Here is a 166,177-nt window from a genome sequence, read left to right as displayed (position 1 = left end):
CCCACGAACACGAGACCAACCACTACGCTCAACACCAGCCCCAACCGGCGGCTGGAGCCAACGCATAGAGCCTCCACCGATCCCGGAGCGCTTCAGATCGACCTGAGGCTCGGGCTGGGGCCGGGGCCGGGGCTCGCTCTGAGACTGGTTCGGGCTCGGGCCGGGGCCAGGACCGGGGGCTGAGGCTACGGCCGGAGTCAGGGACCGGGGCTGGGGCTGGGGATCGGCCTGAGGATCGGACTCGGGCTGGGGCGGGGTCAGGGCCGGGGTTGGGGTCAGGGCCGGGGCGCCGGGGCTGGGGCCGGAGTCGGAACCGGGGCTGAGGCTGGGGCCGGAGTCAGGGGTCGCGGCTGGGGCTCGGCCCCGAGCCCGAGCCGGGGCTAGGGCTCAGCCCGGGGCCGGGGCAAGGGCTCCGCCTGAGGATCGGGCTCGGGGCAAGGGCTCGGCCTGAGGCTGAGGCCCGGGCTCGGGCCGGAGTCGGAACCGGGGCTGAGGCTGGGCCGGAGTCAGGGGTCGCGGCTGGGGCTCGGCCCCGAGCCCGGGCCGGGGCTAGGGCTCAGCCCGGGGCCGGGGCCGGGGCAAGGGCTCGGCCTGAGATCGGGCTCGGGGCAAGGGCTCGGCCCGAGGCTCGGGCTCGGGCTCGGGCCGGGGTCGGAACGCGGGCTGAGGCTGGGGCCGGAGTCAGGGGTCGCGGCTGGGGCTCGGCCCGGGGCTGGAGCTCCGGCCCGGGCCCTGGCCAGGGCCGGGTCAGGGGCCCGGTCAAGGCCGAGCCGAGCCAGGGCCGGGTCAGGGTCAGGGTCAGGGCAGAGACACAGCCAGGCCCGGGTCAGGACGAAGGCCGTGCCAGGAACCAGGCCTGGGCGCGGAGTCAGGGCCGAGCCAGGCTCGAGCCAATCGGGGGCAAGGCCATGATCGAGCCCCAGCCAGACCCGGGGCGAGGACGAGGGCCGGGTCAGGGCTCGGGGCGGGGTTTGGGGCGGGGCCGAGCCTGGGTCAGGTGTGAGGGCAGGGGCTGGTCAAGGCTGGGGCGGGGCCGGGTACGGCCGGGGTTCACGACCGCTGGGGCACGCCGGGGTTCAGACTGCCACCGCCTCGTACAGGCTCCACACGCCGAGCGCGAGCATCAGCAGGGCCGCGATCTGCGTGATCAGCCGCAGCGGCACCTTCTTCATCAGGGCCTTTCCGCCGACGATGCCGAGTCCGGCGACGGCCCACAGACCGAGCACGGCGCCGAGGCCGACGGAGATCGGGGCGTTGTAGCGGGCGGCGAGGTTGGCGGTCATGATCTGGGTGAGATCGCCGAACTCGGCGACGAGGATCAGCATGAAGCCCGTACCGGCAACCCTCCAGAAGGACTGGTCGGCGGGCTTCTTGATCTCCTCCTCGTCCTCCCCCTTGTGCAGCAGCAGCATCGCGGCACCGCCGAGGAAGAGGACACCGGTGACGGCGTGCACGATCCGCTGGGGCAGCAGGGTCAGCACGCTGCCGGCCGCGACGGCCAGCACGACGTGCAGCAGGAAGGCGGCGGCGACACCGGCGAAGACGTAGCTCGCGCGGTAGCGGGTGCCGAGGACGAGACCGGCGAGCGCGGTCTTGTCCGGCAGTTCGGCGAGGAAGATGACGCCGAAGACGAGCGCCGTCACGGTGATGCTGATCAAGGTTCCTCAATCGGTCGGGGCTGCCCCGCCGAGAGTGCGGTACGTCTTGCGATGACACCTCGGCACGGCAGCACACTCGGCGTCCGTGTCGCGGGGACACGGACGTGCACTGCTTGCCGAAGGTCTCGCTGGCGGTCCTCGAAAGACTCGAGAGTCCGCCTCCGGGCGCCGGCTCAGGCTGGCTGAGCAGTATGTCGACGGTCCGGCGAAGAGCTACTCCCCTTCTGCGCTCCCCATCGTAAGGGATGCGAAAGGGATGCGAAGGCCACGGTGTGAACCCCGTCGCACTCGTCCCGCTCGCCGAGCCCCGGGACTCCGGTGCGAGCAAGTGGACCACCGCCCAGCGGCAGGCCTTCGCGCCGAGCAGACGGCGCTGACGAACCACCTGGCGAACTCCTGACGGAGCCCACCGGACCGAGCCGCCGCACGGCGCCACCCGAGCCGGCCGGGCGGCGCCGTGGGCACAGGCCCGGGGCCCAGGGGGCGGAGTCCCCCGGTGCGGGCGCCGCGGCAAGCGCCTACGCCGCCCGGCGTCGCATGAGGTACCCCGCCACCGCGCCCGCGGCGAAAAGGGCCACGAAGGAGACACCCGTGGCCACCCATGTCGCACCGAGCCACTGGGCGCCGTAGTAGCCCAGGGCGACGCTGTACGCGGCCCAGGACAGGCCCGCCAGGGCGGACCAGGGAACGAAGTCGCGGGCTCGGCGGTGCGCCGCGCCCGCGCAGAAGGAGACGACCGAGCGGCCCGCGGGGGCGAAGCGGGCGAGCACGACGAGCGCTCCGCCGCCCTGGGCCAGGGCATCGCCGAGACGTTCCTGCGCGGTGGTCAGGCGCCGGGAGCGGGCTATCGCCCGGTCCAGTCGCGTACCGCCCCGCCAGGCCAGGCGGTACGCCACCAGATCGCCGAGGACCGAGGCGGTCGCCGCGGAGAGGATCAGGGCCAGGATGTCCGGCACGTCGTGCGGGACCCGGCCGGCCGCCGCGTCCGAGCCCGCCGCCGCTGCCGTACCCGCCGTGATGACGAGCACACCGCTCGGCAGCACTGGCACGAACACGTCAAGCAACACGGACACGGCCACGGCCGCATAGATCCACGGCCCGGCGGCCAGTGACCCCACATTCTCGAACACCACGACTCCCGTTGCTCCCCCGTTGACAGCCAGACAGCGTACGCCGGGGGTGTGACAGGAGGGGCTTCGGGGGCGAATCACCCGTCGGCGGGTCGTCAGAGGCTTCCGGGGTATTCCGCTCACCCGAACAGCGCAGGCTGTGCGGCGGAGCCCTGCCGCGTCCGTCGCAATGGAGAGAGGCCTGTCCGGAACATCAGGCACACATCCGAACGAAACGGCGCACACGCGCAGAAAAAGGTGCACATCATGGTGGCAGCCATATACGCGGGCACCCTCGCCGCAGCCCTGTTCGCGACCGGGACCGGAGGCACCGGCCAGGGCTCCTCGCTGGAGACCTTCGGCGTGTTCTCCGCGCCGGCCGCGTCCAGCAAGCCGCAGGCGGTGGCGTACGACCAGAACCTCGTCCCGGCGGGCGCCCTGATCCAGGTCCGCCAGACCACCCGGCCGAGCGGTGCCACGACCGTCGAGCTGCGGGTGGCCGGAGTCAAACCCAACCATTCCTTCGGCGTCCACGTCCACCAGAAGGCCTGCGGCGCCGACCCCGCAGCCGCCGGCAAGCACTACCAGAACAAGCCCGGCATGGACGCCGCCCACGTCAACACGGCGAACGAGGTCTGGCTGGACTTCAAGTCCAACGCGAACGGCAACGGCGGCGCCGTCGCCACGCACGCCTGGGCCTTCCGGAAGGGTGAGGCGAGCTCGGTGGTGATCCACAGCGAGCCCGGCACCAAGGGGGCCCGGGTGGCCTGCCTCACCGTGCGCTTCCGCGGAGCGTCGTAGGCGAGGGACGCCCGGAGACCGGACGACGCCCTTCCCCCGTGGCGGGAAAGGGCGCCGTTCCTGGTCAGGCGGCTATCGGGGTCCGCTCGGCGGCGGCCCGGCCGCCCGCGGCGGTGCGGCGGGCGACGAGCCGGTCGAGCCCGAAGGCGCCGGACCCGGTGAAGACCAGCAGGAAGAAGGCCCAGCAGAACTGGACCGAGAGCTCTCCGCCGTTCTGGATGGGCCACAGCGCGGCCTGCTGGTGCACGTCGAAGTAGGCGTACGCCATCGAGCCCGAGGCGATCAGCGCGGCCCCGCGGGTGCCGAGGCCGAGCAGCACCAGGCCGCCGGCGACCAGCTGGATCACGGCCGCGTACCAGCCGGGCCAGGTGCCGGCCGGGATCGTGCCGCCCTGGGTGCCGACGGCACCGCCGAGGACGCCGAAGAGGGACGCGGCGCCGTGCACGGCGAAGAGCAGGCCTACGACGATGCGGAAGAGCCCGAGGACATAGGGCTGAGCGGAGTTGAGACGTGCGGACATGAGGGGTTCTCCTCTTCGGTGTCGGTCGGGCCGGCCGGGGACGTCCAAGGGGCCGGTCGTGGGGGCGGCGGTACCGAATGAGGACCCAGGTTAGGCCCGCCTAACCAGTGCTTGCAAGTTCAACATTTGGCCATGGTTCCGGTTTCCGCCGGCCGGGCCCCCGCCGCGGACACCCGGTGCCCCCTTCAGCGGGCACTCCGAAGGTGAACTTCCTTGCGCGGGACAGAGTCCTGATGGTCCGTCAGGCACGAGCAAACTCGTCGGCCGGGGGAGCGGAGGGCCCGCTTCATCACGCCCTCTGCGACCCAACCCCCTTGCGAGGACGCGGAGTTATCCGTTACCCGTCATGCCGGACTGCGGCGGAGGGCCGTACCGACTACCCCCGCACCTCCAGCCCCCCGAGCAGCTCCGCCGTGGCCTCGGCCACCGCGGCCACCGCGCGGTCGAAGACCTCGCGGTTGTGCGCGGCGGGCGCGCGGAAGCCCGAGACCTTCCGTACGTACTGCAGCGCGGCGGCGTGGATGTCGTCCTCCGTGGCCTCGTCGGGCAGCACGGGCGGACGCAGCGTCTTGATACTCCGGCACATGCCCCCAGTCTCACGCACACCACGCCCCGGTGCGATGATCGCGGCGAAGGCGGCCACCGACTCCCGGGGCCGACCGACGAGAGGAACCTCCTCATGACCACCGAGCCCATGACCACAGAGCACACCGTGGCCGTCCTCGGCCCCGGCGGCACCGGCGGACTCCTCGCCGCCCTGCTCTCCCGCTCCGGCCACCGCGTGATCTGCCTGGCCCAGGAGCGTACGGCCGACGCCCTGCGCCGTACCGGAATCACCGTCCGCAGCCCGCAGTTCGGCGACTTCACCGCTCCCGTCGAGGCGGACACCGAGCTGCGCGAACCGGTGGACGCCTGCGTGATCGCCGTCAAGCACACCGCGCTGGACGCCGCCCTCACCCGGGTGCCGCCGGAGGCTCTGGGCGACGCCCTGGTCGTACCGCTCCTGAACGGCGTCGAACACCCCGGCCGGCTCCGCGCCCGCCACCGCCCCGACCGGGTCGCCCCGGCGGTGATCCGCGTGGAGTCCACCCGTGTGGCTCCGGGAGTGATCGAACACGGCAGTCCGTTCACGGAGATCGACCTGGCCGGGGACGCCGTGCCCCGCCCCCTTCTCGACGGCCTCGCGGCCACCCTCGTCTCCGCCGGCGCGACGGCCCGTGTGGTCGAGGACGAGACGGCGGCCCTGTGGGCCAAGATGGCCTTCCTCGCCCCCTTCGCCCTGCTCACCACCCGGTACGGCCTCCCGCTCGGCGAAGCCCGCACCCTGCACCGCGAGGAGCTGGAGTCCCTGGTCGCCGAGACCACCGCGGTCAGCCGCGCGTGCGGCGCCCCGGCCGACCCGGCCCAGGCGCTGGCCCGGTACGACGCCTTCCCGCCCGGCGCCAAGTCGTCCATGCAACGGGACGCGGAGGCGGGCCGCCCGCTCGAACTCGACGCCATCGGCGGCGCCCTGCTCCGCGCGGCCGAGCGGCACGGCGTCCCGGCACCGGTGACGGCCCGTCTGGTGGCCGAACTGCGGGCCGCCGGCCACTGAGACCGCGTCGGCTCAGTGGGTCGGCACCCACTGAGCCGGCACCGGATGCACCGCACTGGTCCGGGCCCACGCTCGGGCCACCCGTTCGGCTGAACCTCCCCCGAACCCCAGGAACGAACTCGCCCCTCAAAATCGAACAGGCGTAGCATTGGCGTGTGGCTACGACCTATGAATTCCCCAGTGACCTCCTCGCCGGTCAGGAGGAGCTGCATCAGGTCCGGGCCGAGCTGTCGGCCCTGCTCAAGCGGCTGCCCTGGTCGGTGGAGCCGATGGACGGTTTCAGCGACGACACCGGCTGGCGGAAGGTGGAGCGGCCCGCGTCCCCGGGCTGGTCGGCGGACCAGCAGGCCGAGGTGGAGAAGCTGCGCCGCCGCGAGCACGAACTCGCGGTCTTCGTCAGCACGCACCGCTTCTGGGCCGAGGTCGCGGCAGCGGACCGCATGGATGCCCGCAGCAGGCTGAAGCACGCGCACGAGCAGGGCAGTGAGGAGGAATGACGAAGCCCCCGGCCATGGCCGGGGGCTCGACTGTGGGCGCGGACGGTTTCGAACCGCCGACATCCTGCTTGTAAGGCAGGCGCTCTACCCCTGAGCTACGCACCCGGACACCCGGGCAGCGCGCCCAGGACGAGTCGACAGCCTACCTTGCCGCGACCGGTGCACCGCAAACCCGTAACGCCGGGCCACCGGCCGTTTACGGGGGTTAACCCCACCCCGGTCCGGGAGCGGTCCTCATCGCCCCGCCCACCCCGGCTCGCTTACGGTCCTGGCAGACCGCATCCCAGGGGGAGTTCCCGCATGACCCGCATGAGCCGTCCCGTTCCCGTCCGCGCCGCCGCCATGGCCGTCGTCACCGGCGTGCTCGTCGCGGGCGTCAGCGCCTGCGGCGCCGACGCCGGTGACGACACGCATCCCGACCACCGTTCCTTCGCCCTGCACGGCCGCACCCTCACGATCGACTCGGACAACTCCGCCCTGGAGGTCGTCGCCACGGACTCCGCCAAGCCCGGCACCGTCGAGGTGACCCGGTGGTTCCAGGGATCCGTCGTCGTCGGCCACAACCCGACGGTGCGGTGGTCCTTCCAGGACGACCGGCTGGTGCTGCGCGTGCACTGCTCGGGGTTCATCGCCGACTGCTCGGCCAGGCACCGGATCGAGGTGCCGCGCGGGATCGGCGTGAAGATCGACAACGCCGACGGCAGCGTACGGGCCCACGGGTTCCGGGATCCGCTGAGCGTCGACACCAGCGACGGCGCCGTACGCGTCACCGACTCCAGCGGGCCGCTCGACCTGAAGTCGGCCGACGGCTCGCTGCGCGCCGACGTCTCCTCCCGCCAGGTGAAGGCGGACTCCACCGACGGCTCCGTACAGGTCCAGCTGTCCGGCGTACCCGACCTGGTGGACGCCTCCAGCACCGACGGCGCCGTCACGGTCGTCCTGCCCAGGGCCGCCTACCGGGTGTCGGCCGGTGCCGACGACGGCACGGTCTCGGTGTCCGTGCCCCGCGACGGCAACAGCGCGCACCGGGTCTCGGCCCACTCCTCGGACGGGAAAGTGACTGTCCGTACGGCGAACTGACCGGCCCGTGTGTTCGTCTTCAACGGGTGGGAGAATGGCACCACCCACGGCGGACCACAGCACGGGAGAGGGATGTGACGGCGACACCGGGCACGCCAGCGACGCGGTCGTACCCGCCGTCGACCGTCCGGGCCCGGTCCGGGTCCACGGCCCTGCGCGACACCCTGGCCCTGATGAGCCTGCCGGTGCTGGCCGCGCTCGCCCTGCCCGCCGCGTTCGCCGGCGGCGGGACCCGGCGCTGGTTCGGCGGCCGGGCGGAGAGCCAGCGGGCCGAGGCGCAGGCGGCGAAGGACGCCGCGGCGGCCGCGTTCTACGAACTGGACACCGCCCAGCGCGACCTGCGGATCTCCATAGAGACGATCACGGCCGTGGACGACTCCCCCGCCGCCCGGCGGGCCGTCGCCGACTTCGAGGCGCTCGGGCGGCGGATCGACGAGGTCAGCCAGCGCTACATCCAGGCCGTCGACGCCCATGACCTGGACCGGGACGATCTGGAGGCCGCCGCGGCCTCCCGGGCGCGCGCGGAGCTGACGTCCGCCAAGGACGAGCTGGTCCGGGTCAAGCAGGAGCTGGACCGTTTCGGCAGCTCGCTCGGGCCGCTGCTCGGCACGGCCGAGACCCAGCTGGCCCGGCTGGCGCCCGCCGTGGAGCGGGCCCGGCAGGCGCTGCTGGGCGCGAGCAACGCCCTGGACGCCGTACGGGAGCGGGGGCTGCGGGCCGATGACCTGGCCGCCCGGCTCGCCGCGCTCTCGCCGGAGCTGACCAGGCTGAACCAGGGCGCCGGGCAGCACGGGGTGGCGCAGACCCTGGAGCGGGCCGAGCGGGTGCAGCGGGAGGCAGGGGCGATCCGGGCCGAGGCCGAGCGGCTGCCGGAGAAGGCCGCCGAGATCGACCACCGGCTGGTCAGCCTGCGCACCCGCGCCCAGGCGCTCACCACCAGGGCCGCACAGGTGGACCCGGTGCTGAGCGAGCTGCGCCGTCGGTTCGCCGCCGCCTGCTGGCAGGACCTGCAGCATGTCCCCGAGCAGGCCGGGGAGAACGTACGGCAGGCCGAGCTGAAGCTCCGCGACGCCCAGGCGGCGCGGGACGCCCAGCGCTGGCCGGACGCCACCTCGCTGCTGTCGACGGTACGGGCCCTGCTGAACACCACCGACGAGGCCGTGTCGGCCGCCGGGGACCGGCTTGCCCGGCTGAACGCCGTACAGAAGGATCCGCAGGCCGAGATCGAGCGCACCCGGTTCGCGATCCGGGACGCCCAGCGGCTGGCCATGACGGGCCGTACGACCCCCGATCCCCGGCACGCCCGGCCACTGGACGACGCGGTGGCCCGGCTGGAGCGGGCGATCGCTTCGCTGGAGACCGGCCGGCACCCTGATTTCTGGCACTTCCTGACCGAGACGGATGCGGTGCGGCAGACGGCGGCTGCAGTGGTGGCGCAGATTCGCGAGGAGCGCGGGGGGCACTGAGGGGGCCCGCCGCAGGGGCAGGTGTGTTGCCGCGTGGGCCGGGCAGGCGGATATTGGGTGGACGGATGGCCTCCGCTAGCGCCCGAGGGAGGCGGACATGGCCACACACGCAGTGCACACGCGGGACACGGGGCCGCGACGGCGGATCGAGTTCGACAAGCACCTGCCCGTCGACCACCGGCTGAACACGGTCTACCGGATCGGTGCGGGCCTGATCGGCGCGTTCCTCGTCGTCTTCGGCGTCCTGGGTCTGATCCACCACATCGGCTACTTCGACACCGGCGGAGCTACGGTCACCGGCCTGAACACCAACGGCACGCTGAGTGTGCTGTCGATCTGCATCGGCGCGATCCTGCTGGTCGGCATGGTGATCGGGGGGAACGTCGCGTCCACGCTGAACATGGTCCTCGGGATCCTGTTCCTGCTGAACGGCTTCCTGTTCCTCGGCCTGCTCGACACCCCCCACAACTTCCTGGCGTTCAAGATCCAGAACGTGCTGTTCAGCTTCGTCGTGGGCCTGCTGCTGATGACCTTCGGCATGTACGGCCGGGTCGGCTCGACCCTGCCGCACGACAACCCGTACTGGCGGGCCCGGCACCCGGAAGCCGTCGAGCGTGAGCAGGCCGACCAGTAATCTGTGGCCATGCCTCGCTACGAGTACCGGTGCCGCACCTGCGGTGACACCTTCGAACTGAGCCGTCCCATGGCCGAGTCCGCCGCCCCCGCGTCATGCCCCGCGGGGCATGACGACACGGTCAAGTTGCTGTCCACCGTCGCGGTGGGCGGCACGGCGGCTGCTCCGGCGCCGGGTGGGGGCGGCGGCTGTTGTGGCGGAGGGTGCTGCGGTTAGGCGCCCGTCGGGGGTGCGGTGCGGCTCGCCTTCAGGAACTCCCGTACGATCCGCTCCCCTGCCAGGATCCCCCGCTCCGGAAGTGCCACGACCTGTGGTGCGGCCCAGCCCGCGTCCGCCAGTTCGCCGTGACCGGGGCGCCAGCCTCGGTCGGCGGCGAGCAGGAGGTCGGCGTCCAGGAGGGAGTCACCCGCCGCGAGTGTCAGCTCCGCGCCGGCGCGGCGGGCGATCTCACGGACGGCCGCGCTCTTGGTGAGCGGCTTGGGGACGGCGTAGACCTTGCGGCCCTGGAGCGAGACGGTCCAGCCGCGGTTCTCCGCCCACACCGCCAGCTCCTTCACCCAGTCCTCGGGCAGCAGCTCGCGCTCGACGACGAGGTAGGCGAACAGGTCCTCGGCGACGCGGTGCTTGCGCACCCAGGCCGGGTCGGCCGAGCGCAGCAGATGGTCCTGGACCTCGGCCAGCGGCGCGCACTCGTCGGCGAGGCGGGCGAGGACACCGGCGTGCCAGTCGGTGTCCGTCACGCCGTCGACCAGCAGATGGCCGCCGTTGGCGCAGATCGCGTACTTCGGGGGCGGCCCGGGCAGGTTGATCCGCTGGTACTGCTTGCGCGTCCGGGTCGTCGTCGGCACGAAGACGGCCGTGTCGCCGAGGTCGGTCAGCAGCTGGGCCGCCGTCTCGGTCATGTAGGAGAGCGGCTTGGCCTCGTGCACCTCCACGCACAGCAGCCGGGGCGCCCGCGCGTCCGGCATGGTCAGCGCGAGGGCCGCCGAGGAGTAGATCAGCGTGCGGTCGAGGTCGCTCGCCACCAGCACCGGCATCAGACGTTCACCGCCCTGCCGTCGGCGCCCGTGGCACCGCGCGTGTACTTGGGGTGGATCAACCCGACGCAGGTGTACGGCAGTTCGCCGACCTCCTCGACGGGGACGCCCCTCTGCGCGGCGAGCAGGCGCACGTGGTCGAGGTCGGCGCCGGCCCCTGCGCGGGCCAGGATCTTCCAGGGCACCCGGCGCAGCAGCACCCGGGTGGTCTCGCCGACGCCGGGCTTGACGAGGTTCACGTCGTGGATGCCGTACTCCTCGCTGATCCGCTCCACGGCCCGCCAGCCGGCCCAGGTCGGGGCGCGGTCCTCGGCCATCAGCTCCTTGACCGCGGTGCCGACGCTGTCGGCGACCTCCGGGAAGCGGGCGGAGACGGCGTCGAGGAAGGCCACGGAGACGTCGGCGCCGGCGAGTTCGCGGTAGAACTTCGCGCCGTGGAAGTCGTCCGGACCGACCAGGTCCGCGCGGAGCACCGTACGGGAGATCAGGCCGGAGACGGTCGAGTTGAGGCAGGCGGAGGGTATGAGGAAGTCCTCGCGGGTGCCGTAGGTGCGCACGCAGGAGCCCGGGTCGGCGAGTACGGCGATCTCCGGGTCGAAGCCGGTGATGCCCTCCTTCGCCTCGAACTCCTCGACGGCCTGGGCGAGTTCGCGGGTGATGGCGCCCTTGCCGGTCCAGCCGTCGACGAACACCACGTCCCGCGGGTCGTGGTGGGCGGCGAGCCAGCGCAGCGCGTTGGCGTCGATGCCGCGGCCGCGCACGATCGACACCGCGTAGTGCGGCAGGTCGAGGCCGTGCCGGAACCGGGCCCAGCGGCGCATCAGGATGCCGACCGGCGTGCCCGCCCGGGCGAGCGAGACCAGCACCGGGCGTGGCGACCGCTCGGCGATGACAGCCTCGGTCACCACGCCGACCGCCTGGGCGATCCGGGCGGCGGAGACGTCGAGGGCCGCGTGGAACAGCTGCTGGTACTGCTCGCTGGGCTGGTACTCCACCGGCAGCGACTCGGCGTAGTGCGCGCCGCCGCTCTGGATGGCCTCCTCGCGCTCCTCGGTCGGCGCCTCCAGCGTGACGTCGGAGAGGTCCTGGAGCAGCCAGCCGACCTCCTCGGGCGCGTAGCTGGAGAATGCGGGGCCACGGAGGGGCTCGGGCAGCATGGCCGGCCTTTCGGGAGCGTGCGGGACGTACGAGGGGACGACCGCGAGCAGGACGTGCGGGGTGTGGGCGGCGAGGCGGGCCAGCAGGCCGTCGGGGGCGTGCAGGGCGGGGGTGTCGGCGACGGAGTCGACCACGGCCACGACGGCGTCGAAGCCGCCGCCTGCGACGTTGTAGGCGTAGCGGTCGCCGGGGCCGTCGGCCGGGTCGTCGTGGGCGGGGAAGACCAGGCGGGTACGGATCGCGTACCCCGGGTCGTCCAGCGCGAGGACGGGCGAGCGGGTGGTGGTGGAGAACCGCACCTCGGCGTCCGTGACCCGCTCCAGTTCGCGTGCGAGGCGCAGGGGGGCGTACATCAGCTCCTCGAAGCCGAGGACCAGGACGCGCCGGGCGCCGGCGGGGAGGGCGTCGCCTGTACGGGCGGCCATGGCGGGCAGGGCGGCTTCGAGGCGGGCACGGTGAGCGGGCGTGAAGCCGTGCCGGCCGCCGTCGGGGAGGCCGGGGGGCCAGTGGAGCTCCACGCGGGTGACACGGCCGTACGACGGCTCGGGCGGGGCGTGCCGCCGGTCATGCTCGGCGACCAGCCGCCGCCCCTTGTCCAGCACGCCCTCCGGCAGCCGTACGGTCCCGGAGGCAGCGGCGATCAGGTCCACCCGGGCGCCGATCCCGGCGGCGAATCGATCCATCCGGTCGGCGTCCTCGGGCGAGCGCATGTCGACCAGGGCGACCACCACGTAACGCTTGCGCGGACAGCGTCCGTGCAGCTCACGGATGGTGTTCAGGACCGTGTTCCCGGTGGAGAACTCGTCGTCGACCAGGACCAGCGGACCATCTCCGGTCAGCAGGCCGGGGTCCTCGGGGAGCAGCAGATGGGAGGTGGCGTGCGAGTGGCTCTCCTCGAAGCCGCCCGCACGGGCGGCCCCGGGCACCGGCCGACGGGTGGAGTGCAGATACGGCGCCGCACCGAGCCCGTCGGCGACCGCGTGGCCCAGCCCGGTCGCCGTCTCCGCGTAACCCAGGACCACGGCACCGGCGGCCTCGGCCTCACCGAGCAGCTCATGGACGCGTCGGCCCAGGCGGTGGCCGTACTCGTACACCACCGTCGGCGACTGCGGAACATGCTTGCCGAGCACGTTCGACACCAGCAGATGGGCCCGCTTGGGATTGCGCCGCAGGGCGAGCCCGAGCAGGCTCCGCAGGCCGTCGTCCCCCACGAGTTCGACCCCGAGCCGCTCGGCGACCCAGCTGCCGGACCAGACCCCGTCGTTCACTGCGTTCCTCATGCGTTCATTCCCGCGGCGAGCAGCTCCACGAAGCCGACGTCCTCATGGGCGACGCCGAAGACCTCGGCACGGAGCAGGGTCCGCTCGGCCCAGGCGCGGTGCGGCTTCACCTCGTTCATCTTGTTCGTATAGGCCGACCGGAGTACACCCCCGCCGCCGCGTTCCGGCCGCAGGATGTCCTGGGCGTCGCTGTACTCCTCGTGGCTGACCACGGACAGCGCGTGGACGGGCAGCACGTGGGAGGGGTGGATGCAGGTCTTGCCGAGCAGGCCGTTGGCCTGGTCGAGGGAGATCTCCCGCAGCAGTCCGTCCATGGCGTGCTCGATCAGCCTCTCGCGCAGCTCGACGGCCTGCACCTCCAGGAAGGGGCTCTGTCTCAGCTGCGGCTTGAACATGCGCTCGGAGACCCGGAAGTACTCCCACACGGGCCCGGTCACGGTGAATCCGGTGCCGTCGGCCCGGCCCAGCATGTTCACGACGTCGGCGATCACCGAGGCGACGACCTGCACGTCGTACGCGGTCATGTCGGGGGCGCGGCGCAGGCCGTAGGAGGAGCAGAAGTCGGTCACGCCGAGGCGCAGCGCCAGCACCCGGTCGCGGTACTTGTCGACCGCGCGGGCGATGCCCTCCAGGGTGTCCACGCGGGACTCCCGGTAGAGCAGCTCCGGGGACTCCAGGACGGGCATGGCGAACAGCCGGCGCCCGCTCTCGGCCTCGGCGGCCGTCAGGGCCTCCAGGAAGGGAATGCCGCGCTCCTCGGTGAACTTCGGCAGCACGAAGCCGGACAGCAGCCGCACGGACGGGCCGAGACGCCGTACCAGGTCGGGTATCTGCTCGGGGGTGCGTACCCGGATGAAGAGCAGCGGCGGCTCGGCGCCGGGCCGGGCGGCCAGGTCGGCGAACTGCCGGACGAGGTTCTCCTCGCCGGACACGACGTCCGCGTCGTCGATCGAGTCCTCCAGGCACAGCACCATCGAGATCACGCCGTTCCCGGCCTGCTTGACGATGTCGTCGGCGAGCCGCGGCCGGGTGGCCGGGCTGTACAGGGTGGCGCCGAGGGCGGCGGCGAGCAGCCGGGCCGGAGAGTCGGCGGTGAACGCGCACGGCTCCCGGTGGAAGAGGCGCTGCCGCACCTCGGGGGCGATGTGCCCGAAATGACGCATAGAACTCCCCCAGGGCGCGAGCCGGAGTCTCCGTGTTAGGTAAAGGGTGGCCGGTAATAGTACGTAGGGATCCATGTCAGGGGTTCCCTGAGGGCATGAATTTCTGGTAACTCGCCCATGTCGGCGGCGCACTGGGACACTACCCCCCGCATTGTCGTGGCCAGGACCGAGAAGGCAGGATGACCGCATGACGCACGCGATGCTGAAGGGGTCGAACGTCCCGCTGGAAGCCGAGACGGTCCGCGCCGTGCTGCGCTGGGCGCCCGGGCAGGGGGTCCCGGACGTGGACGCGTCGGCGCTGCTGCTGGGCCCCGACGGCCGTGTGCGCTCCGACGAGGACTTCGTCTTCTACAACCAGCCCCGGCACCCCTCCGGAAAGGTGTGGCGGCTGGGCAAGAAGCGCGTCGCCGAGGGGCTGACCGACACGATCCAGACGGACCTGCTCGGCGTCGAGCCGGACGTCGGCCGCATCCTGCTGGTGGCGTCCGCGGACGGGCTCACCTTCGACCGGGTTCCCGCGCTGTGCATCCTGCTGCACGACGCCGCGGTCGCCGACGCCGAGCCGCTGGCCCGGTTCGAGATCAGGCCGGAGACGGGTGCGGAGACGGCGCTGATCTGCGGCGAGCTGTACCGGCGCGGGGAGGGCTGGAAGTTCCGCGCGCTGGGCGAGGGGTATTCGAACGGGCTGAAGGGGCTCGCCACGGACTTCGGTATCTCGGTGGACGAGTCGGAGGCGGAGGAGGAGCCGACGCCGTCCCAGCCGCTTCCGCCCGAGCAGCCGACGTCCGCCGTGCCGCAGCAGCCGCCCGCATACGGCTATCCGCAGCCGGTGTCGGCTCCGCCGGCGTACGGATACCCTCAGCCGGTGCCGGTGCCGGTGGCCGCGGGGCCGGTGGATCCGAACTTCCGGCTGCCGCCGCAGGGGCCGCAGTTCGTCGGACGGTGAGTGCGCCTACCGGCTCACCGTTCCACCTTCGTCTTGTAGCCCCTGCCCCACTGCAGTCCCCACCCGTACAACCGGTCCAGCTCCCCCTGGAAGCCGTACACGAACTTCACCTCGCGGCGGACGACCAGTTCGCCCTTGACGTTCTCGATCATCACCACCGCGCAGGAGCGGGCCTGGGGATGGCGTTCGTCGAGGCCTATCTCGATGCGGGGGCCGTTGCTGGGGTAGAGGGTGACGATGGCGTGGGTGCGGTCGAAGGCCGGGGTCTGGTCGTAGATGTAGACGAAGACCAGCAGACGCTTGATGGCGTCGCGGTGGTCGAGGTTGATGTACATCGTCTCGCCGGACGCCGAGCCGAACCGGTCGTCGCCGCTGAGCTTGATGTACGGCGGTGCGTTGACGTCTCCGAGGTAGTTGCCGAGCGGCTGGACGACGCCCTTGGTGCCGTCCGTCAGTTCGTACAGGCAGCCCAAGTCCAGGTCGACGTTGACCATGCTCTGGCCGTGGCCGAGGACCTCCGGTGGCCTGAGGGCCTTGAAGGGGTGCCGGAAGAGGCTGGTGCGCTGGTTGCTGTCGAAGTCGGAGGTGCGCATCCGCCAGGTGAGGTTGATGCGCAGGTGGCCGGTGGCCGCGTCCTGCTTGGTGAGGGACACCGTCTGGTGCCGCCTGCTCAGTTCGATGGAGTTCGTCGAGGCGTTGCCCGCGTCGAAGTCGGCGGCGCTGGTGCCCCGCAGCCCGTCGAAGAAACCCATTCCCGCCCCCAGGTGGTCACGTACTCGTTCACCATCACTACGCCTTCGGGGCGGCCGACCGCGTCGGCCGCCCCGATTCAGAGCGTTCCTCACCGGGCGGGGTGTCACACCCCGTCACACCCCGGATCTGCCCCGTAGGGGATCCGGCTCACACCCCCGAGGAGACCTCGGCCTTCTCGTCGGTGCCCTCGCCCTCGGCCGCCAGTGCGCGGTTGCGGCGGACGGAGGACCAGAAGGACAGGGCGATCAGGATGACGCCGACGAGTCCGGTGATGACCTCGTTGATCTCGTACTGGATGGTGACCATGAGGATCACGGCCAGGGCGCCGATGGCGTAGTGGGCGCCGTGCTCCAGGTAGACGTAGTCGTCGAGGGTGCCCTGGCGGACCAGGTAGACCGTGAGGGAGCGGACGTACATGGCGCCGATGCCGAGGCCGAGGGCCATCATCACGATGTCGTTGGTGATGGCGAAGGCGCCGATCACGCCGTCGAAGGAGAAGGACGCGTCCAGGACCTCCAGGTAGAGGAACATGAAGAACGCGGCCTGGCCGGCCAGCAGCACCGCCGACTTCTTCTTGCCGGTGCGGGCGGCCTCTTCCTCCTCCTCGTGCTCGCGCTCCTCCTCTTCCTCGAGCCGGTCCTCGAAGTAGCCCGACAGACCGCCGACGATCATGTAGGTGATCAGGCCGGCGATGCCGGCGATCAGGACCGTCTGAGCCTTGTCGACATGGGCGCCGCCGTGCTGGTGGGCGTGGGTGGCGAAGGTGAAGGAGGTGATCAGCAGGACGATCAGGGCGATGCAGACCGCCAGCATGTCGACCTTGCCGAGCTTGGCCAGCGGCCGCTCCAGCCACTGCAGCCACTGGATGTCCCGGTCCTCGAAGATGAAGTCCAGGAAGATCATCAGCAGGAACATCCCGCCGAACGCGGCGATCGCCGGGTGGGCGTCGGTGACCAGCTGCTGGTAGCGGTCCTTGTCGGTGAGGGCCAGGTGGACCGCGTCGTAGGGGTTGAGCTTGGCGGTCATGGCGACGATCACGACGGGGAAGACCAGCCGCATGCCGAACACCGCGATGAGAACGCCGACCGTGAGGAAGATCTTCTGCCAGAAGGCGTTCATCTTCTTCAGGATGCCGGCGTTGACCACCGCGTTGTCGAAGGACAGCGAGATCTCGAGGACGGCGAGGATCGCCACCACGCCGAAGGCCTCCCACCCCCCGTAGAAGACCGCGGCGACCAGGCCGAGCGCGGTGATCGCGAACGACCAGCCGAAGGTTTTCAGAAGCACTGGCTACCCAATCGTGTGTGTACGGGGCTCCCCCGCGCCGTACTCGGCTTTGCTAAACGTTGACCCCGAGTCTAGAGGTGCACCCTACCGGCGGTACCGCCGAGGGCAACTCTCACCGAAAAGCCACAGCACGAGCCCTGGGAGGGTGCTCGGCTACGAGACGTTCACCCCGAAGTCGAGGGCGATGCCGCGCAGGCCCGAGGCGTACCCCTGGCCGACGGCGCGGAACTTCCATTCGCCCTGGTAGCGGTACAGCTCGCCGAAGATCATGGCGGTCTCGGTGGAGGCGTCCTCGCTGAGGTCGTAGCGGGCGAGTTCCTGGCCGTCGGCCTGGTTGACCACCCGGATGAAGGCGTTGGAGACCTGGCCGAAAGTCTGGCCGCGCTCGTCGGCCATGTGGATCGAGACCGGGAAGACGATCTTCTCGCAGTGCGCCGGCACCTTGCCGAGGTCGATCAGGATCGACTCGTCGTCGCCCTCGCCCTCACCGGTGAGGTTGTCACCGGTGTGCTCCACCGAGCCGTCGGGGCTCTTGAGCTGGTTGTAGAAGACGAACCACTCGTCGCCCAGTACGCGGTTGCCGGCGCCGCACAGCAGTGCGCTGGCGTCCAGGTCGAAGGGGGCGCCCGTGGTGGAACGCGCGTCCCAGCCGAGCCCGATCATGACGTTGGTGAGGTTCGGTGCGGCTTTGGAGAGGGAGACATTGCCTCCCTTGGCGAGCGTGACGCCCATGATGGTGGTCCTCCCCTAGTGGTGCTTTCCCTGGTTGTCCTGCGCGTCCGGCGCCGCCCGTAAACGGTGCGGCGCCGGACGGTGCAGGTGTCGTAACCCTGCCGGGATCAGACGTTGACGCCGAAGTCCTGCGCGATGCCGCGCAGGCCCGAGGCGTAGCCCTGGCCGATGGCGCGGAACTTCCACTCCGCCCCGTGCCGGTACAGCTCGCCGAAGACCATGGCGGTCTCGGTGGAGGCGTCCTCGCTCAGGTCGTAGCGGGCGATCTCCTGGCCGCCGGCCTGGTTCACCACGCGGATGTAGGCGTTGCGGACCTGGCCGAAGGACTGCTGGCGGTTCTCGGCGTCGTAGATCGACACCGGGAAGACGATCTTCTCGATGTCGGCCGGGACTCCGGCGAGGTTGACCTTGATCACCTCGTCGTCGCCCTCGCCCTCACCGGTGAGGTTGTCTCCGGTGTGCTCGACCGAGCCCTCGGGGCTCTTGAGGTTGTTGAAGAAGACGAAATGCTGGTCGCTCGCGACCTTGCCGGAGTTGTTCAGCAGCAGCGCGCTGGCGTCGAGGTCGAAGTCACTGCCGGTCGTGGTGCGGGCGTCCCAGCCCAGGCCGACGAGGACCGCGGTCAGACCCGGGGCCTCCTTCGTCAGCGATACGTTGCCGCCCTTGCTGAGGCTGACTCCCACGAGTCCTCCATGTGGTGTCCAGGGGCGGGGAGCCCCGTCGTGCTTCGGATATGGGATCAACGTTCCGATCCTAGTGACGGGTTCCCGCCCCCCGCAGACCCTGGACCCGGAGAATCACAGGTGTCGGCCACGGTCGGCCTACAGGGCCTACAGGGTGTCGAGCGCCCTCACGTAGTCGTTCAGGTCGCGCGCGTCCGGCAGGCCGTTGACCACGGTCCACCGCACGACGCCCTCCTTGTCGATGACGAAGGTGCCCCGGACGGCGCATCCCTTGTCCTCGTCGAAGACGCCGTACGCGCGCGAGACGTTGCCGTGCGGCCAGAAGTCGCTGAGCAGCGGGTATTCCAGGCCCTCCTGCTCGGCGAAGACGCGCAGGGTGTGGATGGAGTCGTTGGAGACGGCGAGCAGCTGGGTGTCGCGGTCCGCGAACTTCGGCAGGTTGTCGCGCAGCTCGCACAGCTCGCCGGTGCAGACGCCGGTGAAGGCGAAGGGGTAGAAGAGCAGGACCACGTTCTTCTCGCCGCGGAAGTCCGAGAGCTTCACGCTGCGGCCGTGGTTGTCCTTGAGCTCGAAGTCGGGCGCCTTGTCGCCGACCTGGATCGCCATCGTCGTGCATCCCTTCGGTGGGCTGTTCGGGTGAGCGCACAGCAGAACGCTCGGGTCCACCCTACGCAGGGATCACCGGGGGCTTCCGGACGGGCTGGGGCGAATTCCAGCCCGTCCGGTGGTGGGAGAGGAGATCACCTCTTGGACTTGGCCGCCTTCGGAGTGGCCAGCCGGCTTCCGCTCCAGTCCTTGCCCACACTGACGCTCTTCGACGCCGTCAGACCGGCCGTCGTGGCGGCGTCCTGGATGTCGCTCGGCTCCACGTACCCCGAACGGCCGGTCTTCGGCGTCAGGAGCAGGATCGCGCCGCCCTCTTCGATGTACGTGGTGGCGTCCACCAGCGCATCCGTCAGGTCGCCGTCGTCGTCACGGAACCACAGCACAACGGCGTCGGCCACGTCGTCGTAGTCCTCGTCCATCAGGTCGCCTTCGACGATTTCCTCGATGGCCTCGCGAAGCTCCTGATCGACGTCGTCGTCGTAGCCGATCTCCTGGACCACCTGCCCGGGCTGGAACCCCAGCCTGGCGGCAGGGTTCGTCCGCTCCTCCGCGTGGTCCGCGGTCGCGCTCACGGGTTGCCTCCTGATCATGTCTTGATGAATATCTCAGCCACGCGCGTGCGCGAAGCATTGGCCGTAGTCCACACGGGCGGGGCGGATCGCGCAAGTACCCGGCCGTCTGGACCGCCGAAACGGTGACGATCCCGGCCGTGTCGCCGCAACTCCTGGCACCGTATCCCGATTCCGCGTGACCCACATCACACCGATGTGCCCGGTTTGCGCCGTTCGAAATCATCTCAGAATCATCCGGCGATCCGCCCCTCGAACACCTTTGCCAAGCACGTCACACCCCGGGCGTATCGTTGCGTTTTGACCGATGGAGGCACCGAGAGACACCGAGGAGATGACGTACGCGGTCCCGAGGTACACGATGGGGAACGGTGTATCCCGGTGCGGAAAATCGGCCCTCTGACAGGTATCGGCCCTCTGACAGGTAAGGAACAGCGTGGCTTCCGGATCCGATCGCAATCCGATCATCATTGGCGGCCTTCCGAGTCAGGTTCCTGACTTCGATCCCGAAGAAACCCAGGAGTGGCTCGACTCCCTCGACGCCGCCGTGGACGAGCGCGGCCGGGAGAGGGCCCGCTACCTCATGCTCCGGCTGATCGAGCGGGCCCGCGAGCGGCGCGTGGCCGTGCCCGAGATGCGCAGCACGGACTACGTCAACACGATCGCCACCAAGGACGAGCCGTTCTTCCCGGGCAACGAGGAGATCGAGCGCAAGATCCTCAACGCGACCCGCTGGAACGCGGCCGTGATGGTCTCGCGCGCCCAGCGCCCCGGCATCGGCGTCGGCGGCCACATCGCCACCTTCGCCTCCTCGGCCTCGCTGTACGACGTCGGCTTCAACCACTTCTTCCGCGGCAAGGACGAGGGCGACGGCGGCGACCAGGTCTTCTTCCAGGGCCACGCCTCCCCTGGCATCTACGCGCGCGCGTACCTGCTCGACCGGCTCGCAGAGAACCAGCTGGACGGCTTCCGCCAGGAGAAGTCGAAGTACCCGAACGGCCTGTCCAGCTACCCGCACCCGCGCTCGATGCCGGACTTCTGGGAGTTCCCGACCGTCTCCATGGGCCTCGGCCCGCTCGCCGCGATCTACCAGGCGCGGATGAACCGCTACATGGAGGCGCGCGGGATCGCGGACACCTCCAGGTCGCACGTGTGGGCGTTCCTCGGCGACGGCGAGATGGACGAGCCGGAGTCGCTCGGCCAGCTGTCCATCGCGGCCCGGGAGGGCCTGGACAACCTGACCTTCGTCGTCAACTGCAACCTGCAGCGGCTCGACGGTCCGGTGCGCGGCAACGGCAAGATCATCCAGGAGCTGGAGTCGATCTTCCGGGGCGCCGGCTGGAACGTGATCAAACTGATCTGGGACCGCTCGTGGGACCCCCTGCTCGCGCAGGACCGCGACGGCGTCCTGGTCAACAAGATGAACACGACCCCGGACGGGCAGTTCCAGACCTACGCCACCGAGTCGGGCGCGTACATCCGCGAGCACTTCTTCGGCGACGACCAGCGGCTGCGCGCGATGGTCGAGAACATGACCGACCACCAGATCCTGATGCTGGGCCGCGGCGGTCACGACCACCGGAAGATCTACGCGGCGTACAAGGCGGCTCTGGAGCACAAGGGCCAGCCGACGGTCATCCTGGCCAAGACGGTCAAGGGCTGGACGCTGGGACCGAACTTCGAGGGCCGCAACGCCACGCACCAGATGAAGAAGCTGACGGTCGACGACCTCAAGCGCTTCCGGGACCGGCTGCACCTGCCGATCTCCGACAAGGAGCTGGAGTCCGGCCTGCCGCCGTACTACCACCCGGGCCGGAACACGGACGAGATCCAGTACATGCACGACATGCGCCGGCAGTGCGGTGGGTACGTCCCGACGCGCGTCGTGCGCTCCAAGCCGCTCGCGCTGCCGGACGACAAGGCGTACGCGACGGTGAAGAAGGGCACGGGCCAGCAGTCCATCGCCACGACGATGGCCTTCGTGCGACTCCTCAAGGACCTCATGCGGGACAAGGAGATCGGCCGGCGGTTCGTGCTGATCGCCCCGGACGAGTACCGCACGTTCGGCATGGACTCCTTCTTCCCGAGCGCGAAGATCTACAACCCGCTGGGCCAGCAGTACGAGTCGGTGGACCGGGAGCTGCTGCTCGCCTACAAGGAGTCGCCGACCGGCCAGATGCTGCACGACGGCATCTCCGAGGCGGGCTGCACGGCCTCCCTGATCGCGGCGGGCTCGGCCTACGCCACACACGGCGAGCCGCTGATCCCGGTCTACGTCTTCTACTCGATGTTCGGTTTCCAGCGCACCGGCGACCAGTTCTGGCAGATGGCCGACCAGCTGGCACGCGGATTCGTACTCGGCGCGACCGCCGGCCGTACGACCCTGACCGGTGAGGGTCTGCAGCACGCGGACGGTCACTCGCAGCTGCTCGCCTCGACCAACCCCGCGTGCGTGGCCTACGACCCGGCGTACGCCTACGAGATCGCGCACATCGTCCAGGACGGCCTGCGCCGGATGTACGGCGGCGACGCCGAGCACCCGCACGGCGAGGACGTCTTCTACTACCTGACCGTCTACAACGAGCCCATCCAGCACCCGGCCGAGCCGGCGAACGTGGACGTCGAGGGCATCCTCAAGGGCGTCCACAAGCTCAGCGAGGGCACGGGCGGCTCGCTCCCGGCGCAGATCATGGCGTCCGGCGTGGCGGTCCCCTGGGCGCTGGAGGCCCAGCGGATCCTCGCCGAGGACTGGAACGTGCGCGCCGACGTCTGGTCGGCCACCTCCTGGAACGAGCTGCGCCGCGAGGCGGTGGCGTGCGAGGAGCACAACCTGCTGCACCCGGAGGAGGAGCAGCGGGTGCCGTATGTGACGCGGAAGCTCAGCGGTGCCGAGGGTCCGTTCGTGGCCGTGTCCGACTGGATGCGATCGGTTCCGGACCAGATCGCGCGGTGGGTGCCGGGCACGTACCAGTCGCTGGGCGCGGACGGCTTCGGCTTCGCCGACACCCGGGGCGCGGCGCGGCGCTACTTCCACATCGACGCCCAGTCGATCGTCGTCACGGTGCTGACCGAGCTGGCCCGCGAGGGCAAGGTGGACCGCTCGGTGCTGAAGCAGGCCATCGACCGGTACCAGCTGCTGGACGTGTCGGCGGCGCATCCGGGGGCGGCGGGCGGCGACGCGTAGCCTCCCCCACTCTCGGCTGCGCTCGAGCGGGGGCACCCCCATCGCTCGGCTTTGACCGGGCGGCAACCGGGGAGGGCCTGCGTGTTCGATGCCGGGTGCGGGGGCTGCGTGGCTGGTCGCGCAGTTCCCCGCGCCCCTTTCGGGGCGCGTTCGCCGTCGCAGCTCACGCTCACGACGTATGTCGCACATCCGGACGCCGGGTGACGCGGTGTGGTCGTCGTTCACGACGACCCGGCAACTACCCCGCAGCCCAGCCCAGTTGCCGCATGGCCAAAGCGCCGCAGGCGCTGGCGCGCGCAGCCCCCTCCGCAGCGCGCGCCACAGCCCGGCGGTCCTCCCATGGCCCTGCGGAGGACTTGACCCACTGTGACCTGCGGCGCGCGCCCGGTGCGAGCGATCTTTAGCGGAGTCACCCTGATAGGGGAACTCTGCCCGGAAGACGCCCTGTCGGAGCCCGGGCAGAGGCACTCAGATGTGGCCCACGCCCGCGCCCGCCTCCGCGTTCGCGCCCCGCTTGGTGAGCAGCGCGACGAGCACGGCGACCGCCGCCACGCCCGCGGCGACCAGGGAGGCGAGGCTCATGCCGGAGATGAAGGTGTGGTGGGCGACCTCGGTGATCTTCGCGGCGACCTGCGCCGGCACACCCTTCGGCACCGGGGCGACGCCCACCTGAACCGCCTCCGAGGCCTTGCCCAGCTGACCGGGAGTCAGCTGCGGCAGGCCGGCGCCGGTCCAGTTGCCCGGCAGGTCGCTGTCCACCTTGGAGGCCATCACGGCACCCAGCACGGCCGTACCGAGGCTGCCGCCGATCTGCATGGCCGCCTGCTGGAGGCCGCCCGCCACGCCCGAGAGTTCCATCGGGGCGTTGCCGACGATGACCTCCGTCGCGCCGACCATGACCGGCGCGAGGCCGAGGCCGAGCAGCGCGAACCAGACCGACATCACACCGCTGCCGGTGCCGGCCTTGAGCGTCGACATGCCGTACATGGCGATCGCGGTCGCGGCCATGCCGCCGGCCAGCGGGATGCGCGGGCCGAGCTTGGTGATCGCGGCACCGGCGAGCGGTGAACCGACGATCATCATGCCGGTGAGCGGCAGCAGGTGCAGACCGGCGTCGATGGGGCTCATGCCGTGAACGTTCTGGAGGTAGAACGTGACGAAGAAGAGCCCGCCCATGAACGCGATGGCCATGAGGACCATGAGGACCACGCCCGCCGACAGCGGTATCGAGCGGAAGAGGCCCAGCGGGATCAGGGGCTCTGCGACCCTCGTCTCCCAGAAGGAGAACGCGGCGAAGAGCACCACGGACGCGCCGATGAACAGCCACGTCCTACCGTCGCCCCAGCCCCAGGTCGGTGCCTTGATCAGGGCCCAGACCAGGCAGAACATCGCGCCGGACAGCAGCGCGATGCCGAGGACGTCGAAGGAGCGCGGCGCGTTCTGCGCGCGGTGGTCGCGCAGGATCAGCACACCCAGGACCAGGGCGAGCGCGCCGACCGGCACGTTGATGAAGAACACCGACTGCCAGTTGACGTGCTCGACGAGGACGCCGCCGAGGATCGGGCCGCCCGCGGTGGACGCGCCGATCACCATGCCCCAGATGCCGATGGCCATGTTGAGCTTCTCGGCCGGGAAGGTGGCCCGCAGCAGGCCGAGCGCGGCCGGCATCAGCAGCGCGCCGAACAGGCCCTGGAGGACGCGGAAGGTGACGACCGCGGCGATGCTGTGGGACAGGCCGATGGCGCCGGACGCGGCGGCGAAACCCGTCACGCCGATGAGGAAGGTCTGCCGGTGGCCGAAGCGGTCACCGAGCTTGCCCGCGGTGATCAAGGTGACCGCGAGGGCGAGGAAGTAGCCATTGGTGATCCACTGGACATCGGCGAAGGTCGCGCCCAGGTCTTCCTTGATGGTCGGGTTGGCGATCGCCACGATCGTGCCGTCGAGGGCCACCATCATGACGCCCACGGCGACGGTGATGAGGGTGAGCCAGGGATGGCCGCGCAGCCCCGCGGCCGGAGGCGACTCGAGCGGGGGTGCCGCGTCCCCCGGCCCCGTCGCGTCGATGGTGGTCTGACTAGTCATGCGTTCGAGGCTAGTGACAGCCACTGACAATTGACAAACCGTTTCATCAGTCAGTTACTGACACCTATGGAAACACTGCGCGAACGGAAGAAACAGCGCACCCGGGAAGCACTGCTGCGGGCCGCCCTGGAGCTCTTCACCACCCAGGGCTACGAGCACACGACCGTCGACGAGATCGCCGAGGCCGTCGACGTCTCGCAGCGCACCTTCTTCCGTTACTTCGCCGGCAAGGAGGACGCGGCCTTCGCCGTCCAGGAGATGACGGAGGCGCGCTTCGTCGAGGCCGTACGCGCGCGTCCGCCGCACGAGGCGCCGCTGGAGGCCCTCCGGCAGGCGGTCCTGGAGGGCTGGGACGGGATCCGGGAGACCGTCGAGTCGGCCGTCCCGGTCGAGCTGTATCTGCGCATGTACCGGACGATCGAGTCGACGCCCGCGCTGCTCGCCGCCCATCTGCGCCGCTCGGCGGCCACGGAGGAGACGATCGCGCGCCTGCTGGCCGAGCGCGAGGGCGTGGACGTGGACGCCGACCCGCGACCGCGGCTGGCCGTGGCCGTGTTCGGCGGAGTGATAAGGGTCACCGAACGGCAGTGGTGCACGGGCGACGACTTCAGTCTGGTGGCGATCCGTCAACTCACCGCGTCCTACCTCGATCAGGTGGGTTCGGCACTTTTCGGGAACTGGCGCTCAAACCGAGATCGTTGACTGCGCGTTCGACGCTTCGCGAAACGTGATACCTGTCACTCGGTTACCCCGAGACCCTCCCGTTCTCCTAGTGTGTCCTCCCAGTGACTTCCTTCGACACCTCCCCGCAACTGAACGCCTGGCGCGCCCTGCTGGCGCTGGCCGTCGTGTTCGTGATGCTCGCGACCACCGGCTGGACCGCTCTGCACACCCACAGGGAGTCGACCGCACTGCAGGCCTCGCTCGCCAAGTGGGAGCACGGCAGCATCCACGGTCTCCGTCTGCCGGACCCCCAGGCCGCGCCGTCCCTGCTCGGCCGTTTCTTCGCGTCCCTCTCCCCCGAGGACCAGAGCCGTGTCGCCCGCCGCTACCCGCTCGCGGTCGGCAACATGAACGGCGCCCCCGTCGCCTTGCGCTACCGCGCCAACCACATCGCGCTGGAGCAGCAGCGCAGGGTCGAGAAGAAGCGCATGCACGACAGCCGGCTCAGCGCGGCCGGACAGCAGGACGCGGGCCGTCGTATGCACCGCTACGAGGACCTGACGAGCCCCGGCCGGCAGATCCTGGCCTTCGACCCCGAGGGCTCGGGCCGTATCGCGGAGGTGTTCGGGAACCTGGACACGGCGCAGCGGATCACGGTCGTCGTCCCCGGCGTGGACACCGATCTGCTCACCTTCCAGAGGACCAACCGCGAGTACACCGCCCCGGTCGGCATGGCCAAGGCGCTGTACGCGGCGGAGCGCGCGCAGAGCCCCGCGACCCGTACGGCCGTGATCGCCTGGGCCGACTACACCGCCCCCGACGGGCTCGGTGTGGACGCGGCCACCGGGCTGCGCGCCGAGGAGGGCGCCGTACGGCTGAACGCGCTGCTGGGCGGCCTGCCCGGGCGCGCTCCGGTGACGACGGTCTGTCACAGCTACGGCTCCGTGGTCTGCGGGGTGGCCGCGCACGCCATGCCGCGCCGGGTGACCGACATAGCGGTGGCCGCGAGCCCCGGCATGCGCGTCTCCAGCGCCTCCCACCTGGACACCAGGGCCCGGGTGTGGGCCATGCGGGACGCCAGCGACTGGATCCAGGACGTGCCGTATCTGGAGCTCGGCGGCCTCGGGCACGGCGCCGATCCGGTGTCCCCGGCATTCGGCGCGCGCGTGCTGTCCGCCGGGGACGCGCAGGGCCACGCCGGCTATTTCCAGCCGGGCACGGAAAGTCTGCGCAACCTCGCCGACGTGGCCGTCGGGGCCTACGACGAGGTGTCGTGCGCACGCGAGGACGACCTGTGCCGGGCCGGTGCGTCCGGCACTACCCCGGCCGGACGCGCGTAGAAACAGCAGGAAGTGCGGTCTGCGCGGGTGGCGACGGAGGGGCACGTGCCGCATACGATGAGCCGCATGGGTGACGTACTGGCGGGTTTTCATGCCGTCTGGGAGTTCGAGTCCGACTCCGTGCTCATCCGTTACGAACGGGGGATCCGGACACCGAAGCTGTTCCAGGCACTTGGCGAACGGCGGGTCCCGCTGTCCGCGGTCGAGGGCGTGACGCTCTCCCCGGGCAAGCGCGGCACCGTCGTGCTGCGGCTGCTGCCGCGTGCCGGCGCCGATCCGCTGATGGAGGCGGCGGCCGGGCAGCTGAAGGAGGGCTCCGATCCGTACCGGCTGGTGCTGCCGGCCGAGCGGGAGACCCTCGCCGAGTACTACGCCGACGAGCTGAAGGGGCGGTTGACCGATTCCGGGCCCGCCGACCGCCCTCTGGTGACGGCGCCCGAGGCACCCCTGTCGTTCAAGGCGTACGACGGGAAGGCGAGCTTCGACGGTACGGCCGTGCAGTTCCGCTGGTCCTGGACGGGCGCGTCCTCGGCCAAGTGGAAGGCGGGCGACCAGAGCTTTCCGGTCACGGAGTTGAGCGGGGTGGAGTGGCGGTCGCCGGAGGTTTTCGAGGGACACCTGCGACTGGTCCGGCGCTCGGCCGAGCCGGCCGCCGTGCAGCCCGATCAGGATCCGGCGGCCCTTGTCTTCGGGCTGGGGTACGGGCCGGTGCACGAGTCGCTGCCGTTCGCCGCGGCCGTCCTCGCCGCCGTACGCACGCGGGGGCCGGTACCCGTGGTACCGGCCCGGTCCCGGCGCGACCCCGCCGACATCGCCGAACGGATCCGGCATCTGGGGGAGTTGCACCAGGCCGGGTTGGTCACCGACGAGGAGTTCTCCTCCAAGAAGGCCGAGTTGCTGGCGGAACTCTGAGCTACTCGCGGCCCGCGGAGGTGAACGCCATGTCCGCGTAGCGGGCGCCCGCCACCTTGCCCGCGATGGGCTCCAGCCGGGACAGTTCCTCGTCGGTCAGGACGATCGCCGTCGCCGCCACGTTCTCCTCCACCCGGCCCGGCTTGCGGGTGCCCGGGATGGGGACCACCGGCAGGGCGTCGATCACCGCCCGCTGCTGCACCCAGGCCAGGGCGATCTGGCCGAGGGTGGCGTCGTGGGCCTCGGCGATGGCGCGGATCGGCTCCAGGAGGGCCGCGTTGGCGGCCGCGTTGGCGCCGGTGAAGCGGGGCTGCTGACGGCGGAAGTCGTCGGCCGTGAGCTCCCGTTCGGCGTGAGTGAAGGAGCCGGTGAGGAAGCCGCGGCCGAGCGGCGAGTACGGCACCAGACCGACGCCCAGGTCACGCGCGGCCGGTACGACCTTCGCCTCGATGTCCCGGCTGAACAGGGACCACTCCGACTGCACGGCCGCGATCGGGTGCACGGCGTGCGCGGCGCGCAGCTCGTCGGCGGTGACCTCGCTCAGCCCGAGGTGCTTGACCTTGCCCTCGCGGACCAGCTCCGCCATCGTGCCGACCGTCTCCTCGATGGGGACGTTCACGTCGCGGCGGTGCATGTAGTACAGGTCGATCACGTCGACGCCGAGCCGCTCGAGGCTCGCCTCGACGGCCTGGCGGATGTACGGGGCGTCGTTGCGGATGATCCGCTTGGTCGGGTCGTCCTGCGGGATCGACAGGGCGAACTTGGTGGCGATGACCACCTCGTCCCGGTGCGCCGTGAAGAACGGGGACAGGAACCGCTCGTTCTCGCCGGCGCCGTAGGCGTCCGCCGTGTCGTACAGCGTCACGCCCAGCTCCAGCGCCCGCTCCAGCGCGGCGCGCGCCTGGCCGGCGTCCGTGGGGCCGTACGCGAAGCTCATGCCCATGCAGCCGAGGCCCTGAACGCCGACCTCCGGCCCGCCCTCGCCGAGCCGTACCGTCGGAATCCTCGTGTCGGTCATCGCGTGGTCCCCTCCGACGCGTAGAAGCTGATCTTGCGGTCGAGTACGGCGAGCGTGTCCCGCAGCTCGGCGATCCTGTTCAGGACGTCCCGGCGGGTCGACTCCAGCAGCTCCCGGCGTTCCCCGTAGGTGCTCTCGCCCTCCCGGACCAGTTCCGCGTACCGGACCATGTCGGCCACCGGCATGCCGGTCAGCCGCAGCTTGGTCACGAAGTCCAGCCAGTCCAGGTCGCGGTTGCTGTAGCGCCGCTGACCGGTGTGCGAGCGGTCGACGTGCGGCATCAGGCCGATCCGCTCGTACCACCGCAGGGTGTGCGCGGTCAGGCCGGTGAACGCGACGACCTCGCTGATCGTGTAGCGGTCCTGGCCGTCGGGGCGTGGATGGCGCCTGGGCGGGGCGGAGCAGATGTCGGCGGGGGTCGTCGGTGCGGTGTCCGCTGGCGTGGTCTGCATCACCGTCATGGCCCCCACGCTATGGCCTTGGAGTGCACTCCAAGCAAGCTGGTTCGGTAAGAAATGCGCGGGACGCGGGCTGGGGCTGCTGGCTAGCGTGTGGCGCATGAGTCTCGTACGCCGGGCGCTGCCCGAGGATGCCATGGAAGTGCTGCGTCTGCGTCAGGTGATGATCGACTCCCTGGGGAGCGCGGGAGGCGGCGGGTCGACGGACTGGCACGCCGAGTCGCTGCCGGGACTGCGGGAGCGCCTGGCCGAGCCGGACGGCGACTTCGCCGCCTTCGTCGTGGACCACCCGGACCGGCCGGGGGCGCTGGCCGCGCTGGCGGTCGGAACGCTGGAGTACCGCATCGGGAAGGCCGGCAATCCGCACGGGCGGGTGGGGTACGTCTTCAGCGTCGCGACCGACCCGGACGCCCGGCGGCGCGGGTACGCGCGCGCGTGCATGGAGGAGCTGCTGGCCTGGTTCCGGGAGCGTGGCGCGGGTCAGGTGCTGCTGAACGCCTCTGCCGAGGCCGAGCCGCTGTACGCCTCGCTGGGCTTCACCCGGGATCCGGACCCGTCGATGCGGCTGCTGCTGTGAGCCGCATAGGCTCGGCTGCATGTCGTTGAACAGCTTGACGAGCACCGCGTCGATCGAGAAGTGGCCCGTGCCCACCGCGGCGGCGGGTGTCGTACGGGCCGACGGGACCGTCCTCGGGACGCACGGTCCCGTCGGGCACCGCTTTCCGCTCGCCTCGGTCACCAAGCCGCTGGCCTCGTACGCGGCGCTGGTCGCGTACGAGGAGGGCGCGATCGAGCTGGACGAGCCGGCCGGGCCGCCCGGCTCGACCGTCCGCCACCTCCTCGCGCACACCTCCGGGCTGGCCTTCGACGAGCACAGGGTGATGGCGCCGCCCGGTGAGCGCCGGCTCTACTCCAACGCCGGGTTCGAGCAGCTCGGGGACCACATCGCCAAGGCGACGGACATCCCCTTCGCCGAGTATCTGCGGCAGGCGGTGCTGGAGCCGCTGGGCATGACGTCGACGTCGCTGGAGGGCTCACCGGCCAAGGACGGCGTGTCCACGGTGGCCGACCTGCTGCGGTTCGCTGCGGAGGTGCAGGCGCCGCGGCTGCTGGATCCGCGGACGGTCGCGGAGGCGATGAGCGTGCAGTACCCCGGGACGAAGGGGGTGCTTCCGGGATACGGCCACCAGAACCCGAACGACTGGGGGCTGGGCTTCGAGATCCGTGACTCCAAGTCGCCCCACTGGACGGGCGGTTCGTCGTCGCCGCGTACCTTCGGTCACTTCGGGCAGTCGGGTACGTTCCTGTGGATCGACCCGGACGCGGGCCTGGCGTGCGCCGCGCTGACCGACCGGGCGTTCGGCCCCTGGGCGATCGAGGCGTGGCCGGCGTTCACCGACGCGGTGCTGCGGGAGACCCGCGGGGTGGGCTGATCTCCGGCCGTTGGAGGCCGGCCACCGCCTATGGGGCGGCGGACAGCTCCCACACCAGCACCTCGGCCCGTGTCACCCCCACCGCCTCCAGGCCCCGGGCACCGGTGACCCGGGCCGCGTCGCCCGGGCCGAGCGTTTCGCCGGCCAGCCGCACCTCGCCGCGCACGACATGGACGTACAGGTACTCCGCGTCCGGCACGGCGGTCCGCTCCCCCGCGCTCAGGCGGCGTACGTGGAGCATCGCACCCGCCGCCGGGACGGCGTACGGGGTGGCGTCGGCTATGCCGGGGACGATCTCGTACGACGGGTTCCCGCCGGGCTCCCGCGGCGCCAGCCACATCTGCAGGAAGGTCAGCGGGACCGTGCCGTCGTTGCGTTCGACGTGGCGGACGCCCCTGGCCGCGCTGAGGTGCTGGACGTCACCGGCCCGGACCCGGGTCTCGTGGCCCGTGGAGTCGCGGTGGGTCAGCTCGCCCTCGATCACCCAGGTGACGATCTCGGTGTGGCTGTGCGGGTGTTCGCCGAAGCCGGCACCGGGCGCGAGCCGCTCCTCGTTGCAGGCGATGACCGCGCCGAAGCGGAGGTTGTCGGGGTCGTAGTGGGGGCCGAAGGAAAAGGCGTGCCAGGACTCGATCCCGGCCTCCGGCTCGCCCCCCGGGTAGCGCTCGTCGGCGCGCCGTACGTCCATCACGCGCACCACCGTAGACCCCCGCGGGCAGGCCTCCGGTACGGGCAAGGACGACCCAGCGGCGCACCCCGTCGTCCGGATAAGGCAGTCTTGTCCCGTGCCCGAACCCGAATCCCGCAGCAACGAGCCCCACGCCGGTCACCACGCGCGCGACGTCCACCCGCACTCCGCGACCCTCAGGCGGCTGGAGAAGTCCTCCGGGTCTCTCGCCGCGCAGGCCATCGCGAGGATGGACGAGACCCTGCCGTGGTATCGGGCCATGCCCCCGGAGAACCGTTCCTGGATCGGGCTCGTGGCCCAGGCGGGCATCGCGGCCTTCACCGAGTGGTTCCGGCACCCGGACGCCCCCCAGGCGATCTCGACCGATGTCTTCGGCACCGCGCCGCGCGAGCTGACCCGGGCCATCACGCTGCGGCAGACCGTGGAGATGGTGCGGACCACCATCGAGGTCATGGAGAGCGCGATCGACGAGGTCGCGGCCCCCGGGGACGAGAGCGTGCTGCGGGAGGCGCTGCTCGTGTACGCCCGGGAGATCGCCTTCGCCACCGCGCAGGTGTACGCGCAGGCCGCCGAGGCACGCGGTGCCTGGGACGCGCGGCTGGAGTCGCTGGTCGTCAACGCCGTGCTGAGCGGGGAGGCGGACGAAGGCGCCGTCAGCCGGGCCGCCGCGCTCGGCTGGAACTCGCCGGAACATGTGTGCGTCGTGCTCGGGACCGCGCCCGACGGAGACAGCGAGCTGACCGTCGAGGCCATCCGGCGGGCCGCCCGGCACGCCAAACTCCAGGTGCTCACCGGGGTTCTCGGGGACCGGCTCGTCGTCATCGCCGGGGGCAGCGACAACCCGCTCGCCGTCGCCAAGTCGCTGATCGGGCCCTTTGCCGCCGGGCCGGTGGTCGCGGGGCCCGTCGTACCCGATCTGCTGGCCGCCACGCGGTCCGCGCAGGCCGCCGCCGCGGGCCTGAAGGCGTGTTCCGCCTGGCAGGACGCGCCGCGACCGGTGCTCGCGGACGATCTGCTGCCGGAGCGCGCGATCGCGGGCGATCCGAGCGCCCGCGAGCAGTTGGTGGAGGAGATCTACAGACCTCTCGAAGAGGCCGGTTCGGCGCTGCTGGAGACTCTGAGCGTCTATCTGGAGCAGGCGAGCAGCCTGGAGGGCGCGGCCCGGATGCTCTTCGTTCACCCGAACACCGTGCGCTACCGGCTCCGACGTGTGACTGACGTCACCGGTTGGTCGCCATCGGATGTACGATCCGCGTTCACGTTGCGGATCGCGCTCATCCTGGGGCGTCTGGTCGACGGCGAGCTCCCGGCATAGGGTTTTGTCGGAGGCCCACAAAAGCCCTTCGTGTTCTTCGTCCCAGTCCTCACGGGCGGCTCCGGCCGTCCCCAAGAGAGAGTGTGAGAGTGCTCGTACTCGTCGCTCCCGGCCAGGGCGCCCAGACGCCCGGCTTCCTGACTCCCTGGCTCGAACTGCCCGGCGCCGCCGACCGCGTCGCCGCCTGGTCGGACGCCATCGGACTGGACCTGGCCCACTACGGCACCCAGGCCGACGCCGACGCCATCCGTGACACCGCGGTGGCCCAGCCGCTGCTGGTCGCCGCCGGCATCCTGTCCGCCGCGGCACTCGGTGACACTGCTCCGGACGCGGTCGCCGGTCACAGCGTGGGCGAGTTCACCGCCGCCGCCTTCGCGGGCGTCCTGGACGACACCGCCGCGCTCGGCCTGGTCCGCGAGCGGGGTCTGGCGATGGCCGACGCCGCCGCGATCACCGAGACCGGCATGTCGGCGCTGCTCGGCGGCGACCCCGAGACCTCCGTCGCGCACCTGGAGAAGCTGGGCCTGACCCCGGCGAACATCAACGGTGCGGGTCAGATCGTCGCCGCGGGCACGCTGGAGCAGCTCGCCGCGCTGGCCGAGGACAAGCCCGAGGGCGTCCGCAAGGTCGTCCCGCTGAAGGTCGCCGGCGCCTTCCACACGCGCCACATGGCTCCCGCCGTCGAGACGCTGGCCAAGGCCGCCGCGCGGCTGACGCCCGCCGACCCGAAGGTCGCCTACGTCTCCAACAAGGACGGGCGGGCCGTCGCGACCGGCGCCGAGGTGCTTCAGCGGCTGGTCGGCCAGGTCGCCAACCCCGTGCGCTGGGACCTGTGCATGGAGACCTTCAAGGAGCTGGGCGTCACCGCGCTCATCGAGGTGTGCCCGGGCGGCACCCTGACCGGACTGGCCAAGCGGGCGCTGCCCGGCGTCGTGACCCTGGCCCTGAAGACCCCCGACGACCTCGACGCGGCCCGCGCGCTCATCACCGAGCACGCCGGCGCCTAAGGAGCCGTACATGGCGAAGATCAAGCCCAGCAAGGGCGCCCCGTATGCGCGCATCCTCGGTGTCGGCGGCTACCGGCCGACCCGGGTGGTGCCCAACGAGGTGATCCTCGAGAGGATCGACTCCTCCGACGAGTGGATCCGCTCGCGCTCCGGCATCGAGACCCGGCACTGGGCCGGTCCCGAGGAGACCGTGGCCGCGATGTCGATCGAGGCGGCCGGCAAGGCCATCGCGGACGCCGGCATCGGCGCCGAGCAGATCGGTGCCGTGGTCGTCTCGACGGTCTCGCACTTCAGCCAGACCCCGGCCGTGGCCACCGAGATCGCCGACAAGCTGGGCACGGACAAGGCCGCCGCCTTCGACATCTCGGCCGGCTGTGCGGGCTTCGGCTACGGCCTGACCCTCGCCAAGGGCATGGTGGTGGAAGGTTCCGCCGAGTACGTGCTCGTCATCGGCGTGGAGCGGCTCAGCGACCTGACCGACCTGGAGGACCGGGCCACGGCCTTCCTGTTCGGCGACGGTGCCGGGGCGGTCGTCGTCGGTCCCTCGCAGGAGCCGGCCATCGGCCCGACCGTGTGGGGCTCCGAGGGCGACAAGGCCGAGACGATCAAGCAGACCGTGCCCTGGGACCGGTTCCGCATCGGCGACGTCTCCGAGCTGCCGCTCGACAGCGACGGCAACGTCAAGTTCCCCGCCATCACCCAGGAGGGCCAGGCGGTGTTCCGCTGGGCCGTGTTCGAGATGGCGAAGGTCGCCCAGCAGGCGCTGGACGCGGCCGGCATCAGCCCGGAAGAGCTGGACGTCTTCATCCCGCACCAGGCCAACGTGCGGATCATCGACTCGATGGTGAAGACCCTCAAACTGCCGGAGCACGTCACGGTCGCCCGTGACATCCGCACCACCGGCAACACCTCGGCCGCCTCGATTCCGCTCGCGATGGAGCGGCTTCTGGCGACCGGGGAGGCGAAGAGCGGCGACACCGCGCTCGTCATCGGATTCGGGGCGGGTCTCGTCTACGCCGCCACGGTCGTTACCCTCCCCTAGGCACTCCGTGCCGGATCGCGCGATCCGGCACGGGAGCAATTGCCACAAACCGTCTGGAACATCGAAGAAGGAGCGCCTGACATGGCCGCCACTCAGGAAGAGATCGTCGCCGGTCTCGCCGAGATCGTGAACGAGATCGCCGGGATCCCCACCGAGGACGTCCAGCTGGACAAGTCCTTCACCGACGACCTGGACGTCGACTCGCTGTCCATGGTCGAGGTCGTCGTCGCCGCCGAGGAGCGCTTCGACGTGAAGATCCCGGACGAGGACGTCAAGAACCTCAAGACCGTCGGCGACGCGACCGACTACATCCTCAAGCACCAGGCCTGAGCGACCCCTTAGGCCCGAGGCTGCAAGGCCCCGCCACCCGGCGGTGGCGCCGTAGAATCCCGCATCCGTTGGAGAAAGAATTCCCGTGAGCCCGACCAATCGCACCGTGGTCGTCACCGGTATCGGCGCAACCACACCGCTGGGTGGCGACGCAGCTTCGTTCTGGGAGGCCCTCGTCGCCGGCACGTCCGGTGTCAAGCCCCTGGAGCAGGAGTGGGCGGCCGAGCAGGCCGTCCGTATCGCGGCTCCCATCGCCGTGGAGCCGACCGAGGTCATCCCCCGGCCGCAGGCGCGCCGCCTGGACCGCTCGGCGCAATTCGCGCTGATCGCCGCTCAGGAGGCCTGGAAGGACGCGGGCTTCACCGCCAAGGCCGGTGACGACGGCAGCGTCGACCCGGACCGGCTCGGTGCCGTCATCGCCTCCGGCATCGGCGGCGTGACCACGCTGCTCGACCAGTACGACGTGCTCAAGGAGAAGGGCGTCCGCCGCGTCTCCCCGCACACCGTCCCCATGCTGATGCCGAACAGCCCCTCGGCCAACGTGGGCCTGCTCGTGGGCGCCCGCGCGGGCGTGCACACGCCGGTCTCCGCGTGCGCGTCGGGCGCCGAGGCCATCGGCTACGCCATCGAGATGATCCGCACCGGCCGCGCCGACGTCGTCGTCGCCGGCGGTACGGAGGCGGCCATCCACCCGCTGCCGATCGCCGCGTTCGGCAACATGATGGCGATGTCCAAGAACAACGAGAACCCGCAGGGTGCCTCGCGCCCCTACGACGTCGACCGCGACGGCTTCGTCCTCGGCGAGGGCGCCGGCGTGATCGTCCTGGAGTCCGCCGAGCACGCGGCCGGGCGCGGCGCGCGGGTGTACGCGGAGGCGGTCGGGCAGGGCATCTCCGCCGACAGCCACGACATCGTGCAGCCGGAGCCGGAGGGCCGCGGCATCTCGCACGCGCTGCAGAACCTGCTGGACAACACGGACCTGGACCCGGCGGAGATCGTGCACGTCAACGCGCACGCCACGTCGACGCCGGCCGGTGACATCGCCGAGCTGAAGGCGCTGCGCAAGGTGTTCGGCGACGATGCCGACCACATGGCGGTGTCCGCGACCAAGTCGATGACCGGGCATCTGCTCGGTGGCGCCGGTGGTGTGGAGTCGGTCGCGACCGTGCTCGCGCTGTACCACCGGGTGGCGCCGCCGACGATCAACATCGAGAACATCGACCCCGAGGCCGAGGCCAACGCGGACGTCGTCCGCGGGGAGGCCCGCAAGCTGCCGGTCGAGGGCCGTGTCGCCGCGCTGAACGACTCGTTCGGCTTCGGCGGGCACAACGTGGTCCTGGCGTTCAGGACCGTCTGAGAACGTGAGTGAGGGCCCCTGCCGACCGGCGGGGGCCCTCACTCATGTCCTGATGCTGTGCCCGGATGCGTGGCCCGGATGTGTGGCCCGGATGCTCACACCACCTGGTGCAGCCACCGCACCGGCGCGCCCTCGCCGGCGTACCTGAACGGCTCCAGTTCGTCGTCCCACGGCTTGCCCAGGAGCTTGGCGATCTCCCCTTCCAGGTCGGTCTCTCCCCGCTGTGAGCGCGCCAGCGCCGCGCGCAGACGGTCCTCGGGGATGAGGATGTCGCCGTGGATGCCGGTGACGGCGTGGAAGATGCCGAGGTCGGGGGTGCAGCTGTAGCGCTCGCCCTCGGCGGTCGGGCAGGGCTCGGCGGTGACCTCGAATCGGAGCAGGTGCCAGCCGCGCAGGGCCGAGGCCAGCTTGGAGGCCGTGCCCGCCTCGCCCTGCCAGGAGAACTCCGAGCGCCAGGTTCCGGGGGCCGCGGGCTGCCGGATCCAGTCGAGGTTGACGCGCGTGCCGAGCACCCCGGCGACGGCCCACTCGACGTGCGGGCACAGCGCGCGCGGCGCGGAGTGCACGTACAGAACTCCACGTGTCGTCACCGGGACCTCCGGGCAGAGCGGGACATCTTGCGGACTGGCTGGCGGCAGTGGCACGACGGCCGCGCTGATGGCGAGGCTACCCTGCGGCGGTGCAAGGAGTGTGACGTACCGTCGGTCCCGGCGTCAGGAAACCCCCGCCATTCACCCAGGGGGACGCTTGTACGGGGGTGCTCCGTTCCAGGGCACCGGCTCGGGAACCCTCACACGTTGTTATGGGAGGAAGCACAGACGACCACCCGGGGGCACCGGGTGCGAGGACGAGGGGATCAGCAGGGATGCGGAAGCCGGGCAGCCGTACGCGAGCCGCTCACGCCCTCGTGGCGGCCGCGGTGCTGGGCGTCGCCGGGTGCGGCGCCGGGGGTGGGGGTTCGCCCTCGGCGCAGGGCACCAAGGCGCGCGCCGCCAGACCCGCGCCGGTGTGGAACCGCAGCCCCGACTCGATCGCCGCGGTCGGCGACTCCATCACCCGCGGCTTCGACGCGTGCACGGTGCTGTCGGACTGCCCCGAGGTGTCCTGGGCGACCGGCAGCGACACGCAGGTGGACAGCCTGGCGGTGCGGCTGCTCGGGGCCTCGGGCGCGGCGGAGCGCAGCTGGAACTACGCGGTGACCGGCGCCCGCATGGCCGACCTGCCCGAGCAGATGGCACAGGCGGCGGCGCACGACCCGCAGTTGGTGACGGTCATGGTGGGCGCGAACGACGCCTGCCGGTCCTCGGCGCGGGCGATGACCTCGGTGGCCGTCTTCCGCGCGGACTTCGAGGAGGCGCTGCGCACCCTGCGCGCGGCGTCCCCGAGGACCCAGGTCTACGTGTCGAGCGTGCCGAACCTGAAGCGGCTGTGGTCCGAGGGCCGGGGCAATCCGCTGGGCAAGGAGGTGTGGAAGCTCGGCATCTGCCCGTCGATGCTGTCCGACGCGGACGATCTGACCAACGCGGCCATGCTCCGCCGGGACCGGGTGCAGCAGCGGGTGGTGGAGTACAACAAGGTGCTGAAGGAGGTCTGCGCCAGGGACAGCCGCTGCCGCTTCGACAACAACGCCGTGTACGACTACCGGTTCGGCACCGACCAGCTCAGCCACTGGGACTGGTTCCACCCCAGCAGGGACGGTCAGGCGCGGCTCGCGTCGATCGCGTACCGGACGATCACCGCGGCCAATCCGGTTGCCTAGGACACGCATCACCTACTGTTTTCCACATGAGCGAACTTTTCGGCACACTTTCCGACGGCACCGAGGTCCACCGCTGGACGCTGGAGCGCGCCGGAACACGGGTGGAGGTCCTGACGTACGGCGGGATCGTGCGGTCGGTCCAGGTGCCGGACCGGGAGGGCCGGACGGCGAACGTGGTGCTGGGCTTCACGGACCTCGACGGTTACCTCACCCACCCGGAGCCGCACTTCGGCGCCCTGATCGGCCGGTACGCCAACCGCATCGCGCACGCCCGCTTCCCGCTGGACGGCGTGGTGTACTCCCTGGAGCCGAACGACGCCCCGAACTCCCTGCACGGCGGCACGCGCGGCTTCGACAAGCGGGTGTGGGCCGCGGAGCCCGTCGAGGACGGGGTGCGGCTGAGCCGGGTGAGCCCGCACGGCGAGGAGGGCTTCCCGGGCCGCCTGGAGGTGTCGGCGACCTACACCCTGGACGCGGCCGGCGCGCTGCGGATCGCCTACGAGGCGGTCACGGACGCGCCGACCGTGATCAACCTCACCAACCACAGCTACTTCAACCTGGCCGGCTCGGGCGATGCCGGCGGGCACGAACTGCGGCTGGCCGCCTCCCGTTTCACCCCGGTCGACGCTGACCTGATCCCGACGGGCGCCCTTCAGGACGTCACCGGCTCCCGGTTCGACTTCCGCACCTCCCGCAAGGTCGGCTCCGGCTACGACCACAACTTCGTCCTGGACAAGGGCGCGACCGGCGCCCCCGAGGAGGTCGCCGAGCTGCACGACCCGGGCTCCGGGCGCACCCTGACCGTGGCGACGACCGAGCCGGGCCTCCAGCTGTACACCGCCGACCATCTGACGGAACCGTTCGCCCCGGGCGACGCCATCGCCCTGGAGACCCAGCACTTCCCGGACTCCCCGAACCGGCAGGAGTTTCCGAGCACGGTGCTCAGGCCGGGCGAGGTGTTCCGCTCGCAGACGGTGTACGGGTTCGGGGTCCGCTAGGGCGTCTCGCCCCGCATCCGCTTCGCCGACTTCCCGAGCAGGGACATCGCACCGCCGCAGATCAGCAGCGTCAGCCCCCCGCCCACGACCGGCCCGGCCGAGCCCCCCTTGATCCCTTCCCCGGTCACCGTCGTGGCCAGCACGAAGATGATCGAGTACAGGCTCCGGCCGACCTTGGCGCCGGCCGGGATCACCTGGAGCAACTGCGGGATGGTGGTCGCGGCTGCCACCGCCATCCCGAACGGCAGGGCCGCGCCCAGCGAAAGCGCTCCGAAGCCCAGTGAGTTGCCGTACGCACCCCAGCCGGCGCCCTTGTAGAGCAGGTAGCCGGTCGCGGCGAGGGACAGCAGGACCAGCAGGCCGTTGAGGTAGGCGGCCTGTGTGGCGGCCTTGCGGGCGCCGGGCAGATGCGCGGCCGGGGAACGCCAGGCGTCCGCCGTGATGAGCCGCAGCTGCCGCTTGAGGGCCTGCATCTGCATCAGCGAGAAGACACCGAAGGCCAGCAGGCCCAGTCCGGCGAGCGCCGCGACGAACCCGAGGGGCTTTTCGGTGATGCCGTAGTGGACTCCGCCGAAGGTCAGGGGAATGCCGAGCACCATGCCGTAGGCCATGGGCTTGGACTTCGCCTGGATCCTCAGCACCAGATCACGCTGGGCCGGGGTGAGGTTCGGGTCCAGCCGCATCCTGCCCTCGCCGACGTGCTGGGCGGGCGGCTGCGGGGACTGCTGGGGCGGGTACGGCTGCTGGGGCGGGTACGGCTGCTGGGGCGGGTAGGGCTGTTGAGGCGGATACGGCTGCTGCGGCGCGTAGGGCTGTTGCGGATACGGCTGCTGGTACTGCGGCGGCTGCCCGTACGGCCCCGTCGGCTGCTGCCGGCCGTACGGCCCCGCCTGCTGGCCTGGATACACGATGTCTCTCCCCCGTGCCCGGTGTCTTCCGGTGTTCGCGGGCCGGGAGTCTATACGTACCCGGAGGCGACGAGCCCCGGCCCAGGGGTCAGGTCCCGGGCCGGGGCTGCTCGTGGGGGACTTGTCCCGGATCAGACGTTAATCGGCGCGGTGAGCCTGCGGTCCGCGATCGAGCGTCCGGCGGCGATCTCGTACGAACCCTTCACATACGCCCACGCGTTCGCCGTCTCGTCCCAGCTCTCGAAGGCGCGGCGCGGCAGCGTGACCGTCACCTCGACGCTCTCGCCGGGACCGGCCTCGGCGGAGGCGAAGCCCGCGAGCCGGCGGGCCGGACGCCGGGGGTCCGGGCCGGCCGGGGAGACGTAGACCTGGACGACCTCGCGGCCGGGCCGCTCGCCGGTGTTGCGGAGGCGGATGCGCGCGGTGGTGCCGTCGACGTCCAGGGACTCGTAGGTCCAGTCGGTGTAGCCGAGGCCGTGGCCGAAGGGGTAGGACGGGGTGCGGCCGGCCTTCTCCCAGGCGCGGTAGCCGATGAACACGTCCTCCGTGTAGGCCAGTTCACCGCCGGTGGGCACGACCTGGGTGACCGGGGCGTCGGTGAGGGAGCCCCAGGTGGTGGGGAGCCGGCCGCCGGGCTCGTGGGCACCGGTGAGGACGTCGGCCAGGGCGGCGCCGCCCTCCTGGCCGGGGAACCAGCTGAGCAGGACGGCGGCGACCTCCTCGCGCCAGGGCAGTTCCACCGGGGAGCCGGAGTTGACGACCACGACCGTGCGAGGGTTGGCGGCGGCGACCGCGCGGACCAGGTCGTCCTGGCGGCCGGGGAGCCTCAGGTCGGTACGGTCGAAGCCCTCGGACTCGACGCGGTCGGTGGTGGCGACCATGACGACGGCCGTGTCGGCGTTCCGCGCCACGCGGGCGGCCTCGGCGATCAGCTCGTCGGCGTCGCGCTGCGGCTCGGCGTGGGCGAGCGCGAAGGTGACGACCTTCATCGGGATGTCGTCGGGGAGCTGGACGACGTACGTGAGGGAGACCTCGACCGGTTCGCCGGCGGTGAGTTCGGCCTGGGCGCGGGGTACGGGGGCGCCGAAGAAGGCCTCGAAGGGGTCGTCCTTGCCGGGGCGCTGGACGTCGTCGAAGTACGTGGTGCCGTCGACGGTGAGGGTGAAGGCGCCCATGCCCTTGACGCCGAAGGTGTGCGGGCCGGTCGCGCGCGGGGTGAAGGTGCCGGTCAGCTCGACGGTGTGCAGGGTGTCGTGGGTGACGCCTTCGGGGAGGTCCGAACCCATCCACTGGATCAGGCCGTTCGGGGCCGACCGGGTGCCGATGACCTTGCCGTCGGTGTCGCGGCAGCGGGCCTTGAGGCTGAACCCCTGGTCGGCCACGGCGAGTTCGGTGGCCGGGTCGGCGCCGACGGCGTGGGCGAGGGTGCCCTCGGGGAGGGCCGCGGTGAGGCCGTCCAGCGGGGAGACGATCCGGGCCGGGAAGACGGTGGCGGAGCCGCCGCCGAGGACGCGGGCGTCGCGGGCGGCGGCACCGATCAGGGCCACCGTGCCGTGCGGCTTCAGGGGCAGGGCGGCGTCCTCGTTGCGGAGGAGGACGAAGGAGCGGCGGGCGATCTCGCGGGCCAGCGCCTCGCCGTCGACGGGGGCGGGCGGCTCGGGTACGACGGGTTCGGCACCGTCGAGGATGCCGACGCGGGCGGCGAGGCGCAGGACACGCCGTACGGCCGCGTCGACGGTGGCCTCGGCGACCTCGCCGTCCCGGACGGCCTGCGCGAGGGCGTCGCCGTAGACGGTGCGCGGCCCGGGCATGGCGACGTCCAGCCCGCCGTTGACGGCGCCGACCGTGTCCCGGGCGGCCATCCAGTCGGAGACGTTGAAGCCGTCGAAGCCCCATTCGCCGCGCAGGACTTCGTTGACCAGGTGGTGGTGCTCCGTCATCGTCGTGCCGTTGACCGTGTTGTAGGCGGTCATGACGCCCCAGGGACGGGCGTTCTCGACGATGGCCTCGAACGGGGCGAGGTACAGCTCGCGCAGGGCGCGCTCGGAGACCAGGTTGTTCACGGTGAAGCGGTCGGTCTCGGCGTCGTTGGCGACGAAGTGCTTGACGGTGGTGCCGACTCCGCCGGACTGGACGCCGGTGACATAGCCGGTGCCGATGACACCGGTCAGGTACGGGTCCTCGCTGTAGCACTCGAAGTGGCGGCCGCCGAGCGGGGAGCGGTGCAGGTTCACGGTCGGCGCGAGGAGCACGTGCACGCCCTTGCGGCGGGCCTCCTGGGCGAGCAGGACGCCTGCACGGCGGGCGAGTTCGGGGTCCCAGGTGGCGGCGAGCGCGGTCGGCGAGGGCAGGGCGACGGAGGGGTCGTCGGCGGTCCAGCGCACGCCCCGGACGCCGATCGGGCCGTCGGACATGACCAGGGACGCGAGCCCGATCTGCGGCAGGGCGGGCAGGGTCCACATGTCCTGGCCGGCCAGCAGCCGTGCCTTGGCGTCCAGGTCGAGCTTGCCGAGAGCGGCCTCGACGACCGCCTCGCGGGCCGTGTCGGCCGGGGTGGGCTGGGGTCCCGCCATGGCGGTGCCTCCTCGTTGACGTCCGTGTCCGTGCAGGTGCCTCCCATCGTGCATCCGTTACCTGTAGAGCGGTAGGTTTCGTTATCTTGCCGTTATTCTCGGGGGGTGCGGATGCCGTACGGTGTCGTCATGAACGCGAGGGTCAGGAGCGAGGAGCGGCGCGCGGAGATCGTCGGGGCGGCCCTGGAGGTGATCGCCGAGCGCGGTTACCGGGGGGCGAGCCTCGCCGCCGTGGCCGAGCGCGTCGGCCTCACCCAGCAGGGGCTGCTGCACTACTTCCCCACGAAGGACGCCCTGCTGGTGGCCGTGCTCCAGGAGCGGGACCGGTGGGACGCGCTGCCGGACACGCGGTGGCGGGTGGACCTGCTGGCCTCGCTGGTGGAGTACAACGCGATGCGGCCGGCGATCATCCAGACGTTCTCCGCGCTGCTCGGCGAGAGCGTGACGGAGGGACATCCGGCGCGTTCGTACTTCACCGAGCGGTACGCGCGGGTGCGGGAGTCCATGGCGACGGTGCTGCGCGCCGAGTACGGCGACCGCCTGCCGAACGGACTCACCCCCGAGCGCACCGCTCCGCTGCTCGTGGCGGTGATGGACGGGTTGCAGTACCAGTGGCTGCTGGATCCGGAGGCGGTGGACATGCCGGGCGCGTTCCGGGACTTCCTGGGGCTGCTGGGCGAGTCGGCGGACTGAGAGCGGTTCGTCTCACGAGGGTCGTACGGCCGCCACGACCTCCAAGCAGCGCGTCGATCGCCTCGAAGACGCCCCGGGTCCGCAGCCGCGTGCGGCCTCAACCGGCCTGACGGGTCGGCGCCGTACCGTCGGCGTCGGTCGTGGAGTCGTCCTCCTCGCTCTCCTCCCCCAGCAGCTCCCGCGCGAGCAGTGTCGCGCCCGCGACCGCGCCCGGCATCAGGAACACCGCGACGAACGGGACCAGGAAGGCCACGCCCAGGGGCGTACCGAAGCCCCAGACCAACGTCTTGCGGGAGCGGAGCAGGGCGAGCCGGGCGCGCAGTTCGACGCCTCGGCGCTGGAGGGCGACGGCGGTGAGCTCCTCGGTGAGGAAGAAACCGGTGACGAAGAAGCCGAGCACGGGGACGGCGGTCTGCCCGACGAACGGCACGAAGCCGAGGGCGAAGAGCAACACGCCCCACAGCGCGGCCCGCACCAGGATCCGCACGCTGTCCCGGGCCGAGATCCACAGCTCGCGCCACAGCGGCAGCTCCGACCGCGGGGCGGTGCCGTCGGGAGAGACGTCGGCGTCGACCTTCTCCGACAGGTTCTCGTAGAAGGGCTGGCCGATCAGCAGCGCGACGGCGGTGAACGTCAGGACGGCCAGCAGCAGCCCGAGCGCGAAGAGGACGGCCGTGAGGAAGCCGCGGAACAGGCCCTGCCAAGGGCTGGACCAGTGGTCCGCGAACGGCGTCGCCCAGGTGACCGCGTCCTCGCCCCACACCGCGAGCGCGACCAGCGCCGCCACGTAGAGCACCAGGGCGATCAGCCCGGGCAGCAGCCCGAAGCCGTAACTCCTGCCGTGCCGGGCCACCCAGCGCTGGCCCTTCAGCAGATGACCGAACCCCACCCCGAGATCACGCATGGCGGGAACTCTACCGACTTTCAGCCGGCCAGCATCCGGCGCAGCAGGTCGCGCAGGGAGCGCCGCTCCTCCTCCGACAGCCCGGCCAGGGGCTCGCGTGCGAAGTGCAGCCCCTCGCGCAGGTCCCGGGCCACCCGCACGCCCTCCTCGGTGGCGGCGGCCACCTTGACCCGGCGGTCGTCCGGGTCGGGGCGGCGCTCGACCAGCCCCCGGGACTCCAGGCGGTCCACTATGCCCGTGACGTTCGACGGCTCGCACTTCAGCTTCTGCGCCAGCTTGCGCATGGGCAGCGGCTCCACGGAGAGCAGGCTGAGGAGCCGGGCCTGGGGGCCGGTCAGGGTGTGCTCGCCCGCTGCTTCCTCGTAGTCCGCGTAGAAGCGGGCCACGACGTCCCCGATGAGTTCGACGACCTCCATCGTGAGGGCGTCGGGGCGGTGGGTCTTCGGTGGTGTGGCCATGCCCAGCAGGATACCGTGTTACTTGACATCCTGAAATATTGAAGCGCATGGTTGTTTCAGGTTCTGAAGTAATCAGGCTCCGAAGCAAGGAAAGGCGCTGTCATGATCAACCGCGAGTGGCACCTGCTCAGCCGTCCCGTGGGCTGGCCGAAGCCGGAGGACTTCGCGCTCGTCGAGACCCCGGTGCCGACGCCCGGCGAGGGCCAGGTGCTGGTGCGGAACAAGTACCTCTCCGTGGACCCGTACATGCGCGGCCGGATGAGTGCCGCGAAGTCGTACGCCGCCCCCTTCGAGCTGGGCAAGGTCATGCAGGGCGGCGCGGTCGGCGAGGTGATCGAGTCCAACGCCGAGGGCATCGCCGTCGGCGACCACGTCCTGCACTTCTTCGGCTGGCGCGAGTACGCGGCCATGGACGCCAAGAACGCCGTCAAGGTCGACCCCGGGGCGGCGCCCCTCTCGACGTACCTCGGCGTCCTCGGCATGACCGGCCTGACCGCCTACGCCGGCCTGCTGCGCACCGCCTCCTTCAAGGAGGGCGACATCGTCTTCGTGTCCGGCGCGGCAGGCGCCGTCGGCAGCCAGGTCGGCCAGCTCGCCAAGCTCATGGGCGCCTCGCGGGTCATCGGCTCGGCCGGTTCCGACGAGAAGGTCAAGCTGCTGGTCGAGGAGTACGGCTTCGACGCCGCGTTCAACTACAAGAACGGCCCCGTGAGCGAGCAGCTGCGCGAGGCCGCGCCGGACGGCATCGACGTGTATTTCGACAACGTCGGCGGCGACCACCTGGAGGCCGCGATCGGTTCGCTGAACCAGGGCGGCCGGATCGCCGTCTGCGGCATGATCTCGGTCTACAACAACACCGAGCCCGCGCCGGGACCGAGGAACCTCGCCCGGCTCATCCAGACCCGGGGCCGCATCGAGGGCTTCCTGGTCGGCGACCACTACGACCTGCAGCCCGAGTTCGTCCAGAAGGTCGGGCCGTGGGTCGCCTCGGGCGAGCTGAAGTACCGCGAGACGGTCGTCGAGGGCATCGAGAACAACCTGGAGGCGTTCCTCGGGGTCCTGCGCGGCGACAACGTCGGCAAGATGATCGTCAAGCTCTGAGGCCCGGGCAGGCCTTCCCCGTCGTTTCCGGCATGCGGTAACTTCTTTCCGAATTCCGTCGTCGATCGTGGGCGCGAGTCGCGGCGGACCGAGGAGGAGGACCACCGCATGCCCATCACGCAGTCCGACGTCCTGTACACCGCCGTCGCCACCGCCGAGAACGGCCGCGACGGCCGGGTCGCCACGGACGACGGCCGACTCGACGTCGTCGTCAACCCGCCCAAGGAGATGGGCGGCAACGGCGCCGGCACCAACCCGGAGCAGCTGTTCGCCGCGGGATACTCCGCCTGCTTCCAGGGCGCGCTGGGCGTTGTCGCCCGGGCCGAGGGGGCCGATGTCTCCGGGGCGACCGTCACCGCGAAGGTCGGAATCGGCAAGAACGACGACGGGTTCGGGATCATCGTGGAGATCTCGGCGAACATTCCCCACGTTTCCGCCGAGGCGGCCCGGGAGCTGGTCGAGAAGGCCCACCAGGTGTGCCCGTACTCGAAGGCGACGCGGGGGAACATCACCGTGACGCTGGCCTGAGCTACGTCGTTGCTCACAGCGGCAGCCGCACCCCTGGACGTGGGGTGCGGCTGCCGCGTTGATCGACGTCTGGGTTTCCCGTACCGGGGCGTTGTTAGGGTCGGGTGGTGTTCTCCCTCCGTGAGCCCGTCTTCTTCAGCCGCCTGCGCGAGGCGCGCCGGATCCTCGTCGCCGGTGCGGGCGGGGGCTTCGACGTCTACGCCGGCTTGCCCCTGGCCCTCGCGCTGCGGTCGGCCGGTGCCGAGGTCCACCTGGCCAGCCTGTCTTTTTCCGAGCTGTACGGCCTGGACCTGGACTCCTGGGTCGCGGAAGACGTCGCCGCCGTCCGCCCGGACACCCCACTGCGTGGCGACTACTTCCCCGAGCGCTCCCTCGCCCGCTGGCTCCACTCGCGGCAACTGCCCGACACCGTGTACGCCTTCCCCCTCACGGGTGTCCAGCCGCTGCGCGCCGCCTACCGGGCCCTGCTGGATCACTTGGGCGGCGTGGACGCTGTCGTACTGGTGGACGGCGGGACCGACATCCTCATGCGCGGGGACGAGCACGGGCTCGGCACTCCGGAGGAGGACATGGCCAGCCTGGCAGCCGTCGCCGGCCTGGACGAGGTCCCGCACCGGCTCGTGGCCTGCGTGGGCTTCGGCGTGGACGCCTACCACGGCGTCAACCACTCACTGGCGCTGGAGAACCTGGCCGCTCTGGACCGCGCCGACGGGTATCTGGGCGCGTTCTCGCTGCCTCGCGAGAGCGTTGAGGGTGCCGCCTATCTCGACGCGGTGGCCGATGCCCAGCGCAGCCATGCGAGTCATCCGAGCATCGTCCACGGGTCCGTCGCCGCCGCCGTGCGAGGGGAGTTCGGCGACGTACGGTTCACCGAGCGCACCCGTGGCAGCGAGCTGTTCGTCAACCCGCTGATGGCACTGTACTTCTGTGTCGACCTGCCCGCCCTGGCGCGCGCGAACCTCTACCTCGACCGGCTGGAGGACACGGTTCTGATGCGCCAGATCAGCTCCGCCATCTCCGGTTTCCGCGAGAAGCTGCCCCGGCAGCGGCAACCCCGGGCCTTCCCGCACTGAGCCCGGCATGGGTCAGTGGCATTACTTGACCTCTTCGCCGACCTGGACCAGTTCTGGACGCTCTACGGCGGTACGCCGGGATGCACCGTGACTACGTTCAGTCGCGCGCCAGCGCCGCCCGGTGCGCGGCGGCCGTCAGTCTGCTGTTCTCCGGTGCCGCTCCGCCCGGAAACGCCATCCGGCGACGCGTATAGCCGTACGCCAGACCACTGCGCGGATCGGCGAAGGCCTGGCTGCCGCCCGCACCGCTGTGGCCGAAGGCGCCGGCGCCCAGGACCGGGTGCCACATGTCGGCGGTGGCCTGGAAGCCGAGGCCGTACGACTTGTGGGCGCGGGCCACCAGGTCGTAGCCCACGGAGTGGATCTGGCCGACCTCGGCGACCGTGTCCGGCTTCAGCAGCGGTGGCCGGTCGTCCAGCTCGCTGATCGCCGCCGCGTACATCTTGGCGAGTCCCCGCGCGGAGGCGACGCCGCCCGCCGACGCCGGTCCCTTGGCCCGTACCAGACGGGAGTTGGCGTAGTCCGCCGGTGTGCCCGGCTCCGGGACGTGCGTGTTGAAGGCGATCGAGGTCAAGGTGTGCGGGCCGGTCGGCTGGGCGTCCAGCAGGGCCTGCTGCTCGGGGGTCGGGAGCATCGGCTGCACCGGGCGGAAGCGGGGTTCCCGGGATTCGGGCAGGCCCAGGAAGAAGTCGATGCCGTACGGCGCGCGCACCCGCTCCTCGTACACCTCCTGAAGGGTGCGGCCCGTGGCCCGGCGGACCACCTCGCCGGTGAGCGCGCCGATCACGAGCGCGTGGTAGCCGAACGCCGTGCCCGGTCGCCAGAACGGCTTCTGGTCGGCGAGCCGTTCGGCCATCGCCCGGTCGTCGGCCATCTCCTCGGCGGAGAACCCGGCGTCGATCCCGACCAGCCCCGCGCGGTGCGCCAGCAGGTCCCTCAGGGTCACCGCGCCCTTGCCCTCGGCGCCGAACTCCGGCCAGTAGTAGGTCACTTTGCGGTCCAGCTCCAGCGTGCCGTCCTGCACCAGGAGCGCGACCACCAGGTGTGCGGCGCCCTTGGTGGACGAGAACACGCCGTACAGCGAGTCCGCCTCCGCGCCCGCCCACAGGTCGACGACCTGCCGCCCGTGCACGTAGGCGCACAACTGGCCCTCGTAGTCGTCGCGTTCCCCGGCGACGAAGGCGGCGAACTCCTCGCGCACCGCCTCGAAGCCCTCGGCGACCGTGCCGTGGACGGTGATCTGCTGCGTCATCCGCTCTCCTCAACTGAGCCGCTGCTCGCTGCTCCCCCTCTACAACGCCCGTTCCCGCTCCGGGCGTTCCCGAGACCGGTACGGCGCGATGTACCCGTTCGACTCAACCGACGCGAACCCCCATGGGTGTCACAGCTGCCCCGGATGGCGGATGGCGCGGGGGTGGCGCGCGGACGCCCAGGTCCGGCCGACCATGGCCCGGTTCGACGCCGCCCCGCACGGCGGACGCAGCGCGCGGATGCGCAGGGCTCAGGCAGACCGCCGCGGAAAGGGCCGCGGAAGTCGGCGGGCGGGCGCAAAGGGCGGAGATGGTGCCGCCGCTCCCCGCGACGCACCGGCCGGAGTCGGCCGCGCCGACCGCCCATGGCCGGGGCGACGCCGTCCCGCAGGGCGGACGCGGAGGGCTCAGGCGTCCCGGTACGGAAGAGGCCGCGGGAGATGTGCGGTCGGGGTCAGCTGCACCACCACAGGAAGCGGGTGCAGGTCTTGGTCGGGGAGGGTGTCGGGGAGGGGGGTGAGCTCGTCGGGGCGCTGGTGGGGGTGGAGGTGGGCCGGGAGGTGGCGGTGGGCGCCGGGGCCGCGTGGGTGGCGCCGGAGCCCGTCGCGGCGGTCTGCGTCGCCTTGTCGGTGTTCTTGGCGTCGGGCGACTTGGAGTGCTTGTCCTTCGGGGACTTGGAGGCGGACGCGGAGGCGTCCGGGGAGGCCGAGCCGGGAGCCGCGCCGGAGGTGTCGGAGGCCGTGGCGCCGGGGGACGCGGAGGAGGTGCCGCCGTCGGCCGCGGTGTTCGCGGCGGAGTCCGGCTGTCCGCTGGAGAAGGGCGAGAACGGCGCGTCCGTGCCGAGTTCGGCGAGGCCGAGGCTGCCCGCGGCCAGCACGAACCCCGCGGTGATCAGCACGGTACGGCGGCGTCGGCGCCGGTGCGCGGCGGCCTTGCGGTCGCGGCGGCTGGCGTCGGCCTCGGCGGGGCCCACGGCGGTGCCGCCGCGCGTCCGGCGCCGCGCGGCCCTGCCACCGGGTTCCGACTCGGGGTCGGGCTCAGGCTCGGGGTCGCTGCCGGCTGCGGCTTCCGCCTCGGTGGCGGGCTCGGACTCGGTCCCGGGGACCCAGTTCTCGTGCTGCTCCCGTTCCTCCGCCCACGCCGCCTGTTCCGGGCCGGCCGGCTCGTACTGATGGGGGACGCGGTACTCCGGGGACCCGTACTGCTGGGAGTACTGCTGAGAGTCGTACTGAGGGGACCCGTACGGCTGGGGAACGCCGTACCCCTGCGTCTCACCCGTGCCCGCGCGCGCGTACGCGGCCGGCGCTTCTGCGACGGCGCGTGCCGGAGTTCCGCACCCGGGGCAGGCCAGGGCGCCGTTGAGGTGCCGTTGGCACGGGTGGCAGTAGTCCATGACGCCGGAAGACTAGATTCCCCATCGGTCACGTTCCTAGGTGCCGCTGTGAAGGTTTCGTAGAAAGCGAAAGAATTCTCGAAAGGCTTGCCGAAACCGTTACCTGTTCGACCCATTGACACCCCTACCGCCTCGTCCTTACTGTCACGCCAGCATTTCGAACGTGTGACGAAATCTCGAACAGCTGAGGGGCAACTGCCGTGCGCATCACCGGAATCAGCACACACGTGGTCGGCACGCCGTGGCGCAACCTGACCTACGTCCAGGTGCACACCGACGAGGGGATCACGGGAGTCGGCGAGACCCGGATGCTCGGTCACACCGACGCGCTGATCGGCTATCTGCGGGAGGCCCAGGCCAATCACATTCTCGGCTCGGATCCGTTCGCGGTCGAGGACCTCGTCCGCCGGATGAAGTACGGCGACTACGGCCGTGCGGGTGAGATCGTCATGTCCGGCATCGCGGTCGTCGAGATGGCCTGCTGGGACATCAAGGGCAAGGCGCTGGGCGTGCCGGTGTGGCAGCTGCTCGGCGGCAAGGTGACGGACCGGGTCAAGGCGTACGCCAACGGGTGGTACACGACCGAGCGAACGCCGGAGGCCTACCACAAGGCCGCGCAGCAGGTCATGGAGCGCGGTTACCGGGCGCTGAAGATCGACCCGTTCGGCACCGGGCACTTCGAGCTGGACCACCAGGAGAGCCTGTACGCCGTCTCCCTCATCGAGGCCGTACGGGACGCGATCGGCCCGGACGCCGAGCTGATGCTGGAGATGCACGGCCGCTTCTCCCCCGCCACCGCCGTCCGGCTGGCCAAGGAGCTGGCGCCCTATCGGCCGGCCTGGCTGGAGGAGCCGGTGCCGCCGGAGAACCTGAAGGCGCTGGAGAAGGTCGCGGCCAAGGTGGACATCCCGGTCGCCACCGGTGAGCGGATCCACGACCGGATCGAGTTCCGCGAGCTGTTCGACAGCCAGGCCGTGGACATCATCCAGCCCGACGTCGGTCACATCGGCGGCATCTGGGAGACCCGCAAGCTCGCCGCGACCGCCGAGACGCACTACATGCTGGTCGCGCCGCACAACGTCGGCGGGCCGGTGCTCACCGCCGCCTCCCTCCAGGTCGGCTTCACCTCCCCGAACTTCAAGATCCTTGAGCACTTCAACGACTTCGCGGACGCGGAGATCAAGAAGGTGGTCAAGGGGGCGCCGCAGGTGGTGGACGGCTACTTCCACCTGTCCGACGCGCCCGGTCTCGGCGTCGAGCTGGACGTGGACGCGGCCGCCGAGTTCCCGCAGCAGCAGGCCCGGTTCGACCTGTGGGCCGAGGGCTGGGAGCAGCGCAGGCCGAAGGGGACCAAGTGAGCACCGCCGTCGTCGTCGAGGCCCCGGGCCGGCACCGGCTCGTGCCGCACACGCCGCGCGAACCCGGTCCCGGCGAGGCGCTGGTGACCGTGCACGCGGTCGGCATCTGCGGCAGCGACCGCGAGGTGTACCAGGGCAACCGGCCCGAGGGGTACGTCCGTTACCCGCTCACCCCCGGCCACGAGTGGTCGGGGACGGTGTCGGAGGTGGGCGCCGGGGTGCCGGCGGGGCTCGTAGGCCGCAAGGTGGTCGGCGAGGGATTCCGCAACTGCCAGGTGTGCGACCGCTGCCACGCGGGCGAGACCACCCTGTGCACCGACGGCTACGAGGAGACCGGGTTCACCCAGCCGGGCGCCATGGCCGCCACGCTGACCCTCCCGGCCCGGCTGCTGCACGTCCTGCCGGACGACGCCGACCTCACCGCCGCCGCCCTGCTGGAGCCGGCCGCCTGCGTCGCGGCCGCCGCGCTGAAGGCCCGCGCCCTGCCTGGCGAGCGGGTCGCGGTGGTCGGCACGGGCACGCTCGGGATGTTCGCCGTGCAGTTCCTGAAGGCCGTCTCGCCGGCGGAGCTGCTCGTCGTGGGGACCAGGAACGACCGGGAGGCGCTCTCCCGGCAGTTCGGGGCGAGCGACTTCCGGCTGAAGGACCAGGAGCTTCCGGACGACTTCGACGTCGTCGTCGAGACCGCCGGGTCCGCCTCCGCCGCGCGGACCGCCGCTTCGCTGCTCCGGCGCGGCGGACGGCTGGTCCTGACCGGGATCCCGGCGCCGGGCGCGGACGGGCTCGACCCGACCGATCTCGTCGTACGGCAGCTGGAGGTGCACACCGTCTTCGGGGCGCCGCCGGACGCCTGGGCGCACACCGTGCGGGTGTTCGGCGCCGGACTGCTCCACCCGCTGCCGCTGGTCACGCACGAGCTGCCGCTGATCGAGTTCCCGCAGGCCATCGAGCTGGTCGGGGCGGGTGATCCGAAGGTGGGCAAGGTGCTGCTCCGTCCCTGAAGACGTACGCCGGTCAGGGCGTGACCTGACGGCGCCCTGACCGGCGTACCACCACGCCCGCTTTTTTCGCAGCACCCCCGGGGCCGTAGTCCGCTCCGAGCCGCGAACCTCGTCCGATATCTCGAACGTCTCGACCACGAAGGACAGCTTGTGACGACCGACGCTTCCGCCACGGCGGCCCGCCGACCCGGTGAGCAGGCGCTCACCGCCCTCGGCCTGAGTGCGCCCGCCCTCGACCCCGCCGACGCCTCCGCCCACACCTTCCCGGGCGGCGGCCGCTGGCGCACCGAGATCCCCTCGTGCGAGGGTCCCGAAGCGCTGGCGGTCGTCCTGAAGGAGGCCTCGCGCCTTGATGTGCCGATCCACCGGATCAGCCAGGGCAGCGGCGTGTGGATGCTCACCGACGCCGAGATCACCGAGATGGTCGAGGCCACCGCCGCACGCGACATCGAACTCTGCCTGTTCACCGGCCCGCGCGGCACCTGGGACATCGGCGGCTCGGTGCGCTCCGACTCGCGGGGGGCCGGACTGCGCGCACGAGGCCACGACGCGATCGCCGGGTGCGTCGAAGACGCCGTACGGGCCACGGAGTTGGGCGTCAGGTGCCTGCTGGTCGCCGACGAGGGCGTGCTGTGGACCCTGCACCGCGCCCGCGAGGCCGGGATCATCCCGGCCGGCACCACGCTGAAGGTCTCGGCGCTCATCGGCCCCGTCAACCCGGCCTCGTACGCCGTCTTCGAGCGGCTCGGCGCCGACTCGGTCAACGTGCCCAGCGATCTGACGCTGGATCACCTCACCGAGATCCGGCGGGTGTCCGCCGCTCCCATGGACATGTACATCGAGGCCCCCGACGACCTCGGCGGCTATGTGCGGATGTACGAGGTCGCCGAGCTGATCCGGCGCGGCGCCCCGCTCTACCTGAAGTTCGGCCTGTCCAAGGCACCCGGCATCTACCCGTGGGGCACCCACCTCAGGGACGTGACCCTGGACACCGCCCGGGAGCGGGTGCGGCGCGGCCGCCTCGCCCTGGATCTGCTCGCCCGGCACGGCGCGGACGGCGACATGGCGCCGCTCGGCTCGCGACTGCCCGGACCGCTCAACCGCTTCCCCATCACCGTGTGACCCCTCAACGACGAGACGACCGAGAAGACCAAGGACGGATCACCATGCGCAACCGCAGAGCCGCACTCGCCGCGATATCCGGAGCAGCCTCGCTCGCCCTCACCCTGACCGCCTGCGGGCAGAGCAGCTCGGGCGGCAGCAAGGAGAAGACCGGTGACGTCAAGGGCGCCACCATCGGCATCGCCATGCCGACGAAATCCTCCGAGCGGTGGATCAACGACGGCAACAACGTCGTGAAGAACCTGCAGTCCATGGGCTACAAGACCAAGCTGGTCTACGGCGAGGACGACCCGAGCACCCAGGTCTCGCAGATCGAGAACATGATCACACAGGGCGTCAAGGGCCTGATCGTCGCGGCGATCGACAACAAGTCGCTGAACAACGTGCTCCAGGAGGCGCACCAGGCGAACATCCCGGTGATCGCCTACGACCGGTTGATCCTCGGCACCCCGAACGTCGACTACTACGCCTCCTTCGACAACGAGAAGGTCGGCGTCCTCCAGGCCACCTACATCGTGCACAAGCTCGGCCTGGACGCCGGCAAGAAGGGCCCGTTCGACATCGAGCTGTTCGCGGGCTCGAACGACGACAACAACACCAAGTACTTCTTCAACGGCGCCATGAGCGTGCTCAAGCCGTACATGGACAAGAAGCAGCTGGTGGTCAAGTCCGGGCAGACCCAGCTCAACCAGGTCACGACGCTGCGCTGGGACGGCACCACCGCGCAGAAGCGCATGGAGGACATCCTCACCTCGTCCTACAAGAGCGGCCGGGTCGACGCGGTGCTCTCGCCGTACGACGGCATCTCCATCGGCATCCTGTCCGCGCTCAAGTCGGACGGCTACGGCTCCGGCAGCAACCCGCTGCCGGTCATCACCGGCCAGGACGCCGAGCTCGCCTCGGTCAAGTCGATCATCGCCGGGCAGCAGACACAGACCGTCTACAAGGACACCCGGCAGCTCGCCAAGGTCGCCTCGACCATGGTGGACGACGCCCTGAAGGGCAAGAAGCCGCAGGTCAACGACACCAAGACATACAACAACGGCAGCAAGGTCGTGCCCGCCTACCTGCTCCAGCCGGTCAGCGTCGACAAGACCAACTACAAGCAGGTGCTGGTGGACGGCGGCTACTACACCGAGTCCGAGCTCAAGTAAGCGCCCGCCCCCTACGGATTGGAAGGCACGACCATGGCGGGACCCGTCCTGGAAATGCGCTCGATCGTCAAGACCTTTCCCGGTGTCAAAGCGCTGTCGGACGTCACCCTGACCGTCCGGCAGGGCGAGGTCCACGCCATCTGCGGGGAGAACGGCGCCGGCAAGTCGACCCTGATGAAGGTGCTCTCCGGCGTCCATCCGCACGGCACCTACGAGGGCGAGATCCTCTTCGAGGGGGAGCTCTGCCGGTTCAGGGACATCCGGGCGAGCGAGCAGCACGGCATCGTCATCATCCACCAGGAGCTGGCGCTGGTGCCGTACCTCTCCATCGCGGAGAACATCTTCCTCGGCAACGAACACGCCACGCGCGGACTCATCAACTGGCGCGAGACGCTGCGCCACGCCACCGAACTGCTGCGCCGGGTCGGTCTCGACGAGCACCCGGAGACCCGCGTCGCCGACATCGGCGTGGGCAAGCAGCAGCTCGTGGAGATCGCCAAGGCGCTGTCGAAGGAGGTGAAGCTGCTCATCCTCGACGAGCCGACGGCGGCCCTGAACGACGAGGACAGCGGCAAACTCCTCGACCTGATCCTGGAGCTGAAGAACCAGGGCATCACCTCGATCATCATCTCCCACAAACTCAACGAGATCCGCCGGGTCGCCGACTCGGTGACGATCATCCGCGACGGGCGGTCCATCGAGACGCTCGACGTGAAGGCGGCGGAGACCACCGAGGACCGGATCATCAGCGGCATGGTGGGCCGCGACCTCGACCACCGCTTCCCCGAGCGCACCCCGCACCAGCCGGAGGAGGGTGCGGCCCCCGCGCTGGAGATCCGCAACTGGACCGTCCGCCACCCCATCGACCAGCAGCGCAAGGTCGTGGACGACGTCTCGCTCAGCGTCCGGCGGGGCGAGATCGTCGGCATCGCGGGCCTGATGGGCGCCGGCCGCACCGAACTCGCGATGAGCGTCTTCGGCCGCACCTACGGCCGGTACGCGGGCGGCACGGTCCTCAAGGACGGCACGGAGATCCGTACGAAGACCGTCGCGGAGGCGGTGGAGCACGGCATCGCGTACGTCACCGAGGACCGCAAGCACTACGGCCTCAACCTCATCGACACCATCAACCGCAACATCTCGCTTACCGCGCTGAAGAAGGTCGCCAAGCGGGGTGTGGTGGACGAGCAGGCGGAGCGGCAGGTCTCCGAGGGCTTCCGCACGTCCATGAACATCAAGGCACCGACGGTGTTCGAGCCGGTGGGCAAGCTGTCCGGCGGCAACCAGCAGAAGGTCGTCCTCAGCAAGTGGATCTTCGCGGGTCCGGACGTGCTGATCCTGGACGAGCCCACCCGCGGCATCGACGTGGGTGCCAAGTACGAGATCTACACGGTCATCGACCAACTGGCCGCCCAGGGCAAGGCGGTCGTCTTCATCTCCTCGGAGCTGCCGGAGCTGCTCGGCATGTGCGACCGCATCTACACGATGGCCGCGGGACGGCTGACCGGTGAGGTGCCGCGGGCCGAGGCCACGCAGGAAGTGCTGATGCGCCAGATGACGAAGGACAAAGAGGTAACCCGATGAGCACGGACGTCACCGACAAGACCCCGGCGGCCGCGCCGCCGGGCAAGGGCGGACCGGCCGCCGGCGAGGGCCTGTTGCGGCTGGTGCTCGGCGGCCTGCGCCGCAACATGCGCCAGTACGGCATGCTGATCGCGCTCGGTCTGATCGTCGTCCTCTTCCAGTTCTGGACCGGCGGCGACCTGCTGCTGCCGCGCAACGTCTCCAACCTGGTGCTGCAGAACAGCTACATCCTGATCCTCGCGATCGGCATGATGCTGGTGATCATCGCCGGGCACATCGACCTGTCGGTCGGCTCGATCACGGCGTTCGTGGGCGCCTTCGCGGCCGTACTGACGGTGCAGCACCATGTGGCGTGGCCCGTCGCCCTGGTGCTGTGCCTGCTGGTGGGCGCGGTGGCGGGCTCCGTACAGGGCTTCCTGATCGCGTATTTCGGCATACCGTCGTTCATCGTCACCCTCGCCGGGATGCTGCTCTTCCGCGGCCTGACGGAGATCCTCCTCAAGGGCCAGACCCTCGGCCCGTTCCCGAACGGCCTGCAGAAGATCGGCAACGGCTTCCTGCCCGAGGTCGGCCCGAACACCAACTACCACAACCTCACCCTGCTCCTCGGCATCGTCCTGATCGCCGCCGTGGTCTGGCAGGAGGTGCGCGACCGGCGCCGCCAGCAGGAGTTCTCCCTCGACGTGGTGCCCTTCAAGCTGTTCCTGCTCAAGCTCGTCGCGCTGGTCGCCGCGGTCCTCGCCCTCACCATGCTGCTCGCCAGCTACGACGGCGCGCCGATCATCCTGATCATCCTCGGTGTCCTGGTGGGCGGATACGGCTACGTCATGCGCAACTCGGTCTTCGGCCGGCACATCTACGCCATCGGCGGCAACCTGCCGGCGGCCAAGCTGTCCGGCGTGAAGGACAAGCGCATCACCTTCCAGGTGTTCCTGAACATGGGCGTGCTCGCGGCCCTGGCGGGTCTGGTGGTCGCCGCCCGTCTGAACGCGGCCTCGCCGAAGGCGGGCGACGGCTTCGAACTGGAGGCCATCGCCTCCTCGTTCATCGGCGGTGCCTCCATGAGCGGCGGTGTCGGCACCGTGCTCGGTGCCATCATCGGCGGTCTCGTCCTCGGCGTGCTGAACAACGGCATGAACCTCCTCAGCGTCGGCACCGACTGGCAGCAGGTCATCAAGGGCCTGGCCCTGTTGGCGGCGGTCGGCTTCGACGTGTGGAACAAGCGCAAGTCCGGTTCGTAAGTCAGATCGGGCCCCACCGGACAGAGCCGGTGGGGCCCCTCCTCTCAGGGAGCCGCATCCATGGAACTGAACAGACGCACGGTCATCGCTGGAGCCGCGGCGGCCGGTATCGCCGCCACCACCCTCGGCTCGGGCACTGCCCAGGCCGCGTCCGCCACCTCAGGGGGCCGTAAGCCGGTGAAGGAACTGTTCGGCACGCTCGCCGACGGCACGAAGATCTACCGCTGGTCGCTGGAGAACGGCGGCACGCGGCTGAAGGTCCTGAACTACGGCGGCATCGTCCAGACCCTGGAAGTCCCCGACCGCCGCGGCCACTACGCCAACGTCGTCGCGGGCTTCGACGACATAGCCGACTACGTCGCCAAGAGCCCGTACTTCGGCGCCCTGATCGGGCGGTACGGCAACCGGATCGGCAAGGGCCGGTTCACGCTCGACGGCAAGAGCTACCAGCTCTCCGTCAACGACGGCGTGAACAGCCTGCACGGCGGCAAGCAGGGCTTCGACAAGCACGTGTGGGACGTCGAGCCGTTCGCCGACGGCTCCGAGGTCGGCCTGCACCTGCACTACACCAGCGTCGACGGCGAGATGGGCTACCCGGGCACGCTCAAGGCGAAGGTGACGTACACCCTCACCCGGCACGGTGAGTGGCGCATCGACTACGAGGCCACCACGGACAGGGCGACCATCGTCAACCTCACCAGCCACGTCTACTGGAACCTGGCCGGCGAGGGCAGCGGCACGATCGAGGACCACGAGCTCCGGATCGCCGCCTCCCGCTACACCCCCACCGACTCGGGCCTGATTCCGACCGGCGAGCTGGCCGAGGTCGCGGGCACCCCGTTCGACTTCCGCCACGCCAAGCCGATCGGCCGGGACATCCGCGCCGGGCACGTCCAGCAGGTGCAGGCCAAGGGCTACGACCACAACTGGGTCCTCGACAAGGGCATCACGCAGCGCCCGGAACATGTGGTGACCCTGCGCGACCCGCGCTCCGGCCGCACCCTGAAGATCGCCACCGACCAGCCCGGCCTGCAGTTCTACTCCGGCAACTTCCTCGACGGCACCCTCACCGGCACCGGCGGACACACCTACCGTCAGGGCGACGCCCTGTGCCTGGAGACCCAGCACTTCCCGGACTCGCCGAACCACGCGAACTTCCCGTCGACCGTGCTGCGGCCCGGGCAGACCTACCGGACGACGACGATCCACACGTTCGGGCCGTGAACCGGCTCACAGGGCCGGTGAGTTGAACGCCACTGCCGTCCCCTCCGTATCGATGGGTGGCCCGTGCTCCCCCGCACGGGCCACCCGAAACGGAGGTCCCTTTGGCCGGCAACGTCACCTCGTTGTTCCGCGGCACCGCCGCGCACAGCCCCTCCATGGCGGCGCTGACGCGCGAGGGCGGCGACGGAACCGGCCCGGTGGACTTCTGCGTCCCGTGCAACCCGTACTTCCCCACCCCGGCCATGTACGACGAGCTGGCGGCCCGGCTGCGCGAGATCATCACCTACTACCCGAGCGGCGCCGACACCATCACCGCCGAGCTGTGCAGCCTCCTCCAGCTGCCCCCGCAGTGCGTGGCGATGGGCAACGGGTCCACGGAGCTGATCACCTGGATCGACCACCTCATGGTCCGCGAGTCCCTGGCGGTCCCCGTGCCGACCTTCGGCCGCTGGACCGACCAGCCGATGGAGACCGGCAAGCGGGTCGACATGTTCCCGCTCCAGGAGGCGAGCGGCTTCGCGCTGGACCTGGCCCAGTACGCGAACTTCATCCGCACCCGGGGCACGCGCGTGGCGGTGATCTGCAACCCGAACAACCCCGATGGCGGCTATCTGCGCAAACAGCAGGTCGTCCAGTTCATGGACGCGATGACGGACCTCGACCTGGTGATCGTCGACGAGTCCTTCCTGGAGTTCGCCGACGCGGAGGCCGAACCGAGCGTCGTCCAGGAGGCCATGCTCCGCCCCAACGTCATCGTGCTGCGCAGCCTCGGCAAGAACTTCGGCCTGCACGGCGTCCGCTTCGGCTACCTGGTCGCGAACCCGGCGCTCGCGGGCAAGGTGCGGGCGATGCTCCCGAAGTGGAACCTCAACTCCTTCGCCGAGCACGTGGTGTTCATGCTGAAGGAGCACGGCACCGAGTACGCCCAGAGCCTGCAGCAGGTCCGCCGTGACCGCCTGGAGATGACCAGCCACCTCTCCGCACTCCCGGGCCTGACGGTGTACCCGTCCCAGGGGAACTTCCTCTTCGTACGGCTGCCCGTCGGCGCCGAGGGCACGGTGGTCCGGGACCGGATGCTCACCGAGCACCGGATCCTGGTCCGCGAGTGCGGCAACAAGATCGGCTCGTCCAGCCGCTTCCTGAGACTCGTGGTGCGCCCCCAGGTCGACGTGCGTCGCCTGGTGTCCGGCCTGGAACAGGTGCTCTACGGGTCCAGGAGGGGAGCCGCCGTACCCGAGCTGGGCACAGGGACCAGCTACAGCTCGGGTACGGCGGCGGTGGACCGGCTGATGAGCGAGACCAACGGGGGCGGCATGCCGGAGCTTGCCGCGCAGGCCCAGGCCATGCCCGCCGCTCCCGCCCCGGCCGCCGGCACCGGCATGCCGCTCCCCGCCGCCGTACCGCCGCCCGGCGCCGGGATGCCGATGCCGGCGGCAGCCCAGGCGGTGCCGATGCAGCAGCCGCCGGCAGAGATCCCGGCTCCGGTCCCGGCTCCGGCTCCGGTTCCGGTCCCGGCTCCCGTCCCGGCTCCTGCCCCCGCCGCCTTCCCCCCGCCGCTGCCTGCCCCCGTCCCCGCAGCTCCGGCCCCGGCGCCCGTCCCGGCCCCCGTCCCCGTCCCGGCGGCCGGCCTCACCCCGCCGGGTGTCCCGGCACGCGGTGGCCTCACGGCCGCCCAGGTACGCGGCATGACGGCCCCCGCCACCCCGGCCCCGCCCACCGGCCTGACCCCGGCCCCGGCAACAGGCTGGCCCAACGCCCAGAGCTGGCCGAACGCGGCGGGCATGGGACAGGCGGGGTAGCCGGTCGGAGCCGCGGCCGTCGTCGTCGCCCTCTTGCCCGCCGCCTGGTCGGCATGCGTCACGTACGCCGGGAAGAGAGCTTCAGGACCTTCAGGGCCACCGAGGGATGGAACAGCAGGGCCGGTGAGGCCATCATGTTCACCACCCGGACGAACCTCGTCCACACGGCCGGGTCCTGCACCGCCACGTGGAACAGACGCATGTTGTACCAGTGGGCGAAGCGCGCGGCGAGGGACTGGCCGTCCGGGGTCCACATCAGGTCGGAGTTGGTGGACACCGTCCACGGAAGCAGGAGCAGACGCCCCACCTTCTTCTGGAATTCGCGCGCCAGGCCGTCCAGTCGCCCGGTCGTGCCGCGTCGCCTGAGCATGCGCTCCAGCAGCTCCGCCTCCATCGCGGCGACCGTCATGCCCTGGCCGTAGACGGGGTTGAAGACGCAGACGGAGTCGCCGACGGCGAGGAGGCGGTCCGGCCAGTCCCGGACGGCGTGGAAGGGCCGCCACTGGTTGTCGACATTGGTGTAGCGACGGGTGGGCTCCTGGACGGAGCGCCGGGCGATGTGTTCGGCCAGGTGCGGCGTGTTCAGGCTCTTCGCGAACGCCAGGTAGCCCTCGTCGTCGGTCGGCGGCTGGTCGTGGAACCCGAACAGCATGCACGTCCACCGGCTGCGCTCCACGGCGAGCAGGACCCCGGCCCGGCGCACACTGGGAGCGAACAGCATCTGATAGGCGACGTAGTAGTCGGGGTGGTCGGGGTGGCCCTCCGCCGGCCGGTCGAAGTTCATCGACGTGTAGGTGACCTTCGCCCGCACGGTCCGCTTGGGCGGCACGCTGATCCCCAGGTCGTTCAGCCAGTCCACCAGGGAACTGGACCGACCGGAGGCGTCGACGACCAGATCGGCGGCCAGTTGGAAGGGCTTCGCGCTCTGCGACTGGCACCTCACGCCGTTCACACGGCCCGCGAAGTCCCGGGTCAGGCCCGTGCACTTGGTGGACGGCAGCAGCGTGACCTGGGGAAGCGCGAGCACCTTGCGTCGCAGGCGGCGTTCCAGCTCGTCGCGGGTGAAGCTCTGGACCGGGACGCCCGTACGCTGCCGTGGCGCGAGCCCGACGGGCAGCAGGAAGTCGATGCCCTCTCCGTAGTCGAATACCGGAGCCCCCGCTTCCCTCAGCTCTTCGCGCAGTCCGGGGAACAGCCGCTCCAGGATCTCACCGCCCCTGGCCAGCATCGCGTGCCCCTGGTAGCCGTGCGGAGCACCCGGATGAGCGCCGGTGTCCTCGTCGACGGCATCCCGTTCCACGAGGACGACCTCGCGGAAGAAGTCGGCCAGCACGCGTGCGGTCACGAGTCCCGCATAGCTGCCGCCGACGACAACGGCCTTGCCCCAAAGGCAATGTGCTCTCATGTCCTCTCCCACACGTGACTCGGTACCCCCGCAAGCGCTTGGCAGGCCCGTGATCCGGCTCCCGCGCCGGGCGTGGTGTCGCACGTCCCGCGCGTACGGCACCACGCAGGCGCCCTGGTTTCAGATGCGGTCGGCCGCGATGAGGAGGTAGTGGAAGCTGCCCTCCTTGTAGGCGGTGAGGAACGGGTCCTCGATGCCCGTGGCGAGCGAGGACTTGGCGCGCAGTTCCCAGTACGGGATCGTGTCCGGGGTCAGGTCCACCACCTGGATCGGCACCAGGTTGCTCGCCGCCAGTGCCCTGAAGTACTCGCTGCGCGGATGGATGTTGCAGGTGTAGTGCTCGTCGATCCTGCTGACCGCCTTGGAGCGCATGCCGGTGACGTCGTTGGAGCAGCCGGTGATGCAGACGTAGCGGCCGCCGTACTCCAGCAGACGGGAGAACTCGGCGAAGAGTTCGAACAGGTCGACGTACATGGTCGTCTCGTTGGTCCAGATCGCCCGGCGCGATCCGGTCTCCAGACGGGTGTCGAGCATGTTGCGGAAGTGGAAGCGGACCTTGTCCGTGACCCCGCGGTGCCTGGCCTGGTCGTTGGCGAAGCCGACCTGCTGCTCGGAGATGCTGACGCCGTCGACGTGGCAGCCGAAGCGCGCGTTGGCCATGAAGCTGGTGCCGCCTCGGCCGGAACCGGCGTCCAGGAGGTGGTCGTCGGGGGTGATGTCGCCGAGGTGGTCGAGGAGGACCTCGGCCTGGGCGGTCTCCAGGCGGTGCAGTTCCTCGATGATGCGCTGGTCGCGGTTCTCGGGCGGGCCGGCGAGGACCGAGGGGTCCCACTCGCCGAGGCCGTAGTGGTGGTGGTAGAGGCCGTCGACCTCGCCGAGCTTGATGTTGACGGGGTCCTTCTCCTTGTTCCAGTACTCCGCGACCGACTTCTGGTAGTCGGTGCGCAGGACATCGCCCATGGCGATGCTTTCCATCTGGGTGGAGATCTTGGACATGGGGTTCCTTACTGGGAACGGGGTGGGGGTGCGGGAGGCGCGGGGCGCGGGGCGGGGTCAGGCGGCCTTCGCGGTCTCGTGGTAGCGGGCGCTGCTGGCGTGCCACTCACGGCTGCCGCCGACCCAGGCCCAGGTGCCGGCCAGGAAGCGGCGCAGTTCCGGGGAGCCGGCCTGGGCGAGCGCGGCCGCCTCGGCCTCGAAGGTGAGCATCAGTTCGTTGTGGATGTCCACGGTGCGGTCGACGGCCTCCTCGAGGGAGCAGCCGTCCTCGGCGGCGATCAGCCGGGGCAGGCTGTAGTCCGTCGGGCCCTTCTCCTTGGCCATGGAGTAGAGGTCGTTGACGATCACGGTGGCGGTGCCCGCGAGCGTGAACGCGCGCCGTACCCGGGGGTCGGCGAACTCGCCGTACGGGATCTCGTAACCGGCGATCGCGTCGACGAGCACCATGCACGGGATGAAGCTGTTCTCGTGCCGGTGCATCAGGTACTCCCACACCGGCGGGCGGTGGCCGGCGGCCTGCCAGTAGCCCTCCTGGTTGTAGGCGACGAACATGATGCCCAGCTCGTGGCGGAGCCGGCGCACCTGTGAGGTCGTCGCGTACGTGTGGAGGTTGCGCAGGCTGTCCCTGAGGGCCCGCATGACGGGGTCCGCCCGGACGACCTCCTCCAGCTGGGGGGCGTAGGCGAGCGGGAGGTGGGCCTGGTCGATCACCGAGTGGGCGATGGCTAGCCGTCGGCCGAGCTCCTGCGGCCTTGCCTCCTCGACCTCGCCGTCCACGTAGTGGTCGTCCACGGCCCACTCGGACAGCGCGCACTTGGCCGCCGCGAGCAGTCGGTCGGGGTCGTCGGACTCGGGGTGGGCGAGCATGATCAGCCGCCCGAAGTCGGCCTTGCGGATCCTGTCGAGCCGGCCCGGGTAGATCCCGACCTCCTCGGCCCACTCCACCAGACGCTCGGTGACGAGCTCACCCAGGGCGGGGTCGTCCCGCACGGCGGGCGGACAGTGCAGCCGGGGCCCGACATCGGATACCGACGCCTCCGCGGGTGCCTTCCGGCGGGGCTCGAGGATTGCGACCCGGCGGTCCACCACCGAGGCGCCGGGACCGGTGGGGGCGGGGACGGCCGCCGACGCGCCCTTACCGGTGGGCGCAAGGAGTGCCGCCGAAGCGCCACGACCGGCTCTGACGGCTGCCGCCGCGGCACCCGGACCGGTACGGCCGAGAGCCGCCGCCGATGTACCGAGCCCAGTCGGCCCGGCAGGCAGCCCGATCGAGGCCGCATCCGCACCCGGCACCGGTTGCCCGCCCGGCGCCGACTGCCCAGCCGCCACCGACTGCCCGGCCCCCGGCTGATGCCCTGCCGCCGCATCCCCGCCCGGCGAAGACACCGCGGCCGACTGCCCAGCCTCCGCCGACCGCTCGGCCATCGGTTGCCCGGCCGCCGCAGGCTGCCCGGCCACCGAGGGATGCGCGGCCACCGGCCGCCCGGCCCCCGGCTCATGCCCTGCCGCCGCATCCCCGCCCGACGAAGACACCGCCGCCGCAGGCCGATGCCCACCCGCCGGCGCCGGCCCAGCCCCCGGCGAAGACACCGCAACCGACCGCCCAGCCTCCGCCGACCGCTCGGCCACCGGTTGCCCGGCCGCCGCAGGCCGCCCGGCCTCCGGTCGGTTCCCGGGTGCCCCCGTATCGGCGCTCGTCGGGAGATCGGCCGGCCCGGGCCGATGTGTGACGGCCGGAGTCGGCAGCGGTAGGGGGCGGGCGTTCGTGTGGGAGGTGCCGCGGCTGGTGCGGGAGCGGTGGGGGGTGGCCGTTCCCGCGAAGGGGATGTGGGTCGCCGACGTGCCGAGGCCTGTGGGGCCCGTGGGGAGGCCCGCACCGGTGGCCGGTGGCGGGGGTTGCTCCGACAGCAGGGCCCGTACCAGGCCCGCCACGTCGTGGGCCGCGGTCGGTGCCGTGACCCGGGAGATCAACGACACCGCCGTCAGCTCCCGTTCGTGCGGGCGATCTCGACGTTCTCCAGGACACCGAGGGCGTCGGGAACCAGGACCGCCGCCGAGTAGTAGGTGCTGACCAGGTAGGAGATGACCGCCTGCTCGTTGATGCCCATGAAGCGGACGTTCAGGCCGGGCTCGACCTCGTCCGGGATGCCGGTCTGGTACAGGCCGATGACACCCTGGTCGTCCTCGCCCGTGCGCATGGCGATGATCGACGTCGTGCCCTGCTCGCTGATCGGGATCTTGCCGCAGGGCAGCAGGGGCACGCCGCGCCACGCGGGGATCTGGTTGCCGTTCAGGTCGATGCTGCCGAAGTACAGGCCCCGCTTGTTGCACTGGCGGCCGAACGCGGCGATGGCCTTGGGGTGGGCGAGGAAGCAGCGGGTCCTGCGCCGCATGCTGAGCAGCTCGTCCATGTCGTCGGGGGTCGGCGGGCCGGAGTAGGTGGAGATGCGCTGGTCGAAGTCGGCGTTGTTGAGCAGGCCGAACTCCTCGTTGTTGATCAGCTCGTGCTCCTGCCGCTCGCGCAGCGCCTCGATGGTCAGGCGCAGCTGCTGCTGCGTCTGGTTCATCGGCTCGTTGTAGAGGTCGGCGACCCGGCTGTGCACCCGCAGCACCGTCTGCGCCACGCTCAACTCGTACTCGCGCGGCGAGAGTTCGTAGTCGGCGAAGGTCTGGTGCAGCGTCTCCTCGCCGGTGTGGCCGGACTTCAGGAGGATGTCGGCCTCGCCGGACCGGTTCAGATTGCGGTGCCCGTCGGTGCTGATCCGCTGCACGTGCCGGCGCAGCCCCTCGTGGCGGTCCGCCACCGCTTTGTACGCCGTCAGCGGCAGCGCGAGCACGGTCGTGGGGGTCGCGGCACGGGCCGTGAACTCCCACTTCTTGGCGGCGCCGGCGAGCACCTGGCCGCCGAAGGTGTCGCCGTCGGCCATCAGTCCGATCATGGACTCGTCGCCGTACGGGCCCTCGCCGAGCTTCTCGACCTTGCCGTGCGCGATCAGGTAGACGTGGTCGGCCTTGCGGCCCTCCTGCACGATGACCTGGCCGGGAGTGAACTCCTTCTGCACGAACTTGTCGGCGAGCGCGCCGAGCACGTCGGCGTCGGAGAAGCCGCGCAGCAGGGGCAGTTCGCCCAGTTCGGCGGGGACCACCTGGACCTTGGAGCCGGTCTTCACGAAGGTCACGCGGCCGTCGCCGACGGTGCAGGACATGCGGCGGTTGACCCGGTAGGTCGCGCCGGGCACGTTCACCCAGGGCAGGATGCGGGTGGCCCAGCGGGAGCTGATGGCCTGCATCTGAGGTTCGGACTTGGTGGTGGTGGCGAGATTGCGCGCCGCCGCGGTGCTGAGGCTCTGCTGTTCGCGCTGCTGCTGCTCCGACTCCGGGGTCGCCGCCGGTGCTGTCACTGTGTCGAGGGGCATGGCTCTACCTCGTCTTCCTCGTCCATGGCACGTGAGGGGCGCGACGACCTGGTGCCGTGTCGTCACACTGAGTGCACAGGGTTGCAGAGCCATGCTCACGTTGAGTGATCGCACCAGACGGCGCGCGAGGGCAATCGGCAGGCGCGAACCGCGCCCCTCGCGCGCCCCTTGTGCGCATCACGCCTTGTCGAACGATTCTGCGGGTCAACGCATGGATGACCGCTCACCGGCGAGAACCGGCGAACGGCCATCACATACTCACAGTGACCGGCGTGGCGCCCGTACGCCTACGCGCTCGGGCACTGCTTCCACGCCAGGTGGTACACGGTGCTGATGTCCCCGTCCGTGGAGTCCATGGTCATGAAGCTGACCTTGTCGGGGTTGGTGGTGCCCGGGTTCACCCGCAGCTCGGTGTTGATGTTGAAGTTGCGCAGCACCCCGCAGGGCGCCCAGACCAGCTGGGCCCAGTCCGTGCTGTCGGTGGCCTCCCAGTTGTCGTTGAAGGGAGCGCTGAAGGGGTGGCTCCTGGGCACGGTCTGCGGGGAGCCCTGGAAGTAGTACGAGGCCTTCTGCGTGGCGCTCGCGCCGGGCTGCAGGGACAGAAAGCCGCGGTAGTCGGCGCTGGCGATCGCGTAGGTGAAGCCCTGAGGGACGTGGACCACCAGGTTGAGCTGGCAGTTCTTGCGGAAGGCCGTGGGGTCGGAGTTGCCGCCGGCCTGGGCCAGGTAGTTGCTGTAGGTCACCGTGAAGGCGGTGTTGTCCGGCGAGACGGCGACCGCCGCGGTGCCCTCGGGGCAGCCGGAGCCGTTCACCGTCGCCACGTCGATGACGATCTTGTCCGGGGGCGGGTTGTCGAACACGCCCCCCGCGGGCGCGTGGGCGGGTATCGCGGTGGTGAGCAGTGCCGCCACGGCACCGCTCAGGAGGAGTCCACCAGCCATGGTTTCTCCCGGGGTCGAGGGTGTGGGGGGTCTGTGTGGAACCTGTGAAGCGCTCCGCATCGTAGGAACCACCGCTCACCACCGGGAGGTTCAACTCCGGCCATTCACACCCGGCCGTTCACACCCGGGCGCCTACGGGTTCTCCCAGGCCGCCGGTTCCGCCGCCAGTGCCCGGACGGGCTCCGGCAGCGCGTCCGCCGCGAGGTCGGCGAGGGTGACACCCTCCAGGATCCGGCGGACGTTCGCGCGCAGCGCGATCCACAGGGGCAGCAGGGGCCGTGCGCTGCCGGTGTAGGCGAGGCCCGTCGGGCGTTCGCCGCGGACCGAGACGATCGGGCCGTCCACCGCGCGGATCACGTCGGCGACCGTGACCTCGGCCGCGTCCCGCGCCAGCCGGTAGCCGCCGCCTCCGCCACGCCTGCTGCCGACGATCCCGCCACGCCTGAGATCGCCCAGGATCCCTTCCAGGAACTTGTGCGGGATGCCCTGGGCGGCGGCGATTTCCTCCGCCTTCACCGGGCCGTTAGCCTGCCGTACGGCCAGCTCCAGTACCGCCCGTACCGCGTAGTCCGCCCGCGCCGAGATCCTCATGGGTCCATTGTGGGACGTCGCCGCATGGAGAATGGCCTTCACCCGCGCCCCGTAAGATCGCCCGCGGAGGATCCACCTTGGCGCTCAGCAGACGTACTTTCAGTGCCCTGGCCGGCTCGACCGCGCTCGGGCTCGCCCTGGGCGGCAGCGGCGGGCCCGGGGCGCCCTCGGCGTACGCGGCGCGCAGTGTGCCGACCGGCCCGGCGCCCGCCCCGCCGAGCGCCGACGGCTGTCGGCACACCATCGGCTACGACCAGTACTCACTGCTCGTGGACGGCAGACGGCTCGTGGTGTGGTCCGGCGAGCTGCACCCCTTCCGGCTGCCGAGCCCCTCCCTGTGGCGGGACGTGCTGCAGAAGATGCGGGCCCACGGGTACAACGCCGTGAGCATCTATGTGGCCTGGAACTACCACTCCCCCGCGCCGGGCGCGTACGACTTCACCGGCGTCCGGGACCTGGACCTGTTCCTGCGCATGGCCGCCGAGACCGGCCTGTACGTCATCCTGCGGCCCGGCCCGTACATCAACGCCGAGGTGGACGGCGGCGGCTTCCCCGGCTGGCTGACGGCGACGAAGGGCACGGCCCGGACCGACGACCCGACGTATCTGGGGCATGTCGACGAGTGGCTGACCCAGGTGAACCGGATCGCCCGCCGGCATCTGTTCACCCAGGGCACCGGCACGATCCTGCTGTACCAGATCGAGAACGAGTACGACGCCCACGCCGGCGACGCCGTCGGCCGGTCCTACATGTCCCACTTGTACAAGAAGGTGCGGGCGGACGGCATCGACGTCCCGCTGTTCCACAACGACAAGGGCCGGAACGGCTACTGGGTGCCCGGGACGTTCGACACCGGCGGCGAGAAGGGCGGCTGGCTGTACGGGTTCGACGGGTATCCGTCGCCGGACCGGACCCCGCCCGACTGGGGGCACTACGGTCCCGGCGGGGCGCAGGGCGGGGCCAGTGCCTCGCCGTCCACGCCCGGGTTCGTGCCCGAGTTCGGCGGCGGCTGGTTCGACCCGTGGGGCGGGGCCTTCTTCGACGGCAAGGGGTACGCCGAGTCGCGGCGCACCCGGGACGCCGCCTACGAGCGCCGGTTCTATCTGACCAACCTGGCCAACGGGCTCACCCTGCACAACGTCTACATGACCTTCGGCGGCACCTCCTGGGGCTGGCTGCCCGCACCGGTCGTCTACACGTCGTACGACTACGGCGCCGCCATCGACGAGGCGCGCAACGTCACCGACAAGATCGCGCCGATGCACCAGCTGGGCCATCTGCTCCAGCGCGTGCCCGACTTCGCCAAGCTGGACCGGGCGGCGGACGTGCACGCCGAGGGACTGAAGGTCTACCACCTGACCAACCCGGACACCGGCGCCCACGTCTACGTCGCCCGCAACGACGGCACGGAGGCGGTCACCGCCGACCTGCCGACCGACGCCGGCCGCCTGCGGATCACCGTGCCCGGCAAGGACGCCCGGCTGCTGACGACCGGGCTGAAGCTGGGCGAGCGGACACTGAAGTACGCCACCGCCGAGCCCGTGCTGGCCGTGACGGCGGGCCGGCAGGACATCGCGCTGTTCTCGGGGCGCAGCGGCGACATGGCCGAACTGGTGCTGAAGTGCCCGGTCGAGCCGAGCGTCATGCGGCTGGACCCCGAGGCCGCCTGGGTCCTGAACGGCGACGAGCTGCATGTGAGCAGCCCGCTCGGCGAGGACGGACTGACCCGGGTGCTGGTGCAGAAGGGCGAGACCGAGACCCCGCTGGTGCTGCTCTTCGCCGACGACGCCACCGCCGTACGCCTCTTCCCGTACGACACCCTGTCCGGGACCCTGCTGGTGTACGGCCCGGCGCTGCTGCGCCACGCCGAAGTGCGCGGTTCCGAGGTCCACCTGACGGGTGACGTCACGCAGACGACGAGCATGGAGGTGTGGGGGCCGCGCGGGATCGACACCCTGGTGTGGAACGGCCGCACCCTGCCCACCCGCACCACCCTGTCCGGCAGCCTGATGACCGCCGGCCTGCTGCCGGCCGTCCCCGAGGTGCGGCTGCCCGAGCTGGGCGGCTGGCGGATGCGCAGGGAGAACCCGGAGGTGGGTCCCGGCTTCGACGACTCGGACTGGACGGTCGCGGACAAGCGGACGACGTTCAGCACCACGCCGGTCCCCGCCGGGCAGCCGGTCCTCTTCGCCGACGACTACGGCTTCCACTACGGGGACGTCTGGTACCGCGGCTCCTTCACCGACTCCACCGGTCTGGAGGAGGTCTCGCTCGCCTACAGCACCGGCACGCAGGGCCTGTTGATGGCCTGGCTGGACGGCGAGCCGCTGGGCACCCACCGGATGCCGGTGCCGGACAAGGACACGACCGTCCGGCAGGGCAGTTGGGCGGCGACCGCCGCCTTCCCGGTCCGTGACTCCCTGCGCTCGCCCGGCCGGCATGTGCTGTCCGTGCTCGTGCGGCGCATGCAGCGCGACCAGGACGGCAAGGGGCTCGACACGCACAAGGTGGCGCGCGGCCTGACGGCGGCGGCCTTCAAGGGCGCCTCGCCCCGGGTGAGGTGGCGGATCCGGGGCGCGGCGGCCCCCGACCCGGTGCGCGGCCCGATGAACACCGGCGGCCTGTACGGCGAGCGCGAGGGCTGGCATCTGCCCGGCTTCAAGGACCACGACTGGCAGGCGGTGACCTTCCCGCGGGCCGCCCGGTACCAGGGCGTGACGTGGTTCCGGACGACCTTCCGCCTCTCGGTCCCGGCCGACATCGACGCCTCGATCGGCCTGACCCTTCAGGACGACCCGTACCGGGCCTACCGTGCCCAGATCTTCCTCAACGGCTGGAACATGGGCCAGTACATCAACAACGTCGGTCCGCAGCACACCTTCGTCCTGCCGAACGGCGTCCTGCGCACCCGGGGCACCAACACCCTCGCGCTGGCGGTCCTCTCGGAGTTCACCACGCTGTCGGGACCGGGGTCCGTACGCCTGACGCTGCTCGGCAGGGCAACGGGCGGGCTGCCGGTCACGCCAGTCTGATCACGTTCCAGGACAGCGGTTCCAGTACGGCGGTGAGGGTGCCGTCCGCCAGGGCGGTGCCCTCGACCGGGTGCGGGACGACCCGCTCGGGCTCGTCGAGGGTGTTGCGGGCGTCGGGGTCGGCGTCCGCGAGCGCGCTGTGCCCGGTGACAGTCGTCAACTCCAGCCCGTTCAGGGTGACTTCGAGCGGCAGGGCATCCGTACGGCTGCGGTTGACGGCGAACACGGTGACCGTGCCGTCGGCCGCGCGGACGGCCGTGGCGTGCAGCAGGTCCGTCTCGCCGTACTTCTTCGTCTCGTACGTCGGCGAGTCCACGCGCACGTCGAGCACCTCGCCCCGGCCGTACCCGGACGCCTGCGCGAACGGGAAGAACGTCGTCTGCCGCCAGGCCGGGCCGCCCGGCTCGGTCATGATCGGGGCGATCACGTTGACCAACTGGGCGAGGCAGGCGACGGTGACGCGGTCGGCGTGCCGGAGCAGCGCGATGAGCAGCGAGCCGAGGACGACGGCGTCCGTGACGCTGTAGCTGTCCTCCAGCAGCCGGGGGGCCTCGGGCCAGTCGGACCGGTCGATGCCCTTGGCGTGCTCCTCCCAGCGGGAGAGGTACCAGACGTTCCACTCGTCGAAGGAGAGGTTGATCCTCTTCGTGGACCTGAGCTTCGCGCCGATGTGGTCGGCGGTGGCGACCACGTTCTCGATGAAGGACTCCATGTCGACGGCCGAGGCGAGGAAGGAGTCCACATCGCCGTCCGTGGGCTCGTAGTAGGCGTGCAGGGAGATGTGGTCGACCAGGTCGTACGCCTCCTGCAGGACGGTCGCCTCCCACTCGGCGAAGGTGGGCATGGCCTGGTTGGAGGAACCGCAGGCGACCAGTTCGACTCCGGGGTCCGCCTGGCGCATGGCCCGTGCGGTCTCGGCGGCGAGCCGGCCGTACTCCTGTGCCGTCTTGTGCCCGGTCTGCCAGGGGCCGTCCATCTCGTTGCCCAGGCACCAGAGCCGGATGCCGAAGGGCTCCTTGTCGCCGTGGGCCGCGCGGAGGTCGGAGAGGGCGGTGCCGGAGGGGTGGTTGGCGTACTCCTGGAGTTCGAGGGCCTCGGCGACGCCTCTCGTACCGAGGTTGACGGCCATCATCGGCTCGGCCTGCGGGCCGACCTTCTTGAGGAAGCCGATGTATTCGGACAGCCCGAACCGGTTCGTCTCGGTGGAGTGCCAGGCGAGGTCGAGCCGACGGGGGCGCTCCGCCCGGGGGCCGACCGAGTCCTCCCACTTGTGGCCGGAGACGAAGTTGCCGCCGGGGTAGCGGATGACGGTGACACCGAGTTCGCGTACGAGGTCGAGGACGTCGGTTCGCAGTCCGGCCTCATCGGCGGAGGGGTGATCCGGTTCGTGGATGCCGGTGTAGACGCAGCGGCCGAGGTGTTCGACGAAGGAGCCGAAGACACGGGGGTTGACCTGGCCGACGGTGAAAGCGGGGTCGAGGGTGAAGCGGGCGGGGTGCATGGCGCCTTCCGGGGTGGGGTGCGGTGTGGCTCCGTCGTAGATTGTTCGGAATGACGAATGTCGCTCGCAACTTCGAACGGGACCGTAGATTCGAAGCGCTTCCGCGTCAATGGGCGGGACACAAGCCGATGGGTGGTCTTCTCCTCGACCGCGGCCCCCGCATGTCATGACGGGGACACACCCGGCCGCGTAGGCTCTGCCCAGCGGAAGGGGGAGACGATGGGCATCGCGGGCGCGCGTGAGCGGATGACACGCCTGGCCGTACGACTGCGGCGCTCCCGTCCGGGCTCGGCCATGCGCGCGCTGGCCGGCGACCTCGCCGCCGCCCTCCACGCCCGGCCCGGAACACCCGAGGACGTACGGGAGTTGTGCCAGGTGCTGTGCGAGGAGATGAGCGCGCTGCGCGGCGGACGGCCGGTCCAGGTGCGCTTCGAGCGCTTCCCCGACGAGATCGAGGTCACCGGGCTGTGGCTGGAGTTCGCCGACTTCGACCTGGTGATCGTGGAGGAGCGGGCCGAGGCCGTGCAGCAACTGGTGATCCTGGGCCATGAGTTGTGGCATCTGCACGCCGGGCACCGGCACTCCCACCTGGCCGGCGACGCGGCGGCCCGCGCGCTCGCCGACGCACCCGGCTGGCGGGGCATGCCCCTGACGGTGGCCGCCCGCAACGGCTCGAGGGAGGCCGACGAGGCCGAGGCGGACGACTTCGGGCACCGCCTGGCCGCCCTGTGCCGGCCCCACCTCACCGGCTCCGGCGCCGGCACCCCGCCCGGCCCGGTGCAACGGTCCCTCGGCCCCGTACAGCGGACCCTCGGCTATCGCGGACGCGACGAAGCGAGCGAGCCGAAGGGGCGCGCCGGTGCCCCGGAGGCGAACCGAGCGTCCGGAAAAGGGGGAGCCGCGCGGTGAACCTGGCGCTCGACCTCTCGGGGCCGCTCGACGAGGTCTCCGTCTCCTTCTGGATCCCCACGGCCGTCCTGACCGCCGCCCTGGCGATCAAGCTGCCCGGCATCATCAGGATGTGGCGGGACCCGATGCTGCGTGCCGTCGGCGGTCTGCTGCTGTTCGCCTGCGCGGTGTTCGTCTTCGCGGCCCCGCGGACCATCGCCTGGACCAACCGGGTCACCGGCGTGCCGAACATCTCCGCGCCCTGGGTGTACTCCCTGCTCACCGCGCTCTGCGCGTCCTGGCTGCTGCTGATCACCGCCTGGCGCAACGGCCGCGACGACACGGCCCAGACCCGCCGGGTGACCCGCTGGGTCGTGGCCGTCTACGCGGGCGTGGTCGCCGCCCTGTGGGTGCTCTTCGCCCTCGCCGACGTACCCGTGGAACGGCTGCGGGACCTGGACACGTACTACGCCACCACCCCCTTCATGCGCGAGGAGATCCTGCTCTACCTCCTCGCGCACACCGTGGCCTGCTCGATCACGGCCCGGCTGATCTGGAACTGGATCCGCACCGACGGCCTCGACGCCTGGCTGCGCTGGGGGCTCAGGCTGCTGGGCGTCGGCTATGCCACGAACCTGTTCTTCGACGCGGCCAAGCTCACCGCCGTCGTGGCCCGGTGGACCGGCCACGACCTGGACTGGCTGAGCACCAATGTGGCACCGGCGGGCGCGTGCGTCTCCGCCACCCTGGTCGCGGTGGGCTTCATCGTCCCGCACGTCGGCCAGTACCTGAACGAGCGCTGGCACGTCCGGCTGCGCCACCGCGCCCTCGGCCCCCTCTACCAGCTGACGCGGACCGTCACCGGCGAACGCGAGCCCTTCGCCCCGCAGGCCCCCGCCGAACTGCGCCTGATCCGCCGCGAGACCTTCATCCGCGACGCCCTGCTGCAACTCTCCCGGCACCTGGACGAGGACCTGCGCGAGCGGTCGTACGAGGCCGCCCTCGCCCTCGGTCACGAGCCCGGCCGCGCCAGGGCCCTCGCCGCCGCCGTGGCGCTGCAGGACGCGGCCGTCGGCGCGCGGCCGCCGCGCGCCGACGGCACCGGCTCCCCGTCCGGCCCCGACACGGCGTACCTGCTCCAGGAGATCCAGGCCGTGTCCCAAGCCCTCCGCCACCCCGACGAGATCACGGCGGTACGCGCCCGCGCGACCGCCCCGGCAGAGAGCGTGTCCGCGCATGAGTGAAGCCTCCTCCCCCGCCAGAATCGCCGTCGTGCTGGGGGGATCCCACACCGGCATGCTCGCGGCGCGCGCGCTCGCCGAGTCCGCCGACCGGGTCGTCGTCGTCGAGCGGGACGCCCTGCCCGAGGGCCCCGAACCCCGCAAGGGGCTGCCGCAGGCCCGGCACGCCCACATGCTGTGGTCGGGCGGGGTGCGGGCCGTGGAGGAGCTGCTGCCGGGCATCACCGACGCGCTGAAGGCCGCCGGGGGCCGCCGCCATCCGGTCACGACCGGCATGGTGGCCCTCTCCGCGCAGGGCTGGTTCCGGCGCTGGCCCGAGTCCCACCACGTGATCCTGGCCGGCCGGGACCTGCTGGACGCGACGATCCGCGCACAGGTCCTCGCCGACGAGCGGATCGACCTCCTCGACGGCACCGAGGCGCTGGGCCTCACCGGCACCGGCGCCGCCGTCACCGGCGTACGGATCCGGGCGCGGGACGGCGCCGAGCGCACCCTTGCGGCCGGCTTCGTGGTCGACGCCACCGGGCGGGGCTCCCGGGCCGCGCGCTGGCTCGCGGACCTGGGGCTGCCCGCGCCGCGCATCCGCGAGGTCGACCCGGGCCTGGTCTACGCGAGCCGGCTCTTCCTCGCCCCCGAGGCGGCCCGGGAGGGCTTCCCGGTGGTCAACCTGCAGCTCGATCCGCGAGGCGAGGGTCCCGGCCGCTCCGGCTTCCTGCTCCCCATCGAGAACGGCCGCTGGATCGTCACCCTGCAGGGCACCCGGGGCGGCGAACCCACCGCCGCGAACGAGGAGTTCATCCCCTTCGCCCGGGAGAAGCTGCGGCATCCGCTGCTCGGTGAACTGCTGGAGCGCGCCGAGCCGCTGTCCGACGTGTCGGTCACCCGCGCCACGCTCAACCGCCGCCACTTCTACGAGCGCATGCCGGCCTGGCCCGAGAACCTCACCGTCCTCGGCGACGCGCTCGCCGTGTTCAACCCGGTCTACGGCCACGGGCTGTCCGTCGCCGCACAGAGCGCGGTGCGGCTCCGCCAGGTGATACGACGGCACGGCTGGGGCACGCCAGGGCTGGCGCGCCGTGTGCAGCGGGCGGTCGCCCGCCCGGTCCGCGCGGCCTGGGACCTCGCCCTCGGCCAGGACGTGTTCCACCCCGGCGCGACGGAGCACGGCCCCACTGTGCGGGACCGGCTCCTGTCCGCCTACGTCGACCGCCTGATGTACACCGCGACGGGCAACGGACGCATAGCGCGCCGGGTGACGGACGTGACGTCCCTGGAGCGCGGGGCGCAGGTGCTGCTGACCCCGGGCATGCTGCTCGCGGCGGCGGTGGGTCCGCTCCGACCCCCGTTGGCGGGACCGCCGCTGACCACGGAGGAGCGGAAGGCGGCGGGCGTGGTGTAGGCCGCGGGGGGATGCCCCCGGCCGCCGCCAGGCACGGTCAGCCCTGGAACGCCGGTTGGGGCAAGCCCCTGCCCGCCCCCGGAACCACCAGGAGCGAACCCGACAGCGGATGCGGAGCCGGCAGACCGGTCCGGGCCGTCGTGACGTACAGGTCGGTCAGGCCGGCACCGCCGAACGCGCAGGCCGTCGTGCGCGGGGTCGGCAGCGGGATCACCCGGTCCAGTCGGCCGCCCGGCGTATAGCGGCGCACCGCACCCCCGTCCCACAGCGCCACCCACACACAGCCCTCCGCGTCGACCGTCAGGCCGTCCGGGAAGCCCGCGCCCTCCTCGATCTCCACGAACGGGCGACGGGCGTGGACGTGCTCGCCGTCGTGGTCGAAGACGTCCACCCGGCGGGTGGGAGTGTCGACGTAGTACATGAGGCGGCCGTCGGGGCTCCAGCCCGTGCCGTTGCTGACCGTGGCGTCGGACAGGACCGTCCGAGCCGTGCCGTCGCCGGTCAGCCGGGTCAGCGTGCCCCCGCCCGGCGCCTCGTCGTAGCGCATGGTGCCCGCCCACAACGAGCCGTCGGGCGCCACCGCGGCCTCGTTGGCACGGCGGCCCGCGACCGGCTCGTGGTGCAGCCAGCGGAAGGTGTCGTCGGGGTCCAGCAGGCCGACGCCGTCCCGCAGGTTGAGGACCAGGCCGCCGCCCGCGCGGGGCTTGACCGCGCCCACGTGCTGCTCCGTCGTCCGCACCGTCCGCCGGCCCGTGGCCGGGTCGTAGGTGTGGACGCGCATGCCCAGGATGTCGAGCCATAGCAGCCGGCCCGTCGCCGGGTCCCAGGTCGGCCCCTCGCCCAGCTCCGCCTCCGCCCGTACGGCGACCTCGTACCCGGCGCTCACGCCGCGCCCCGGTGACCCAGCCGCTCCGACAGCTCGGCCGCGCCCTTCACCGCCAGCTGCTCCAGCTCGGTCCGGCGCTCGTCGCTCCAGCGGATCATGGGGACCGAGATGGACAGCGCCGCGACCACCTGACCCGTGCGGTCGCGCACCGGTGCGGCCACGCAGCTCACGTCCGGGTTGGACTCGCGGCTCTCCACCGCGATGCCCCGCTGCCGGATCTCGGCGAGCGCCTCGCGCAGCGCGGCGGGGTCGGTGATGCTGTTGGGGGTCATCGCGGTCAGCTCCGCGTCGTCCGGGATCCGTGCCGTGAGCTCCTGCTCCGGCAGCGAGGCCAGCAGCATCTTGCCGACGGAGGTGCAGTGGGCCGGGAGCCGGCGGCCGGCGGCCGAGACCATGCGGACGGCGTGCGTGGAGTCGACCTTGGCGATGTAGATGACGTCCGTGCCCTCGAGGATCGCCACGTGGACCGTCTCGTCGCAGGTCTCGGCGACCGAGCGGGCCACCTGCTGGCCCTCGGCGGCGAGGTCGAGCTGCTCGGCGTAGCGGCTGCCGAGCTGGTACGGGCGTACGCCGAGCCGGTAGCGTCCTGGCTGTCCCGGCACCTGCACGATGTACGACCGTGCGGCGAGCGTGGTGACCAGCTCGTGCACGGTGGTGCGCGGCAGCTGGAGCCTGCGCACGATGTCGGGGGCGGAGAGCGTCCCGTCCCCGTCGAGGAACAGCTCAAGAATGTCCAGAGCCCGGGTCACGGCAGGCACGAGGCGTCCCACGTCCGGCCCCCTCCCTTGGGTCTAAGCGCCCGGTCGACACCTCGACACCGAGATGTTCGAGATATCAACAGGCGATCGGCATGACGAACACAGGCTAGTCATGGAGGGTGGCGCGGGCAATGGGCGTGACCAGGCCGGGCACCATGGGTGCCATGGATCTCGACTTCCAGCTGGTGCTGCTGCGCCGCATGGCCGACCACAACCCGGATCTGGTCGAGGACGCCCGGCACCGGCTCGGGGTGTCCATCGCCGAGATGCGGGAGACCAACAAGCGCTGGCAGGCGATGGTCCGCTCGCCGAGGGCCCGCTCCGCCGCCGCCCGGTACCGCTCGGTCCTGGGCGAGCCGGAATCCGTCCTCCCCCGCCGCCTCGGCGACGTCGACTGCGAGGCCCGGCGCTGGGCCCTGCCGCTCTGGCCCGACCTGCGCTTCGAGGTGCTGGTCGGGCCTGACGGGGCGGTGTGGAACGAGTGGCTGGTACGGGCGCCGGGCGCCCCCGCGCCGAAGCTGGAGACCTTGGACGACCTCGCTCCCTGGTCCTGCACGGTGGACGAGGCCGCCCGCGCCTTCGCCCCGGCCCGCCCGCTGGAGGGCACCGCGCCGACCCGCTGGGGCCTCGCCTTCACCGCGCCCGGCCCGGACGGTGTACGGCACGAGGTGGTCGCCGAGTTCACCTGGGGGCTGCTGCAGCGGACGGCCGTCGTAGACGGATAGCTCAGGCGTCGAAGGCCGTCGCCCGGGTGCGCTTCTCCCAGCCGGTGACCTCCTCGCGGACCTGATCGAGGTGGCCCAGGACCGCGCTCACGCCGTCGTCGCCGAGCGGCAGCCGCAGCGGGGTGTCCTCGGCCTCCAGCGCGGCCAGGATCAGGGCGGCCGCCTTGGCCGGGTCGCCGGGCTGGCTGCCGTGTCCGCCCGCGACGGCGCCGCGGGTCTCACCGACCCTGGCGTACACCCCGGCGTCGGAGCTGGCCCCGGCCCGGTCGGCCTCGAACAGCGAGGTCCGGAACGCGCCCGGCTCGACGATCAGCACCTTGACGCCGTACTCCCGCACCTCGTCGGCGAGCGCCTCGGACAGGCCCTCCAGGGCGAACTTCGTCGCGCTGTACGCCCCGAAGCCCGCGAAGGACATCTGGCCGCCCATGCTGCTCATCTGCACGATCGCACCCGAGCGCCGCTCCCGCAGGTGGGGCAGCACCGCCCGGACGAGCGCCGCCGGGCCGAAGAAGTGCAGGTCGAACAGGTCGCGCAGCTCGGCGTCGGTGGTCTCCTCGACGGCGCCGACGTGGGTGCGGCCCGCGTTGTTGACCAGCACGTCGATCCGCCCGTGCCGGGCCACGACATCGCGGACCGCGGACTCGGCGGCGGTCACGTCGGTGACGTCCAGCCGCAAGGCCTCCACCTGGTCGGGATGGGCGGCCACCAGGTCGTCCAGGGCCTCGGGGCGCCGGGCCGCGCCGACCACCACGTCCCCGGCGGCGACGGCCGCCTCGGTGATCGCCCGCCCGAAACCGCTGCTCGCCCCGGTCACCAGCCAGACCTTGTTCATCAGAACTCCTCATGGATGTCGTCGGGTTCGACACGCACCACACTGCGGCCGCATGCCGTTGCCCGTCCAAGACCCTTGGTGATAACCAACGGCTATGACCATGGACGTCCACGGCCGCGATCTGCGCTACTTCGTCGCGGTCGCCGAGGAGCTGCACTTCACCCGCGCCGCCGAGCGGCTGTACGTCTCACAGCCCGCGCTGAGCAAGCAGATCCGGGCGCTGGAGCGGCAGTTGGGGGCGGAGCTGCTGCGGCGCGACCGGCACGGGGTGGCGCTGACACCGGCGGGCGAGGCGCTGCTGCCGCACGCACGCGCCGTACTGGCCGCGTGGGAGGCGGGCGCGGCGGCCGTGGAGGCGGCCAAGGCCGCCCAGCGCAGCACGCTGGTCGTGGGCATGAGCACCAGTCCGGGCCGGGGCGGGCTGCTGCCGGCCATCCGCTCCCGCTTCACCGCCGCGCACCCGGAGACGACGGTCCGGCTGCGCCAGATGAGCTGGGACGATCCGACGGCGGGCCTGGCGGACGGGACCGTGGACGTCGCCTTCGTGTGGCTGCCGCTGCCCGACGAGGAGCGCTACGCCTGGACGGTGGTCGCCGAGGAACCCCGGCTGCTCGCCCTTCCCGAGACACACCCGCTCGCCGCCCGTCCCGAGATCGACTTCGCCGAGCTGCTGGACGAGCCGTTCCTCGCCCTGCCCGAGAGCGCGGGCCGGCTCCGGGACCACTGGCTCGCCCTGGACGCCCGCGCGGGCCGGCCGCCCCGGATCGGCGCGGAGATCTCCGGGGCGGAGGAGACGTACGAAGCACTCGTCGCGGGCCTGGGCGTCTGCCTGGTGGCGGAGGGCAACGCCCCGCTGATCAGCCTGGGCGGCGTCACCACCCGCCGGGTCCGGGGCATCGGGCCGAGCCGCTATGCGCTGGCGTGGCGACGGGAGGACGGCAGCCGACCGCTGGTACGGGCGTACGCGGAGGCATGTCGAGAGACGGTGCGCTGAGCTAGGCCGCGGCCGCCAGCACCGCCTCCGCGACCCGCTCCAGCGACCCGGGATGCAGCCACAGGAACAGATTCGGCTCCACCAACTCCAGCTCCATCAGCCGGGGTTCGCCCTCCTCCCCGTCCACGAGATCCACCCGCGCGTACAGCAGCTCTGCACCACCGGGCACCACACCCAACGCCTTCTCGGCGACAGCCAGTTCGGCCTCCGTCGGCTGCCAGCGCTCCAGGTCGGGATGCGCCACCTTGTCCGCGTCGTACGGCGTGCCGGGCGCGAGGACGGCGCCCTTGCGGCTGGCGTGCAGCAGCCGGCCGCCGAAGAACTGCAGCGCCCGTTCCCCGCCGGCGTCGATGCCGCGCATATACGGCTGGACCATCGCGGTGAAGCCCTCGGCGTGCATCCGGGCGAGGTGCCGTACCGCCGTCTCGTGCCGGTCGGGCGTGTAGCGGGCGGCGAACCGGGCGCCGGCACCCGAGGTCGGCTTGATCACGTATTCGTGGTCGTCGGGCAGGTCGGCCGGCTCGCCCGGCGCTATGTAGCGCGTGGGGACGGTGGGGACGCCGGCCGCCGCCAGCTCGCCGAGGTAGCGCTTGTCGGTGTTCCAGCGCACCACGGGCGCCGGATTGGCGAGCCGGGTCAGCGCGCCGACCCGGTCCACCCAGGCCCCGAACTCCGCGGCGCGCCAGCTGTAGTCCCAGGTGGAGCGGATGACGACGAGGTCGTAGCCGCCCCAGTCGGCGTCCGGGTCGTCCCAGTACCGCGCCTCCGCCTCGGCGCCCGCGTCCGTGAGCGCCCGTACCAGCTCCGGCAGGTCGGTGTCCTTGCCGGGCTCGGCGCCGGGGTCGTAGGTGGCGAGGGCGATGCGGGGCACGGCGGACTCCCTGTCGTACGGCGGTTCGGTCAACGGCGAGGCTAACAACCGCGGGGAACCGGAGCACCGCGGTTGACCTTCACCTTTGGTGAAGCCCCAGCATCGGTGGCGGAGGACGAGGAGCGCGAGGTGCTCATGGAGCTGCTGACGATCGGCGCCTTCGCGAGGGCGAGCCGGCTCTCGCCGAAGGCGTTGCGGCTGTACGACGAGCTGGAGTTGCTGCGGCCCGCCCGGGTCGACCCCGGCACCGGCTACCGCTACTACGCCGTCGAGCAGCTCCGGCAGGCCCGGCTCGTGGCCTGGCTGCGGCGGCTGGGCATGCCGCTGGCCGAGATCCGCGCGGTGTGCGCCCTGGACCCGGCAGCCGCCGCGCGGGAGATCCGGGCGTACTGGGCGCGGGTCGAGGCGGAGACGGCCGTACGGCGGGATCTCGCCGCGTTCCTCGTGGACCAGCTGACCGACCAGTCGAGAAGGGACCACACCATCATGCTGGAACTGTGCTGTTCCGCCCACTCCGACCGCGGGCTCGTCCGCCCCGCCAACCAGGACACCGTGTACGCGGGCCGCAGACTGCTCGCCGTGGCCGACGGTTTCGGCCCGGCGGGGACGCCCGCGAGCAGCGCGGCGGTGGAGGCTCTGCGGTTCTTGGACGAGGCCGAGGAACTGCCCGCGGACGGTGTGCTGAGCGTGCTGGAGGACGCGGTGCGCTCCGCGGACGCGGCGGTGTGCGATGTGGCCGAGGGCACCGAGGAGGTCGGCACCACGCTGACGGCGCTGCTGTGGACGGGGGCGCGACTCGCGCTGGCCCACATCGGCGACTCACGGGCGTATCTGCTGCGGGACGGGGACTTGATCCGCATGACCCGGGACCACCGGGTGGAGCCGGAGTCGCTGCTGCTGCTCAAGGCCCTGGCCGGCGGGATGGACCCGGTGCCGGACGTGCGCCTGCAGGAGGTCCGGGAGGGGGACCGGTATCTGCTGTGCTCCGACGGGCTGACCGGGGTGGTGCCGGACGCCCGGATACGGGAGGCGCTGCGCACGTCCTCCGCACCGGGCGACGCCGTGGTAGCGCTCATCACGGCGGCCAACGAGGCGGGTGGCCCCGACAACGTCAGCTGCGTGGTCGCCGACATCGTGGCGGCGGCCGCCTGAGGCAGGGCGGGACTGCGGCCCACCGCGCCCGCAGCCGCAAACGGTGAGGGCCGGCAGGCGGCCGGCCGCCGGTGCGCGTGGCCGAGTTGCGGCTCGCGGCGGACTTGAGCGCGGTCGTCGGGGCCGGGCTCCTGGTGTAGGAAGGGTGGCGACGGTCGACCGACAGTTAGGAGTGCGCCGCGTGTCCTCCCTCTTCCCCGCTGTGACGGGCGGTCCGGGCGAGCGCATCGCCCTGCGGTTCGGCGAACGGTCGCTGACGTACGGCGAGCTGGCCGGGGCCGCCGGTGCGCTCGCCGCCCGGCTGCGCGGTGCCGGCCGGGTGGCCGTGTGGGCCACTCCGGAGCTGGAGACCGCCGTCGCCGTGACGGGCGTGCTGCTCGCCGGGGCGGCCGCGGTGCCGCTGAACCCGAAGTCGGGCGAGAAGGAACTCGCGCACATCCTCTCCGACAGCGCGCCGAAGCTGGTGCTGGCCGCGCCGGGCACCCAACTCCCCGACGTGCTGGGCGAGTTGGAGCGGATCGATGTCGACGCGTCCGCCCGGACCGGCGCCGTACCGGAGGAGGCGGCCACCGACGGGGACCCGGCGCTGATCGTCTACACCTCCGGCACCACCGGCGCGCCCAAGGGTGCCGTCCTGCCCCGCCGGGCCCTCGCGACCACCCTGGACGCGCTCGCCGACGCCTGGCAGTGGACGGCGGACGATGTGCTGGTGCAGGGGCTGCCGCTGTTCCATGTGCACGGGCTCGTGCTGGGCGTCCTCGGCCCGCTGCGGCGCGGCGGCAGCGTCCGGCACCTGGGCCGGTTCTCCACCGAGGGCGTGGCGCGGGAGCTGAACTCCGGCGCGACCATGCTGTTCGGCGTGCCGACGATGTACCACCGCATCGCCGAGGCCCTGCCGGGCGACCCGCAGCTGGCCGCCGCCCTCGGGCGGGCCCGGCTGCTGGTCTCCGGCTCGGCCGCGCTGCCCGTGCACGACCACGAGCGGATCGCGGCGGCGACCGGGCGCCGGGTGATCGAGCGGTACGGCATGACGGAGACGCTGATGAACACCAGCGTGCGGGCCGACGGTGAGCCGCGCGCGGGCACCGTGGGCGTGCCACTGCCCGGTGTCGAGCTGCGGCTCGTGGAGGAGGACGGGACGGCGATCACCGCGTACGACGGGGAGAGCGTCGGAGAGATCCAGGTGCGCGGGCCGAACCTGTTCACCGGGTATCTGAACCGGCCCGACGCCACGGCCGCCGCGTTCACCGCCGACGGGTTCTTCCGCACCGGTGACATGGCCGTCCGCGAGCCCGACGGCTATGTGCGGATCGTCGGGCGCAAGGCCACGGACCTGATCAAGAGCGGCGGATACAAGATCGGGGCCGGTGAGATCGAGAACGCGCTGCTGGAGCACCCGGGAGTGCGGGAGGCGGCCGTCACCGGGGAGCCGGACGCGGACCTGGGCGAGCGGATCGTCGCCTGGATCGTCCCGGCGGATCCGCAGGCGCCGCCCGCCGCCGAGGAGTTGGCCGACCACGTGGCCCGTCGCCTCGCCCCGCACAAGCGCCCCCGTGTCGTCCGCTATCTGGACGCGCTCCCCCGCAACGACATGGGGAAGATCATGAAGCGGGCGCTGGCCGATGTCTGAGCGCCACTCGGCCCGGGAGATCCTGGCCCTGGTCGCGGACCCGGGCAGCTTCAGTGAACTCCCGTATGTTGTAAGGGAGTTGACGTCCGACGCACCCCTCGGCTGGCAGGGCTACGACGCCTCGCGCGCCCGTGCCGCCGAACGCACCGGCGAAGAGGAGTCGGTCGTCTGCGGCACCGCGAGCGTCGAGGGCACCCCGGCCGTGCTGATCGCCTTCGAGTTCGGCTTCCTGGGCGGCTCCCTGGGCGAGCGCACCGGAGACCGGCTGGAGGCGGCGTACGGCCATGCCCGAGCGCACCGGTTGCCGGTCGTGCCCCTCATCGCGACCGGGGGCAGCCGGATGCAGGAGGGCATGCTCGCGCTGAGCCAACTCCAGCGCGTGGCCCGGCAGTCGGCGCTCACCCGGGAGTCCGGGCTGCCGCAGATCGCGGTGCTGCGGGACCCGACGACCGGCGGCGGCTGGGCCACGCTCGGCGCCGGAGCGGACGTCGTCCTGGCCCTGCCGGGCGCCCAGGTGGGCTTCGCGGGTTCCCGGGTCCGGCCCGCCGACGCCGACCCGGCGGCCTACACCGCCGAGGGGCAGGCGGCAGTGGGCTCGGCGGACGCGGTGGTACGGCCCGAGGCGCTGCGGGAGACGCTGGGACAGTGGCTGCGGCTGCTCACCACCCCCGCGCAGGAGGCCCCCGTGCCACCGGCCCTCGGCATCGCCGGCCTGCCCGCCACCGGCTGGGAGGCCGTCCGCCGGGCACGCTCCCCCGAACGCCCGCGCGCACAGGCGTACCTGGACGCCTGTTTCACTCACCGCCGCGAGATCAGCGGCGACCGGTGCGGGGGTACGGACACCGGCGGCATGCTGTGCGGGTTCGGTGAGCACAACGGCCGTACCGTCGCGTTCGCCGCGCAGACCGGAACCGCGACCCGGCCCGCCGGGTACCGCACCGCCGCCCGGCTGATCCGGCTCGCGGACCGGCTGGGCATCCCGGTGCTGACGCTGGTGGACACCCCGGGCGCCGCCAACGACGCGGAGGCGGAGCGGCAGGGGGCCGGCGCGGCCATCGCGGAGGTCTTCGGGGCGCTGGCGTCCGCCCGGGTCCCGATCACCACCCTGGTCATCGGCGAGGGCGGCTCCGGCGGGGCCCTGGCGCTGGCCGCACCGGGCAACACCTGGGCCACGCCTGACAGTTACTTCTCGGTGATCGCCCCGGAACTGGCGGCCGCCATACTCAAACGGCCGAAGGACGACGTGGAGGCGACCGCCGAGCAGCTGCGGATCCGGCCGCAGGACCTGGTGGAGCTGGGGGTGATCAGAGGGATCGTGCACCACCCCACCGAGTCCTTGTCGTCGTAGGCCGAGGCCCGTAGCGAGCGGACAGGTTCAGTCGCCTTCCGTCACAATGGAGTTGGCGGATGAGGGAGAGCACGGGGGGCTGACCATGAGCAGACTGGTGGAGTTCACCACGGAGGACGGTGCCGTGGTCGTGGTGGAGACCGCGGACCCGGCTGGCGGCACCCGCCTCGTCTCCCGCGGTGACGGACCGGCCGCCCAGGCCACCCGCACCTTCGAGGGCGCCCTGGACAGCGTGCGCGCGGCGGCCCACTCCGCCCTGCGTGTCCTCCGGGACGGCGCTCTGCGCCCGGACTCCGTGCAACTGGAGTTCGCCGTGAAGCTGACCGCCGAGGCGGGCGCCGTGATCGCCAAGGGCGCGGCGGAGGGACAGCTGGTGGTGCGGCTGGGGTGGTCGGCGGAGCGTCCGGCGGTGGAGCAGCGGACGGAGCCGGTCTCGGCGGACGCGTCGGACACCTCGGCGGTGAGCGGCTCGGAGCCGGCGTCACGGTCATGAGAGGTGCTTCCTGGCACGCCCGCATCGAGTGCGCGGGCACGGTGGCCGGCGCGGGCTTCCTGGTGACTCCCACCACCGTGCTGACCTGCGCGCATGTCGTGCGGGACAGTGAGCCGGGGACGCTGACGGTGTCGTTCCCGCAGCGCCCTGACCTCGGTGGGCTGCCCGCGACGGTGGCCGTGCACGGCGGCTGGCGGGGCGGTGCCACCGACCCCGGCGACCTGGCCGTCCTCGAACTGGCCCGGGACGTGCCGCTGGCTCCGGCCCGGTTCGCCCCGCTGGACGCCGAACCGGCGCTGCCGGAGCTGGCTTTGGAGGCGTACGGCTTCCCCGAGGGTTACGACGAGGGGCAGCTCGCCTGGTACCGGGCACGGTCCGCCACGCGTATAGCGGGCGAGTGGGTGCAGCTGGAGGCCATGACCGGGCACGGGCAGCCGCTGACGCACGGCTTCAGCGGCGCCGCGGCGGCCCTGCCCGACGGCCGGGTGGTCGGCATGGTCGCGCAGGTGGCCGGCGAGCCCGGCGTGCTGGTCGCCCGCATGCTGCCCACCGAGGTGCTGGCCCGGCACTGGCCCGCGCTCGGGGAGCTGGTCCCGGCGCACCAGGGCGCAGGCGATCCGGCGCGGCGGGTGTACGAGCTGGTGCGGCGGGCCGAGGGCACCGGTCTCGTCTGCTCACCGGACCAGCTGTTCGTGGACGCCGTCGGCGACTTCGGTCCGCCGCTGCCGCCGGGCGGCTTCCCCTCGCTGCGGGCGGCGGCCGGCTATGTGCAGTGGGAGGTCGAGGGGCCGGCGGAGGCGCTCACCCGGTTCGCCGACCGGCTCACGGAACTGCTGGAGGGGCCCGGCCCGGCCGCACCGGCACCGGCCGGCTCCGCCGCCTGGGCGCCCATCCTGGTCGAGATCGACCGCAGCGGGGCCGGTCCCGACCAGGTCACGGTCGCGGTGTCGGCGTACCGCGACGGACGCCGGCGGCCCGTGGGCACGGTCCGGTTGCCGCGCGCCGAGGTGCAGGCCCACGTGCAACGGGGTATCGACCGAGCCTTCGCCGAACTCTCCTTCGGTGCCGACGAGTTGCTGGCCTTCGCGCTGCCGCGCGAGCTGCTGAACCTGCCGGTGGCGCACTGGGCGTGCAGCGCGGACGACCCCACGCCGCTCGGCTGTTCCCACCCGGTGGTCGTCACCGACCGCTCCCGGCACCACAGCGCCCGGCTGCGCCACCAGCTCGGCAAGCAGTGGCGGAAGCTGGACGCGGGCGGGAAGCCGGCGCTCCATCGCGTGGACTGCGACACCCCGGCCCTGGGTCTACGCAAACGCCTGCGCGAGCAGGAGGCGGGCCTGGCGGGCTTCGCCGCCCCGCCCACCGCCGTACCCGGGCACTTCGACATCGGCCTGAACATGCCCGTTCCCGTGCTGCTGTGGCCGCGCGAGGGCTGTCCCGGTGCCGCCGCACACACCGCACCGTGCACCGGTACGGCGTTCCTGGACGCCCTCGCCCCGCACGTGGAGGGCGTCCACCCGGCCGAACTGCCGAGACGGATCCAGCTGCTGCGGGAGGAGGCGGAGGAGGAGCCCGCACTGCACTGGGCGAGGGAGGTCCAGCTGCTGTGGGACGACCCGCGCTGCTTCCCCGAACCCGCCGCCAGCCTGCACACCCCCGTGGCCTGAGCCGACCGAGAAGGACCGCATCCCATGCCCCTATGGCCCGTGTACACCGGCGCGACGGAGCCGCACGACGGCATCACCCGGCTGCCGCCGCCCCCGCCCTGGCGGGCCTTCGACGGCGGCCCCGCGCTGAACACGCCCGCCGACGCCACCGACGCCGCGGCCACCTCGCCCGACCGCACCCACCGCGCGGAGACGTACCGGGCCACCCCGCGCACCGTCCAGCTGGTCAACGCGGCCCTGTACCTGCGGCGACCGCTGCTGGTCACCGGCCCACCCGGCACCGGCAAGTCCTCGCTGGCCTACGCGGTGGCCCGCGAGCTGAGACTGGGCCCGGTGCTGCGCTGGAACATCACCAGCCGCAGCACGCTGCAGGACGGCCTCTACCAGTACGACCCCCTCTCCCGCCTGTACGCCGCCCGTCAGGCCCCGGTGACGCCCACGCCGGAGGCGGGCCTGGAGGACCATCTGCGGCTCGGCCCCCTGGGCACGGCCCTGCTGCCCTACGCCCGCCCGCGTGCACTGCTCATCGACGAGATCGACAAGAGCGACCTGGACCTGCCCAACGACCTGCTGAACGTGCTGGAGGAGGGGCAGTACGAGATCCCCGAACTGGTCCGCGCCGCCCAGCACGTCCCGACGGCACGGGTGATGGTCGACGGCACCCACGACCAGGTCCCGGTCGAACGCGGCCGGGTCCGCTGCCGCGCGTTCCCCTTCGTCGTCCTGACCAGCAACGGCGAGCGCGAGTTCCCGCCCGCCTTCCTGCGCCGCTGTGTGACGCTGCGGCTGCGGCAGCCGGACGACCGGCAGCTGGCGGACATCGTCCGCGCCCACTTCGACGACGAGCCGGACGCCTACGCCCAGACCCTGATCAGCCGCTTCCTGTCCCGGGTGGGCGGCGGCGACCTGGCCACCGACCAACTGCTCAACGCGATCTACCTGGCCCGCTCCGCCGACCTGCCCGCCGACTCCCTGGACGACCTCGCGGCACAGCTGATGCCCTATCTCGGCGAAGGCCGGCACACCGATGGGCTCTGACGCCTCCGCGCCCGCGGACCCCCTCGCCCGCCTGGCCGACGCGCTGACCCGGGCGACGAGGGGGATGCGTCCCACGCCGCTGGAGCTGGCCGAACTGCTGTGGCTGGCACGGCAGATGGAACCGGAGCCCGCGGACGCCGATCCGGAGCACACCGCCACCGGCGCTCCCGGACCGGAGCCCGCCGAACCCCCGGCCCGGGAGCCGCTGCCCCAGCCACCCGCGGCACCGCCCCGGGAACGGCCCCCGACCCCGCCGCCGCAGCCCGCCCCGACCGGACCACGGCAAGCGCACCGGGCCCCGCTGCACCTGCCGTCGCCGGCGCCGGGCGACACCGGCCCGTACAGGGGCCTCCTCGCGCCCGCGCCGCCGATGCTGCGCCATCCCCTGGACCTGCAACGCGCACTGCGCCCGCTCAAACGTCACGCCGACGCCCCGGCCGGCCACCGGCTCGACGAGCACGCCACCGCCGACCGCATCGCCCGCCTCGGCGCCTCCCCCGACTGGTGGCTGCCGGTGCTGCGCCCCGCCAAGGAGCGCTGGCTGCGCCTCAACCTGGTGTACGACACGGGTCCGACGATGCCCGTGTGGCGTCCCCTCATGCGCGAACTGCACACGGCGCTCGCCCAGTCGGGCGTCTTCCGCACGGTGAGCCCGGTCCGGGTCACGCCCGAGGGCACGGTGCACGGCGAGGGCACGTTCGGCCCGGCCGACGGCCGCACCGTCACCCTGGTGATCAGCGACTGCATGGGCCCGCAGTGGCGGCCCGGCCCGGCGGGCGGCCGCTGGGAGGCGACCCTGCGCCGCTGGTGCCGCCGGATGCCGGTGGCCGTCGTACAGCCGCTGCCCGAGCATCTGTGGCGGGACACCGCGCTACCGACCGCGCCGGGCCTGCTGACCGCCCCGTCCCCGGCCGCTCCGGCCGCGGCGCTGGCGTTCGCCCCGTACGACGGCGATCCGGCGCGGTTCACGGGCCGGGGCACGGTCGCGCTGCCCGTCCTGGAGGCCGGTCCGCGGTGGCTGGCCAACTGGGCGGCCCTGCTGACCTCGGCCGGCGGCAGCGGAGTGCCGGGCTCGGCCGCGCCGCTGGGCAGCCACCCCGCCCCCGAGACCCGTACCGACCTCGGCCGGCTCTCCCCCGAGGAGTTGGTCCTGCGGTTCCGCGAGACCTCCTCCACGGAGGCGGTGCGGCTGGCCGGCCATCTGGCCGTGGGCCGCCCCGACCTGCCGGTGATGCGGCTGGTGCAGCGCGCGGTCGAGCCCGATCCGCGCCCCCAGCAACTGGCCGAGATCATTCTCAGCGGCCTGCTGACCACGGCCCCCGGACCACCGGGCAGCTACGCCTTCCGCCCCGGCGTGCGGGACCTCCTGCTGCGCGGGCTGCCCCGCTCGTCCCGCAACCGGGTGACGGACCTGCTGGCCCGGGCGGGCGGGCTGATCGAGGAGCGGGCGGGCACGGCACCGGGAGAGTTCCGCGCGGTGACACCGGCGGCGGACGGCACCGGGACGGAGGCGGCGCGCGGGGAGGCGTTCGCGACGGTACGCCCGGAGAGCGTGCGCAGGCTCACCGGAGCCGGGGGGCGGTCGGTGCCGCCGGGGGTGGGCGGCCGTTACCGGCTGCTGCGGCGGATGAGCCCGAGCGGCGCCCTCTGGCTGGCCGAGGACCCCGAGGAGAACCGGACGGTGGTGGTGCGGCTGCACGAGCCGGTCACCGACCGGGAGCGGCGCGCGCAGTTCCTCCGGGAGACGAAGGCGCTGAAGGGGCTCGACCACCCGAACGTGGTGACGGTCCACGAGTTCGGCATCGAGGACGACATCCCGTACGTCGTCATGGAACACCTGGACGGCATCCCGCTGAACACCTTGGCGGCACCGAACGGCTACCACCTGCCGGCGCCGCTGACGGTGTCCATCGGCGCGCAGCTCGCGCGCGCTCTGCGAGCCGCACGCGCGGGCTGGGTCCGGCACGGCGCCCTGGGCATGTCCCGGGTGGTGCTCCTGCCCGACGGCACGGTGAAACTCAGCCTGTTCGAGCCGTTCCTGCCGTCTAATGTGCCGAGGGACGAGGACGAGCGGGCGCTGGGTCAGCTGATGCTTCATCTGACCAACGGGAGCGCGCCGGCCGGTGCGAGGATGACCATGCTTCATCTCCCCGAGTCGTTGCGCCGGCCGTACACGGATGCGCTCTCCTGTCTGCTGTCCTCGCTGCACCGGAGCGCGGGCATGCCGACGCTCCAGAACGACCGGATGCTGGAGGAGGCCCGGAAGGCGTACCGCCCACGGTCCTACTCGCTCCTCGGCCCGGTGACCGTCGACGTACCCGGCCGCCCGGCGGAACTCCCGCCGCCGGCCCGCGCGCTGCTCGCCATGCTGCTGCTCCGGCACGGCCGCAAGGTGACGCACGACGAGCTGCGGGCCGGACTGTGGGCCCCCGCCGAGGAACCGAAGGACGCGATGGCGGTCCTGGGCCGCCTGGCGTCGGCGCTGCGCGAGACCCTGGGCCCCGGGGCCGCGCTGGCGACACTTCCCGACGGGTACGCCCTCCACGCCAGCGCCGACCGCGTGGACCTGCTCGACTTCGAAGAACTGGAGCGTACGGCCGCCGAGCTGGACGCTCGGGGCTTCGCCCGGCAGGCGCGGGACCACCTGGACCAGGCACTGGCCCTGTGGCACGACGCCGGCCCCCTCGCCGACGTCCCCGGCCCCGCCGCCCGCACCGCCCGCACCCGGCTCCTGCAGCTGCGCCTCGCCCTGTACCGCAGGCGGGCCGAACTCGACCTGGACCTGGGCGAGTTCGAGCGTGCGGCGGCGGACCTCGGCGAACTCCTGCGCGCGCACCCGGCACGCGCGGACTACCGCCGCCTGCTGCTGCTCGCGCTGCAGCGGCTGGGCCGCGTCGAGGAGGCCCTGGAGGCGTTCTGGGAGTACGAGGAGTCCGGCGGCGACGACCCCGCCCTGCTGGCTCTCGGGCACGAACTGCGCCGTGACCACGCCGACCACGCCGAGCCGGCGGACGCGGAGGAGCCCTCCGAGTACGACCCGGACCCCGGCCACGCCTGGACCGAGGGCCCCGACGGGCTGCCGCTGGGCTCGTTCCCCACCGAGGACGATCTGCCCTCGCTCCTGTACGGCCCCGAGGACGCGGCGGAGGACCGGCCGCTGCCGCAGGACGACGTGCCCGACAGTCTCTTTTCGGCGGAGGACGCCCCGACCGCTTCGGCCCTGCGCGCCGTGGCGCTCTTCGAGCTCGCGGACGGACCCGGGGACGCGGACGACGTGTCGGCGCTCGGCCGGGCGGTGGTGCGGCTGCTGCTGGCGGCCGGACTGGACCCGGACGACTACGAGCTGCGGACCGAGGGGAACGGATACCTTGTCCTGCTGCGCGTCGGTGTGCCGGAACTCGGGTTCCTCTCCGTCACCCTGCGGGAGTTCCGGGACCGGGTCGCGGAGACAGGCCGGTTGCGGTGGCGGGTGACGTTCGCGGAACCCTCGGACGACGACCCGGAGCTCTGGCGGGCGGCGGAGGGGTTCCCCGACCACGTGCTGGACGAGAGCGGCGCCCTGGGCGTCGTGACCTTCCCCGACGCGCTCCGGATCGGGCTGGCCGCGGGCGGCCTGCTGGACGGAGTCCCGGTGCTCGCGACCCGTTTCGGGCCGGCCAACGGCTGGTACGTCGTCGCGCCTGTGCCGGCCGCCGGTGCCGTCGAGCCGATTCAGGGTCCCTTCCGGCTGCCCGCCGGGGTGCCGCTGCCCGAGCCCGCGGGCAGGACGCGTGCCGTCGTCTTCACGGCATACGGTCCCGGGTTCACCCTTGACCGCCCCGGCGGCGACTCCTTCTACTACGAGGTGGATCTCACCCGGCGCCGGCTGGAGCTGACCGAACTGGGTCCGACGGTCAACGGCGTCCCCGCGTTCACACTCACCGGGGAGGCCGGCTGGCGGATCGAGGACCCGGTCCGTGCCGTGCCGGACGCGTCCCGGCGCGCTCCCTCCGCGCTCGTCGTCGAGCATGTGCGGGACAGCCTGGGCATGGTCTCGCCGCTCTACCCGCCGCGCCGGGCGGCCGAGGCCCACGCCCGGCTGGAAGAGGTGGTGCGCGATCACCCCCCGTCCGGGTACGCCGTCACCTGGCAGGGCTCGCTCACCCCGACCCGCGGCTCCCTGGTGGCCCCGCCTCGGGAAGAGGTCGCCGGAGAGCTCGTCGAGGCCCTGCGCACGGCCGATGCCGTGCTCCTCGGCTTCGACGGGGTGCTGACCCGCCTCTACGGCCGCCGGGGCGCCGACCGCGACGGGGCGACGCCCGTGCAGAAGGCGGCCCACCACCTGTCCCGCGAGTACGGCGGCGGGGAGAGCGGCAGCTACCTTCCCCCGCTCGACCTCCTTCGGGCCAGGAGGTCGATCTCGGGCAGCCGGCTCGAACGGGACGTGCGGCTGCTGGAGACGACCGCCGTACAGGACGCGGAGCCTGTGGCGAACGCCGAACTGTTGCTGCGCACTCTGGCTGACAAGGGCCTGCCGTTGGCCGTGGTCACCGACTGCTCGACGGAAGCGGCCACCATGTACCTGGCGCGGCGCCGGCTCCTCGAGGAGCTGGCCGGCGGCGTACACGGGCGTGACCGCCTCGACAGGCCGCTGATGCCCCATCCTCGGCGCATCCTCCAGGCCGTGGCCGGGCTCGGTGTGCCGCCGGACCGGTGCCTGATGATCGGCACCGGCGACGCGGAGTGGGAGGCGGCCCGCGCCGCCGGAGTCGTCTTCGTCTACGTGGACGCCGCATCCCTCGAGGTCCACCGCACTTCCGTGTTGACGAGCTTCGGCCTTTTACCTCTTCTGCGCGCCGCGCAGAGCCTGTGACGCGCCCAAGGCCGCGAAGAACCCCCCGTTCAGCGGCACCCCGCCCGGCCCCCTCCAGCAGGCGCCCGCCCCCGGGCGCCGCGCAGGATGCAGTGAGAGGAGGACACCCGCCGAGCGGCGGGCGCCCAAGGCCCGCGCACTCGGGAGGACCCGCCGTGACCGTCAGTCTGGAGCAGTTGCGCCGCTGCCACTTCGCCGTCGACCTGGGCGCGGCCCGCACCCGGGTGTATGTGAAGGGCGCCGGACTCATCGTCGACCAGCCCTCGGTCGCCGCCGTGAACACCCGTACCGGAGCGCTCATAGCCGTGGGCGACTTCGCGGAGCAGATGACGGGACGGACGCCGGGGTACATCCGGGTCGTCCGGCCCATCTCCGGCGGCACGGTGGTCGACATCGAGATGGCCCAGCGCATGCTGCGGCAACTGCTCGGCGACAAGGCGCGCCGTCAACTGCGCCGAAATCTCCGGCTGCGCGCGGCGGCCTGCACCCCGCACGACGCCGATCCGCTGGCCCAGCGGGCGACCGTCGAGACGCTGGTCGGGCTGGGGGCGCGCCGGGTCGAACTGGTGGACACGCTGATCGCCGCCGCGGTGGGGTGCGGGCTGCCGGTGGAGCTCCCCGAGGCCACGATGATCATGGTGTGCGGGGCCGCCGCCACCCAGGTGGCCGTCCTCTCGCTCGGGTCCATCGTCACCGCCGAGCGGATCCCGGTGGGTGGTGAGGCCGTGGACCACGCGATCGTGCAGCTCCTGCGGCACGAGCACGAGCTGATGCTGCCCAGCCAGTCGGTACGGCCGCTGCAGCTGGCCCTGTCCGGCAACGGGCTGACCCCGCAGGGCCCGGAGACCACGGAGATCCACGGCCGGGACGTGGCCACCGGGCTCGCCCGCAGTGTGCACGTCGACACCGCCACCGTGCGGGACGCGATCCAGACCCCGCTGACCGCCGTCCTGGACGGCATCGGCAAGGTGCTGCGCGGCTGCCCTCCCGACCTGGTCGCCGACCTCGCCGACCGCGGGATCATCATGGTCGGCGGCTCGGCGCTGCTGCCCGGCTTCGACCAGATGCTGCGGCAGGCCACCGGGATGCCGGTGCACATCGCCGAACGGCCCGACATCTGCGCGGTCCAGGGCCTCGGCGCCATGCTGGAGGGCAGGATCGAGCCACTCGTCCTGAACCCGCTGGCCGCCTGAGAACGTGGACCGCTTCGGCCGTGACCTGCCGGCCGGCGCCCAGCAGACCCTGCTGCAGGGCTCGATGGCGGCTCTGCTCCCCCACCTGCGGGCGCGGCGTCAGTACGGCAGGATGCGCCCCGACGGCGTCCTGCGGTCGATCTCCCGGTCGCGCGGGGCGGCGGGGCGTCGGATGACGCGTACCCGGATGCGACGGTCCATGACGCCCTCCCTCTGCCGAAGTGGCCCGGCGATCGGCACCGGTAGGAGGTGGGTGCCCAGGACACGGGCTGTTCAAGCATGTACGGGTCAACCAGTCGGGTGCGGGCGGCAGTCGGCGCGCCGGGTCAGTCCTTGATCTCGCAGATCGTCGCGCCGGAGCCGAGCGTCGCCCCGGCCTCGGCCCTGAGGCCGATGACGGTGCCGGACTTGTGGGCGTGGACCGGCTGCTCCATCTTCATCGCCTCCAGCACGACGACGAGGTCCCCCTCGGCGACGGTCCGGCCGTCCTCGACGGCGACCTTGACGATGGTGCCCTGCATCGGCGACGCCAGCGTGTCACCGGAGACCGCGGAACCGGACCTGCGGGCGCCGCCGCGCCGCCTGACCGAGCGGGTGGCCTCCGCCGCCGTGTCCGGCTGCGGCCTGCCGAGGGACGCCGGGACGGAGACCTCGATCCGTTTGCCGGCGACCTCGACGACGACGGTCTCGCGGCCCGAGCGCTCCTCCTCGGTGCCGCCGGCGCCGGGCGCGTAGGGCGGGACGGTGTTGTGGTACTCGGTCTCCATCCAGCGGGTGTGCACGCGGAACGGTTCGTCCGTGAAGGCGGGGTCGGTGACGACGGCGCGGTGGAAGGGCAGGGCGGTGGCCATGCCCTCGACCCGGAACTCGGCCAGGGCGCGGGCGGCCCGCCGCAGCGCCTGGGCGCGGGTGGCGCCGGTGACGACGAGCTTGGCGAGCAGGGAGTCCCAGGCGGGGCCGATCACGGAGCCGGTCTCCACACCGGCGTCCACGCGCACCCCGGGGCCGCCGGGCGGCTCCCAGCGGGTGACGGTGCCGGGGGCGGGCAGGAAGCCGCGGCCGGGGTCCTCGCCGTTGATGCGGAACTCGATGGAGTGGGCGCGGGGTTCGGGGTCGTCGTAGCCCAGCGGCTCGCCGTCGGCGATGCGGAACATCTCGCCGACCAGGTCGATGCCGGTGACCTCCTCGGTGACCGGGTGCTCGACCTGGAGGCGCGTGTTGACCTCCAGGAAGGAGATGGTGCCGTCCTGCCCGACGAGGAACTCGCAGGTTCCGGCGCCGACGTACCCGGCCTCCTTGAGGATGGCCTTGGACGCGGAGTACAGCTGCTCGGTCTGCGCACCGGTCAGGAACGGGGCCGGCGCCTCCTCGACCAGCTTCTGGTGCCGGCGCTGCAGCGAGCAGTCGCGGGTGGACACGACGACGACGTTGCCGTGGGTGTCGGCCAGGCACTGGGTCTCCACGTGGCGGGGCCGGTCGAGGCAGCGCTCCACGAAGCACTCCCCGCGCCCGAACGCGGCGACGGCCTCGCGCACGGCGGAGTCGTACAGCTCGGGGATCTCCTCGAGGGTGCGGGCCACCTTCAGGCCCCGGCCGCCGCCGCCGAACGCGGCCTTGATCGCGATCGGCAGGCCGTGCCGCTCGGCGAAGGCGACGACCTCGTCCGCACCGGAGACCGGGCCGGGGGTGCCGGCGACGAGGGGCGCGCCGGCACGCCGGGCGATGCCGCGGGCGGCGACCTTGTCACCGAGGTCGCGGATGGCCTGCGGGCCGGGGCCGATCCAGGTCAGTCCGGCGTCCAGGACGGACTGGGCGAAGTCGGCGTTCTCGGAGAGGAATCCATAGCCGGGGTGGACGGCGTCGGCACCGGAGCCGGCGGCGGCCCGCAGCACCTTGACCTGGTCGAGGTAGCTGGTGGCGGGGGTGTCGCCGCCCAGCGCGAAGGCCTCGTCGGCGGCCCGGACGTGCGGCGCGTCCCGGTCCGGGTCGGCGTACACGGCCACCGAGGCGATGCCGGTGTCCCTGCACGCCCGCGCGACCCGGACCGCGATCTCACCGCGGTTGGCGATCAGCACCTTGCGCAAGACCATGGTCTGTTCCCGTCTTCTCTCGGTGACGTGCGACAGTGGATTCGGCTGCTGTGCGTGCGGGACCACGGCTCAGTCGATGCCGCGGTGGATGTGCGGGTCGAGCACGGCCTCCTCCTCGTCCTCCCCGGCGAGCAGGGGAAGGGGCAGGGCGGGTTCCTCGCGCTCGAAGGGCTGCTCGTGCGGGTGCGTGCCTGGTGGCGGCTCCATCCGCGTCGCTCCTCCGTTTCGCCGCTGGGCTGTTGACGGGACGTCAGCTCTGCCAGCTGAGCGGGGAGCGGTAGAACGCGTTGCGCTCCGGGCGCTCCCAGCCCGGGACGACCGGGGCGACCGGCCGGTCCCCGGGCCGGGCGGCACCGGTGCCGGCGCGGGTGAGGAGTACGGCGGTCAGGGCCGCCAGTTCCTCGTCGGAGAGGGTGCCGCGCTCGACGCGGACGGACCGCTGGTCCACGGGTTCCATGACGGTGGTCACCGGTTCACTCCTTCTGCCCGGTCAGTGGGGCGGGTTGCCGTGTTTGCGGGCCGGCAGGCCGGCGTGCTTGGTGCGCAGCATGTGCAGGGAGCGGATGAGCACCTGCCGGGTGTCGGCGGGGTCGATGACGTCGTCGACCAGGCCGCGTTCGGCGGCGTAGTACGGGTGCATCAGCTCGGCCTTGTACTCCTCGACCACGCGCCGGCGCATGGCCTCGGGGTCCTCGGCGGCCTGGATCCGACGGCGGAAGACCACGCCCGCGGCGCCCTCGGCGCCCATCACCGCGATCTCGTTGGTCGGCCAGGCGTACGACAGGTCCGCTCCGACGGAGCGGGAGTCCATGACGATGTAGGCACCACCGTAGGCCTTGCGCAGGATCAGCTGGATCCTCGGCACGGTGGCGTTGCAGTAGGCGTACAGCAGCTTGGCGCCGTGCCGGATGATGCCGCCGTGCTCCTGGTCGACGCCGGGCAGGAAGCCGGGCACGTCCAGCAGGGTGACGACGGGCATGTTGAAGGCATCGCACATCTGCACGAAGCGGGCGGCCTTGTCGCTGGCGTCGATGTCCAGGACCCCGGCGAGGGACTGGGGCTGGTTGGCGACGATCCCGACGGCCTGGCCGTCCAGCCGGGCCAGGGCGACGAGCACGTTGGTCGCCCAGCGCTCGTGGATCTCGAGGTACTCGCCGTCGTCCACGACCGCCTCCAGGACGGCCCGCATGTCGTAGGGCCGGTTGCCGTCGGCCGGCACCAGATCCAGCAGCTCCTCGCAGCGCCGGTCGGCCGGGTCCCTGGTGACGGCCCGGGGCGCGGTCTGGCGGTTGTTCTGGGGCAGATAGGACAGCAGGTAGCGGACCTCCTCCAGGCAGGACTCCTCGTCGTCGTGGACGAAGTGGGCGACGCCGGAGACCTCGGCGTGCACATCCGCGCCGCCCAGGCCGTTCTGGGTGACCTGCTCGCCGGTGACGGCCTGGACCACGTCGGGTCCGGTGATGAACATCTGCGAGGTGTCGCGGACCATGAAGACGACGTCGGTGAGCGCCGGGGAGTACGCGGCGCCGCCGGCGCAGGGGCCGAGCATGACGGAGATCTGCGGGATGACCCCGGAGGCCTTGGTGTTGCGGGCGAAGATGCCGCCGTAGCCGGCCAGCGCGCTGACGCCCTCCTGGATGCGGGCCCCGGCGCCGTCGTTGAGGGAGACCAGTGGCGCGCCGGCCGCGATGGCCATGTCCATGATCTTGTGGATCTTGGTGGCGTGCGCCTCCCCCAGCGCGCCGCCGAAGATGCGGAAGTCGTGGGCGTACACGAACACCGTGCGCCCGTGCACCGTGCCCCAGCCGGTGACCACGCCGTCGGTGTAGGGCCGCTTGTTCTCCAGCCCGAACCCCGTGGCCCGGTGCCGGCGCAGCGGCTCGACCTCGTTGAACGATCCCTTGTCCAGGAGCAGTTCGATCCGCTCCCGTGCCGTCAGCTTGCCCTTGGCGTGCTGTGCCCGCGTCGCCTGCTCGCCCGGGCCGGCCGTGGCCTGATCCCGGATGTCCCGCAGCTTGGCCACCCGGCAGTGGGTGCTGTCCGTGGTCACCACGTGAGCCTCCTCGTCGTTTCCGCCTGTGAGGGAACGCCGGAAATGCCGCGCCGGTAAATGTAGCCGCCGAACTCACCGGCCAGGAAGGAAACAACGGCGATGGTCTCGTTCGCGTTTCCGGCAACGGTTCGGTGTCATATCGGTTGAGTGATTCCCGTGAACTCGAAGTGTTTTGGTGACGCGTGGGTGAACGGGCTCGTCGCGATCACTCGGGTACGGCAATTCCCTGTCAGCGCAACACCAGTCGAGAACACAGCACGCTCGGGAGACTGGCGGTATCAGGCCACAGGAGAAGCGCTTTCATTCGAGGGTAGGTGGCGTGAAACTATCGGGGGCCAGTGTGATTCAACCGGCAGGCATCAATCCGACTCAGGTCGAAAGCGTCCCCATCATGTCGCTGCGGGCCGGCGAGTCGCCGCGGCTGAACGGGGACGACAAGGCACACATCGCCAGGCTCGCCGAGACGGAGGGGCCACTGCCGCCCATCCTGGTGGACCGGCGCACCATGCGGGTGATCGACGGGATGCACCGCCTGATGGCGGCGTCCCTCCAGGGCCGCCAGTCCATCGACGTGGTCTTCTTCGACGGCAGCGAGGCGGACGCGTTCCTGCGCGGCGTCCAGGAGAACGTCACGCACGGGCTGCCGCTCACCCAGGCCGACCGCCGGGCGGCCGCCGAGCGCATCATCGGGACGCACCCGCACCTGTCCGACCGGGCCATAGGCCAGGTGACGGGCCTGGCCGCGAGGACCGTCGCCGCGATAAGGAAACGTTCAACTGAAGAGTCGGCGCAGTCGAACGCCAGGGTGGGCAGGGACGGCAGGGTCCGGCCGCTGGACAGCAGCGAGGCCCGGCGGCGCGCCGCGGAACTGCTCACCGGGCAGCCGAGGGCGTCGCTGCGGCACGTGGCGCGCGCGGCGGGCATCTCCCCGGCGACGGTCCTCGACGTGCGCAAGCGCCTCGAGCGCGGCGAGTCACCGGTGCCGCAGCGGCCCGCCGCGACCGGCACCGACGGGTCCGGAGAGGCGGCCGCGGAGGCGGCCGCGGCCGCCTCTCCGGCCCGGGAACCGCTCGATCCGCCACGGCGTCCGGGCACCCGGACCCCGGCCGCCGCCGACCCGGCCGCCACCGTGGAGAGACTGCTGCGCGACCCGTCTCTGCGGAACACCGAACGCGGAAAGGGAATGCTCCGCCTGTTGCACATCAATGCCGTCGGAGAGGCCCAACTGCCCGACACGGTCGAAGCCGTGCCTCCGCACTGCGCCGCGATCGTCGTGCAGCTCGCCCGTCATTACTCGAAGATGTGGCAGGACTTCGCCAAGGAACTCGACGGCAGGGCGCGGATCGCGGACCCGTCGGCCGCCGGACGCTGACGTTTCCCGGAAACCTCGGGGAAACAGAACAAGGGAGTGCGGGAAAGGGCCGGTCGGCAAGCCGACCGGCCCTTTCTATTGCGAGAATTGTTCACGTTCCGACGGCGTGAAATCCGCCGTCCACGTGGACGATCTCACCGCTGGTGCTGGGAAACCAGTCCGACAACAGGGCGACACATGCGCGGGCCGCGGGTTCGGTGTCGGTGACGTCCCAGCCCAGCGGCGCGCGTTCCCGCCAGGCGGATTCGAAGCGGCCGAAGCCCGGGATGCTGGTGGCCGCCTGGGTCCGCAGGGGTCCGGCGGCCACCAGGTTGACCCGGACGCCGGAAGGACCGAGGTCACGGGTGAGATACCGGGTGACGGACTCCAGCGCGGCCTTCGCCACACCCATCCAGTCGTAGCCGGGCCAGGCGACCGAGGCGTCGAAGTCCAGCCCGACGACCGAGGCGGGCCTGGCCAGCACCGGCAGGCAGGCCGTGGCGAGCGCCTTCAGGGAGTACGCCGAGACGTGCACGGCCGTCGCCACGTCCGGCCACGGAGTGTTGAGGAACCCGCCGCCCAGCGCGGACTGCGGCGCGAAGGCGATCGCGTGCAGCACGCCGTCGAGCTGCGGGTGATACGCGCCGACCCGCTCCGGGAGAGCGGCGAGGTCCGCCTCGCTGGTCACGTCCAGCTCGATCACGGGGGCCTTGGCCGGCAGACGCTCCGCGACGAACCGGGTGATACGGCCCGCACGCCCGTAGGAGGAGAGCAGCACCTCGGCGCCCTCCTCCTGGGCCCGGCGGGCGACCGCGTAGGCGATGGAGGACTCGGTGAGCACCCCGGTCACCAGGATGCGCTTGCCCGCGAGCACACCGGCCATCAGCCGGCCACCACCAGCTCGCGGGCGCGGCGCAGGGTGGCCACGCTGTTGCCGCCGATCGACCGGCGGACCAGCGCGCCGGCCTGCTCCACCGTGGCCTCGGGGCCGAGCATCGCGGTGATGGCCTCCTCCTTGAGGACGACCGTGTGCCGCGCGACCGTCGTACCGTCCTCCCGCACGTGCCACGAGCCGACATGGGCGTGCAGGAAGGCGGGCAGCGTGGTCTGTTTGTACACGATCGTGTCCGGGGACAGCAGGACGCGGACCGAGACCGTGGTGTGGACGTCGTCGCCGCCGGAGCTCTCCACGGTGTCCATCTCCAGGTACTGCACACCCTGCGGTTCCTCGGCCAGTTCCACCCGTGCCACGTGCGGGATCAGCCCGGGCCACTTCCCGGCCTCGGCGAGGAAGCCGAAGACCTTCTGCTGTCCGCCGCCGACGGCCACCTCGTCCTCGAAGTCCACCAGCAGGTGGGCGCGGCCGGCCGCGGCACGCAGCGAGTCCAGCTCGGCCCGCGAGTTGCGGTCGACGACCTCCTCGATCTTGTCCAGGAGGGCCGCGTCGTCGCCCTCGGCGGAGAACCAGTGCCGGAAGACGACACGGGACTCGGCACCGGACGGGACGACGGTCCACTCCCCGCGCATGGCCGCCACCGGAGCGGCGGGCTCGGTCTGGCGGAAGCCGATCCGGCGGGCCGCACCGTCCAGCGTGCGGTGCGAGACCCAGCACTTGACGGCGCCCCCGGCGAAGGCCCAGATCTTCAGCCGCTGTTCACCGCCGGGAGCGGACGGAAGGTACTCGACGTGGACGGTCGGGGTGAAGATCGCGGGCCAGCGAGCGGCGTCCGCGATCAGGTCGTAGACGGTGTCGGCCGCGGCGGGAACGGTGATGACGTGTTCGGTGTGCCGGGTTCGCATGACTGCCTCTCAGTAGTTGCCCAGGCCACCGCAGACGTTGATGGCCTGGGCGGTGATGGAGTCGGCGGTGTCCGTGGCCAGGTAACCGATCAGGCCGGCCACCTCCCGCGGCGTCGAGTACCGGCCCAGCGGGATCTTCGCCAGGAAGCGCTTCAGCACCTCCTCCTCGGAGATCTGCCAGCCGGCCGCGTAGCCCTGGCGCACCTTGGCGGCCATGGGGGTCTCCACGTATCCGGGGCAGACCGCGTTGACGGTGATCCCGCTCCCGGCCAGTTCCAGGCCGAGCGCCTTGGTGAAGCCGATCACCCCGTGCTTGGAGGCGGAGTACGGGGCGGCGTACACCACGCCCTGTTTGCCGCCGGTGGAGGCGATGTTGATGATCCGCCCCCACGGGCGCGCGGCGAGTCCGCCCGCCTTCAGCACCTCACGGGTGACGCGGAAGGTGCCGGTGAGGTTGGTGTCGATGACCGCCTGCCACACCTCGTCGGTGACGTCGGCGGTGATCCCGCCGCCGCCCCGCCCGGCGTTGTTGACGAGGACGTCGATCCGCCCGAAGCGACGCGTGGCCTCCCGCACGAGCGCCGTCACGTCCGGGCCGGACGACACGTCGGCCACGGTGCCGTCGGCCTCCAGCCCCTCGTCGGTCAGCTCCTTGACGGCCGTGGCGATGCCGTCGGCGCCCCGTGCGCACAGGAACACCCGGTGGCCGGCCGCGCCCAGCGTCCGGGCCGCCTCCAGACCGATGCCGCTGGTGGCGCCGGTGACCAGCGCCACTCGCGTGCTGTCGTCTGCCATCAGCACTCCTTACGGGATCTCGATGACCTGGCCGGCGTAGACCAGGCCGGAACCGAAGCCGATCGTCAGCGCGCGCATCCCGCTGCTCACCTCGCCGGACGCCAGCAGCCGGTCCAGGGCGAGCGGGATGGAGGCGGCCGAGGTGTTGCCGGTCTCGACGATGTCGCGGGCGACCACGACGTCCTTGCGCAGCCCCAGTTGCCGGACCAGCTCCTCGATGATCAGGAGGTTGGCCTGGTGCGGGATGAAGACGTCGAGGTCGGCGACGGTCAGCCCGGCGGCGTCGACCGCCCGGCGCGCGGCGGGGGCCAGTTCGGTGCTGGCCCACCGGTAGACCCGCCAGCCCGACATGCCGAGCCGTGGCCAGGGCAGCGACGGGTCGCCGTGCAGCGCGGGGTCCCAGTAGCCGGTCATGCCGACGGCGTCGGCGCGGGACCCGTCGCTGCCCCAGGCGACCGGGCCGATGCCCGGCCGGTCCGAGGTGCCGACGACGACCGCGCCGGCGCCGTCGGCGAACAGGAAGGCGGTGGAGGCGTCGTCCCGGTCGAGGATGTCGGTGATCCGCTCCGCGCCGATCACCAGGACGTGGTCCGCGGTGCCCGCCCTGACCAGGTCGGAGCCGAGGGCGAGCGCGTAGGGGAAGCCGGCACAGGCGGCGAGGATGTCGAAGGCGGCCGCGTTCCGCGCGCCCAGCGCGTGGGCCACCTGCGAGGCCAGGGACGGCATCTGGGACAGATGGGTGGTCGTCGCCACCACGACACAGCCGAGGGCCGCGGGTTCGACACCCGCGCTCGCCAGCGCCTTCCCCGCCGCCTCGCGCGCCATCATCAGCAGCGTCTCGCCGGGCTCGGCGTAGCCCCGGTGTCTGATGCCGGAGCGTTTGACGATCCAGTCCTCGTCGATGCCCAGGCGCCCGGCGATCTCGGCGTTGCCGACCGAGCGCCCGGGCCGGTGCACGCCGAGCCCGAGTATGCGGCTGTGGCGTGTCATCGCACGCTCTCGTGGAGCTGCCGGTTGACGTAGTCGAGCACGTCCCGCGGAGTGGTGAAGTCGGCCACCGCGTCGTCGGATATGGCCAGGTGGAAGTCCTGCTGGATGTGGGTGACGAGTTCCAGCACGGCCAGTGAGTCGAACGCCAGGTCCGTGAAGGGCTTGTCGAGGAAGTCGCCCTCCAGGTCAAGGCCGATCTCCTCGGCGATGCTCAGCATGGTGTCCTTGAGCTCCAGGACGGTGAAGCCGCTCATGTCTCGCTCCCTCGGGGTTCCGTGACGGATTCGGTCGGCGCGGTGAGGACCACCGCGGAGTTGAAACCGCCCAGGCCCCTCGCCAGGACCAGGGCGTGCTTGACGGTGTGCGGGCGGGGCTCGTCCAGGACCAGGTCCAGGTCGATACCGGGCGCCTGCGTGGTCACGTTGACGGTCGGGGGGATGACGCGGTCCCTGATCGCCAGCAGCGCGGTGACCAGGTCGACGGCACCGCCGCCCGCGTACAGGCGACCGGTCATGGTCTTCGGCGCGGTCACCGGGACGCCCCGCGGGCCGAACAGCTCGGTGATCGCGGTGGCTTCCTCCAGGTCGGGACCCGGCAGGCCCCAGGCGTCGGCGAACACCACGTCGATGTCGCCGGGCGCGATCCCGGCGTCGGCGAGCGCCAGTTCGGCGGCGCGGCGCAGCCGTGGCACCCGGCCGGAGCCGCGCGGTGGATCGTAGGCGCGGGCGTCGGGTCCGGGACCGTCGTCGTCGGCGGGCGGGTCGAAGGTGGCCGCGTAGCCGGTGATGGTGCCGTAGCAGCCGGGCGCGCCCCGGGTCCGTGCGGCGGCCCCGTCCTCCAGGACGAGGACCGCACCCCCGTTGCCCGGCAGATATCCCCTGGCGTCGCGGTCGAAGGGCACATAGGCGCGGGCCGGATCGCCCTCGGTGCTGAGCATGCCCGTGGCGATCTGGAAGGCCAGGCCGCCGGGGGACAGCGAGGCGTCGCTGCCGCCCGTGACCATCAGCGGGGTGCCGCGCCGGATCTGCCGTCTGGCGTGACCGACCGCGTCCAGCCCGCCCGCCTGTTCGGCGGCGAGGACGAGCGCCGGCCCCTTCATGCCGTGCCGGATCGACAGCTGCCCGGCGGTCGCGGCGTAGAACCAGGCCACCGACATGTACGCCGAGACGTACGTCGGCCCCTGCGACCACAGCCGCTGCAGCTCCCGCTGGCCGAACATGATCCCGCCGGAGGAGTTGGCCACCGTGACGCCCATGTCGAACTCGGGCAGCTCGGCGGGGTCCACTCCGGCGTCCTCGAGCGCCATCACGGTGGCCGACATGGCCAGATGGGTCATGTGGTCGGTCTGCACCCGGAACTTGCCGGGGATGTGGGCGGCGGCGTCGAGTTCGACCTCGCCCGCGAGCTTCACGGGGTAGGGGCCGGCGTCGAACAGCCGGATCGGGCCGATGCCGCTGCGGCCGGCCAGGGTCGCCTTCCAGAACTCCTCCGTGCCGACGCCGTTCGGGGCGGCGACACCGACTCCGGTGATGACGGCCTCGGTCATGACACCGTCCGATCGGGCGCGGTGAGCACCATCGCCGACTGGAAGCCGCCGAAGCCGCTGCCGATGGTGAGCACGGTGCCGGCGCGCTGCTTGCGTGCCACCAACGGCACGTAGTCCAGGTCGCACTCGGGGTCCTGCTCGGTGAGGTTGGCGGTGGGCGGGATGATCCCGTCCTGGATGACGAGCACGCAGGCCGCGATCTCCATCGCGCCGATCGCACCGAGTGAGTGGCCCACCATCGACTTGATGGAGCTCATGGGTACGTCGTAGGCGGCTCTGCCGAGGGCGTTCTTGACCGCGTTGGTCTCGTGCAGGTCGTTCTGCCGGGTGCCGGAGCCGTGTGCGTTGACGTAGCCGATGTCGCCCGGGGTGACGTGTGCCTGGTCCAGAGCGGCCCGGATCGCCTCGGCGAGTTCCAGCCCCTCGGGCCGCAGACCCGTCATGTGGTAGGCGTTCGCGCGGTTGGCGTAGCCGACCACCTCGGCGAGGATGTTCGCCCCGCGGCGCCTGGCGTGCTCGAGCTCCTCCAGGACGAAAACGGCCGCGCCCTCGCCGAGCACGATGCCGTCCCGGTCCCGGTGGAAGGGACGGCAGCCGCCGGCCGGGTCCTCGTTCCTCGGCGTGGTCGCCTTCAGCGCGTCGAAACACGCCATCGTGATCGGGGTCAGCGGGGCCTCCGTGGCGCCCGTGACCATGACGTCGGCGGTGCCGTCCTCGATGAGCTGCACGGCGTGGCCGACGGCGTCCAGGCCCGAGGTGCAGCCGGCCGACACGACCATGGCCGGGCCCTCGCAGCGAGCCGCCCAGGCCACCTCGGTCGCCAGCGTGCCCGCGGCGATGTACGAGTAGGAGTAGGGGACGGCGAAGCGGTGGTCCACCAGCCAGTCGCGCCCGCCGTCGCTGATGGCGACGTACTCCTCCTCCATCCGGGTCGAACTGCCGACGGCGCTGCCCAGGCTCACTCCGAGCCGCGACCGGTCGACGGTGTCGTCGAGCCCGCTGTCCGCCAGCGCCTCACGGGTGGCCACCACCGCGAACTGACCCGCCCGGTCCATGCGGCGGATCTCCTTGGGCGACAGTCCCTCCCGGGCCGGGTCGAAGTCGACCTCCGCGGCGATGCGGCAGCGGAAGGGCGAGGCGTCGAACAGGGTGATGGGGCGGGTGGCGGTGCGCCCGGCGGTCAGCAACTCCCAGAAGGCCTTGGTGCCGACGCCGCCCGGCGCGACCACGCCGAGGCCGGTGATCACGGCCCGTCGCGTCCGCCCGGTCACCGCGGGCTCGCCTTGATGACGACCGGCTTGAGGACGTCCCCGAACCAGCGTTCGGCGACGCCGGCCGCGTCCGTGTCCGGATGCCCGGCCGCCCAGGCCACGTGCCCGTCGGGACGGACGACGAGCCGCACGTCCTGCTCGCGGGCCCCGGTCACGATGACGGCCTGCCGGCCCAGCGCGGCCGTCTCGCTCGGCAGCGGCTCCCTGCGCAGCGCCCGGGCGAACCGGGCCGGAGACAGCCGCGGCCCGGTCCGGGTGCTGCCCATGTAGTGGGTGTCGAGTCCCGCTATGGAGCGCGCGACCTGCCGCCGGAACGCCGGCGACCGCTCCAGCCGGGCTCGCGTGGCTTCTCGCGGCCGCCGGTCGGCCCCGAAGATCAGGGCCTCCTGTTCGCGGACGCTCTGCTGCATCCTCGCCGTCGCCTCCGCCCGTTCTCGTCCGTAGGTGGCGGCCAGTTCGCCAGGTGCCCCGGCGCACAGGGCCGCCAGTTTCCATGCCAGGTTGTGGACGTCCTGCAGGCCGGAGTTGAGCGAGCTGCCGCCCACCGGGGGCTGGTCGTGGGCGGCGTCACCGGCGAGCAGGACGTTGCCCGTGTCCCACCGCGCGACGGTCGTACAGCCGTTGGAGAACTGGTCCAGCCAGACGCACTCGCCCTTGTCGACGTGCTCGCCGGTGGCCGCCAGCCAGTCCCGGCACACGTCCTCGAACGTGACCGTGTCCGTGGCCCGGTACCGGGGCGCGTAGAGCATCAACCGGGCGATCTCCGGGGAGATCTGACCGGCCGTCACCACGGCGTCGCCGTGCCGCTCGAACCTGCGCGGTGTCACGCTGATCCCCGTGACGTCGCAGCGGATCATGTGGCGGGTGGCCGCCACGTGCAGGGGGGTGAAGCCGAGCGCCGTCCGCACAGCGCTGCCGGCGCCGTCCGCGCCGACCAGGTACCTGCTCTCGTAGGTCTCGCCCGCCGCGCCGTACACGAGCACCGACGACGGCCGGGCCTCGGCCCGGGTGAAGGTCACCCCGGTTCGCACGACGGCACCGCTCGCCACGGCCCAGTCCCGCAGGAGCCGTACGAGGTCGGGCTGCGGCATCCGCCACAGGCCGGCCCAGGGGCTGTCGACCTCGTCGAGGCCGACCGGGATGCCCCCGTAGTGTCCCGTCGTCGAGTGCGGTCTGTCCTCGAGGCCGGGGACCTCCAGGGAGGACATGATCTCCATCGAGCGGGAGTTCAGGGTGCTGGCACGGGTCTGGTCGGAGATGCCGGTGTCGCGCTCCAGCAGCAGCGCGGAGGCTCCGTGCCGGGCCACCGCGCCGGCCAGCAGGGTCCCGACCGGACCCGCGCCGACGATGACGACGTCCCACTGCCCGGTCATCACGGCTGCCATCGGTAGAAGGAGGACGCCATGGCGTCCTTCGGGCTCTGCCAGTTCGGGTCGTACGGGTCGAAGAACGGGCGGAGGTCCTCGCTGATCTGGATGAACCGCGGGTCCTTGCGGGCCGCTTCCACCTGCTCGGGGCCGTGGTCCTCGGCGAAGTCCTGGGCGTGGATGTACAGGTCGTGGTAGTGGAAGAGCTGCCGCCGCAGGGTGCCCATGCGATGCGGCATGTCCGTCTTGTCGAACTCCCCGAAGAGCTCGGAGATGGCGCCGAAGTCCGGCTTCTTGAAGCGTGCGATGATCAGTGTGCTGTACATGAGATGCTCCGATCTCGGTGTCGGAGGTCCTCCGGCCGGCGGAGGTCCTCTAGCCGGCGGTGCCGAACCAGCGCGTCAGCGCGTCGGAGAGCGGTTCGGTCCCGTGGGATGTCCAGGCCACGTAGCCGTCGGGGCGCACCAGCAGGGCGGCGTCGGACCGCTCGCCGGTCCCGGGCACGGTCGTGACGTCCACGCGCGCCTTCCACCGGCGCAGGAGGGCTTCGGTCTCGTCGTCCTCGGCGTCCTTGCCGGACCTCAGGAAGAGTCCGCGGCCCTCGCGCAGCAGCCCGTGGGGCGGGCCGTCCTCACCGGGCAGCCGCAGGTGCCTGGTGGGGAGCAGGCGGCCGACGGGCTCGGGGGCGCCGTCGCCCGTGTCGTAGCGCAGCGCCATGCCGGTGACCTCGTCCGCGGCGAGCGATGCGGCCTCGGGGATGGTGAAGAGGCGTTGCAGCAGGCCGCGTATGGGGTCGACCTCCGCGCCGCGGAGGAAGAGCTGGCCCTGGGCCCGGGTGTTCGCCAGCAGCTCGGCGGCCGCCTGGCGGCGTTCGGTGTCGTAGGAGTCGAGCAGGTCGTCCGGGGCCCAGCCCTGGACGGCCGCCGCGAGCTTCCAGCCCAGGTTCACCGCGTCCTGGAGGGAGACGTTCATTCCCTGTCCGCCGGCGGGGAGGTGGATGTGGGCCGCGTCGCCGGCCAGGAAGATGTTGCCCATGCGGAACCACGGGGCCATGCCGGAGGCGTCGTTGAAGGAGCTCGCCCAGCGGATGTTCCCGGCCGGGAGGTCCTCACCGGTGACGTTCCGGTACGCCTGTTCCAGGTGTTTCGCCTCGACCCGGGTGCCGCGTTCGAGCGGCTCGGCGTGGAAGTCGCAGACGATCAGCCGGTCCACCGTGTCGGTGAGCGGTCCGGACATCACCATTCCGTGGGGCGTCTTCTTCCCGAAACGGTTGTTCGGCAGGCCCACGTGCTCGATGTCGGCCAGCAGCATCTGCACGTTGGGCGGGGTGAGGGGGAATTCGAGGCCGGCTTTCTTCCGCACGGTGCTGTGCGCCCCGTCGCAGCCGACGACGTACCGCGAGCGTACGGTGACGGTTCCGCCGGGGCCCTCGGCGACGGTCTCCAGGGCTCCCTCGAGTTCCCGGACATCGCGCACCGTGTGTCCCGGCCGGACGGCGGCGCCCAGACGGGTGGCCCTGCCCCGCAGCACGGCCTCCGTCCTGTACTGCGGAAAACGCATGGCCGACGGATGCGGGGACGAGATGTGATCGGCGGGAATGACGATTCCCGCGAAATGCACGGCATGACTCAGCTCGAGCGGGCCGAACTCCTCGAGCATGTCCCGGTGCGCGAATATCTCGAGAGTACTGGGCGTGAAACCCAGGGCGCGCGACTCCCACTCCGGGGTTGCCGCGGTGCCGAGCACCAGGCAGTCGACACCGCACAACTGGAGTTCGCTGGCCAGCATGAGGCCGGTCGGCCCCATTCCGACGATGAGGACGGGTATTTCAGCAGGAATGGACTGTTGGTCGCTCATGGACCCCTCGCCTGGGAATCGTGTGACCTCCTCGAAAAAGGATCCAGGTGACCGCGGGTTAAATCCAGTTCGGGCGGGGGTGGTTGAACAGACCCTGGCTCCGTTCAACTGGTGCACATAAGCAGTTGAACGGCAACACAAAAAAGGGTCCTCCCGGCGCACACCCGGTCAGGGGCGTGCCGGGAGGACCCGGTGACACATGTGCGGAAGAAGAGGGGCCGGCTACGCGGCGGACCCGGAGTGCTCGACCCGGTAACTGTTCCAGTCGCTGGAAATCGTCAGCGCGTTCCGCTTGATTTCCGTGGCGCGCCGCGCCGGCGACCACTGTGCGGCGGGAGAGGCACGGAACGCGTCGTAGGCCTCCTTGCCGTCCCACTGCGAGTAGACGACGACGAAGGAGTTCTCGGCGCCCACCTCCTTGAGCGCGTTGTCGCCCTCGGGACCGCGGGCGCGCACGCCGCGCAGCACGCTCTGCGAACGGTACCCGGGGATTTCCACCAGCCATTCGTGAGCGGCGCCGACAGCGGCGATCAGGGCGCTCTGGCTTTCCGGCGCCACGTCGAGGACCTCGACGACCGTGTAGTCGTCGCGGTCGGCCGAGATTTCGGCGACGTCACCCAGCCCCGGGCGGCACTGGCTCAGTTCCGCCTCGGCCTGCAACAGCCGGGCGAAGGTGAGGAGTTCCAGGAACAGCGCCATGTCATGGTGTTTGAAGATCTCACCGGAGTACCACGCGGCGAGATCTTCCGCACTGCGCCACTGGATGAAGTTCAGTGTGCCGAACCTGTCCTGGCCGCCGTGGATGGTGCTCGAGATCCATCCGGGGAAATCCGCCTGGTCGATGATCTGCCGCGCCGCGCCGAGCAGCCGCTGCTGCTTCTCCGCCGAGTCGGTCTTCAGCAGGTTCATGACGGTGAGGTAACCGTCCTTGGGATTGATGAAGGGCACTGTCTCCTCGCCTTTCGTTGGCAGGGATGATGCGGGTCCGGGTGATCGCGCCGCGGACTACTGCGGCTCGTCGGCCTGGTACGGCGGCGCGGGGTAGTACTGCAGGCGCCACTGCACCGCGCGGGCGTGCTCCCGGCCGTGCAGCTGTCCCACGACCCACAGCGCCATGTCGATGCCGGCCGTGATGCCCTGGGTGCTGATCACATTGCCGTCGACGACGTACCGCGCGTCCGGGACCACCGTGACGTCGCCGAAGGCCCTGAGCTTCTCGAGGTAGGCGTGGTGCGTCGCCATCCGGCGCCCGCGCGCCGGGCCGGCCTCGCGGAGCAGGAAGGCGCCGGTGCACACGCTGGAGGTCCAGGCGGTGCTGGGGGCCGTCTTCCTGATCCACTCGGTGACCACCGGGTTCTGGAGCTGCTGCAGGGTCCCGCTTCCGCCGGGCACCACCAGCACGTCCAGCGGCGGGTGGTCCTCGAGGGTGTGGCTCGGCACCACCTTCATGCCCTTCTGGCAGCTCACGACGTCCCGGTTCTGGGCGATCAGCACGGAGGTGTCGGCGTCGTCGCGCAGGATCGAGGAGACGTTGAACACCTCCCAGGGGCCGGTGAAGTTCAGTTCGTCCGCGCCGTCGAAGATCAGCATTCCGTACGTGGTCATCTGTACCTGCCTTCCGTTGTGGACCGGAACCGATCCCGATACGTGGCGTGTGCGATGCCGGCGCGCAGGGGGGAAACGCGCCACGCGCGCTCTCTCGCGAGGGCGAGGTCACGCCGTCCTGCGACGGCGCGGACCGGCCGGTGGCCGGGCTCCGGGGTGGCACGAGCGCGCCCGGCAGGGATCACCGGCACGGCGCCGCGGAGGGGGTCGCAGGCCGGCTGGCGCCGACCCTAGCGCCGGGGCCGGGGCGTTCAACAGCGACCGCCGGCGGCACCGGGACGCGGTCGACGGCCGGGCGGACGGCGAGGTCTCACGAGGTGAACGCCGGTCGCCCACGGGCGACTTGGCCGCTGGGGCCGTGGCAGACTGTCGGGCGCGCCGGGGCTCCGGCGGACGGGGCGAGCGGACTCACCGCCGTCGACCGGAGTTCCGCCGGGTCGGTCACGGCCCCTTTGGCCGCCATCGGTTCGCATCCGCCTGCCGGGCCCGCACCGTCCAGGCACCGCACCGTCCAGGCATCGCCACGGCCCTGCCGGCATCCGAGCACCCGCATCGCCGGGGAACCGTTCACCACACCCCGCGCCGAACGTTCACCGCACCCGCGCCGAGCGAGAAAGCGAGCTGTCATGACCCAGTGCACCACCGTCTGTGACGTCCTGGTCGTGGGGGCCGGTCCGGCCGGCCTGACCGCCGCCCACGAGCTGGTCCGCAACGGTCTGTCCGTCCTCCTGGTCGACGCGGCCGACGGCCCCGCCACCACCAGCCGCGCCCTCGGCATGCACGCCCGCACGCTGGAGACGTTCGACCAGATGGGCGTGGTCCGCGACATCCTCGCCCAGGGCCGCAGGGTGGATCACCTCACGCTCTACCAGAACGGCGGCCGGCTGGTCCGGTTCGACGCCGACTACGGCCGTCTGCCGACCCGTTACCCCTACACGGTGATGATCGACCAGGCCCGCGCCGAGCGGATCCTGCGTGACGCCGTGACCCGCCAGGGCCTCGGCATCGAGTGGGGCACGAAACTCGTCGGCTTCACCGACGACGGCGAGGGCGTCACGGCCGAGCTGGCGCGGACCGACGGCGGCACCGAGTCGGTCCGCGCGACCTGGCTGGTCGGCGCCGACGGCGGACACTCCACCGTCCGCAAGCGCCTCGGCCTCGAGATGCGCGGCAAGCAGACCGAGACCTGGCTGATCGCCGACGCCGAAGTCCACTGCGATCTGCCTCCCGACTCCATCTACTGGATGCGCACCCGCGAGGGCACGGTGATGCTCGTGCCGTTCCCGGACGAGGGAAGGTGGCGGCTCGTCGACACCCGGGACGTCGGTCATGTCGACACCGGTGACCGCGAGGCCCTCGCCGCGCGTCTGGCCCGCAAGATCCAGGCCGGCATCGGCGCCCCGGTCACCGTCGAGGCCCCGAGCTGGGTCTCGGTGTTCACCATCCAGCAGCGCATGGTCCCCGCGATGCGGTCGGGCCGCTGCTTCGTCGTGGGCGACGCGGCGCACGTCCACAGCCCCGCCTCCGGGCAGGGCCTCAACACCGGTGTCCAGGACGCCTGCAACCTGGCCTGGAAGCTCGCCGACGTCCGGCACGGCCGCGCGGACGCGCGCCTGCTCGACAGCTTCGGAGCCGAACGCCTCCCGGTCGCGGCCACGTTGCTGGATTCCACCCGGTTCGTCACCGCGCTGACGCAGCTGCGCAACCCGGTCGCGGCGGCCTGGCTGGGGACGATGTTCACGGTCGTACGGAACGTCGGGCCGCTGAAGTCGAGGATCGAACGGAAGATCATGGCCGGCATGTCGGCGCTCGGCCTGAGCTACCCGGCCGGGCCGGCCGGGTCCGACGCCGCGCTCGCGGTGGCGGCGGGCGAGCGCGTCGCCCGGGTCACGGCCTCCCAGGAGGCGGCCTCCGCCGGCTGGCGCTCGCTGCTCGCCGAGCTGCGCAGGCCCGGCTGGCTGCTGCTGGCCTTCGCCCGGAGCGGCGACGGCCCGGCCCTGCGCCGACTGGCCGAGGAGTACGACGGTGTGCTGCGGGTCTGCACGGTTCCGGCGCCGGATGCGCGTGGCGGGGACGACACGGTGCCGGGTCCGCGTGGCGGGGACGACACGGTGCCGGGTCCGCTGCCGGATCCGGGCGGGCTGCTGGCGGACGGACTCCGGGCCCGGCGCGGCAGCTGGCTGCTGATCCGCCCGGACGGCTACCTCGCCGCCTCCGGCCGGCTGGGCTCGTCCGGCCCGGCCGCCGCTGCCGCCTCCCTCGGACTGCGGACCCCCACCGGCAACCACACGGCACCCCCGCTGCCCGACCCGACGGCAACCCCCTGACCACCGCACGCCACGCCCGGCGCCGATCGACGGCGCCGGGTTCAGCGCCCAGCGGCAGGAGCGCGCGCCGCTGCCTGCCGGTGCCCTCTTCGGCGCGCTGGTGGTGGCACCGGCCCCCCGGCTCTCCTTCTCCAAGGCCCCGGCGCGGGCGGCGCGCGCGTGCCCGTCGGGCGGCATGGGGTGCATCGGTCCCGGTCGGCAACCGGCGGGCACGGAGGGGGAGTTGAGCGTCGGCGTCGGCCTCAGCGGCGCGCGGGGGCCCGCTGCGGGAGGGCGGCCACCAGAAGCAGCGCGACCAGGACGAAGCCCGCGCCGGCCAGCATGGCGAGCTGGGCACTGTGACCGTACGCCCGCGCCAGGGTGTCCCGGCCGGGTCGGATGTCGAGGGTGCCGAACAGAACGGTGCCGACCACCGCGATGCCGATGGCGCTGCCGACGCGCTGCGCGGTGGTGAGGGTGCCGCCCGCGGTCCCGGCCTCCTCCCGCGGCACGTGTGCCATGACGAAGTCCTGGTTGGGCGCGATCACCATGCCGCTGCCCAGCCCCGCGGCCAGCAGCGGGCCCACCAGCTGCCACCCGCCCGGATGCGGCGCGGCGAGATGGAGCACCCCGGCGGTTCCCACGAGGCCGGCGCAGACCAGCACGCATCCGATGAGCAGCACCGTGCGGCCCAGCCGTGCCGAGAGCCTGGCGCCGGCCGCCGCCCCGGCCAGGCTGCCGAAAGCGAACGGCATCACGACCAGCCCGCTCGCCAGCGCACTGTGCCCGAGCCCCACCTGCCACAGGATGGACAGCGCGAAGAAGGCGCTGGTGAAGCCGGCGAAGAAGACGATCGCGAGGGCGGCGCCGGCGGCGAACGACGAGCGCGCGAGCAGCGCCGGCTTGAGCAGGGCGTCCCCGCCCCGCCGTTCGGTGCGCACCTCCCAGACCGCCAGCAGGGCCAGTGCCACCACGGATGCGCCGATGCATCCGTAGGTCCAGCCGGGCCAGCCGTTCTGCTGTCCTTCGATCAGCGGGATGAGCAGCAGCAACAGGCCCACGGTGAACAGGGCGAGACCGACCGGGTCGATTCCCCGCCGCATGCGCGCCACCGGTGCCGGGAGCAGCCGGGCGGCCAGCGGCAGCGCGATCGCGCCGACGAGCAGGTTGACCAGGAACACCCACCGCCAGCCGTCGGCCGCGCCCGCGGCCTGGATGATCAGGCCGCCGAGCAGCGGCCCGAGCGCCGTGGACGCCCCGATCACGGCGCCCAGGGTCCCGAACGCCTTCGACCGCCGGGGGCCGGTGAAGGTGAGCTGGATCGTGGCGGAGATGGCCGGGTAGTACACCCCGGCTCCGACGCCCTGCACCACGCGGGCGGCGATGATCTCGCCGGTGGTGCGGGAGATCCCGCAGGCCACGCTGGCCAGCGTGAACAGCGCGAGCCCGGCGATGAACTGCCGCTTGTGGCCGATCCGGTCGCCGACGCGGCCGGCGGGAACCAGGACCAGGCCGTAGGCCAGTGCGTACCCGGACACGATCCACTCCAGGCCGGCGGGCGAGGCGTGCAGGGCGGTGCGGATCGACGGCAGCGCCACGTTCACGATCGTGGTGTCCAGCAGGGCCATGAAAGCTCCGACGAGGACGACGGCGACGGCCCGCCGGCCATGGCGGCCGTCCTGTCGCGAGGCGCCGGGCGCAGGGGGTGCCTCGGTGGTCTCTCGGGTCATGCCCACATGGTGTGTCAGACCTAAACTTATGTCAAACCTAAGATATGAGGGGCGTCGGGACCCTGGTTCGCGACAACCGGTTCTTTAACTTCCCTTTTTGAGGGGCTGGTTGCTCGACCGGGTTGAACACCGCTGAATGGAGGGGCTGCGAGCCACCCCCCTCATCCGAACAGGACAGACGGAACGGGAAGCGCATGCGCCGAGACAACGGGGAGCCGGCCGCCCGGCTGGCTGACGTGTTACGCCACCATCGCCGCAGAGCAGGGCTCACCCAGCAGGAACTGGCCACGAGGGCGGGCCTCAGCCTCGCCGCCCTCAGAGACCTGGAACAAGGCCGCAGGCGCCGGCCCAGACCCGGATCCCAGGCGGCCCTGGTGCAGGCGCTCGACCTGGATCCCCGGGAAGCCGCGGAGCTGACCTCCAGCATGACCGTGCCCCGGCGGCGCACGGCGCCGGTGACCGAGTCCGCGGCACCGGACGCCGGTCCGCCGGGCAGGGCGGGAGTACGGCAGGGGCTGTGGCTGCGGGTCCTCGGCCCCCTGGAGGCCTCGCGCGACGGCACACCGCTGCCGCTCGGACCCCCCAGACGCCGGGCGGTGCTCGGCCTGCTGGCGATGAATGCGGGCGGCGTCGTACGGCGGGACTCCATCATGGACGCGCTGTGGGGGCAGTCGGCCCCGAGCACCGCGCCGAACCTGGTCCAGGCGCACATCAGCCGGCTCCGCAGGCTCCTGGCACCGCAAGGGAAGGGCCACGAGATCATCGCGTCCGCCGGGGGCGGATACCGGCTGAACGTCCCCGTCGAGCAGCTCGACCTGCTCTCCTTCAGGGCGCTGGCGGCCGATGCCGAGGCCGCGTGGGCGCTCGGCGAGAAGCCGAGGGCGTGCGCCCTGTACGAACAGGCCCTGGGACTGTGCCGCGGCGAGCCTCTGGCCGACCTCGACGTGCTGCACGATCAGCCCGGGGTGGCGGCCCAGCGGCGCCAGCAGGCCGATGCGATCCTGCGGTACGCCGAGGCCGCCTGCGGTCTCGGGCTCCACGACCGGGTGCTGCCCCGCCTGCACGCACTGGCGGCGGCGGAACCGCTGGACGAACGCGTCCACGCCCACCTGATGATCGCGCTCGCCGGGGTCGGCCGGCAGGCGGCGGCCCTCCGCGTCTACGAGGAGTTGCGCGACCGCCTGAACCACGAGTTCGCGATCTACCCCGGCGAGGCGCTCACCGAGGCGCATCTGCGGGTACTCCGCCAGGACATACCCGTCGTACGGCGCACGTACGGGCAGCCGCCGTGGCCCGACTGTGCCGAGAAGGCGGACTGAACCGCCGGCTCTCACCGTGCCCTCAGGGACACACCGCCGCCGGCTCGCCGACCAGGCGGCCGGCGGCGGCACGGGACGGACGACGACAGGGACGGACACACCGTGGGCCGGGCCCTGTCGTCAGACCGGGCCGGGGCCGCAGACCGCAGACCACAGACCGCAGACCGCAGACCGCGGTCACGCCGAACGGAAGCGACGGGACATCAGCAGCCGCGGAGCGCCCGGCCGTTGGGAAAGCGGCTGAGGACCCGGTCCGCTCAGGCCTTGACGCCGTAGTCCCCCAGGGACGGTTCGAGCAGGTCGAAGGCCTGGCGGGCGGCCTCCGCGAGGATCTGACGGATCTCGTCCCGCGACTGACCGTCCAGGATGCGCCTGGCGCCTTCCGCGAACAGCACCCGGTGCACCGAGGCGAGCTGGGCCGCGACGATCCGCTGCTGCGCGTCGTCCACGCCGGACTCCGCGGCGATGGCGTCGCCGAGCGCCTGCTCGCACAGATCGGCGATCTCCCGCCTCCGGCCGGTGAGCACATGGCTGTTCTGCACCATCCGGGCGAAGGCCGGCGTGGGCACGCCGAGGGTGACGTCGCCCGCGGCGATCCGCTCGGCGAAGTCCCGGCGGATCGCGGTGAGCAGGCTCTCGCCGGGCGCCCGGGCGGCGACCGCGTCGGCCAGGCTGCGGATGATCACCTCGGCCCGGTCGAAGACGAGGTCCTCCTTGCGGGGGAAGTAGTTGGTGACGGTCATCTTCGACACCCCGGCCGCCTCGGCGACCTGAGAGATCGTCACCTCGTCGAAGCCCTTGGCCGCGAACATCTCCATCGCCACACCGGAGATCGCCTGCCGGGCCTCCTGTTTCCGGCGCTCCCGCAGTCCTGTCGTCACGCTGCCACGATACCAGCGGCTTAGGGCGAGCCGAAGATTAGGTTTGACATAAGTTTAGGTCTGACCTAGCTTGATTGCCGGCAGGTTCCTTCCTCCATGCGACCGAGCCGGTCCGCCTTGCGGCACGCAACGCGACTTCGAGGCTCGTAGGAGATCACGATGTCGACACTGGGAATCGTCGGCCGCGCTTGCTTCCGTCACCGCTGGATCACACTGATGGCCTGGATCGCCGCGCTGGCGTGCCTGGTCACCCTGTGGCAGCTGTACGGGGCCGGCTCCGACAACGACTTCAACACCAGCGATCCCGGGCAGACGCTGCTCGATCGGCACTTCCACCAGCAGTCGGGTGACCGCTTCACGCTGGCGATCAAATCCACGGCGCCCGTCACCGACGCCTCGGTGCGCTCCCGCGTGGGCGCGGCCATCGCACCGCTGCGTGGCGCGCCGCACGTCACCGAGGTGAGCGACCCCTACACGCACGTCTCCCGGAACGGGCACATCGCGTTCGCCACGGTGCAGTTCGACGAACCGAGCGCGTCCATCCCGACCGCCGAGGTCCAGAAGATGATGGACCGCGCGACCGCGTCCTCCGGCCACGGGGTGGACTTCAACCTCGCCGGAGACGTCGTGGACACCATCGACACGCCCGGCGGCGGATCCTCCGACGCGTTCGGCGTCGTGGCGGCCATGATCGTGCTGCTCATCGCGTTCGGCTCGCTGCTGGCCATGGGACTGCCGATCGCGACCGCCCTCTTCGGCATCGGCACCGGCCTGTCGCTGCTCGCGCTGCTCGGCCACCTCTTCCCGGCGCCGTCCTACTCCGCGATCATCGCTTCGGGCATCGGCCTCGGCGTGGGTGTGGACTATGCGCTGTTCATCGTCACGCGGTTCCGCGACGAACTGCGGTCGGGCGCCGACCCGGAGACGGCGACGGTGACCACGATGCGCACGGCCGGCCGCTCGGTGCTCACCGCGGGGGCCACCGTCGTGATCGGCATGCTCGGACTGCTGGTGCTGCGCGAATCGCTGATGAACGGCGTCTCGGTGGCCGCCTCCGCGACGGTGGCCATGACCGTGCTGGCCTCGCTGACGCTGCTGCCCGCACTCCTCGGATTCAGCGGGACGCGACTGGCCAGGCCGTCGCGTTTCACGCTCCGCCGCCGGCGGCCCGCCGCGGACGAGGCTCCGGACGCGGCGGAGAGCGGACCGCATCCCGCCGAACGGTGGGCACGGCTCATCCAGCGGCGCCCGGTGACGGCGGTGGCCGCCTCCACGGTGGTGATCCTGGCCCTGGCCGCGCCCGCCCTGGCCATGAAGCTGTCGATGCCGGACGACTCGACCCAGCCGCGTCACTCGATGGGCTACAAGGCGTACGCGACGATGTCCGAGGGATTCGGCCCCGGGTTCGACGCCCCCCTGATCGTGGCGGCCAAGCTGCCCCGACCGGACGCCGCCGCGTCGGACGGCGGGCGTATCGTCGACGCGCTGCGGACGGTGCCGGGCGTGGCCGAGGTGACACCGCCGGTCACCTCCTCCGACGGCAAGGCCCTGATGATCGTCGCCTACCCCACGACGCAGAAGCAGGCCCCGGAGACGAACGCGCTCGTCAACACGCTGAATACGACGACGCTGCCACGAGCGACCGCCGGAACCGGGATGCACGCGTACCTGACGGGCCCCAACGCGGGGAACGTCACCTTCGCCAACTTCATGTGGCGCAGGCTCCCCTGGGTGATCGCCACAGTCGTGGTGCTGTCGGTGCTGTTGATCCTCGCGATGTTCAGGTCGGTGGTGATCGCGCTGACGGCGGCGGTGATGAACCTGTTGTCGGTCACCGCCTCCTACGGCGTGCTGACCGCCGTCGCCCAGTGGGGCTGGGCCGGGAAGCTGTTCGGCTTCCCGGAGAAGATGCCCGTCACGACCTGGGTGCCCGTCTTCCTGTTCGTGATCCTGTTCGGACTGTCGATGGACTACGAGGTGTTCCTGCTGTCGCGGATCCGGGAGGTGTGGCTGCGCGGTTCGGACAACTCCACGGCCGTGACCCGGGGCCTCGTGGTCACCGCGCGCGTGATCACCGCCGCCGCGGCGATCATGTTCCTGGTCTTCCTCGGGTTCGTCGCCACACCCGATGTGGCGGTCAAGCAGATCGGCCTCGGGCTCGCGGTCGCGGTGCTCGTCGACGCGACGATCGTGCGGCTGGTGCTGGTGCCGGCCGCGATGGAAGTCCTGGGCAAGGCGAACTGGTGGATGCCGTCCTGGCTCGACCGGTGCCTGCCGCGCATCGAGGAGGAGACCCTGAGCGGTCAGGAGCCCGTGAAGGTGCCGACCGCCTGAGGCCGGCCACCCCGACGCCCCACGCGGCGGCGCGAACGGGGCCACACCGGCCCCCACTTCGCGCCGCCGCACGCGTTTGCACAGTTCAGAACGATTCTCTTACCCGTTCTTGGTGGGGCGGGTGGGACTCGAACCCACGGCCGACGGATTATGAGTCCTTTGGGGATCTTGGCGGCCCTTGCCCATCCACGCTCATTCATGACGTTTTCGCAGGTCAGAAGGGGCGAGCCGTGTCGGTGCCCCTTCACCTTTGTCAGTCTCTTCCTGTCCTTGTGTCCCGACTGCGTCCCGACACCGCCCTGATTGGACGGCGTCGCCGGCCTGACGGGGACGCAGCGCCAGCTCGGCTAGGCGACTCGAACCCTGCCGCAGCGGATCTCCCTTCCAGTGCGGGTTGCCTTCGTCCTGCCTGCCGAAGCCAGCGTTCGCCGCGCGACGAGCAAGCTGCTCTCCGTAGTCGGCCTGCTGACGCAGTGCGATGCCGGGTCGTCCGCGTTCAGCCGAGCCAGGCGAGTGGGTCTTCCTCGTCTTCTCCGGATGCCCGGAGCGCCGTAAAGGTGACAGGGACGCCCAGTTCCGCAAGACCCGCGAGAACGCCCGGCGAGACGAAAACTCCCGTCCTCGACTCCTCGGCAACGCCCGCCAGATCGACCTTCACCAAATTCCCCGCCGCCGTCAGCGCGTCGAGCTCCGGCTTGCGGGGGCTGAGGAGTCCGATGAGTTCCAGGGCCTGGTCGTCGGCGCTGTCCGAGCGCCGTTCGTCCACAGTGAGTGTGGCCCAGCCGGGCCCGGAATAGATTCCTACGCCGCCGGACGAAGGGAAGTCCTCACCCTCCACGATGTGCAATGCATCGAGCAGCGTGGCCGCATTCATATCCTGACCCAATACGACCAGGGACGTGCTCAAGTTACCCCACGGCTTCAACTTCGCTCCAGATTCCATGACTGATTTTTCAGCGTTCGTTCATATTGGCCGCGACCCGGAGCGGGAAGCCGAGGAGTGCGATGCGCTTGATCTCCTCTGGCCGGAGGGCGAGGGTGCAGTCGTTACCGGCGAATCCGTAGATGTCGAGGATCACTTCATGACCCTGCTCGACCAATTGCGCGAGTTCAGGCTGCTTGCTTTCCATGATGGAAAGGATGTGGCTCAGTTGCTCGTGAAAGTCCCGGCTGGTGCGCTCATTGCAATCGATGCCCCACATTCCCTCGACGGTGCCCGGGAGTTCCCATTTACCAGGGGGTCCTGGATTGCGCACACCGGTGGGTTCGATACCGAGGAAGGACGTGACCTCCTCGGGCTGAAGTTCTCTTCCTTTAATGTCGAGTGACACCTGCGTCAACACCCATTCGCGTCTTTCTGCCGTACCCATGTGCAACCCCTCACAGTTCAAGAAATTCTAGCCGATCTCACGGCACGCAGCCCAGTGGACATTTCCCATGCCGGGTTTTAGAAGGTCTTCCAGTCGCGTCCTTTCGGCAACGGTCGTTGAGTTCTCGAACACGCTGAAACCTCCACCGCCGCTTGGTGTGGGAGGACCCAGAGTGTAGTTCGGAATGGTCTCGCCCGGCCCGAATGTCTCCACGTAGCCTCCCGGATACACGCCTCGCTCGACGGTCAGGCCGTTGAGACCGGGAAGCATGTCTCCGTGCTGCACGTAGAAAGAGATGTTGGTTCCCTCGGGAACCACGATTTCACCGGCCTTGGGTTCGATGTAGCCATGCCCCGCGAAGACTGTCTCCCCGTCCGGACGGCCACCGGCGAGCACCCGGTCCGCGTAGTAACGGCCATCAGTGTCCGGCCATTTCTTGTTCAGCATCTGCGGGTTGGAGTCGCGCAGCGCCTGCATGACGTCGGCACGCTCGGGCATGGGATCCCCGGCACCTCTGACAGCTTCACGCCCAAGGCCCGCCCGCGCCTCTTGCCGCGCTGCCGCTCCCGCCGCCTGCCGCGTCAGGCCCGCTTCCGCCGCGTCCCGCGCCAGGCCGAGTTCCATGCCGGCGCCGTCGCCGGCAGGGAGCTGGGACAACATGCGGCCTTCGAACTCGGCGGGGTCCTTGCGGGCCTGGTTCCACATGTCCTTCAGGGCCCGGTCGGGGTGCATGTCCGCGGAGACGAGGCCGGACAGCGTCATGCTTACACCCTGGAGGTACTCGGCAGGGTGTGTGACGTTGTAGGGGTCGGTGGGGTCCAGGCTGCGGACGAAGCCGATCAGGCCGGCCGCGCCCTTGACCAGGCCGCCGCCGAAGTGGACCGCTTCGGTGGTGTCGGCCAGCAGGAGGTCGCCGAAGTCGCTTTCTAGGCGTTGCAGCGGCGGGGGCTCGGCGGGTGCGTGGGCGAGGGCCGCTTTGACCTTGCCCTGGGCTTCGGCGGCGGCGGTGTTGCGCTGCTTGCGGGCCGCGGCGAGTTTGTGGACGGCCTCGGTGATGTCGGCCTTGCCCGGGTCGTGGAACGGGCCGGGTTTGGGGCCCGGCTCCTGCCCTGCTTTCACCTTGGCGTTGTAGGCGTCGACCTTCTTGTTGTAGGCGTCGGTGCCGTCCTTGGAGGCCTTCACGCCCTTGTCGTAGAGCGCGATGGCTTCCTTGGCCTGGCCCTGGGCCCACTGGACGGTGTCGGCGTACGACTCCAGCGCGGCCGAAGCCGTGTGGCAGGCCTCGGCAGCCTGCGCCCACTTGGCCGGATGGACGCCGAACTTCTTGCGGAAGGCGTCCCCGCCCTCGCCCTGCCAGCCGGAGGAGTCGACCTTCCTCAGGCCCTGGCCGACCTTGTCGAAGGCATCGTGGAACTTCCGCAGGTGTCTGGCGCTCTCGCGGATGCTGTGGGGGCTGCCGTGGAGGAGCTGGCTCGCGTCGTCGCTCTGGCCGAGTTGCTGCTCGCCCGGAGTGGCGCCCAGGTCGGAGGCCAGTCCGTCGCCCCAGTCCTCGACCGCGTTCGCCCAGTCGTGCAGCCCGACGTGGTCGAGGCCTTTGCCGACCTCGTCGGTGACGTAGTCGACGCCTTCACCGAGCTTCTTCTTGCCCTGGTCGTAGAGGTGCTCGGCACCGCCCACGATCGAGTTGGCGACCTTGCCCCACCCCATCAGCCCTCACCGCCCTGCTGCCCGGCGCCCTGGGCGCCGGCCTGTGGAGAGGCGGGGAAGACTGTGTCGACGTACTTGTTCCACTCGGCGTCCGAGACACCGGCCGGCCGGACGCCCATGTTCTCGGCTGCCTGCGAGTGCATGAAGTCCCGCCCGTTGGCCATCCAGGCCTGCTTGCTGGTGTCCCACGCCTTGTCGAAGGACTTCTCGCTGTAGTCCGGATGGGTGTAGGCGTCCGCCGTGCTGTCGGCCCACTGGCCCCAGCTCATCTTCTCGACGTCTGCCTCGGAGGCATGCGGGTCGCCTACCAGCGAGTTCGCACCGACCTTCAACGCGCCGCTGACATACTGATCGGTCTCGTAGTAGATACCGGCCGCAAGCCCCGTGTCGTGAGCGAAGTTGTTGCCCTCGATGATCAGCGCACGCACGCCCCACTCCCAGCGGTCGCAGAACGACTGGAACTCGCCCGTCAGACCCTCGTGCCCCAACTCCATGCCGGACAGGGCGATCTCGTTGAACCCACGCCCGGCGCCGGCCTCGCCGATCATGCCGATGTCCTTCAACTCCGCCAGGGCATCGGTCAGACCCTTGGCGATCAGCCCCAGCCCTTCCGTCTTCAGGTCCTTGCCGCGCTCATCGGTCACCGCTCATCCCCCGTCGTTGCCGCCTGTGCCTCGACATTCACCGCCACCGTGTCCGGCACGATCCCGCGCACCGGCGGGAACAGCGCGCCCTCACCCTCGGACCCCACATCCAGCGCCACCCCGCACGGCGCCCCCACCGCCGGCACCGCCGCGTCCAACAGCCGTGCTCCGAGCCACCGCTGAAAGGCCCACCCACGCCCGCCCTCACCTCGCGCGAACGCGAAACGGGCCAGCGCACGTTCATCAGAGAAGGCGTAGATCCAGCAGACCCCGCCGAAATCGCCCGTCAGCGGAGCCCCGTCCTCGTCCACCGGTACCAGCACGGCGGTACGACGGAACTCATCCAGTAGCACCGCGAATTCACGACGCCTGCGTTCAGCGGCATCGAGTTGGAGGGTGCTCGGCGAAGGCTCGAGCTCCTCCTCGTCGGGACCGGTCACGTCCACGTAGTCGTACAGCCGTGACCTGGGTAGTTGTGCGGTCGAGTCGACGTCGTCCCCGTGCTCAGACATGCCTCGGATCATCACATTCGCGTGGTGCCAGCAGCAACGCGGCACGGAATCCACCGCCCGAGTTGGCGGGTTCCTTACCAGGCTCCGGCGTTTGCCCGGCCCGTTCGACTTGGGTGGGTTGATGTCGGCGGCGGGCCCAGAGGCAGGCGAGCACGGCCCCCTGTGGATCACGGAGTTCTCTACGCTTCAAGATCCACTAAGGTGCCGTGTTCGTCCCACCATCGCCGCCCACCACTGCTGCCGTTCGCCCCGCGCCCCGTCTGCAGCCCTGCGTGAGGGTGCCGTGCGGGATCAAGCCCGCAGCCTGGCCGCCGAGTTCGAGTCGCTCACCGATCAGCGCGGAGCCAGCGAGGCACGCTACCGGCTCTCCTCCCTGCCGGCCCTGGCAGTCCGCGCGATGACACCCGCGGGCCACGACTCCATCACCGCGGCAGCCGAATGGTGCCGGCGGGCGGCCCCCGCGCGGACCGCGCCCGAGCTCCCGCTCCAGCCGCTCCCACTGCCTGGGGCTCACCCGCTCCACGGAGCCCGGCCCCTTCGAGCGCAGCGCGTGCGCGCCGCCTTTCTCCCACGCGTCCCGGTCAATACTCCCGCCACCGGTCACAAAGGTGACCACGACGCCGGACGGCCGGGCGGCCGACAACATGCGGCATCACCGACCTTGCCACTGCCGGGGCCCAGCACCGCGAGCGGAGCTGCACCTTCGGGCAGTCGCATGCGCATACAACCGAGTCCCAGAAACGGCCCGGCGTTCCGAGCCGTCGCTGACGGCCGCCTGCATCCGCCACCGCAGTCCCGTCGACGACACTGACCACTTCTGGACCGACCCCGGAGCGAGGGGCCCAGCAGCTTGGCAGGCTCCTCATAAGGCACGGCCCTGCGGCGCTGCTGCAGTCGAGGGACTTACCCGCCATTCGCAACCAGGGAGCCTTGATCATGTTCGGCCTGCTGGGCACTCCAGGTCGGGCCATTCCCAGGCAAGGAGCTGCGCATAGATGCCTGCGACAGCACGAGCGTCGACCCACAAAAGACCAATCGTCCGACTTGTCGGACTTCGACGTCCCAGCACCTGTCCCAACATGCGTGATTACCTGATCGGGACAGGCCGCCAGGGTCCTTCCGCGGTCGCCCTGACTAGGAACGTCGCAGGTGAGAACGTTTCTGCACCTGTGGTGCTCGGTGGGGCGGGTGGGACTCGAACCCACGGCCGACGGATTATGAGTCCGCTGCTCTAACCGGCTGAGCTACCGCCCCATAGCGGCGTGTCGCGTACAAGTGTGCGCGCCTGCTGCCGCAGCATAGCCGCTCATACGATCTCCTGCTTCAGGATGGTCGGCTTCTGCGCTGCTCATGACCTTGAGGACATGGACGCAGGCGCGGCGGTTCCCGCGGACATGAAAAAGGACCCCCAAGGGGTCCTCGTTCATCGCGCTCCCCCGACTGGACTCGAACCAGTAACCTGCCGGTTAACAGCCGGCTGCTCTGCCAATTGAGCTACGGAGGACCGAAGCTCCCCCGACTGGACTCGAACCAGTAACCTGCCGGTTAACAGCCGGCTGCTCTGCCAATTGAGCTACGGAGGATCGCCTCGATTGCATCGAACGTACCTACCTGGGTATTCGCCAGGGGGCGGGCGCTCGCTGCGACACATACATTAGCGCAAGCAGGGGGGTGCTCCGCCAATCGGTTCCCCCGGCGCCCACGTCGCTCCAGCAGACCCAGGCAAGGGAAGGGTGGCAGCCATGCGCTACCGGCTCACGTTCGTCGCCGGACTGGCCCTCGGTTACGTACTCGGCACGAGGGCCGGACGCGAGCGCTACGAGCAGCTGAAGAAGTCCGCTCGGCGGATCGCGCAGAACCCGGCCGTCCGCAACACGGCCGAGACCGCCGCCCAGCAGGGCCGCCAGTACGCCGGCAAGGCCTTCCACACGGTCAGCCACAAGGTCGGCGACCGGGTCCCCGAGACCGTCGCCCAGCGGGTACGTTCCCTCCGCGAGCGGAACCTGAACGGCACGCCGGAGGACGACTGGGGCACCAGCAACACGTAGGGCCGCACACTTCCCCACACCCCCTTGGCCGCCCTCGGCCACCGCATCCACAGGAATGCTGCAAAATTCAGGGCATGGGGATAGTCGCCGGCTTGGACAGCTCACCGGACTTCACACGCATCGTGGTCTGCGACACGGACACCGGTGCCGTACTGCGGCAGGGATACGCCTCGCACCCAGTGGAGGGCCGCCCGAGCGACATAGATCCGCAGGCCTGGCTGCTCTCCCTCGGCGAGGCGGCCGGCGGCGGCCTCCTCGAGGGCGTGCAGGCCATCGGGGTGTCGGCCCAGCAGAACGCGCTGGTCCCGCTGGACGCCCAGGGCAACACCGTGCGCCCGGCGCTGGTCGGCGGCGACAAGCGGGCCCAGGTCGCGGCGGCCGACCTCGTCGACGCGCTCGGCGGACGGGAGGCCTGGGCGCAGGCCGTGGGATGCGTACCGTCGGCCGCACAGCCCGTCACCAAGCTGCGCTGGCTCGCCAAGACCGAGCCGGAGAACGCCCGCAGGACGGCCGTACTGCTCCAGGCGCACGACTGGCTGGTCTGGCAGCTGCTCGGGCGGCCGGTGCGCAGGACCACCGACCGCGGCGGCGCCTCCGGCACCGGGTACTGGTCGGCGGCCACCGGCGCCTACCGGCCCGACCTGGTCGAGCTGGCGCTCGGCCACCAGGCGATGCTGCCGGAGGTGATCGGCCCGTCGGACGCGGCCGGTACGACCCCGGAGGGGCTGCTGATCTCCGCCGGGACCGGGGAGACCATGGCCGCCGCGTTCGGGCTCGGGATCGGGCTGGGGGACGCGGTGGTGTCGCTCGGGGCCTCCGGGTCCGTCATGGCCGTGCACCCCGAGGCGCTCGCCGACCAGTCCGGGATGATCACCTCGCTCGCCGACGCCACCGGCATGCACCTGCCGGTCGTGACCACCCTGAACGCCGTACGGGCCCTGCGCGGGACCGCCGAACTCCTCGGGCTGCCGGACCTGGAGAGCCTGTCCGAGCTGGCGATGAAGTCCACACCGGGCGCGCACGGGCTGGTCCTGCTCCCCTATCTGGAGGGTGAGCGGACGCCGAATCTGCCGCACACCGCCGGGACCCTCGCGGGCCTGAGGCGCGAGTCGATGAAGCCCGAGCATCTGGCGCGGGCCGCGTTCGAGGGCATGCTGTGCGGGCTCGGCGACGCGCTGGACGTGCTGCGCGGGCGGGGCGTGGACGTACGGCGGATCTTCCTGCTGGGCCCGGCCGCCGAGCTGCCCGCCGTACAGGCCTCGGCGCCCTCGCTGTTCGGCGCGCAGGTCGTCGTACCGCAGCCCGCGGACTACGCGGCGATCGGCGCGGCCCGGCAGGCGGCCTGGGCGCTCGGCGTGTCGCAGGGCACCCTCGATCCGCGCACCCCGCCGGCCTGGCAGGGCGCGGCGGCGCAGGTGCTGGAGCCGGGCGACGAGCTGGCCGTGGGGCAGGCGGTGCGGCAGCAGTTCACGGCGGTGCGGGAGCAGACCCACCCGGGGGCGTTCCGCGGGTGAGACGTAGGGCCGGCGGCCGAGGACCCTCGGCCTTTGGTCCGCTGTCGGGTTAATCGGTTGAGGTAACGCGGGTGGAGTGACCGACGATAGGGGCCAGGGGCAACCGACCAGCCCCCACCCGCCGACTCCGAGAGACCTAGCGTGCTCATACGACTCCTGCGGACCTATCTCAGGCCCTACAAGAAGCCCATAGCCCTCCTGGTGCTGCTGCAGTTCCTGCAGACCTGCGCCACCCTCTACCTGCCCACGCTGAACGCGCACATCATCGACAACGGTGTCGTGAAGGGTGACACGGATTACATCCTGTCCTTCGGCGCCCTGATGATCGGCATCTCGCTCGCACAGGTCGTGTGCAACATCGGCGCCGTGTACTACGGCGCGCGGACCGCCTCCGCGCTCGGCCGGGACGTGCGCGGCGCCGTCTTCGACCGGGTGCAGTCCTTCTCCGCGCGGGAGGTGGGTCACTTCGGAGCGCCCTCCCTCATCACCCGTACGACGAACGACGTACAGCAGGTCCAGATGCTGGCCCTGATGACGTTCACCCTGATGGTGTCGGCGCCCATCATGTGCGTGGGCGGCATCGTGCTGGCGCTCGGCCTGGACGTGCCGCTGTCCGGGGTGCTGGTGGCGGTGGTCCCGGTGCTCGGCATCTCCGTGACGCTGATCGTGCGCCGGCTGCGGCCGCTGTTCCGGTCGATGCAGGTCCGCCTGGACACGGTGAACCGGGTGCTGCGCGAGCAGATCACCGGCAACCGGGTGATCCGCGCCTTCGTCCGCGACGAGTACGAGATGGGCCGTTTCGGAAAGGCGAACGGCGACCTGACCGAGATGCAGCTGGCCACCGGTCGGATGCTCGCGCTGATGTTCCCGATCGTCATGACCGTGGTGAACCTGTCGTCGATCGCGGTGGTGTGGTTCGGCGCCCACCGCATCAACAGCGGCGGGATGCAGATCGGCGACCTGACCGCGTTCCTCGCCTATCTGATGCAGATCGTGATGTCCGTGATGATGGCCACCTTCATGTTCATGATGGTGCCGCGCGCCGAGGTGTGCGCCGAGCGCATCGAGGAGGTCCTCGGGACCGACTCCAGCGTGGTGCCGCCCCTCGCGCCCGTCGCCGAGCTGCGCCGCCACGGCCACCTCGAGATCCGGGGTGCGGGCTTCCGCTATCCGGGGGCCGAGGAGCCGGTGCTGAAGTCCATCGACCTGGTGGCCCGCCCCGGTGAGGTGACCGCCGTGATCGGCTCGACCGGCAGCGGCAAGTCGACCCTGCTCGGGCTGGTCCCGCGGCTGTTCGACGCCACCGAGGGCGAGGTCCTGGTCGACGGCGTGGACGTCCAGGAGGTCGAACCCCGGTTGCTCGCGCGGACGGTCGGGCTGGTGCCGCAGAAGCCGTACCTGTTCGCGGGGACGGTCGCCACCAACCTGCGCTACGGCAACCCGGACGCCACCGACGAGGAGCTGTGGCACGCGCTGGAGGTGGCGCAGGCCAAGGACTTCGTGAGCAAGCTGGAGGGCGGCCTGAACGCGCCCATCGCGCAGGGCGGTACGAACGTCTCCGGCGGCCAGCGCCAGCGCCTCGCCATCGCGCGCACCCTGGTCCAGCGCCCGGAGATCTACCTCTTCGACGACTCCTTCTCCGCGCTCGACTACGCCACCGACGCGGCCCTGCGCACCGCGCTCGCCCGCGAGACCGCCGAGGCGACCGTCGTCATCGTCGCCCAGCGGGTGGCGACCATCCGGGAGGCGGACCGGATCATCGTGATGGACGAGGGCCGGGTGGTCGGCTCCGGCCGGCACCGGGAACTGATGGCGGGCAACGAGACGTACCGGGAGATCGTGCTCTCCCAGCTGACGGAAGCGGAGGCTGCCTGATGGCCGGGCCCATGCGCATGATGGCCGGGGGCGGGCCCGACCAGCGCTCGATGGACTTCAAGGGGTCGGGCAAACGGCTCGTCTCCCTCTTCAAACCCGAACGGCTCACGATCTACGGCCTGCTGCTGTGCGTGGTCGTCAGCGTGACCCTCAGCGTGATCGGCCCGAAGATCCTCGGCAGGGCCACCGACCTGGTCTTCGCCGGCATCATCGGCCGGCAGATGCCGGCGGGGGCCACCAAGCAGCAGGTCCTCGACCAGATGCGGGCCCATGGCAAGGGCTCCATCGCGGACATGCTGAAGAGCACCGACTTCACGCCCGGCAAGGGCATCGACTTCGGTGCCGTCGGCGACGTCCTGCTGCTCGCGCTCTGCACGTTCCTGGTCGCCGGCCTGCTGATGGCGGTGGCGACCCGGCTGGTCAACCGGGCCGTGAACCGCACGATGTACCGGATGCGCGAGTCGGTGCAGGCGAAGCTGTCGCGGCTGCCGCTGTCGTACTTCGACAAGCGCCAGCGCGGCGAGGTGCTCTCCCGCGCGACCAACGACATCGACAACATCGGTCAGACGCTCCAGCAGTCGATGGGCCAGCTGATCAACTCGCTGCTGACCATCATCGGCGTGCTCGCGATGATGTTCTACGTCTCCTGGATCCTGGCACTGGTGGCCCTGGTCACCGTGCCGCTGTCGTTCCTGGTGGCCACCCGGGTCGGCAAGCGCTCGCAGCCGCACTTCGTGCAGCAGTGGCGCTCCACCGGCAAGCTGAACGCGCACGTCGAGGAGATGTACACCGGGCACACCCTGGTGAAGGTGTTCGGCCGGCAGCAGGAGTCGGCGAAGCAGTTCGCCGAGCAGAACGAGGCGCTGTACGAGGCCGCGTTCAAGGCGCAGTTCAACAGCGGTGTCATGCAGCCGCTGATGATGTTCGTGTCGAACCTGAACTACGTCCTGGTGGCGGTGGTCGGCGGCCTGCGCGTCGCCTCGGGTTCCCTGTCCATCGGTGACGTCCAGGCCTTCATCCAGTACTCGCGGCAGTTCTCGATGCCGCTGACCCAGGTGGCGTCGATGGCGAACCTGGTGCAGTCCGGTGTCGCCTCGGCCGAGCGGATCTTCGAACTCCTGGACGCGGAGGAGCAGGAGGCGGATCCGGTGCCGGGCGAGCGGCCGGCGGAGCTGCGCGGCCGGGTGCGGCTGGAGCACGTGTCGTTCCGGTACGACCCGGAGAAGCCGCTGATCGAGGACCTCTCGCTCACGGTGGAGCCGGGTCACACGGTGGCGATCGTCGGTCCGACGGGCGCGGGCAAGACCACGCTGGTCAACCTGCTGATGCGGTTCTACGACGTCTCGGGCGGCCGGATCACCCTCGACGGGGTCGACATCCGGAAGATGTCCCGGGACGAACTCCGGTCCGGGATCGGCATGGTGCTGCAGGACACCTGGCTGTTCGGCGGCACGATCGCGGAGAACATCGCGTACGGGGCGTCCAGGGAGGTCACCCGCGGGGAGATCGAGGAGGCGGCACGGGCGGCGCACGCCGACCGGTTCGTCCGCACCCTTCCCGACGGGTACGACACCGTGATCGACGACGAGGGCACGGGCGTCAGCGCCGGTGAGAAGCAGCTCATCACCATCGCGCGGGCGTTCCTGTCCGACCCGACGATCCTGGTGCTGGACGAGGCGACGAGTTCGGTCGACACCCGCACCGAGGTGCTGATCCAGAAGGCGATGGCGAAGCTGGCGGCGGGGCGGACGTCGTTCGTGATCGCGCACCGGCTGTCGACCATCCGGGACGCGGACACGATTCTCGTCATGGAGAACGGCTCGATCGTGGAACAGGGCGCGCACACCGAGCTGTTGGCGGCCGACGGTGCGTACGCCCGGCTGTACAAGGCCCAGTTCGCGCAGGCCGTGGCCGAGGTGGACTAGCCGCACGGGGGCCGCCGGCGGGCGGCCCCCGTTCAGTCCAGGTAACCCCTCAGCTGGTCCGCGAAGGCATGGTCCCGGAGCTTGTTGAGGGTCTTGGACTCGATCTGCCGTATCCGCTCCCGGGTCACCCCGAACAGCCGGCCTATCTCCTCCAGGGTGCGGGGCCGGCCGTCGATGAGCCCGTAGCGGAGCTGCACGACCTTCCGCTCCCGCTCGCCGAGGGTGGAGAGGACGGCCTCCAGGTGCTCCCTCAGCAGCAGGAACGCCGCCGACTCCACGGGGCTCGCGGCATCCCCGTCCTCGATCAGGTCGCCGAGGGCGACGTCGTCCTCCTCGCCGACCGGGGCGTGCAGCGAGACCGGTTCCTGGGCCAGGCGCAGCACCTCGGAGACCCGTTCGGGCGGCAGGTCGAGGTGCGCGGCGACCTCGTCGGGCGTCGGCTCGTACCCCCGCTCCTGGAGCATGCGCCGCTGGACGCGCACGACCCGGTTGATCAGCTCCACCACGTGCACCGGGACCCGTATGGTGCGGGCCTGGTCGGCCAGGGCCCGGGACATGGCCTGGCGGATCCACCAGGTGGCGTACGTCGAGAACTTGTAGCCGCGGGCGTAGTCGAACTTCTCCACCGCCCGGATCAGCCCGAGGTTGCCCTCCTGGACCAGGTCGAGCATGGTCAGGCCGCGGCCGACGTACCGCTTGGCGACGGAGACGACGAGCCGCAGGTTGGCCTCGATGAGCCGCCGCTTGGCCATCCGCCCCATGACGACGAGCCGGTCCAGGTCGAGCGCCAACTGGCTGTCCAGATCGGGCGCGTTGCCGAGCTTCTCCTCCGCGAACAGGCCGGCCTCGACCCTGCGGGCCAGTTCGACCTCCTCGGCGGCGGTGAGCAGCGGGATACGGCCGATCTCGCGCAGGTACTGGCGGAACAGGTCGGCCGAGGGCCCGCCGGTCTCGGCCCGGGCCGGGACCGGCGTCTCGACGGGCTCGGCCGCGTCCTCCGGCTCGTCCGCGAGCGCTTCTGCCGGTGGTTCCGAGGGTTCGGCGGGCACCGCCTCCGGGTGGAGGGCGGCGCGGCCCTGCGGCGGCACGGCCACGACAACGTCCGTCTCCGCGTCCGGCTCGTCAGCGGTCATGGCGGTGGTGCTGGTGGCACTGGTCGCGCTGTCGGTCTGGCTGAGGGTCTGGGTCTGCACGGGGGCGACCTCCAGGATGATCGCTGCTGAAGGCTGTGCGGCAGCGGTACTTCGGGAGCGGAGAGTCGACGGCCTGCGCTCCTGGGACAGGCCCCGGGGACTCGGGCACCGGACCCAGTGTGGAGTACGACACATCCCCGCCACGAGGGGCTTGCGGTGACTTTTTGCGTCCGGTTCGTGACCGGCTGGTGATCCGGGACCGAAAACCGGGCGTCGTATCCCGCCGTGATCTGGGAGGATCCCCGGGTGTCCGGACTCCTGTACGAAACCCATGTGACCGTCCGCTGTGCCGGCCCCGCCGAGAGGCAGCGGCTGCGCGGCTGGGCGGAGGCGGCCGGGCTGAAGCTGACGCACATCGTGCTGGCCCGCGGCCGGATGCGGGACCAGCCGATGCTGACGCTGACCGGTTCGTCCTCGTACGCCGAGCAGTCGGCACGGGCGGCCAGGACGGTGGCGGCACTGCGGTCGGCCGGTTTCGCGCCGGTCCGGGTGAAGACGGAGTCGGCGCCGTGGGCACCGGAGGTGCCGGACGGGCCGTGCGGGGGCGGGCGGTACTTCGAGCACCACGTGAAGCTGCTGCTGGACGCGGAGACCGACCTGACCTCGTTGACCGCGCGGGTCGTCCCGCACGGCGCGCATCTGTCGTGGAACGCCCGGCGGGTCCGCGAGGGCGGGCGGCACGAGCGGTTCGTGACGCAGCGCTGCCGGGGTGTGCGGGACGCCGAGGCCGAAGAGGCGCTGCGCCTGCTGCTCGCGGAGCTCGACGGGCTCGAAGTCCTGTCCGTGGAGCGGGAGTTCGTGCTGTACGACAGTGACGAGTCGGTGGACGAGGGATGGCTGGAGGTGTCGGCGTGAGCGAGATGTGGCGCGCCCTGTGGCGCAGCGAGCGGCTTCCCGCAGAGCCCCTGGACGAGGCGACCCGGCGGGCGAACGACCTGCCAAGCACACTGACGCAGGTACCGGGCGACGACGTGACCCAGCGGCCCGTCTTCGAACCGGCCCTCAAGCAGTACCAGAACGCCTACCGCGCCACCGACCCCGCCTTCGCCGACCCGGCGCGCGGCGAGGCGTGGCGTACGGCCCGGCGGCGGGCGCTGCATCTGGTCCTGGCCGGGATCGGGGACTCCGAGTGGGCCGAGTCCCTGGTGCTGCGCGGCAGCCTGCTGATGTCCCTGTGGTTCGGGGAGGCGGCCCGCGAGCCCGGTGACCTGGACTTCGTGGTCGTACCGGCGGACTGGGGGATCGAGGAGGCGCGCACGCCCCGGATGCTCGACGGCATCGCGGAGGCGGCCCAGGCGCGGGCGGCGGCGGATGCCGGCGGAGTGAGGTTCGCGGCCCGGAGCACCCTCGTGGAGGACATCTGGACCTACGACCGCGTGCCCGGCCGCCGCATGCTCCTGCCCTGGTCGGCACCCGGCCTGCCCGGCGGGCACGTGCAGCTGGACTTCGTCTTCACCGAGGAGCTGCCCGAGCCGCCGGAGCCGGTCGAACTGCCCGGCCGAAACGTGCTGTTGGCCGCGTCCCCCGCGCTGTCGCTGGCCTGGAAGCTGATGTGGCTGATCGACGACATGCATCCCCAGGGCAAGGACCTGTACGACGCCGTGCTGCTGGCCGAATCCCACCCGCTCCCCTACGACCTGCTGCTGCGGGTCTTCCAGCTCTCGGGCAGCGCCGGCCGGGACCGCGAGCTGGTCACCCTGCGGGAGGTGGCACAGGCCGCGGAGTACGCCGAGTGGGACCACTTCGTCACCGAGTACCCGCGGTTCGCCCACCGCGGGCGCGAGTTCGCGAAGCGGCTGGTGCAGGCGGTGACACCGACCTTCGCGGGCCGCTAGAGCGCCTCCGCGCCCCGCTCCCGCAACGCCTGGTCGTACTGCTGCAGGACCCACATCTCGTTCTGTACGGCCGCCAGCTGGGCCGGGTCGCCGCCGGTGGCCAGGCGGGTCAGCTGGGACTGGATGTCGTGGATACGGCGTTCGACGGCGCGGCGGCGGATCTGGACCAGGACCGTGCCGGCGTACGTCTCGTCCACCGTGCGGCGCAGGATCGGCTCCACGGCCAGCTCGGTGACCATCGCGCGGACGGTGTCGTCGGGCGCGGCCTCGCGGACCCGGACCAGGTACTCCTGCGGGTCCTGGACGCCGTACTCCGCGCCGCCCGCCTCCGCGACCGTCTGGCGCACGGCCGCGTACGGCGGCGCGGTGAACTCGTCCACGCCGTACGCGTCGAAGGCCGGGGAGACCAGTTCGGGGCGCTGCAGGGCGAGTTTGAGCAGTTCGCGTTCGGCGGCGTGGACCGGGTTGCGCAGGGTCAGGGCCGGGCCGCTGTTCGCGGGACGCGGCGCCGCAGCCCACTGCTGGTCGGCCGCGCGGGGACGGCCCTGCTGCTGCGGGCCCTTGCCCTCCCGGGCCCAGCGGGCCAGCTGGGCCACCCGCCGGACCACGAACTGGGTGTCGAGGATGCCGAGCATGCCGGCCAGTTCGACGGCGACCTCGTGCTGGGCGCCGCTGTTCTTGATGCGGGCGACGATCGGCGCGGCCTCGTCCAGCGCCGCCGCCCGGCCCGCCGGGGTGTCCAGGTCGTAGCGGCTCAGGATCTGGCGGAGCGCGAACTCGAAGAGCGGCGTCCGCGGTTCGGCCAGGTCCGCCACCGCCTCGTCGCCCTTGGCCAGGCGCAGCTCGCACGGGTCCATGCCGTCGGGCGCGATCGCGATGTAGGTCTCGGCGGCGAACTTCTGGTCGTCCTCGAAGGCGCGCAGGGCCGCCTTCTGGCCGGCCGCGTCGCCGTCGAAGGTGAAGATGACGCGTGCGCTGCCGTTGTCCATCAGCAGGCGGCGGAGGATCTTGATGTGCTCGCCGCCGAAGGCCGTACCGCAGGTCGCGATGGCGGTGGTCACTCCGGCCAGGTGGCAGGCCATGACGTCCGTGTAGCCCTCGACCACGACCGCGCGGCTGGTCTTCGCGATCTCCTTCTTCGCCAGGTCGATGCCGTACAGCACCTGGCTCTTCCGGTAGATCGCCGTCTCCGGCGTGTTCAGGTACTTCGGGCCGTTGTCCGCCTCGTACAGCTTGCGGGCGCCGAAGCCGACGACCTCGCCGCCGATGTCCCGGATCGGCCACATCAGACGGCCCCGGAAGCGGTCGATGGGGCCGCGGCGGCCCTCCTGGGACAGGCCGGACAGGAGCAGCTCCTTGTCGGAGAAGCCCTTGCCGCGCAGATAGCGGGTGAGGTGGTCCCAGCCCTGGGGGCTGTAGCCGACGCCGAAGTGGACGGCGGCGGCCTGGTCGAAGCCGCGCTCGGCGAGGAAGATCCGGCCGGTCTCGGCCTCGGGGCCGGTGGCGAGCTGCTCGGCGTACCACTGCGCGGCGATCTTGTGCGCCTCGACCAGGCGGATGCGCTCGCCGCGCTGGTGGGCCGGGTTGTACCCGCCCTCCTCGTAGCGCAGGGTGATGCCGGCCTGGGCGGCGAGCCGCTCGACCGCCTCGGAGAAGGAGAGGTGGTCCACCTTCATCACGAAGGTGATGGTGTCGCCGCCCTCCTGGCAGCCGAAGCAGTGGAAGAGTCCCTTGCTGGGGCTGACCTGGAAGGACGGCGACTTCTCGTCGTGGAACGGGCACAGCCCCTTGAGGTTGCCGCCGCCCGCGTTGCGCAGCTGGAGGTACTCGGAGACCACGGCGTCGATCGGGACCGCGTCCCGTACCGCCTTCACGTCCTCGTCGTTGATCCGTCCTGCCACGAGGCGATTCTACGGGGGTGCACCGACAGCCCCGCCGTTCCCGGTGTTCCCGGTGGTCAGGAAGCGAGGCCGTCCAGAGGGACGTGCGGGTCGGCCAGGGCCTCCGTGTTCACCCGGGCCCTGGAACGGATCAGCTTCTGGATCTGCTCTGTGACATCCCACACGTTCACGTTCATCCCGGCCAGCACGCGTCCCTCCCTCACCCAGAACGCGATGAACTCCCGCTTGCCGGCGTCGCCCCGGATCACCACCTCGTCGTACGACCCGGCCGGCGCCCAGCCGCTGTACTCCATGCCCAGGTCGTACTGGTCGGTGAAGAAGTACGGCACGCGGTCGTACGTCACGTCCTGGCCGAGCATCGCGCGGGCCGCCGCCGGGCCGCCGTTCAGCGCGTTCGCCCAGTGCTCGACCCGCAGCCGGGTGTCGAACAGGGCGAGGGGGAAGTTCGCCACGTCACCGGCCGCGTAGATGTCCGGGTCGGACGTGCGCAGCCGCTCGTCGACGACGATGCCGCCGCCGTGCGCCCGGTCGGCGATCTCCAGGCCCGCCGCCTCGGCGAGGCCGACACGCGGGGCCGCGCCGATCGCGGCGAGGACGTCGTGCGCCGGGTGCTCCTCGCCGTCGTCGGTGCGGACCGCGAGGACCATGCCGTCCTGGCCGACGATCTCGGTGAGCTGCCGCCCGAAGTGGAAGCGGACGCCGTGCTCGCGGTGCAGCTCCGCGAAGACGCCGCCGAGCTCGGGGCCGAGGACGCCGTGCAGCGGGGTCGGCGCCGGTTCGATCACCGTGACCTCCGCGCCGTACTCGCGGGCCGCCGCCGCGACCTCCAGGCCGATCCAGCCCGCGCCCGCGATCACCAGGTGCCCGTTGTCCCGGCCGAGGGCCGTGAGAACGCCCTTGAGGCGCTCGGCGTGGGCGAGGCGGCGCAGATGGTGCACGCCCGCCAGGCCGGTGCCGGGGATGTCCAGGCGGCGGGGCTCGGCGCCGGTGACGAGCAGCAGCTTGTCGTAGCGGACGAGGGTGCCGTCGTCGCCGAAGCGGACCGTCTTCGCGCTGCGGTCGATGCGGTCCACGAACTGGCCGAGGTGCAGCTCGATGTCGTTCTGCGCGTACCAGGCCGGTTCGTGCACGAAGACGCTGTCGCGTTCCTTCTTGCCGAGCAGAAAGCCCTTGGACAGCGGCGGTCGCTCGTAGGGGTGGTCGCGCTCGTCGCTGATCAGTATCACCCGGCCGGTGAAGCCCTCCGCCCGGAGTGTCTCGGCCGCCTTCGCGCCGGCGAGACCGCCCCCGACGATGACGAATGTCTGATCCGCGTCGACCACTTGATGCCTCCTCGTAAGGGTGCCGCCATATGCGAGCGTCCCGCACCGGGCGTGCTGCGGGAAGAGGGAGTGACCCGATCAGGCCACGGAGGGTCATGTTCCTCTCACATATGCCCCGTAAGTCTCGCGTGCAGCGAGCGCGCGGAGGCGTCGGTGAGGGAGGCGATCTGGTCGACGATCACCCGCTTGCGTGCATGGTCGTCGCCTGCCCCGTCGAACAGGGCCCGAAACTGTGGATCCAGCCCGTCCGGCGCGCGGGCGGTGAGCGCCTCCGCCAGCTCCGCCACGACGACCCGCTGGTCCGCGCGCAGCCGCTCCTGCTCCGCGCGCTGCATCACATACCGGTCCGCGACCGCCTTGAGCACCGCGCACTCCATGCGGGCCTCGCGTGGTACGACGAGTTCGGCGTCGTAGCGGGTGAGCCGGCCGGTGCCGTACGCGGCGCGGGTGGCGCCCTCGGCGGCCAGGCAGAACCGGCCGATGAGCTGGCTGGTGGCGTCCTTCAGCCGGGCCTGGGCGACCGCGGTGCCGTCGTAGCCGTGCGGCCACCACTCCTCGTCCTGGAGGCGGTCGAGGGCGGCGGCCAGTTCGGCCGGGTCGGTGTCCGCGGGGACGTACCGGCCGATGGCGACCTCGAACACCGCCTGCCGCTCGGGCTCGGCGTGCAGGCAGTTGGGGTCGATGTGACCGGCGTGCAGGCCGTCCTCGACGTCGTGGACCGAGTACGCCACGTCGTCCGACCAGTCCATGACCTGGGCCTCGAAGCAGGTGCGGGTGCCGGGGGCGTGCGCCCTGACCCAGTCGAACACCGGGCGGTCGTCCTCGTAGACGCCGAACTTCCGCGACGCCGGGTCGGTGGGGTGGGCGCCGCGCGGCCAGGGGTACTTGGTGGCGGCGTCGAGGGTGGCACGGGTGAGGTTGAGGCCGACCGAGCGGTCCTCGGTGAACCGTTTCGGCTCGATGCGGGTGAGGAGCCTGAGGGACTGGGCGTTGCCCTCGAAGCCGCCGCAGTCGTCAGCGAAGGCGTTCAGCGCCTGTTCGCCGTTGTGGCCGAAGGGCGGGTGACCGAGGTCGTGGGCGAGGCAGGCGGCCTCCACCAGGTCGGGGTCACAGCCGAGGGCCGCGCCGAGTTCCCGGCCCACCTGGGCGCATTCGAGTGAGTGGGTGAGCCTTGTTCTGGGGCTGGCGTCCCATACCTGGCTGTGGGCTCCTGGGGTGACGACCTGGGTCTTGCCGGCGAGTCTTCTGAGCGCGGCGGAGTGGAGGATGCGGGCGCGGTCGCGTTGGAAGGCGGTGCGGCCGGGGCGTTTGTCGGGCTCTGGGGCCCAACGCTCCGCCGAGGTCGGGTCGTAGGGGCCGTTGTCGAGTGCGGTGCCTTCCATTCTTCGACAGTATGCCCACTCGTCCGCCCTGTTCCGTTCTGGGGCGCGTGCGGGTCGTGGGTGGCTTGTCGCGCAGTTCCGCGTGCCCCCTCTTTTCGCAGCCCTTCTTTCAAGCCGAGGCCGGTTCGGCCACTGTCACCGCTCTCACCTGGTCGTATCTGTGCAGGATCAGGCGGGCCATCGCCGGATGCGCGCCCAGGGGGGCCGAGGCCGTCCACGGCGCCGCCTTCGCGCACTGCGTCGCGAAACGCCCCGGGGCCGTGAAGTACGAGGCGACCGCCACCCGGTGCCGGCCCCTCGCCGTCAGGGCCCGTATCGCCGTCGGGACCGTCGGGGTCGCCGCCGAGGCGTAGGCCGGGACGACCGGCACGCCCAGCCGGTCCGCCAGGAGCCGGGCCGTGCGGCGGGTGTCGGTGGCCGAGTCGGGGTCGCGGGAGCCGGCCGCGGCCAGCACGACCGCGCTCGCACGGCGGGTGGCCGGGTTGGGGGCCGTGGGCCAGCCGGCCTCGAGGAGGCGGTCGTAGAGGGTCTCCACCAGGAGCGGGTGCGGGCCGAGCGGGGCGGCCAGTCGGGTGGGTGCCTGTGCGGCGGCGGCCATCTGGGGGATGTCCTGCTTGACGTGGTAGCCACGGGAGAGGAGCAGCGGGACCAGGACGGCGGGGGTGTCGCCGAGCGCGGCGAGGGTGTCCGGGAGCAGGGGCTCGTTCAGCTCGATGTGGCCCAGGTGGACGGGGAGGCCGGGGCGCAGTTCGCGTACCCGGTCCGCCAGCGTCCGTACGGTCTCCAGGGCGCGCGGGTCGCGGCTGCCGTGGGCGACCAGGACGAGGGCGGGCGGGGCCGTGCGGCGGTGGCCGAGCGGGGAGACCAGCCGGAGCCGGCCGGCGAGCTGGCTGCCGATGCTGTTCATGAGGTGCGCCGTGCTGTCGAGGTCGACGCGGGGCTCGGAGCGGGGAGGGTGCGACGCCGTCATGCAAGGATCCTGACGGCACCAGGTTGCGCGGCCGTTGCCGGGCCGTCACGAGCGTTTTCCGCTGCTTCACGTCGTACGGATGCTCGATGTGAGGCGAACCGGACGGCTGCCGGTGGCGTCCTCCATGGTCGGAACCGGTCGGAACCGATCCCTGGGGGCCATATGAAGATCCGTCGACCGCGGCTGCCGCGCACCCGCACGGGGCAGCGGCGGCTGGTGCAGGCCGTGATGGCCGGGTGTGTGCTGGCGCTGCTGCCGGCGACCTGGCTGTTCGTGTCCACGGCGGACCGGCTGCGCACGACGGCGGACGCCCCGCGGACCCAGGTCGCCATGGTCTTCGGGGCCGGGCTGTGGAACGGGGAACCGTCGCCGTATCTCGCGCACCGGCTGGACGCGGCGGCGCGGCTGTACCGGGCGGGGCGGGTCCACGTCGTGCTGGTCACCGGGGACAACAGCCGCAAGGACTACGACGAGCCCGACGCCATGCGCGCCTACCTCACGCACCACGGGGTGCCGGGTGACCGGATCGTCAGGGACTACGCCGGGTTCGACACCTGGGACTCCTGCGTCCGGGCCAAGAAGATCTTCGGTGTGGACCGGGCCGTGCTGATCAGCCAGGGCTTCCACATCCGGCGGGCGGTGGCCCTGTGCGAAGCGGCAGGGGTGGACTCGTACGGGGTCGGGGTGGCCGACAAGCACGACGTGACCTGGTACTACGGCGGGACGCGCGAGGTGTTCGCGGCGGGCAAGGCGGTGCTGGACGCGGTGTTCCACCCGGATCCGACGTTCCTCGGGCCGCGGGAGAGCGGAGTCACCAAGGCGCTGGCGGGGGCCCGGGACTGAGCATGGAGATCACGGATCTGACGCCCGCCGAGCGCCGCGTCCGCGACGCCTTTCCGCTCGGCGAAGGGGTCGACTTCCGGGAGAGCGACGACGAGGACCCCGCGCAGGGCGCCTCATGGGGCCCGGAACGGACGCTACGGGCGGAGGTGCTGCGGGCGCTGCTGCTGGACGGGCCGGTGCGGGGCGACCGGATCGCCGGGCTGAAGGTGTGGGGCGCGCGCATCACCGGGGTGCTCCAACTGATGTACGGCACGGTCGACCACCCGGTCCGGCTGCGGGCCTGCCACTTCGACGAGACCCCGAACCTGTACGGGGCGAGCATTCCCGCCCTGGTACTGGCCGATTCGGTCCTTCCGGGGCTCACCGCGGGCACCCTCCGCGTCGGCGGGGCGCTCCGGATCACCTGCTGCCGTGTCACGGGTCCGGTACGGCTGGCGGGCGCGAAGATCTCCGGGGCGTTCTTCGCCAATGGTGCGCTGCTCGGCAGACCCGGCGAGGTCCCGGAGGAGCCGGTGCTCCAGCTGGGCCACGCCGAGGTGGCCACGGACGTGTGGGCGCCGGGACTGGTCGCGCACGGAAAGGTGCACCTGAACGGCGCGGTCGTGCGCAACCAGGTGAACCTGAACGACGCCGAGCTGAACGCCCCCGGCGAGACCGTGTTGCACGCCGAGGTCCTGACGGTCGGCACCGACCTGCACGCCATGCGGTTGCGGGCCCGTGGCCGGGTCAACCTGGGCGGTGCCCGGATCCCCCGCCAGCTCAACCTCGCCTACGCCCGGCTGTCCAATCCGGGCGGCCAGGCCCTGCGCGCCAGCAGCAGCGCCGTCGGCGAGCTGTGGCTGCGGGAGGCCGCTCCCGTCGAGGGTGCCGTGAATCTGCGCCGGGCCCAGCTCGACCTGCTGCACGTGCCGCCCGAGGTATGGCCCGGGCAGGTCCAGCTCGACGGGCTCAGCTACCGCGTCCTGACCCCGCACCTCCCGGCCGAGCAGCGCCTCCCGCTGCTGGAACGCGAGACGGACGGCTATCTTCCCCACCCCTACGAGCAGTTGGCCACGGCGTACCGCACGGTGGGCGACGACGCCGCAGCGCGCACCGTCCAGCTGGCCAAGCTCCGCCGGCACCGCCGTACCCTGCCGCCGTACGCCCGGGTGTGGGGCCGGCTCCAGGACGCGGCCGTCGGCTACGGCTTCCGCCCGATGCGGGCCGCGGGCTGGCTGCTGCTCCTGCTGTGCACCGGCACGCTCGCCTTCGCCCTGCACCATCCGCCCGCGCTCAAGCCCGGCGAGGCGCCCGCGTTCAACCCGCTCTTCTACACGCTCGACCTGCTGCTGCCGATCATCGACTTCGGCCAGGAGGCGGCGTACGCGCCGCGCGGGTGGTACCAGTGGCTGTCGTATCTGCTGATCGTCACCGGCTGGGTGCTGGCGACGACGATCGCGGCCGGCGTCAGCCGCTCGCTGAGCCGGCAGTAGGGACCTCACGGCCTCCCCGGCCCCGCGGGGAGGTCGCCGTGCCGGGCGTGTAACGGGAAGCGGCCGGGGCCGTAACACGCCCGACGCACGCTGGCGGCATGGAACCGATCGCCTCGACGCCCACCCACTGCCCGTACTGCGCCTTGCAGTGCGGGATGAACATCACGCCCCTGCCGCAGGGGGGCGTCGAGGTGACCGAACGGACGGACTTCCCGGTGAACCGGGGCGCGCTGTGCGGCAAGGGCCGTACCGCGGCCGAGGTGCTGTCGCCGGCGGTACGGCTGACCTCGCCGCTGGTGCGGTCCGGTGGCCGGCTGGTCGAGGCGAGCTGGGCCCAGGCCCTGGACCGGATCGCGGAGCGGCTCGGGAGCACACGGCGGGAGTACGGCGCCGACGCGCTGGGCGTGTTCGGCGGGGGCGGGCTGACGAACGAGAAGGCGTACGCGCTCGGGAAGTTCGCCCGGGTGGTGCTCGGCACCTCGCAGATCGACTACAACGGCCGGTTCTGCATGTCGTCGGCCGCGGCGGCCGGGACGAGGGCGTTCGGCCTCGACCGGGGCCTCCCCTTCCCCCTGGAGGACATCCCGAAGACCGGGTGTGTGATCCTCGTCGGGTCGAACCTCGCGGAGACCATGCCGCCGTCCCTGCGCTTCTTCACCGAACTGCGCCAGAACGGCGGCACGTTGATCGTCGTCGACCCGCGCCGGACGAGGACGGCCGAGCAGGCGGACCTGCACCTGGCCCCCCGCCCGGGCACCGATCTCGCCCTGGCCCTCGGCCTGCTGCACCTGGTGGTGGCGCAGGGGCGGACGGACGACGAGTACATCCGACAGCGGACGACGGGCTGGGAGCAGGCGCGCGCGGTGGCGATTGCGCACTGGCCGGAGCAGGTGGAGCGGATCACGGGGGTGTCGGTTCCGCAACTCCGGGAGGCGGTACGGCTTTTCTGCGAGCCGGAGTCGGCGATGGTGCTCACCGCCCGCGGGCCGGAGCAGCAGTCCAAGGGCACGGACACGGTGGGCGCGTGGATCAACCTGTGCCTGGCGACCGGCCGGGCGGGCCGCCCGCTGTCCGGATACGGCTGCCTGACCGGGCAGGGCAACGGGCAGGGCGGCCGCGAACACGGCCAGAAGGCGGACCAGTTGCCCGGCTACCGCAGGCTGGACGACCCGGCGGCGCGGGCGCATGTGGCCGGGGTGTGGGGCGTGGACCCGGATGCGCTTCCCGGCCCCGGACGCAGCGCGTACGAGCTGCTCGACGCCCTCGGCACGGACATCAGGGCGCTGCTGCTGATGGGCTCCAACCCGGTGGTGTCGGCGCCGCGCGCGGCCCATGTCGAGGAGCGGATCAGGTCCCTGGATTTTCTCGCCGTTTGCGACGTGGTGATGTCGGAGACGGCTCAGCTGGCGGACGTCGTCCTGCCGGTCACCCAGTGGGCGGAGGAGACGGGCACCACGACCAGCCTGGAGGGCAGGGTCCTGCTGCGCCGCCGGGCGGTCAGCGCGCCGTCCGGGGTCCGCAGCGACCTGTACGTCCTGCACGAGCTGGCGGCCCGCCTCGGCGTGGAGAAGGGCTTCCCGACCGACCCCGAGGAGGTCTTCGCCGAGCTGCGCCGGGCGAGCGCGGGCGGCCCGGCGGACTACTCGGGGATCACCTACGGGCGGCTGGCCACGGAGAACGGGGTGTTCTGGCCGTGCCCGGAGCCGGCGGAGGGCACCGCGGCCGAAGTCCATCCGGGCACTCCCCGCCTCTTCCTGAACCGTTTCGCCACGGACGACGGCCGGGCCCGGTTCGCCCCCGTGACCCACCGCCCGACGGCGGAGGAACCGGACGCGGAGTATCCGCTGCTGCTGACCACCGGCCGGGTGGTCTCGCAGTACCAGTCGGGCGCCCAGACCCGGCGGGTGGCCGAGCTGAACGCCGCCGCTCCCGGCCCCTTCGTGGAGCTCCACCCCCGGCTCGCGGCGCGTATCGGCGCGGCCGAGGGGGACCGGGTGACCGTGACCTCCCGCCGGGGCCGGGCGACCGCCCCCGCCCGGATCACCTCCGCCATCCGCCCGGACACCGTCTTCATGCCCTTCCACTGGCCCGGCGAGGGCCGCGCCAACACCCTGACCAACCCGGCCCTCGACCCGACGTCCCGGATGCCGGAGTTCAAGTCGTGCGCGGTGCGGGTGGAGACGGCGACATCCCCGGGGGCCTCGTCATGAACGCCGGCGGCCGCAAGGGTGCGTTCGTACGACTTCCCTGGTGAGCGCGGGCACCGGCGGCGGTGTGTTCGTACGGATTCCGTGGAGATGGACTCAGCACAGGCGACTGAGACATGCGTACGGGGGAGAGCGGCGTGGCGTGGGACGAGTGGGAACGGCTCAAGTCGGAGGCCCGCAGCAGCTACAGCCACCTGACCATCCCGCACAAGGACCTGGTCCCGGTGACGCGGGCGATGGCCGAGGACGGGCACGCGTTCGCGCAGGTGCATGACGCCGAGACACGACAGGGCGCTGGCCAGGGACTTCCGGGCGGCGCTGGCCCGCGCGGGCGGCTGCGTGTAGAGGGTGCCGGCTGCCGTGGATTGCCGGTATGGCTGACATGGACCGGTTCGACCTGAGCGCCTACCTGGAGCGGATCGGACGGCGGAGCGGCGGCGGGCGGGCGGGGCGGGTCGTACTCGAAGGGCCCCTGGAACTGCTGGAGTTGCAGACGTACGAGCGCCAGGAGCAGGACTGGGTGGGCCAGTACGCGTTCGCCCTGGAGCCGTTCGCCGCCCCGGACCACGAAGTGTTCGACCGACACGTCGGCACCAACCCCCGCTCCCCCTTCACCAGGCGCCCGTACCTCCAGCGGACCACTGCCGAGTGCCATCTGGAGGAGTTCGGGATCGTGGTGCCGGAGGGGCTGACGCTGCTCGCCCGATTCAGCGCCCAGACAGCCAGTCGCCGTCCTCGATCGGTTTTCCCTCGGCACGCAGCCGGGCGGCGACGGGCGGGGCGGCCAGGTAGACCCAGGCGAGGGCGGTCGTGCCGTCGGCGGTGCGCAGGACGGTGCGCGCCGCGCGTTCATAGAGGTTGCGGGGGTCGCCCGGGGTGTACTCCTCCAGGCGGTCCAGCGCGGCGAGCAGTTCGGCGTACGACTCCGGCCGGGCGGTGATCAGTTCGCCCCGGACCTCGCCGCCCGCCCGCTCCACGGCGTAGGGATAGCCGGGGCCGTCGTACAGCGCGGCGTCCCGCAGGCGGGCCGGTTCCTCCCAGGCGGTGCGGCCCCGCAGGAACAGGTCGTGGTTGGCCTCGCCGGGGCGGAGCGTGCCGTAGACGAAGAAGGGCAGCGGGGTTCCGGGCTCCTCGGGGTCGTTCTCGTTCTTCTCGGTGATCACGGAAACGATTCTCTACCCCCTTCGGCTCCCCACACATCTCCATGAAGGAGCTATGGACATGACATGTCAGGGCCCCTTGAATCACTGGGTACATCAGCGCCGCCCCCACGCCTTGACGGGCGCTTCCCCGAGGAGATCCATGAGCCGGATACGCCAGCACGTCCGAGGATCCCGTCGTCTCACCACCGCCGGCGTCGCCGTCACCACCGCGACCCTGCTGTCCGTGGCCCTCTCCCCCGCCGCCCACGCCGACGCCAGACCGACCAGGGCCGCCGCGATCCAGCACGCGGCGTCGGCACTCCTGGCCCATGCCGCGAGCCTGGGCCTGACCTCCGCCGGGGACACCAGCGTCCGCGACGTGATCGTGGACAGGAACGGCACCCAGCACGTCCGCTACGACCGCACCTACCACGGACTGCCCGTACTGGGCGGCGACTTCGTGGTCCACCTGGCCCCGAACGGTGCCTACCGCAGCGCGAACCGGGCGACCCGCGGGACCATATCCCTCGGCTCGATCCTCCCGGCGGTCCCGGCGTCCAAGGCCACCGACCTCGCCGTGAACGCCCTGCGCGCCGCCAACCTCGGTGATGCGCTCAAGCAGGTCAAGGCCAGGCCCGAGCTGATCGTCGACGCCCTGCACGGCACCCCGAGGCTCGCCTGGCGCACCACCGCGGCCGGCCTGGACTCGCTCGGCAACCCGGTAGCCCGGACCGTGCTGACCGACGCCCGCACCGGCCGCCAGATCGACGCCTGGGACAGCATCGAGACCGCCGCCGGCGACGGAAAGTCGCTGTACAGCGGGACGGTGCCGCTGGAGACGACCCAGTCGGGATCGTCGTACCAGCTCAAGGACCCGACACGCGGCAACACCTACACCGGCGACGCCGAGGGCAAGACGGACCTGTGCTTCTTCGGCATCTGCTTCAGCCGGGCGCCCGCGGACCTGTTCACGGACGCCGACAACCACTGGGGCACCGGCACCACCTCCGACCGCGCCTCGGCCGCCGTCGACGCCCAGTACGGCACCGACATGACCTGGGACTACTACAAGAACGTCCAGGGGCGCAACGGCATCGCGGGCGACGGCAAGGGCTCGTACAACCGCGTCCACTACGGCAGCAACTACAACAACGCCTTCTGGGACGACAGTTGCTTCTGCATGACGTACGGCGACGGTGACGGGACCACCTTCGGTCCGCTGGTCGCCCTCGACGTCGCCGGGCACGAGATGACCCACGGAGTCACCTCCAAGACGGCCGCGCTGACCTACTCGGGCGAGTCCGGCGGCCTCAACGAGGCCACCTCGGACATCCTCGGCACGATGGTGGAGTGGTACGCGAACAACCCGTCCGACCCCGGTGACTACCTCATCGGCGAGAAGATCGTGAAGCCCGGCTTCGGCCACACCGCCCTGCGCTACATGGACAAGCCGTCCAAGGACGGCAACTCCGCGGACTACTGGAGTTCGTCGGTCGGGAACCTCGACGTCCACTACTCCTCCGGTGTCGCCAACCACTTCGCCTATCTGCTGGCGGAGGGCAGCGGTCCGAAGACCATCAACGGGGTCAGCTACGACTCCCCCACCTACAACGGCTCCACGGTCACCGGCATCGGCCGGGACAAGGTCGGCCGGATCTGGTACCGGGCGCTGACGGTCTACATGACCTCCTCCACGAACTACGCCGGGGCGAGGACGGCGACGCTGAACGCCGCCAAGGACCTGTACGGCGCGGGCAGCACGGAGTACGACGCGGTGGCGGCGGCCTGGAGCGCCGTCAACGTGAACTGACGGCCGCCTCCATTCGTGTTTTCTTCATACCGGTCATTCCTCTGGGGCCCCCGCACGCCTGCGACCTGCCGGAATCCGGCGGGGGCTGGGCCGTGTGGGGGCCGGGGAGGACACCCGTTCACCGCAATTCTGACGGGCCATCAGGGAGCGCGGCTCCCGGACTGCGACTTACCTCGGTAAGGGACAGACCGAGACGCGAGACCTGGGGAGCACCATGCGACGCATCGCCCGTCTGCTGGCCGGTACCGCGCTCATCGTGGCGGCAGCCACACCCGCCTGGGCCGGCACCGGCAGCCTGGACGTGTACCCCTCCGGCGTGGCGCCCGGCGGCCAGGTCTCGGTGAACACCGCCGCGTGCGGCGACAAGGGCTCGGCGGTCGGGGACGCGAGCGCCGTCGGCGCCGGCACCTTCACACTGGCGCCCAGCTCGCACGACGGCGAGGCGATCGGACAGTTCCAGGTGCCGGAGGGCGCGCAGCCGGGGACGTACGAGATCGTCGCCAAGTGTGCGGAGGGCAAGCGGCAGGTGACCGGCGACCTGGTGGTGACCCTGAGCGCGGCGCACGAGCAGGTGCAGCCGCGAGGAAGCGTGAAGACGGGGGTCGGCGGCGCACTCGGCACCGACCCCGTGAAAACCGCGGCGGGTGTGACGGCGCTGGCCGTCGCCGCCGCGGGCGGTACCTGGCTCCTGCATCGCCGGGCGAGAGGCGACGGGTTCTGACGGACACCCTCCGCTGTCCGTCAGCCGGTACCGCACATCCCGCCCCCTCCGGGTCCGATGCCCCTCGTGGCCCGGAGGGGGAGGGAGCCAAGGACGGTCGAGCCCCCGGCCCTCGGGGGCCAGGCCCCCGGTCTTCGGGTCCGGCCCCCGGGCCTTCGAGGCTCCGGCCCCCGGAGTTCGGGGCCCGCCCCCGGTCTTCGGGGGCCCGGCCCCCGGTTGTCCGGGGCCCGCCCCCGGTGTCTGGGGCCCACCCCCGGTCTTGGGGGTCTGCCCCCGGGTATCCGGGGCCCGGTCCCCGGAGTTCGGGGCCCCCAGTGCTTGGGGACGGCCCCGGTCTTCGGGGGCCCGGACCCTGGTTGTTTCGGGGCCCGCCCCCGGTGTCTGGGGTCCGGCCCCGGTGTCTGGGGTCCGGCCCGCGGTATTCGGGTCCGGCCCGCGGTATTCGGGTCCGGCCCCCGGTATTCGGGTCCGGCCCCCCGGTATTCGGGTCCGGCCTCCGGGTCTTCGGCGGCCGCCCCGGGTCCTCGGGGATCCGCCCCCGGGAGAAGGGTTCGTATGCGCACCAGAACCAAGCGCGACAGGCTCGGCGACACCGCGATAGCCGCGGTCACCGTCGTGGCCCTCGGTTCCGGGGTGTGGCTGCTCGGCGGCGGCGCCGGGACGCACACGCCGCCGCAGCCCGCCGCGGCCGAGGGGCGCCCGGAACCGGGACGCGAGCGGCTCGCGGCCCCCGCCCTCGCCCCCTCCACGCCCACCCGCATCCGCATCCCGGCGATCCGCGTGAACGCCCCGCTGATGGGCCTGGCCCTGACCCGCTCCGGCAGCCTGGACGTCCCCCCGGCCCAGAACAAGAACCTCGCCGGCTGGTACGAGGCCGGCACCATACCCGGCGAGACGGGCACCGCGATCGTCGCCGGCCATGTCGACAACGCCGAGGGCCCCGCCGTCTTCTACGACCTGGGCGCACTGAAACGGGGCACCCGCATCGAGGTGGACCGCCGGGACGGCTCCGTGGCCGTGTTCACCGTGGACGCGGTGGAGGTGTACGCGGCGAACAACTTCCCCGACGAGAAGGTCTACGGCGCGGCGCCCCGCCCCGAACTCCGTGTGATCACCTGCGGCGGCGGCTACTCGAGGGCCACCGGCTACCTGGGCAACGTGGTCGTCTTCGCGCACCTGACCGGGAGCCGCGCCCCTTCGGCGCACTAGTGTGCCGTCTCGCCGCCGAGGACATGCTCCCTCCCCCACGCCCCGAGCGGCGCCAGTGCCTCGTTCAGCAGGGCGCCCCGGCGAGTCAACGCGTACTCCACCCGCGGCGGCACCTCCTCGTACTCCTCGCGGTGCACGATCCCGTCGGCCTCCAGCTCGCGCAGCTGCGCGGCGAGCACCTTCTCCGTGACGCCGGGCAGGGCCCTGCGCAACTCGCCGAAGCGGTACGGGCGTTCCTGCAGCGCCCAGAGAATGAGCCCCTTCCACTTGCCGCCGATGACGTCCATCGCCGCGTCGATTCCGCAGACGTACGCCCCGGGCCGTCGTCCGACCGGCATACCCTCCCCCTTCGTGGCCTGCATCCTTTCCTCCGGGTAACCACCCACTTCCAAGTGGGTACTTACGCCGGGCGGCTCCCCCGGCGAGCCTAGCCGTCATGACCGACATCTCACCCCTGACCCTGCTCGGCACCGGCACGATGGGCACCGCGCTCGGCCGGGCCTGGCTGGCCGCCGGGCACCCCCTGACCGTCTGGAACCGCACCCCCGAACGCACCGCCGCCCTCACCGCCGAAGGCGCGGTGGCCGCCGGGAGCGCGGCGGAGGCGGTGGCCGTGAACCGGCTCACCGTCGTCTGTCTGCTGGACGACGCCTCCGTGGGCAGCGCCCTGGCGGACGCCGACCTGACCGGCCGTGACCTGGTGAACCTCACCACCGGCACCCCCGCCGACGCCCGCGCCCGGGCCGCCTGGGCCGAGGAGCGCGGCGCGCGCCTGCTGGACGGCGGGATCATGGCCGTACCGCCGCTGATCGGCACGCCCGGCGCGTACGTCTTCTACAGCGGCCACCGGGAGCTGTTCGAGGAGACCCGGGGCACGCTCGCCGTGCCGGCCGGCACCCGGTACGTCGGTGCCGACCCCGGCCTCGCCGCGCTGCACGACGTGGCCCTGCTGAGCGCCATGTACGGCATGTTCGCCGGCATCACGCACGCCTTCGCCCTGGTGCGCGGGGCGGACGTGGCGCCGGGGGAGTTCGCGGACGTGCTCGTGCCCTGGCTGGACGCGATGGCCGGCATGGCCCACCGGACGGCCGAGCGGCTGGACAGCGGCGACCGCACGAGCGGGGTGGTCTCCCCCCTGGCCATGCAGGTCGCGGGCGCCGGAACCCTGCTGCGTACGGCGCAGGAGCAGGGGGTGAGCGCGGAGCTGCTCACCCCGTTCCTGGACCTGATGGCCCGGCGTCTCGCCGACGGTCACGGCCAGGAGGACACCGCAGGCCTGGTGGACCTGCTGCGTCGCTGAGGTCCGGTCCGCGCCTCCTCACAGCCCTCCCCCGCCCCCGCACGGACCCCTCACACCCCCCGCCCGCCCCCGCTGAGGGCAGCGTTCCTCACGGGAAACAGGCGTGATGCGGCCGGGTAACGTCGGGACCGCACGCTCAAGGGCATGACCTCGAATACGCGTGTGGTGGTGATCGGCGCCGGCCTCGCGGGCGTACGGCTCGCCCTGCGGCTCGGCGAGCTGGGCGTGCCCGCGCTGCTCGTCGGCGAGGAGGAGCACCCGCCGTACAACCGGGTGCTGCTCGCCGAGGTGCTCGCCGGACGGTACGCCCCCGAGGTGATCGCCCTGCCGCCGCCCGAGGACCTGCTGCGCGCCCGGGTCACCCGTGTCGACCGGGGTGCCCGGACCGTCGAGTGCGCCGACGGCTCCTCGATCGCATACGACACGCTGGTTCTCGCCACCGGGTCCAATCCGGTGCTGCCGCCGCTGCGCGGTCTGTTCACCCCGGATCACCAACTTCCGGAGGGCGTCCACGCGTTCCGTACGATGGACGACTGCCTGGGGCTGGCGAAGGCGGTCCGGCCGGGTGTGCGCGCGGTCGTCATCGGCGGCGGGCTGCTCGGTGTGTCCGCCGCCCGCGCGCTCGCCGTGCGCGGCGCCCAGGTGGTCCTCGCCCAGCAGGCCGAGCGGCTCATGGAACGCCAGCTGGACCCGGACGCCTCCCGGCTGGTGCTGCGGCACCTGACCGACCTGGGCGTCGAGGTGCACACCGAGTGCCGGGTGCGGGACGTGCGCTGCGTCGCGGGCGCCGTCCGCTCGGTGGAGATGGCCGACGGTTACGCCCTCGACGCCGACCTCGTCGTCCTCGCCTGCGGGGTACGGCCGCGCACCGGACTGGCCGAACAGGCCGGTCTCGCCGTGCACCAGGGCATCCTCGTCGACGACGCACTGCGCACCTCCGACCCGCACATCCACGCCGTCGGCGACTGCGTCCAGCACGACGGCACGGTCTACGGCCTCGCGGCACCCGCCGTGGAACAGGCCGACGCCCTCGCCGAGCTGCTCGCGGGCAACCCCGGTGCCCGGTACTCCGGCACCCGTTCCCTGACCCGGCTGACCCTCACCGGCCCGGGCTCCCCGTTCGACCTGGCCGCGTTCGGCGAGACCGAGGCGCGTCCCGGCGACGACGTCGTACGGCTCGCCGACGCCACCCGCGGCACCTACCGCAAGGTCGTCGTCCGCGAGGACCGCCTGGTCGGCGGGGTCCTCGTCGGCGAACTCGGCACCGTCGGCGCGCTCGCCCGCGCCTGGGAGGGAGCAGAGCCGCTCCCCGCCGACGGCGGCCCCTTGCTCCACCTGCTCACCAATGATGGAGGCTCCTGATGACCACCGCCCTGGGGGCCACCCCCACGATCGTGCTCGTCGGCCACGGCATGGTCGGCCAGCGCTTCCTCGAAGCGCTCGCCGAGCGCGGCCTGACCGCCACGCACCGCGTGGTCGTGCTGTGCGAGGAGCCGCGTCCCGCGTACGACCGCGTCGCCCTCACCTCGTACTTCTCGGGCAGGACCGCCGAGGACCTCTCCATGACCGACATGGGGTTCATCAAGGACCACGGCATCGAGCTGTACGTCGGCGACCCGGCGGAGACGATCGACCGCGAGACGAGGACGGTCACCGCGAGGTCCGGCCAGGTCTTCGCGTACGACACCCTCGTGCTGGCCACCGGGTCCTACCCGTTCGTGCCCCCGGTCCCGAACAAGGACGCGACCGGCTGTTTCGTCTACCGGACCATCGAGGACCTCCTCGCCATCGAGGAGTACGCGAAGACGCGGGCGACGACCGGCGCCGTGGTCGGCGGCGGCCTGCTCGGCCTGGAGGCGGCCGGCGCGCTCAAGGGGCTCGGACTGGCCACGCACATCGTGGAGTTCGCGCCGCGCCTGATGCCGGTGCAGGTCGACGAGGGGGGTGGCGCGGCGCTGCTGCGGACCATCGCGGGCATGGGCCTGAGCGTGCACACGGGCGTGGGCACGCAGGAGATCGTCACGGACGCGTCCGGCGCGGTCACCGGCATGAGGCTGTCCGACGGTTCCGAACTCCCCACGGACATGGTGGTGTTCAGCGCCGGTGTCCGCCCCCGCGACCAGCTGGCCCGGGACTGCGGCCTGACGGTCGGCGAGCGCGGCGGCATCACGGTGGACGAGCAGTGCCGTACCGTCGGCGACCCTCACGTCTTCGCGATCGGCGAGTGCGCGCTGGCGGCGGACGGCCGGGTGTACGGCCTGGTGGCGCCCGGCTACGAGCAGGCGCAGACGGCCGCGGCGACGATCGCCTCCGACGAGGCCGCTTTCGTCGGCGCCGACCTGTCCACCAAGCTGAAGCTGCTCGGTGTGGACGTGGCGTCCTTCGGCGACGCGCACGGCACCACCGAGGACTGCCTGGACGTCGTCTACTCCGACTCCCGCGCCGGCCTGTACAAGAAGCTGGTCATCGGCCCGGACGGGACGCTGCTCGGCGGCATCCTGGTCGGCGACGCGGAGGCGTACGGCACCCTGCGCGCCCTGACCGGCTCGGTGCCCCCCGTCTCCCCCGAGTCGCTCGTCCTGCCCGCCGGAGCCGACTCGGGGGCCCAGCTGGGCCCGTCCGCGCTCCCGGACGAGGCGATCATCTGCTCCTGCCACAACGTCAGCAAGGGCACGATCCGGGGCGCGGTCACGGAGCACAGGTGCACCACCGTGCCCGAGGTGAAGAAGTGCACCAAGGCCGGTACGGGGTGCGGCAGTTGCGTCAAGGTGCTCGGCCGGCTCGTCAACGCCGAGCTGGAGGCGTCCGGCGTCGAGGTCGACAAGGGCCTGTGCGGCTGCTTCCCCCAGACCCGCGCGGAGCTCTACGAGATCGTCCTCGCGCTGCGCATCACGTCGTACCAGGAGCTGCTGGACCGCTACGGCCGCGAGGGCGCCCGGGGCGGCGACGGCTGCGAGACCTGCAAGCCGGCGGTCGGCTCGATCATCGCCTCCCTCGCCCCGGCGATCGGCGCGAGCGGCTATGTCCTGGACGGCGAGCAGGCCGCCCTGCAGGACACCAACGACCACTTCCTGGCCAACCTGCAGAGGAACGGCTCGTACTCGGTCGTGCCGCGCATCCCCGGCGGCGAGATCGCGCCCGAGAAGCTGATCGTGATCGGCGAGATCGCCCGGGACTTCGGCCTCTACACGAAGATCACCGGCGGCCAGCGCATCGACATGTTCGGCGCGCGGGTCGAGCAACTGCCGCTGATCTGGGCCCGGTTGGTGGACGCCGGCTTCGAGTCGGGCCACGCCTACGGCAAGGCGCTGCGCACGGTGAAGTCGTGCGTGGGCCAGACCTGGTGCCGCTACGGCGTGCAGGACTCGGTCCGGATGGCGATCGACCTGGAGCTGCGCTACCGGGGCCTGCGCTCCCCGCACAAGCTGAAGTCGGCGGTCTCCGGCTGTCAGCGCGAGTGCGCCGAGGCCCAGTCGAAGGACTTCGGGGTGATCGCCACGGTCAACGGCTGGAACCTGTACGTCGGCGGCAACGGCGGCGCCACCCCGCGCCACGCGGACCTGCTGGCCCAGGACCTCTCCGACGCGGAACTGGTCCGTCTGATCGACCGTTTCCTGATGTTCTACATCCGCACCGCCGACCGCCTGGAGCGCACGAGCGTGTGGCTGGAGCGGATCCCGGGCGGCCTGGACCACGTACGGGACGTGGTGGTGCACGACTCGCTCGGCATCTGCGACGAGTTGGAGCAGCTGATGCGGGCGCATGTCTCCCACTACCGCGACGAGTGGGCGGAGACCATCAACGACCCCGAGAGGCTCGCCCGGTTCGTGTCCTTCGTGAACGCCCCGGACACCCCGGACCCGGTCGTCGCCTTCGTCCCCGAGCGCGACCAGATCAAGCCCGACCTGCCGCTGCTGAGCATCGGCCTGCGGCCCGCCGACGACGTCCTGGAAGGAAGCGCCCGATGACCCTGGCTGTCGAGACCACCGACCTGAAGGTCCAGCTCCGGCTCACCGACGACGACTGGTTCACGGCCTGCGACCTGAGCGCGCTCACCCCGGGCCGCGGGGTGGCCGCCCTGCTGCCGGACGGCCGCCAGGTGGCCCTCTTCCGGGACCGCGCCGGCCGCCTGTACGCCGTCGACAACCGCGACCCCTTCACCGGCGCGGCCGTCCTCGCCCGCGGCCTGACCGGCACCCACCAGAGCCGCCCCTTCGTCGCCTCGCCCCTGCTGAAGCAGCGGTTCGACCTGGTCAGCGGGGAGTGCCTGGACGACGGGGAGGTGCGGGTGGCCGCGTACGAGGTGCGGGCGGCCTAGCCCCCGCCCCGGTTTGTTTGACCGATCGTTACAGAAAGCCTAGGCTGCGGTACGTGGCCAGGACCAAGGAGTTCGATCCGGACGCCGCGCTGCAGTCGGCCCTGGAGCTGTTCTGGCGGCGCGGCTACGAGGCGACGTCGATGGCCGACCTGGTCGAGCACCTCGGCATCGGCAGGGCGAGTCTGTACGCGACCTTCGGGAACAAGCACGAGCTGTACCTGAAGGCGCTGGAGCGCTACGAGGAGTCGGGGCTCACCCGGATCGTGCGGGAGCTGTCCCAGGCGGGCCCCGCCCTGCCGGCCGTACGCGCGGTCGTACGCCGGTACGCGGCGGAGGCGGCCGACGAGCGGCTGCGGCTGCACGGCTGCCTGATCACCAACACGGCCGCCGAGCTGGCCCCGCGCGACCCGGCGGCCGCCCGGCGCGTCGAGCGCAACTGGGACCACCTGGAGACACTGCTGCATTCCGCGCTGGTCCGCGCCCAGAACCAGGGCGAACTGCCGGCCGACCGCGATCCGCTCGCCCTGGCCCGCACGCTGCTGGTGCTGATGCAGGGCCTGCGGGTCGTCGGCAAGGCGTCGGCGGACCCCGCCCGGGTCCGGGACGCGGCGGAGCAGGCGCTGGCGCTGCTCGATTGACGAACGCCCTCCGCCCGAGGGCGTTTTTTCACACCCCCATACTGAACCGATCGTTCTAAATAAAGGAGATCACCATGGCTCGCTTCACCAGCCGGACGGCACTGGTCACCGGCGCCGGATCCGGCATCGGCCGGACCGTCGCCCTCGCCTTCGCCGCCGAAGGGGCCCAGGTGGTCGTCGCCGGCCGGCGGCCCGAGCCCTTGACGGAGACCGTCCGGCTGATCGAGGAACAGGGCGGCAAGGCCCTCGCGGTGAGCGCCGACGTCGCCCACGCGGAGGCCGCGGAGACCTTGGTCCGCGCCGCGGTCGAGAACTTCGGCTCGCTCGACGTGGCGGTCAACAACGCGGGCGTCTTCCGCGGCGGCCGGCCGATCACGGGCCTCCCGGAGGAGGACTGGCACACCCAGCTCGCGACCAACGTCACCGGCGTCTTCCTGGCCCTCCAGGCGCAGATCCGCCGGATGCGCACCCAGCCGGGGGGCGGCGCGATCGTGAACATCTCCTCCACCTTCGGCTTGCACACCGCCTCCCCCGGGGCCGCCGCCTACGCCGCGACCAAGGCCGCCGTGACCGCGCTCAGCCGGGGCGCCGCGCTGGACCACATCCGCGACGGCGTCCGGATCAACGTCGTCAGCCCCGGTGCCACCGAGACCTCCATGTCCCTGCGTTCCGGCGAGAGCGAGGCGGACCGGGCCGAGCGCGCGCGGGCCGCCCTCCCGCTCGGCCGCATCGCCACCACCCGGGAGATCGCCGCCGCCGTCCTCTACCTGGCCTCGGACGACGCGGCCTCCGTCGTCGGCACCGATCTGGTGGTGGACAGCGGCGCAACACTGTGAACCGTCGGGGGTCAGTCGATCCCCGAACGCTCCACCCCCGCCACGATCCACCGCTGGAAGCACAGGAACACCAGCAGCAGCGGCAGGATCGACACGACGGCCGCGGCGAACAGTTCGTGCAGCCGGATCACCTGGGACGTGGTGAACGACGACAGCGCCACCTGCACCGTCCAGGCACTCTGGTCCTGCCCGATGACCAGCGGCCACAGGAAGGAGTTCCAGGCGCCGAGGAACACGATGGTCCCGACGGCGGCGAACACCGGCCGCGCGTTCGGCACCACCACCAGCCAGTACGTGCGCCAGTACCCGAGCCCGTCGACCTGCGCCGCGTCCTCCAACTCCCGGGGGAAGCCGAGGAAGTACTGCCGGAACACGAAGCAGGCGAACGCCGAGAACAGCGTCGGGACGACCAGCCCCCGATAGGTGGAGATCCAGCCCAGCGACGACACCAGCACGAAGCTGGGTACGAAGGTGACGGCGGCCGGGACCATGAGCGTGCCGAGGATGCCGTAGAAGACCTTGTTCGCGTGCCGGTAGGGGATGCGGGCGAGGCCGTAACCGGCGAGGGAGGCCAGGAGCAGGGTGCCCAGGGTGGTCGCGACGGCGATCAGCGCGGAGTTCAGCAGCGAGCGGGCGAACGGGACGGACGGGTCCTCGAACAGCTCCCGGACGTTCCCCCACCTCAACTCGCCCGGGAAGAAGGCCCATTCGGGCGAGGTGATGTCCTGCTCGCTGGACAGGCCGTTGCGCACCAGCAGATAGAAGGGGATCAGGAACAGCAGGGCGAGCGCGATCAGCAGGACCAGCCTGAGTGCCCGTCCCACCCGTACCAGGGCGTCATCCATCGGCGTCCGTCCTCCCCAGCCGCAGCCACCGCGCCTGCCCCACCGTGACGACCGCGATGATCAGCGCGAGGATCACCGCGCCCGCGCTGCCCAGCCCGAGGTTCTGCCCCTGCCCGAGGGCGGTGTAGTAGAGGTAGACCAGCGGCGGCCGGGCGTAGGGCGGATACCCCCGCGCGTCCGAGAGCAGGTTGTAGAACTCGTCGAAGGCCTGGAAGGCGTTGACGACGAGAAGCAGCACCACCGCGACCGAGGTGGCCCGCAGCTGCGGCAGGGTGATGTGCCGCAGCACCGTCCAGCCCGGCCGGGCCCCGTCGACGGCGGCCGCCTCGTACAGCACCGGGTCGATCCGCTGCAGCCCGGCCAGGAACAGGATCATGTAGAACCCGGCCTGCAGCCACAGCCGTACGGTCACGATGACCAGCCAGTACCAGGGCGGATCGGTGCCGGCCAGCCAGGCGACGGGATCCTGGCCGACCCAGCCGAGGACGGTGTTGGCGAGCCCGAACCGCACCCCGTTGAAGAGCGACATCTTCCACACCAGTGCGGCGACGACGTAACTGCACGCGGCCGGAAGGAAGAAGACCGACCGGAAGAACGCGCGAGCGTGTTCCAGGCGGTTGACCATCAGGGCGAGGGCGAGGGAAAGGAGGTACGTGACCGGCACGATGAAGGCGGTGAAGAGGAGAAAGGTCCGCAGGCTGGCGACGAACGCGTTGTCCTTCAGCATCGCGGTGTAGTTGTCCAGCCCGACGAAGTGCGTGGGCGTGACGGTGTTGTGCGCGTCGAAGAAGCTCAGGCCCACGCTCCACAGCAGCGGAACGCAGGTGAACAGCGCGAGCCCGAGCGCGAACGGCCCGACGAACACCCAGAACCAGAGGGTCCTGCGGCGCCTCACGACGTCTTCTTCACGTTCTTCACGCGGTCGAGTTCTGCGGCCACCTTCCGTACGACGGCCCGCAGTTCACCCTCCGGACTCGACCCGCTGCCGATGATCCGGCTGAGCGCGTCCTGGTAGGCGGTCTGGGCGGCCGGGGTCCACAGCAGCGGCTGGGCGCAGCCGTGGTCGGTGGTGAAACGCACGGCCTCGGCGGCGGCCCCCGACCGCAACCGGGTGGCCCTCCTGGCGAGGGAGATCCGGGCCGGGATGTGAAAGCCGTACGACAGCGCGAAGTCCTCCTGGAAGTCGGTGCGTTGCACCCACAGCCACCGCACGAACTCCTTGGCGGCCTCCTTGTGCTTGCTGCGCGCGCTGACGGCGGCACCGTAGGCCCCGACGGGTACGGCGGGCCTGCCCTGGCCGCCGTCCTTGGGAAAGGGAAGGACTCCGAAGTCGTCCCCCAGCTCCTTCTGGATCTGCGGCAGCGCCCACAGCCCGGACCACTGCATCGCGGTCAGCCCCTGGGTGAAGGCGGACGGGTCGGACCAGTCGGCGGGCGCGCCGAGGAGGAGGGACTTGTCGGCGTACAGCCGGTGGAGCTTGCCGAGGGTGCGGGCGGCGGCGGGGTCGTCGAAGCCGACCTTGCCGTCCTCGGTGACGAGCTGCAGCCCGGCGGCATACAGGGGCGTACCGCCGAGCACACCGGCTCCCCCGTCGTTCCCCAGGAACAGCCCCTTGACCTTGCTGCCGGTGAGCCTGCGGGCCGCGTCCACGAGGGCGTCGAGCGTGTCCGGCGGCTCGACGCCGGCGTCCCTCAGCAGGCTCTTCCGGTAGTAGAGCATCTGCATGTCGATGACCTGCGGAACGCCCCAGACCCGGCCGTCGTACGTCTTGGGCGCGAGCACGGCCGGATCGAAATCGTCCCTGACATCCTTGACGAGCTCGGTGAGGTCGACGACCTGACCGCCCTGGATCTGGTCCAGCGTCGGCCCGTTGACCTCGAAGACGTCCGGCCCGGAGTCGGTGAGCAGGGCGGCGGCGGTCTGCTGGTCGTAGTTCCCCGGCCGCCACTGCACGCTGACGCGCGCCTTGCGGTAGGCGCCGGCATACCGCTCCACGGCCTGCTCGGTACCGGGCTCACCGTACTGGTGGTACCACTGCGACAGCTCCGTCCCCTTGCCGTCCCCGCCCCCGCGCCCGGTGTTGGACCCGCAGCCGGCGAGCAACCCGGCCCCTGCCGCCGTCCCGGCTCCCGCGGCCAGCACTCCCCTACGGCTCATCGTCATCGTCGGTGCCCCCTGACGTCGGTTCTCTTCGTCATCGATGCACGGCCCAACGATCAACCATGCGGGTCGATTACGAAAGGCGGGTTGCGGCCGTATGTCACGGTCGGCGGACTTCGCGGGACAACGGCGGCGATCCACAACTTTTCCGGCCCGCAGCGCATCCAACAAAGTGACCTTCATCCACCCATCCACCCCTTCACCCGATGGAGGCGGATGCACCATGTCCCGGTATCCGTATCCGTATCCGCACACGTATCCTCCGAGAATCCTCCGGACGCTCCCCAGGCGCGGCGCGGCCGCCGCGCTGACCGCCGCTCTCCTGGGCCTCACCGCCGCGGGAGCCGCGTGGAGCGCGACCCCGTCGGCGGCACGGGCCTCGACCACGGTCCGGACCTGCGCCGTGAGCGACCTGTACCTCTCCATGGGCCGCAAGGAAGGCGCGGCGGGTTCGCTGTACTGGTCGATCCGCTTCACCAACACCAACACGACCAGTTGTGCCCTGCGCGGCTACCCGGGCGTCAGCGTCCTGGACACCGCCCACCACCAGACAGGTCCGGCCGCCACCCGCAGCGGCCGCTCGTACGGCACGGTCACCCTCGCCCCCGCCCATTCGGCCTCGGCGGTCGTCCGCACCACCAACGGCCCGATCGGCGGCCCCTGCCTGCGCACCGGCACCTACCTGCGCGTCTACCCCCCGGCCTCCCGCACGGCGACCCTGGTCCCGGCGCCCTGGACGATCTGCTCCGACGTCTTCCAGGTCGGGCCGGTGAACGTACAGGGCGCGTTCTGAGAGGGGGCAGAAGCACCGAAGGGGCGGCACCCACACCGGGTACCGCCCCACCGTCGCTGTGCCTTCCCTAGTCCCGCCGAATCAACTCCGGATCGATCCGCCGGCCGACGAGGGGGAGGGAGCCGAGGGCGGCGACGACAACGGCCCCTGACGCACAGGCGAGCAGCAGTGGCACGCCCTTCCCGTCCCAGAAGATCGCACCGCCTCCAGTGACGAGGTAACTGGACTCGGCGGCCTTCCCGGTGACGACGGCCAACACCAGCCCCACGGCCAACGGCACCACGACCTGCGCGACCTGCGCGGCTCGCAGGGTGCGGGGACGCGCACCGAGCAAGGCCAGTGCCGTGACCTGTGCCCTCCGTTCCATGGCCCGGTCCGTGGCCGCGACCATGTAGGCGGCCACACCGATGGTCAGGCCGAGCACCATGCCGATGGCAAGCAGGGTTTTGACGACGGCGATCTGCTGGAGGGCGGTGACGTTGATGCCGTAGGGGTCGACGGCGATCGTGGGATCGACGCCGCCGATCCCGTCCAGCACGTCGCGCACGGTCGCGGGGTCGGAGTCACTGACCAGAACCAGGGTGGCGCTGTCGGGACGGTAACCGGCGGGGACGAAGGACGGTGGTACGAGGACGTCCGCGTCCATCGCCTGAATGTCGCTCCAGTCGCGGTACCGAAGGATGTCATGCGGCACTTTCAGTCGCTTAAAGCGGCGCTGTCCGTCCTTCCAGAAGCGAAATGGGAAGGTCGCACCCGGCTTGACGTCGTCGTGACGATATCCGTTGGCGGCGTCGAGCAGCCGGACGGGGTGTCCGTCGACACACCCGTCCACTTTCGGCACCGACGCTCGCAGCTGGCCGCATGTGGCGATCACCGCGTCGAGAGTGGGTTGATAGGAGTCGACCCGGAGATCCGTCCACGAATGCACTCGGACGCCATGCCCCCGAACGCCTCTGATGCTCTCCAAGGCGCGCTGTTGTTCAGCCGTCACGCCGTCGAGTCCGACGCCGTAGATCTGTACCGGCGAGTTGTGCTTGGAAATCTGGTCGAGTTCGATCAGTACGCCCTGGACGAGCGAGGCCGCGTACACCAAAAGGACGAGGCCCGTCGCCACGCGGAGGGCACCACCCGGTTCCGCCTCATTGCGACGCATGGCCAGGCCCAAGGACAGCGAGTCGCTCGAATGGGCCATCCTGCGGGCAAGGACCTGTGAGAGGAGGGGAAGCGTCAGGGCGAGACCGGCACCGACCAGTACGACGGCGAGTGGCATGAGGACGGCGGACATTCGGGTGTCCCGCGGCGCATGGCCCGTCGCACCCACCACGCAGTACCCGGCGACGATACCCAACCCGGGAACGAGGGGGAGCAGCCCCCACTTGGCGGGCGGTTTCTGTACGGCACTGCGCCGCACGGCCAGGGGGTTCAATGCCGCCTTCCGAGCACTCGCCCGACCCACGAACCATGCGAGGGCGGGGCAGCCGAGCAGGCAGACAAGGATCGTCGAGAGGCTCGGAGTGCCGTCACTCGGATACCACTTGAAGCCGGGGAGGCCCGCACGGCTGATCATTTGATTGACCAGCTCGTAGATACCGAGGCCGAGCACGGCACCGAACAATGCGGCAGCAACCGTCTCGGCCGCATTCACCCGCTGAACAGCCTTCGTACTCAAGCCGAGAAGTCGTAGTGCGGCCAACCGCCGTACTCGGACGGCCGCAGAGAGTCTGGCGCACACCGAGAGGAAGACCCCCAGTGGCAGCAACACGACGCCGGCGAGGGTGAACCGCACGATGTCGAGGGTCGAGCTCTCCACTGTCCGGCTCGGCGGGTAGGGCGTGCCGAAGAGGGTTACGACGTCGGCGTCCTTGAGCCTGTCCGGGGAGACGCCGATGTACGCGTACAACTCATCGGGATGTGCGAGTCCTTGGGCTCCGATGAGTCCCCGCTCCCGCCCTGGGAGGAGTTGGGCGAGCCCTGGCTCCCCACGGAGCACCTCGTGCAATCGCGGAGACAGGAAGATCTCGCCCTGGCGCGGGAGGGCCGCCAGCCCCGGTGGCGGTGCGATGTGTTTGGTACCGGCTGCCATGAAGACGCGGGTCATGGGCCGGGAACCGAGCGGGTCCGTCATGGTCAGTTCCCGTGGGGCCCCCTTGGCTCCTGTGCAGTGCCCCTGTGAGTCCCTGGCACAGGTCGGCTGGCGCGCTGCCATGCGGGCGTCCTGGGCAGCCAGGATCCCCGGGATGGTCAGGACCACAGCGAGGCAGCCCACACCGATCGCGCTGCCCAGGGTCATGAGGAGGAACCTCACCCGGCTTCCTCGCCCGCTGCCCAGGAGCAGGCGCAGCCCCAGGAGCAAGTCCCTCATGTCGCCTCCCGGGCCAGGGTGCTGAGAGAACCGTCGCGCATCGTGTAGTGGGTGTCAGCTCGGGCTGCCACCTGCTGGTCGTGCGTGACGAGCACCACCGCCGTTCCCTGGGACCGTGCGAGTGTCAGGAACTCCTCGAGTACAGCGGTGGCGTTGGCACTGTCGAGGGATCCTGTGGGCTCATCGGCGAACACCACGGCCGGCTGGTGCACCAACGCGCGAGCCACGGCGATGCGCTGGTTCTGCCCTCCGGACACCTGAGAGGGCCGGCGTCGCCGCAGATCGGCGAGGCCGAGCCGACCGAGTACCTCGCCCGCGGCGGCGAGCGCCGGGGCCTTGCGTTTTCCAGCTAGGCGAAGAGGCAGCGCTGTGTTCTCCTCGATGGTCAGCTCGGGGAGGAGTTCGCCGTACTGGAAAACAAATCCGAACTGCTCACGGCGGAGGGCGCTGAGTTCCTCGTCGGGCAGCTCAGCGAGCACGCGCCCCTCGAATCGGACCTCGCCACAGGCGACGGGCAGCACTCCGGCCAGGCAGTACAACAGCGACGACTTGCCCGAGCCGCTCTGCCCTGTGATCGCCGCCACCTCGCCGCGACGCAGGGAGATCTCCGCGTTCCGTACCGCGGGGGTGTCACCGTAGAAGAGGCCGACACCCGCGGCGGACAGGACTACTGACGTATTGATGGCTTCCCCTTAAGGAGAGTGCGAGCCCGGATCCTGCGATCCGGGCTCCGCATGTCGGTCAGTCCTAGTGGTTGGCGAAGTGCTGCCCGGGAGAGCAGTTGTCGGGACGGAGACTTCCGCGGTCGCGACACGCACGCATGTACGCGTTAATGGTGTAGCGCTCAGCACCGTCCCAGTTCGAGTGGTGCATCCACACCGACTGCCTCTGCTTGCCGTCGTACCGGGCCCAGTCGTGCCCCTCGACGCGGACCTGCATGTAGACGTTGTGGCCGTCACCGCCATTCGCATCGCGGAGCTTGCCGGCCCACTCGAAGGCACCGTGGTTCACTCCCGCGGGGTTGAACTTGTACTGGCCCTCCGCGAACTCCACGCCTCCTGACGTGAGCACAGGAATGGACGCCGACCAGGCTGCGGCCGCCGTCCCCGCCGCCGTGAGGATCAGACCGGCCGCCGCCAAGCCCACCATCGCCTTCTTCACTTGGTACCTCCGTCATCACCGGCAGCTCCGACAGCTACCGCGAGATCACGCACTGTAACCCCACGAAAGCGCAAAGAAACGATCTGCCCGGTCCCTCACCACCGCATCAGGTGATCCGCAATCAGACATCGGCCGAAAGTCGACGGTCTGTCCCGCCATAACTCAACTCACCTAATGGGCATCCCAGTTCACCAAGTGTGCTGAGTCGTCAATTCGGCGGTAGCTGCAGAGTGGGTGGGCCGAGTCCGCAGCCTGCGCCCTTGGAACTGACCGCCGAGGAACAGCGGGTGCTGCGCGGATGGGTACGCCGTCGCAGGACGGCGCAGATTCTCCCCGTGCGCTCGCGGACCAACCTGGCCTGCGCCCAGGGCGGGACGATCACCGCGGTCGCTGCAGAGTCGAGCGTCTCGCGGGACATGGTCGCCAAGTGGCGCCGCCGCTTCCTGGAACACCGGCTGGAGGGGCTGGTCGACGAGCCGCGTCCAGGCCGGCCGCGCACTGTCGGCGACGGCCAGGCCGAGGAAGTCGTGGTCAGGACGCTGGAGCCGGCACCGCCGAAGGGAGACACCCACTGGTCGACGTGGTCGACGGCGACCGGGATGTCACAGACAACGGTCTCGCGTATCTGGCGGGCCTTCGGGCTCAAGCCGCATCAGGTGGAGACCTGGAAGCTGTCGACCGACCCGCAGATCATCGACAAGATCCGCGACATCGTCGGGCTCTACCTCGACCCGCCCGAGCGGGCGCTGGTGTTGCGCGTGGACGAAAAGGGCCAGATGCAGGCCATCGACCGCACCGTGCCGATCCTGCCGGTACTGCCCGCCACCCCAGCCAGGATGAGCCACGACTGCGTGCGGCACGGCACCACCAGCCTGTTCGACGCGCTGGAGCTGTCCAGCAGCGCGGTGACGGCCGAGCACCACCGGGGCCACTGCCACCAGGACCTACGCGACCCACAAGACCCCGGCCGTGCACAAGTGGCCGCTGCGGCACCCGCGCTTCCACCTGCGCTTCACCCCGCCCAGCGCGTCCTGGCTCAACCTCGTCGAGCGATGGTTCGCCGAGCTGACCAACCGCAAGCTCCGCCGTTCCGCCATCGCAGCGTCGCCGCGCTGGAGAAGGACGTCCGCTCCTGGGTCAAGGAACGGCAAGCGGAACCAAAGCCCTTCGTGTGGACCAGAACCGCCAACGAGATCCTCAAGAGCCTCGCCTCATGCTGCCGACGGATGAACGACTCAGCACACCAGGGCTTGTCCGGCGCGACCAGAATGGTCCCAGGACGATACCCAGTGCGAGCAGCTCTGCGGCGACGAGGGCTGTGACGTCGGCCCAGTTGCAGGGCAGGGTCGTGACGACCGGAAAGGCCACCAGCAAGGCAACACCCTGCAGGACGGTGGAAATCTCCGCCAGCTCCTTCACCGCCGCGCCTCTCCACTTGCGCAACGCCGCGATTCCCCAGAGCAGAGGGAAGAGCAGGCAGGCGATCGCAGCAACGGCGAAAAAAGGCAAGGCGATCACGTTCCCCATGTTGCCGCCGCCGGGTGAATCGTCACCGGGGTCGATCACCGGGTGGTCCACGTACCAGTTCGCGAGAAGTGTGGCCTGCACGAACACGGCAGGGAACGCAGCTGAGGCCAGAGCGGCTGCGCCATACCAGCGCCAGGATCGGGGCGCCGCCCCGCCAGTCGCTGCCACCGATACTCCTTGCCCGTCGAACCTGCCACAGCCGCGCCGACCACTCGGCCTGGTCTGCGCATCCGCCACGCCGGGGGTTGCGCCGATCAGCGCAGCGAGAGTCTAGGCGGCCAACGGGGCACGTGCCTGCTGCTGGCATGCCCTCTGCTCAGAGCCCGTCGGTCTCGGGCCAGCACCAGGATTCCTCGTCCTCCACCGCGAGATGGCCCGGGATGCCGTGCTCAAGTCTCCCGTCGAGCCACATGCTCATCCAGTCACGCAGGGTCAGATCGCACTTGTGCCGGTCTCCCTGGTCCCACCACCACATCTGCCCCTCCGGGTGACGGCAGTCGAGCATGGACCACATGGCACAGCCGTGGTTGCAGACCAACAGCACCCCGTGAGGCGGAGAAGGCGGCGCTTGCTCTTCTGCATCCGGACCCGGCTCGTCGTACTGGAGATACATCTCCAGCATGCTTGGCCCGTCGCTCGTATATCCGTCGCGAAGGCCTTCGATGCCGCCGAAGGGACCGAAGCCACCGTTGGCCACCTCCGTATAAAGGCGGCGGAGCAGAGGCGGGAGTGGATAGCCGATGATGCGCTCAGCCTCCGCCAGCGCCTCCGCCGATGCGGGCGCCGGCGTAAGCAGACGGCTGCCCAAGTCCGTTGGACGCCCCGCCCTGACGCGGGCCTTGACTGCCTCCAGCACCTCGTCATCGGTCACGCTGAACCGCTCCGGGTCTGATGGAGGCTCGATTCCCTGAGAGGATCGAGTCATGGCCCGTCCGTCCCCTTATCCTGCCGAGCTGCGTGAGCGTGCG

At 71.5% G+C, this 166,177-nt stretch carries 142 protein-coding genes, 4 tRNA genes and 3 pseudogenes; 72 read left to right on the top strand and 77 right to left on the bottom strand.

Annotation, left to right across the window (positions count from 1 at the left end; all coding sequences use genetic code 11):
* Positions 1–1,076: 1,076 nt before the first annotated feature.
* The gene (locus ACWDEN_RS24480) at positions 1,077–1,658 is read right to left on the bottom strand and encodes a TMEM165/GDT1 family protein (protein ID WP_450860132.1); all 582 of its coding nucleotides are present in this window, start codon (positions 1,656–1,658) and stop codon (positions 1,077–1,079) included.
* Positions 1,659–2,176: 518 nt separating this feature from the next.
* Positions 2,177–2,788 carry a DedA family protein gene (locus ACWDEN_RS24475; protein WP_450860138.1) on the bottom strand — a complete coding sequence of 204 codons (612 nt, stop codon included), beginning with the start codon at positions 2,786–2,788 and terminating at the stop codon, positions 2,177–2,179.
* 246 nt (positions 2,789–3,034) lie between these two features.
* On the opposite strand from ACWDEN_RS24475, the gene ACWDEN_RS24470 reads away from it, so the two are divergent.
* Positions 3,035–3,568, top strand: coding sequence for a superoxide dismutase family protein (locus tag ACWDEN_RS24470; RefSeq protein WP_450860131.1), 534 nt, complete (start codon positions 3,035–3,037; stop codon positions 3,566–3,568).
* A 64-nt stretch (positions 3,569–3,632) separates the two neighbouring features.
* Here the strand turns inward: ACWDEN_RS24470 and ACWDEN_RS24465 are convergent, their stop codons facing one another.
* Positions 3,633–4,088 carry a DoxX family protein gene (locus ACWDEN_RS24465; RefSeq protein ID WP_351609652.1) on the bottom strand — a complete coding sequence of 152 codons (456 nt, stop codon included), beginning with the start codon at positions 4,086–4,088 and terminating at the stop codon, positions 3,633–3,635.
* 376 nt (positions 4,089–4,464) lie between these two features.
* Positions 4,465–4,674 carry a DUF2277 domain-containing protein gene (locus ACWDEN_RS24460; RefSeq protein WP_450860130.1) on the bottom strand — a complete coding sequence of 70 codons (210 nt, stop codon included), beginning with the start codon at positions 4,672–4,674 and terminating at the stop codon, positions 4,465–4,467.
* Positions 4,675–4,782: 108 nt separating this feature from the next.
* On the opposite strand from ACWDEN_RS24460, the gene ACWDEN_RS24455 reads away from it, so the two are divergent.
* Positions 4,783–5,682, top strand: coding sequence for a ketopantoate reductase family protein (locus ACWDEN_RS24455; RefSeq protein ID WP_450860137.1), 900 nt, complete (start codon positions 4,783–4,785; stop codon positions 5,680–5,682).
* A 155-nt stretch (positions 5,683–5,837) separates the two neighbouring features.
* Positions 5,838–6,179, top strand: coding sequence for a hypothetical protein (locus tag ACWDEN_RS24450; protein ID WP_450860129.1), 342 nt, complete (start codon positions 5,838–5,840; stop codon positions 6,177–6,179).
* A 33-nt stretch (positions 6,180–6,212) separates the two neighbouring features.
* Here the strand turns inward: ACWDEN_RS24450 and ACWDEN_RS24445 are convergent.
* A tRNA-Val gene (locus ACWDEN_RS24445) sits at positions 6,213–6,284 on the bottom strand.
* Positions 6,285–6,479: 195 nt separating this feature from the next.
* Between ACWDEN_RS24445 and ACWDEN_RS24440 the strand changes: the two genes are divergently transcribed.
* The 4 genes from ACWDEN_RS24440 (at position 6,480) to ACWDEN_RS24425 (ending at position 9,575) form a co-directional block, all read left to right on the top strand.
* On the top strand, positions 6,480–7,259 hold the full coding sequence (locus ACWDEN_RS24440; RefSeq protein ID WP_351609642.1) for a DUF4097 family beta strand repeat-containing protein: 780 nt from the start codon (positions 6,480–6,482) through the stop codon (positions 7,257–7,259).
* A 74-nt stretch (positions 7,260–7,333) separates the two neighbouring features.
* Complete coding sequence (locus ACWDEN_RS24435) at positions 7,334–8,725, top strand: hypothetical protein (protein WP_450860128.1); 1,392 nt, start codon at positions 7,334–7,336, stop codon at positions 8,723–8,725.
* Positions 8,726–8,822: 97 nt separating this feature from the next.
* Complete coding sequence (locus ACWDEN_RS24430; protein WP_351609637.1) at positions 8,823–9,359, top strand: DUF4383 domain-containing protein; 537 nt, start codon at positions 8,823–8,825, stop codon at positions 9,357–9,359.
* A 9-nt stretch (positions 9,360–9,368) separates the two neighbouring features.
* On the top strand, positions 9,369–9,575 hold the full coding sequence (locus ACWDEN_RS24425; RefSeq protein WP_351609634.1) for an FmdB family zinc ribbon protein: 207 nt from the start codon (positions 9,369–9,371) through the stop codon (positions 9,573–9,575).
* Here ACWDEN_RS24425 and ACWDEN_RS24420 read toward each other — a convergent pair.
* The 3 genes from ACWDEN_RS24420 to ACWDEN_RS24410 are packed head-to-tail and all read right to left on the bottom strand — an operon-like array spanning position 9,572 to position 13,997.
* A complete protein-coding gene (locus ACWDEN_RS24420) occupies positions 9,572–10,396 on the bottom strand; it encodes an HAD family hydrolase (protein WP_351609632.1) in 825 nt (274 codons plus the stop codon). The genes ACWDEN_RS24425 and ACWDEN_RS24420 overlap by 4 nt on opposite strands.
* Positions 10,396–12,834, bottom strand: a complete 2,439-nt coding sequence (locus ACWDEN_RS24415; protein ID WP_450860127.1) for a phosphoribosyltransferase — start codon at positions 12,832–12,834, stop codon at positions 10,396–10,398. The genes ACWDEN_RS24420 and ACWDEN_RS24415 overlap by 1 nt, the downstream gene beginning before the upstream one ends.
* The gene (locus ACWDEN_RS24410; protein ID WP_351609627.1) at positions 12,831–13,997 is read right to left on the bottom strand and encodes an HpcH/HpaI aldolase/citrate lyase family protein; all 1,167 of its coding nucleotides are present in this window, start codon (positions 13,995–13,997) and stop codon (positions 12,831–12,833) included. The genes ACWDEN_RS24415 and ACWDEN_RS24410 overlap by 4 nt, the downstream gene beginning before the upstream one ends.
* Before the next feature lie 187 nt (positions 13,998–14,184).
* On the opposite strand from ACWDEN_RS24410, the gene ACWDEN_RS24405 reads away from it, so the two are divergent.
* Positions 14,185–14,943 (top strand): TerD family protein, encoded by a 759-nt coding sequence (locus ACWDEN_RS24405; RefSeq protein WP_351609624.1) that lies wholly within the window; start codon positions 14,185–14,187, stop codon positions 14,941–14,943.
* Positions 14,944–14,957: 14 nt separating this feature from the next.
* On the opposite strand, the gene ACWDEN_RS24400 is transcribed toward ACWDEN_RS24405, so the two are convergent.
* The 6 genes from ACWDEN_RS24400 to ACWDEN_RS24375 all read right to left on the bottom strand — a co-directional run bounded on the left by ACWDEN_RS24400 (position 14,958) and on the right by ACWDEN_RS24375 (position 19,576).
* Positions 14,958–15,695: a TerD family protein gene (locus ACWDEN_RS24400; RefSeq protein WP_351609621.1), complete on the bottom strand. Its 738-nt coding sequence runs from the start codon at positions 15,693–15,695 to the stop codon at positions 14,958–14,960.
* 148 nt (positions 15,696–15,843) lie between these two features.
* Complete coding sequence (locus ACWDEN_RS24395; protein ID WP_351609618.1) at positions 15,844–16,983, bottom strand: DUF475 domain-containing protein; 1,140 nt, start codon at positions 16,981–16,983, stop codon at positions 15,844–15,846.
* A 153-nt stretch (positions 16,984–17,136) separates the two neighbouring features.
* Entirely contained in the window at positions 17,137–17,715 is a 579-nt protein-coding gene (locus ACWDEN_RS24390; protein WP_351609616.1) for a TerD family protein, read from the bottom strand.
* 107 nt (positions 17,716–17,822) lie between these two features.
* Positions 17,823–18,398: a TerD family protein gene (locus tag ACWDEN_RS24385; RefSeq protein WP_023551098.1), complete on the bottom strand. Its 576-nt coding sequence runs from the start codon at positions 18,396–18,398 to the stop codon at positions 17,823–17,825.
* Positions 18,399–18,545: 147 nt separating this feature from the next.
* Complete coding sequence (locus tag ACWDEN_RS24380; protein ID WP_450860126.1) at positions 18,546–19,004, bottom strand: peroxiredoxin; 459 nt, start codon at positions 19,002–19,004, stop codon at positions 18,546–18,548.
* A gap of 134 nt (positions 19,005–19,138) precedes the next feature.
* Positions 19,139–19,576 carry a DUF3052 domain-containing protein gene (locus tag ACWDEN_RS24375; RefSeq protein ID WP_351609612.1) on the bottom strand — a complete coding sequence of 146 codons (438 nt, stop codon included), beginning with the start codon at positions 19,574–19,576 and terminating at the stop codon, positions 19,139–19,141.
* 433 nt (positions 19,577–20,009) lie between these two features.
* Between ACWDEN_RS24375 and aceE the strand changes: the two genes are divergently transcribed.
* Positions 20,010–22,757 (top strand): pyruvate dehydrogenase (acetyl-transferring), homodimeric type, encoded by a 2,748-nt coding sequence (gene aceE / locus ACWDEN_RS24370; protein ID WP_450860125.1) that lies wholly within the window; start codon positions 20,010–20,012, stop codon positions 22,755–22,757.
* Between the two features lie 468 nt (positions 22,758–23,225).
* Here aceE and ACWDEN_RS24365 read toward each other — a convergent pair whose 3' ends face one another.
* On the bottom strand, positions 23,226–24,839 hold the full coding sequence (locus tag ACWDEN_RS24365) for an MFS transporter (RefSeq protein WP_351609607.1): 1,614 nt from the start codon (positions 24,837–24,839) through the stop codon (positions 23,226–23,228).
* A gap of 66 nt (positions 24,840–24,905) precedes the next feature.
* On the opposite strand from ACWDEN_RS24365, the gene ACWDEN_RS24360 reads away from it, so the two are divergent.
* The 3 genes from ACWDEN_RS24360 to ACWDEN_RS24350 all read left to right on the top strand — a co-directional run bounded on the left by ACWDEN_RS24360 (position 24,906) and on the right by ACWDEN_RS24350 (position 27,754).
* On the top strand, positions 24,906–25,541 hold the full coding sequence (locus ACWDEN_RS24360; protein ID WP_351609605.1) for a TetR family transcriptional regulator: 636 nt from the start codon (positions 24,906–24,908) through the stop codon (positions 25,539–25,541).
* Between the two features lie 83 nt (positions 25,542–25,624).
* On the top strand, positions 25,625–26,842 hold the full coding sequence (locus ACWDEN_RS24355; RefSeq protein WP_450860124.1) for an alpha/beta hydrolase: 1,218 nt from the start codon (positions 25,625–25,627) through the stop codon (positions 26,840–26,842).
* A gap of 66 nt (positions 26,843–26,908) precedes the next feature.
* Positions 26,909–27,754, top strand: coding sequence for a DUF4429 domain-containing protein (locus tag ACWDEN_RS24350; protein ID WP_351609600.1), 846 nt, complete (start codon positions 26,909–26,911; stop codon positions 27,752–27,754).
* 1 nt (position 27,755) lies between these two features.
* Here ACWDEN_RS24350 and ACWDEN_RS24345 read toward each other — a convergent pair whose 3' ends face one another.
* Together ACWDEN_RS24345 and ACWDEN_RS24340 are read right to left on the bottom strand one after the other, a co-directional pair.
* On the bottom strand, positions 27,756–28,772 hold the full coding sequence (locus ACWDEN_RS24345) for an aldo/keto reductase (RefSeq protein ID WP_351609597.1): 1,017 nt from the start codon (positions 28,770–28,772) through the stop codon (positions 27,756–27,758).
* A complete protein-coding gene (locus tag ACWDEN_RS24340) occupies positions 28,769–29,233 on the bottom strand; it encodes a MerR family transcriptional regulator (RefSeq protein ID WP_351609594.1) in 465 nt (154 codons plus the stop codon). The genes ACWDEN_RS24345 and ACWDEN_RS24340 overlap by 4 nt, the downstream gene beginning before the upstream one ends.
* A 97-nt stretch (positions 29,234–29,330) precedes the next feature.
* Here ACWDEN_RS24340 and ACWDEN_RS24335 point away from each other — a divergent pair, with 97 nt between their 5' ends.
* The gene (locus ACWDEN_RS24335; protein ID WP_450860123.1) at positions 29,331–29,807 is read left to right on the top strand and encodes a GNAT family N-acetyltransferase; all 477 of its coding nucleotides are present in this window, start codon (positions 29,331–29,333) and stop codon (positions 29,805–29,807) included.
* Positions 29,808–29,826: 19 nt separating this feature from the next.
* The gene (locus ACWDEN_RS24330) at positions 29,827–30,663 is read left to right on the top strand and encodes a serine hydrolase domain-containing protein (RefSeq protein WP_351609589.1); all 837 of its coding nucleotides are present in this window, start codon (positions 29,827–29,829) and stop codon (positions 30,661–30,663) included.
* Between the two features lie 28 nt (positions 30,664–30,691).
* On the opposite strand, the gene ACWDEN_RS24325 is transcribed toward ACWDEN_RS24330, so the two are convergent.
* Positions 30,692–31,351: a pirin family protein gene (locus ACWDEN_RS24325; RefSeq protein ID WP_450860136.1), complete on the bottom strand. Its 660-nt coding sequence runs from the start codon at positions 31,349–31,351 to the stop codon at positions 30,692–30,694.
* Positions 31,352–31,448: 97 nt separating this feature from the next.
* On the opposite strand from ACWDEN_RS24325, the gene ACWDEN_RS24320 reads away from it, so the two are divergent.
* The 5 genes from ACWDEN_RS24320 (at position 31,449) to ACWDEN_RS24300 (ending at position 36,402) form a co-directional block, all read left to right on the top strand.
* The gene (locus ACWDEN_RS24320) at positions 31,449–32,666 is read left to right on the top strand and encodes a PucR family transcriptional regulator (RefSeq protein ID WP_351609586.1); all 1,218 of its coding nucleotides are present in this window, start codon (positions 31,449–31,451) and stop codon (positions 32,664–32,666) included.
* An 89-nt stretch (positions 32,667–32,755) separates the two neighbouring features.
* Positions 32,756–33,673 carry an ACP S-malonyltransferase gene (locus ACWDEN_RS24315; protein WP_351609583.1) on the top strand — a complete coding sequence of 306 codons (918 nt, stop codon included), beginning with the start codon at positions 32,756–32,758 and terminating at the stop codon, positions 33,671–33,673.
* Positions 33,674–33,683: 10 nt separating this feature from the next.
* A complete protein-coding gene (locus ACWDEN_RS24310; RefSeq protein ID WP_351609581.1) occupies positions 33,684–34,715 on the top strand; it encodes a ketoacyl-ACP synthase III in 1,032 nt (343 codons plus the stop codon).
* Positions 34,716–34,796: 81 nt separating this feature from the next.
* Positions 34,797–35,045 carry an acyl carrier protein gene (locus ACWDEN_RS24305; protein WP_018545314.1) on the top strand — a complete coding sequence of 83 codons (249 nt, stop codon included), beginning with the start codon at positions 34,797–34,799 and terminating at the stop codon, positions 35,043–35,045.
* 85 nt (positions 35,046–35,130) lie between these two features.
* Positions 35,131–36,402, top strand: coding sequence for a beta-ketoacyl-[acyl-carrier-protein] synthase family protein (locus ACWDEN_RS24300; protein ID WP_351609578.1), 1,272 nt, complete (start codon positions 35,131–35,133; stop codon positions 36,400–36,402).
* Between the two features lie 95 nt (positions 36,403–36,497).
* Here ACWDEN_RS24300 and ACWDEN_RS24295 read toward each other — a convergent pair whose 3' ends face one another.
* On the bottom strand, positions 36,498–36,992 hold the full coding sequence (locus ACWDEN_RS24295) for a DUF3145 domain-containing protein (protein WP_302001021.1): 495 nt from the start codon (positions 36,990–36,992) through the stop codon (positions 36,498–36,500).
* 275 nt (positions 36,993–37,267) lie between these two features.
* On the opposite strand from ACWDEN_RS24295, the gene ACWDEN_RS24290 reads away from it, so the two are divergent.
* Both ACWDEN_RS24290 and ACWDEN_RS24285 read left to right on the top strand, forming a co-directional pair.
* Positions 37,268–38,161 carry an SGNH/GDSL hydrolase family protein gene (locus ACWDEN_RS24290; RefSeq protein ID WP_351609575.1) on the top strand — a complete coding sequence of 298 codons (894 nt, stop codon included), beginning with the start codon at positions 37,268–37,270 and terminating at the stop codon, positions 38,159–38,161.
* A 26-nt stretch (positions 38,162–38,187) separates the two neighbouring features.
* Positions 38,188–39,159, top strand: a complete 972-nt coding sequence (locus tag ACWDEN_RS24285) for an aldose epimerase family protein (protein WP_351609572.1) — start codon at positions 38,188–38,190, stop codon at positions 39,157–39,159.
* On the opposite strand, the gene ACWDEN_RS24280 is transcribed toward ACWDEN_RS24285, so the two are convergent.
* Together ACWDEN_RS24280 and ACWDEN_RS24275 are read right to left on the bottom strand one after the other, a co-directional pair.
* Positions 39,156–40,067, bottom strand: coding sequence for a hypothetical protein (locus ACWDEN_RS24280; protein WP_450860122.1), 912 nt, complete (start codon positions 40,065–40,067; stop codon positions 39,156–39,158). The two genes, ACWDEN_RS24285 and ACWDEN_RS24280, sit on opposite strands and share 4 nt — an antisense overlap.
* A 131-nt stretch (positions 40,068–40,198) precedes the next feature.
* Entirely contained in the window at positions 40,199–42,640 is a 2,442-nt protein-coding gene (locus tag ACWDEN_RS24275; protein WP_450860121.1) for a glycoside hydrolase family 3 protein, read from the bottom strand.
* A gap of 111 nt (positions 42,641–42,751) precedes the next feature.
* Between ACWDEN_RS24275 and ACWDEN_RS24270 the strand changes: the two genes are divergently transcribed.
* Complete coding sequence (locus ACWDEN_RS24270; protein ID WP_450860135.1) at positions 42,752–43,333, top strand: TetR/AcrR family transcriptional regulator; 582 nt, start codon at positions 42,752–42,754, stop codon at positions 43,331–43,333.
* A gap of 97 nt (positions 43,334–43,430) precedes the next feature.
* Here the strand turns inward: ACWDEN_RS24270 and ACWDEN_RS24265 are convergent, their stop codons facing one another.
* On the bottom strand, positions 43,431–44,237 hold the full coding sequence (locus ACWDEN_RS24265) for an EI24 domain-containing protein (RefSeq protein ID WP_450860120.1): 807 nt from the start codon (positions 44,235–44,237) through the stop codon (positions 43,431–43,433).
* Between the two features lie 20 nt (positions 44,238–44,257).
* Complete coding sequence (locus tag ACWDEN_RS24260) at positions 44,258–44,695, bottom strand: MarR family winged helix-turn-helix transcriptional regulator (RefSeq protein ID WP_351609559.1); 438 nt, start codon at positions 44,693–44,695, stop codon at positions 44,258–44,260.
* A 102-nt stretch (positions 44,696–44,797) separates the two neighbouring features.
* On the opposite strand from ACWDEN_RS24260, the gene ACWDEN_RS24255 reads away from it, so the two are divergent.
* From ACWDEN_RS24255 to ACWDEN_RS24245, 3 genes are all read left to right on the top strand, one after another.
* Positions 44,798–45,796: an NADP-dependent oxidoreductase gene (locus ACWDEN_RS24255; protein WP_450860119.1), complete on the top strand. Its 999-nt coding sequence runs from the start codon at positions 44,798–44,800 to the stop codon at positions 45,794–45,796.
* A gap of 108 nt (positions 45,797–45,904) precedes the next feature.
* Entirely contained in the window at positions 45,905–46,324 is a 420-nt protein-coding gene (locus ACWDEN_RS24250) for an organic hydroperoxide resistance protein (RefSeq protein WP_351609553.1), read from the top strand.
* Positions 46,325–46,431: 107 nt separating this feature from the next.
* Complete coding sequence (locus tag ACWDEN_RS24245) at positions 46,432–47,397, top strand: DUF1152 domain-containing protein (RefSeq protein WP_351609550.1); 966 nt, start codon at positions 46,432–46,434, stop codon at positions 47,395–47,397.
* 97 nt (positions 47,398–47,494) lie between these two features.
* Here ACWDEN_RS24245 and ACWDEN_RS24240 read toward each other — a convergent pair whose 3' ends face one another.
* On the bottom strand, positions 47,495–48,649 hold the full coding sequence (locus ACWDEN_RS24240; protein ID WP_450860118.1) for a serine hydrolase domain-containing protein: 1,155 nt from the start codon (positions 48,647–48,649) through the stop codon (positions 47,495–47,497).
* A gap of 452 nt (positions 48,650–49,101) precedes the next feature.
* Entirely contained in the window at positions 49,102–50,040 is a 939-nt protein-coding gene (locus ACWDEN_RS24235; protein ID WP_450860117.1) for an SCO2400 family protein, read from the bottom strand.
* Between the two features lie 200 nt (positions 50,041–50,240).
* Here ACWDEN_RS24235 and ACWDEN_RS24230 point away from each other — a divergent pair, with 200 nt between their 5' ends.
* The 8 genes from ACWDEN_RS24230 to ACWDEN_RS24195 all read left to right on the top strand — a co-directional run bounded on the left by ACWDEN_RS24230 (position 50,241) and on the right by ACWDEN_RS24195 (position 60,523).
* The gene (locus ACWDEN_RS24230) at positions 50,241–51,398 is read left to right on the top strand and encodes a mandelate racemase/muconate lactonizing enzyme family protein (protein WP_351609546.1); all 1,158 of its coding nucleotides are present in this window, start codon (positions 50,241–50,243) and stop codon (positions 51,396–51,398) included.
* On the top strand, positions 51,395–52,399 hold the full coding sequence (locus ACWDEN_RS24225; RefSeq protein ID WP_351609543.1) for a zinc-dependent alcohol dehydrogenase: 1,005 nt from the start codon (positions 51,395–51,397) through the stop codon (positions 52,397–52,399). The genes ACWDEN_RS24230 and ACWDEN_RS24225 overlap by 4 nt, the downstream gene beginning before the upstream one ends.
* A gap of 150 nt (positions 52,400–52,549) precedes the next feature.
* On the top strand, positions 52,550–53,521 hold the full coding sequence (locus ACWDEN_RS24220; RefSeq protein ID WP_351609540.1) for a hypothetical protein: 972 nt from the start codon (positions 52,550–52,552) through the stop codon (positions 53,519–53,521).
* A 44-nt stretch (positions 53,522–53,565) separates the two neighbouring features.
* Complete coding sequence (gene chvE, locus ACWDEN_RS24215) at positions 53,566–54,675, top strand: multiple monosaccharide ABC transporter substrate-binding protein (protein WP_351609537.1); 1,110 nt, start codon at positions 53,566–53,568, stop codon at positions 54,673–54,675.
* Between the two features lie 33 nt (positions 54,676–54,708).
* Positions 54,709–56,259 carry a multiple monosaccharide ABC transporter ATP-binding protein gene (gene mmsA, locus ACWDEN_RS24210; protein WP_351609534.1) on the top strand — a complete coding sequence of 517 codons (1,551 nt, stop codon included), beginning with the start codon at positions 54,709–54,711 and terminating at the stop codon, positions 56,257–56,259.
* Positions 56,256–57,500 (top strand): multiple monosaccharide ABC transporter permease, encoded by a 1,245-nt coding sequence (gene mmsB / locus ACWDEN_RS24205; RefSeq protein ID WP_228620177.1) that lies wholly within the window; start codon positions 56,256–56,258, stop codon positions 57,498–57,500. Before mmsA ends, mmsB begins: the two co-directional genes overlap by 4 nt.
* A gap of 60 nt (positions 57,501–57,560) precedes the next feature.
* Positions 57,561–58,724: an aldose epimerase family protein gene (locus tag ACWDEN_RS24200; RefSeq protein ID WP_450860116.1), complete on the top strand. Its 1,164-nt coding sequence runs from the start codon at positions 57,561–57,563 to the stop codon at positions 58,722–58,724.
* A gap of 101 nt (positions 58,725–58,825) precedes the next feature.
* Positions 58,826–60,523, top strand: coding sequence for a pyridoxal phosphate-dependent aminotransferase (locus ACWDEN_RS24195; protein WP_450860115.1), 1,698 nt, complete (start codon positions 58,826–58,828; stop codon positions 60,521–60,523).
* Between the two features lie 58 nt (positions 60,524–60,581).
* On the opposite strand, the gene ACWDEN_RS24190 is transcribed toward ACWDEN_RS24195, so the two are convergent.
* From ACWDEN_RS24190 to ACWDEN_RS24165, 6 genes are all read right to left on the bottom strand, one after another.
* Entirely contained in the window at positions 60,582–61,928 is a 1,347-nt protein-coding gene (locus tag ACWDEN_RS24190) for an FAD-dependent oxidoreductase (protein ID WP_450860114.1), read from the bottom strand.
* 120 nt (positions 61,929–62,048) lie between these two features.
* Complete coding sequence (locus ACWDEN_RS24185) at positions 62,049–62,924, bottom strand: geranyl diphosphate 2-C-methyltransferase (protein ID WP_351609523.1); 876 nt, start codon at positions 62,922–62,924, stop codon at positions 62,049–62,051.
* A 57-nt stretch (positions 62,925–62,981) separates the two neighbouring features.
* On the bottom strand, positions 62,982–64,349 hold the full coding sequence (locus ACWDEN_RS24180) for a family 2 encapsulin nanocompartment cargo protein terpene cyclase (RefSeq protein WP_351609660.1): 1,368 nt from the start codon (positions 64,347–64,349) through the stop codon (positions 62,982–62,984).
* Between the two features lie 557 nt (positions 64,350–64,906).
* Positions 64,907–66,340 carry a family 2B encapsulin nanocompartment shell protein gene (locus tag ACWDEN_RS24175; RefSeq protein ID WP_351609520.1) on the bottom strand — a complete coding sequence of 478 codons (1,434 nt, stop codon included), beginning with the start codon at positions 66,338–66,340 and terminating at the stop codon, positions 64,907–64,909.
* A 287-nt stretch (positions 66,341–66,627) separates the two neighbouring features.
* The gene (locus tag ACWDEN_RS24170) at positions 66,628–67,281 is read right to left on the bottom strand and encodes a DUF4360 domain-containing protein (RefSeq protein ID WP_351609518.1); all 654 of its coding nucleotides are present in this window, start codon (positions 67,279–67,281) and stop codon (positions 66,628–66,630) included.
* A gap of 132 nt (positions 67,282–67,413) precedes the next feature.
* The gene (locus ACWDEN_RS24165; RefSeq protein WP_351609515.1) at positions 67,414–67,872 is read right to left on the bottom strand and encodes an RrF2 family transcriptional regulator; all 459 of its coding nucleotides are present in this window, start codon (positions 67,870–67,872) and stop codon (positions 67,414–67,416) included.
* Between the two features lie 77 nt (positions 67,873–67,949).
* Between ACWDEN_RS24165 and ACWDEN_RS24160 the strand changes: the two genes are divergently transcribed.
* Positions 67,950–70,904, top strand: a complete 2,955-nt coding sequence (locus ACWDEN_RS24160) for a glycoside hydrolase family 35 protein (RefSeq protein ID WP_351609512.1) — start codon at positions 67,950–67,952, stop codon at positions 70,902–70,904.
* On the opposite strand, the gene arfA is transcribed toward ACWDEN_RS24160, so the two are convergent.
* A complete protein-coding gene (arfA, locus tag ACWDEN_RS24155) occupies positions 70,891–72,405 on the bottom strand; it encodes an arabinosylfuranosidase ArfA (RefSeq protein ID WP_450860113.1) in 1,515 nt (504 codons plus the stop codon). The genes ACWDEN_RS24160 and arfA overlap by 14 nt on opposite strands.
* A gap of 219 nt (positions 72,406–72,624) precedes the next feature.
* On the opposite strand from arfA, the gene ACWDEN_RS24150 reads away from it, so the two are divergent.
* From ACWDEN_RS24150 to ACWDEN_RS24140, 3 genes are read left to right on the top strand one after another with little or no spacing between them, the layout of a single operon-like run.
* Positions 72,625–73,314: a toxin-antitoxin system, toxin component family protein gene (locus tag ACWDEN_RS24150; protein WP_450860112.1), complete on the top strand. Its 690-nt coding sequence runs from the start codon at positions 72,625–72,627 to the stop codon at positions 73,312–73,314.
* Positions 73,311–74,537, top strand: coding sequence for an MAB_1171c family putative transporter (locus tag ACWDEN_RS24145; RefSeq protein WP_450860111.1), 1,227 nt, complete (start codon positions 73,311–73,313; stop codon positions 74,535–74,537). The genes ACWDEN_RS24150 and ACWDEN_RS24145 overlap by 4 nt, the downstream gene beginning before the upstream one ends.
* Positions 74,530–75,933 carry an FAD-dependent oxidoreductase gene (locus tag ACWDEN_RS24140; RefSeq protein ID WP_450860110.1) on the top strand — a complete coding sequence of 468 codons (1,404 nt, stop codon included), beginning with the start codon at positions 74,530–74,532 and terminating at the stop codon, positions 75,931–75,933. Before ACWDEN_RS24145 ends, ACWDEN_RS24140 begins: the two co-directional genes overlap by 8 nt.
* 37 nt (positions 75,934–75,970) lie before the next feature.
* On the opposite strand, the gene ACWDEN_RS24135 is transcribed toward ACWDEN_RS24140, so the two are convergent.
* Entirely contained in the window at positions 75,971–76,819 is an 849-nt protein-coding gene (locus tag ACWDEN_RS24135; protein WP_450860109.1) for an SMP-30/gluconolactonase/LRE family protein, read from the bottom strand.
* A complete protein-coding gene (locus ACWDEN_RS24130; RefSeq protein WP_351608267.1) occupies positions 76,816–77,589 on the bottom strand; it encodes an IclR family transcriptional regulator in 774 nt (257 codons plus the stop codon). Before ACWDEN_RS24130 ends, ACWDEN_RS24135 begins: the two co-directional genes overlap by 4 nt.
* A 152-nt stretch (positions 77,590–77,741) precedes the next feature.
* Here ACWDEN_RS24130 and ACWDEN_RS24125 point away from each other — a divergent pair, with 152 nt between their 5' ends.
* Entirely contained in the window at positions 77,742–78,302 is a 561-nt protein-coding gene (locus ACWDEN_RS24125; RefSeq protein WP_450860108.1) for a hypothetical protein, read from the top strand.
* Position 78,303: 1 nt separating this feature from the next.
* Here ACWDEN_RS24125 and ACWDEN_RS24120 read toward each other — a convergent pair whose 3' ends face one another.
* Positions 78,304–79,134, bottom strand: a complete 831-nt coding sequence (locus ACWDEN_RS24120; RefSeq protein WP_450860107.1) for an SDR family NAD(P)-dependent oxidoreductase — start codon at positions 79,132–79,134, stop codon at positions 78,304–78,306.
* 94 nt (positions 79,135–79,228) lie between these two features.
* On the opposite strand from ACWDEN_RS24120, the gene ACWDEN_RS24115 reads away from it, so the two are divergent.
* A complete protein-coding gene (locus ACWDEN_RS24115) occupies positions 79,229–80,128 on the top strand; it encodes a LysR family transcriptional regulator (protein WP_450860106.1) in 900 nt (299 codons plus the stop codon).
* 1 nt (position 80,129) lies between these two features.
* Here the strand turns inward: ACWDEN_RS24115 and ACWDEN_RS24110 are convergent, their stop codons facing one another.
* Positions 80,130–80,999, bottom strand: a complete 870-nt coding sequence (locus tag ACWDEN_RS24110) for an ATP-grasp domain-containing protein (protein ID WP_450860105.1) — start codon at positions 80,997–80,999, stop codon at positions 80,130–80,132.
* Between the two features lie 135 nt (positions 81,000–81,134).
* Here ACWDEN_RS24110 and ACWDEN_RS24105 point away from each other — a divergent pair, with 135 nt between their 5' ends.
* The 8 genes from ACWDEN_RS24105 to ACWDEN_RS24070 all read left to right on the top strand — a co-directional run bounded on the left by ACWDEN_RS24105 (position 81,135) and on the right by ACWDEN_RS24070 (position 94,372).
* On the top strand, positions 81,135–82,151 hold the full coding sequence (locus ACWDEN_RS24105) for a MerR family transcriptional regulator (RefSeq protein WP_351608282.1): 1,017 nt from the start codon (positions 81,135–81,137) through the stop codon (positions 82,149–82,151).
* A 181-nt stretch (positions 82,152–82,332) separates the two neighbouring features.
* Complete coding sequence (locus ACWDEN_RS24100) at positions 82,333–83,781, top strand: acyl-CoA synthetase (protein WP_450860104.1); 1,449 nt, start codon at positions 82,333–82,335, stop codon at positions 83,779–83,781.
* Positions 83,774–85,129: a carboxyl transferase domain-containing protein gene (locus ACWDEN_RS24095; protein ID WP_450860103.1), complete on the top strand. Its 1,356-nt coding sequence runs from the start codon at positions 83,774–83,776 to the stop codon at positions 85,127–85,129. The genes ACWDEN_RS24100 and ACWDEN_RS24095 overlap by 8 nt, the downstream gene beginning before the upstream one ends.
* Positions 85,130–85,214: 85 nt before the next feature.
* Positions 85,215–85,622, top strand: coding sequence for a CU044_2847 family protein (locus tag ACWDEN_RS24090; protein ID WP_351608247.1), 408 nt, complete (start codon positions 85,215–85,217; stop codon positions 85,620–85,622).
* The gene (locus ACWDEN_RS24085; RefSeq protein ID WP_450860102.1) at positions 85,619–87,289 is read left to right on the top strand and encodes a VMAP-C domain-containing protein; all 1,671 of its coding nucleotides are present in this window, start codon (positions 85,619–85,621) and stop codon (positions 87,287–87,289) included. Before ACWDEN_RS24090 ends, ACWDEN_RS24085 begins: the two co-directional genes overlap by 4 nt.
* Positions 87,290–87,313: 24 nt before the next feature.
* Positions 87,314–88,327: an AAA family ATPase gene (locus tag ACWDEN_RS24080; protein WP_351608243.1), complete on the top strand. Its 1,014-nt coding sequence runs from the start codon at positions 87,314–87,316 to the stop codon at positions 88,325–88,327.
* Positions 88,317–93,179, top strand: a complete 4,863-nt coding sequence (locus ACWDEN_RS24075; protein WP_450860101.1) for an SAV_2336 N-terminal domain-related protein — start codon at positions 88,317–88,319, stop codon at positions 93,177–93,179. The genes ACWDEN_RS24080 and ACWDEN_RS24075 overlap by 11 nt, the downstream gene beginning before the upstream one ends.
* A 155-nt stretch (positions 93,180–93,334) precedes the next feature.
* Entirely contained in the window at positions 93,335–94,372 is a 1,038-nt protein-coding gene (locus tag ACWDEN_RS24070; RefSeq protein ID WP_351608237.1) for a rod shape-determining protein, read from the top strand.
* A gap of 326 nt (positions 94,373–94,698) precedes the next feature.
* On the opposite strand, the gene ACWDEN_RS24065 is transcribed toward ACWDEN_RS24070, so the two are convergent.
* The 4 genes from ACWDEN_RS24065 to ACWDEN_RS24050 form a co-directional block, all read right to left on the bottom strand.
* The gene (locus tag ACWDEN_RS24065; protein WP_450860134.1) at positions 94,699–96,456 is read right to left on the bottom strand and encodes an acetyl/propionyl/methylcrotonyl-CoA carboxylase subunit alpha; all 1,758 of its coding nucleotides are present in this window, start codon (positions 96,454–96,456) and stop codon (positions 94,699–94,701) included.
* Positions 96,457–96,531: 75 nt separating this feature from the next.
* Entirely contained in the window at positions 96,532–96,669 is a 138-nt protein-coding gene (locus ACWDEN_RS24060) for a hypothetical protein (protein ID WP_450860100.1), read from the bottom strand.
* 43 nt (positions 96,670–96,712) lie between these two features.
* Positions 96,713–96,931, bottom strand: a complete 219-nt coding sequence (locus ACWDEN_RS24055; RefSeq protein WP_450860099.1) for an acyl-CoA carboxylase subunit epsilon — start codon at positions 96,929–96,931, stop codon at positions 96,713–96,715.
* 21 nt (positions 96,932–96,952) lie between these two features.
* Positions 96,953–98,515, bottom strand: a complete 1,563-nt coding sequence (locus tag ACWDEN_RS24050; protein ID WP_450860098.1) for an acyl-CoA carboxylase subunit beta — start codon at positions 98,513–98,515, stop codon at positions 96,953–96,955.
* Positions 98,516–98,906: 391 nt separating this feature from the next.
* On the opposite strand from ACWDEN_RS24050, the gene ACWDEN_RS24045 reads away from it, so the two are divergent.
* On the top strand, positions 98,907–99,887 hold the full coding sequence (locus tag ACWDEN_RS24045; protein WP_351608223.1) for a ParB/RepB/Spo0J family partition protein: 981 nt from the start codon (positions 98,907–98,909) through the stop codon (positions 99,885–99,887).
* Positions 99,888–99,978: 91 nt separating this feature from the next.
* Here the strand turns inward: ACWDEN_RS24045 and fabI are convergent, their stop codons facing one another.
* From fabI to ACWDEN_RS23985, 12 genes are all read right to left on the bottom strand, one after another.
* Positions 99,979–100,749: an enoyl-ACP reductase FabI gene (fabI, locus tag ACWDEN_RS24040; RefSeq protein WP_351608220.1), complete on the bottom strand. Its 771-nt coding sequence runs from the start codon at positions 100,747–100,749 to the stop codon at positions 99,979–99,981.
* Positions 100,749–101,666 (bottom strand): aromatase/cyclase, encoded by a 918-nt coding sequence (locus ACWDEN_RS24035; protein ID WP_450860097.1) that lies wholly within the window; start codon positions 101,664–101,666, stop codon positions 100,749–100,751. The genes fabI and ACWDEN_RS24035 overlap by 1 nt, the downstream gene beginning before the upstream one ends.
* Before the next feature lie 9 nt (positions 101,667–101,675).
* On the bottom strand, positions 101,676–102,461 hold the full coding sequence (locus ACWDEN_RS24030) for an SDR family NAD(P)-dependent oxidoreductase (protein WP_351608214.1): 786 nt from the start codon (positions 102,459–102,461) through the stop codon (positions 101,676–101,678).
* 9 nt (positions 102,462–102,470) lie between these two features.
* On the bottom strand, positions 102,471–103,451 hold the full coding sequence (locus ACWDEN_RS24025; protein ID WP_351608212.1) for a beta-ketoacyl-ACP synthase III: 981 nt from the start codon (positions 103,449–103,451) through the stop codon (positions 102,471–102,473).
* Entirely contained in the window at positions 103,448–103,705 is a 258-nt protein-coding gene (locus tag ACWDEN_RS24020; RefSeq protein ID WP_351608210.1) for an acyl carrier protein, read from the bottom strand. Before ACWDEN_RS24020 ends, ACWDEN_RS24025 begins: the two co-directional genes overlap by 4 nt.
* Positions 103,702–104,997, bottom strand: a complete 1,296-nt coding sequence (locus ACWDEN_RS24015; RefSeq protein ID WP_450860096.1) for a ketosynthase chain-length factor — start codon at positions 104,995–104,997, stop codon at positions 103,702–103,704. The genes ACWDEN_RS24020 and ACWDEN_RS24015 overlap by 4 nt, the downstream gene beginning before the upstream one ends.
* Entirely contained in the window at positions 104,994–106,268 is a 1,275-nt protein-coding gene (locus tag ACWDEN_RS24010; RefSeq protein ID WP_450860095.1) for a beta-ketoacyl-[acyl-carrier-protein] synthase family protein, read from the bottom strand. Before ACWDEN_RS24010 ends, ACWDEN_RS24015 begins: the two co-directional genes overlap by 4 nt.
* Positions 106,265–107,653 carry an FAD-dependent monooxygenase gene (locus ACWDEN_RS24005; RefSeq protein WP_450860094.1) on the bottom strand — a complete coding sequence of 463 codons (1,389 nt, stop codon included), beginning with the start codon at positions 107,651–107,653 and terminating at the stop codon, positions 106,265–106,267. The genes ACWDEN_RS24010 and ACWDEN_RS24005 overlap by 4 nt, the downstream gene beginning before the upstream one ends.
* Complete coding sequence (locus tag ACWDEN_RS24000) at positions 107,641–107,961, bottom strand: TcmI family type II polyketide cyclase (RefSeq protein ID WP_351608202.1); 321 nt, start codon at positions 107,959–107,961, stop codon at positions 107,641–107,643. The genes ACWDEN_RS24005 and ACWDEN_RS24000 overlap by 13 nt, the downstream gene beginning before the upstream one ends.
* Before the next feature lie 49 nt (positions 107,962–108,010).
* Positions 108,011–109,492 carry an FAD-dependent monooxygenase gene (locus ACWDEN_RS23995; RefSeq protein WP_351608199.1) on the bottom strand — a complete coding sequence of 494 codons (1,482 nt, stop codon included), beginning with the start codon at positions 109,490–109,492 and terminating at the stop codon, positions 108,011–108,013.
* Positions 109,493–109,714: 222 nt separating this feature from the next.
* Positions 109,715–110,401, bottom strand: coding sequence for an antibiotic biosynthesis monooxygenase family protein (locus ACWDEN_RS23990; protein WP_450860093.1), 687 nt, complete (start codon positions 110,399–110,401; stop codon positions 109,715–109,717).
* Positions 110,402–110,497: 96 nt separating this feature from the next.
* Positions 110,498–111,097, bottom strand: coding sequence for a DJ-1/PfpI family protein (locus ACWDEN_RS23985; protein ID WP_351608193.1), 600 nt, complete (start codon positions 111,095–111,097; stop codon positions 110,498–110,500).
* A 626-nt stretch (positions 111,098–111,723) separates the two neighbouring features.
* Here ACWDEN_RS23985 and ACWDEN_RS23980 point away from each other — a divergent pair.
* Entirely contained in the window at positions 111,724–113,424 is a 1,701-nt protein-coding gene (locus ACWDEN_RS23980; protein WP_450860092.1) for an FAD-dependent oxidoreductase, read from the top strand.
* A 242-nt stretch (positions 113,425–113,666) separates the two neighbouring features.
* On the opposite strand, the gene ACWDEN_RS23975 is transcribed toward ACWDEN_RS23980, so the two are convergent.
* Positions 113,667–115,133 (bottom strand): MFS transporter, encoded by a 1,467-nt coding sequence (locus ACWDEN_RS23975; RefSeq protein ID WP_450860091.1) that lies wholly within the window; start codon positions 115,131–115,133, stop codon positions 113,667–113,669.
* Positions 115,134–115,327: 194 nt separating this feature from the next.
* Between ACWDEN_RS23975 and ACWDEN_RS23970 the strand changes: the two genes are divergently transcribed.
* Positions 115,328–116,452 carry a BTAD domain-containing putative transcriptional regulator gene (locus ACWDEN_RS23970; protein WP_351608185.1) on the top strand — a complete coding sequence of 375 codons (1,125 nt, stop codon included), beginning with the start codon at positions 115,328–115,330 and terminating at the stop codon, positions 116,450–116,452.
* Positions 116,453–116,709: 257 nt separating this feature from the next.
* On the opposite strand, the gene ACWDEN_RS23965 is transcribed toward ACWDEN_RS23970, so the two are convergent.
* A complete protein-coding gene (locus ACWDEN_RS23965) occupies positions 116,710–117,333 on the bottom strand; it encodes a TetR/AcrR family transcriptional regulator (protein WP_450860090.1) in 624 nt (207 codons plus the stop codon).
* Between the two features lie 159 nt (positions 117,334–117,492).
* Here ACWDEN_RS23965 and ACWDEN_RS23960 point away from each other — a divergent pair, with 159 nt between their 5' ends.
* Positions 117,493–119,667 carry an MMPL family transporter gene (locus ACWDEN_RS23960; RefSeq protein WP_450860089.1) on the top strand — a complete coding sequence of 725 codons (2,175 nt, stop codon included), beginning with the start codon at positions 117,493–117,495 and terminating at the stop codon, positions 119,665–119,667.
* Positions 119,668–120,163: 496 nt separating this feature from the next.
* Here the strand turns inward: ACWDEN_RS23960 and ACWDEN_RS23955 are convergent, their stop codons facing one another.
* The 9 genes and pseudogenes from ACWDEN_RS23955 to ACWDEN_RS23915 all read right to left on the bottom strand — a co-directional run bounded on the left by ACWDEN_RS23955 (position 120,164) and on the right by ACWDEN_RS23915 (position 125,483).
* On the bottom strand, positions 120,164–120,610 hold the full coding sequence (locus tag ACWDEN_RS23955) for a hypothetical protein (protein ID WP_450860088.1): 447 nt from the start codon (positions 120,608–120,610) through the stop codon (positions 120,164–120,166).
* 10 nt (positions 120,611–120,620) lie between these two features.
* On the bottom strand, positions 120,621–121,037 hold the full coding sequence (locus tag ACWDEN_RS23950) for a DUF4279 domain-containing protein (protein WP_450860087.1): 417 nt from the start codon (positions 121,035–121,037) through the stop codon (positions 120,621–120,623).
* Positions 121,038–121,064: 27 nt separating this feature from the next.
* A complete protein-coding gene (locus ACWDEN_RS23945) occupies positions 121,065–122,744 on the bottom strand; it encodes a putative T7SS-secreted protein (RefSeq protein ID WP_450860086.1) in 1,680 nt (559 codons plus the stop codon).
* Positions 122,744–123,388, bottom strand: coding sequence for a hypothetical protein (locus ACWDEN_RS23940; RefSeq protein ID WP_450860085.1), 645 nt, complete (start codon positions 123,386–123,388; stop codon positions 122,744–122,746). Before ACWDEN_RS23940 ends, ACWDEN_RS23945 begins: the two co-directional genes overlap by 1 nt.
* Positions 123,385–123,900, bottom strand: a complete 516-nt coding sequence (locus ACWDEN_RS23935; protein WP_450860084.1) for a hypothetical protein — start codon at positions 123,898–123,900, stop codon at positions 123,385–123,387. Before ACWDEN_RS23935 ends, ACWDEN_RS23940 begins: the two co-directional genes overlap by 4 nt.
* A 463-nt stretch (positions 123,901–124,363) precedes the next feature.
* Positions 124,364–124,480: pseudogene (locus tag ACWDEN_RS23930) on the bottom strand (IS630 family transposase); the annotation flags it as partial.
* 600 nt (positions 124,481–125,080) lie between these two features.
* Positions 125,081–125,154 (bottom strand) — tRNA-Ile (locus ACWDEN_RS23925).
* A 177-nt stretch (positions 125,155–125,331) separates the two neighbouring features.
* Positions 125,332–125,404: transfer RNA gene (locus ACWDEN_RS23920), tRNA-Asn, on the bottom strand.
* Between the two features lie 6 nt (positions 125,405–125,410).
* Positions 125,411–125,483, bottom strand: a tRNA-Asn gene (locus ACWDEN_RS23915).
* A gap of 159 nt (positions 125,484–125,642) precedes the next feature.
* Here ACWDEN_RS23915 and ACWDEN_RS23910 point away from each other — a divergent pair.
* The 4 genes from ACWDEN_RS23910 (at position 125,643) to ACWDEN_RS23895 (ending at position 131,262) form a co-directional block, all read left to right on the top strand.
* Positions 125,643–125,948 (top strand): YtxH domain-containing protein, encoded by a 306-nt coding sequence (locus tag ACWDEN_RS23910; protein WP_351608178.1) that lies wholly within the window; start codon positions 125,643–125,645, stop codon positions 125,946–125,948.
* A 74-nt stretch (positions 125,949–126,022) separates the two neighbouring features.
* Positions 126,023–127,462: an FGGY family carbohydrate kinase gene (locus tag ACWDEN_RS23905; RefSeq protein WP_351608176.1), complete on the top strand. Its 1,440-nt coding sequence runs from the start codon at positions 126,023–126,025 to the stop codon at positions 127,460–127,462.
* Between the two features lie 141 nt (positions 127,463–127,603).
* Positions 127,604–129,337: an ABC transporter ATP-binding protein gene (locus tag ACWDEN_RS23900; protein WP_351608174.1), complete on the top strand. Its 1,734-nt coding sequence runs from the start codon at positions 127,604–127,606 to the stop codon at positions 129,335–129,337.
* Positions 129,337–131,262: an ABC transporter ATP-binding protein gene (locus ACWDEN_RS23895; protein WP_351608173.1), complete on the top strand. Its 1,926-nt coding sequence runs from the start codon at positions 129,337–129,339 to the stop codon at positions 131,260–131,262. Before ACWDEN_RS23900 ends, ACWDEN_RS23895 begins: the two co-directional genes overlap by 1 nt.
* Before the next feature lie 32 nt (positions 131,263–131,294).
* Here ACWDEN_RS23895 and ACWDEN_RS23890 read toward each other — a convergent pair.
* Positions 131,295–132,573 (bottom strand): annotated as a pseudogene (locus tag ACWDEN_RS23890) (RNA polymerase sigma factor).
* 128 nt (positions 132,574–132,701) lie between these two features.
* Between ACWDEN_RS23890 and ACWDEN_RS23885 the strand changes: the two are divergent.
* Complete coding sequence (locus tag ACWDEN_RS23885) at positions 132,702–133,310, top strand: hypothetical protein (RefSeq protein WP_450860083.1); 609 nt, start codon at positions 132,702–132,704, stop codon at positions 133,308–133,310.
* 5 nt (positions 133,311–133,315) lie between these two features.
* On the top strand, positions 133,316–134,290 hold the full coding sequence (locus tag ACWDEN_RS23880) for a nucleotidyl transferase AbiEii/AbiGii toxin family protein (RefSeq protein WP_450860133.1): 975 nt from the start codon (positions 133,316–133,318) through the stop codon (positions 134,288–134,290).
* On the opposite strand, the gene dnaG is transcribed toward ACWDEN_RS23880, so the two are convergent.
* The 4 genes from dnaG to ACWDEN_RS23860 all read right to left on the bottom strand — a co-directional run bounded on the left by dnaG (position 134,287) and on the right by ACWDEN_RS23860 (position 139,865).
* The gene (gene dnaG / locus ACWDEN_RS23875) at positions 134,287–136,191 is read right to left on the bottom strand and encodes a DNA primase (protein ID WP_351608169.1); all 1,905 of its coding nucleotides are present in this window, start codon (positions 136,189–136,191) and stop codon (positions 134,287–134,289) included. The two genes, ACWDEN_RS23880 and dnaG, sit on opposite strands and share 4 nt — an antisense overlap.
* Positions 136,192–136,247: 56 nt before the next feature.
* Positions 136,248–137,513: an NAD(P)/FAD-dependent oxidoreductase gene (locus ACWDEN_RS23870; protein WP_351608166.1), complete on the bottom strand. Its 1,266-nt coding sequence runs from the start codon at positions 137,511–137,513 to the stop codon at positions 136,248–136,250.
* 104 nt (positions 137,514–137,617) lie between these two features.
* Positions 137,618–138,895, bottom strand: coding sequence for a deoxyguanosinetriphosphate triphosphohydrolase (locus ACWDEN_RS23865; RefSeq protein ID WP_351608163.1), 1,278 nt, complete (start codon positions 138,893–138,895; stop codon positions 137,618–137,620).
* 109 nt (positions 138,896–139,004) lie between these two features.
* Positions 139,005–139,865 carry a sirohydrochlorin chelatase gene (locus ACWDEN_RS23860; RefSeq protein ID WP_351608160.1) on the bottom strand — a complete coding sequence of 287 codons (861 nt, stop codon included), beginning with the start codon at positions 139,863–139,865 and terminating at the stop codon, positions 139,005–139,007.
* A 162-nt stretch (positions 139,866–140,027) separates the two neighbouring features.
* On the opposite strand from ACWDEN_RS23860, the gene ACWDEN_RS23855 reads away from it, so the two are divergent.
* The 4 genes from ACWDEN_RS23855 to ACWDEN_RS23840 all read left to right on the top strand — a co-directional run bounded on the left by ACWDEN_RS23855 (position 140,028) and on the right by ACWDEN_RS23840 (position 144,788).
* Positions 140,028–140,708, top strand: a complete 681-nt coding sequence (locus tag ACWDEN_RS23855; RefSeq protein ID WP_351608157.1) for a SanA/YdcF family protein — start codon at positions 140,028–140,030, stop codon at positions 140,706–140,708.
* A 2-nt stretch (positions 140,709–140,710) separates the two neighbouring features.
* Positions 140,711–142,180 carry a membrane-associated oxidoreductase gene (locus ACWDEN_RS23850; RefSeq protein ID WP_351608154.1) on the top strand — a complete coding sequence of 490 codons (1,470 nt, stop codon included), beginning with the start codon at positions 140,711–140,713 and terminating at the stop codon, positions 142,178–142,180.
* A 98-nt stretch (positions 142,181–142,278) separates the two neighbouring features.
* Entirely contained in the window at positions 142,279–144,390 is a 2,112-nt protein-coding gene (locus ACWDEN_RS23845; RefSeq protein WP_450860082.1) for a molybdopterin oxidoreductase family protein, read from the top strand.
* 134 nt (positions 144,391–144,524) lie between these two features.
* Complete coding sequence (locus tag ACWDEN_RS23840) at positions 144,525–144,788, top strand: hypothetical protein (protein WP_450860081.1); 264 nt, start codon at positions 144,525–144,527, stop codon at positions 144,786–144,788.
* A 306-nt stretch (positions 144,789–145,094) separates the two neighbouring features.
* Here the strand turns inward: ACWDEN_RS23840 and ACWDEN_RS23835 are convergent, their stop codons facing one another.
* On the bottom strand, positions 145,095–145,550 hold the full coding sequence (locus ACWDEN_RS23835; RefSeq protein ID WP_351608146.1) for a gamma-glutamylcyclotransferase family protein: 456 nt from the start codon (positions 145,548–145,550) through the stop codon (positions 145,095–145,097).
* 139 nt (positions 145,551–145,689) lie between these two features.
* On the opposite strand from ACWDEN_RS23835, the gene ACWDEN_RS23830 reads away from it, so the two are divergent.
* The 3 genes from ACWDEN_RS23830 (at position 145,690) to ACWDEN_RS23820 (ending at position 149,269) form a co-directional block, all read left to right on the top strand.
* On the top strand, positions 145,690–147,339 hold the full coding sequence (locus ACWDEN_RS23830; protein WP_450860080.1) for a M4 family metallopeptidase: 1,650 nt from the start codon (positions 145,690–145,692) through the stop codon (positions 147,337–147,339).
* Between the two features lie 214 nt (positions 147,340–147,553).
* Positions 147,554–148,060, top strand: coding sequence for a hypothetical protein (locus ACWDEN_RS23825; RefSeq protein ID WP_351608141.1), 507 nt, complete (start codon positions 147,554–147,556; stop codon positions 148,058–148,060).
* Positions 148,061–148,615: 555 nt separating this feature from the next.
* Positions 148,616–149,269, top strand: a complete 654-nt coding sequence (locus ACWDEN_RS23820; RefSeq protein ID WP_351608138.1) for a class F sortase — start codon at positions 148,616–148,618, stop codon at positions 149,267–149,269.
* On the opposite strand, the gene ACWDEN_RS23815 is transcribed toward ACWDEN_RS23820, so the two are convergent.
* Complete coding sequence (locus tag ACWDEN_RS23815) at positions 149,266–149,607, bottom strand: winged helix-turn-helix transcriptional regulator (protein WP_450860079.1); 342 nt, start codon at positions 149,605–149,607, stop codon at positions 149,266–149,268. The genes ACWDEN_RS23820 and ACWDEN_RS23815 overlap by 4 nt on opposite strands.
* Before the next feature lie 98 nt (positions 149,608–149,705).
* Here ACWDEN_RS23815 and ACWDEN_RS23810 point away from each other — a divergent pair, with 98 nt between their 5' ends.
* The 6 genes from ACWDEN_RS23810 (at position 149,706) to ACWDEN_RS23785 (ending at position 156,361) form a co-directional block, all read left to right on the top strand.
* Entirely contained in the window at positions 149,706–150,569 is an 864-nt protein-coding gene (locus ACWDEN_RS23810) for an NAD(P)-dependent oxidoreductase (RefSeq protein ID WP_351608132.1), read from the top strand.
* A 144-nt stretch (positions 150,570–150,713) separates the two neighbouring features.
* On the top strand, positions 150,714–151,931 hold the full coding sequence (locus ACWDEN_RS23805) for an NAD(P)/FAD-dependent oxidoreductase (protein WP_450860078.1): 1,218 nt from the start codon (positions 150,714–150,716) through the stop codon (positions 151,929–151,931).
* Positions 151,931–154,537: a nitrite reductase large subunit NirB gene (nirB, locus tag ACWDEN_RS23800; protein ID WP_450860077.1), complete on the top strand. Its 2,607-nt coding sequence runs from the start codon at positions 151,931–151,933 to the stop codon at positions 154,535–154,537. The genes ACWDEN_RS23805 and nirB overlap by 1 nt, the downstream gene beginning before the upstream one ends.
* On the top strand, positions 154,534–154,887 hold the full coding sequence (nirD, locus tag ACWDEN_RS23795; protein ID WP_450860076.1) for a nitrite reductase small subunit NirD: 354 nt from the start codon (positions 154,534–154,536) through the stop codon (positions 154,885–154,887). The genes nirB and nirD overlap by 4 nt, the downstream gene beginning before the upstream one ends.
* Before the next feature lie 53 nt (positions 154,888–154,940).
* Positions 154,941–155,525 (top strand): TetR/AcrR family transcriptional regulator, encoded by a 585-nt coding sequence (locus tag ACWDEN_RS23790; RefSeq protein ID WP_351608120.1) that lies wholly within the window; start codon positions 154,941–154,943, stop codon positions 155,523–155,525.
* A gap of 74 nt (positions 155,526–155,599) precedes the next feature.
* Positions 155,600–156,361: an SDR family NAD(P)-dependent oxidoreductase gene (locus ACWDEN_RS23785; RefSeq protein ID WP_450860075.1), complete on the top strand. Its 762-nt coding sequence runs from the start codon at positions 155,600–155,602 to the stop codon at positions 156,359–156,361.
* 11 nt (positions 156,362–156,372) lie between these two features.
* Here the strand turns inward: ACWDEN_RS23785 and ACWDEN_RS23780 are convergent, their stop codons facing one another.
* From ACWDEN_RS23780 to ACWDEN_RS23770, 3 genes are read right to left on the bottom strand one after another with little or no spacing between them, the layout of a single operon-like run.
* Positions 156,373–157,206, bottom strand: a complete 834-nt coding sequence (locus ACWDEN_RS23780) for a carbohydrate ABC transporter permease (RefSeq protein ID WP_351608115.1) — start codon at positions 157,204–157,206, stop codon at positions 156,373–156,375.
* The gene (locus ACWDEN_RS23775) at positions 157,199–158,101 is read right to left on the bottom strand and encodes a carbohydrate ABC transporter permease (protein ID WP_450860074.1); all 903 of its coding nucleotides are present in this window, start codon (positions 158,099–158,101) and stop codon (positions 157,199–157,201) included. Before ACWDEN_RS23775 ends, ACWDEN_RS23780 begins: the two co-directional genes overlap by 8 nt.
* Positions 158,098–159,369, bottom strand: a complete 1,272-nt coding sequence (locus tag ACWDEN_RS23770) for an ABC transporter substrate-binding protein (protein ID WP_450860073.1) — start codon at positions 159,367–159,369, stop codon at positions 158,098–158,100. The genes ACWDEN_RS23775 and ACWDEN_RS23770 overlap by 4 nt, the downstream gene beginning before the upstream one ends.
* Positions 159,370–159,589: 220 nt before the next feature.
* Here ACWDEN_RS23770 and ACWDEN_RS23765 point away from each other — a divergent pair, with 220 nt between their 5' ends.
* The gene (locus ACWDEN_RS23765; RefSeq protein WP_351608107.1) at positions 159,590–160,159 is read left to right on the top strand and encodes a DUF4232 domain-containing protein; all 570 of its coding nucleotides are present in this window, start codon (positions 159,590–159,592) and stop codon (positions 160,157–160,159) included.
* 67 nt (positions 160,160–160,226) lie between these two features.
* Here the strand turns inward: ACWDEN_RS23765 and ACWDEN_RS23760 are convergent, their stop codons facing one another.
* From ACWDEN_RS23760 to ACWDEN_RS23750, 3 genes are all read right to left on the bottom strand, one after another.
* Positions 160,227–162,521 (bottom strand): FtsX-like permease family protein, encoded by a 2,295-nt coding sequence (locus ACWDEN_RS23760; protein WP_450860072.1) that lies wholly within the window; start codon positions 162,519–162,521, stop codon positions 160,227–160,229.
* Positions 162,518–163,204 carry an ABC transporter ATP-binding protein gene (locus tag ACWDEN_RS23755; RefSeq protein ID WP_351608274.1) on the bottom strand — a complete coding sequence of 229 codons (687 nt, stop codon included), beginning with the start codon at positions 163,202–163,204 and terminating at the stop codon, positions 162,518–162,520. The genes ACWDEN_RS23760 and ACWDEN_RS23755 overlap by 4 nt, the downstream gene beginning before the upstream one ends.
* Positions 163,205–163,268: 64 nt before the next feature.
* The gene (locus ACWDEN_RS23750) at positions 163,269–163,682 is read right to left on the bottom strand and encodes a hypothetical protein (protein WP_351616932.1); all 414 of its coding nucleotides are present in this window, start codon (positions 163,680–163,682) and stop codon (positions 163,269–163,271) included.
* 230 nt (positions 163,683–163,912) lie between these two features.
* Here ACWDEN_RS23750 and ACWDEN_RS23745 point away from each other — a divergent pair.
* Positions 163,913–164,908: pseudogene (locus ACWDEN_RS23745) on the top strand (IS630 family transposase); the annotation flags it as partial.
* Positions 164,909–165,525: 617 nt separating this feature from the next.
* Here the strand turns inward: ACWDEN_RS23745 and ACWDEN_RS23740 are convergent.
* Positions 165,526–166,080 (bottom strand): SMI1/KNR4 family protein, encoded by a 555-nt coding sequence (locus ACWDEN_RS23740; protein ID WP_450860071.1) that lies wholly within the window; start codon positions 166,078–166,080, stop codon positions 165,526–165,528.
* Positions 166,081–166,177: the final 97 nt, after the last annotated feature.

The sequence above is a fragment of the Streptomyces sp. NPDC001153 genome, from assembly GCF_053598315.1.
This window is presented reverse-complemented; position numbering and strand designations above follow the sequence as displayed.

Bases quoted from the DNA above. Each gene is read 5' to 3' on its own strand.
- ACWDEN_RS24470 (WP_450860131.1), top strand. From the start codon at position 3,035: ATGGTGGCAGCCATATACGCGGGCACCCTCGCCGCAGCCCTGTTCGCG.
- ACWDEN_RS24465 (WP_351609652.1), bottom strand. From the start codon at position 4,088: ATGTCCGCACGTCTCAACTCCGCTCAGCCCTATGTCCTCGGGCTCTTC.
- ACWDEN_RS24460 (WP_450860130.1), bottom strand. From the start codon at position 4,674: ATGTGCCGGAGTATCAAGACGCTGCGTCCGCCCGTGCTGCCCGACGAG.
- ACWDEN_RS24455 (WP_450860137.1), top strand. From the start codon at position 4,783: ATGACCACAGAGCACACCGTGGCCGTCCTCGGCCCCGGCGGCACCGGC.
- ACWDEN_RS24440 (WP_351609642.1), top strand. From the start codon at position 6,480: ATGACCCGCATGAGCCGTCCCGTTCCCGTCCGCGCCGCCGCCATGGCC.
- ACWDEN_RS24430 (WP_351609637.1), top strand. From the start codon at position 8,823: ATGGCCACACACGCAGTGCACACGCGGGACACGGGGCCGCGACGGCGG.
- ACWDEN_RS24425 (WP_351609634.1), top strand. From the start codon at position 9,369: ATGCCTCGCTACGAGTACCGGTGCCGCACCTGCGGTGACACCTTCGAA.
- ACWDEN_RS24420 (WP_351609632.1), bottom strand. From the start codon at position 10,396: ATGCCGGTGCTGGTGGCGAGCGACCTCGACCGCACGCTGATCTACTCC.
- ACWDEN_RS24415 (WP_450860127.1), bottom strand. From the start codon at position 12,834: ATGAGGAACGCAGTGAACGACGGGGTCTGGTCCGGCAGCTGGGTCGCC.
- ACWDEN_RS24410 (WP_351609627.1), bottom strand. From the start codon at position 13,997: ATGCGTCATTTCGGGCACATCGCCCCCGAGGTGCGGCAGCGCCTCTTC.
- ACWDEN_RS24405 (WP_351609624.1), top strand. From the start codon at position 14,185: ATGACGCACGCGATGCTGAAGGGGTCGAACGTCCCGCTGGAAGCCGAG.
- ACWDEN_RS24400 (WP_351609621.1), bottom strand. From the start codon at position 15,695: ATGGGTTTCTTCGACGGGCTGCGGGGCACCAGCGCCGCCGACTTCGAC.
- ACWDEN_RS24390 (WP_351609616.1), bottom strand. From the start codon at position 17,715: ATGGGCGTCACGCTCGCCAAGGGAGGCAATGTCTCCCTCTCCAAAGCC.
- ACWDEN_RS24380 (WP_450860126.1), bottom strand. From the start codon at position 19,004: ATGGCGATCCAGGTCGGCGACAAGGCGCCCGACTTCGAGCTCAAGGAC.
- ACWDEN_RS24365 (WP_351609607.1), bottom strand. From the start codon at position 24,839: ATGACTAGTCAGACCACCATCGACGCGACGGGGCCGGGGGACGCGGCA.
- ACWDEN_RS24360 (WP_351609605.1), top strand. From the start codon at position 24,906: ATGGAAACACTGCGCGAACGGAAGAAACAGCGCACCCGGGAAGCACTG.
- ACWDEN_RS24350 (WP_351609600.1), top strand. From the start codon at position 26,909: ATGGGTGACGTACTGGCGGGTTTTCATGCCGTCTGGGAGTTCGAGTCC.
- ACWDEN_RS24345 (WP_351609597.1), bottom strand. From the start codon at position 28,772: ATGACCGACACGAGGATTCCGACGGTACGGCTCGGCGAGGGCGGGCCG.
- ACWDEN_RS24340 (WP_351609594.1), bottom strand. From the start codon at position 29,233: ATGACGGTGATGCAGACCACGCCAGCGGACACCGCACCGACGACCCCC.
- ACWDEN_RS24335 (WP_450860123.1), top strand. From the start codon at position 29,331: ATGAGTCTCGTACGCCGGGCGCTGCCCGAGGATGCCATGGAAGTGCTG.
- ACWDEN_RS24330 (WP_351609589.1), top strand. From the start codon at position 29,827: ATGTCGTTGAACAGCTTGACGAGCACCGCGTCGATCGAGAAGTGGCCC.
- ACWDEN_RS24325 (WP_450860136.1), bottom strand. From the start codon at position 31,351: ATGGACGTACGGCGCGCCGACGAGCGCTACCCGGGGGGCGAGCCGGAG.
- ACWDEN_RS24310 (WP_351609581.1), top strand. From the start codon at position 33,684: ATGGCGAAGATCAAGCCCAGCAAGGGCGCCCCGTATGCGCGCATCCTC.
- ACWDEN_RS24305 (WP_018545314.1), top strand. From the start codon at position 34,797: ATGGCCGCCACTCAGGAAGAGATCGTCGCCGGTCTCGCCGAGATCGTG.
- ACWDEN_RS24290 (WP_351609575.1), top strand. From the start codon at position 37,268: ATGCGGAAGCCGGGCAGCCGTACGCGAGCCGCTCACGCCCTCGTGGCG.
- ACWDEN_RS24285 (WP_351609572.1), top strand. From the start codon at position 38,188: ATGAGCGAACTTTTCGGCACACTTTCCGACGGCACCGAGGTCCACCGC.
- ACWDEN_RS24275 (WP_450860121.1), bottom strand. From the start codon at position 42,640: ATGGCGGGACCCCAGCCCACCCCGGCCGACACGGCCCGCGAGGCGGTC.
- ACWDEN_RS24270 (WP_450860135.1), top strand. From the start codon at position 42,752: ATGCCGTACGGTGTCGTCATGAACGCGAGGGTCAGGAGCGAGGAGCGG.
- ACWDEN_RS24265 (WP_450860120.1), bottom strand. From the start codon at position 44,237: ATGCGTGATCTCGGGGTGGGGTTCGGTCATCTGCTGAAGGGCCAGCGC.
- ACWDEN_RS24260 (WP_351609559.1), bottom strand. From the start codon at position 44,695: ATGGCCACACCACCGAAGACCCACCGCCCCGACGCCCTCACGATGGAG.
- ACWDEN_RS24255 (WP_450860119.1), top strand. From the start codon at position 44,798: ATGATCAACCGCGAGTGGCACCTGCTCAGCCGTCCCGTGGGCTGGCCG.
- ACWDEN_RS24250 (WP_351609553.1), top strand. From the start codon at position 45,905: ATGCCCATCACGCAGTCCGACGTCCTGTACACCGCCGTCGCCACCGCC.
- ACWDEN_RS24240 (WP_450860118.1), bottom strand. From the start codon at position 48,649: ATGACGCAGCAGATCACCGTCCACGGCACGGTCGCCGAGGGCTTCGAG.
- ACWDEN_RS24235 (WP_450860117.1), bottom strand. From the start codon at position 50,040: ATGGACTACTGCCACCCGTGCCAACGGCACCTCAACGGCGCCCTGGCC.
- chvE (WP_351609537.1), top strand. From the start codon at position 53,566: ATGCGCAACCGCAGAGCCGCACTCGCCGCGATATCCGGAGCAGCCTCG.
- mmsA (WP_351609534.1), top strand. From the start codon at position 54,709: ATGGCGGGACCCGTCCTGGAAATGCGCTCGATCGTCAAGACCTTTCCC.
- mmsB (WP_228620177.1), top strand. From the start codon at position 56,256: ATGAGCACGGACGTCACCGACAAGACCCCGGCGGCCGCGCCGCCGGGC.
- ACWDEN_RS24200 (WP_450860116.1), top strand. From the start codon at position 57,561: ATGGAACTGAACAGACGCACGGTCATCGCTGGAGCCGCGGCGGCCGGT.
- ACWDEN_RS24190 (WP_450860114.1), bottom strand. From the start codon at position 61,928: ATGAGAGCACATTGCCTTTGGGGCAAGGCCGTTGTCGTCGGCGGCAGC.
- ACWDEN_RS24185 (WP_351609523.1), bottom strand. From the start codon at position 62,924: ATGTCCAAGATCTCCACCCAGATGGAAAGCATCGCCATGGGCGATGTC.
- ACWDEN_RS24180 (WP_351609660.1), bottom strand. From the start codon at position 64,349: ATGGCCGAGCGGTCGGCGGAGGCTGGGCAGTCGGCCGCGGTGTCTTCG.
- ACWDEN_RS24175 (WP_351609520.1), bottom strand. From the start codon at position 66,340: ATGCCCCTCGACACAGTGACAGCACCGGCGGCGACCCCGGAGTCGGAG.
- ACWDEN_RS24170 (WP_351609518.1), bottom strand. From the start codon at position 67,281: ATGGCTGGTGGACTCCTCCTGAGCGGTGCCGTGGCGGCACTGCTCACC.
- ACWDEN_RS24165 (WP_351609515.1), bottom strand. From the start codon at position 67,872: ATGAGGATCTCGGCGCGGGCGGACTACGCGGTACGGGCGGTACTGGAG.
- arfA (WP_450860113.1), bottom strand. From the start codon at position 72,405: ATGCACCCCGCCCGCTTCACCCTCGACCCCGCTTTCACCGTCGGCCAG.
- ACWDEN_RS24150 (WP_450860112.1), top strand. From the start codon at position 72,625: ATGGGCATCGCGGGCGCGCGTGAGCGGATGACACGCCTGGCCGTACGA.
- ACWDEN_RS24140 (WP_450860110.1), top strand. From the start codon at position 74,530: ATGAGTGAAGCCTCCTCCCCCGCCAGAATCGCCGTCGTGCTGGGGGGA.
- ACWDEN_RS24125 (WP_450860108.1), top strand. From the start codon at position 77,742: ATGGATCTCGACTTCCAGCTGGTGCTGCTGCGCCGCATGGCCGACCAC.
- ACWDEN_RS24120 (WP_450860107.1), bottom strand. From the start codon at position 79,134: ATGAACAAGGTCTGGCTGGTGACCGGGGCGAGCAGCGGTTTCGGGCGG.
- ACWDEN_RS24115 (WP_450860106.1), top strand. From the start codon at position 79,229: ATGACCATGGACGTCCACGGCCGCGATCTGCGCTACTTCGTCGCGGTC.
- ACWDEN_RS24105 (WP_351608282.1), top strand. From the start codon at position 81,135: ATGGAGCTGCTGACGATCGGCGCCTTCGCGAGGGCGAGCCGGCTCTCG.
- ACWDEN_RS24095 (WP_450860103.1), top strand. From the start codon at position 83,774: ATGTCTGAGCGCCACTCGGCCCGGGAGATCCTGGCCCTGGTCGCGGAC.
- ACWDEN_RS24090 (WP_351608247.1), top strand. From the start codon at position 85,215: ATGAGCAGACTGGTGGAGTTCACCACGGAGGACGGTGCCGTGGTCGTG.
- ACWDEN_RS24085 (WP_450860102.1), top strand. From the start codon at position 85,619: ATGAGAGGTGCTTCCTGGCACGCCCGCATCGAGTGCGCGGGCACGGTG.
- ACWDEN_RS24080 (WP_351608243.1), top strand. From the start codon at position 87,314: ATGCCCCTATGGCCCGTGTACACCGGCGCGACGGAGCCGCACGACGGC.
- ACWDEN_RS24075 (WP_450860101.1), top strand. From the start codon at position 88,317: ATGGGCTCTGACGCCTCCGCGCCCGCGGACCCCCTCGCCCGCCTGGCC.
- ACWDEN_RS24060 (WP_450860100.1), bottom strand. From the start codon at position 96,669: ATGGAGCCGCCACCAGGCACGCACCCGCACGAGCAGCCCTTCGAGCGC.
- ACWDEN_RS24045 (WP_351608223.1), top strand. From the start codon at position 98,907: ATGTCGCTGCGGGCCGGCGAGTCGCCGCGGCTGAACGGGGACGACAAG.
- fabI (WP_351608220.1), bottom strand. From the start codon at position 100,749: ATGGCCGGTGTGCTCGCGGGCAAGCGCATCCTGGTGACCGGGGTGCTC.
- ACWDEN_RS24035 (WP_450860097.1), bottom strand. From the start codon at position 101,666: ATGCGAACCCGGCACACCGAACACGTCATCACCGTTCCCGCCGCGGCC.
- ACWDEN_RS24030 (WP_351608214.1), bottom strand. From the start codon at position 102,461: ATGGCAGACGACAGCACGCGAGTGGCGCTGGTCACCGGCGCCACCAGC.
- ACWDEN_RS24025 (WP_351608212.1), bottom strand. From the start codon at position 103,451: ATGACACGCCACAGCCGCATACTCGGGCTCGGCGTGCACCGGCCCGGG.
- ACWDEN_RS24020 (WP_351608210.1), bottom strand. From the start codon at position 103,705: ATGAGCGGCTTCACCGTCCTGGAGCTCAAGGACACCATGCTGAGCATC.
- ACWDEN_RS24015 (WP_450860096.1), bottom strand. From the start codon at position 104,997: ATGACCGAGGCCGTCATCACCGGAGTCGGTGTCGCCGCCCCGAACGGC.
- ACWDEN_RS24005 (WP_450860094.1), bottom strand. From the start codon at position 107,653: ATGGCAGCCGTGATGACCGGGCAGTGGGACGTCGTCATCGTCGGCGCG.
- ACWDEN_RS24000 (WP_351608202.1), bottom strand. From the start codon at position 107,961: ATGTACAGCACACTGATCATCGCACGCTTCAAGAAGCCGGACTTCGGC.
- ACWDEN_RS23995 (WP_351608199.1), bottom strand. From the start codon at position 109,492: ATGAGCGACCAACAGTCCATTCCTGCTGAAATACCCGTCCTCATCGTC.
- ACWDEN_RS23990 (WP_450860093.1), bottom strand. From the start codon at position 110,401: ATGAACCTGCTGAAGACCGACTCGGCGGAGAAGCAGCAGCGGCTGCTC.
- ACWDEN_RS23985 (WP_351608193.1), bottom strand. From the start codon at position 111,097: ATGACCACGTACGGAATGCTGATCTTCGACGGCGCGGACGAACTGAAC.
- ACWDEN_RS23980 (WP_450860092.1), top strand. From the start codon at position 111,724: ATGACCCAGTGCACCACCGTCTGTGACGTCCTGGTCGTGGGGGCCGGT.
- ACWDEN_RS23975 (WP_450860091.1), bottom strand. From the start codon at position 115,133: ATGACCCGAGAGACCACCGAGGCACCCCCTGCGCCCGGCGCCTCGCGA.
- ACWDEN_RS23970 (WP_351608185.1), top strand. From the start codon at position 115,328: ATGCGCCGAGACAACGGGGAGCCGGCCGCCCGGCTGGCTGACGTGTTA.
- ACWDEN_RS23960 (WP_450860089.1), top strand. From the start codon at position 117,493: ATGTCGACACTGGGAATCGTCGGCCGCGCTTGCTTCCGTCACCGCTGG.
- ACWDEN_RS23955 (WP_450860088.1), bottom strand. From the start codon at position 120,610: ATGGAATCTGGAGCGAAGTTGAAGCCGTGGGGTAACTTGAGCACGTCC.
- ACWDEN_RS23950 (WP_450860087.1), bottom strand. From the start codon at position 121,037: ATGGGTACGGCAGAAAGACGCGAATGGGTGTTGACGCAGGTGTCACTC.
- ACWDEN_RS23945 (WP_450860086.1), bottom strand. From the start codon at position 122,744: ATGGGGTGGGGCAAGGTCGCCAACTCGATCGTGGGCGGTGCCGAGCAC.
- ACWDEN_RS23935 (WP_450860084.1), bottom strand. From the start codon at position 123,900: ATGTCTGAGCACGGGGACGACGTCGACTCGACCGCACAACTACCCAGG.
- ACWDEN_RS23910 (WP_351608178.1), top strand. From the start codon at position 125,643: ATGCGCTACCGGCTCACGTTCGTCGCCGGACTGGCCCTCGGTTACGTA.
- ACWDEN_RS23905 (WP_351608176.1), top strand. From the start codon at position 126,023: ATGGGGATAGTCGCCGGCTTGGACAGCTCACCGGACTTCACACGCATC.
- ACWDEN_RS23895 (WP_351608173.1), top strand. From the start codon at position 129,337: ATGGCCGGGCCCATGCGCATGATGGCCGGGGGCGGGCCCGACCAGCGC.
- ACWDEN_RS23880 (WP_450860133.1), top strand. From the start codon at position 133,316: ATGTGGCGCGCCCTGTGGCGCAGCGAGCGGCTTCCCGCAGAGCCCCTG.
- ACWDEN_RS23865 (WP_351608163.1), bottom strand. From the start codon at position 138,895: ATGGAAGGCACCGCACTCGACAACGGCCCCTACGACCCGACCTCGGCG.
- ACWDEN_RS23860 (WP_351608160.1), bottom strand. From the start codon at position 139,865: ATGACGGCGTCGCACCCTCCCCGCTCCGAGCCCCGCGTCGACCTCGAC.
- ACWDEN_RS23855 (WP_351608157.1), top strand. From the start codon at position 140,028: ATGAAGATCCGTCGACCGCGGCTGCCGCGCACCCGCACGGGGCAGCGG.
- ACWDEN_RS23850 (WP_351608154.1), top strand. From the start codon at position 140,711: ATGGAGATCACGGATCTGACGCCCGCCGAGCGCCGCGTCCGCGACGCC.
- ACWDEN_RS23845 (WP_450860082.1), top strand. From the start codon at position 142,279: ATGGAACCGATCGCCTCGACGCCCACCCACTGCCCGTACTGCGCCTTG.
- ACWDEN_RS23830 (WP_450860080.1), top strand. From the start codon at position 145,690: ATGAGCCGGATACGCCAGCACGTCCGAGGATCCCGTCGTCTCACCACC.
- ACWDEN_RS23825 (WP_351608141.1), top strand. From the start codon at position 147,554: ATGCGACGCATCGCCCGTCTGCTGGCCGGTACCGCGCTCATCGTGGCG.
- ACWDEN_RS23820 (WP_351608138.1), top strand. From the start codon at position 148,616: ATGCGCACCAGAACCAAGCGCGACAGGCTCGGCGACACCGCGATAGCC.
- ACWDEN_RS23815 (WP_450860079.1), bottom strand. From the start codon at position 149,607: ATGCCGGTCGGACGACGGCCCGGGGCGTACGTCTGCGGAATCGACGCG.
- ACWDEN_RS23810 (WP_351608132.1), top strand. From the start codon at position 149,706: ATGACCGACATCTCACCCCTGACCCTGCTCGGCACCGGCACGATGGGC.
- ACWDEN_RS23805 (WP_450860078.1), top strand. From the start codon at position 150,714: ATGACCTCGAATACGCGTGTGGTGGTGATCGGCGCCGGCCTCGCGGGC.
- nirB (WP_450860077.1), top strand. From the start codon at position 151,931: ATGACCACCGCCCTGGGGGCCACCCCCACGATCGTGCTCGTCGGCCAC.
- nirD (WP_450860076.1), top strand. From the start codon at position 154,534: ATGACCCTGGCTGTCGAGACCACCGACCTGAAGGTCCAGCTCCGGCTC.
- ACWDEN_RS23785 (WP_450860075.1), top strand. From the start codon at position 155,600: ATGGCTCGCTTCACCAGCCGGACGGCACTGGTCACCGGCGCCGGATCC.
- ACWDEN_RS23780 (WP_351608115.1), bottom strand. From the start codon at position 157,206: ATGGATGACGCCCTGGTACGGGTGGGACGGGCACTCAGGCTGGTCCTG.
- ACWDEN_RS23770 (WP_450860073.1), bottom strand. From the start codon at position 159,369: ATGACGATGAGCCGTAGGGGAGTGCTGGCCGCGGGAGCCGGGACGGCG.
- ACWDEN_RS23765 (WP_351608107.1), top strand. From the start codon at position 159,590: ATGTCCCGGTATCCGTATCCGTATCCGCACACGTATCCTCCGAGAATC.
- ACWDEN_RS23760 (WP_450860072.1), bottom strand. From the start codon at position 162,521: ATGAGGGACTTGCTCCTGGGGCTGCGCCTGCTCCTGGGCAGCGGGCGA.